Origin of the sequence: Pseudonocardia sediminis (assembly GCF_004217185.1) — a bacterium.
GTDB classification, from domain to species: domain Bacteria; phylum Actinomycetota; class Actinomycetes; order Mycobacteriales; family Pseudonocardiaceae; genus Pseudonocardia; species Pseudonocardia sediminis.
This window is the reverse complement of record NZ_SHKL01000001.1, coordinates 1,510,001-1,740,686: the sequence shown is the minus strand read 5'-3', so window position 1 is coordinate 1,740,686 and position 230,686 is coordinate 1,510,001. Positions and strand designations below refer to the sequence as shown.

Below are 230,686 nucleotides of genomic sequence, written 5' to 3'. Positions count from 1 at the left end.
GCGGCCGTCGTCATCGCGGCGCTGATCGCCCGGGAGCTCGGCGGCGACCGGCGCGCCCAGGTGCTGACGGCCGGGGCGCAGGCCACCGCTCTGTGGATCACCTTCACCGGGCACTGGCTGACCCCGTACACGCTCGAGCCGGTGCAGTGGCTGCTGGTGTTCTGGCTGCTCGTGCGGTGGATCCGGGTGCGCGACGACCGTCTGCTGCTCGTCCTGGGCGTGGTCGTCGGGATCGCCGCGCTGACGAAGTTCCAGGTGCTCGCGCTGTGCGCCGTGATGGCGCTGTGCGTGCTCGCCCTCGGCCCGCGGGAGCTGCTGCGACGGCCGATGCTCGCCGCCGGCGCCGGGATCGCCGCGCTGATCGCCGCGCCGACCCTGGTCTGGCAGGCCGTGCACGGCTGGCCGCAGCTGCGGATGGGCGCGATCGCCGCCGCGGAGGCCGACTACCTGTTCGGCGGGCGCTGGGGTGTCGCGGCGTTGCTGGTCGTCTGCGCCGGGGTCGCCGGGACCGTGCTCGGTCTCTACGGCACCGGTCGCCTGCTCATGGCCGCGGAGCTGCGGACGTACCGCTTCCTCGGGGTCGCCGCGGTGGTGATGTACGTGTTCTTCGTGGTCACGGCCGGGCGGGCGTACTACATGGACGGTTCGTACGGGCTGCTCGCCGCCGCCGGTGCGCTGGGCCTGCAGCGGCGTCGCGAGGCCGGGCACCGGCGTCTGCGGTGGGTCGCGTGGCCCGCGTACGTGGTCAGTGCGGCGGTCGCGGCCGGCCCGCTGGCGGTGTCGGTGCCCTACGCCTCCGCCGCGGTGCCGCAGAAGATCGTGCCCGAGGTCGCCGCCGCCTACGACGCGCTCCCGCCGGCGCAGCGGGAACGGACGGCGGTGTTCGGCCAGTCCTACATCTACGCCGGGTACATCGATGCCTACCGCGACGAGTACGGCCTCCCGCCCGCCTACAGCGGCAACCGCAGCTACGGCTACTTCGCGCCGCCGCCCGAGGACGTCGACACCGTCCTGTCGCTCGGCAAGACCGGCGACGACCTGCGCCCGTTCTTCCGCGACGTGCGCCGGGTCGGCGGCGAGGGCGACGCCGGCCTGTGGCTGGCCACCGGGCGGACCGGGCCGTGGTCGGAGATCTGGCCGCGGATGCGGACGCTGACGGTCGAGTAGGAGCTCAGCGCCCGACGGCGGTGACGAGCGAACGCAGGTCCTGCTGCAGCGTCCCCAGGGCGGGGCCGCAGGTCTGCGGCTCCCCCGCCGGGCCGGAGTTGGCGGCGTTGACGCACCCGCCACCGACGAACCGCTGCAGACCCGTCTGGACGGTGTCGGCCGCCTGCGTGGCCCGCGGCGCCTGCTCCCGGATCGCCGGCAGCACGGCCTGGACCTCCCCGACGAAGCGGGCGCACGTCGGATAGATCGTGGCCGGGTCGTCGCGGGCGCACTCGTCCTGCGCGATCGACGACAGCTTCGTGCGGGTGTCGTCCAGGGTCGCGCTGGGTACGACGCCGGGCGGGAACGTCGGCGTCGGCGGGCCGGACACCTCGACGGCGTTCGTGCCGCCGCAGCCGGTGACCACCAGGGCCACGGCGATGCTCGTCAGTCCGAACATGACCTTCTGCAGACCCTGGTGCACACGCCCGACCCTAGTGGGCCCCACCATCAGGGGCTCGCGGGTGCATCCCGGCGGGACCGGCCGGGGCGCAGTACCGTCGTCGGATGCCCGAGGGAGACACCGTGTATCTCGCCGGCAAGCGGATGCACACCGCGCTGGCCGGGCACCGCCTGCTGCGCGGGGAGCTGCGCCACCCCCGGCTCGTCGAGCACGACCTGGCCGGGCTGACCGTCACCGGCGTCGTGCCGGTCGGTAAGCACCTGTTCACCCGCTTCGACGACGGACGCAGCCTGCACAGCCACTTCCGGATGGACGGCGCCTGGCACCTCTACCGGCCCGGCACCCGCTGGCAGCGGGCCGCGCACGAGGCGCGGGCGGTCCTGGAGACCGACGAGCGGGTCGCCGTCGGGTTCGCCCTGCACGACATGGAGCTGCTGCCCACCGACGACGAGGACCGTCTCGTCGGGCACCTGGGCCCGGATCTGCTCGACCCGGAGTGGGACGACGCGCACGCCGCCGAGGCCCTGCGCCGTCTCACCGCCCGCGGCGACCACGAGATCGGCCTGGCCCTGCTGGAGCAGCGGGTGATGGCCGGGGTCGGCAACCTCTACCGCAACGAGATCTGCTTCCTGTCCGGGTTCACACCGTGGGTCCTCGTCCGCGACACCCCTGACCTGGCCGGCGTCATCGCACTGAGCCGCAAGCTGCTGCTCTCCAACGCCGACCGCCCCGAGCAGACGACGACGGGGTCGCTCGCCGCCGGCGAGGCGCACTGGGTGTTCGAACGCCCCGGACGACCGTGCCGCCGGTGCGGGACGCGGATCCGGACCGCCGACCAGGGCCTCGCCCCGTATGCCCGCGTCACCTACTGGTGCCCGCGCTGCCAGGCCGGCCCGGCCCCGCGCCCGCAACGCCGCCGCTCCTCCCCTGCCGGACGGCGCTGACCGGGACGTCGGGCGTCCCGAAGGGTCCCTTCGCGGCGCCCGGAGCCCCGAAGTGTCCCCTCGGAGGCAATGAACCCGGGAGACGGCGCCGCAGACGCGACGGAACCGCGCCCGGATCGGGCGCGGCTCCGTGGTGTGACGGTGGTGCGGAGGGTCAGTTCGTCCCGGTCTGCCCTTGCTGCGGGTTGGCCTGCGGCGACGCCGGCACCTGCTGGGTGGGCTGCTCCGCCTGACCCGCACCGACGGCCGGGGTGCTCTGACCCTGCCCGACCTGTCCGGCGACCGGACGACCCTCCATCGACGCGCGGATCTGGTCGAGGCGGCTCGCCCCGGCCATGTCCGTCGTCGCCTGCTGGACCTCCAGCATGCGGCCCTGGACCGAGTTCTGGGCCAGCTCCGCCGAGCCGAGCGCGTTGGCGTAGCGCTTCTCGATCTTGTCCCGGACCTCGTCCAGGGACGGCGCGTTGCCCGGAGCCGACAGCTCGCTCATGCTCTGCAGCGACTTGGCCGCCTGCTCCTGCATCTTGGCCTGCTCGAGCTGGCTGAGCAGCTTCGTGCGCTCGCCGATCTTCTGCTGGAGCATCATCGAGTTCCGCTCGACGGCCTTCTTGGCCTGCTCCGCGGCACCGATCGACTGGTCGTGCAGCGTCTTGAGGTCCTCGACGTTCTGCTCCGCGGTGACCAGCTGGGTCGCCGCGGCCTGCGCCGCCTGCTCGTACTGCTGCGCCTTGTTCTCGTCGCCCTGGGCCCGCGCCTGGTCGGAGAGGACGAGCGCCTGCCGGGCCTGGGACTGGAGCTTCTCGATCTCACCCAGCTGCCGGTTCAGCTTCATCTCCAGCTGGCGCTGGTTGCCGATGACGGCCGCGGCCTGCTGGGAGAGCTGCTGGTGCTGGCGCTGCGCGTCCTCGATCGCCTGCTGGATCTGCACCTTCGGGTCCGCGTGCTCGTCCACCTTCGACGAGAACAGGGCTGACAGATAGCTGAAGAACTTCGTGAATCCGTTGGCCATCTGCTCCGTCTACCTCCGCGTGCGACATCGCTGGACAGCGTCTCCGATGGTGGACCCGCTGCTCGGGCTGCACCGATCCGGCCGACCCCGCGATTCCCCCCGCGGTCGCCGCACACCACATCGGCAACACCCATCCTGTCACCGGGTCGTACACCCGTGCCAGTGAGCCCCGACAATAACGCCGCAGCGTGGGCCGTGTGGGGCGGGGTCAGGCCGCGCGGACGCTCGCGACCGGGGTGCCCTTCGAGCCCGTGCCCAGTGCCGGGGCGCCGCTCGGACGGCCGGCCAGGCGCAGCTCCGCGTGCCGCTGCCCGATCGGGACCAGCACCTCGTCGGAGCGCGTGGCGATGCCGACCGGGCCGGCCAGCTCCAGGGCCATCTCCTCGGCCGCCGACGAGAGCAGCTCCGGCACCGTGACGTCGAGGGCCTCGCAGATCGAGGCGAGCAGCTCGCTGGAGGGCTCCTTGCGGCCGCGCTCGACCTCGGAGAGGTACCCGAGGCTCACCCGCGCCGCCCGCGAGATGTCGCGCAGTGTCCGCCGGCGCGCCGTGCGCACCCGCCGCAGACCACTGCCGATCGCTTCCCGCAGCAGCATGTGCCCTCCTGGAGTTCGTGCCACCGGGACGGATCCGGGCCCATGCCCGACACCGCTCTCCCGGTGGGTCCACCGTACCGACTCGGCCACGATTCCGTCCCCGCCGACACCCCCGGAGTCGTCCGCCCAGGGCGAACACCCCGGTCCCCCGGACGCCCCCGGCTCAGGGCCGGGCGCTCCGCGCGCCCCGGGCCCGCAGCGCCTGCACCACGTAGTCGACACCGGTCACCACGGTCAGGACCAGCGCGATCACCAGCGCCACCCACTGGACGACCAGCATCAACGGCGCGACCGAGGGCAGCAGCATCGGCAGCGGCAGCAGGAACAGCCCGATCGCGAGCGTCTGGGCGGCCGTCTTCGCCTTGCCGCCGCGGCTGGCCGGGATCACCCCGTGCCGCAGCACGACCAGGCGCAGCGCGGTCACCCCGAGCTCGCGGCCCATGATCACGACGGTGATCCACCAGGGCACCAGGCCGAGCACCGAGAGACCGATCAGCGCGGCACCGGTCAGGGCCTTGTCCGCGATCGGGTCGGCCAGCGCGCCGAACCAGGTGACCAGCCCGCGGCTGCGGGCCAGCTGCCCGTCGAGACGGTCGGTGAACGCCGCGACGGCGAACACGCCGAATGCGGCCAGGCGCCAGTCCACGTCCCGGCCGCCGGCGGTGAACAGCACCACCACGAACACCGGGACCAGCAGGATCCGGATGACCGTCAGGACGTTGGCGATGTTGAGCAGGGGCGCCTGCCCCGACACCGGCACGGTCGAGCCGTCGGCCCGGCCGGCCGGAGGGCTCACCCCGACACCGCCGCGGCCACCGGCTCGCCGACCCCGCGGGGCAGCACCTCGATCGCCTCGACCAGCAGGTCCACGCCTTCGGAGTCCACGACCGTCGCCCGGACCAGGTCGCCCACCGCGAGGTCCTCGACGTCCGGACCGTCACCGTCGACGAACACGCACTCGCCGTCGGCGTCCGGGCCCTGGTGCGCGGCCCGGCCGGCGCAGTCGTCCTCGTCGCTCGCCGGCGTCTCCACCAGCACGATCACCTCGGTGCCGACCCGCTCCTCGGCCCGCTGGGTCATCAGCTCGTCGGCCAGCGCCGAGATCCGCGACACCCGCGCCGCGACGACCTCGGCGGGCAGCTTGTCCTCGAAGGTCTCCGCCTCGGTGCCGTCCTCGTCGGAGTAGCCGAACACGCCGATCGCATCCAGGCGGGCACCGTTGAGGAACGCCTCGAGCTCGGCGAGCTCCTCCTCGGTCTCGCCCGGGAACCCGACGATCACGTTGCTGCGGATGCCCGCCTCCGGGGCCAGGGCGCGGATGCGCTCGCAGAGGTCCAGGAAGTCGGTGAGCGAGCCGAAGCGCCGCATCCGGCGCAGCACCGTGGCGCTGGCGTGCTGGAACGACACGTCGAAGTAGGGGGCGATGCCGGGCGTGCCGGCGACCGCGGCGAGCAGGTCCGGGCGGATCTCGGCCGGCTGCAGGTAGCTGACCCGCACCCGTTCCACGCCCTCGGTCGCGCCCAGGAGCGGCAGCAGGTCGACCAGTGCCCGGGTGCCGCCGGGCAGGTCCTTGCCGTAGGACGTCGAGTTCTCGCTGACCAGCACCAGCTCGCGAGCACCCTGCGAGGCGAGCCACGCGGCCTCGCCGAGCACGTCGGCGGGCGCACGGGAGACGAAGCTGCCGCGGAAGGAGGGGATCGCGCAGAACGTGCAGCGCCGGTCGCAGCCCGAGGCGAGCTTGAGCGAGGCGACGGGGCCGTCGTCGAGGCGTCGGCGGCCGGTCCCCACCGCGCCCAGGTCGGGCACCCAGTCGTGGCCGGGGACCGAGACGTCGGCGCTGGCCGCGGGCCGTTGCACCGGGGAGATCGGCAGCAGCGTGCGCCGGTCCACCGGGACGTGCGGGGCCGGGGCGTGCCCGCCCAGGACGTCACCGAGACGCTCGGCGAGCTCCGGATAGTGGTCGAAGCCGAGCACGGCATCGGCCTCGGGGAGGTCCTTCGCCAGGTCGGCGCCGTAGCGCTCGGCCAGGCACCCCACCGCGACGACCTTCGCCCCGGCCGGGCGGGCCACGTCGGAGGCGGCGAGGACCGTGTCGATCGAGTCCTTCTTCGCCTGCTCGACGAAACCGCAGGTGTTGACCAGGATCACGTCCGGCGAGCCGGACTCCGCGTCGACCAGCTCCCAGCCGCTGCCGGTCAACCGTCCGGCCAGCTCCTCGGAGTCGACCTCGTTGCGCGCGCAGCCCAGGGTGAGCAGGGCCGCGCGCCGGGGCGCGCCTTCAGGAACAGGATGGGACACGGCCATAGGGTAGACGCCGCCCGCGCGCCGTGAGATGGCCCGTCTACCCTCGGCGGACGTGCCTGCTGCCGGACCCCCCGTGACCGTGCGTCGTGCCCGTACCCCGGACGTGCGCGCCATCCGCGACCTGGTCGACGCCTACGCGGGCCGGGTGCTGCTGGCGAAGGAGACCGTCACCCTCTACGAGGCGGTCCCGGAGTTCCTGGTCGCCGAGGTCGACGGACGCGTCGTCGGCTGCGGCGCGCTGCACGTCCTGTGGGAGGACCTGGGCGAGATCCGGACCGTGGCGGTGCACCCGTCGGTCGTGGGGCACGGGGTCGGGCACGCGATCTGCGACGCGCTGATCTCCGGCGCCCGCGACCTGGGCCTGTCCCGGCTGTTCGTGCTGACGTTCGAGAAGCAGTTCTTCGCCCGGCACGGCTTCGCCGAGATCGACGGCACCCCCGTCTCCGCCGACGTCTTCGCCGCCATGCTGCGCAGCTACGACGCCGGCGTCGCGGAGTTCCTCGACCTCGCCCACGTCAAGCCGAACACCCTGGGCAACGTACGGATGCTGCTGCTCCTCTGAGGGGCGGGCCGGGGTTGCCGACGGCGATATCGTGACCGGCATGGGTGCGGGGCGGGCGATCCCGGGCATCGACGAGGACGGCGCACACCGGTGGCGGCCGTCGGCGCGGCTGCGCGGGCACGTCACCGACATCTGGGCCTGGCGCCAGGGCGCGACCGCGCCCGGGACCCACCAGGGCGTCCCGGGCGGGCACCTGACCGTCGTGCTCTGCCTCGACGGCGACATGGAGCTCCTGCGCGCCCCCGATCCGGCGCGCTCCCCCGGGCGCTACGTCACCTCCGTCGCCGGACTGCACGGCTCACCCGCGGTGATCGCCACCGGCCCCGCGCAGACCGGGATGCAGCTGCGCCTGACCTGGCGCGGAGCCCGTGACCTGCTCGGGCTGCCCGCCGGGCAGCTCGGGGGCGACGTCGTCGACCTCGCCGTCCTGCTGCCGGAGATCACCTCGATCCTCGACCGGCTGCGCGAGGCGCCGACCTGGCCGGCCCGCTTCGCGCTGCTCGACCGCGAGCTGTGCCGGGTGATCGGGAACCGGGACTCCCCCGGCGAACCGGCGCGCGAGATCGTCCGCGCCTGGGACGTGCTGCTCGCGACCGGGGGCACCACCCGGGTCACCGAGCTGGCCGGCGAGGTCGGGTGGAGCCGCCGGCACCTGGGCGAGCGGTTCCGCGCCGAGACCGGTCTGGGCACCAAGACCGCGGCCCGGCTGATCCGGTTCGAGCGGGCGTGCGACCTGCTGCGCTCCCCCGCCCGGCCCGGGCTCGCCGACGTCGCCGCCGTCTGCGGCTACGCCGACCAGCCGCACCTGGCCCGCGACTTCCGCGACCTCGCCGGGCTCACCGCCACCGAGTGGCTCGCCGAACGACCGTCCTGAGACGGTGCTCCGTTTCGTCCAAGACCCGCCGCCGGGGCAGGCGCCAGGCTTGCCCCATGAGCGACGTTCCGAGCCTCTGGCCCGCCCTGACCTGCACCGATCCCCGAGCGATGATCACGTTCCTGACGAGCGCGTTCGGCCTGTACGAACGCGTCGTCTACGGCGACGGTGACGTCGTCCACCACGCCGAGCTGACCTGGACCGGCCCGACCGGCCAGGTCGGTGGGCTCATGCTCGGCCCGGCCGCGCCCGGCTGCGGGCGCTCGCCGGGCACGTCGTCGATCCACCTCGTCGTCGACGACCCGGACACGAGGTTCGCGACCGCCACCGCCGCCGGCGCGACCGTCGTGCGCCCGCTGGAGGACACCGACTACGGGAGCCGGCAGTTCGTCGTCACCGATCCCGAGGGCAACCTGTGGAGCTTCGGGACCTGGTACGAGTGATCGACCCGCGATGATTGACTCCGGGTGTGTTCCGCATCGTGCTGCACGCCCCGGAGATCCCGCCGAACACCGGCAACGTCATCCGCCTCGCCGCCAACACCGGCGTCGAGCTGCACCTGGTGCGCCCGCTCGGGTTCACCCTGGAGACGCCGCAGCTGCGCCGGGCCGGGCTCGACTACCACGACCTGGCCGACGTCCGGATCCACGACGACACCGCCGCGATGTGGGAGCACCTGGCCGGACTGGCGGTGACGCCGTCGGTGTATGCGTTCACCGCGTCGGCGACGCGGCTGCACACCGACGTCGCCTACGCCCCCGGTGACGTGCTGATGTTCGGCTCGGAGTCGGTCGGGCTACCGGCGTCGGTGCTGCACGCCGGCGCCGTCACCGACCGGATCCGGCTGCCGATGCTGCCCACCTCACGGTCGCTGAACCTGGCCAACTCCGCGGCCGTCGCCACGTTCGAGGCGTGGCGACAGCACGGGTTCGCGGCCGCGCGCTGACGTCGGGGACGACTAGCCCTGGCGTACGGCCTGCACGTCGAGGGTGATCTCGATCGTCGACCCGACGACGGGGAGGCCCTTGGCGATCGTCTGCTGCCAGTTGAGCGTGAAGTGCTCGCGGTGCAGCTGGGTCGTGGCGACGGCACCGACCCGCTCGCCGTTCCACTCCGCCTGCCCCAGGAAGGTGGTGTCCAGGGAGACGTCGCTGGTCAGGCCGTGCAGGGTGAGGTCGCCGTCGATGGTCCACCGGTTCCCGCCGTGGGCGACGAAACGCATGCTGGAGAAGCGCAGCTCGGGGAAGCGCTCGACGTCGAGGAAGTCCGGGGAGCGCAGGTGCGTGTCCCGGGCCTCGACGTTGGTGTCCACGCTCGCCGCCTCGATCACGACGTCGACCGAGGACTCCTCGAACGGCTGGGTGATCCGGATCTGGCCGGAGAACTTGTTGAACCGGCCGTAGACCTTGGACAGCCCGATGTGCCGGGCGACGAACCGCACCGACGAGTGGTCCGGGTCGATCGTGTAGAGCCCCGGATGCGGCGGGCGCAGCTCCGGGTCCTCGGCCAGGCTGACCGTGCCCATCTCGGCGTGCGATCCCCACTGGACCTCGACGCCGTCGGTGACGGGCTGGAACCCGCCGGACTCGACGCGCACCCGGTAGCGGCCGGGCATCAGGGCGGCGGCGAAGCGTCCGAACGGGTCCGCCTCGACGTGCACGACCCGGCGGTCACCCGTGTCCAGGACGGAGATCTCGCTGCCGGGCAGCGGACCGCCCTCGCTGTCGCGGACCTGCCCGCTGAGCACCCCGCCGGTGAGCGGGATCGGCACCAGGGCGTGCCGATCGGTCGTCCCGCGACGGGGACGAGCCGCCCGCCCCTTCTTCCAGAACACCGTGTGCCGACCTCCTCGGGCCCGCTCCGGCGCGCGGGCATGCGCGGGCCGCGGTCGTCATCGGCCCGGCACACTCTCCCACGACGGGTGCCCCCGGCTTCACCCTCGCGCGGGGAAAACCACTCACCGCTCGTGGTAGGGCCACTCCGTCGGGTGAGGTCGGTGGACCGACCGCACGCGGACCGTCACTCCTCGGGTTCGACGTCCCCGCCGTCGGCGGTACCGCCGCCGCGGATCAGGTAGAGAGCGTTCTCCAGCTCGTCCGGCTTCACCAGCACGTCGCGGGCCTTGGAGCCCTCGGACGGCCCCACGATGCGACGGGTCTCCAGCAGGTCCATCAGGCGTCCGGCCTTGGCGAAGCCGACGCGCAGCTTGCGCTGCAGCATCGACGTCGAGCCGAACTGCGAGGTCACGATCAGCTCCGCGGCCTGCAGCAGGACGTCGAGGTCGTCGCCGATGTCGGCGTCGATCTCCTTCGCCTCGCCGGCCTTCTGCGCGGTGACGCCCTCGGTGTAGCTGGGCTCGGCCTGGTCCTTGGTGAACGTGACGACCTTGGAGATCTCGTCGTCGTCGATGAACGCGCCCTGCATGCGGACCGGCTTGCCGGCGCCCATCGGGAGGTAGAGCGCGTCGCCCATGCCGATCAGCTTCTCGGCGCCGGGCTGGTCGAGGATGACGCGGCTGTCGGTCAGCGACGACGTCGCGAACGCCAGCCGGGACGGCACGTTGGTCTTGATCAGGCCGGTGACGACGTCCACCGACGGCCGCTGGGTCGCCAGGATCAGGTGGATCCCGGCGGCGCGGGCCTTCTGGGTGATCCGGACGATCGCGTCCTCGACGTCGCGCGGAGCGGTCATCATCAGGTCGGCGAGCTCGTCGACGATGCACATGATGTACGGGTAGGGCCGGTAGACGCGCTCGCTGCCGGGCGGTGCGGTGATCTCCCCGGAGCGGACCTTGCGGTTGAAGTCGTCGACGTGGCGGACCCGGTTGGCCTGCATGTCCTGGTAGCGCTGCTCCATCTCCTCCACCAGCCAGGCCAGCGCCGCGGCGGCCTTCTTCGGCTGGGTGATGATGGGCGTGATCAGGTGCGGGATGCCCTCGTAGGGGGTCAGCTCGACCATCTTCGGGTCGATCAGGATCATCCGGACCTCGTCCGGGGTGGCGCGGGTCAGCAGCGAGACCAGCATCGAGTTGACGAAGCTGGACTTACCGGAACCGGTGGAGCCCGCGACCAGCAGGTGCGGCATCTTCGCCAGGTTGGCCATCAGGTAGTGGCCCTCGATGTCCTTGCCCAGCCCGATGCCCATCGGGTGCTGCTCGGCGCGCGCCGAGTTCGAGCGCAGGACGTCGCCGAGCCGGACCATCTCGCGGTCGGTGTTCGGGACCTCGATGCCGACCGCGGACTTGCCCGGGATCGGCGCCAGGATCCGCACGTTGTCGTTCGCGACGGCGTAGGCGACGTTCTTGGTCAGCTGGGTGATCTTCTCGACCTTGACCGCCGGGCCGAGCTCGATCTCGTAGCGGGTGACGGTCGGCCCGCGGGTGAAGCCGGTGACCTGGGCGTCGACGTTGAACTGGTCGAGCACGCCGGTGATCGCCTCGATCATGGCGTCGTTCGCGCTGCTGCGGGTCTTCGGGGCCGGGCCGACCTCGAGCATGTCGGCGGGCGGGAGCTTGTACTCGGTCTCGCCGATCGGCTCCCGGATCGCCATCGACATCTGCTCGCCGTCGGTCTCCGGGATCGACTCCGCGGGCGGCGTCTCGGCGACCGGGACGCGGGGGCGCTTCGGGGCCGGGGCCCCCGGCGTCCCTCCGGCGGCCGGCGCCGCGTCCGGCGGGGCGGCGGCTGGCACGGCGGCCGCGCCGCCGGGCAGCGTCCGTCCGGCCGGGGCCTCGGTGGCCGGGACCTCCGGGTCGCTCGGCGCGGGCAGGTGCTCGCCGTCCTCGCGGAAGGCGTCGGCCTCGGCGGCCCCCTGACGGCGACGCGACGAACGCTTGCGCGCCGGCGGCGTCTCGCCCTGCGCCTCGGCGACGGCGTCGGCCACCGTGCGCGGCTTCTCGTCGTCCTCGGAGTCGGTCTCCTCCTCCTCCGGGAACTCGCCCATCAGGCGGCGGAACCGGGGCGGGACCTCGCGCACCGGCGTGCCGGTGATCAGCAGCAGGGCGTAGGCGCTGAGCAGCAGCAGCACCGGCACCGCCGTCCAGAGCGTGAGCCCGCTGGCCAGCGGGGTGCCCGCGACGTAGCCGATCGCGCCGCCGGCATCGACCCAGCCGGCGGGACGGGCCGGGGAGCCGGAGCCCAGGTGCACGAGCCCGAGCACGCCGAGCGCGAGCAGCATCGCCCCGGTGATGATCCGCGGCCGGGCCTCGGGGTGCGCGGGCGTCGTGACCAGCACGAGCCCGACGCCGAGCAGGATCACCGGCAACAGGGCGCCCCCGACGCCGAGCACGGCGCCGACGGCGAAGTTGAACCAGTAGCCGACCGAGCCGCCGGCGCTGAACCACACCCCGGCGGCGGTGATCACGGCCAGGACCAGGAACGTGAACCCGAGACCGTCGCGGCGGTGCGCCGAGTCGATGTCGCGGGTCCGGCCCATCGCGCGTCCGGTGGAGCGGCCGAGCTTGACCACCCCGCGTCCGACGGCGTCGATGGAGCGGTCGATCAGGTCGGGACCCTGCTTGCGGGGCGGGGGCTTGCGGGAGGTCGAACGGCTGCGTGAGCTCGCCGGACGCCGGGTCGAACCGCCCCGGGACGCACCGGACCGGGACCCGCTCGCGCCCCGCCCGGCGGCGGCCCGCGTCGTGGTCCTGCCCGTACCCGTCCGTCCTGCCATGTGTCCACGGTAGCCCCGGAGCGTGATCGAACCGGGCACCGACGCGGGCCGGCGCCCCTCCGAGCGCCGACCGGCGCCCTCCCGGGCCCCGCCCGTCCCGACGAGCGGCACCCCCGTCGGAAGGGTTCCGACGGGGGTGCCGTTCGATGGAGCGTCAGCCCGAGGGCTAGATGTTCTGCCCAGTGAGGTTGGGGACGCGGCTGGCGGGTGGGAGGCCCTGGAGGGCGGTGTGTCCGCGGAGGTGATTGTAGTGATGCAGCCAGCCGGCGAGGTCTGCTCGCCGGTCGGATTCGCGCTGGTAGGGGCGGGCGTAGGCCCATTCGTCGAGCAGGGTCCGGTTGAACCGCTCCACCTTCCCGTTCGTCTGAGGACGGTAGGGCCGGGTCCGTTTGTGGACGATGTCGTTGTCGCGCAATAGATCGCGCCACGGGTGGGACCGGTAGCAGGCGCCGTTGTCGGTCAGCACCCGGGACACGCTGATCCCTGAGGCGGTGAAGAACGCCTGGGCGCGGGCCCAGAACGCAACCGCGGTCTCGGCCCGTTCGTCGGGCAGGACCTCGGTGTAGGCCAGGCGGGAGTGGTCGTCAACGGCGTTGTGCAGGTAGCTGTAGCCGACCCCGCGGGTCCGGATCCGTTTGCCGCGGGCTCGGCCCAGAACCCGGTGCCCGCCGCCGTCGGGGATGTTGCCCAGCTTCTTGATGTCGACGTGCACCAGGTCCCCGGGCGCGTCGTGCTCGTAGCGGCGGGGCCGGCGGGTGCGGATCGGGCGCCCGGTGGCGCGATCGAGATCGGCCAGGCGCGGGACCCGGTAGCGGACCAGGACCCGATGCACCGTCGACGGGGCGATCCCGAGCCGGTAGCCGATCCGGGCCGGGCCCCACCGCCTGCTCACCCGCATCGACACGATCCGCCGTTCCCGCCGCGTCGCGGTCCGCGACGGGCTGTAATGCGGGCGGCTCGACCGGTCCGCCATCGCCGCCGCACCGCCGATGCGGTAACGCTGTGACCAGCGGGCGGCGGTGTTCACAGCGACCTGGAACCGCTCCGCGGCCCGGCGCAGCGGCCAGCCCTCATCGACCACACAACGGGCCAGACGTAGCCGGCCGGTCGGGGACAGCGGGGCGTTACCGTGGACCACGAGGGCCTCCTGGGTCGAGGTGTAGATGTCGCAATCCACACCGGACCCGGAGGCCCTCCCTCACGTCAACATCAAACCGCCAGTCCGGATGTACTCAACCTCCGTGGGCAGTACAGCTAGACCGTGATGACGGTCGGAACGATCATCGGGCGGCGACGGTAGTTGTCGGCGACCCAGCGCCCTACGACGCGGCGGACGCCCTGGGCGATCCGGTGCGGGTCGGAGACGTTCTCGTTCTCCAGCCGGGACAGCTCGTCCTCGACCAGCGGCTGCGCGGCGTCGAGCGCCTTCGGGTCGTCGGAGAACCCGCGACCGGCGATCGTGGGCCGGGAGACGGCGCGCCCGGTCTTGGCGTCCATCGCGATGGTGATCGCGATGAAGCCGCCCTCGCCGAGCACCAGCCGATCACCCAGCGTGGTCTCGCCGATGTCGCCGACGGCCAGTCCGTCGACGTAGACGCGGCCGACCTCGACCTTGCCGGTGATCGCGGCGCGGCCGTCGACGAGGTCGACCACCACCCCGTCCTCGGCGATCACGACGGACTCCTCGGGCACCCCGGTGCGCACGGCCAGCGCGGCGTTGGCACGCAGGTGGCGCCACTCGCCGTGCACCGGCATCACGTTCGACGGGCGCACCGCGTTGTAGAGGAACAGCAGCTCACCGGCCGGGGCGTGCCCGGAGACGTGCACCTTGGCGTTGCCCTGGTGCACCACGGTCGCGCCGAGGCGGGTCAGGCCGTTGATGACGCCGAACACCGAGGTCTCGTTGCCCGGGATCAGCGAGCTGGCCAGGATGATCGTGTCCTCGGGCCGGATCGTGATGCTGCGGTGCTCCCCGCGGGCCATCCGCGACAGCGCGGCCAGCGGCTCGCCCTGGGACCCCGTCGAGACGAGCACGAGCTTGTCGTCGGGCAGGCGCATGGCCTCGTCGATGTCGACGAGCAGGCCGTCCGGGATGTTGAGCAGCGAGTGGTCGTCGGCCAGGCCCATGTTGCGGACCATCGACCGCCCGGCCAGGCAGACCTTGCGGCCGTGCGCGGCGGCGGCGTCGAGCACCTGCTGCACGCGGTGCACGTGGCTGGCGAAGCAGGCCACGATGATCCGCCCGGAGGTGTCGCGAAACATGTTGGAGATGACCGGGCCGATGTCGCGCTCGGGGGTGACGAACCCGGGGACCTCGGCGTTGGTGGAGTCGACCAGGAACAGGTCGACGCCCTCCTCGCCGAGGCGGGAGAAGCCGGCCAGGTCGGTCAGGCGCCCGTCGAGGGGCAGCTGGTCGAGCTTGATGTCACCGGTGTGCAGCACCAGGCCGGCCGGGGTGCGGATCGCCACCGCCAGCGCGTCCGGGATCGAGTGGTTGACCGCGAAGTACTCGCAGTCCCACTCGCCGTGCCTGACGCGGTCGCCGGCCGCGACCTCGCGCAGGTGCGGGGTGAGCCGGTGCTCCTTGCACTTGGCGGCGACGAGCGCGAGCGTGAAGCGCGACCCGACGACGGGCAGCTCGGGACGCATCCGCAGCAGCCACGGGACGGCACCGATGTGGTCCTCGTGGCCGTGCGTCAGGACGATGGCGTCGATGTCGTCGAGGCGGTCCTCGATGGCCCGGAAGTCGGGCAGGATCAGGTCGACGCCGGGCGAGTCCTCGGCGGGGAACAGGACACCGCAGTCGACGACGAGCAGGCGCCCCTCGTACTCGAAGACGGTCATGTTGCGCCCGACCTCGCCGATGCCGCCGAGCGCGAACACCCTCAGACCCCCGCGGGCCAGCGCCGGCGGCGGGCCGGTGGGCAGCTCGGAGGGGTTGGACTCCTCCGGCGGGGTCGGGCGGTCACGCTGCGGGCGGGATCGGCGGTCGGATCGCTGGGAACTGCGGCTCAAGTGGTGGCCTCACGTATCTGTGGCAGGTACAAGATCAGAAGTCGTGGTGGGGCGTGAGCCCCTGGTGGCGCGGCGGCGGACCGGTGGTGGCCGCACGGCGCCGGGTCTAGCGGTAGGCGACCTCGGCCCCCAGGTCGGTGGCCGTCCGCGAGCCCAGCGCGCCGTGTCCGGGCGTGTAGCGGCTGGGGTGTGCCGAGGAGTCGAGCGCGACACCGGCGACCGCGAGGTCCCCGGCGATCGCCGCCACCTGCTCCTCGGTGGCCGGGGGCAGCGGAAGACGTGTCTCACCGACGTCGAGGCCACGCAGCCCCAGCGCCGTCTTGGCGAACACCGCGCCACCGACGCGCCCCATCGCACGGATGACCGGGAGCATCGCGTAGTGCAGGCTGCGCGCGCGGTCGTGCTCACCCGCAGTGTAGGCGTCCAGCATCGCCCGCAGCCTGTCGGCCACGACGTGTCCGATGACGCTGACGAACCCGACCGCCCCGACCGAGAGCCACGGCAGGTTCACCGGGTCGTCGCCGGAGTAGTAGGCCAGCGTCGTGGTGGCCAGCACCTCGGTGCCCACGCGCAGGTCGTTGCGAGCGTCCTTCACCGCGACGATGTTCGTGTGCTGGGCCAGGCGCTGGAACGTCTCGACGTCGATCCCGATCACGCTGCGCGGCGGGATGTCGTAGAGCATCACCGGCAGGTCGGTGGCGTCGGCGACGGCGCCGAAGTGCGCGATCAGGCCGGACTGCGGCGGTCGCGAGTAGTACGGCGTGACCACGAGCAGCCCGTGCGCGCCGGCCCGCTCGGCCTCGCGCGCCAGCCCGATCGAGTGCGCCGTGTCGTAGGTGCCGGCGCCCGCGACGACCGTGGCCCGGTCCCCCACCGCCGAGACGACGGCGCGGACCAGCTCGGCCTTCTCCTTGTCGCTGGTCGTCGGGCCCTCACCGGTGGTGCCGTTGACGACGAGGCCGTCGTTGCCCATGTCCACCAGGTGGGTGGCGAGCTCCTCGGCCTTGCCCAGGTCCAGCTCCCCCGCGGCGTCGAACGGGGTGACCATCGCGGTCAGGACCTCGCCGAACGGCCGGCGCGGCGGGTGGGTCTGCCCAGACGGGGCGGGACTGGGGTTCATGGCAGCTGACGGTACCGCCCCCGGGTGACAACGGCGGCCTCCTCGCGGCGTGTGCCGCGCTACCCCGTACGCCCGTGCGCCGTGCGGTCCACCGGCCCGGGTGGGCGCTACATCCCGGCCGGAGCGGCCCGGTAGGCCTCGACGTCGGCCGGAAGACCCTTCAGCTCGACCCGCGCGGCGTCCCGGCCGAACGCGTGCAGAACCAGCTCGGCGGGGTCGCCGACGACGGTGACCAGCCCGTTGCCCGTCGCCACGACCTGCTGGGCCCCCTCGGGGCGTTGCAGCACGACGCCGACCGGCACCTTGCGGAACAGCAGGCGCGCCGAGCGGCCCAGCAGCGTCCAGAGCTGGGTGTCGCGGTCGAGGTCGGACTCGCGGGGCTCCCAGCCGGGCTCGCCGCGCCGGACGTCCTCGTGGTGGACGAAGAACTCGGCGCCGTTGGCCAGCTCGTCGACCTTGCCGACGCGGAAGGGCGACCAGGCGGGCGGCCCGGTCCGCAGGTCGTCGATCATGTTCGGCCAGGCCTCGTTCGCGTAGCCGGCCATCGCCTTGTCGGTGATCGAGGACAGGGCCGGGACCATGATCCCGGGCGAGGCCCAGGGCTGGCGCTCCCGGACGAGGAGGTGGGCCAGCAGGTCGCGGCTCGTCCATCCCTCGCAGAGGGTGGGGCGGTCCGGTCCGGACCGCTCGAACTCGTCACAGATCGCGGCACGTTCGTCGACGGCAAGGCTCACCGGACACAACGTAGTCCCTCCGGCCCACCGCCGCCCGGGACCGCGGGTCACCCGGACGCTCTACACACGACGCACGGGAGACGGCCGTTCTGTAGTCGGTGATACAGATCGCACCCGATCGGGCGCAGATACTCCCTCCCGTTGCCGCGAGCCCGACGGCACGTCTCACCGTGGAGGAACCTGTGACCCAGACCGACGCCGGCCCGCCCGCTGCGGCTGTGCCACCGACGTCGATGCGCCGCATCGCGATGGCCAGCATGACCGGCACCGTGATCGAGTTCTACGACTTCTTCATCTACGGCACCGCGGCCGCGCTGGTGTTCAACAAGGTGTTCTTCCCCGAGCTCGGCGCCGCCGCCGGCACCGCGCTGGCTCTGGCCACGTTCGGTGTCGCGTTCGTCGCGCGGCCGTTCGGGTCGATCCTGTTCGGCCACTTCGGTGACCGGCTGGGCCGTAAGGGCACGCTCGTCACGACCCTGCTGATGATGGGCCTGTCGACGCTGGCCATCGGTCTGCTCCCGACCGCCGGGACGATCGGCGTGCTGGCGCCGATCCTGCTGGTGGTCCTGCGCATCGTGCAGGGCCTCGCCGTCGGCGGCGAGTGGGCCGGCGCGACGCTGCTCACCGCGGAGAACTCGCCCGGCAAGGCCCGTGGCAAGTACGCGCTGTTCCCGCAGCTCGGCCCGTCGGTCGCGTTCTCGCTGGCCAGCGCCACGTTCCTGCTGACCGCCCTCACCATGAGCCCGGAGGCCTTCCAGGCCTGGGGCTGGCGGCTCCCGTTCATCGGCAGCATCCTCCTGGTCGGGGTCGGGCTCTACGTCCGGCTCAAGCTGGAGGAGACCGCCGCGTTCAAGGAGAAGGCGGCCGGGCCGGTCAGCACCTCGTTGCCGATCGCCGAGGTCTTCCGCACCCGCTCCCGCTCGGTGCTGCTCGGCGCGGGCGCGACGACCGCGGTGTTCGCGTTCTTCTACATCGGCGTCACGTTCCTCACCAGCTACGGCACCACGCAGCTCGGCCTGGCCCGCACGACCGTGCTCACGATGGGCATCATCGGCGGTCTCGTGTTCGCCGCGACGACGATCCTGGGTGCCATCGCGTCCGACCGGATCGGTCGCCGGAACATGGTGGTGATCGGCAACGCGCTGTCGGTGGTCGGCGGGCTCGTCGCGTTCCCGATCCTCGACATCGGCACGCCGTGGTCGTTCGGCCTCGGCATCTCGGTGATCCTCGGTGTGGTCGGGTTCGCCTACGGTCCGATCGGCGCCCAGCTGCCGGAGCTGTTCCCGACCCGCTACCGCTACACCGGGGCCGGGATCTCCTACAACCTGGCCGGTGTGCTCGGCGGCGGCGTCGTGCCGCTGATCTCGGCCGCGCTGGTGCCGGTCTACGGCAGCTTCGCGATCGGCGTGCTGCTGGCCGGGGTGTCGGTCCTGAGCCTGGGCTGCGCGCTGGCGCTGCCCAGGACCGACGCCGACTCGCTGGCCGACCAGGACGCCCTGGTGGCCCCCGCCGCGGCCTGAGGCGACGTCACGTCCGGGAGCGACCCGCTCCCCCGCCCGGCCGGATCCGTGCCCGAATTGCGACCCGCGTCGCTTCCGGTACGGCTCCGGTCGGGCTAACGTCCGTTCATCCGGTCTGCGCCCAGCCGAGGTCGCGGACGGGGTCGAGGGCAGTCCCGCACCGCCCGCGGCCCGCGGACGGACGGGGGTGGGACATGCCGACGGCATCGATCGAGGACGAGCGGGCGGTATCGCCGTTCCTGCTCGGCGGCCCGAACGCCCTCACGTCGCGGATCGCCGAGCTCGGCTCGCCGCGCCACTACCGCGCCGGCGACCACGTCTACCGCCAGGGCGAGACGTCGGCGTGGTTCCACGTCGTGGTCTCCGGCCGTGTGCGCATCTACCTGCACCGCCCGGACGGGACCGAACGGGTGCTCGCCTACGCCGAGCCCGGGTCCAGCCTCGGCGAGGCCGCCTGTTTCGACGGCCGCCCGCGTCATCTCGGCTCGATCGCGACCCAGCCGTCGGAGGTCGTGACGGTGAGCCGTGACGCGCTGCTCGACGCCGCCCGCGCCGATCCCGAGCTGCTGCTGGAGATCACCCGGCGGATCGCCTACAAGCAGCGGGTGCTGCAGCTGCACGTCATGATCGACGGCCTGCCCGCCCGGGAGCGCGTGACGCTGCTGCTCGGGCACCTCGTCGAGGCCTACGGCGAGGTCTCCCTCGACACCTCGACGCGCCTGTCGATCCGGCCCGCGATCGACGAACTCGCCCTGATGGTCGGCCTGACCCGGGTCACGATGAGCCGCGAGCTGTCCAAGCTCGTCGCCGAGGGCGTGCTGCTCAAGGACGGCCGCGCGATCGTCGTGCGCGACCTGCCCGGCCTGCGCCGGCGCGTGCACGCCGTCGCCGTCTGACCCCGGCCCCGCCGTCGATGCGCACCGGTCCGTACCGGGCCGGGCCGGGCGGGAGGCTCAGCCCTCGGTGACGAAGGGGCTCGACGCGATCTCGGTGCCGTCGTCGAGGGTCTGGATCTCGAAGTCGGCGAAGACGTTGGCGACCTCGCGCTGCAGGTGACGCAGGCACTCGACGGCGAGGGCACGGATCTCGACGTCGGCGTGCTCGGAGGCACGCATCGCGATGAAGTGCCGCCAGGCGCGGTAGTTGCCGGTGACGACGATCCGGGTCTCGGTCGCGTTCGGCAGGATGGCGCGGGCGGCCTGGCGGGCCTGCTTGCGGCGCAGGGTCTTGTTCGGGACGTCGGCGAAACGCTGCTCGAGACCGGCGAGCAGCTCCTCGTAGGCCTTCACCGCCGCGGCGGTGGCGTCGGCGAACAGGGCGTGCAGCTCCGGGTCGTCGGAGATCACGTCGGGCTCGACCATCGCGGCGTCGCGCTCGGGGACGTAGCGCTGCGAGAGCTGGGAGTAGGAGAAGTGCCGGTGCCGGATCAGCTCGTGGGTCAGTGACCGGGAGATGCCGGTCAGGTAGAAGCTGACCGTCCCGTGCTCGAGCACGGACAGGTGTCCGACCTCGAGGATGTGCTTGAGGTAGCCGGCGTTCGTGGCGGTGGCGGGGTTCGGTTTGCCCCACGACTGGTAGCAGGCCCGTCCGGCGAACTCGGCCAGCGCCTGGCCACCGTCCGCGTCGGTCTCCCACGGGATGTCGGCCGGTGGGAGGAACTCGGTCTTCGCGACGAGCTGGACGCTCAGCGGCACGGTCTCCGGCATGCCAGCGAGGGTAACCGGCGGCTCCGGAAGGCCGGTCCGGCACCCGCGTCGCGACGTCGCCCGGCCCGGTGGCGACATCAGACTGACGACAAGTGACGCCATCTGCGCCTTGAATGTCGTCACAAGTGACGCCACCATGGCGTCATGGATGTCACCCCGTACGTCGCGCAACTGCGCGAGGACCTCGCCGCCGCGGCCGCGGCCGGGGACGAGCAGACCCGCCGGACCGCGGCGCTGCTCGGCTCGGCCATCGAGCCCGCCGCCCGGCTCGCGATCATGAACGCCCTCTCCGAGATGGCCGCCGAGGTCACCGCCTCGCTCGGCGACCGCACCGTGGAGCTGCGCCTCGACGGCCGGGACGTGCGCGTCTCGGTCGACGGCCACCGCTCCGAGACCACCGACCACACCGCGTCCCCGGAGTCCGGGCCGGCGCCCGGATCCCCCTTCGGCTCGGGCTTCGGGCCGGGCGGGGGCTTCGGGCCGGGCGGGGGCTTCGGGCCGGGCGGGCCGTTCGGCGGCGACGCCGGCGACATCAGCCGGGTCACGTTGCGGATCGTCGAGCAGATCAAGTCGCAGGCCGAGCAGGCCGCGCAGTCCCAGGGCGTCTCGCTGAACACCTGGGTGTCCCAAGCCGTGCAGGGCGCCCTGTCCGGCGCGGCGGCGCGGCACGGACGACCCGGCGGACCGCCGGACGACCAGGACGGCCGCCGGCTGCGGGGATGGGTGCAGGGATGAGCGACACGACCGACGTCCCCGGTGACTCCGGCCCGGACGGGAACGACGGCACGGACCCCGGAACGGGGCCCGCCGGACAGGACGACCGCACGCGAGCGGAGGACACCATGAACGGTGACCAGGACCGTACCGAGCACTGGACCTGCGCCGGGCCCGCGGAGCTGGAGGTCGCGATCGGCGCCGGACGGGTGCGGATCGAGCTCTCCGACACCGCGGGCGAGGTGCGCGTCGAGGTGCGGGCCGACCCGTCGGCCGAGGGCCCGCTCGCCGGCGGGCTGGGCGGGTTGCTGCGCTGGATCGGCAGCTCGGTGTCCGCGTCCGGGAACGTGACCGGAGGCGGGACCCCCGGCTCCGGGGGCTTCCCCGGCGGCTTCCCGGGTGCGGGCGGCTTCCCTAGCATGGGCGGCTGGCCCGGTCAGGGCGGAGGCGGCGACCCGACGGCCGGTGCGGCGCCGTGGGAGGCCGCGGGAGCCACCGCGGCCGAGGCCGTGCAGGCCACCGAGATCACCTGGTCGGAACCGGGGCGCAGGCTGGTCGTGCGCGGTCCGGAGGACCCGCGCCTGGCCACCGTGCCACTCGCCGTCACCGTGACGGCGCCGTCGCGCTCGCGGCTGGCGTCGCGGACCGGCGTCGCCGACGTCGACGTGCGGGGGCGCGCCAGCTGGGCCGCGGTCCGGACGGGGGCCGGGTCGGCCCGGCTGGAGGAGGTCGACGGCGACGCCGACGTGACCACCGGCAACGGCGGCATCGACCTCGGCCCGGTCACCGGGCAGGCGCGGCTGCGGACCGGGTCGGGCCGCGTCGACGTCGCCGCGCTCGGCGGGTCCTCGCAGGTCAAGACGGGAAGCGGCGACATCCGCGTCGGCGAGGTGGCCGGAGATCTGACGGTGAAGAGCGGCTCCGGTGACCTCGTGCTGGCCGACGTCGTGTCCGGCGACCTGACGCTGAGCACCGGGTCCGGCAACGTCCGGATCGGCGTGCACTCCGGCGTGACGGCCGAGCTCGACCTGAGCACCGGGTCGGGTCGGGCACGCAGCGAGCTCGACGTCGGCTCGTCCGCCCCGGCGGGGCCGGCCCCGGTGAGGCTCAGCGGGCGGACCGGGAGCGGCGACGTGCTCGTCACCCGCTCGGCGCCGGTCCCGGCCTGAGCCGGGGGTCTCGCGCGACGTTCGACGGCCGGCGCCCTGGAGGGGTGGGCACCGGCCGTCGGCGCGTCTTCCTCGCCTGTCGAGATGCTTGATGGACGAGGGAGCGTAGGATCCCGGATGTGGATCGAGCCGAGGCTGTGCAGATGAACGCGTCCATGGTCGAGCGCATCCTCGCCGCTCCCGCGACGCCGATCGAGGAGGGCGGGTACGCCCTGCGCGTGGTCCGCACCGTCGGGCGGCGCAGCGGCGAGCGCCGGGCCACCCCGCTGGGCGCCGTCCGCCGGGACGGGTACCTCTACCTGGTCTCCCCGCAGGCCGGTCGGGACTGGGTGCGCAACCTGCACGCCGACCCGTGGTGCGCGGTCGAGGCCGGCGGCGAGCGCGCCGAGTACCGCGCGCTGGTCCCCGAGCCGGGTGCCGCGTCGGCCGCGGTGGCGACCTACCTGCGCTCGGTCCAGGCGCCGTGGGCGCTGAAGGCGTTCCCGGTGCCGGCGGATGCGAGCGAGGCACGGATCGCCGAGCACCTCGAGACGATGGCGGTCCTGCGCCTCGACCCGAGCTGACGCACCCGCCCGGACACATGCGGACGTCAGACGCCCAGCGCGCGCCGCAACGGCCCGGCCAGGTCACCCCGCTCCCCCACGACGACGTCGTCGAGCTCCAGCCATCCGGCCATCTCCCGCAATGCCACGGCCAGCCCGGACGCGACGCGGGACCCGTCGTGGCCCGGCTCGGTGAACGCGCCGGGGACCCGTAGCGCACCGGAGGCCCGGTCCGCCTTGAGGTCCACCCGCCCGGCCAGCCGGCCGTCGAGCAGGAACGGGAACACGTAGTAGCCGTACTCGCGCTTGTGCTCCGGGGTGTAGATCTCGATCCGGTAGCGGAAACCGAAGATCCGCTCGGTGCGCTCGCGCTCCCACACCAGCGGGTCGAACGGACACAGCAGCGCCCCACCGACGACCTCCCGCGGCGTGCGGGCGCCCGGGTCCCGGTAGGCCGGCTTCGCCCAGCCACGGACCGCGACCTGCTCCAGCTCGCCGGCGTCGACCAGCTCCGCGATCGCCTCCCGGGTGCGTTCCGGGCCGAGGCGGTAGTAGTCGCGCAGGTCGGTCCCGGTTCCCACCCCCAGCGCCGACGCCGAGCGCCGCACCAGCTCGCGTGCCGCGTCGGCCGGGTCCGGTTCGGGGACGGCCAGCACGTCGGCCGGCAGCACCCGCTCGGGCAGGTCGTAGAGCCGCTCGAAGTGCCGCCGCCCGCCGACCATCAGCCCGCCGGTCGCGAACAGGTACTCGCAGACCCGCTTGACCTCCGAGCGTTCCCACCAGCTCGCCCCGGCCGGGCGCGGGCGCGCCGTCGGATGTTCCAGGGCCTTCTCGATCGCCCCCGCACCGATCGGGCCGCGCTCGGCCACGACGTCACGGATGTCGCCGGCCAGCGACGGATGCCGTTCCAGCAACGGCGCGTAGTGGCGCCACCAGCGCTGCGGCAGCACCCGGTGCCCGAGCAGCGGCCAGTCCTCGACCGGGACCAGGCTCGCCTCGTGCGCCCACGTCTCCACCAGCAGCCGCGGCCGCTTCGCCGTCGGTGACCACGCCGCGTCGTCGAGCAGGGCGGGCGGGTAGGCCCCGATCCGGCTGAAGATCGGCATGTAGTGCGCCCGGACGGCGACGTTCACCGAGTCCAGCTGCAGCAGCCGGACCCGGCCGAGCACCCGCTGCAGGTGCCGCCGGGTGACCGGTCCGGACGGTCGCGGGTCGGCCATCCCCTGGGCCGCCAGCGCCGTCCGCCGGGCCACGTCCGCCGAGATCGTTCGCACACCACGGATCGTGGCACGGACCCCCGACAGTTCCCCGGCGACCACGGTCCCGCCGGGGACGCCCGGCACCCGGTCGAGACGGGCGGAGCCGGTCGGGTAAGCATGCGGTCATGGCCATCGCGACCGTCCGCCCCGCCGTCGACGACGACGTCGACGACATCGTGCGCATCCAGGCCCAGACCTGGCGCGCCGCCTACGCCGGGATCATCCCGGACGCCGCACTGGACGGCCTGAGCAGCGACGACGCCCGCGCGGCCTGGACCGACGCGGTGCACGCCGGCGAGGGGTACCACGTGCTCGTCGCCGTCGAGGGCGAGCACACGGTCGGGTTCTGCGCCGCCGCGTTCTACGCCGGGACGCAGGGAGCCTCGATCGCCGAGGTCAGCACCCTGCTGGTCGAGCCGCGCTGGGGCCGCCGCGGGCACGGCGGACGGCTGCTGGCCACCGCCGCGGCCGCCCTGCGCGGGCACGACGCCGAGCAGGGCCGGGCCTGGGTGCCCGAGCGCGACGAGGCGTCGCGCCGCTTCTACGCCCGCGCCGGCTGGGAGGCCGACGGCGCCGTCCGCACCCTCGACACCGGCGACGGCGTCGTGCGCGAGGTCCGGTTCGTCGGCACCCTCGCCCTCGAGCTCGCCGACTGAGCGGGGTTCAGGCCAGGCCGAGCAACGGCTCCAGGCCGATCGTCAGGCCCGGGCGCTCCCGTACCGCGCGGACCGCGAGCAGCACCCCGGGCATGAACGACGAGCGGTTCATCGAGTCGTGCCGGATGGTGAGGATCTCGCCGTCCGCGCTGCCCAGGATCACCTCCTGGTGGGCGACCAGGCCGGGCATCCGCACCGAGTGCACGTGGACGCCGTCGACGCTCGCGCCCCGCGCGCCGTCGGGGTCGACGGTCGTCGCGTCCGGGACGTCGCCGAGCCCGGCGTCCTGGCGCGCCGCCGCGATCAGCGAGGCGGTGCGTGCCGCGGTACCCGAGGGCGCGTCGACCTTGCCGGCGTGGTGGAGCTCGACGACCTCGGCCGAGTCGAAGAAGCGCGCCGCCTGCGCCGCGAAGTGCATCGACAGCACCGCCCCGACGCCGAAGTTCGGCGCCACCAGCACCGAGCCCGAGCCCTTCTCCTGCAGCCACCCGCGCACGGTGCCGAAGCGCTCGGCGTCGAAGCCGCTGGTCCCGACGACGGCCGCGATGCCGTGGTCGACGCAGTACCGGACGTTGTCGAGCACCACGCCGGGGTGGGTGAAGTCGACGACGACGTCCGCGCCGTCCAGGCCCGACAGGGCGTCCCCGTCGTCGAGCTCCGCGACCAGCTCGGTGTCGGACGCCTCGCGCACCGCACGGCAGACCTCGCCGCCCATCCGGCCCTTCGCACCCAGCACCGCCACCCGGATCGACCCGCTCACCCGCACTCCTCACGTCGTTCTCGCTGTCCGGGCCGCAGCCTAGTTCGGGCCGGTCCGTCCTTCCCGGGCTCCCGCCCGTGAGCTAAGTTGCTCACAACAACTCACGATCCGAGGAGACCCGATGAGCGCCGGACCCGACATCCGCCAGCGGACCCACGAGTGGAGCGACCCCGCCGCGACGGCCGCGGCCGCACTGCACACCGACGGGCTGACGTTCGTCCGCGCGATGGCCTCGGGCGAGGTGCCGTCGCCCCCGATCGCGACGCTGCTCGGCATGTCGGTGTCCGAGGTCGAGCCGGGCCGGGTCGTGTTCACCCTCGATCCGGCCGAGTTCCACTTCAACCCGATCGGGTCGGTGCACGGCGGGGTCTACGCGACGCTGCTCGACTCCGCCCTCGGCTGCGCCGTGCACACAACGCTGCCGATGGGCGCCCGCTACACCAGCCTCGACCTGTCGGTGAAGTTCCTGCGCGCGCTGCGGGCCGACTCCGGCACGGTCCGCGCCGAGGGCACGGTGGTGCACGCCGGGTCGCGCACCGCGCTGGCCGAGGCGCGCCTGCTCGACGGCGACGACCGCCTCTGCGCCACCGCCACCAGCTCCTGCCTGATCATCCGCCCGGACGCCTGAGCGACCGGCCCCGCCGCGGTCGAGCCGCGGACCACGCGGCGGACTACGCGCCGGGCACCCGGGCGGGACGGGCGCGGCGGGCGGTGAGCAGACGCCGGGACGTCGCGGCCATCACGAGGATCGCCACGCCCACGATCCCGGCGACGGCGAGGAACTGGCTCCCGGTCACGTCCTCGAGGAGCGGGAACGCCAGGACCGCGACGACGGCGAGCACCGGCGCGACAAGCGTCCCGAGCAGCCGCTCCCCCGTCGACCAGCTCCTCCCCGTCCAGAGCATGACCACCCCGGCCAGCCAGCCCACGACGGGCGCCAGGAACCCGCCCAGGAGCAGCAGGAGCACGGTGACCACGTCGTAGTTCGACGCCGACGTCCGCCCGCCGACCCGGACCGCCGGTCCGGGCGACGCCGCGGCCGGTGTGATCGGGGAGGCGGCCGGTCCGTCCATGGGGGGCGCGGTCCGGTCGCCGCGAGGTGTGTCGGTCACGAAGGTCTCCGAGGGTCGTCGGGCACGGGCGTGGGGGCGGTCATCCCAGGACGAGGCCGCCGATCCACACCGCCGTGGCGACCAGCCCGGCGGCGAGCTCGATCAGGATGCTCCAGCCGACGGCGGTGAGGGCCTCGCGCGCCGAGCGCCAGGCCGTGGCCGCGTCGGGCAGGCGCACCAGCTCGGCGAGCCACACCCCGAGCACGAAGCCGAGGAACAGCCCCACGACCGGGATGACGAAGAACCCGACGACGCCCAGCACCAGCCCGGCCAGCAACGTGCGCGTCGGCACGCCGGACGCCTTGAGCCGACGGCCCGGGAGCAGGTACTTCGCCACCTGCCCGGCGACGGTCACGAGCACCGCGATCCCGAGCACCCACCAGCCGACCTCGTCGCCGCGCGGGACCGCCCACACGGCCACGCCGCCGACGATCAGGATCGGACCGGGCAGCACCGGGAGAACGATCCCGGCCAGCCCGACGGCGATCATCACACCGGACAAAAGGGTCAGCACCACACCGCAACCCTATCCATCCTCCGCCCGGCGCCCCCGCGGACGAGCGGAGACGATCCGCACGCCTGCCGTCCGTCCGCACCCCCTGCAGGAGGTGCGGGTCGTCGGCAGGGGTGCGGATCGGGTTCGGAGAGAACGCGGCCGGGAGTCAGGCCAGGTCGCGCAGGGCGGCGGGGAGGTCGTCGATCTCGTCGTAGGGGCCGACGACCGCGGCCGTCAGGGGCTGGGTGAGCAGCTCCGCGGCCAGGTCCGCGACCTCGGACGGTGTCACGGCCTCGATCCGCGCGAGGCTCTCGGACAGGCTCCGCTGACGGCCGTGGTCGAGCTCGGAGCGCCCGAGGCGGTTCATCCGCGACGCCGTGTCCTCCAGCCCGAGCACCAGCCCGCCACGCAGGGCCCCCTGAGCGCGGAGCACCTCGGCCTCGGTGAGCCCGTCGGAGGCGACGCCGGCGAGCACGTCGCGCACGACGGCGACGACCTCCCCGAGTCGCTCCGGCGCGCACCCCGCGTAGACCGCGAGGCTGCCGGCGTCGGCGTAGCGGACCTGCGACGAGTAGACCTGGTAGGCCAGCCCGCGCTGCTCGCGGACCTGCTGGAACAGCCGCGAGCTCAGCCCGCCGCCGAGTGCGGTGTTGAGGACGGCGAGGGCCGCGCGGCCGGGCGTGTGCCGGCTCGGGCCGGGGACACCGAGCATCAGGTGCGCCTGCTCGGACTCGTCGGGGTGCAGGGCCAGCGCGCTCGACCGGACCGGGCGCGGTCCCCCGCCGGTGCGCGGCGGCTCGGCGGTCAGCCCGCGGCTGCGCTCGGACGCCCCGACCAGGGCCTGCGACACCAGGTCGGCGACGCGGTCGTGGTCGAGGTTCCCGGCCGCGGCGACGACCATCCGCGGCGTCGTGTACTCGCCGCGCCAGAACTCGTGCAGGGTGTCGCGGCTCATCCCCCGGATCGAGTCCTCGGACCCGATCACCGGACGGCCCAGCGCGTGCTCGCCGAACAGCGTCTCGTCGAACAGCTCGCCGAGCAGGTCCTCCGGGTCGTCGTCGCGCATCGAGATCTCCTCGAGCACGACGCCGCGCTCGAGCTCGACGTCGGTGTGCGCGAGCTCGGCCTCGGTGACGACGTCGGCGAGGACGTCGATCGCCAGCGCCACGTCGTCGTCGAGGACGTGGGCGTAGTAGCAGGTGTGTTCCTTCGCGGTGAACGCGTTCAGCTCGCCGCCGACCGCGTCCATCTCCTCGGCGATCCCGGCCGCGGTGCGCCGCCCGGTGCCCTTGAACAGCAGGTGCTCCAGGTAGTGGGCGGCCCCGGCCTGGTCTCCGGTCTCGTCGACCGAGCCGATGCCGATCCAGATGCCGAGCGCCACCGAGCGCACCCACGGCACGGTCTCGGTGACCAGCCGGGCGCCGCCGGGCAGGTCGCTGCGGCGGACCGCGTCGGCGTCACCCGGACCGCCGGCACGTGCGCCGCCGACACCGGGCGAACCGGGCCCGGGCAGCACGACGCCCGCGCCGGCACCGTTGCCCCTCTCGGGGTTCCGGGCCGACGCGGGCGGATCGTTCTTCTCGTGCACTGCGTCCCTTCGGGGATCGGTCAGCTCGGGTTGGACGCCTCGACGGCCTCCGGCTCGACCGCACCGTTGGTCTCGCCGCCGTCGCCGTTGCTGCCGTTGTCCGCGGTCTCGCCGTCGACGACCGGGATCAGGCTGATCTTGCCCCGGTTGTCGATGTCGGTGACCTCGACGCGGAGCTTGTCGCCGACCTTGACGACATCCTCGACCTTGCCGATGCGCTTGCCGCTGCCCAGCTTCGAGATGTGGACGAGGCCGTCCTTGCCGGGGACCAGCGAGACGAAGGCACCGAACGCGGCGGCCTTGACCACCGTGCCCAGGAACCGCTCGCCGATCTTCGGCAGCTGCGGGTTGGCGATGGCGTTGATCATGCCGATCGCCGCCTCCGCGGACGGGCCGTCGGCGGCACCGACGTAGATCGTGCCGTCGTCCTCGATCGAGATGTCCGCGCCGGTCTGCTCGGTGATCGAGTTGATCATCTTGCCCTTCGGCCCGATCACCTCGCCGATCTTGTCGACGGGCACCTGCACCGCGGTGACCCGCGGGGCGAAGGGGCTCATCTCGTCGGGCGAGTCGATCGCCTCGCCGATGACCTCGAGGATCGTCATCCGGGCGTCCTTGGCCTGGCTCAGCGCCGCGGCCAGGACCTCGGACGGGATCCCGTCGAGCTTGGTGTCGAGCTGCAGCGCCGTGACGAACTCCGGCGTGCCGGCGACCTTGAAGTCCATGTCGCCGAAGGCGTCCTCGGCTCCGAGGATGTCGGTCAGGGCCACGTAGGTGACCTTGCCGTCGACCTCGTCGGAGACCAGGCCCATCGCGATGCCCGCGACCGGCGCCTTGAGCGGGACACCGGCGTTGAGCAGCGACATCGTCGAGGCACAGACCGAACCCATCGACGTCGAGCCGTTGGACCCGAGCGCCTCGGAGACCTGGCGGATCGCGTAGGGGAACTCCTCGCGCGTGGGCAGGACAGGCATGAGTGCCCGCTCCGCCAGCGCGCCGTGGCCGATCTCGCGGCGCTTGGGCGAGCCCACCCGGCCGGTCTCACCGGTCGAGTACGGCGGGAAGTTGTAGTGGTGCAGGTAGCGCTTGCGCGTCTCCGGCCCCAGCGAGTCGACCTGCTGCTCCATGCGGAGCATGTTCAGAGTGGTGACGCCCAGGATCTGGGTCTCGCCGCGCTCGAACAGGGCCGAGCCGTGCGCCCGCGGGATGACCTCGACCTCGGCCGAGAGCGGCCGGATGTCGGTGACGCCACGGCCGTCGATCCGGACCTGGTCGCGCAGGATCCGCTGGCGGACCAGCTTCTTGTTCAACGACTTGAACGCCGCACCCAGCTCGGACTCACGGCCCTCGAACTGCGCACCCAGCTTCTCCAGGACGCTCGCCTTGACCTCGTCGGTCCGGTTCTCGCGCTCCTGCTTGCCGGCGATGGTCAGCACCTGGGCCAGCTCGTCGGACACCGCCGCGGTGACGGCCTCCAGCGCGTCCGGCTGGTAGGCCGGGAACACCGGGTAGTTGCCGGTCGGCTTGGCGGCCGCGTCGGCCAGCTGCTGCTGGGCCACGCACAGGCTCTTGATGAACGGCTTGGCGGCCTCGAGGCCCTCCGCGACGACCTGCTCGGTCGGGGCGGTGGCGCCGTCCTCGACGAGCTGCAGCGTCTTCTCGGTGGACTCGGCCTCGACCATCATGATCGCGACGTCGTCACCGACGATGCGACCGGCCACGACCATGTCGAACGCGGCGCGCTCGAGCTGGGCGTAGGTCGGGAACGCGACCCACTGGCTGTTCGAGCCGTCCTCGTCGCTGATCAGAGCGATGCGGGCGGCACCGACCGGGCCGGAGAACGGCAGGCCGGCGAGCTGGGTGGAACCCGACGCGGCGTTGATCGCCAGCGCGTCGTAGGGGTCCTTCGGGTCCAGCGACATGACCGTCACGACGACCTGGATCTCGTTGCGCAGACCGTCGACGAACGACGGGCGCAGCGGGCGGTCGATCAGACGGCAGGTGAGGATCGCGTCCGTGCTCGGACGGCCCTCGCGACGGAAGAACGAGCCGGGGATGCGACCCGCGGCGTACATCCGCTCCTCGACGTCGACCGTCAGCGGGAAGAAGTCGAGGTTGTCCTTCGGCCGCTTCGACGCCGTGGTGGCGGACAGCAGCATGGTCTCGTCGTCCAGGTAGGCGACGACGGATCCGGCGGCCTGGCGCGCGAAGCGCCCGGTCTCGAACCGGACGGTGCGGGTCCCGTGGGACCCGTTGTCGATGACGGCCGTGCTCTCGTGCACGCCGTCGTTCTCGATCGGATCGGTCATAAGTGTGGAGTCACTCCTCGTTCGGTGGTGATGCGCACCACCCCGTGTCGGGGGACATCCTCGGCTGGGCCGGTCTTCGATCGAAGCCCTCGGGAGTCCCACTCCCGGGGGCCACTACCGAGGACCGGCGGATCGTCTCTCCGACTCGATGGTGCCGCTCGCGGCAGTCCTGCCGCGTTGAAGTTGTGCCGCGTTGACGTTGTGCCGCGGCCCGGCACCCCTGCTCAGGGGTGCCGGGCCGGGTGGGTCAGCGACGCAGGCCGAGCCGCTCGATCAGCGAGCGGTAGCGCGCGACGTCGACCGAACGCAGGTACTTGAGGAGCCGGCGACGGCGCCCCACCAGCAGCAGCAGTCCGCGCCGCGAGTGGTGGTCGTGCTTGTGCTCCTTGAGGTGCTCGGTCAGGCCGATGATCCGCTGCGTGAGCAGCGCGATCTGGGCCTCGGGGGAGCCGGTGTCCCCGGGGTGCACACCGTAGGTGTCCACCGTCGTCTTCTTCTGTTCGGTGGTCAGTGCCACGCGAGGTACTCCTTCGTCGTTGACGTCCGTGGGGCCGTGCCCGGACTCGATGCGCTCCAGCCCCGGATCGGTGATCCCGAAGGCTGAGCGGAGCGACACCCGGCTTCCTGCTGGACAGGGGCCGCGGGCTGGTAGACGGTCTCGGCCACCACGAACTGCAGCCGGACTCGGACCGAACGGTACCAGCGGGGTCCGACACTCCGGCCGTCGACCCGCGCCGACCGGCCACGATGCTCCTACGGACGCCCGTCCAGGATACGCCGCGCCGGACGTCAGGTGCCGCCCAGCGCCACCCGGTGCACCGGCTCGTAGACCAGCCCGGACCGGGTCCCGAGACTCGACACCAGCAGCACCTCCGACGGCGTCCACCACGGCCCGGCCGGCAGGTCCGCCCGCGGGGCCGGCGCGTCGTCGATCCGACGTCCGCGGCGCCGGGCCGCCCGGGCCAGCGTCAGGTGCGGGACGAAGCGTTCCGGTGTCCCGCCGGCGAGGGTGACGAGGGCGGCCAGCGCGTCGGCGTCGGCGGGGCCCGCGGGCTCGACACCGGCCCAGAACACGCCGGGGAACTCGCCGGTCCCGGCGACCCGCAGTGTCGGTGCGGGCGCCCCGGCGGCCCACTCCTCGAGCTCCCGTGCCCGGCGGCCGGGCTCGTCCTCGCCGTGGAAGGCCAGCGTCACGTGCCACCGGGCGGTGGGGCCGGGCCGCCATGCGGGGTCGTCGTCGAGGCCGAGCGCGGCGACGTCGGCACTCAGCGCCGCGACGACCTCCGGCGACGGCCAGAGCGCGGTGAACAGCCTCACGGGCGGCTCACCGCACGGGCCGGCTCGCGGCGCGGCGGAGCACCTCGGCGATCTCCGGGAACGACGGGGCCAGCGCCGCCGCGGCCGCGACCAGGCGGGCGGGGGCGGACACGCCGCGCAGCGCGTCGTCCGCGGTCGGGACAGGCCGGGGCGGGACGCGGCGCGGCGCCGGGACCACCGGTGCCGGTGCGGGAGGACGGGCGGCGTCGTCCGCGGCCGACCACTGCAGCCGCGCCGCGTGCGCCTGCTCCAGCAGCGACGGCACCTCCTCCGGCGGGACCGGGCCGCGGGCCACCCGCTCGTCGAGCGCCATCAGCCGGGTCAGCACGGCCGGGTCGCCGATCTTCACACGTCGGCCGCTGACCAGCTGCGACAGCATCGCCGGGCTCATCCCGAGCGTCGCGGCGAGCCGGGCCTGGGTCACCCCCAGCGCACCGGTCAGCCTGTGCACGCGGTCGGACATCGGTGCCCCGTAGAGCTCGCGCTGACGCTCGCGGTTGGCGGTGGTGTCGGGCTGGTCGCCGGTCATGCACAGAGCGTCGCGCCCGGCAGGTGGAATCCGGGCCGGATCGGGGCGGACAGAGTCTTTCCACTCAATCCCCCGCGATCTCCCGCGCACCGGAGCCCGATCAGCTCGACGCCAGCAACGCCCGGGTCTGCTCGACGTCGGCGGTCATCTGGGCGATCAGCGGCTCGAGGCCGTCGTAGGTCTCCTGGCCGCGCAGGCGCTCCACGAACTCCACGCTGACCTCGTGGCCGTAGAAGTCCTCGTCGACGTCGAGCACGTAGGCCTCGACCGTGCGGTTGCGTCCGGAGAACGTCGGGTTGGTGCCGACCGAGACCGCCGTCGGGAGCTTGCGGTCGCCGATCCCGAACCACCCCGCGTACACGCCGTCGGCGGGAACGGCGGTGTAGGGCGGGCACGCGACGTTCGCGGTCGGGAACCCGAGGTCGCGGCCGCGCTTGTGCCCGTGCACCACGACGCCGTCGACCCGGTGCCAGCGGCCCAGCGCGTCGGCGGCCGCGGCGACCGCGCCGGCGTCGATGCAGGAGCGGATGTAGGTCGAGGAGAACGTGACCTCGTCGTCGCTGATCAGGTCGAGTGCCTCGAGCGTGAACCCGAACCGATCCCCCAGCCGGGCCAGCGCCGTCACGTCACCGGCGGCGCGGTAGCCGAACGTGAAGTTGCTGCCCACGACGACGGCCGCGGCGTGCAGCCGGTCGACGAGGATCTCGTGCGCGAACTCGGCCGGTTCCATCCGTGCCAGCTGCGGCGTGAACGGGATGACGCAGAACACGTCGGCCCCGCACTCGGAGATCAGCTGGGCGCGCCGGTCCAGGGTGCTCAGCCGCGCCGGATGGGTGCCGGGGCGGACGAGCTCGGCCGGGTGCGGGTCGAAGGTCACGACGACGATCGGCAGGCCCTTCTCCCGTCCGCGCTGCACGGCGCGCTCGATGAGCTGCCGGTGGCCGCGGTGCACGCCGTCGAACACGCCGACGGTGACCACGCACCGCCCCCATCCGGAGGGCACGGCCTCGAGTCCACGCCAGCGCTGCACGTGCCCGAGCCTACGAAACCCCGCGTCCCCCCGCCCGGGCGCACCCCGGGCTCAGCCCGCCGGGGCCAGGACGACGACGGGGCGGGCGAGCTCGCCCGCGTCGGCCATCAGCGCCACGGCGCGGCCGTCCGGGGCGAAGACCCCGTAGGTGCCGGTCAGGCCCGCGGCGGGAAGCGACCTGCCGAAGCCGACGTCGGCCGCGGCCGAGGCGTCGACGTCGTGGCGCGGGAACGCCGTCGCCACCGCGGCGGCGAGGTCCAGGGAGAGCCCGGGGGCGTCCGCGAGCTGTTCGACGGTCCGCGCGTGGTCGAGGGTGAACGGCCCGACGCGGGTGCGGCGCAGGGCCGTGAGGTGCCCGCCGACCCCGAGCCCGGCGCCGAGGTCACGGGCCAGCGCCCGGACGTAGGTGCCCGAGGTGCAGTCGACGACGACGTCGAGGTCGGTGACGCCGTCGCCGCGCCTCAGGTCGACGAGCTCGAACGCCGAGACCGTGACCGGGCGGGCCGGGATCTCCACCTCCTCGCCCTCGCGGACGCGCTGGTAGGCGCGCTTGCCGTCGATCTTGATGGCACTGACCGAGCTGGGCACCTGTTCGATGTCGCCGGTCAGCGCGGCGATGCCGTCGCGGATCGCGGACTCGTCGACGGCGGAGGCGTCGACGTCGGCGACGGCCTCCCCCTGGGCGTCGTCGGTGCTGGTCACGCGCCCGAGCCGGATCGTCGCGGTGTAGGCCTTGGTGTCGAGCGAGAGGTGCCCGAGCAGCTTCGTCGCCCGCTCGACGCCGATCACCAGCACGCCGGTGGCCATCGGGTCCAGCGTCCCGGCGTGGCCGACCTTGCGGGTGCCCATGATCCGGCGCAGCTTCCCCACGACGTCGTGCGACGTCGGCCCCGACTCCTTGTCGACGATCACGAGTCCGGGCGGTGGCGGAGGGGTACGGGACGCGGGCACGGACGACGATCCTGCCAGCCTCGCCCGGGCCCGAGGCGGGGCCCGACCCCTCGTGCGCGCACGGGTGCGTCAGCGCGCCAGCCGGTAGCCCACGCCCCGGACGGTGGCGACGACGTCGCGGGCGCCGAGCTTGGACCGCAGCGACGCGACGTGCGCCTCCAGCGTGCGGGCGGCGGAGGCGTCCGCGGTGCCCCAGACCTGTTCGAGCAGCTCGGCGCGTTCGACGACCGCGCCCTCGCGGCGGGCCAGGGCGGCGAGCAGGTCGAACTCCTTGCGGGTCACCGCGACGGTCTCCCCCGCGGCGGTGACGACCCGGCGGTCCAGGTCCACCTCCACGTCCCCGACGGCGACGACGGCGGCCACCGCGGCCCCGGTGCTGCGCCGCAGGACGGCCTCGATCCGCGCCAGCAGTTCGTCGGTGGAGACCGGTTTGACCAGGTAGTCGTCGGCGCCGCTGCGCAGTCCCTGCACCCGGGCGGCGACGTCGCCGCGTCCAGTGATGGCCAGGATCGGCACCCGGGAGCGCTCCCGGATCTCGCGGCAGACGCCGAGCCCGTCCCGGTCGGGCAGGCCCATGTCCAGCAGGACGACGTCCGGGTCGTCGGCCAGCGCGGCGAGGGCCTCGGCGCCGCTGCCGACCCGGCGCGCGGAGTACCCGGCCGCGGTCAGGGTGCGCCGGAGGGCGTCCCCGAGCACGTCGTCGTCCTCGACCAGCAGTACCCGCACGCGACCACCGTAGTGACCCGTTGCACGCCGGCGTTCCTCAAGAGTCCCTCAATTCGGGTCGGCCCGCCGTTGACCGTGCCCACCCCCGGGCTTCCTACTGTGCGCACAGACACGTCGAGGAGGACGGACATGGCCGAGGCCGCCAGCACCGCCGCTGACACGGGGAGCATCGCCCCGCCGCGGACGAAGAAGAAGTTCTACACCCAGCTCTGGTTCTGGGTGCTGATCGGCATCGTCGCGGGCATCGGGGTGGGACTGGCCGCGCCGGACTTCGCCAAGGAACTCAAGTGGCTGGCCGACTCCTTCGTCCAGATGATCAAGGTCATCATCGGCCCGGTCATCTTCTGCACCGTGATCGTCGGTATCGCCTCGCTGGGCAACCTGGCCCGCGCCGGTGGACTGGCGCTGCGCGCGCTGGGCTACTTCCTGGTGATGACGGTGATCGCCCTGGCGATCGGTCTGCTCGCGGGCAACCTGTTCACCCCCGGCCTCGGCTTCGAGGGCACCCCCGACCCTGCGCAGATCGCGGACGCCCAGGAGAGCCTCGGCACCGCGAGCGGTGAGTCCGGCGTGGTCGCGTTCATCCAGGACAGCCTGCTGCCGTCGAGCTTCCTCGGCCCGTTCGTCGACAACTCGGTGCTGCAGGTGCTGGTGCTGGCGATCCTGAGCGCCTGCGCGATCAGCGGCCTGAACGCGAACCTGCGCACCCGCATCGTCAGCAGCATCGAGTCGATCGCCCAGGTCATCTTCGGCATCATCAAGCTGATCATGTGGGCCGCGCCGGTCGCCGCGTTCGGCGGGATGGCCTACACCGTCGGGGCGTTCGGTGTCGAGTCGCTGCAGAACCTCGGCCTGCTGATGGCCGTGTTCTGGGGCACCTGCCTGGTGTTCATCGTCGTCGTGCTCGGTGCGGTGTCCTGGCTGTCCGGGTTCAACATCCTCAAGGTGATCCGGCTGGTCAAGGACGAGCTGCTGATCATCGTCGGCACGTCCTCGTCGGAGTCGGTGCTGCCGCGGCTGCTCACCAAGCTGCAGGCCGCCGGTGCGTCCAAGCAGACCGTCGGCATGGTCATCCCGACCGGCTACTCGTTCAACCTCGACGGCACCTGCATCTACCTGACCCTGGGTGCGCTGTTCATCATCCAGGCCGGTGGCGAGAACCTGCCGATCGGTGCGCAGATCGGCCTGGCCGTGCTGATGGTGCTGACGTCGAAGGGTGCCGCCGGCGTCACCGGCGCCGGTCTGGTCACCCTGGCCGCGTCGCTGCAGGCCTTCGGCGGGGAGTTCTTCACCCCGGAGGCGATCGTCGTCGGGCTGGCGCTGATCGTCGGCATCGACCGCGTGATGAGCGAGGGCCGGGCGCTGACCAACTGCATCGGCAACGTCGTCGCCACGTTCGTCGTCGCCCGCTGGAACGGCGAGCTCGACCGCGAGCGTCTGCGGGCCGTGCTGAACGACCCGAAGCTGGTGGAGTCCGCGATGGACGCCGCGCACGGTGGCGGTACGCCGATCGAGGAGCCCGCGGAGAAGGAGTCCGAGCGCTCCACCGAGAAGGTCGGCAGCCCCGCCTGACCGCCCTCCTCCTCCGACACGACGGCCGGGTCGCCCACGGTGGGGCCCGGCCGTCGTCGTCTCCGGGGCCGCCACGAACCGGCCTCCGGGCCGCCTCCGTCCCGCCGGTACCGACACGGGAGCGCGATGACAGCGCCGCAGAACATCCGCTGGGCCCGCCTGCAGTGGGACAGTGTCGCGGTGGCGAGGATCGGACGGGTTCCGCAGCGACGGTCGCGGCTGGTGCGGCGGCTGCTGGTACTGCAGCTGGTCACGGTGCTGATCACCGTCGGCGGGCTGGCGGCGCTCGGGATGTGGGGCGCGCAGCGGATCGAGCTCGACTCCGCGGGCCGGCTCACCGGCGCCACCGCCGCGGCCCTGGCCGGGGACCCCGCCGTCGTCGACACGCTGGGCGGCGGCGGCGACGTCGCCACGCTCTCGGCCCGCATGCAGCCGCTGGCCGAACGGGTCCGGGTCGCCTCGGGCACCGGGTTCATCGTGGTCATGGACCCGTCCGGGCTGCGCTACAGCCACTCCGAGACCGACCGGATCGGCGGCATATACCAGGGCACCCTCGCCCCCGCGCTGGCCGGGCAACCGCTGACCGAGGTCTACACCGGGACGCTCGGCCCGTCGGTCCGCACCGTCGTTCCGGTGTTCTCCGGCGGACGCGTCGTCGGGGCGGTGTCGGTCGGGGTCCTGCAGACGCGGGTCAGCGACCTGGCCCTGATGTACCTGCCCGAGATCGTCGGTGCCGCCGCCCTGGCGCTCGCGCTCGGCGCCGGGCTCGCCTGGCTGCTGGCCCGCCGTCTGCGCCGCCAGACGCTCGGCCTGGAGCCGGACGAGATCACCGCCGCCTACACCCATCACGACGCCGTGCTGCACGCCGTCGGTGAGGGACTCCTGGTCGTCGACTCCGACCGCCGGCTGGTCGTGGTCAACGCCGAGGCCCGGCGCCTGCTGGGGCTCGACGGAACCAGCTCCTCCCCGGCGCACCCGGGCACGGAGTCCCCGGGCCCGACCGCCCCAGGTCCGACCCCCGCTGGTCCGACCTCCGCTGGTCCGAACCCCACAGACCCGACCGCCACAGGTCCGGCCGCCGCGGGTCCGGCCGCCGCGGGTCCGGCCGCCGCAGGTCCGGCCGGCGGGAGCGCAGGTGAGATGACGTCCATGACTCCTGGAGGTCGCCCGGAGGGCCATCAGCGTCATCCCACCCACGGTCGTGGAGCCGACCGGCCCGGGCGCCGGGTGCCCGCCGGGCAGGGGACGGGCGAGTCGGGGCTCGACCTGCTCCGGATCGACCCGGCGGTGCGCGCGGTCCTGGACCGCGGGCACGACGAGGACCTGCGCGACGAGCCGGCGCTCGCCGGGGAACGGGTGCTGCTGGTGAACAGCCGCGCGGCCGGTCCCGCGGCCGGACCGGGGACGCGGGTGTTCACCCTGCGCGACCGCACCGAGCTTGCCGGGGCGCTGCGCGAGCGCGACGACGCTCGCGACCGGGTCGCGGCACTGTCCGGGCAGGCGCACGAGTTCGCGAACCGGATGCAGACCGTGATCACGCTGATGGAGCTCGGCGACACCGCGGACGCCACCCGCGCCGGGGTGGCCGCCCTGGACCGGACCCGCGGGCCGGGCGCCGCCGTCGCCGCCGAGGTGCTCGACCCCGTCCTCGCCGCCCTGCTCGCGGACAAGGCCTGGACCGCCGACGAGCTCGACGTCGCGTTCACCGTCACCGACGAGATCGACCCCGGCGACGTGTGTGGCGCCGATCCCGGGTCCCCCGACGTTGCCCTCGGCGACCGCCTGCCCTGGTCCGCCGACGACCTCGTGTCGCTGGCCGGCAACCTCGTCGACAACGCGCTGGAGGCCGTCTCCGGGCAGCCGCGCACCGCGCCCGACGGTACCCGGCGGGCCGTCGCGGTCACGATCTCCCTGGACGGCCCCCGCCCCGTCGGTCCGGACAGCACGTTGGTCCTGCGCGTCTCCGACACCGGGCCGGGCATCCCCGCCGACACCGTGGCCGACCTGTTCACCTACGGCTTCAGCACCCGCGGCGTCGACGGCGGGCGCCCGCGCGGCATCGGTCTCGCCCTGGTGGACCGGATCACCCGCCGCCTCGGTGGGACCGTCGAGGTCACCGCACGCACCGGCGAGGGCGCCACCGGGACGGGCGAAGCCTCCGACCGGGGGCCCGCCGATCAGGGAGCCACCGATTCGGGAGACGCCGACCCGACATGGTGGCCGGGCGCGCCCGGCGCCGGCGGAACCAACGGTGCCGGCGGAACCAACGGTGCCGGTGGAGCTCACGGGGCCGGCAAAACCGACGGTGCCGGCGGAACGGGGACCGTGTTCACGGTGCGGCTGCCGTTCTCGCCGGTGCTCGCATCGACCACGCCGGTCGTGCACGATCCGGAGCCACGCCGTCACGGTGAGCCCTCCTCCGACCGGATCCACGCTTCATGATCGATCTTTGTGGGACGATCGGTGCCATCGATGGCACCGATCGACACACACCGATCGATCATGAACGTCCGCCACGACACCACCGCCCCGGAAGCCGACACTCAGGCGCCGACTCCCTGGACGAGGGCTCCGCTCGTCCGGCGACACTGGACGGGGGCCCCGTTCGTCCGGCGACACTGGACGGAGGCCCCGCTCGTCCGGCGACACTGGATGGGGGCCCCGTTCGTCCGGCGAACTTGGACGAGGGCCCCGTTCGTCCGGCTGGTTGGACGAGAACTCCGTTCGTCCGGCGAGGCTGATCGAGGGCTCCGTTCGTCCGGCGAGACTGGCTGGACGAGGGCCCCGTTCGTCCTGCGAGATCGGACGAGAGCTCCGCTCGCGCATCCGACCCGGTGACGGACCGGTAAGCCCTTCGACCGGATCCACGCCCCATGATCGATCTCTGTGGTCGGTTCCGGGCGATCGGTGGCCCGAACGTGACCACAGAGATCGGTCATGAGCGGTCGCGATGGCCTGGTCGGACGCAGCCCGACCGGGATCGCTCAGGCGCGCACCGCCCCCGTCACGGCCCACTTCCCCGACCATCCCCGCCGCCCGACGGCGACGAGCCGGATCACCATGAACGCGCTCAGGCCGGCCCAGATCCCGGCGAGGCCCCAGTCGAACACCAGCGACGCCCAGATCATCGGCAGGAACCCGCCCAGGGCCGCGATGAGCGTCGTCGTCCGCAGGAACGCGGCGTCCCCGGCGCCGAGCAGCACGCCGTCCAGGGCGAACACCACCCCGGCGATCGGCTGCAGCCCGGCGAAGAACCACCACGCCATCGGCACCACCGCGAGCACGGCGACGTCCGAGGTGAACACCCCGGGCAGGAACGGGTAGAGAGCGGCGAACAGGACCCCGAACCCGACGCCGAGCACCAGCCCGTAGCGCGTCACCCGCGCCGCGACCGCCCGCGCCCGGGCCGCGCCGTCACCACCGGACCCCGCCCCGGACCCCGCCCCGGACGACGACGACGCGGCGGGCGAGGACCCGGCGGAGGACGACGACGAAGCGGAGGACGGGGCGGCGGACGACGATCCCAGCGCCGACCCGACGAGTGCCTGCGCGGCGATCGCCACCGAGTCCAGCACCAGCGCCTGGAACACCCACAGCTGCAGCACGATCTGGTGCGCCGCGACCGACGGCGCACCGAACCGGGCGGCGACGGCCGTCGCGGACAGGAAACAGGCCTGGAACCCCAGCGTGCGCAGCAGCAGGTCGCGCCCGAGCACGGCCTGCGCGCGCAGCACCGACGGCATCGGCCGCAGACGGACCGGCTCGCCGGCCGCGGCGGTGGCGCGCTCGACGTACAGGGCCCGCAGGAAGAACCCGGCCGTCACCGTCTGCGCGACGACGTTGGACACCGCCGACCCCTCCAGCCCCCAGCCGTCCCAGCCGCCGATCCCGAACACCAGCAGCGGGCACAGCAGCGCGGACAGGCCGTTGCCGGCGATCACGTAGCGCAGCGGGCGGACGGTGTCCTGCACACCGCGCATCCAGCCGTTGCCGGCCAGCGTCACGAGGACCAGCGGCGCCCCGAACAGCGCGATCCGCAGCCACGACTCGGCCCCGGCCGCAACCGCGTCGCCGGACGGCGTCCCGGCACCGGCCAGGGCCCGGCTCACCGGTCCGGCCAGCAGCTGCCCGGCGACGAGCACCAGCAGCCCGACGCCCAGTGCCAGCCAGGTCGCCTGCACGCCCTCGGTGACGGCGTCGGAACGCCGTCCGGCACCGTGCAGCCGCGACGCGCGCGCGGTGGTGCCGTAGGACAGGAAGTTGAGCTGGGTGGTGACCTGGCTGAACAGCACCCCGGCCACGGCGAGACCGGCCAGCGGTACCGCACCGAGCCGGCCGACGACGGCCGTGTCCACGAGGACGTAGAGCGGCTCGGCGGCGAGCACCGGCAGCGCCGGCACGGCCAGGCGCAGGATGTCCCGCGCACCGCCCTCGGACCTGCGGAGCGACGACATGGATCTCATCCTCACCGGCGGGTCCGGATCACCGCACCCCTTACCCGGTCGCCGGAGGGCTCAGATCCCGGCGACCTTCGGACGCCGGCACAGGTAGCAGAACGCGGGCGGCAGGTTGCGCCACACCGTGCGGGTGACGACGACCTCGTCGAACGTCTCGTGCAGCGTCGCCCGGAACCGCCGGGCCGACGGCAGCGGCATGCCACCGGGGTAGGCGAACGTGGCGAACACGCCGGTCTCGCCGATCGCGGTCACCACCTGCCCGAGGATCGCGCGCTGGGTCTCCCGGTCGAACAGCGACCAGGGCAGGCCGCTGATCACGGCGTCGACGGATCGCACGTCCCGCTCGGCCAGGAGCGCGCCGAGCTTGGCGGCGTCGCCGTTGATCACCTCGACGCCGGGGTGCGCGGTCGCGAGGTAGCGGGCCATCGCCGGGTCCAGCTCCACGGCGAGGTGCCGCGCGGACTCCGGGAGACGGCGCGACACCAGCTCGCTGACGGCGCCGGTGCCGGGGCCGAGCTCGACGACGACCGGGCTGCCCTGCGTGGGTGCCACCATCGCGAGCCGGGCCGAGAGCCACGGCGAGCTGGGGGCCACCGCCCCCATGCGGGCGGGGTTGCGCACCCACGCCGCGAGGAACTCACGCCATGGATAGTCGGTACCCGCGGCCCGTGCGGATTCGGACGCCACCGCTTCACCTCCCGGATCGCGCATCACGCTACGGGCCGGACGCCGGTATCGCTCGGTCCGGTCCGTCCCGGACGGCGGGAGGTGGCCCGGCTCACCCCGGTACGGCTCACCCTGCGGCGCGAGCGTTCTCGATGTCGACCTGCGCGGCGAGCTCGGTGCGCAGGGCGTCCAGCACGTCGGAGACGGGCCCCGGGCGCTCCACCCCGGCCGCCCCCGGGTGCCCGCCCCCGCCGAGACGGGTGGCCACCGCCGACAGGTCCGGCACGCCGGTGCCGCGCAACGACGTCGACCACTCCCCCGGCGAGATCTCGCTGATCAGCGCGGCCACCCCGTCGCCGGCGGTGGCCATCAGGTGCCCGGACACCGAGGCCACCTCGGACCGGAACCGGTCCACCGTCGCGGCGTCCACACTGGCCCAGACCAGACCCGCGCCACCGACCGCGTCCGGCTCCCGCCGTGCCCCGGCCAGGATCGTGGCCAGCGCGGCCAGCCATGCGAACGACGACGCCCCGGACAGCTCGCGCATCAGCTCCCGCGGCTCCACCCCCGCGTCGACGAGCTCCGCCCCGAGGCGCAGCGCGTCCGCGCCCCCGAAGCGGAACCCCCCGGTGTCGGTGTAGAGCCCGGCGAACAGCGCGCGGGCGAGCGTCAGGTCCACCTCGACGCCGAGCGCGGCGACGATCCGGCGGACGAGCATCACCGTGGCCGGCGTCTGCGGCTCCACCAGGTGGTGCGTCCCGAACCCGGTGTACGACGCGTGGTGGTCGACGACCAGCGACACCCGCGCCGCGTCCAGCAGCGGGGTCAGCGAGCCGAGCCTCGGGGGTGACGACACGTCGCAGCAGACGAGCACGTCCGGGCGCTGCGGGACCTCGTCCGGCTCGACGACCAGTCCGTCCGGGTCAAGCGTCCGCAGCGTCTCCGGCACCGGGTCCGGGCCGCCGAACGACACCACGGCGGGCACCCCGGACCGGCGGACGGCGGTGGCCAGCGCGACGGCGCTGCCCATCGCGTCGGCGTCCGGGCGGATGTGCCCGAGCACGAGCACCCCGGACGCGCCACGGAGCAGCTCGGCCACGCCGTCGGCGTCGACCGGGCCGGGTGGGACGTCGCGGTGCCCGGGCGGTGTGGCCGGTACCGGGCCCGGGGCCATCACTCCTCGTCGTCGCGCGGGGCGCGGTACGGGTCCGGATCACCGGCCGGGGACGCGCCCGCGGCCAGGCGCGCGACCTCGGCGTCGGAGGCCCGGGTGCGGGCGAGGAGCTCCTCCATCCGGCGGGCCTCGTCGGGCACCTCGTCGAGGAAGAACGTCAGGCTCGGCGTGTGCCGGACGCCGGTCTGCTGACCGACCCGGCTGCGCAGCACCCCGGTGGCGCTGGCCAGCGCGGCCGCCACCCCCTGGGTGTCCGGCGGGGAGTCCACCGAGGCGCCCATCACCGTGTAGTAGACGGTCGCCTCCCGCAGGTCACCGGTGACCCGGGTGTCGGTGATCGTCACCATCGACAGGCGCGGGTCCTTCACCTCGTGCTCGAGGGCCTCGGCGACGATCTGCGAGATCCGCTTCGACAGCTTGCGTGCGCGTGCGTGGTCGACCATGTCGCGTGAACCTCTCCGAGAGAAACCTGCACGGTGAGAGTGGAGTCTCGACCGGTGACGACCGGTCGAGTCTACGAGGTGCCGACAAGCGGGTCGCGGCCCGCTACTCGTCCTCGGGGCCCAGCAGCCGGTGCCGCACCGAGAGCAGCTCCAGCTCCGGGCGGGCCGCCACCAGACGCTCGCAGCGCTCCAGCACCGCCCGTACGTGCGCGGCGTCGGCGGCCACGCAGCTCACACCGAGCAGTGCGCGGCGGTGCAGGTCCAGGTGCCCGGCCTCGGCCGCCGCGACCTCGAACCGGCGCAGCTCGGCCAGTACCGGCCGCACCAGCGACCGCTTCTGCTTCAACGACCGGACGTCGCCGAGCAGGACGTCGCACTCCAGTGCACCGACGTACACGGGTCCGTCCTCCCTGACACGACAGCGGGGGCGGCCGGTGGGGCCGCCCCCGCTGTGTGTCGATCTACCGCGTCCTGATCAGGCGCGCGGCTTCTCGCGCATCTCGAACGTCTCGATGACGTCGCCGACCTTGATGTCGGAGTAGCTGCCGAGCGTCAGACCGCACTCGTAGCCCTCGCGGACCTCGACCACGTCGTCCTTGAAGCGGCGCAGCGAGCTGATCGGCAGGTTGTCCTGGATGACCGTGGAGTCCCGCATCAGACGCCCGCGGGCGTTGCGGCGGATCTCCCCGCCCATCACGAGGCAACCGGCGATCGTGCCGAACTTCGAGGACTTGAAGACGTCGCGGACCTCGGCGCGGCCGAGCTCGACCTCCTCGTACTCCGGCTTGAGCATGCCCTTGAGGGCCTGCTCGATCTCGTCGATCGCCTGGTAGATCACCGAGTAGTAGCGGATCTCGACGCCCTCGCGGTTGGCCAGCTCGGTGGCCTTGCCCTCGGCACGGACGTTGAAGCCCATGACGATGACGTTGTCCGCGATGGCGAGGTTGATGTCGCCCTCGGTGATCCCGCCGACGCCGCGGTGGATGACCCGCAGCTCGACCTCGTCGCCCACGTCCAGCTTGATCAGGGCGTCCTCGAGAGCCTCGACGGTTCCCGAGTTGTCACCCTTGATGATCAGGTTGAGCGTGTTGGTCTCCTTGAGGGCCGCGTCGAGGTCCTCGAGGGAGACGCGCTTGCGGCGGCTCGCCAGCTCGGCGTTGCGTTCGCGGGCACGGCGGCGGTCGGCGATCTGACGCGCCACCCGGTCCTCGTCGACGACGAGGAACGTGTCGCCCGCGCCGGGCACCGAGGTGAACCCGATGACCTGCACCGGCCGCGACGGCGTCGCCGCGGTGATGTCGGCACCGTGCTCGTCGAGCATCCGCCGCACACGCCCGGAGGCGTCGCCGGCGACGATCGAGTCGCCGACGTGCAGCGTTCCGCGCTGCACCAGCACCGTGGCCACCGGGCCGCGACCGCGGTCCAGGTGGGCCTCGATCGCGACGCCCTGGGCCTCCATGTCGGGGTTGGCCCGCAGGTCCAGAGCCGCGTCCGCGGTGAGCAGGACGGCCTCGAGCAGGGACTCGATGTTCGTCCCCTGCTTCGCGGAGATGTCGACGAACATCGTGTCGCCGCCGTACTCCTCGGCGACCAGGTTGTACTCGGTCAGCTGCTGGCGCACCTTGGCCGGGTTCGCACCCTCGACGTCGATCTTGTTCACCGCGACCACGATCGGCACGTCGGCCGCCTGGGCGTGGTTGATCGCCTCCACCGTCTGCGGCATCACGCCGTCGTCCGCCGCGACCACGATGATCGCGATGTCGGTCGACTTGGCACCGCGGGCACGCATGGCGGTGAACGCCTCGTGACCCGGGGTGTCGATGAACGTGATCAGGCGCTCCTCACCCTCCAGCTCCGCCGGCACCTGGTAGGCGCCGATGTGCTGGGTGATGCCGCCGGACTCGGACTCGCGGACGTTCGCCTTCCGGACCGTGTCCAGCAGGCGCGTCTTACCGTGGTCGACGTGACCCATGACGGTCACCACCGGCGGGCGGGCCGCGAGGTCCTCCTCGCCACCGTGGTTCTCACCGAAGGAGATGTCGAAGGACCCGAGCAGCTCGCGGTCCTCCTCCTCCGGGCTGACGACCTGGATCTGGTAGTTCATCTCCTGGCCGAGCAGCTCGAGGATCTCGTCCGAGACCGACGCCGTGGCCGTGATCATCTCGCCCAGGTGGAAGAGCACCTGGACCAGCGAGGCCGGGTTGGCGTTGATCTTGTCGGCGAAGTCGGTCAGCGAGGCACCACGCGGGAGACGGATCGTCTCGCCGGAGCCCTTCGGAAGGCGGACGCCGCCGACCGACGGCGCCTGCATCGCGTCGTACTCCTGGCGCTTCTGACGCTTCGACTTGCGGCCCTTGCGAGCCGGTCCGCCGGGACGGCCGAACGCACCCGCGGCACCGCCGCGGCCACGCGCACCGCCACCACCGGGGCGACCGCGGAAGCCACCACCGGCCGGAGCGCCGGCACCGGGGCCACCGCCACCGGGACGGAAACCGCCGCCACCGCCACCGGGACGACCGCCACCGGGGCCACCACGGCCTCCGCCGGGGCCGCCACGGGCGCCACCGGGACCGCCACGGCCACCGGGGCCGGGACGCCCTGCGGCCGGACGCGCGGGCATCATGCCCGGGTTCGGACGCGGGGGCATGTTGCCCGGGGTCGGCGGACGCGGGCCACCGCGACCGGCCTCACCACCGGGACGGGCGGCCGGACGCGGACCGGCCGGAGCGGCGCCGCCGCCCTGACCGTCTCCACGGCCACCCTGGCCGGTCTGCGGACCGGCCTGCGCCGCCGCGGCTCCACCCTGCTGCGGGGCAGCGGGCGGACCGGGACGCGGCGCGGACGGGCGTGGCGGGGCGCCCTGGCCCACGCCGAACGGGTTGTTGCCGACCCGCGGTGCCCGCGGACCGGGCTTCGGGCCCCGGGCCGCCGGAGCGGACTCGGTGCCGCCGGACGGCCGCTGCTGGCGCGGACGCTCGTCGCGCGCCGGGGTCTGCGGAGCGGCCGGAGCCGCCGGTGCGGCCTCCGCGGCCGGCTGCTGGGCCGGGCCGGGACGGGGGCCCGGACGCGGACCGGGCGTGGCGCCCGGTGTCGGACGGTCCTGCGCCGGACGGTCCTGCGTCGGACGGTCCTGCGTCGGACGGTCCTGGGCCGGACGCGCCGGGGTCTCCTGCGCCGGAGCCGCGGGCGCCGCCGGAGCGGCGGGCGCCGAGGCGGCCGGTGCCTGCGGACGGGCCGCGGGCGGCGGCGTCGGCTTCACGGCCGGGCCGGGCTTGGGGATCCCGCCGGACGGGCCGGGGGTCGGGCCGGGCGTCGGCGCGGACGGACGGGACGGCGACGGGGCGCCGCTGCCACCGGTCGGTCCGGGACGGGCACCGGGGGTGGGGCCGGCACCGGCGCGCGGACGACCGCCACCGGGTGCGCTGCGGCGCTGGCCGCCGGCCGGGGACCCACCGTCGGCCATGGCGTCGCGCAGCTTGCGCGCGACCGGGGCCTCGACGGTGGAGGAGGGGGACTTCACGTACTCCCCGAGGTCCTGAAGCTTGTTCAGGACCTGCTTACTGCTGACGCCGAGCTCTTTCGCGAGCTCATGCACGCGGGCCTTGCCTGCCACTGCTCTCCTTGTTGTTCACCGGAGGCCGGGCGGCATGTCCGCACGACCTCGAACCTAGTGTCGAAGCACGTTCATGGTGCGATCTTCACAGCTGGCTCATGACGGGTCGACCGTGCTTTCTGCGATGTCGGGCCGGGATTCTCCCGCGCCCCTGGGGGTCTGGCTCAGGTTGGTGCTCACACCGATCCGTTCCGGGGTGGGTCGCCGCTCCCGTCGTCGACGGGGCCGGTCCCTCCCTGCAGCCGGGCCCGAACCTCGCCGGCGTCCAGAGGTCCCGGGACACGGAGTGCCCGGGGGAACGCGTGGCGTCGTTCGGCCCGATCGAGGCACCCCGGCAGAGGATGCAGCCAGGCACCTCGACCGGGGAGGCGGCGGCGCGGATCCGGGACGACACGTCCGTTGACCGCGACCACTCGCAGCAGATCGGTGGCCTGCTCTCGTGTCCGGCACCCCACACACGTCCGGATCGGGGTCGATCCGGGGCGTACGGGTTCCGGCCGCCGACGGCGGGCCACGTCCGAGTGTAGCGCAGGGCCGTTCAGTCGAGCGTCCCCGTCCCACCCGGACGGGCGCCACCGGCGATCGCGTCGGTGGCGACGCCGGCGATCTCGTCACCGTCGGTCTCCGAACCGGCGCCGTCGGCGTCGGACGGGCGGGCGAACGCGGCCGGGACGGTCTCGTCGTCGGCGGGCTCGGCGTCGTCGCGCAGCCCGCGGGGGTCGGCGTCGCTGCGGATGTCGATCTTCCAGCCGGTCAGGCGGGCGGCCAGGCGGGCGTTCTGGCCCTCCTTGCCGATGGCCAGCGACAGCTGGAAGTCCGGCACCACGACCCGGGCGACCCGCGCGCGCTCGTCGAGCACGGTCACCGACACGACCTTCGACGGCGAGAGCGCGTTGCCGACGAACGTGCCGGGGTCCTCGGACCAGTCGATGATGTCGATCTTCTCACCGAGCAGCTCGCTCATCACGCCGCGCACGCGCTGGCCCATCGGGCCGATGCAGGCGCCCTTGGCGTTGAGCCCGGTGCGCAGCGATCGGACCGCGATCTTGGAGCGGAACCCGGCCTCGCGGGCCACCGAGACGATCTCCACCGAGCCGTCGACGAGCTCGGGCACCTCGAGTGCGAACAGCTTGCGCACCAGGTTGGGGTGCGTGCGCGAGAGCGTGATCTGGGTGCCGCGCTGGCCGCGGTTGACCCCGATCACGTAGCAGCGCAGCCGCTCGCCGTGCCGGTAGGTCTCCCCCGGCACCTGCTCGGCGGCCGGCAGCACGCCCTCGGTGTCGCCGCCCAGCGACACGACGACGACGCCGCGGGCGTTGGCGCGCGCGTCGCGCTGCACCATCCCGGCGATGACCTCGCCCTCCTTGGTGGAGAACTCGCCGTAGGTGCGCTCGTGCTCGGCGTCGCGCAGCCGCTGCACGATCACCTGGCGCGCGGTCGTGGCGGCGATCCGCCCGAAGCCGTCGGGGGTGTCGTCCCACTCCGGGCCGGGGGTGCCGTTCTCGTCGGCCTCACGGACCATCACCCGGACCAGGCCGGTCTTGCGGTCGATGTCGACGCGGGCGTCGTCGTGGTGGCCGTCGGTGTGGCGGTAGGCGGTGATCAGCGCGGTCTCGATCGCCTCCAGCACCGTCTCGAAGGGGATGTCCTTGTCCCGCTCGATGGTCCGGAGCGCGGGGATGTCGACGTTCATGAGCCCTCCTCGGAGGTGTCGGTGGGATCGGGCCGTGTGGGATCCAGCAGGGCGACCTCGGCCTTGGGGGGCGGGCGGAACTCCACCTGGACCTGGGCGTGTTCGACCTCGGCGTAGGTCAGCTCGCGCAGGGCGGGCTTCTTGCCGGTGACGGCGACCTGGACGCCGTTCTCCCCGGCCGTCCCGATCCGCGCCTCGATCTCCTCGCCGCCGCGCAGCCGGATCGCGGCCAGCCGCAGCCGGGCACGGCGCCAGTGCCGCGGGCGGGTCAGCGGGCGGTCGACGCCCGGGGACGTCACCTCGAGGGTGTAGGAGCCCTCGATCAGGTGCTCGTGGGCGTCGAGCGTCTCGGCCGCGGCGCGGCTGAGGCCGGCGATCGCGTCCAGCCCGACGCCGTCGTCGTCACCGTCGCTCTCCGGACGGTCGACCACGACCTTCACCGCGTGCCGCCGGCCGGCGGTGCGGACGTCGATGTCGTCGATCTCGAAGCCGGCGCCGGACACCACCGGCTCCAGCAGGTCACGCAGCGCTCCCCCGAGCTGGTCGGGGCCGGGACTGCGCATCGGGTCACTCCTCGTAGATCTGGCCTCGCGCCGGGACCGGCGCACACGACGGCCCGCCGCGGGCGCACCGAGACGACGGTGGCGATCTCACGACGGGCCGTTCAGGGTATCGCGTCGCTCCACCGCCCGGAGCGGGCCCGCGCCCGTCCACGGGTACCGGGTGTGCGGGGAGCGGCACCGGCGCGACGCCGGACCGCGGAGCGGGCCCCGCGCTCCCTCACCCGGCGTCCCGGTCCCCCGACCGGCTGGCAGGATGACGGCTCGTGAGGGACCGGATGCGCGACGTGTGCGACGTGCCGGCGTCCGCCGGGATCACGCGGCGCCGGATGCTGACCTGGTGTGCCGCGGCCGCCGTGGCACCGCCCGTGCTGACCGCCTGCACCAGCGGCTCGGGCACCGACGCCGACGACTCGCGGACGCTGCTCGCCCTGGCCGACCAGGCCCGCGCGGACGCGGCGCTGGTCGTCGCCGCGGTCACCGCGGACCCGGCCCTGGCCGAGCGCCTCGAGCCGCTGCGCGCGGCCCGGATCGACCACGCCGCCGCGCTGGACACCGCGGGCGGGCGCACCGCCGCCTCCGCCGTGACGCCGCCCGCCCCGGACACCGCCGACGTCGCGCGGGTCCGCGACGCCGTCGTCTCCTCGGCCCGCGCGGCGTCCGACGCGGTGCCGCAGGCCCCGGCCACGCAGGTGGGCCTGCTGGCCGAGATCGCCGCCTGCTGCACGACCTACGGGGTGGTGCTCGCATGACCCGGCGCCCCACGCAGGAGGACGACGGCGAGTCGCCGTTCGACGACGTCGCGGTGGAGGCCCTGCAGCGCGCGCTGGCCAGCGAGCACGCCGCGCTGTGGGCCTACTCGCTGGCGCTGGCGTTCGTCCCGGTGGACTGGGCGACCCGCGCCCGCGCCGACATCGAGGCACACAAGACGCTGCGCGCCCAGGTCACCCAGACGCTGTCGACCCTGGGCAAGCGCCCGGTGTCGGCGCAGCCGGCCTACACCCCGCCGCAGCCGGTCGTCGACGCGAACTCGGCCGGTGCGCTGCTGGTGGCCGCCGAGACCGACACGACCGCGGCCTGGCGCTCGGTGCTGGAGCGCTCGACGGTTCCGCAGCTGCGCGCGGCGGGGCTGAAGGCGATGGTCGATTCCACCGGGCGGATCGCGTTCTGGCGGGCGGTCACCGACCGCGCCCCGGTGATCCCGGTCTTCCCCGGGCGCGGCTGAACCCTCTACACCCCGGTCCCCGGGCGCGGATCAGCGCGGGTCGGGGCCGGTCAGTGCCGTGACGGCCCGGTCGACGTCGTCCGGGGTGGTGGCCAGGTGGAACGACAGCCGCGCCGCACCGGCCCGCGACGCCACGGCCAGACCGGCCGCGGTCAGCCGCTCCGCCGCACCGTCCCAGGGCACGGAGACGATCGCCGAGCCGGCGGGCGGCAGGTCGAGGCGCGCGCACAGTGCGTCCGCGAGCCCGGTGCAGTGCGCCTGAACGGCCCCGGCGTCGAGCCCGGCGAGCCACGGCAGCGCGACCCCGGCCCCGGCCTGCGACAGCCAGTCCGGAGAGACGTCCAGGCCGTGCGCGCCCGGCGCCGGTACCGGGTCGGGGCGGTAGAGCCCGTCGGCCCACCGGTCGCGGGTGCCGTACCAGCTCGCCGAGTGCGGCACCGGGACCCACGACGGGTCGAGCGCCATCCAGGACGCCCCGCGCGGGCTGAGCAGCCACTTGTAGCAGGCACCGACGACGGCGTCCGCCCACCCGAGGTCCAGGGCCAGCCAGCCCGCCGCCTGGGTCACGTCGAGCACGACCCGGGTGCCCGAGGCCCGTGCCGCGCGCAGCGCCGCCAGGTCGGCGATCCGGCCGTCGGCGGACTGCACCACCGACACCGCCACGACGTCGTGGGCGCCCGCGTGCGCACCGAGCTCGTCGAGCGGCACCTCGGTGACGGTGACGCCGCGGCCCTGCACCGCGAACGGGCGCGTCACGCTGGAGAACTCCCCGGCCGCGACGAGCACCCGCGTCCCGTCCAGGACGCTCGCCGCGAGCAGGCCGACCATCGCCGAGACCGTCGACCCGAGGGCGACGTCCGCCGGGTCGGTCCCGGTCAGCGCGGCGAACCCGTGCCGGGCGGCGTCCACCGCCGGGTCGAAGTCCGGCGGCCGCGCCGCGCCGGAGGCCCAGTCCCGCACCGCGACCGCCACCGCGTCGGCGACGAACGCCGGCGGGAGCCCGACGCTGGCGGTGTTGAGGTAGCCGGATGTGTCGGCGAAGTCCTGACCGAAGGCGCGCACGTGCCCGACCGTAGCCGCGGCCCTACAGTCGTCGGTGTGCACAGCGAGCTGATCGAGATCCGGACCGGTGACCGCGAGACCGTCGTCGACCTGACGTCGGAGGTGGAGACGTTCCTGGCCGGGCTCGGCGGGGACGCCCCCGCAGAGGGTCTGCTGAACGTGTTCGTCCCGCACGCCACGGCCGGCGTCGCGGTGATCGAGACCGGCGCCGGCAGCGACACCGACCTGCTCGCCGCGCTGCGCGAGCTGCTGCCCGGCGACGACCGGTGGCGCCACCGCCACGGCAGCCCCGGCCACGGGCGCGACCACGTGCTGCCCGCGATCGTGCCGCCGTCGGTGTCGATCCCGGTGATCGACGGCCGCCCGGCCCTGGGGACGTGGCAGTCGATCTGTCTGGTGGACACGAACATCGACAATCCGGTGCGGTCGGTACGCCTGTCGTTACTCACCGACACCGTCTGAGCGAGTTCCCACCGCCGCGCTGACCTGGACGGATCCCGCGGTTACCCTCCCCGGGTGACTGTGGGCAACCAGCCGTCCCCGCTCGGCCGTCCGGCCGTCGCGCGGGGCACCCGGCAGGCCGCACCGCGCCCGCCGGCGCTGCGCAGTCCCGGGCGGGCGCCGCGCCCGTCGCGGGGGCGCTACCTCACGTTGGCGGTCATGGTGGCGGTCGTGCTGCTGGCCGGCGTCGGCTACGCCGGGTACCGCCAGGCCGTCGGCGACCCGGAGGCCGGTCGGCGGGTCTCCTCCGCCGCGTACACGCTCACCGTGCCGGACGGCTGGACCCCGGCACCGCCGGGCGCGGCCCCGGTGACGGTCTACGGGATCCCGTTCGTCCCCGTCGCGCAGGCCTCGGACTACCCGTGCCGGGACGGGTCGTTCACCCGCGGCACGGTGGCCGGCGCGCAGGTCGCGGTGCCCACCGGGGTGTCGGTGGAGCAGGCCGCGGGCGCGTTCGCCCGCGGCGCCGGGGAGGCGCTCTACGCCGGCGCCGCCCCGCAGGTCGCGGTCGGGCCGCCCACGCCGCGCGACGGCGGCGGGACCCAGGTGGAGGCGACCGTGCGGACCGACGGCTTCGGTGGCTGCCGGGCGACGGAGGCGACCGTGCTGGTCGTCGCCGAGCCGCGGGTCACCGCCGCCGACGGCTCCACCGGGGCGGCGCTGCTGGTGATCGGCGGCGACACCCGCGGCGGACCGGCCGGCCCGGAGCCGCTCACCCGCGACGTGCTGATCGGGATCGCCTCCACGGCCGAGGCCGCCGGTTCCTGAGGCCGAGCCGGACCCGTCCGGTCAGACCGGGACGGCCAGGGACGCGGTGTAGCCCGCCGCGGCGCTGCCGGTCACGGTGGCGACCTGCAGCTCGTGGCCGTCGCCGAACACGTTGTCCGAGTCCAGGGACACCTTCGCCAGGTTGGCGACGCTCCGCTCGTAACCCGGGGTGGCGTAGACGGCAGTGCAGGCGTCCTGCGGCAGCGCGAGCTGGGTCGTGCGCACCGCGTTGCCCGACGACGTCGCGTCGGCCTGCGAGGAGTAGACCTCGAAGTGGATGTGCGGCCAGCGCCCGTCGTAGCAGGCCGGGTAGATCGAGGTGAAGCTCAGCTTCCCGGCCGCGTCGGCGACCTGGACGCCGCGCAGGTAGTTCTCGTTCTCGATGCCCTCGGAGTAGAGCGAGTACTTCCCGTCGCGGTCGCAGTGCCACAGGTAGACCGCGGCGCCGGCCATCGGCGTCCCGCCGTCGGTGACGGTCAGCGCGATCGTCAGCGGGACGCCGGCGGCCGTCGTCGTCGAGGTGCCGAAGCTGGACCGGATGTCGCGGCGCACGACGCCGGCGTCGTCGAGGACGTTGGGGCCGTTCGAGCCGTCGCCCGGGTAGGGGCCGCCGGTCTCCTCCGGGATCTCCCCGGCCGCGGTCGCCTTCTGGGCGGGCGGGGCCCCGCCGGGGCCGCCGCCGGGCCCACCGCCGGGGCCACCGGCGGAGGCGCATCCGGCCAGCGCGATCGCGCCGGCGCCGGCGAACAGCCCGAGCAGCGCACGCCGTCCGATCAGCCGGGGCAGATCCCGGGAGATGCCGCCGAAGTCGTCGTGGTCGTCCGTGCTCACAGGTCGCTCCCGGTGTGGTGGTGGGGGCCGGTCTCCTCCGGCCTCGTCACCAGTGTCCGGTCCGTCCCTCTCCCCCGGCTGGGAGCGACCTGTGTGCCGGCTGTGTGCGCGCCCCCCTCGACGCCTCAGCCCCGGACGATGCCCGCGACGTGGGTGGCGGCGGTGTCGCGGGCGATCTCGACGCGTTCGCCGGAGGCCCGGTCCTTGAGCTCGACGACACCGTTCACCAGCCCGCGCCCGACGACGACGATCGTCGGCACGCCGATCAGCTCGGCGTCGGCGAACTTCACCCCGGGCGAGGCCTTGCGGTCGTCGAGCACGACCGAGAGACCCTGGGCCTCGAGCTCGGCGGCCATCGCCTCGCCACCGGCGAGGAGCTCCTCGGTCTTGCCGGCCACCACGACGTGCACGTCGAACGGCGCGACGCTGCGCGGCCACAGCAGGCCCGAGTCGTCGTGGCTCTGCTCGGCGATCGCCGCGACCAGGCGCGAGACGCCGATGCCGTAGGAGCCCATCGTGATCCGGACCGGCTTGGAGTCGGGCCCGAGCGCGTCGAGGGAGAACGCGTCGGCGTACTTGCGGCCGAGCTGGAAGATGTGCCCGATCTCGATGCCGCGCGCGGCCTCCAGCACGCCGGTGCCGTCCGGGGACGGGTCGCCGGCGCGGACCTCGGCGGCCTCGATCGTGCCGTCCGGGGTGAAGTCGCGGCCCGCGACGAGGTCGACGACGTGGTGGTCGGCCTTGTCCGCACCGGTCACCCACGCGGTGCCGGTGACGATCCGCGGGTCGACCAGGTACCGGACGCCGTTCGCGGCCAGCGCGCCCGGCCCGATGTAGCCCTTGGTCAGGAACGCGTTCCTCGCGAAGTCGGAGTCCTCCAGCAGCGCGACCTCGGCCGGCTCCAGCGACGCCTCGAGGCGCTTCATGTCGACCTCGCGGTCGCCGGGCACGCCGACCCCGAGCAGCTCCCATTCCTTCGCGCCGGGCTGCCGGGTCTTGAGCAGCACGTTCTTCAGCGTGTCGGCCGCGGTGAACTCGCGGTCGAGGCCCGCGCCGTTGAGGAACGCCACCAGCGAGTCGATGGTGGGGGTGTCGGGCGTGTGGTGCACCTGCGCGGCCGGGAGGCCGTCGAGCGACCGGGCGGGTGGCGCGGGCGTCGTCACGGCCTCGACGTTCGCCGCGTAGCCGCCGGGGCCGCGGACGAACGTGTCCTCGCCGGTCTCGGATTCGGCCAGGAACTCCTCCGACGCCGACCCGCCCATCGCCCCGGACGTCGCCGCGACGATCACGTACCGCAGCCCGAGCCGGGTGAAGATCCGCTGGTAGGTGTCGCGGTGCTTGCGGTAGGACTCGGCCAGGCCCTCGTCGGTGAGGTCGAACGAGTAGGAGTCCTTCATCAGGAACTCGCGCCCGCGCAGGATGCCCGCGCGGGGACGCTCCTCGTCGCGGTACTTGTTCTGGATCTGGTAGAGCACCGCCGGGTAGTCCTTGTACGAGGAGTACTCGCCCTTGACGGTGAGCGTGAACAGCTCCTCGTGGGTGGGCCCGAGCAGGTAGTCGGCGCCCTTGCGGTCCTTCAGGCGGAACAGGTTCGGCCCGTACTCGGTCCACCGGTTCGTCGCCTCGTAGGGCTCGCGCGGCAGCAGCGCCGGGAACTGGATCTCCTGGCCGCCCATGGCGTCCATCTCCTCGCGCACGATGTTCTCGATGCGGCGGAGCACCTTGAGACCGAGCGGCAGCCAGGAGTAGACGCCCGGGGCCACGCGTCGGACGTAGCCGGCGCGGACCAGCAGCCTGTGGCTGGGCACTTCCGCGTCGGCCGGGTCCTCGCGCAGGGTGCGAAGGAACAGCGACGACATCCGGGTCAACACCCGACGAAGGGTAGCGACGACGTCCCACCCGTTTCCGCCCGGTTCTCCCCCGGGCCCGGCGTCCGGCGTCGTCAGGCCCGGGGCGCCGGGCGCGCGGGACCGCCGTGACCGGACCGGACGGCCCATCGCCCGGGTAGGTCGTAGAGCCACCCGCACCGGGCCGCGAGCAGCAGCCGGTGCACCCCCAGCGTCGCCACGACGGTGACCGCGGCGACCAGCCCGACCACCGCGTACTGCGCCACCGCGGGAAGCGGCCACCCGGCCGTCAGAACGGCCGTCAGGGCGGTCAGACCGCCGATCACGAGCACGTTCGTGAGGTAGATCGGCAACGTCGCCCGTCCCAGCGCGACCACGACCCGGCCGGCCCGCCATCGGACGATCTCGGCCGCGAGCAGTACCCCCACGCCGACGGCGAGGAGGTTCAGCGCGAACGCGACGCCCGGTACGTCCCGGACCCCGAGCAGCACCGCCGCCGCGGCCGCCGCACCGGCGAGCAGACCGCCCGCGAGCACCCTCGGCGGCGACGTCGCGGAGGCCAGGCGTCCGACGAGACGGCGGCCGTGCCAGCCGAGCACGAAGAAGAAGGCGTAGCGGGCCATGAACTCCCAGCCGAACGAGCCGATCTCGACCGTCCCGGCGCCGACGAAGGCACTCGACACGGCCGTCACCACGAGCAGGACCGCGGCGGGAACCCGGCGCAGCAGCCGCGCGGCCAGGGAGAACACCGCGAGCGCGTAGAGGAACCACAGCGACGGAGCCGGAACCACCGGGCTGAGCAGCAGACCGGTCGCGCTCTGGGTGGCCGTCGCCGGGGCGGTACCCGTGGGCAGCACGGCGAACAGCGCGAACTGCGCCGTCGTCCAGAGCAGGTACAGCCAGGCGAACAGCGCGACCCGCCGGTGCGCCATCACCCGCCAGGGCCGGTCCAGCGCGGAGGCGAGGAACAGCCCGGAGGCCAGGAAGAACAGCGGCATCCGCAGCGAGGCCAGCGCCGTGTTCAGCAGGTCCAGCGGCGCCGGCACCAGGCCGTGCGGTTTCAGGAACATCACCACGTGGTGCAGCACCACCAGCGCGATGCACAGACCCTTCGCGGCATCCACCCACGCGGTGCGGGAGTCGTCGTCGGGGGCCCGGCGCGGTGACGGGACGGCGCCGGTCGTGGTGGCCGGATCGGCCTGCGTGCGGCGATCCGGTGCAGCTCGGTGGCGCGCCATGGGTGCTCCGACGTCGGGGTCCGGGTTTGCGTGACCGTAGTGCTCCGGCCCTGTGAGCACGCTGAGCACGCGATCCCCGACGTCCGCCCGGAATGCCGGCACGACGGCCCGGGTTGAGCCGGGTATGAGCGCCGACACACCCATCGACCTGCACGCGCTGATCGCCGAGTCCCGGCTCGGCGTCCTGGCCACGATCAAGGCCGACGGACGGCCGCAGCTCTCCCCGATCACCCCGTTCTACGACCGCGACGCCGGCGTCGTCCACGTGTCGATGACCGAGGGCCGGGCGAAGACGGCGAACCTGCGCCGCGACCCGCGCGCCACCCTGGAGGTCACCAGCTCCGACGGCTGGGCGTGGGCCACCGCGGAGGGCACCGCCGAGCTCGTCGGCCCGGGTACCGACCCGGACGGCCCCGAGGTCGACGCCCTCGTCGCCTACTACCGCGCCGCCGCCGGCGAGCACCCGGACTGGGACGAGTACCGCGCCACGATGGTCGCCGACCGCCGCGTCCTGATGACGATGCGCGTCAGCCACGTCTACGGAGCCCGCATCCGCTGAGCGACCCCCGGCGCGCGCCGTCGAGGCCGACGCGCACCCGGCACGTCGACGCGCGCTCCGCGAGGGGCGCGCCCACGGGCTCGCTGCGCGTCGCCGTCTCCGGTGCGCGCCGACGTGGGTCGCGGGTCAGGTCGCAGGCTCGGCCAGGAGGTTGGTCAGCATGCGGGCGACCTCCGGGGTCTCGATCAGGAAGCCGTCGTGGCCGTACGGCGAGTCGATGATCTTCAGGTCGGCCGCGCCCGGGATGCCCTCGGCCAGCTCGGCCTGCTCGGCGAGCGGGTAGAGCCGGTCGGAGGTGACGCCGGCGACGTAGGTCCGGGCGCTGACCCGGGCCAGACCGGCCTCCGTCCCGCCGCGGCCGCGTCCGACGTCGTGGGCGTTCATCAGCCGGGTGAGCGTGACGTAGGAGTTCGCGTCGAACCGGCGCACGAGCTTCGCCGCGTGGTGGTCCAGGTAGGACTCGACGGCGTAGCGGCCACCGTCGAAGGGGTCCTCGCCCTCCTGCGGGTCCCGGCCGAACCGGGTGGCCAGCTCGTAGCCGGAGCGGTAGCTCAGGTGTGCGATCCGACGCGCGACGCCGAGGCCCCGGTACGGGCCCTCACCCGGGCCGCGGTCGTAGTAGTCGCCGCCGTGGAAGTTCGGGTCGGACCGGATGGCCTCGATCTGCGGCGAGGCCCAGCCGATCTGGTCGGCCGACGACGCGGCCGGCCCGGCGAGCAGGAACAGCCGCTGCACACGGTCCGGCTCGGTCGCGGCCCACTCCAGGGAGCGCATCGCCCCCATCGACCCACCGACGACGCAGGCCCAGCGCTCGATCCCCAGTGCGTCGGCCAGGAACCGTTCGGCGGCGACCGTGTCGCGCGGCGTGACCAGCGGGAACCGGCTTCCCCACGGGCGCCCGTCCGGCGACGCCGACGACGGCCCGGTGCTGCCCTGACACCCGCCGATCGCGTTGGGCGACACCACGAACCAGCGTTCCGGGTCCAGCGGCTGCCCGGGCCCGATCAGGCCGGGCCACCATCCGGGCGTGGGATGGCCGGGCCCGGCGGGACCCTCCAGGTGCGGGTCGCCGGTGAGCGCGTGCAGCACCAGGACCGCGTTCGAGCGGTCCGGCGCGAGCGTGCCCCACGTCTCGTAGGACAGCCGCACCTCCGGCAGCTCCCCGCCCGCCTCCAACTTCAACGCGGAGGGGAGGTCGAGGAACTGCCGGCGGCCGGGGTCGTCACCCTCCCGCCAGGCACCGCTGGCGGGAGGGAGCGGAACGGAATTCACGGTCAGAAGGAGATCACGCCCGTGGACGCGCCGCGCAGGCGGCGGATCACGCGCCCTTGGCCGCGCGGAAACCGGTGTCCAGGTCCGCCTTGAGGTCCTCGATCCCCTCGAGGCCGACCGACAGGCGCACCAGGCCCGGCGTGACGCCACTGGCCACCTGCTCCTCGGCGGAGAGCTGGCTGTGCGTGGTGCTGGCCGGGTGGATCACCAGGCTGCGCACGTCGCCGATGTTGGCGAGGTGGCTGTGCAGCTCGAGCGCGTTGACGAACTTCTTGCCCGCCTCGATGCCGCCCTGCAGCTCGAACGCCACGATCGCGCCGCCGCCCTTGGGCAGGTACTTCTTCTGCGCCGCGTTCCACGGGCTCGACGGCAGGCCGGCGTAGTGGACCTTCTCCACCTCGTCGCGCCCCTCCAGCCACTCGGCCAGGGCCTGGGCGTTCTGGTTGTGCCGGTCCATCCGCAGCGACAGTGTCTCGATCCCCTGGATGATCAGGAACGCGTTCTGCGGGGAGATCGCCGGGCCGAGGTCGCGCAGCAGCTGCACCCGGGCCTTGATGATGTAGGCGATCGGGCCGACCGCGTCGGTGAAGACCGCACCGTGGTAGCTGGGGTCCGGCGAGGTCAGGCCCGGGAACTTGTCCTTGTGGGCGACCCAGTCGAACTTCCCGGAGTCGACGATGATGCCGCCGACCGACGTGCCGTGGCCACCGAGGAACTTGGTCAGCGACTCGACGACGATGTCGGCACCGTGCTCGATCGGGCGCACCAGGTACGGGGTCGGGACGGTGTTGTCGACGATCAGGGGCACGCCGGCCTCGTGGGCGACACCGGCGACACCGGCGATGTCGAGGACGTTGCCGCGCGGGTTGCCCAGCGTCTCGCCGTAGAGAGCCTTGGTGTTCGGGCGGATCGCCGCGCGCCACTCGTCGAGGTTGTCGGGGTCGTCGACGAACGTGACCTCGATCCCGAGCTTCGGGAACGTGTAGTGGAACTGGTTGTAGGTGCCGCCGTAGAGCGACGCGCTGGAGACGATGTGGTCGCCGACCTCGGCGATGTTCTGGATCGCGAGGTGCTGCGCGGCCTGCCCGGAGGCCACCGCGAGCGCCGCGGCGCCACCCTCGAGCGCGGCGACGCGCTGCTCGAGCACGTCCTGCGTCGGGTTCATGATCCGGCTGTAGATGTTGCCGAACTCGGCCAGACCGAACAGGTTCGCGGCGTGGTCGGTGTCGCGGAAGACGTAGGACGTCGTCTGGTAGATCGGGGTGGCCCGGGCGTTGGTGGTCGGGTCCGGGGCGGCACCGGCGTGGACCTGCTTGGTCTCGAACGACCAGTTGGCGGTGGGGTCGGGCTCGGTCATGACGGGAGAACTCCTCGATACGGTCGGGAGGCGGGTCCGCCGAAGCCACGGCGGACGGATCACAGAGTGCGGAGGAACGGGCGGCCACGACGGGTGCGCGGCGGGCCCGGAGACGTGCGCGGAGGGTCAGCCGGAAGGGCGACAGGTCGCGCTCGTGATCCGCATGAGGTCGACGTGTCGTCGCACCACGAGCCAGGTCACGCGTGGACCGTAGCGATCCGCCGACCCGGGCACAACGGCCCCACCTCCCCCGCCGGGTGATCCACATCGGATCCGTCCGCCGGGCTCGCCCGCGGTGATCCGCCCCCGCCCGCGGCGATTAGCCTGCTGCACGTGCTCGTGCTGCTGCCGCCCTCGGAGACCAAACGCGTCGGGGGCGACGGCCCGCCGCTGCACCTGCCGGACATCGCGCACCACGCCGAGCTCGGTGAGGTGCGCTCGGAGCTGGTCGGCGAGGTCGTGAAGCTCGCCGCCGACCTCCCCGCCAGCCGCGCCGCGCTCGACGTCTCCGAGCGGCAGGACGACGAGATCGCACGCAACGCGCAGCTGTACGACTCCCCGACGATGCCGGCCCTGGACCGCTACACCGGCGTGCTCTACGACGCCCTCGACGCCCGGTCGTTCAGCAGGGCCGTCTCCTCGCGCGCCCGCTCGCGCCTGGCCGTCGGCTCGGCGCTGTTCGGCCTGGTGCGCGCCGACGACCCGATCCCGGCCTACCGCCTCTCCGCGGGCTCGAAGCTCCCCGGCTCGGGGACCCTGGCCTCGCGCTGGCGCCCGGTGCTCGACCCGCTGCTGGCCCGGATCGCCGGGGGCGAGCTCGTCGTGGACCTGCGCTCCGGCGGGTACGCCGCGCTCGGGCGGGTGCCGGGTGCGGTGACGGTCAACGTGCTCGCCGAACGCCCGGACGGCAGCCGCTCGGTGGTCAGCCACCACAACAAGTCCCACAAGGGCGGGCTGGCGCGCCTGCTCGCGACCTCGCGCGCCGAGCCGTCCGACGCCGCCGCCGTGGCCCGCATCGCCCGCCGCGCGGGTCTGACCGTCGAGCGTCCGGAACCGGGTCACCTCGACCTGGTCCTACCCGCCTGACGGGTCTCCCGCCGGATCCGCACCCCCGCCGGCGGTGTGCACGTCCCGCAGCGGGTGCGGATCGACGGCAGGGGTGCGGTTCGTGCGGTGCGTCGCCGTGTGATCTCCGGCACCGGGTCGCCGATGCTCCCGGCGGGCCGGTCGGCGCCGGGCTCGCGCACGGCGTCCCCCGCCCGCCCACGACCTGCCGGCGCACCGCGGCCGAGCCGCGCCGATCGACCTTCCGCAGGTCGTGGACGTCATCGGCCGTCTGCAGGGGCCGGACCGCCCTCCTCGCGACGTCCGTCGTCACGGGGAGTGGTTCCGCGCGACGTGGCCGCCCGACGACGACGAGGCGCGGGAGGCGTCGCCCGACGATCTCCGTGAACGGGCGGGCCCCGCCCCGTAGGTGCCCGGAGAGACGGGGCCGGGCGGTAGAGTGATCGCGGGAGCCCGGCCCTGTCAGTCCGCCGGGCCGTACTGCTTCACCCATCACGGAGTGCTCGCGCCGACGACGGCGCCGGGGCACCCGGGCCCGTCCTCGAGAGTTCTGCGGCTGCTTCGCGGCCTGCTTCCCTCCGCGCGACGTGCCACGTCACGGAGGTCCTTTTGACATCCCCTTCCCCTCGCCGTGCCCGCTCGACCGGGGCACGCTCCGCAGGGACCCCCCGTCCCGCCCGTTCCGAGGGCGGACGCCCCCGTAACGGCGGTGGCGGAGGCGGCCGCCGGCGCGGCGGAGGCGGCAAGCCCGCGTCCGCCCCGGCGACCCGCACCCCCGCCCGTCCCGAGCCGCCCCTGTGGACGGTCCCGGAGTCCGGGATGCCCACGTTCGCCGAGCTCGGCCTGCCCGAGTCGGTCACCCGCGCGCTGGACGCCGAGGGCTTCGCCGCCCCGTTCCCGATCCAGGCCGCGACGCTGCCGGACACCCTGGCCGGGCGCGACCTGCTCGGCCGCGGCCAGACCGGTTCCGGCAAGACGCTGGCCTTCGGTCTCGCCATCCTGGCCCGCCTCGGCGGCGGCCGGTCCCGCCCGACCGCCCCGCGCGGCCTGGTTCTGGTGCCGACCCGCGAGCTGGCGACCCAGGTCGTCGACGCCCTCGAGCCCTACGCGAAGGCCCTGGGCCTGCGCACCGCGGTCGTCGTCGGCGGCCTGTCGATGAACAAGCAGGTCGCCGAGCTGCGCCGCGGGGTCGACCTGCTGGTCGCCACCCCGGGCCGGCTCACCGACCACACCAACCAGCGCACGTGTGACCTGTCCGAGGTCACGATCACCGCGCTGGACGAGGCCGACCGGATGGCCGACATGGGGTTCCTGCCCCAGGTCCGCGCGATCCTCGACCTCACCCCGCGCGACGGTCAGCGGCTGCTGTTCTCCGCGACCCTCGACGGAGACGTCGACGCACTGGTCCGCCAGTACCTGACCGACCCGGTGACCCGCTCGGTCGCCTCGGCCACCTCGCAGGTCGAGACGATGGACCACCACGTCCTCGTCGTCGACAACGCGAACCGCGGCCGGGTCGTCGCCGAGATCGCGGCCCGCGACGGCCGGACGATCCTGTTCGTCCGCACCAAGCACGGCGCCGACCGGCTCGTCCGGACGCTGCGCCGCGAGGGCGTCGTGGCCGGGCCGCTGCACGGCGGCAAGTCGCAGAACGCGCGCAACCGGGCCCTCGACGGCTTCCGCACCGGCGAGGTGCCGGTGCTGGTGGCCACCGACGTGGCCGCGCGCGGCATCCACATCGACGACGTCGGCCTGGTCGTGCACGTGGACCCGCCGGCCGACCCGAAGGCCTACCTGCACCGCGCCGGGCGCACCGCCCGCGCCGGTGAGGACGGCGTCGTGGTCACCGTGGTGACCCCGGACCAGCGTCGCGAGGTCGACGACCTCACCCGCCAGGCCGGGGTCAGCGCCACCGTCACCTCCGTCGGGCCCGGTTCGCCGGCGCTGGCCGAGGTGACCGGGGCGCGGATGCCCTCCGGTGTCCCGGTGGCCGAGCCGCCGAAGCCCCCGCAGCCTGCTCCGAAGGCCGGTCGCCGCTCCGGCGGTGGCGGGCGTGGACGCTCCGGCGGCGCTCGTGGCGGCGACACCGCCGGTGGCACCCGCTCCGGCGGGCGCCCCGCGGGCGGTGGCCGCTCGGGCGGCGGCGCATCGCGTTCCTCCGGTGGTGCGCGATCGGCGTCGGCCTCGGGCGGCGGGCGCGACTCGAGCGGCTCGATCGTGCGGTTCTCCTCGGCCGGCGGCGGTACCTCGCAGCCCGGACGCGGCCGGAACCGCTGACCGGTTCGGGCGCACCCACCCCTGACGCGGGTGGACGCCCCGAGCGGTCCCCTCACCACGCCACCGTGCGCGAGGGGACCCCTCGGGACCCGATCGGCCCGTTCCGGTCGGACCGGTTCAGCCTCCGCGCTTGGCGACGCGGCGCAGCTGCAGGATCCGGGCGGTGCCCGGGATGGCGACCAGCAGGATCCCCGCGATCGCGGCGAACAGCAGCGCCACCCCGGTGGGCAACGAGCCGTCGAGCCACAGGAACGTGATCCGCACCGGGTCGGTGTTCTGCAGGATGAACACCAGCAGGAAGATCCCGACGATCGCCGAGAGGATCAGCCCGGCCCAGAGCCCGCTGATCCGGGTGCGCGTGGTCGACGGCGGGACCGGACGTCCGACCGTCGGGGTGTCGTCCCCGACGGGCTGGTCCTCCTCGGCCGGTCCGGCGTGCCCGGTCGGGACCGCCACCGTGGCCTGCTCGGAGCCCGGGACGCGCATCGCCGGCATGGTGGCCGGGTCCGCCGTCGGGTCGGCCGGCCCCACGCGGCCGTAGGCCGGGAGATCGTCCGCTCCGGAGTCCCGTCGCTTGTCCTTCATCGCCCTCGCGCCCCTCGGTGTCGTCCGACGCGGGTGTCCGTCGGTGCGGGGGGAGTATCCCGCATGATCGCCACGGCGTCCGCCGACCCGCGCTAGCGTTGTCCCCCGGTCGGGTAGTGCGGAGCGTCGACGACGACGCCGAGGAGGAGTACCGGGATGGATCATCAGGAAGCCGTGGCGGCGTTCTTCACCGAGACCCCGGAGGGGGTGACGGTCCCCGAGCCGGTCGCCGCGGCCGGGGCCGCCCGCGCGTTGCGCGACGCCCTGGAGCCGGTCGCGATGCACGCCGTCTGGTCGACGCGGGTCGGCAACGCCCTGGCCGCGCACGGACACGACTTCTTCACCGCCTACGTCACCGGCCGCGGGGCCGCGCTCGGCGACGTCCCGGGAGCGCTCGTCGCGTCGACGTTCGCCGTCTTCGAGCCCGGCTTCCTCGCCGGGGCCTGGGACGCGGGGCGCAAGCTCCTCCCCCTCGACGAGCTCCAGGAGCTCCGCGACACCGAGACGGCCGCCGGCCTGCGCGAGGCGCTGCACGGCGACGAGACCGACGTCGCCGAGACGGCCGCGGTCCTGGAACGCGCCGTGGACGCCGTCGACGGGACCGGCCGCCCGCTGTTCGCCGCCCTGCGCTCCCGCCCGCGCCTGTCCGACCCGTTCGGCCGCCTCTGGCGCGCCGCCGACCTGGTGCGCGAGCACCGCGGCGACGGGCACATCGCGGCGTCGGTCGCGGCCGGGCTGGACCCGGTGCGGATGGGCATCCTGTCCGAGCTGTGGGTCGGCTACCCGCTCGGCGAGTACTCCGGCACCCGCGCCTGGCCCCAGGAGGCCTCCGACGCCGCCGTCCGCCGTCTCACCGACGACGGACTGATCACCGGCTCCGGCGCCGACACCGCCCTGACCGCGGCCGGCCGGCGCTTCCGCGACGACGTCGAGGCCCGGTCCGACGACACCCAGACCGGTTTGTTGGAGGCCCTCGGCGACGATCTGGGCCCCGTCACCGAACGCCTGGCGGCCTGGTCGGCGCGCTGCGTCGAGGCCGGGGCGTTCCCGCCGGACGTCCGCAAGCGCGCGGCGGGCTGACGGCCCCTACCGGCTGCGGACCATCGGTACGTGCGGGATGCCGTCCTCGAGGAAGGACGGCCCCGTCGCGGTGAAGCCGAAGCGCTCGTAGAACGGCACCTGGTGCTCCTGCGCGTCGAGCACGCAGGTCCCGGAGCCGACCTCGGCCAGCGCGGCGCTCATCAGCTGCGCCCCGAGGCCGCGGCCCCGGGCGTCGGCGCGGGTGCAGACCCGCCCGATCCGGTACCCGCCGTCGGGCTCCTTGAGCAGGCGCAACGTGCCCAGCACCGGCGCCGGGTCCTCCTCGGTGGGGGTGCCCGCCAGCCAGTAGTGGCGGGTGCGCGGCTCGAGGTCGCGCCCGTCGAGCTCGGGGTAGGGGCAGTTCTGCTCGACGACGAACACGTCGACCCGCAGTCGCAACAGCGCGTAGAACGCCGGCACGTCCAGGTCGAGTGCCCAGCTCCGGCGCAGGGTCGCGGTCCTCGTGTCCACAGTCACCCGGGGTTGGTACCAGACGATGTGCCCGTACGGAAACGAGCGGCTAGCCTCGCGCGGGTGCGCCACCACGATCTCGTCGTCATCGGTACCGGCTCCGGCAACACGTTCCTCGACGAACGCTTCGCCGACCTCGACGTCGCGCTCGTCGAGCACGGCATCTTCGGCGGGACGTGCCTGAACGTCGGCTGCATCCCCACCAAGATGTACGTCTACGCCTCCGACGTGGCACAGCTCGTCCGCGAGGCGGGCCGCTACGGCGTCGATGCGAGCATCGACAAGGTCCGCTGGACCGACATCCGCGACCGTGTGTTCGGCCGGATCGACCCGATCTCCTCCGGCGGCAAGGACTACCGGGTCAACCGCAGCCCGAACATCACCGTCTACCTCGGGCACGCCACGTTCACCGGCGAGCGCGAGCTGGAGATCGAGGCCACCGACGGCTCGGGCACCGAGACGATCACCGGTGACCGGGTCGTCGTCGCCGCGGGCAGCCGGCCGTTCGTGCCGCCGCAGGTCGAGGCGTCCGGCGTGCCGTTCGAGACCTCGGACACCGTGATGCGCCTGGAGTCGGTCCCCGAGCACCTGGTGATCCTCGGCGGCGGCTACATCGCCTCGGAGTTCGCGCACGTGTTCTCCTCGCTGGGCAGCAAGGTCACCGTGATCGCGCGCAGCCCGAAGCTGCTGCGCCACCTCGACTCCACGATCGCCGAGCGCTTCACCGAGATCGCCGCCGACCGCTGGGACTGCCGCCTGGGCGCGCAGATCACCGCCGTCACCGGCACCGGGGACGACTTCCGGATCACCCTCGACGACGGCTCCGAGGTCACCGGCGACACACTGCTCGTCGCGGCCGGGCGCCTGCCCAACGGCGACCGGATGAACCTGCCCGCCGCCGGGATCGAGACCCACCCGGACGGCCGGATCGTCGCCGACCCGCAGCAGCGCACGTCGGCCGAGGGCGTCTGGGCCCTGGGCGACGTCAGCTCACCGCACCAGCTCAAGCACGTCGCGAACGCCGAGGCGAAGATCGTCGGGCACAACCTGGCGAACCCGGACGCGCTGCGCGAGATCGACCACCGGTTCGTCCCGGCCGCGGTGTTCACCGACCCGCAGATCGCCTCCGTCGGGCTGACCGAGGAGGAGTGCATCGCCCAGGGCCTGGACTACACCGTGAAGGTCCAGAACTTCGGCGACGTCGCGTTCGGCTGGGCGATGGAGGACACCACCGGCCTGTGCAAGATCATCGCCGAGAAGGGCACCGGCCGTCTGCTGGGCGCGCACCTGATCGGCCCGCAGGCCTCCACGCTGATCCAGCCGCTCATCCAGGCCATGCAGTTCGGCCTCGACGCCCGGACCATGGCCACCGGCCAGTACTGGATCCACCCGGCCCTGCCCGAGGTCGTCGAGAACGCCCTCCTCGGCCTGGAGATCTGAGCGGGCGCTCAGCTCGCGGGGCGCTGCGCCCGGTCGTCGACGGTCTGACCGGGTGATGCGTCGACCGCGCGGTCGCGGACGGCGTCCGGGTCGAACGGGACGGCCGGAGCGGGCTCACCGCGCAGGTCGACGAGCAGCGCCGTCACCTCGTCCATGATCTTCTTGGTCGCGGCGTCGAGGTTCGTCCGGGTCAGGGGCTTGTCGCGGAACTCGGACAGGTCCACCGGCGGCCCGAGGACGACGCTGACGGTCTGCTTCGGCCAGAGTTTCGGCCGTCCCTCCGCGGGCAGGGCGTTCTGGCTGCCCCAGTTCGCCATCGGGATCACCGGGACGCCGGAACGCAGGGCGATCCGGGCGACGCCGTTCTTCGGGCGCATCGGCCAGCCGGTCGGGTCCGCGGTGTAGGTGCCCTCCGGGTAGACGGCGACGATCTCGCCGCGCTGCAGGGCGTCGATCGCCCCGGTGAACGACTCCGCCGCCCGCTTCGACGCCCGGTAGACCGGGATGTGCCCGCCGCGGCCGAGCACCCACTTGACGACCGGGATCGACCACAGCTCGGACTTGGCCATGAACCGCGGCATCCGCCCGTGCGAGATGCCGAACGCCACGTCGAAGATCGGGTCCGACGACGACACGTGGTTGGCCACCAGCATCGCCCCGCCGGTGCGCGGCAGGTACTCCCCGCCGCGCCAGCCCAGACGGGTCCCCCACATCACGAACGGCCAGATCACCTCGATCGCGAAGCCGAACCAGAAACCCGAGCCGCGACGGCGGCGGCCCAGCGTCAGCCGGATCCGCTGCCACACCGTCAACGCCGGTGGGACACCCATGCCACTCCCCCTCCTATCGGAGTCCCCGCCACCGAGGACGGGTGAATGGTCACATGTTCGCTCACGACCGCTGGTCGGATCGAGGTGCCCGGGAGAAGATCGGGTCCGATGTGTGAGCCGGTTGTGACCTGCGTCGCAGTCGTCGTCCACACGACGGCCGGTGGTCCGAACACCGCTGCGAGTCCTACCCGGTACTCCGGTGTGCCGGAGCGTGTCAGCGAGGTCCCCATGCCCGATCCCCAGTCCCCCGTCACCGGGCCCGTCGCCTCCCTGGAGGTCGTCGGGGACCGCCATCCCGATCCCGCCGCCGTCGTCCTGGTCGCCCACGGCGGCCGTTCGCAGGGCCGCGACACCGGAGCCCGCCGCCGCCTGACGTACTGGCGGATGGTCCCGTTCGCCCAGCAGCTCGAACGGGCCGGGCGGGCGTACCGCAACGACACGGGCAGCGGCGTGGCCGTCTACCTCCTGCGCTACCGCTACCGCGGCTGGAACGGCGCGGCGATGGACGCCTACCGCGACGCGTCCTGGGCCGTCGGGGAGATCACCCGCCGGCACCCCGGGCGTCCGATCGCTCTGCTCGGGCACTCGATGGGCGGACGGGCCGTGCTGCGCGCGGCCGGCGAGCCCGGCGTCGTGGCGGTCTGCGCGCTGGCGCCGTGGCTCGAGGGCGACCCGGTGGAGCAGCTGGCCGGGCGCAGCGTCCTGATCGCGCACGGGGACCGGGAGCGGATGACGAGCCCGGCCGCGTCGTTCGACTACGCGGTGCGGGCCCGCCGGGTCACCGACCGGGTCGCGCGCTTCGACGTGCTCGGCGACGGACACGCGATGCTGCGCCGGGCCGCCGACTGGTCGTCCCTGGTGCGCCGCTTCGTACTCGGCGAGCTCGGGGTCGAACCCCTCGACCGTGTCATTACGAAAGCCATGCAGGAGCCCGCCCCGGGCGGCCTCCGCACCGCACTGACAGGAGCAGCCCGATGAGCCAGGCCCGAACGACGAGCCTCCCGACCGTGGCGGTGGTGGGCAGCGGCGTCGCCGGACTCACTGCGGCACACCTGCTCAGCCGTACCCACGACGTCACCGTGTTCGAGGCCGACGACCGGATCGGCGGCCACGCCCACACCCACGAGCTGACCACCTCCGACGGCGGCGTCACCAACGTGGACACCGGGTTCATCGTCCACAACGACCGGACCTACCCGAACCTGCTGCGCCTGTTCGGCGACCTCGGTGTGCCGACGCAGGACTCGGACATGTCGATGAGCGTGCGTTGCGACGGCTGCGGGCTGGAGTACGCCGGGGCGCAGAAGCTCGGCGGGCTGTTCCCGCAGGCCTCCAACGTGACCCGGCCCGCCTACCTGAAGATGCTCGGCGAGGTCGTCCGCTTCCACCGCCACGCGCGGCGCCTGCTGGACGACGGTGACCAGGCCGGCGACGTCACCCTCGGGGCGTTCCTGGCGATCGGCGGCTACTCCCGCTACTTCGTCGAGCACTTCATGATCCCGGTCGTGTCGTGCGTCTGGTCGGCCGGCGCCGCGATCTCGCTGAGCTACCCGGCGCGCTACCTGTTCACGTTCCTCGACCACCACGGGATGCTCGGCATCGGCGGCTCGCCGCAGTGGCGGACGGTCACCGGCGGCTCGCAGGCCTACGTCGCGCGCCTGGTCAAGGGACTCGGCGCGGTCCGCACCGCCACCCCGGTCCGGTCGGTGCTGCGCACCCCGGCCGGCGTCGAGGTCCGCGACGACGCCGACGCCGTGCACGGGTTCGACCGGGTCGTCGTCGCGACCCACCCGGACCAGGCGCTGGCACTGCTCGCCGACGCCACCGACGCCGAGCGCGACGTCCTGGGGTCCTTCGAGTACTCGCCGAACGAGGTCTGGCTGCACCACGACACCTCGCTGCTGCCCCGCTCGAAGGGCGCGCGGGCGTCGTGGAACTACCTCAAGCCGTCCTGTCGCGACTCGAGCGAGACTCCGGTGCTGGTCAGCTACGACATGAACCGGCTGCAGCGCCTCACCGACCCCGACGACTGGGTGGTCACGCTCAACGGCTCGGGCCGCGTCGACCCGGACGCGGTCGTCGCGAAGATGCACTACGAGCACCCCATCTACACCCCGGAGTCGGTCGCCGCGCAGCGCCGGCTGCCGGAGCTCAACACCGGGATGACCGCGTTCGCCGGGGCCTACCACGGCTGGGGCTTCCACGAGGACGGCTGCGTCTCCGGGGTCCGGGCGGCGGAGTCGTTGGGGGCGGGATGGCCCCGATGACCGCCCCCGAGCGCGTCGAGCCGGAGCAGACCACGCTCGCCCCGGCGATCTACGACTCGGTCGTGCGGCACGTCCGTCGCAAGGATCAGGACTACCGGTTCAGTCACCCGATCTACCTGTGGCTGGTCGACCTCGACGACATGCCGCGGCTGCCCGCCTGGCTGCGGCCCTTCGCCGGGTTCCGCGCGAAGGACCACCTCGGCGACCCGGGTTCGACCATCCGGGAGAACGTCGACGCCTACCTCGCGGTGCACGGGATCGACCTGCGCGGCGGGCAGGTGCTGATGCTCGCCCACGCCCGCGTGCTCGGGTACGTGTTCAACCCGATCTCGGTGTACTGGTGCCACGATCGCGACGGCGATCTCGCCTGCGTGATCGCGGAGGTGCACAACACCTACGGGGAGCGGCACTGCTACCTGCTCCACCCCGACCCCGAGGGCCGCGCGAGCGTCGAGAAGGACTTCTACGTCTCGCCGTTCATGACCGTCGACGGGCAGTACTCGATGCTGCTGCGCGAGCCGACCGACCGTCTCGCCGTCTCGATCACCCTGCGCCAGAACGACTCCATCGCCCTCACCGCCACCCTGGCCGGGTGCCGCCGACCGGCGACCACGCGGGAGGTGCTGCGCACCGTGCTGCGCCGCCCGCTGGTCACCCAGCGCACCTCGGCCCTGATCCGCCGGCACGGCATCGCCCTGTGGCTGCGCCGGCTGCCCGTCGTCCCACGTCCCACGCACCGCCCGCAGAAGGGGGTCACGCGATGACCACTCCGCACGATCTCGACCAGGCCACCGCGACCCCGCGCCTCCGCAACGGAGCCGCCGCCCGTCCGTCCACCCGCGCCGTCCCGCGTCCGAACGAGGGCGTCTGGCCGGGTCTCGCGACCCCGCCGGTGGCCCCGGCCAAGGCCCGGATCGCCGAGACCCTGTTCCGCCGCGCCGTCCGCACCCTGCCGGTGCGCGTGGTATTCCCGGGCGGGGAGCGGATCGGCGCCGGCGGCCCGGACTCCCCCGTCATGCGGATCGAGCGCCCGGCGTCGTTCTTCGCCCGGATGGGGGTCGACTCCAAGATCGGCTTCGGCGAGAGCTACATGGTCGGCGACTGGACGACGACCGACCTGCCCGGCCTGCTCACACCATTCGCGGCGAAGCTCTCGACGCTGATCCCGCCGGTCCTGCAGCGGATGGCGCGGCGCTACGTCGAGGCCCGCCAGCCGAAGGAGGAGGTGAACACGGTCGAGGGGTCGCGGGAGAACATCCACCGCCACTACGACCTGTCCAACGACCTGTTCGCCCTGTTCCTCGACGAGACCATGTCCTACAGCGCCGCCTGGTTCGCCGAGGGCAGCGACGACCTCGCCGACGCCCAGCGCCGCAAGATCGACGGCATCCTGGACATGGCCGGCGTCCGCGACGGCATGCACGTCCTGGAGATCGGCACCGGCTGGGGTGGCCTGGCCACCCGTGCCGCCCAGCGCGGAGCCCGGGTCACCACGCTGACCATCTCCGCCGAGCAGAAGGCACTGGCCGAGGAGCGGCTGGAGCGCGAGGGCGTCGCCGACCGGGTGCAGGTCCTGCTGCGCGACTACCGCGAGGCCCAGGGCAGCTACGACGCCGTCGTCAGCGTCGAGATGATCGAGGCCGTCGGCGAGGCGTACTGGCCGACATATTTCGGCGCGCTGGACCGCCTGCTCAAGCCGGGCGGCAAGGTCGGCCTGCAGGCGATCACGATCCCGCACGACCGGCTCGTGGTGTCCAAGAACGACTACACCTGGATCCACAAGTACGTCTTCCCCGGCGGGCTCATCCCCTCGGTGGAGTCGATCGAGCACAACCTCGCCCAGGACACGTCGCTGCACATCGCCGAGCGCCGGAGCCTGGGCTACGACTACGCCCGGACCCTGGGGCACTGGCGCGAGACGTTCCTCTCGCGCTGGTCCGAGGTCGCCGACATGGGCTTCGACGAGACGTTCCGCCGGATGTGGGAGTTCTACCTCGGCTACTGCGAGGCCGGCTTCCGCGTCGGGTACCTCGACGTCTTCCAGCTCTCGCTGCAGCGCCGCCCGTCCTTCTGACCCGCCGATTCCCGTGTCCGCACCCGTCTCCAGGGAGAACACCGTGTCCAAGCCGACCGTCGCCGCGCAGCTGGCGAACCTGATCGAGGGTGTCCTCGGCTCGCCGCCGCCGGTGCGGCTGCGCGCCTGGGACGGCAGCGAGGCCGGGGCCGTCGACGATCCGACCGCCCCCGTCGTGATCATCCGCCGCCGGCGGGCGCTGCGACGTCTGCTGTGGAACACCGGGGAGCTGGGCCTGGCCCGGGCGTTCGTCTCCGGCGACCTCGACTTCGAGGGCGACATCGCCGACGGCCTGTCCCGTTTCTGGAGACTGGCCCGCTCCGGGAACGGCGCCCCGCGCATGGACCGTGCCCAGAAGCTCGACGCCCTGCGCACGGCACTGCGGCTGCGCGCGATCGGGCCGAACCCGAAGCCACCGGCGTCGGAGGCGGTGCTCTCGGGCGGGCTGCACACGCGCCGCCGCGACCGGGCCGCGATCAGCCACCACTACGACCTGTCGAACGAGTTCTACAGCTTCCTGCTCGACCCGCAGATGGCCTACTCCTGCGGCTACTGGACCCAGGACGCCGGGCCGGACTACGGCCTCATCGACGCCCAGCGCGACAAGCTGGACCTGATCTGCCGCAAGCTCGGCCTCAAGCCGGGGATGCGCCTGCTCGACGTCGGCTGCGGCTGGGCGTCGCTGCTGGTGCACGCCGCGCAGCACTACGGCGTGCACGCGGTCGGTGTGACGCTCTCGGCGCAGCAGCGCGACTACGGCATCGAGCGCGTGCGCAAGGCGGGCCTGTCCGACCGGGTCGAGATCCGGCTGCAGGACTACCGCGAGATCCCCGACCAGCCCTTCGACGCGATCTCCTCGATCGAGATGGGCGAGCACGTCGGGCAGGACAACTACCCGGTCTACGCCGCGCAGCTGCACAAGCTGCTGCGCCCGCACGGCCGGCTGCTGATCCAGCAGATGTCGCGCGGCGCGGTGGGCGAGAACAACGCTCCCGGCGGCGGCGCGTTCATGGAGTCCTACGTCGCACCGGACATGTACATGCGCCCGGTCGGCGAGACGATCGGGTTCCTGGAGCGGGCCGGCAACGAGGTCGTCGACGTGCACTCGTTGCGCGAGCACTACGTGTGGACGGTCCGGCCGTGGCTCGACACGCTGCAGGACAACCGTTCCGAGGCCGTCCGGATGATCGGCGAGGAGCAGTTCCGGATCTGGCTGCTCTATCTGGCCGGTGCGGCGCTGGCGTTCGAGGAGAACCGGATGGGCGTGCACCAGATCCTGATGGTGCGCCCCGGCGCCGACGGGCGCTCCGGGCTGCCGCGCAGCCGCGCCGCGACGCTCGGTGCCGACCCGGCGCTCGACCGTCTCGCCGCGGACGTCACCCCGGCCGAGGCCGGGACGGCGCACATCTCGGCTCGCGAGGCGGACACCGCTACGACACGATGATCTCCTCAGTGGAGCCCTGACGAATCGAGTGTCGACAGTGAACAGCCCCTTCCCGTGGTCGGCGCTGCTGACCAACCTCTGGGTCAGCGCGCTGGCCGTGCTCGTGCTGATGGCCGTGGCGCTGTTCGTCGCGGTGAAGGTGCGCGGCGGACGGCACGACGGGATCGACGTCGTGTGGGGCGCCGGGTTCGCGCTGATCGCCGTCGTCACCCTCGTCACCGCGAACGGCGAGGGTGACGCCTGGCGGCAGTGGCTGGTCACGGTGCTGACCGCGGTGTGGGGGCTGCGCCTGGCCTGGCACATCGAGAAGCGCAACCGCGGCAAGCCCGAGGACCAGCGCTACGTCGAGATGCTGGGCCGGGCGAAGGGCAACGTCACGCTCTACGCGTTCCGCAAGATCTACCTCACGCAGGGCGTGGTGATGTGGGTCGTGTCGCTGCCGGTGCAGTTCGCCGCCTACGGCTACGCCTCGGCGTTCTGGGGCATCCTGACGGCGGTGCTGGGCACGCTGGTCTGGGCCGTCGGGTTCTACTTCGAGTCCGTCGGCGACGCCCAGCTCGCCCGCTTCACCGCGGACCCGGCGAACAAGGGCCAGGTCATGGACCAGGGCCTGTGGCGCTACACCCGGCACCCGAACTACTTCGGCGACGCCGCGGTCTGGTGGGGCCTGGGGCTGATCGCGCTGCACCACCTCGCCGGGGTCCTCGGCCTGATCGGCGTCGCGCTGATCACGGTGAACCTGGTCAGGGGCACCGGCGCGAAGCTGCTCGAGCGCAGCATCGGCAAGCGCCGCCCCGGCTACGAGGAGTACGTGCGCCGCACCAGCGGCTTCTTCCCGCTGCCGCCGAAGAAGCCGGCCGACGCGAGCTGACCCGATCGGTGCGTCCCCGGACGCCGGACGTCGCGGCTGAACCGATCGGCCCGCCCGGCACGAACACCCCGGCGAGCACACGCGATCATGGCGGCCCACGAGAGGCACGCCCGCCCCACAGGAGGAACACCCATGGCCATCGGTGACGAGGTCGTCGACTTCGAGCTGCAGGACGAGACCGGCACCCCGCGCAAGCTCTCGGTCCTGCTGGAGAACGGGCCGGTCGTGCTGTTCTTCTACCCGATCGCCTCGTCCGGCGGCTGCACCCAGGAGGCCTGCCACTTCCGGGACCTGTCCGGCGAGTTCGCCGGGCTCGGCGCGCAGCCGGTCGGCATCTCCAGCGACAACGTGACCAAACAGTCGATGTTCGCGACGTCGAACCAGCTCGGCTTCCCGCTGCTGTCCGACACCGGGCACAAGGTCGCGAAGTCCCTCGGCGCATGGCGCGCCTGGCTGCCGGGCGGGCTGCACACCCGCCGCAAGACGTTCGTGATCGGCCAGGACCGTCGCATCATCGCCGACATCGGCAGCGAGTCGAAGTTCGACATGCACGCCGACGAGGCCCTGGAGGCCCTGCGCAAGCACAAGGCCGCCGCCTGACGCGTCGCCCTTCCCGCACGCCACGAGAGGCGCCCCACCGCGGTCGCGGTCCGGGGCGCCTCTCGCGTTCGCACCGGTGTCCTCGGGAGGTCCGGCTCAGCGGTCGATCGCGGCCATGTTCGCCTCGTCGTGCCGCTCCCCCGTCGCCGGGGTGAGGGCGTCGAGCCGCGCCAGCTGGTCCGCGGTGAGGACGACGGCGTCGGCCGCGGTGTTCTCCTCGACCCGGGCGACCCGGCGGGTGCCCGGGATCGGGGCGATGTCGTCGCCCTGGGCGAGCAACCAGGCCAGCGCGATCTGCGCCGTCGTGGCACCGGCCTCGGCCGCGACGGCCGCGACCTCGTCGACGATCCGCAGGTTCTGCACGAACGCCTCCCCGACGAAGCGCGGGTTGGTCTTGCGCCAGTCGTCGTCCGGGATGTCGTCCGGCGTCCGGAGCGCGCCGGTGAGGAACCCGTGGCCCAGCGGGGAGTACGGCACGAAACCGATGCCACGCTCGCGCAGCAGCGGGAGCAGCTCGGCCTCGGGGTCGCGGGTCCAGAGCGAGTACTCGGTCTGCAGGGCCGCGACCGGGTGCACGGCGTGGGCGCGGCGGATCGTGTCCGGCGACGCCTCGGACAGTCCGATGTGGAGGACCTTGCCCTCGGCGACGAGCTCGGCCAGCGCCCCGACGGTGTCCTCGATCGGGGTGCCGGGGTCGACCCGGTGCTGGTAGTAGAGGTCGATGCGGTCGGTGCCCAGGCGCTTCAGGGACCCCTCGACGGCGGCGCGGATGTTCACCGGGCTGCTGTCGGCGACGCCGGGACCGCCCCCGGCGTGCGAGACGAGCCCGAACTTGGTGGCGACGACGACGTCGTCGCGGCGCCCGGCGATCGCCCGTCCCACGATCTCCTCGCTGTGGAACGGGCCGTAGATCTCGGCGGTGTCGACGTGGGTGACGCCGAGGTCGAACGCCCGGTGCAGCGTGCGGACCGACTCGTCGTCGTCCAGGCCGCCGCCGGTGAGGTAGGTGCCGGCCATGGTCATGGCGCCCAGGCCGATCCGGGAGACCGTCAGGGTCCCGAGCGTGGCGTTCTTCATCGTGGCTGCTCCGTGGTGTCGGTTCTGTGGTGGCCCCATACGACGCCGGTTCGCGACACCCGGACAGGCACGGCCGAGAGGGGTACTCGCAGGGACCCTCTCCGGGTACCGGGCCCGCCTACGCTGGTGACATGGACGAGAAGGAGGCGGCGCGGGCGTCGGTCCGCGAGTTCCTGTGCACCCGCCGCGCACGGGTCTCCCCCACCGAGGCGGGACTGCCGGCGGGCGGGTCACGGCGCCGGGTGACGGGTCTGCGCCGCGAGGAGGTGGCGCTGCTGGCCGGGGTCAGCCCGGAGTACTACATCCGGCTCGAACGCGGCCAGGCGACCGGGCCGTCGGCCGCCGTCGTCGACGCCGTCGCGGCCGTCCTGCGTCTCGACGACGACGAACGCGCCCACCTCGACCGGCTCCTCGGCGCGCTGGCACCCGAGGCCCGCAGGCGGCGCCGTGTCGTCGCGACCGACCCGGTCACGTCCGGCGTCCGGGTGCTGCTGGACTCGATGGACCACCTGCCCGCGCTGGTGTTCAACGGGCGCCTCGACGTCCTGGCCGTCAACGCTCTCGGACGGGCGCTCTACGCGCCGGCGTTCGACGGGCCGGGCCTCGACCGGACGGGCACCCTCAACACCGCGCGCTTCCTGTTCCTCGACGAGGACCGCGCCCGGGCGCTGTTCCCGGAGTGGGAGCGGATCGCGTGCGACACCGTGGCGATCCTGCGCACCGAGGCCGGACGGCACTGCAGCGATCCGGCGTTGATCGAGCTGATCGGACAGCTCTCCACCCGCAGCGCGGAGTTCCGCACCCGCTGGGCCACCAACGACGTGCTCGTCCACCGCGGCGGGACGAAGACGTTCGCGCACCCGCTCGTCGGGACGATCACCCTGCCGTTCGAGAACCTGCAGGTCAGCACGGCCACCGATCAGGTGCTGACCGTCTTCACCCCGCAGCCCGGCAGCCCGGAGGCCGACTCGGTCCGCCTCCTCGGGAGCTGGAACGCCGGGCACCCGGTCAGCTGAACGACTCCGCCGCGCCGGCGTAGCGACGGGACAGGCGGGCGAAGGCGTCGGCGAGCTCGGGCGGCCCGACGACCTCGATGTCGGCGTCGAAGTGCCCCAGCGACGAGGCCAGCCCGTGCCAGGACCACGATCCCAGGACGAGACGGCAGCGCTCCCGGCCGTCCGTGGCGGGCAGGGGCTCGACGACCCCGTCGGAGACGAACGGGTACACCCGCGACGCGGGGAGGTCGAGGATCACCTCGCCGTGGCACGGCCAGCCGTCGCCGGAGCCCTGGAAACGGCCCGCGACGAACGCCGTCACGTCGTCGCCGCCGGGCAGCGCGCGCGGGGCGAACCGCGGCCCGTTGGGGGTGCGCGGGGTGATCCGGTCGGCGCGGAAGGTGCGCCAGTCGTCACGGTCGAGGTCCCACGCGATGAGGTACCAGCGCCCGCCCCAGGTGATCAGATGGTGCGGCTCCGCGCGGCGCGGAGGCCCGTCCCCCGGCTCGGCTCCGGGCGCCGCGTAGTCGAAGCGCAGCACCTCTCGGACGCGGACGGCGTCGCTGAGCACCACGAGCACCTCGGTGTCGGCCTGCGGCCGCTCCCGGACGCCGGGGCGTTCGACGGCGGTGACCTGCAGTGCGTCGATGCGCCGTCGCAGCCGGGCCGGCATGACCTGGCGGACGGTCGCCAGGGCGCGCGCCGCGGCCTCGGCGATCCCGGCACCGGTGGCGGTGGCCGTCTGCAGCGCGACGGCGAGCGCGACGGCCTGCTCGTCGTCGAAGAGCAGCGGAGGCAGCTCCGTGCCGGCGTCGAGGCGGTAGCCGCCGTCGGGTCCCTTCGTGGCCGTGATGGGGTAGCCGAGCTCACGCAGGCGGTCGACGTCGCGTCGCACGGTGCGCGGGCTGATCTCCAGGCGTTCGGCGAGCAGCTGCCCCGGCCAGTCGCGCCGCGCCTGGAGCAACGAGAGCAGCGAGAGCAGTCGTGCCGAGGTCTCCAGCATGGACTCGATACTGCCGGAAGTAGAGGACAGAAGCTGACCGCTACGCCTGGCAATCTTGTCCTCGTCAGCACGGAACGACGGACGGAGACACCGGTGGCCATCACCAACACCCTGCACATCAACTTCCGCGGCGACGCCCGGGAGGCGCTCGAGTTCTACCACTCGGTCTTCGGCGGCGACATCATCGCCGTCCCCTACGGCGACATGCCCTCCGGCCAGGGCCCCGGCCAGGCCGACCAGATCGTCTGGGGTCAGGTCAGCGCCCCGAACGGCTTCCAGGTCATGGCCTACGACGTGCAGGACTCGCTGTCGTGGAACCCGGGCGAGAACCCCTTCTACCACGCGCTGCGCGGGACCGACGCCGAGGAGATCACCGGCTACTTCAAGGCTCTCTCCGAGGGTGCGACGATCCTCGTGCCACTCGGACCGGCGGTCTTCTCCCCGCTCTACGGCAAGCTGACCGACCGATTCGGCGTCACCTGGATCATCGACGTCATCGCGCCGTACAACGGCTGAGCCCCCGCCCCCGACACCACTGGGACGATGTCGCGATGACCTTGCTCGACACCCGGGCGTTGAACCGCGCCGCGCTCGCACGGCAGTTCCTGCTCGAGCGCTCGGACGTCGGCGTCCTCGACGCGGTGTCGCACCTCGGCGGGTTGCAGGCGCAGGAGCCGCAGGAACCGTTCGTCGGGCTGTGGTCGCGGCTGCGCGGGTTCGACCCGGCCGAGCTGTCGGACCTGCTCGTCGAGAGGCGGGTGGTGCGCACGCACCTGATGCGGCGCACCGTGCACCTCGTCACCGCCGACAACGTCCTGGCCTGGCGGTCCCGGCACGACGCGATGCTGCTCCAGCGGATCCTCGGGGTCTACCGCACGGCGCTCGACAGCGTCGACCTCACCGAGCTCGCGGAGGCCGCCCGCGAGGTGATGTCCGACGGTGAGCCCCGCACGATGACCGGGCTCGGGAAGGTGCTCGCGCAGCGCTGGCCCGGTCCCGGTCCGCGGGTGCTCGGCGAGGCGTCGATCGCCGCGCTCGTCCCGACCGTGCAGCTTCCGCCGCGCGGCGTCTGGGGTGTCACGGCGGGTGCGCACAACATCCCGGTCGCCACGTGGCTGGGACGCGAGGTCGACCCGCCCGCGCCCGAGGGGTCCGATCCCGCCGGGGAGGCGCTGGTGCGGCGCTACCTCGCCGCGTTCGGCCCGGCCGCGTCGGCGGACCTGCGCGCCTGGTGCGGGCTCGCCGGGCTGCCCGCCGCGGTGGCCGCCGTCCGCGAGGAGCTGGTGTCCTTCCGCGACGAGCGGGGCCGCGAGCTGCTCGACCTCCCGGACGCGCCACGGCCCGACCCGGACACGCCCGCGCCGGTGCGCTTCCTGCCGGCGTTCGACAACGCGATCCTCGGCTACGACGACCGCAGCCGGATCATCGACGACGCCCACCGCGGGCTGTCGGTGAACGGGGAGCGCGCCGTGCTCGTCGACGGACGGGTGGCGGCGACGTGGACCGTCGAGGCCGGCACCGTGGTCGTCACCCCGCTACGGCGCTTCTCCCGGGCCGACCGCGCCGACGCCGCCGAGGAGGGACGTCAGGTCGCGGCGTTCCTGTCCGGGGGCGCGAGCACGCGCGTCCGGGTCACCGCATCGCCGCGCTGAGCCTCACGGCAGCGTGAGGATCTCCGCGCCGTCGTTCGTGACCAGGACGGTGTGCTCGAACTGCGCGGTCCAGGACCGGTCCTTGGTGACGACGGTCCAGTCGTCGTCCCAGGTGTCGTAGTCGATGCCGCCGAGGGTGATCATCGGCTCGATCGTGAACGTCATCCCGGGCTCGAGGACGATGTGCACGTCGGGCTGGTCGTAGTGCAGCACCACCAGGCCGGAGTGGAACTCACGACCGATGCCGTGCCCGGTGAAGTCGCGGACCACGCCGTAGCCGAAGCGCTTGGCGTAGGACTCGATGACGCGCCCGACGACGTTGAGCTCGCGGCCCGGACGCACCGCCTTGATCGCCCGCATGGTGGCCTCGCGGGTGCGCTCGACGAGCAGGCGGGCCTCCTCGGAGACGTCACCGGCCAGGAACGTCGCGTTCGTGTCGCCGTGCACGCCATCGACGAAGCCGGTGACGTCGACGTTCACGATGTCGCCGTCACCGATCACCGTGGTGTCCGGGATCCCGTGGCAGATGACCTCGTTGAGGCTCGTGCAGCAGGACTTCGGGAAGCCGCGGTAGCCCAGCGTGGAGGGGTAGACGTCGTGGTCGATGAAGAAGTCGTGCACGACGCGGTCGACGTCGTCGGTGCTCACGCCCGGCTTCACGGCCTCGCCGGCGGCGACCAGGGCCTGCGCGGCGATCCTCCCGGCGTGGCGCATGGCCTCGATCGTCTCCGCGTCCTGCACGTCGGAGGCACGGCTGCGGGCCGGTGCCTTCTTCCCGACGTACTCCGGGCGCGGGATGTGCGCCGGGACCTCACGCAGAGGTGTGGGCGTGCCGGGGACGAGCAACGTGCGGGCGGACATGGGACCCATTCTAGGTCCGGTGGCCGGGTCCCGGCCCGGTGCCGCCGCTCACCCGCGCGCTCACCGTGTGCGGGGCCGTCCGTTCACCCCCGCGGGGTGCGCCGCTCCCCCGCCACGCCCATCCGCGCGACGAGCATCGCCACACCGCGCCAGCCCAGCATCAGCACCGACAACGAGATGGCCGTGACCAGTGCGAACGTCCACGGCAAGCTGCCGGTGAACCCGAGGCGCAGCAGCAGCCCGATCACCACCGACCCGGCGACGACGAGCCCGCCGGCGCGCAGGCTCGCCGGTGCGGCGCGGACCCACGGCGACACCCAGGCCGCGCCGGCCCCGATCGCGAACGGGGCCGCCGTCCCGAGCAGCCCGAGCAGGCTGTCGGCCTCGGCGTGGCTGACCCGGCCGATCGCGGCGAACACCACGACCGCGACCAGGTCGGCCGCGAGGGCGAGGGCGGGTATCCGGGCGGGGGCCACCGGACCAGGGTAGGCCGGAGGGCAAGGGGTTCCCGGCGACGGCCGGGGCGATGCCGTGTCTATTGCGGCACACCACCCAGGAACCGCGAGGTCAGCTGCACGGCGGGTCCGGACGAACCGCCGTCGACGATCAGTGTGGCGAACGCGAGGTCGCCCCGGTAGCCGACGAACCAGCCGTGCGCGCGGTTCTCCCCGCCCGGCCCGGCGAACTCGGCGGTCCCGGTCTTGCCGAACACCTCGCCCTGTCCGGCGACGGCTGTCGCGGTCCCCTCGGTCACCACCGCGCGCATCATCGGCCGGAGCTGGTTCAGCACGGCCGCGTCCGGCGCCGTCGGCGCCTTCAGCGTCTCGGTGGGCCGGCCGTCGACCAGCTGCGGCGTCACCGGGGCGCCCTCGGCCACCGTCGCGGCCATCAGCGCCATCCCGAACGGGCTGGCCAGCACGTCGCCCTGGCCGAAGCCGTCGGAGGCGCGCTGCAGGTCGTCGGTGGCCGGGTCGATCGAACCGGTGACCGTGGTCAGGCCGGGGATCTTGTAGTCGGAGCCGAAGCCCAGCGCGAGCGCGGCGGCGGGCAGCGCGTCCGGCGCGAGTCCCAGCGCGAGCCGGGAGAACGTGGTGTTGCACGACTTCGCGAACGTCTGGATCAACGGCACCGTGCCGAGCACGAAGCTGTCCTCGTTCGGGATCGTCCGGCCGTTGATGACGGTGGTGCCCGGGCACTCCTGCGGGGTCTGCGGGGTGATCCGTCCGCCCTGCATCGCCGCGTACGCCGTCGCGATCTTGAACGTGGAGCCCGGCGGGTAGCGCCCGGACAGCGCGATCGGCCCGGCCGTGTTCGCCGGGTCGTTCTGCGCGACGGCCAGCACGGCGCCGGTCGAGGGCCGGATCGCGACGATCGCGGTCTGCTTCGTCTGCGACCGCACGGCCGCCTCGGCCGCGTCCTGGATCCCGCGGTCCAGCGTCACCCGCGCCGGGGTGCCCGGCCCGGCGGGCGCACCCGCCAGCGACGCCACCGTCGCGCCGTTCGCGCCGACGGCGTCGACCGTCCAGCCGGGCGTGCCGCCGGTCTGGGCCTCGGTCTCGGTGCGGATCCCGGTGAGCACCTGCGGCGCGTAGTCCGGGTCCGGGGCGAGCAGGCGGGTCGCGGAGACGAACCGGACGCCCGGCAGCTCGTAGATCTCGTCGCGGACGCCCTGGTAGTCGGCGTCGCGCAGGACCGCGACGGTGTAGGCCTGCCCGTCCGGGGTCTTCGTCGCGCCGTCGGTGATCGAGGCGCGGGTGATCGCCGGGTCGATGGACGACAGCGCGGACGCGAGGCTGCCCGCGGTCGAGCCGAGGTCCCCGGCCGCGCGCCGGTCCAGCGTCACGGTGACGACCGGGGTCGGGGCCAGCAGCGGCGCCCCGGAGGCGTCGAGCACCGGGGCCGGGGCCGCGTTCGTCGTCCGCAGGACGGGGCGCTTGTCGGCGCCCAGCCGCGGCGCGAGCACCGCCGGGGACCAGTCGACCTGCCATCCGGTGTCGTTGGTCGCGGTGTCCTCGGCCGGCGTCAGCGGCAGCGCGGTGCGATAGGCCCAGGTGCGGTTCTGTCCCAGGTCCCAGGTCACGTCGACGTCGGCGGTCGCGGTCTCGCCCTCGGTGCGGACGTCGGCGACGTCGGCGCGCAGGGACACGGGCTTCAGGTCGTCGCGGGCCTTCGTCAGGAACGCACCGGCGGCGGTGGGGTCGCCGGTCACGGCGGCGGCCCCGTTGTCGTCGCCCGCCGTCCAGGCGGCGACGAACCGCTGCACGGCGTCGTCCGGACCGCCCCACGGACGCACGACGGCGACGATCGCCCCGGCCACGAGCACCACCACGACCGCCACCGCCAGGACGACGGGACGGGGCGAGGTGAAGGGGGAGCGCACGATCTTCAGTATGCCGGTTTCGCCGGGCCCGCGACCGGCCGTCCACCGCTCGCCGGCGACCCGTGACCGCGCGGCGGGGCGTTCCGGCCCCGGGATCAGCCGGCCGGAGTGTTTCCGGCCGGGGCGCCGGCCGGCCCGGTCCCCGCACGTCCGGTGCGGGCCTCGGACGGTGCGGTCTCGGCCGCGTCGAGGGTCTCGCGCACGCGGCGCATCATCCGGGTCAACTCCCGCGCGTCGCCGGCGTCCAGCCCCATCGCCGCGGGCTCGTTGAACGCCCGGACCAGCGGGAACGCGCGGTGCAGCGCCGCGCGGCCGTCGTCGGTCAGCTCCAGGCCGGCGCGCCGTCCGCGCCCGGCCGGACCGTCCCGGCGCACGAGCCCGCGCTCGACGAGCGAGACGACGAGCTCCCCCACGCTCTGCGGGCGCAGCAGGGTCACCCGTGCCAGCTCGGCCTGGCTCGGCGCGGGGCCGCCGGTCGCCTCCCGGTCCTCCAGCTCGGCCAGTACGCCGAACTGCGTCGCCGACAGCCCGGCCTCGGCGAACACACGGTGGAACCCGCGCGCCACGACGTGCGAGGTCTGGATCAGCTCCCAGAGCGGGAGGTCGTCGTCCGGCATGGCGCGAAACTATCAGGGACCTTCTTTCGTACCGCCGGATCCGCGCGCGGGCCGGCCCGCGCGCTCACCTCACCGTCGCGCGCCCGGCGTCGTCCCGCGACCGCGCGCACCCCGCCCGTCCGCGCGCACCCGGCCCGTCCCCGCGCACTCGGCACGTCGACGCGATCTCCACGGAGTGCGCGTCGACAGGCTCGGTGCGCGGCGGACGGCTCGGTGCGCGCCCGTGGGCCGGCGGCCGGATCGGAGGCCGGCGGGCCGGGGGCCGGCGGCGGGGGTCAGAACAGGACGGTGGCGAACTGCGCGACCTGGGAGAAGCCGATCCGCTGGTAGGCCGCACGAGCGGGGGTGTTGAACGCGTTGACGTAGAGGCTCGACGCGCGGCCCATCCCGGACAGGGCGTCGGTGACGGCGGCGGTACCACTCGTGCCGAGACCGCGGCCGCGCCAGGCCGGGTGCACCCAGACCCCCTGGATCTGCCCGATCCGGCGTGACATCGCCCCGATCTCGGCCTTGAACACGACCTCGCCCTCGTGGAAACGGGCGAACGCACGGCCGGAGGTGATCAGCTCGGCGACCCGGGCGCGGTAGCCGGCCCCGCCGTCACCGGCGCGCGGGTCGACGCCGACCTCCTCGGTGAACATCGCGACCGCGGCCGGGAGGTAGCGCTCGAGCTCGGAGATCCGGACGGGACGCACGTGCGGGTCCGGCGCCACCGCGGGCGGGCCGGAGAGCACCATCAGCGGCTGGTCCGGACGGATCTCCCGGGCCGGCGCCCAGACTCCGGCGAGCTCCTCCCACAGCGGCAGGACGAGCTCCGACCGTCCGACCAGCGACGAGCAGACGCGGCCGGTGCGGCGGGCCCGCTCGGCGAACGCGCGGATCGCGGAGCGCTCGCCGCGCAGCGGGACGAGGTTCGCGCCGGAGAAGCAGAGGCCGTCCGTCCCGGAGCCCGCGGCCCACAGCTCACCCCCGAGACGCCACGGATCCAGCCCGACGGCCTCGACACGCGCCGCGACCATGCAGGACGCGACAGGGTCGGAGTCCAGGGCGGCATGGACACCGGACCGATGGCGGTCGTCGAGAAGCCGTGCACCGGCAACCCTCAGCACCGTCTCACCATGCCATGTCGTCGCCGTCCGGTCACCTGTGGCTCACCCTCGCGTACAGCGGGTGTCAGCGCTGATGGTCGTTCCGCACGCTTCTCTCAGCCCACCGACACCTCGGGCGACCCCTCGGCCTCCATCGTCTCGGCCAGTCGCATGGCCTCCTCGATCAGCGTCTCGACGATCGCGTGCTCGGGCACGGTCTTGATGACCTCGCCCTTGACGAAGATCTGGCCCTTGCCGTTGCCCGAGGCGACGCCGAGGTCGGCCTCGCGGGCCTCACCCGGACCGTTCACGACGCAGCCCATGACGGCGACCCGGAGCGGGACCTCCATGCCGGTCAGCCCGGCGGTGACCTCGTCGGCCAGCTTGTAGACGTCGACCTGCGCGCGCCCGCAGGACGGGCAGGACACGATCTCGAGCTTGCGGGGACGCAGGTTGAGCGACTGCAGGATCTGCGCGCCGACCTTGATCTCCTCGACCGGCGGGGCGGAGAGCGAGACGCGGATCGTGTCGCCGATGCCCTGGCGCAGCAGCGCGCCGAACGCGACGGCGGACTTGATGGTGCCCTGGAACGCCGGTCCGGCCTCGGTGACGCCGAGGTGCAGCGGGTAGTCGCACTGCTCGGCGAGGATCTCGTAGGCGCGGACCATGACGACCGGGTCGTTGTGCTTGACCGAGATCTTGATGTCGCCGAAGCCGTGCTCCTCGAACAGGCCCGCCTCCCACATCGCCGACTCGGCCAGCGCCTCCGGCGTGGCCTTGCCGTGCTTCTCCATCAGGCGCTTGTCCAGCGAGCCGGCGTTGACACCGATCCGGATCGGCGTCCCGTGGTCCTTCGCCGCCTGCGCGATCTCCTTGACCTGGTCGTCGAACTTGCGGATGTTGCCCGGGTTGACCCGCACGGCGGCGCACCCGGCCTCGATCGCGGCGAAGACGTACTTGGGCTGGAAGTGGATGTCGGCGATGACCGGGATCTGCGACTTCGCCGCGATCGCGGGCAGAGCCTCGGCGTCGTCGGCGGACGGGCACGCGACGCGGACGATGTCGCAACCGGCCGCGGTCAGCTCGGCGATCTGCTGCAGCGTCGCGTTGATGTCGGAGGTCAGGGTGGTGGTCATGGACTGCACGGAGATGGGGTGATCGGATCCGACACCCACCGGCCCGACCTGCAGCTGACGGGTCTTCCGGCGGGGCGCCAGGGTCGGCGCAGGTGCGGACGGCATACCCAGGGAGACACTCACACTTTCGACTATCCCACCAGTTCGGCGACGACGCCGTCCCCCGTGTCGCGACGCACTCCCCGCGCGCCCGCGATCGCGCTCACTCCGGACGCCGCGGCCCGGGTACCGCCCGATCCTCGGCACCGTCGCCGCGATCTGTGCGGCGCGGTCACCCTCGGCCGCGACGTCCGCCTTCTCCCCGAGCGGCTACCGCGCCGGCCCCGGTCCGTAGCCCCTCGAGAGCGGAAATCGTCGCCCCGGCGACGGTTCCCGCGCACGGGGTCCTAGGTACGGCCCTGGTTCTCCTGCGCGTCCTGCAGGGTCGAGGAGTGCGGCAGCCAGGTTGCGAGCTCGACCGGCCAGCCGTCGGCCTCCAGCATCCGGACCACCGCCGGGTCGTCGTCGATGATCGAGGCGATCTCCCGGGTGCGGGACAGATCGCGCAGGACCTCGCGCTTGACGTAGCGGGCGGGGCGGTGGTCGTCGTCGTCGCGCATGTAGAGCGGGCTGGTCGGCAGGTCGTGGCTCGCCAGCCAGCGCACGGTCAGGCGCCGGTTCCGCTCCGGGCGCCCGGTCAGGTACACGACGTCGTGGTCGGTCAGCGCCTCGCGCAGGCGGTCGGCGCCCTCGTCGAGGAGCGGGTCGACGTCCGCGGCGGCGAAGAAGCGCTCCCACCGGTGCACGTCGAGGAAGTGCAGGCGGTGCGTGACGTCGGCAAGCACACCGTCGATGTCGAAGACCGCGATCGGGCGGGCCGCCCCGTTCCCGTTCTGTGCCGCCGGGCTCATCCGCCGAACAGACGGACCGGGTTGACGACGTCGGCGATCAGCAACACACCACTCCAGACGATGAACACCAGCGCCACGACGTAGGCCACCGGCAACAGCTTCGCGACGTCCACCGGCCCGGGGTCGGGACGTCCCATCAGGCGGTAGCTGTGACGCTTGATCGACTCCCAGATCGCCGGGAAGATCTGGCCCCCGTCGAGCGGCGGGATGGGCAGCAGGTTGAACAGGAACAGCGAGATGTTCACCGCCGCGAGCAGGTTCAGGAAGAACGAGAGCTCGGCGCGGAGCGGCGCCGCCTGGGCGAGGATCTCGCCACCGATCCGGGACGCGCCGACGATGCCGACCGGCCCGTTCTGGTCGCGCTCCTCCCCCATGAACGCCGCGCCGAACAGGGCCGGCACCCGCTGTGGCAGCTGCACGATCGCCTGCCCGGTGCGGGAGATGATGAAGCCCATCTGGTCGACGACCGCGCCCGGGCTCTGCTGGGCGTACGGCATCATCGGGCTCAGGCCCAGGAAGCCCGCCTGCACGATCCGCTCGGGATCCTGCAGGTCACGGACCTGGTTGCTGATCAGCGTCGGGGTGAGCTGGATCTGCTGCCCGTTGCGCTCGACCGTGACGCTCACCTGGCCCGACGACGCCCGGATGGCCTCCTGGATCTTCGTCCAGTCCTCGGGGGCGAACTGCTGCCCCTGGAAGGCGACGATCCGGTCGCCGGGCAGGAACCCGGCCGCGGCGGCGGGCGAGAGCGGCGCGCCGGCCGGGCACTCCTCGGTCGCGGCGGACGCCGGGACGACGCACTGGGTGACCTGGCTGACCGTGGTGTTCGCCGTCGGCACGCCGATGCCCATCAGCACGATCGCGAACAGGAACACGGCCAGGATCAGGTTCATGAACGGGCCGCCGAACATGACGACGATCCGCTTCCACGGCGAGCGCATCCAGAACTGGCGGTCCGCGTCCTGGGGCAGGACGTCCATCGCCGACTGCTGCCGGGCGTCGTCCATCAGGCCCTGGAACGGACCGGTGCGGCGCGTGCGGCCGAGCGTCCCGCCCTTGGCCGGCGGGATCATGCCGATCATCCGGACGTAGCCGCCCATCGGGATGGCCTTGATCCCGTACTCGGTCTCGCCGACCTTCTTCGACCACACGGTCTTGCCGAACCCGACGAAGAACTCCGGGACCTTGATCCCGAACCAGCGGGCGGTCACGAAGTGCCCGAGCTCGTGCCAGGCGATGGAGATCAGGATCCCGGCGAAGAAGATCACGATCCCGAGAATCGTCATCAGCATGTGGTGGTCCCCGTTCCCGCCCGCTCGCGGGCGTGCACGCGGGCCCAGTCCTCGGCAGCCAGCACGTCCGCCACGGTAGCGGGATCGCGGGACCACTCGTCCGCGGCGTCCAGGGTGCGCCCGAGCAGGTCGGTGATATCGGTGTAGCCGATCGCCCCCGCCACGAACGCGGAGACGAGCTCCTCGTTCGCGGCGTTGAGGACGGCCGGCAGGCAGCCCCCGGCCTCGCCGGCCGCGCGGGCCAGCGCGACGCCGGGGAACGCGTCGTCGTCGAGCGGCTCGAACGTCCAGGTCTGCGCGGTGTCCCAGGTGCATGGCGCGGCGGCGCCGGCGACCCGGTCCGGCCAGGCCAGGCCGAGTGCGATGGGCAGCCGCATGTCCGGCGGGGAGGCCTGGGCGATCGTCGAGCCGTCGGTGAACGTGACCATCGAGTGCACGATCGACTGCGGGTGCACCGTGATGTCGATCCGGTCGTAGGGGACCCCGAACAGCAGGTGCGCCTCGATCAGCTCCAGGCCCTTGTTGACCAGCGTCGCCGAGTTGATGGTGACGACCGGGCCCATTGCCCAGGTCGGGTGCTTCAGCGCCTCGGCGACGGTGACGTCGGTCAGGTCGGCACGTCTGCGTCCGCGGAACGGGCCTCCGGAGGCGGTCAGGACCAGGCGTGCGACCTCGTCGGCGCTGCCCCCGCGCAGGCACTGGGCCAGCGCCGAGTGCTCCGAGTCCACCGGCACGATCTGCCCCGGCGCCGCCGCACCGAGCACCAGCGGCCCGCCCGCGACCAGGGACTCCTTGTTCGCCAGTGCCAGGGTCGACCCCGCCGCCAGCGCGGCCAGCGTCGGGCCGAGACCGCGGGAGCCGGTGACCCCGTTCAGCACGACGTCGGCGCGCGACGTCGCGACCAGCTCGGTGGCGGCGTCCGGGCCGTCGAGCACCTCGACGCCGGGGACGGCCTCGCGCAGCCGTGCGGCGGCCCCCGGGTCGGCGACCGCCACGCGGGGCACCCGGTGGGTGCGGACCTGCTCGGCGAGCAGCGCCACGTCGGAGCCGCCCGCGGCGAGGCCGGTCACGGTGAACCCGCCGGCGTGGGTGACCACGTCGAGGGCCTGGGTGCCGATCGACCCGGTCGACCCGAGGATCAGCAGAGAGCGCGGCTCGTCGCGGGAGACGGCGGCGGGGGCGGGTGTGGCGGAGTCGGTCATCACCGCACATCATCCTCGCGGCGGTGTTGTGCGACCATGTGACCTCGTAAGCAGGAGCTCCATCAGGAGGGTGCACGTGGCGAGCAACTCGAGGGAAATCGCCGTCCGGTCCGGCGTCGACCCCGACGACGAGCCCTCGGTCGACTGGGGCTGGCACGCCACGTTCCCGAACGGCACGCGGATCGCCGGTGTGGTCACCGCGATCGCCCTGCTGGTGATGCTGATCGGGCACCCGACCAGCTGGACCGAGATCCTGTTCATGGTGATCCCGGCGATCGCCATCCTGGCCGGGGTCGCGTGGAGCATCCGCCGCCGGCGCAACTCCTGGCGTCGCTGACCCTGTCCGGGTCCCGTCATGGCGGGCAGCGGCGCGGGTGAGCCGGTCGAGCTGACGATCGGCGGTCGCACCGTGCGCCTGTCCAGCCCGGACCGGGTCTACTTCCCGGCCCGCGGCGAGACGAAGCTCGACCTCGCCCGGTACTACGAGTCCGTCGGCGAGGGCATCGTCCGCGCGCTGCGCGACCGGCCGTGCATGATGCACCGCTTCCCCAAAGGCGTCAGCGGGGACAAGGTGCACCAGAAGCGGCTCCCGCGCGGCGCCCCGGACTGGGTGCGCACCGTGCGGGTGCACTTCCCCCGCTACAACCGCACCGCCGACGAGCTGTGCGTCGCCCACCCCGCGGACGTCGTCTGGGCGGTGCAGATGTCGACCGTGGAATTCCACCCCTGGAACTCCCGGGCCGCCGACGTCGAGGCACCCGACGAGTGGCGGATCGACCTGGACCCGATGCCCGACACCAGTTATGCCGACGTCCGCCGCGTCGCCCACGTCGCGCACGAGGTGCTCGACGAGCTGGGTGCCACCGGGTTCCCCAAGACCTCCGGCGGCAAGGGCCTGCACGTCTACGTCCGGATCCCGCCGGACCACGGGTTCGCCGACGTCCGGCGCGCGGCCCACGCCTTCGCCCGCGAGGTCGGGCGGCGCTGCGACCGGGTGGACCTGAACTGGTGGCGCAAGGACCGGGACCCGTCGAAGGTGTTCGTCGACTACAACCAGAACGCGCGCGACCACACGATCGCCTCGGCCTACTCGGTGCGCGGCGTCCCGGAGGCGCGCGTCTCCGCACCGCTGCGCTGGGACGAGATCGACGACGCCGAGCCGGGCGACTTCACGATCGCCACCATGCCGGCCCGCTTCGCCGAGCTCGGTGACCTGCACGCCGGCATCGACGACGCCGTGTTCGACATCGCCCCGCTCCTGGAGTGGGCCGACCGCGACGCCCGCGACGGTGCCGAGACCCCGCCGGAGCCCGAGGCCACCGACCTCGACGGCTGACCCGACCTCTTCGGCGGACCCGGCCTCAGGTGCGGCCGTGCAGGCGGGCGAACTCGGCCGTCATGGCCTCGCGGGACCAGTGCGCGTTGAGCCCGCTCGGGTTGGGCAGGACCCAGACGCCCGTGTCGCCGAGACGCTCGTCCTGCTCCCCCACCACGGCCCTGGGCCGGGCGAACGCCGTCCGGTAGGCCACGATCCCGACCACGGCCAGCCACGCCGGCGCCAGCTCCGCGACCAGGCCACGCAGACGTTCACCGCCGGCCACGACCTCGTCGTCGGAGAGCTCGTCGGCCCGGGCGGTGGCGCGCGGGGCCATGTTGGTGATGCCCAGGCCGAGACCCGCGAGCTCACCCTGCTCGTCGGAGCGCAGCAGCCGCGGGGTGAACCCGGAGTCGTGCAGGACCGGCCAGAACCGGTTTCCCGGACGGGCGAAGTGGTGCCCGGTCGCCGCGCTCACCAGCCCGGGGTTGATGCCGCAGAACAGCACCCGCGGCGACGGGTCGCCGGGCCCGGGCAGTACGTCCGGGATCGTCCGCGTCCGCGCCGCCTCCAGCGCCGCCGCGTCCGGTAGCTTGCGCGTCCCCATCCCGGGAGCAGATCACAGATGAGTTCGGCTCCCGACCGCGGTCCACCCCGTGTGCGCCGACGAACCTCGCCGGGACATGCGTCACCCGGCTGCGCGACCGCGTGCGGCACCGAGCCCGAACACAGAGGAGACTGCCCGCCGTGGACCTGCCCGTCATGCCCCCGATCTCGCCCATGCTGGCCAAACCGGCCCCGTCGATCCCGCAGGGCCAGCTCTACGAGCCGAAGTGGGACGGCTTCCGGGCGATCATCTTCCGGGACGGCGACGAGGTCGAGATCGGCAGCCGCAACGAGCGGCCGATGACCCGCTACTTCCCCGAGGTCGTCGAGGCGGTGAAGGCGAACTTCCCGCCGCGCGCCGTGGTCGACGGCGAGATCATCGTCGCGAACACCGAGCAGAACCTGCTCGACTTCGAGGCCCTGCAGCAGCGGATCCACCCCGCCGCGAGCCGGGTGAAGCTCCTCTCCGAGGAGACTCCGGCGTCGTTCGTCGCGTTCGACCTGCTGGCGCTGCGTGACGACGACCTGATGGACCGGCCGCTGTCCGAGCGCCGCGCCATGCTGGAGGACGCCCTGGGCCCGGCGTCGGCCCCGGTGTACGTGACGCCGCTGACCCGCGACCACGACGTCGCGCAGACGTGGTTCGAACAGTTCGAGGGGGCCGGGCTGGACGGGCTGATCGCGAAGAAGCCCGACCTGCTCTACCAGCCGGACAAGCGCACCATGACCAAGATCAAGCACGAGCGGACCGCGGACTGCGTGCTCGCCGGGTACCGGGTGCACAAGTCCGGCCCAAACGCGATCGGCTCACTGCTGCTGGGACTGCACGACTCCCGCGGGGTGCTCGTGTCGGTCGGGGTCGTCGGGGCGTTCCCGATGGCCCGGCGCCGCGAGCTGATGGAGGAGCTGCAGCCGCTCGTCACCACGTTCGATGAGCACCCCTGGGCCTGGGCGAAGCAGGAGGAGGGCGAGCGCACCCCGCGCAAGTCCGAAACCAGCCGCTGGAACGCGGGCAAGGACCTGTCGTTCGTCCCGCTGCGCCCCGAACGCGTCCTCGAGGTGCGCTACGACTACATGGAGGGCGTGCGCTTCCGCCACACCACCCAGTTCGTGCGCTGGCGCGACGACCGCGACCCGGCGTCGTGCACCTACGACCAGCTCGAGCACCCGGTCCGCTTCGACCTCGCCGAGGTCCTCACCGGCGGCTGATCGTCACGATGGGAGCGGAACCGACCGGTACGGTCGGTCCCGCTCCCATCGACGTGATCATGGATGTGCGATCGCGAAGCCCTGCCCTGCTCCCGCCACGGGGCGACCCGCATCGGGCCAGGATCCGCCCGTGCGCCTGGAGGACCTGCTGCTGCGGCAGAGCGGGGTGGTCGGCCGCGACCAGGCGGTCGCTTGTGGCGTCTCGGCCCGTGCGATGCGCGGACGGCTCGCCCGCGGCCTGGTCGCGGAGGTCCACCCGGGCGTCTACCGGTCGAGCACGCACCCGCCGGACGACATGCAACGCGTCTGGGCGGCCTCGCTCTGGGGCGGCGCCCGCGGTGTGGTCGACGGGCCGGCGGCGGCGTTCTGGTACGGCGTCCTGGATCGGATCCCCGCCGGATCGCCGGTCGGGGTGACCGTCCCGCACGCCGTCCGTCGCCGGGTCCCGGACGGGGTGCGTCTTCGCCGGCGCGATCTGGGTCCCCGGGACCTGGCGCGGGTACGGGGCGTCGCCGTGACCGGACTGGCGCTGACCGCGTTGGAGACCGCGGTGACCTCGCCGGACGGCGTCTCGTTCCTGGACCGCGTGCTGCAACGCCGTCTCCCGTTCGCCGAGCTCTACGCGGCGTACTGCCGGTCCCTCGGGTCACCGGGCATGTCCCGGGCACGGTTCCTGCTGGAGGAGGTGGCCGACCGGGCGGACTCCCGGGCCGAGCGACGGCTGATCGGTCTGCTCCGTCGGGCCGGGATCGACGGGTTCGAGCGGGCCGTGCCGTTCGGACGCTGGACGATCGACCTCGCCTTCCCCCGGCACCGGGTGGCGATCGAGTTCGACGGCTGGGCGTTCCACTCGGGACCGGACCGCTTCCAGAACGACCGCACGAAGGGCAACGCCCTGGTCGCGTCGGGGTGGACCGTCCTGCGCTTCACCTGGCGTGACCTCACCGGGCAGCCGGACGACGTGGTCGCCCAGATCCGGGGTGCCGTCGCCCGGGCCGACGCCGGACGGCGGTGATCAGAGGCGGTGATCACGGCGGTGGGAGCGCAAACGACCTGCACGGTCGGTTCCGCTCCCACGGCTGCGATCACCCGGGATCAAGCGGGGGTGCAGCCGCAGGACTCGCGGTGCACGAAGCGGGCGGGCAGGCGCACCGTCCGGGGCGGGGCGTCCGGCTCGATCATGCGGCGCAGGAGCATCCGCACCGCCTCACGCCCGATCTCGGCGAACGGCTGGGCGATCACCGTCAGGCGCGGCCGGAACGCGTCGGCCCACGGGAAGTCGTCGAACGCGACGAGCGCGACGTCGTCCGGGACGCGACGGCCGGAGGAGTGCAGGGCCTGCATGGCGCCGATCGTCATCGCGTTGTTCGCGGTGATCATCGCGGTCGGCGGGTCGGCCCGGTCGAACAGGGTGAGGACGGCCCGGCGCGCCGGTTCGGATTCCGAGTCGCCGTCCACGACCAGGGTCCCGTCGACGGCGAGACCGGCGCGCGACATCCCGAGCCGGAAGCCGGCGAGCCGCTCGACGGTGGTGGCCAGGCCCGCGTGCCCGGCCACGAAGCCGATCCGGGTGTGCCCGCCCTCGGCCAGGTGCGCCACGAGCGACGCCACCGGTTCGACGTTCTCGGTGCCGATCTGGTCGTGGTCCCCGCCGACGAGCCGGTCCACCAGCACGGTCGGAACCCTCTGCGCGGCCAGCTCGGCCAGGGTCCGGCCCGCGTCCGACGACGGGGCGATCAACACGCCGTCGACCCGGTGGCGCAGCCGGCGCACGGCCGTCCCCTCGTAGTCGGGGTCCTCGTGCGGGTCGACCAGCAGCAGCGTGTACCCCGCCGCGGACGCCTCGTCCTCCACCGCGTGCAACAGCTCGCCGAAGTAGGGGTTGGAGATCGCGGACAGGGCGAGCCCGATCGTCGTGGTGCGCGCGGTCGCCAGTGACCGGGCGAGGTGGTTGGGCGTGTAGTCGACCGCCGCCATCGCGTCGAGCACCTGGCGGCGCGTGGAGTCACGGACGCGGCGGGTGCCGTTGAGGACGTGCGAGACGGTCGCGGTGGAGACGCCGGCCAGCCGGGCGACCTCGGCCATCGTGGTGATCAGGCACCTCCTCGTGCTGGCACCCGCTCGTCGTCGAACGGGTGCGACGCAGATTACAGGCAAGCGCTTGCGTAAGCGCTTAATCGGACATACGGTTCCTTCGTTCGGACCTATGCCGTGGTACACGTCACAGCAACCGAGCCGCATGCCGGATCCGTCCTCAGCGCAGAGGAGACCTCACCGTGGCCCCACCCTCCGCCCGCGCCCGCCCCCGGCGGCCGGTGATCGCGGCCCTGCTCGGGGTCGTCGCCCTGGCCGTCTCCGGATGCGCCGGTGCCGGTGCGCTCGGTGCCGCCGAGGGCGCCCGGACGATCACCATCGCGATCGTGTCCAACCCGCAGATGGAGGACGCGATCGACCTGTCCCCGCAGTTCGAGGCGGAGAACCCGGGGATCCGGCTCAAGTTCGTCTCCCTGTCGGAGAACGAGGCCCGCGCCAAGATCACGTCCTCGGTCGCCACCGGCGGCGACGAGTTCGACGCGGTCATGATCTCGAACTACGAGACCCCGCAGTGGGCCCGCAACGGCTGGCTCACCGATCTCGACCCGCTGATGGCGCAGACCCCCGGCTACGACGAGGACGACTTCATCCCGGCGGTGCGCCAGGCCCTCTCCGGGCCGGACGGGCACATGTACTCGACGCCGTTCTACGGCGAGTCGTCGTTCCTGATGTACCGCAAGGACCTCCTGGCGCAGGCCGGTCTGACCATGCCGGCGAAGCCGACCTGGCCGCAGGTCGCCGAGATCGCCGCCGAGCTCGACGACGAGAACGCGGGCCGGGCGGGCATCTGCCTGCGCGGCAAGCCCGGCTGGGGCGAGCTGATGGCCCCGCTCGACACCGTGGTCAACGCCTTCGGCGGCCGCTGGTACGACGAGCAGTGGGACGCCCAGCTCGAGTCGCCCGAGTACCGCCAGGCCGTGCAGTTCTACGTCGACCTGGTCAGCCGCTACGGCCAGCCGGGCGCGGCCACCGCCGGGTTCTCCGAGTGCGGCACGCAGTTCAGCCAGGGCAACGCGGCCATGTGGTACGACGCGACCGTCGCGTCCGGGCTGGTGGAGAACCCGGAGGAGTCGAAGGTCGTGGGCAAGGTCGGCTACGCGCCCGCCCCGGCCGGCGTCGACGGCCGCGCCTCGGGCTGGCTGTACTCCTGGTCGCTCGCCATCCCGAAGACCACCGCCGAGAAGGGCCCCGGCGCCGTCGAGGACACCTGGAAGTTCCTGTCCTGGATGACGTCCAAGCCCTACCAGCGGATGGTCGGCGAGGAGAAGGGCTGGGAGTCGGTGCCCCCGGGCGCCCGCCAGTCGACGTACGAGATCCCGGAGTACCTGGAGGCGTCGAAGAGCTACGCACCGCAGACCCTGCAGGCGATCAGCAGCGCCGACCAGTCCCGGCCGGGCAGCAAGCCGGTGCCCTACACCGGCATCCAGTTCGTCGGGATCCCGGAGTTCCAGGACCTCGGCACCCGGGTCAGCCAGCAGATCTCCGCCGCCATCGCCGGCCAGCAGACCGTCGACGAGGCCCTGGAGCAGGCCCAGCAGTACGCGACGACGGTCGGCGAGACCTATCAGCAGGGAGGGGCGGGATGACGACCACGACCGAACGTCCGGACACCGCGGCCGCGACGGCCCGTCCGGCCCGGGGTCCCGGATCCGCCCGGGACGGCTGGATCCGCCGGGCGCCGCTGCTGCCCGCCCTGATCTTCGCGATCATCGTGACGCAGCTGCCGTTCCTGGTGACGATCTACTACTCGCTGCAGTCCTGGAACCTGGTCCGCCCCGGCAGCCAGAGCTTCGTCGGCCTGGACAACTACGCGACGGTGTTCACCGACTCGCAGTTCCGCGGGGTGGCGCTCAACTCGGTGGTGCTCACCGTGGGCGCCGTCATCTTCGCGATGATCCTGGGCCTGCTGTTCGCGCTGCTGCTCGACCGGCAGTTCTTCGGCCGCGGGTTCGTCCGGACGCTGCTGATCACGCCGTTCCTGATCACCCCGGTGGCCAGCGCGCTGCTGTGGAAGACGGTCCTGTTCGACCCGACCTACGGCCTGATCAACTTCGTGCTCTCGCCGTTCGGCGCGGGCAACACCGACTGGGTGTCGTCCTACCCCCTGACCTCGGTGATGATCGCCCTGGTCTGGCAGTGGACGCCGTTCATGATGCTGCTGACGCTGGCCGGGCTGCAGTCCCAGCCGGCCGACGTGCTGGAGGCGGCCCGGGTCGACGGGGCGGGCTCGTTCGCGATCTTCCGCGAGGTGACGATCCCCCACCTGCGCCGGTTCATCGAGCTCGGCGTCGTGCTCGGCGCGATCTACCTGGTCAACACGTTCGACACGATCTACATGATGACCCAGGGCGGGCCCGGTACGGCGAGCGCGAACCTTCCGTTCTACATCTACCAGCGGGCGTTCCTCGGCTTCGACATCGGCCAGTCCGCCGCGATGGGCGTGGTGGTCGTCGTGGCCACGATCATCGTCTCCACGTTCGCCCTGCGGCTGATCTTCCGCAGCTTCTCCGGTGCCGAGGAGGCGTCCTGATGGCCGAGCAGACCCTCTCCCCCACCACGACCGGGTCCGGTGCGGCCCCGGCCGCGGACCCGCCCCGGATCAAGCCCAAGAAGCAGCGCCGCACCGGCAACGCGCTGCTCGGCGTCCTGGCCTGGATCGTCGGGATCGGGTTCTTCTTCCCGATCCTGTGGATGGTGCTCACGGCGTTCAAGCAGGAGGCCGACGCCTACACCAGCCCGCCGAAGCTGTTCTTCACCCCGACGCTCGACCAGTTCTCCGAGGTCTTCTCCTCCGGCATCGGGCCGTACCTGCTCAACTCGGTGTTCGCGACGCTGATGTCGACGGTGCTGGTGGTCCTGCTGGCCACGCCGGCCGCCTACGCGGTGTCGCTGCGGCCGGTCAAGAAGACCCAGGACGTCCTGTTCTTCTTCATCTCGACGAAGATGCTGCCCGTCGTCGCGGCGATCGTGCCGATCTACGTGGTGGTCAACTACATCGGGATGCTGGACAATGTCTGGACCCTGGTCGTGCTCTACACGGCGATGAACCTGCCGATCGCGGTGTGGATGATGCGCTCGTTCTTCCAGGAGGTCCCCAAGGAGCTCCTGGAGGCGGCCAGCATGGACGGCGCGTCGCTGTTCCGGTCGCTGCGCGAGGTGGTGCTGCCGGTGGTGTCCCCCGGCATGGCCGCCACGGCGCTGATCTGCGTGATCTTCTCCTGGAACGAGTTCTTCTTCGCGGTGAACCTGACCGCGTCGCAGGCCGCGACCGTGCCGGTGTTCCTCGTCGGGTTCATCACCTCGGAGGGGCTGTACTTCGCCAAGCTCTGCGCCGCTGCCACGATGGCCGCGCTGCCCGTCGTCATCGCGGGCTGGGTGGCGCAGAACAAGCTCGTCCAGGGCCTCTCGTTCGGGGCCGTCAAGTGACCGCCTCATCCCTCCCGCAGACCTCCTCGCAGAACGGAGCCGACCGTGGCTGACGTCGTGTTCGACAAGGCGTCCCGGATCTACCAGGCGGGGCAGAAGCCGGCCGTCGACCGTCTCGACCTGACCATCGAGGACGGCGAGTTCGTCGTCCTGGTCGGGCCGTCGGGCTCCGGGAAGTCCACCGCCCTGCGGATGCTGGCCGGTCTCGAGGAGATCGACGACGGCGACATCCGGATCGACGGGAAGAACATGGTCGGCGTGCCCTCGCGGGACCGCGACATCGCCATGGTCTTCCAGAACTACGCGCTCTACCCGAACAAGACCGTCGGGGAGAACATGGCGTTCCCGCTCAAGATGCGCGGGATCGACAAGGACGAGCGCGCGAAGAAGGTGCGCGAGGCCGCCGATGTGCTCGGGCTGACCGACTACCTCGACCGCAAGCCGCGCGCCCTGTCCGGCGGTCAGCGCCAGCGCGTGGCGATGGGACGGGCGATCGTGCGCGAGCCGCAGGTCTTCCTGATGGACGAGCCGTTGTCGAACCTCGACGCGAAGATGCGCGTGACGACCCGCACCGAGATCGCCGCCATGCAGCGACGGCTCGGCGTCACCACCGTCTACGTCACCCACGACCAGGTCGAGGCCATGACGATGGGCGACCGGGTCGCCCTGCTGGCCAACGGGCAGCTGCAGCAGTTCGCCACCCCGGCCGAGCTCTACGACCGTCCGAAGAACGCGTTCGTGGCTGGCTTCATCGGCTCACCGGCGATGAACCTGTTCACGCTGCCGGTGACCGAGCGCGGCGTGCACCTGGCCGGGCGCGACCTGGCGCTGCCGCAGGAACGACGCTCCGCGATCGGCGCGGCCCGTCTGGAGACCGTCACCCTCGGCATCCGGCCCGAGCAGTGGACCGTCGGACCCGACGGGAGCGAGGGCGTCCCCGCACAGGTCGACGTCGTCGAGGAGCTGGGCAGCGACGCGTTCCTCTACGGGCACCTGACCGACGACTCCGGGACCACCGTCGTCGTCCGGACCGGGGGCCGCTCCGGCGCCCGGCGCGGGGACCGGATCTCGCTCACCCCGTCGGCCGACGATCTGCACCTGTTCCACCCGGAGTCCGGCGACCGCATCTAGCGGCCGGTCTCCGGGTCCCTGGGCCTGCCCCGGGGAACGGGCGGCGCCCCCGCCGACTCCGACTAGGCGGGGGTGCCGCTCGGGGCGCGTCTCACTGCTGGTGGGAGGCGGCCAGCTGGCCGCAGGCGGCGTCGATCTCCTGCCCGCGGGTGTCGCGGACGGTGCAGGCGACGCCGGAGGCCAGCACGCGGGCGACGAACTCGTCCTGCACCGGGCGCGGGGAGGCGTCCCACTCGCTGCCCGGGGTCGGGTTGAGCGGGATCAGGTTCACGTGCACGCGCGACGTGCCGATGTGCTGACGCAGGAGCTTGCCGAGCAGGTCGGCGCGCCACGGCTGGTCGTTCACGTCGCGGATCAGCGCGTACTCGATCGACACGCGGCGCCCGGTCGTCGTGGCGTAGCGGCGCGCGGCGTCGAGGACCTCGGCGACCTTCCAGCGGTTGTTCACCGGCACGAGGGTGTCGCGCAGCTCGTCGTCGGGGGTGTGCAGGGAGACCGCCAGCGTGACCGGCAGGCCCTCCGCGGTGAGCTTGTCGATCGCCGGGACGAGACCGACCGTCGACACCGTGACCCCGCGGGCGGAGATGCCCAGCCCGTCCGGGGCGGGCTCGGTGATCCGGCGGACGGCGGCGATCACGCGCTTGTAGTTCGCCAGCGGCTCGCCCATGCCCATGAACACGACGTTCGACAGGCGCGCCGGCTCGTCGAGCAGCCCGTCGCGGGCCGCGGCGGCGGCCTGGCGGACCTGATCGACGATCTCGCCGGTGGACAGGTTGCGCTGCAGCCCGCCCTGGCCCGTCGCGCAGAACGGGCAGGCCATCCCGCATCCGGCCTGGCTCGAGACGCACACCGTGGCGCGGCCGGGGTAGCGCATCAGGACCGACTCGGCGAGCGTGCCGTCGTGGCCGCGCCAGAGGGTCTTGCGGGTCGCGCCGTCGTCGCAGCTGCGTTCGGTGACCGGGGTGACCAACGCCGGGAGCAGCCCGGACAGGGTCTCGCGGGCACCGGCCGACAGGTCGGTCATGGCGTCGACGTCGGCGGTCAGACGGCCGAAGTAGTGCCGGGCGAGCTGGTCGAGGCGGAACTTCGGCACACCGAGCTCCCGTGCGACGTCGGCGCGGTCGGACGGGTCGAGGTCGGCGAGATGGCGCGGCGGGGTGGCACGGCGCGGGGCGTCGAACACCAGGGGAAGGGCAGTCATGACCCCTCCAGTGTGCCAGCCTCCGGCCGGGGACCCCGATCGGCGGAGTCCGACGGGCCTGCTCTCAGCGGCGGACGCGGCGGCGCAGCTCGTCGAGCAGGCCGAGGCGGCGCATCCCGGCCACCCACAGCACCAGCCCGCAGCCCAGCCCGATCACCGGCTGGGACTGCGACACCCCGGACGAGTTGAGCGCCAGGAACGCCCCGATCGCGGCCAGGACCAGCACCAGCGCACCGACCGCGACCAGCGAACGCTCCTCCAGGACCGTCGAGGCCATGATCAGCAGGACACCGATCAGCGCCGCCGACAGCGCCGTGCCGAGCTCGCCGTAACTGATCAGCGACAGCAGGATCGGGAAGGCGAAGATCCCGATCACACCGGCCGCGATGAGGCGCTGCATCCGGGCCTTGCGGGCGGGGTGCAGCTGCACGGCCATCGCGCGCCTGCGGTGCCGCACGCTCCACAACCAGCCGGCCAGGCCGAGGCCGAGCGCGACCAGGAGGGTCCCGAACCCGGCGTCCAGGCCGGCCGCACCGACCACCCAGGCCAGGGTGCCGAGCACGATCTCCAGACTCGGCACGGGGACGCCGACGACGGCCGCTCGCACGGTGAAGGACATGGCTCCACGGTAGCGAGCCCGGCGACGCCGTGACCGCTCCCCCGGTGATCCGGCGCCTCACCGCGGTGACCCGCCGTTGCCTCACGAAAGGCTTCACCAGCGTCGACGGCACGCGAGGCGGCTGTGGCACGCTGGTCGTACCCGAACCCGCCGCACGCCTTCCGGACCACCACGCCGGCGCGGCCCCCACCATCAGCGCCGCCCTCCTGTCGCGGCGCGTACGAGGAGCGCCATGTCCGACACCCGTCCCACCCCCGCCGTCGAGACCCCCGCCGAGCCCGAGGGACGCGGCCCGTCGATGGGACGCCGCGCCGCGATCGCCGGGGCCGGGGTGGCTGCGGTCGGCCTCGTCGCCGCGTGCAGCTCGGGCGGGTCCGGTGACGCCGCAGGCGGGCAGCCCGCGACCGATCAGCCGGCTGCGGACCTGCCGGAGGGCGCGCCGGGCACGGTGCTCGGGCCCGTGTCGTCGGTGCCGGTGGGTGGCGGGGTCGTGTTCGCCGACCAGCAGGTCGTGGTGACCCAGCCCGCCGCCGGACGGTTCCAGGGCCTGTCGACGGTCTGCCCGCACCAGGGCTGCCAGGTCAACGCCATCCGCGACGGCGCGGTGATCTGCCCGTGTCACGGCAGCCGGTTCGGACTCGACGGCGCGGTCCTCGAGGGCCCGGCGACGACGCCGCTCGCCCGCCGTGCGGTGGCCGTGAGCGGCCAGAACGTCACGCTGGCCTGAGCTCGCCACTCGTTCCGCGGGTGGCTCAGGGCAGCAACACCGAGGCCGGGCGGCGGCGGGTGTGCAGGCGGTAGCCGACGCTGATCGTCAGGCCCGGCACGTCGTCCACGGCACGCGCCGCGGTGGCCCGGGAGAACTCGATCCGCAGCACGTCCTCCAGCGTGGCGCGGTCGGCGAACCGCCACGTCGAGACCACCCGGCGCTGCGCGAAACCGTGGTTCGCGAAGAACCGCTCCACCGCCGGAGGGTCGTAGCGGGGCAGGTCGGCGCGCAGCCAGTCCCCGTAGGGGCGTGAGGTGAAGTCCAGGTCGATGACGGCCAGGACACCACCGGGGCGCAGCACCCGGTCCGCCTCGGCGAGTCCGGGCTCGCAGCCGGGACCGAAGAAATAGGCCGTGCGGGCGTGCAGCAGGTCCGCGCTGTCGTCGGGCAGCGGCAGGTTCTCGGCACCACCCCGCAGCAGCCGCACGCGATCGCCGTCGTGATGCCGCTGACCGCGCTCGACCAGCGGCGGGTGCGGCTCGACCCCGACGACGGTGGCGGCCTCGGCGGCGAAGCGCGGCAGGTGGAACCCGTCGCCGCACCCGACGTCGACGACGTCGGCGCCGGCCCAGCCCCCGGTGGTCTCCCACAGCGCCGACCAGAGTGCGCCGTCGGCGTCCTGGGCGGCGTTCTCGGCGGCGTAGACGTCGGGCCAGTTCCAGATGTTCGGGCTGGGGATGGCCGGGCCGGGACGGACCTGCCCGCCGAAACCCCGGTAGCGCACGGCGTCAGGCGGGGACGATCAGGCCGAGCACGGCCCACGCCACGAACGCCGCCGGGAGCAGCGAGTCCATCCGGTCCATCAGACCGCCGTGCCCGGGCAGCATCGTGCCCATGTCCTTGATCCCCAGGTCGCGCTTGACCAGCGACTCGACGAGGTCGCCGAGGGTCGCGGTGCACACCAGCAGCGCGCCGGTCAGGGCACCGAAGTACCAGGGCCCGCCGAGCAGCAGCGTCACGCAGAGCGCGCCGGCGATCATGCCCGCGATCTGCGACCCGGCGAAGCCCTCCCAGGACTTCTTGGGGCTGATCGTGGGGGCCATCGGGTGCCGTCCGGCGATCACCCCGGCCGCGTAGCCACCGACGTCCGAGGCGATCACGCAGATCAGGAACGTCAGCACCCGTCCGACGCCCTGCGGCGCGACGGTCATCAGCACCGCGAACGCGACCAGCAGCGGGACGTAGGCGGCGACGAACAGCGACGCGCTCATGTCGCGCAGGAAGTGCGCCGCACCGGCGCGCATCCGCCACAGCAGGCAGCCGAGGACGGTCGCGGCGAACGCGACGGCCACGCCGCGCAACCCGAACGGCCACGCCGACCAGACGATCGCCTGCCCGCCGACGAGCAGGACCGGCAGCGTCACCCGGATGTCGGCGCCGCGGCGCAACGCACCGGAGAGCTCCCAGGTCGCGATCGCAGCGCACACGGCGAGCACCCCGACGAAGACCTGGTGGACGATCAGCAGGCTGGCCAGGATGACCGCACCCATCGACAGCCCGACCGCGATCGCGGCGACGAGGTTGCGCCCCAGGCGTGCCCTCTTCGACGGACGCACCGGGCTCTCGGGCGGCGCCGGGACACCCGGCGGACCCGACCCGGGAAGGTCGGAGGTCACCGGGACGGCGGCGTCGTGGGAGGAGGTCATGGAGATCAGACCTCGAGGAGTTCGGATTCCTTGTTCTTGACCAGCTCGTCGATCTGCGCGACGTAGCGGTCGGTGACGGTCTGCAGCTCCTTCTCGGCGCGGCCGACCTCGTCCTCGCCGGCCTCGCCGTCCTTCTGGATGCGGTGCAGCTCGTCCATCGCCTTCCGGCGCAGACCCCGCAGCACGACCCGGGCGTCCTCGCCCTTGCCGCGCGCGACCTTCACCATCTCCTTGCGACGCTCCTCGGACAGCTGCGGGATGACCACGCGGATGATCTGTCCGTCGTTGGAGGGGTTGACGCCCAGGTCGGAGTCCCGGATCGCCTTCTCCATCTCCTTGAGCTGGCTGGAGTCGTAGGGCTTGATGACCGCCATCCGGGCCTCCGGCACGGAGACCGAGGCGAGCTGGTTGAGCGGGGTGTAGGCGCCGTAGTACTCGACCACGACGCGGGAGAACATCGACGGGGTCGCGCGACCGGTGCGCACGGACGACAGGTCGTCCTTCGCCACCGTGACGGCCTTCTCCATCTTCTCCTCGGCGTCGAAGAGGGTTTCGTCGATCACGGTGTCGTCCCCGTCCGTCTCTGTCGTCTCACCTGCGCACGCGAGCCGCGGCCCGGGACCGCGTGCACGCCGATCCTCTCACTCCGGCCGGCCCGGTGCGGCGCCCGCCCTGCGGCGGGTACCGCACCGGGTGACCGGCGGGGCCGGGCCGGTACCGGGCGGGATCGCCGCCCGGATGCGGCCCGGCCGTCTCAGGGACTCAGCCCTGGCCGACCTCGAAGCGCACGAAGTCCTTGACCGTGACGCCGGCCTCGTCCAGCAGCGCCTTCACGGTCTTCTTCTGGTCCTGCACGGACGACTGCTCGAGCAGCACGACGTCCTTGTAGAAGCCGTTGACGCGGCCGTCGACGATGCGGGGCAGCACCTGCTCGGGCTTGCCCTCCTCGCGCGCGGTCGCCTCGGCGATCTTCTTCTCGTTCTCGACGATGTCGGCCGGGACCTGCTCGCGGGTCGTGTACTGCGGGCGGGCGGCGGCGATGTGCATCGCGATGCCACGGGCGGTCTCGTCGTCGGTGCCCTCATAGGACACCAGCGCGCCGATCGCCGGCGGCAGGTCGGTGGCCCGCTTGTGCAGGTAGACCGCGACCGGGCCGTCGACGTGGATGTAGCGCTTGAGCTCGAGCTTCTCGCCGATCCGGGCGGACAGGCCCTGGACCGAGTCCTCGACGGTGCCGTCGCCCATCTTGGCGCTGCGCAGCGCGTCGACGTCGGCCGGCTTCTGGTCGACCGCGACCTGCAGGATCTGGTCGGCGAGGGAAATGAAGTCATCGCTCTTGGCGACGAAGTCGGTCTCGCAGTTCAGCTCGACCATGGTGCCGCCGGAGGCGACGACCAGGCCGTTGGAGGTGGTGCGCTCGGCGCGCTTGCCCACGTCCTTCGCGCCCTTGATGCGGAGCAGCTCGACGGCCTTGTCGGTGTCCCCGTCGGACTCCTCGAGGGCCTTCTTGCAGTCCATCATCCCGGAGCCGGTGAGGTCGCGGAGCTTCTTGACGTCCGCGGCGGTGTAGTTCGCCATCTCGGTGTCTCTTCGTCCTTAGTCCGTGTGGTTCGGCCAGGGGTACGGCCGAGATCGTGCCGGGTGGGTGAAACGCCGCACGGGTGGCCGGGATGTCCCCGGCCACCCGTGCGAGACGGATCAGCTCGCGGTCTGCTGCGTGCCGTTGCTCGTGCTGGCCGGGGCGGCGGCCGCCGCGGCGTTGGGCGCCTCGGTGGTCGCGCCGGCCGCGGTCAGGCTCGCGCCGTCGGAACCGACCTCGCCACCGGTGAGGACTTCCTGCTCCCACTCGGCGAGCGGCTGGTCGCTGCCCGGGGCGGCGTCGGCGGCCTGGGCCTCGCCGCCACCCTCGCCGCGACGCGCGGAGCGCGCGACCAGACCGTCGGCCGCCGCCTTGGCGATGACCTTGGTCAGCAGGGCGGCCGAGCGGATCGCGTCGTCGTTGCCCGGGATCGGGAAGTCGACCTCGTCCGGGTCGCAGTTCGTGTCCAGGATCGAGACGACCGGGATGTTGAGCTTCCGGGCCTCGCCGACCGCGATGTGCTCCTTCTTGGTGTCGACGATCCACACCGCGCTGGGCACCTTGGACATGTCGCGAATACCGCCGAGGGTCTTCTCGAGCTTGTCCTTCTCACGGGTGAGCATGAGGATCTCCTTCTTGGTGCGACCCTCGAAGCCCCCCGTCTGCTCCATCGACTCCAGCTCCTTGAGGCGCTGCAGACGCTTGTGCACGGTCTGGAAGTTCGTGAGCATGCCGCCCAGCCAGCGCTGGTTCACGTACGGCATGTTGACCCGGCCCGCCTCGTCGGCGATGACCTCCTGGGCCTGCTTCTTCGTCCCGACGAACATGATCGTCCCGCCGTGCGCGACGGTCTCGCGGACGAACTCGTAGGCGCGGTCGATGTACGACAGCGTCTGCTGGAGGTCGATGATGTAGATGCCGTTGCGCTCGGTGAGGATGTAGCGCTTCATCTTCGGGTTCCAGCGTCGGGTCTGGTGCCCGAAGTGCACGCCGCTGTCGAGCAGCTGCTTCATGGTGACGACGGCCATGGCCTGTGATCACCTCTCGGTCGGGCGCGGCTCTCGCCGCGCTGCGGTTGTCGCGAAGCCGCCGGTCGACGACCACGCCCTGGCACCCGCGGCGGGACCGGACCCGTGATCCTCGACCCCGGTACAACGGTGGGGTCGAACATTCGGGACCGCCCGGCCACCGCCCCCGTGTGTCCGGCCTGATCGGCCGCTCCCGGGATGGCGGGCGCGCGAAGTCACCACGACGAGTCGTGGTGCAGTCATAACTATACGCCGTGGTCACCACGGCGAGCCCGGCGGAGTCCCTCCGGAAGCGGGGTTGTCCACAACCTGCTCCGGGCGTCCACAGATCCGCGATCGGCGAGGGCGATCGGCCGGGGTTCTCGCAGGCTGGACGGGTGCCCGCTCCGATCCCCCGCTCCCGCCGCGTCCTGCGCGCCGTCCTGACGACGGCGGCGTGCGCGGTGACGGTGCTGGCGGTCCTCATGCCCGGGACGGCCCGGGCCGGGCCACCGGTACCGGCACCACCCACACCCGCGCCCTCCGCGTCGGCCACACCCACCCCCGTCCCACCGGCCACGCCCGCCCCGACCACACCGGCCACACCTGCTCCGGACACTCCGGCGTCACCGACCCCGTCGCCGTCCGGCCCGGCACCGGGTGGTCCGGCAGCGGGTGGTCCGGCAGTAGGTGGTCCGGCAGCAGGTGGTCCGCCACCGGGTGGTCCGGCGACAGCCCCTGCCCCGACCGCGTCCGGTCCGGCACCGGCGGCTCGGGCACCGGCACCACCCCGTCCTCCGGGGGCCGGGATCCGCGCTCCGGGTGCTGACTACGCATGGCCGCTGCAGCCGGTGCCGACCGTGGGCACGCTGTTCCGGCGGCCGACGTTCCGCTACGGGCCGGGCCACCGCGGTGCCGACCTCGTCGCCGCGCCGGGGACGGCGGTGCTGGCCGCGCGGGAGGGCGTCGTCGTGTTCGTCGGACCGGTCGCCGGGCGCGGGGTGGTCTCGGTCGACCACCCGGACGGCCTGCGCACCACCTACGAGCCCGTGACCCCGTCGGTCACCGCCGGCACGCGGGTGGCCGCCGGTGACCCGCTCGGTGTGCTCGAGGCGGGGCACACCGGGTGCCCGTCCGTGGCCTGCCTGCACTGGGGTGTCCGGCGCGGGAAGGTCGACTATCTGGACCCGCTCGTCCTGCTACGCCCCTCCCGGGTGCGGCTCCTGCCGTGGGACGGGGTCGATCCGTGACCGTCGACGGACCGGACCGGACCGGACCGGACCGAGGATCCGGCGGCGACCGGAGCCGCGCTGCGAGCCGCGTGGGACCAGCGGGCCCTGACCGCGCGACCCCGGCCATGGCGGTCTCGGTCCGGGATGCGGCGCACCGTTCGACAGGGGCCTGTCGGACGGGGCGAGGTCCTCAGCCCGCCAGGGACTGCTCGAGACGTCCGCGGAGGCGGGCCACCATCCGGGTGTGCAGCTGGCATACCCGCGACTCCGTGACGCCCAGCAGACCACCGATCTCGGCCAGCGTCCGGTTCTCCAGGTAGTACATGCGCAGCACCACCTGGTCCCGGTCCCCGAGCTGGGCGACCGCGGACCAGAGCTCGCGGACGGTCTCGCGGTGGACGGCGGACTGCACCGGGTCGGGCGCGCCGTGGTCGATCAGCAGCTCCGCGACCCCGCCACCTCCCGGCAGGTCGTCGTCGAGCCGGTCGGCGCTGATGACGTGCACCGGTCGCGTGGCCAGGCGCAGCTCGCGCAGACCGATCCGGAGCTCGGCCGCCAGCTCCTTGTCGGTCGCGGACCGTCCGAGGCGCAGCTGCACCGCCTCGCGGGCCCGTTCCACCTCGCGGCTGCGGGCGCGCACCGTCCGCGGCACCCAGTCCTGCGCACGCAGCTCGTCGAGCATCGCGCCGCGCACCCGTTGCGCGGCATAGCCCTCGAACCGCACCGCGCGCGCCGGGTCGAAGCGGTCGATCGCCTCCATCAGCCCGAACGTCCCGGACTGCACCAGGTCGGCCAGCTCGATCGACGACGGCAGCCGCACGGCCAGCTTCATCCCGACGCCACGCACCAACGGGGCGTAGTACTCGATCAGCCTCTGCCGTTCCGCACGTCCCCCGAGCTGCAGGAACGTCCGCCACAGCAGCACCGCCGCGGCGTCGACGACCTCGATCAGGTGATCCTCGACGGGCTCGGGCGTGTCGCCGGGCCGGGACGAGACCAGGACCATCCGCGCCGGACCGGTGGCGGGCACGCCGGTGCCGGTGGCGAACGCGGCGGAACCGGCGACCGGGGCCGCACCCGGATCCGTCTCCGGCGGGTCGGCGACCGGCGTCAGGTGCGGCGCCGGGTGGGCCGCCGCGACGAATCCCGCATGCCCCCCGCCGACGGTGTGCATGTCGGCCGGGGCGAGGTCCGGGACCTGCCCGTTCGCCCTCCTGAGCGCCGACGCGAGTGCTGCCGGGAACGTTGCGTCCAGGCAGGAGGCCGCTACCGGCACCTCACGCCCTGGGGTGGGCCTGATCATGAACCACCTTCAGCCGATCGACCGTGACATGCGTGTAGATCTGTGTCGTCGACAGCGTAGCGTGACCGAGTAACTCCTGTACGTAACGGAGGTCGGCCCCGCCCTCGAGCAGATGGGTGGCCGCAGCATGCCGCAGACCGTGCGGTCCGGTGTCCGCGAGCCCCGGCACTGCGCCGATCGCGCGATGCACGACGGTCCGGGCGACCCGGGGGTCCAGCCGCCCGCCGCGGACCCCGAGCAGCAGCGCCGGCGGTGACCCCGCGGTCACCAGGGCCGGGCGGCCGATCTCGCGCCAGCGGTGCAGGGTACGGGCCGCCGGCACGCCGAACACGACGGTCCGTTCGCGGTTCCCCTTGCCCAGCACGCGCAGCGTACGGGTGCTCTCGTCGACGTCGTCGACGTCGAGGCCGCACAGCTCGCCGACCCGGATACCGGTGGCGTAGAGCAGTTCCAGGACTAGGAGGTCGCGCAGTGCCTCCGGGGTGTCCTCGGCCGCGCCCGAGGTGGCCGCGTCCAGCACCGAGGCCGCCTCACCGGCGTCGAGCACCTCGGGCAGGACTGTCCCGGCCCGCGGGGAGCCGAGCCGGATCGCCGGGTCGGTGTCGAGACGCCCGGTGCGCACCGCCCAGGCACCGAACGTGCGGGCGGCCGCGGCCCGGCGGGCGAGCGTGGCCCGGCCCGCTCCGGCGGCACGGGTCTCGGCCAGCCGGTCCCGCAGGTGCGCCAGGTCCAGGTCCGAGAGGACCGGCAACCCACGCAGGAGGTCGGCCAGGTCCGAACGGTAGCCGCGCACGGTGTGCCGGGAGCGCCCGCGCTCGTGCGTGAGGTACTCGGCGAACGCCTCCACCGCCGCCGCGACGTCCGGTGCCAGGGTGGGTTCGCTCATACCGGCGACCCTGCGCGCCCGCCGGGGCGTTATCAAGCACCGCCACGCGTGCCGCTCCGGTCGAGGCGGTCGACCACCGCGCCCCGACGCTCCGGGGCCACTGCGACCCGGAGTCCGGCCGGCCCGTTTGCACACTCTGCCGGCCGAGGTGGGCGCCGGCTGCTCCGGTGACCCCGCGCGAGGCGGCTCGGCGGGGAGTGGCGTCAGCCCGACGGGTCGGCGAACGACGCGCCATGGATCCGCGATCCCCTTGCAGCAGCCATGGTGTGTCTGCCGACGTCTCGCCGCGGAGCGATGGGCGGCGAGCGCAACCTGATGGTCGTCCGACCGGCGGGAGGTGACACTCGACGGCGCTGCCGACTGCCGAGACGCCGCGCCGGGTGCCGCGCAGCGCGCAGCCCGGCACCCGAGCCCCGGTGGCAGCGCCCAGCGCCCACGCCTCCCGCCGGCAGCGCTCCCCGGTAGCAGCGCTTCCCGGTGCCCGGCGACCACGCGCCCGTGCGTCCACGCGCCCCCTCGAGACACCGCCCCGCGCGTCGGGCCCGTCGCACCGCGGGTCCGGCTGCCGCGGGCGCCGTCAGCGCCGGGGTGACGGGGCCGGGCGTTGCCAGAGACCGTGGACGTACTCGGCCAGGCCTCGCTCCTCGAGATCGACCAGGGAGGCGCGGACGATCTCGGCGGGGAGGCCGGACTCCTCGGTCAGGCGGTCGACCGGCCAGGCCGCGCGGGTCGGGAGGGCGTCGTGGACGACCGCGGCGTCGGGGTCCAGGCCGTCGGTCGGACGACGGGGACGGGCCGGGGCCGCGGCCAGGTCCACCCCGAGGCGGCCGACCGTCTCCAGTACGTGCTCCGGGCGCCCGACGAGCTCCGCCCCGGCGCGGACCAGCTCGTGGCACCCGACCGACATGGCCGAGGTGACCGGGCCGGGCACCGCCATCACCGGGCGGCCCAGGGTCCGGGCGTCGGAGGCGGTGCGCTGCGACCCGCTGCGCGCGCCGGCCTCGACGACCACGCAGCCGCCGCCCATCGCCGCGAGCAGGCGGTTGCGGACCAGGAACCGGTGCCGGGCCGGCACCGCGCCGGGCGGGTACTCGCTGACGATCGCCCCGGAGGCCGCGATCCGCTCGAGGAGCGACTCGTGCGCCGCCGGGTAGGCGCGGTCCGGGCCGCAGGCCAGCACGGCCACGGTCGGCCCGCCGACGGCGAGCGCACCCCGGTGCGCGGCGGCGTCGATCCCGAACGCGGCCCCGGAGATCACGCCGACGCCGGCCGCGGCGAGCACCGAGCCGAACTCGGCCGCGGCGTGCGTGCCGTAACCGGTGGCGGCACGCGACCCGACGATCGACACCGCCGGCTCGCACAGCTCCGACAGCGACCGGGCGCCACGCACCCAGACCGCGACCGGCGGGGCGAGCTCCGGCTTCGCCAGCGCCCCGCGGGTGCCGAAGGCGGTGAACGGCCACGCCGGCCACTCCGGGTCCTCGGGAACCAGCAGCCGCGCCCCGACGGCGTGGGCGGCCTCGAGGTCGGCCTCGGCGCGGTCGTGCGCGCGGCGTGCCTGGACCTTCTTGGACAGAGGATCGGACAGCACCCCGTGGCGGATCCGGTCCGCGGCTTCCACCGGCCCGTACTGCCGGACCAGGTCCACCACCTCGCGGCACGGCGGCTCGGCCACCCGCAGCAGGTAGGCCCGGGCCTTCAGGACCTCGTCCGGGACGCCGGTGTGGCCGGCGGCGAGGTCCGTCGTCACAGCGCTCATGTCTCACTCCGTTCGCGGTAGAAGAGCGCCTCGGTGACCATGGTCCGGTCCGGGCGTTCGGCTCCGGCCAGGTCGGCCAGGGTCCAGGCGACCCGCAGTGCCCGGTCGGCGCCGCGCGCCGACAGCTCACCGGCCTCCATCCGGCTCGTCAGCGGCTCGACCACCGGCGGCGGCAGCGCGAACCGCGTGCGCAGCACCGTGCCCGGGACGTCGGCGTTGCAGCGCCACCCGTGCCCCGACCACCGCTGCGCGGCGGTGTCGCGGGCGTCGAGGACCCGTTTGCGCACCACGGCGGTGCACTCCCCCGGCTCGTCGGTGCCGGCACCCAGGACCGTGACGGGGTGCATCTTCACCCGCAGGTCGACCCGGTCCAGCAACGGTCCGGAGAGCCGGCCGAAGTAGCGACGGCGCACCGACACCGGGCAGATGCAGTCCCGGTCGTTGGCCGGTGCGCAGGGGCACGGGTTCGCGGCGAGCACGAGCTGGAACCGGGCCGGGTACCGGACCGTGCCCTCGGCGCGGGCCAGGCGCACCTCCCCCTCCTCCAGCGGCGTGCGCAGGGCGTCGAGGAGGTGTGCCGACCAGTGCGGGGTCTCGTCGACGAAGAGGACTCCCTTGTGCGCCAGCGACACCGCACCGGGCCGGGCGATCCGGCTACCGCCGCCGAGCAGCGCCGCCGCCGACGCCGAGTGGTGCGGCGCCACGAACGGCGCGAGCGTGCTCAGCGGCGCGTCGGTGCCCAGGCGCCCGGCCACCGACCGGATCCCGGCCAGCTGCAGCGCCTCGGTGCGGTTCAGCTCCGGCAACAGGCCGACGATCCGCTGGGCGAGCATCGTCTTCCCGGTGCCGGGCGGGCCGACCATGAGCATGTGGTGCCCGCCCGCCGCCGCGATCTCCAGCGCCCGGCGCGCGTCCGGCTGCCCGACGACGTCGGCGAGCTCGGGCATCTCGGGACGGTCGGGGCCAGCGGGCGCCGGTTCCGGGCGGTCGAGCCCGAGGTCGCCGTCGAGCCAGGCCAGGACGTCGGACAGCGAGTCCGCGCCGTAGACCTCCAGGCCGTCGACCAGCGCCGCCTCGGGCAGGGCGGCCATCGGGACCACGACCCGGGCCAGCCCGGCCGCCCGCGCCGCGAGCAGGCAGGGCAGCACGCCGCGTACCGGGCGGATCCGCCCGTCCAGGGCGAGCTCGCCGAGCAGAGCCGTGCCGTCGAGCCGGTCGCGGCGCACCCCGCCGGCGGCCGCGAGGACCGCGCAGGCCAGGGCGGTGTCGAACCCGCTCCCGGTCTTGCGCAGGGTCGCCGGGGAGAGCGCGAGGATGATCCGCTCGTTGGGCCAGTTCCGCCCCGAGTGCACGACGGCGGACCGGACCCGGTCCTTCGACTCCTGCAGCGACGCGTCCGGCAGACCGAGCAGGTGCACTCCGGGCATTCCGCCGCCGATCGCGGCCTCGATCTCCACCGGGACGCCGTCGACGCCGTCCACCGCCACCGACCACACCCGCGCGAGGCCGCCCATCAGAACGCCGCCGGGTAGTAGGCGATGGTGGTCTCGCGGCCCGGCGGCATCAGCACCGCGACGACGTCGAACCGCAGTTCCACCCAGCCGACGTGGTGCGCGGCCATCCACGCCCGGGCCAGACGCCGGATCCGGCGCACCTTGCGCGGCGTGATCGACTCCGCCGGTTCGCCGAACCCGACCCCGGACCGCGTCTTGACCTCACACACGACGAGGCGGTGCTCGGGGTCGGTCAGGACGATGTCCAGCTCGCCCTCGCGGCACCGCCAGTTCCGGGACAGCACCACCATCCCGTGGGTGTCCCGCAGGTACTCGGCGGCGGTGTCCTCACCGCGCCGGCCCAGATCGTCCTTCGCTGCCATGGGGACAACGATCGCGTCCGCGGGGCCCGCCGCACCGGCGAATCGAAAATTGTGGATGGGCGTGCCGTGTTGGGGACAACCCTCGGGTGTCGACGACTCCCCGGGAGAAATCGTCGGTGGCCCGTGCTGAGATCAGCCCCCGAAGGTGTCGGTCTCCGGCAGGCGCAGGTCCGGGGTGTCCAGCTCCTCGATGTTGACGTCCTTGAACGTCACCACCCGCACGTTCTTCACGAACCGCGCCGGCCGGTACATGTCCCACACCCACGCGTCCGACATCCGGACCTCGAAGTAGACCTCGCCGTCGGCGTTGCGCGGGGCCACGTCCACGGAGTTCGCCAGGTAGAAGCGGCGCTCGGTCTCCACGACGTAGGAGAACTGGGCGACGATGTCGCGGTACTCCTTGTAGAGCGTGAGCTCCATCTCGGTCTCGTACTTCTCGAGATCCTCGGCGCTCACTGGCCTGCCCCTCCCGTGACGCTGTCCATCGGTTCGCGGAGACCGGCGAGCTCCGCCGGGTCCACCTCGTCCACGTCGTCGTCCGGGCCGGGCCCGTCCGTCTCCGCCGCCGACTCATTGTGGACCAGCCCGGGCACACCGCCGCGCCCGGCCACCGCCGCCACGTTCGCGAACGAGAACCGGTGGTCGTCGCAGGGGCCCAGCGCGGTCAGCGCGGCCTCGTGTTCGGGCGTGCTGTAGCCCTTGTGCACCGCGAACCCGTAGCCCGGACGGACGTCGTCGAGCTCGACCATCAGCCGGTCCCGGGTCACCTTCGCCAGCACCGACGCGGCGGCGACGCAGGCCGCGACCCGGTCGCCCTTGGGTACGGCCAGGGCCGGACGTCCGAACCCCCGCACGGCGAACCCGTCGGTCAACACGTAGCCCGGAGGCGCGGACAGCCCCGCCACGGCGCGCCGCATGCCCTCGATGTTCGCGACGTGCACCCCGCGCCGGTCGACCTCCGTCGACGGGATCACCACCACGGCGAGGTCGACGGCCCGGCGCGCGATCACCTCGAACCAGTGGTCGCGGGCCGCGGGGGTCAGCAGTTTGGAGTCGGTCAGCCCGTCGAGCGCCTTCGCGTCCGAGGGGCGCAGCACGCACGCCGCCACGACGAGCGGCCCGGCACTCGCGCCGCGACCGGCCTCGTCGACGCCCGCGACGGGGCCGAGCCCGTAGCGCTGCAGGGTCGCCTGCAGCGTCCAGCTCCCGGAGTCGCGCACGACCGCACGCGGCGGCCGCAGCGACCCGGGCAGGACCTGGGCGGGCTTGCGGGGGCGGCGCGCCGGCTTCCGGCGCGACCGCGGGACGGGAACCGGCACCGCTCTCCCGGTCAGGATGTCGCGCGCCACCGGCTCCGGCGGCGCGTCAGGGGCAGGAACCGCTCCTCCTCGGCGCGGCGGCGCAGTGCGCGCCGCCTCCCGAGGGCGAACGGGAAGGCCCCCATCATGCCGAGCGCCAGCGGCGCCCCGGCCGGGAGCCCCCCGGAGCTCTCCGGGCCCGCGGCCGTCTGCGTGGTCTGCGGATCGACCGCGTCGACCCAGCCGAACCGGTCGAACGGCAGCACGATCAGGCGCACCTTGCCGATGACGTTCTCCTCCGGCACCGGGCCGTGCCCGGACGCCCGCGAGTCGGCCGAGTTGTTCCGCGAGTCGCCCATCATCCACATCTCGCCCTGCGGCACCGTGATCGGCCCGAACGGGATCTGCCGGGCCGGACCGGCCTCGGGCAGGTAGTAGATGTAGGGCTCGTCGAGCGGCTGCCCGTCGACCATCACCTGGTTGAGCGCGTCGCAGCAGGCCACGGTCTGCCCGCCGACGGCGATCACGCGCTTGACGAAGTCCTTCTCGTCCGGCGGCGACAGCCCGATCAACGACCCGGCCATCTGCAGACCCCGCGTGAGCGCGCTCGAGGGCTGGTCGAGCTCGTACTCCGAGTTGGACCAGCTGTCCGGCCCGCGGAAGACCACGACGTCACCGGGCGAGATGTCGGTGAAGTTGTAGGTGACCTTGTCGACGAGCACGCGGTCGTTCGTGCAGCCGGTGCAGCCGTGCAGCGTCGTCTCCATCGACCCGGACGGGATGACGAAGACCTTCGCCACGAACGTCGAGATCAGGAACGTGAGCACCAGTGCCACGCCGACCAGCAGCGGCAGCTCCTTCCAGAACGACATCGGCTTCTTCTCGCCGTCGTCGCCCTTGGACCTGCCGCCCTTCGACGTCAGTGCCGCGATCTTCCCGGCGACCCCGGCCGGCCCGCTGCGCTTCCCCTCGCGCGGACCGTCGGTGTCGGCGGCGACCGTGGCGTCCGGATCGTCGTCGGGTGGGTCGGCGAGCGCCGCTGCGCCCGGCCGGTCCCCGTCGTCCGGATCACCGCGGACGGGGTCACGGGCCCGCGCGGTGCCGTCGACGTCGGTCGCGGCCGGGGGCACGGCGGAGCGGCCCCGTCCGCGGGTCCCGGCGGCGCGGCGGCGCCGGCCCGGGAGCGCGGTCGTGTCCTGGGCCGCGTCGTCCCCGATCTCCGCGTCGCGGGTTCCGGCGTCGTCGAGGTCGGCCGGGGCTGCCGCCGCGGCGATCGCCTCGGTCGGTACCGGTCGGTCGTCGCCCGGGGCCACCGGTCGGCGGGACGGGTCGGCGGCGTCGCCGCGCGGGCGCACCGGGCGTTCCCCCGCGGCTCCGGGATCCGGACGGCCGTAGCGGCCCGGCTCGGCATGCGGAACGGCTCCGCGGGGGTCGGCCCCGCGGGGGTCGGCCCCGCGGAGATCCTCGGGGTCACGACGGGTGCGGCGCGGGTCCGGGGCGTCGGCGGGCGGCATCGGCGGGCCGAGCGGATCACGGGGACGGCGGACCGGCTCGTCGCCGGCGTAGGCGCGGGGACCGGACGGTTCCGGTGCCCGGCGACGTGCGCCCGGCTCGTCCGCGTACGCGGGCGCGGGCGCGGAGGGATCGGCCGCGCGACGGCCCGGGGGCGGCCACTCGGAGGTACGCGGCGGAACGGGCTCGCCCGGTCCCGGGCGGGAGGAGGGGGCCCTCCGGCGGGACGTGGGCTCGTCGGCGTACGACCGCTCGCCGTAGGCGTCCTGATCGTGGCGCTGACGCCCGTCGGGGCGGCCGGGCTCGTGACCGACGGGTCCCCGGCCGTTGCGGCCGGCGCCGATGCCGTCGGGGCCGCCGCGACCGTTGCGGTCCGAGCCGTTGCGAGCGGGGCCGTCGGGGACCCCGTCCTGGTTCCAGCCGGTGATCTGGTCGGGGTACGGCGGGGCGACGGGCTCCTGCGCTCGGCGGCGGCCCGTCCGGGACGCACCGTTCTGCTCGACGTCCGGGCGCGCCCGGTCCGGGCGGATGCGGTCGTCCGGCGCGACGGGACCGCGGGCGCGGTGCGACCCGGTCGCGGCGGGCGGCGGGACGCCGCCGTCGAATCGGGGTGGGTCGTCGATGCGGGGCGGCTCGTCGAGGCGCGGCCGGCGCGCAGGCGGTGGCGCGACGTCGTCCGGGCCGGGGGCGTGGCGGGAACGCAGCGCGTCGTCGCGGCGGGGACGGTCGACGTCATCGCCGGGAGCGCGGCCGTTCCCGGTGGTGCGGGACCGCGGCGGCGGGCGCTCCTCGCGGGGAGGGCGGCGGCGCGGCCCGGTGTCGGGACCGGTGCCGTCGAAGGCGTAGGAGTCCCGGATCCGCTCCGAGGGGCGACGGCGGGACGTCTCGTCGGCGGCACGGCCGTCGTCACCGGCCCCGTGACCGTTGCCGTCGTACCCGTAGCCGTTGTGTCCGTTCGCGCCGGAGCCGTTCGGGGCGTGCCCGTGGGGGCCGTACCCGTTGCCACCGCGGTCGTGCGATCCGTTCGCGACCGCTCCGTGCCGGCCGGAGGCACCGGCGTCACGGTCCTCGGCGCGGCGGGAGCGGCTCACCCGGGGCCGCTCCGGGACGGGTTCACCGTCCGGGCCGGGCGGGCGTGCGCCGTAACGGGCGGGCACCCCGCGCTGCAGTGCGGCACCGAGCAGGAAGTCCTGCTCCTCCGCGACACCGGCCTCGTCGGCCGGCGGGCGGTGGGACGCCCCGTCACGACGGCCGGGGCGGTCCACCTCGTCGGCCCGGTCGCCACGGGGGCGACGGGGCCGGTCGTCCTGCTCCGCCGGGGCATCATCACTGCCGCGATACCGACGGGGGCGGGCCCGGCGATCATCGGGGAGCTCGGGGAATGCCACAGGACGAGGTTACGTCACCGAACCATCACGACGGGGTGACGGTCACGACGCGGAAGGAGTCTCTCGACGCTCCTTGATCTTTGCGGCCTTACCGCGCAGGTCACGGAGGTAGTAGAGCTTCGCGCGACGCACGTCGCCGCGGGTCGCGACCTCGATCTTGTCGATGTTGGGCGAGTGCACCGGGAAGGTGCGCTCGACGCCGACACCGAACGAGATCTTGCGGACGGTGAAGGTCTCCCGTGCGCCCTCGCCGTGACGACGGATCGCCACGCCCTGGAACACCTGGACACGTGAGCGGCTGCCCTCGATGACCTTCACGTGCACCTTGAGCGTGTCACCCGGCCGGAAGGCGGGGATGTCGGAGCGCAGCATCTGCGCGTCCAGTGCGTCCAGGGTGTTCATCGCGAAGGTCCGTCCTCGTGGTCGTACGTTGGTTCTCGTCGGTCGGTGCCGCGGCCGTGTGGGCCTCGCCCGCGAGAGGCGGGTGCGCCCACCGGCACGATCCCTGTCGAAGGGACGACGCACCGGGCGCTGGCAACCCGTCCATAGTGCCAGACACGCCCGGCCGCCCGGACACCCGGTGGGGTCGGGCGCGGTTCACCCCTCCGGTCACCCCCAGGTCACCCCTCGGGGCCGCCCGGGTCCACCGCGGCGCCCAGACCGTCGAGAAGGGCCCGGTCGGCGCGGTCCAGGGCGTCCGCGGGCAGCGCCTCGAGCAGGTCCGGGCGACGCCGGTGCGTGCGCTCCAGGGACCGGTCGCGGCGCCAGCGGTCGATCAGGGCGTGGTTGCCGCTGCGCAGGACGTCGGGCACCGCGAGACCGCGCCAGACCTCCGGACGGGTGTAGGCGGGCCCCTCCAGGAGCCCGTCGGAGAACGAGTCCTCGGCCGCCGAGCGCGGGTTGCCGAGCACCCCGGGCAGCAGCCGGACCACCGCCTCGACGATGGCCAGCACCGCCACCTCACCGCCGACGAGCACGTAGTCGCCGATGCTGACCTCGTCGACGGTGACGCGGCGTGCGGCGTCGTCGAGCACCCGCTGGTCGATCCCCTCGTACCGGCCGCAGGCGAACACCAGGCGCTCCTCGGCCGAGAACTCCCGGGCCAGCGCTTGGGTGAACGGCCGCCCGGCCGGCGTCGGCACGACCAGCCGCGCGGGCGGTCCGGCGAGCACGTCGTCGAGCGCGTCGCCCCACACCTGCGGGCGCATGACCATCCCGGGCCCGCCGCCGTAGGGCGAGTCGTCGACGGCCTGGTGCACGTCGTGGGTCCAGGCCCGCAGGTCGTGCACGGTCAGCTCGAGCAGACCGCGGGAGATCGCCCGGCCCAGCAGGGCCTCGCGCAGCGGCGCGAGATAGGAGGGGAAGATGCTCACCACGTCGATCCGCACGCGCCGGATCGTCGCAGAGCCCCCGCGGACCGCCCCCGCCGCGCCCGGGAGCCCGTCCGACAGCCCCGCCCGGCAGACCTGTCCGACGGCCCTGCCCGTGCATCGTTCCGAGAGGAGCCCCGGCCATGCCCCCGGAGTGGTACTCCGCGCTCTGGTCCACCCCCCGGCAGTGGGAGCTGGCGCTCCCCGTGGTGCTCGCCCTCGTCCTGACCACGGTCATCGGCCTGGAACGCGAGGCCGGCGCGAAGAGCGCGGGTCTGCGCACCCACACCCTGGTCGGCGTCGGGTCCGCGGTGTTCGTGCTGATCTCGAAGTACGGCTTCGCCGACCTGCTCGGGCAGGAGAACATCGCGCTGGACCCGTCCCGGGTCGCGGCCCAGATCGTCTCCGGCATCGGTTTCCTCGGCGCCGGGCTGATCTTCGTCCGGCAGGACGCCGTGCGCGGCCTGACGACGGCGGCGACGATCTGGCTCGCCGCGGCCGTCGGCAGCGCGTGCGGGGCGGGGCTCCCCCTCCTCGCCGTGGTGGCGACCGCCGGGCACTTCGTGGTCACCCGGGGCCTGCAGCCGCTGGCCCGGGCGACCCGCCGACGTCGCCGGGAACCGCCGATGCTGCGGCTGCGCTACACCGACGGTCTCGGCATCCTGCGCACCGTGCTGGAGCGCTGCACCGGGGCCGGTTTCGCCGTCGCGCAGGTGTCGGTGGAGCGCGAGACGTTCACCGACGACGGCGTCCGCGTCGCCGCGCTGACGCTGCTGCTCCAGGGCCGCGGCGACCTGGCGGGCCTGGCCGGCGAGCTCGCCGAGCTCGACGGCGTCCGCTCCGCCTCCACGGGCGACGACGGACCTCGCGACGACGAGGAGCTGTAGCCCCGATCCCCCGCCGGGTCAGCCGCTGGCGCTGCCCCGGCCCAGCTCGGTCACCGCGGTGCGCATGCCGTCCAGGGTGACGCCGTGGCAGGCGAGGATCTCCTGTGCCGTGGTGGCGGGCCAGAGCAGTCCGAGCAGGACGTGCTCGGTGCCGATGTGGCGGTGCCCCAGCCGGACCGCCTCCCGCAGCGCCAGCTCCAGCGCCTTCTTGGCCGGCTTCTCGAACGGGACGTGGCCGGGCCGCCGGCGCCCGCGCGCGGCCCGGGTGCGGTCCAGCGCGCCGGGCCCGAACGACTCGTCGACGCGGCGGCGCACCTCCTCGAGGTCGATCCCGAGCGAGGCCAGGGCCGCGGCCCCGTCCGGCTCGGCCCGCCGCGCCAGATCGGCCTCGACGACGGACCGGTCGACCCCGGCCGCACGCAGCAGCGCCTCCCCCGGCGACCCCGGCGTGCGGACGAGCCCCACCAGCATGTTCTCGGTGCGGATCTCGTTCTGACGGCGCTCGCGCGCGTCCTCCTGCGCGAGCACGACGACCCGTCGTGCCGGACCGGTGAACCTCTCGAACACGTGCGTCTCCCCTCTCAGAACCCGAACCGGCGGTACTTCTTGTGCACCGCCTGCCGGCTGACGTGCAGTGCCTCGGCGATCTGCTGCCAGGACCACCCCTGGTCCCGCGCGTTGCCGACCTGCAGCTCTTCCAGCGACTCCAGCAGCCCCCGCAGGGACGACACGGCCGCCAGGCCGACGGCCGGGTCCTTGCTCGACGCCGCCGCGGCCACCGCTGTCGCATCACTCATGACCGTCAACATAGGTTGACAGCGAGTCCTTGTCAACCGAGGTTGACGACGAGAACACGAAAAAGCCCGGCACACGCCGTGTGCCGGGCTCGGGGGCAGGGATCACTCCTCGGGGTCGAGCAACCCCTCGGGCGGGTCGAGCACGATGCGCCCGCCGCCCAGGTCGACGGTGGGCACGATGGCCGTCACGAACGGCACCATCGCCTCCGGGCCGTCCGGGCGCTGCAGGACCAGCAGCTCGCCGCCGGGGCCGTGCACGACCTCCCGGACCGTGCCGACGACCGTCCCGTCGGTGAGCTCGGCCCGCAGGCCCTCCAGCTGGTGGGCGTGGAACTCGTCCGGGTCCGCCGGGGCGTCGAGCGCGGAGGTGGGCAGCAGCAGCTGCGCACCCCGCAGCGCCTCGGCGCCGTCGCGGTCCTCGACGCCGTCGAAACGGACGAGCAGCCGGCCGGAGTGCGGGCGCGCGGTCGCGACCGTCAGCGGCGCCGAACGGGCCCCGCCGGAGCGGCGCACGGTCAGTACGGTGCCGGGGGCGAAACGCTCGTCCGGGGCATCGGTGTGCAGGTCGACCACGGCCTCGCCGCGCAGACCGTGCACACGCACGACGACGCCGACCAGGACCATGTCCCGGTCGGCGTCGGTACGTCGTGTCTCGATGACCGATCCGCCTAGCGGTCGGTGTCGACGACGTCGACCCGGACCCCGCGGCCGCCCACGCCACCGATGACGTTGCGCAGCGCGGTGGCCGTACGACCACCCCGGCCGATCACCTTGCCGAGGTCGTCGGGGTGCACCCGGACCTCGAGGATCCGGCCACGTCGTCCGGTCACCATGTCCACCTTGACCTCGTCAGGGTGGTCCACGATGCCCCGCACGAGGTGCTCGAGGGCGTCCGCGAGCAGGGTCACGACTCGGTGGCGGGTGCGTCGGCGTCCTTGGTCGCGTCGACGACGTCGTCGGCCTTGGTGGCCGCCTCGGCCGGGGCCTCGTCGGCGGTCGCGCCGACGCGCGCCTTCGGCTCGGACTTCTTCTTCGGCGTGGTGGCGGCCGTGCTCGGCTCGTCGTTGGCCTCGGCCAGCGCCTGCTGGAAGCGGGCCAGCTTGTCGACCTTCTCCGGCTGCGGCTTCAGGGTGCCCTCGGTGCCGGGCAGGCCCTTGAACTTCTGCCAGTCACCGGTGACCTCGAGCAGGTTCTGCACCGTCTCGGTCGGCAGGGCGCCGACGCCGAGCCAGTACTGCGCACGGTCCGAGTCGATCTCGATGAGGCTCGGCTCGTTCTTCGGGTGGTACTTGCCGATGGTCTCGATCGCCCGGCCGTTGCGCCGGGTGCGCGAGTCGGCGACGACGACGCGGTAGTAGGGCTGGCGGATCTTGCCCAGACGCATCAGCTTGATCTTGACGGCCACGCTGTGGGTGCTCCTCGCGAAAGTATGTGTCGTGCTGCGATGAGCCAGCCGGCGCTCGCGTGGGGTTACGGGCCTGCTGTCTCTTTCGGCTTGGTCACGGTTGGTAGAGGGCCGACCGCGGACCTGAACGGCCATTCTGCCAGATGCTCTCCCGCACGCCACGCCCTCCCCGGACGGCGGGAGGGGCGGCTAGACCTCGACGACCCCGACCAACATCAGCGCGAGCGCCAGGCCGGGCAGGAAGTTGTTCATCTGGTGCGCCAGCACGCTCGCGCCGAGCCGTCCGGTCAGCATCCGGGCCAGACCCAGCGGCAGCGCCACCACGAACAGCAGCGGCGTACGCGTGAGCTCGAAGTGCGCGAACGCGAACAGCAGCGTCGTGACCAGGTAGATGACGACCGGCCGGTTCGGGATGTGCTTGGCGACCGCGCCCCAGAGCAGGCCGCGGTACATGATCTCCTCGCAGAACGGCGCGACGACGACGACCACGAACATCACCAGCAGCGCCATCGGCCACGACGTGCGCACCCCGGCGAAGATGTCGCCGACCGCCGTCGTCGCCCCCTCCGGGCCGACGATCGCGGCGTAGACCAGTGCCGCGGGCACCGTCAGCAGCAGCCCCAGGAACCCGATGACCAGCCCGATCCCGACGTCGTCCCAGGACCAGCGCAGGCCCAGGTCCAGCGCCGGGCCGTTGCCCCGCCACCACGTGAGCACCACCGCGGTGATCGCGGCCAGCACCGTCGGCACGACCAGCGCGACCAGGATCCCGTTGATCGAGCCCGACGTGGGCACCAGGTAGCCGACCAGCAGCGACACCCCGAGGAAGACGGCCTCGACGACGACGAACGCCCCGATCCCCCACCGGTGCGGCGGGGGCGGGGGCGCCGGTCGCAGGGAGAACAGCCCCGGGCGGCGCGGCGGCGGCCCGGGCGGGCCCGGGTACGGGCCGTTCCACGGCTGCGCGGGTCCCGCCGGTGGCACCGGCCACCCGGCGACGGGGGCGGGCGCGGGCCCGGCGGATCCGTGCGGCTCGTCCGGCACCGGCCCGGCGCCGTGCGGCGCGGGCGGTCCGGTGGTCACGAGCTCCCCACCGGCACCCGGCGCCCGCGCACCAGCACCAGCGAGGGGTGACGCAGCGACTCCAGGTCCGTGCGCGGGTCGTCGCGGTAGACGACCAGGTCGGCGGGCGCGCCGGTCTCCAGGCCGGGACGTCCCAGCCAGGTCCGGGCCGACCAGCTCGCCGCGCCGAGGGGATCCGGGTGCCCGGCGTCGCGCAGGGCCACGATCTCGTCCACGATCCGGCCGTGCCGGATGCCGCCGCCGGCGTCGGTGCCCGCGTAGATCGGGATCCCGGCCTCGGCGGCGCGCCGGACGACGTCGGCGGCCCCTGCGTGCAGCGCGCGCATGTGCGCGGCGTAGTCCGGGTACTTCGACGCGCCGTCGGCGATCGACGGGAACGTCTCGACGTTGATCAGGGTCGGGACCAGCGCGGTGCCGCGGGCGGCCATCTCCGAGATCAGGTCGTCGGACAGCCCGGTGCCGTGCTCGATGCAGTCGATCCCGGCCCCGACCAGCCCGTGCAGCGCGTCGGTGCCGAACACGTGCGCGGTGACCCGCGCCCCCACCTCGTGCGCGGCGGAGATCGCCTCGGCGAGGACGTCGTCGGGCCAGAGCGGGGCGAGGTCGCCGACGCCGCGGTCGATCCAGTCCCCGACCAGCTTCACCCAGCCGTCACCGGCCGCGGCCTGGCGGCGCACCTCGTCGACGAGGAGCTTCGGGTCGTCGAGCTCGACGGCCAGGCCCGGGATGTAGCGCTTCGGACGGGCCACGTGCCGGGCCGCCCGGATGATCTCCGGCAGGTCCTCGCGGGCCTGCAGCGCCGAGGTGTCGACCGGGGATCCGCAGTCGCGGATGAGCAGCGTGCCGGCGTCGCGGTCGGTGCGGGCCTGGCGCTCGCACTCGTCGAGGTCGGTGACCGGGCCGTCCGGGCCGAGCCCGACGTGGCAGTGCGCGTCGACCAGGCCCGGCAGGACGAACCCGCCGCTGCCGAGGTCGTCGGCGCCGGGCAGCGGGCCGTCGCTGAACCGGCCGTCGCCGTCGATCCACAGCTCGGTGTCCTCGCCCGAGGGCAGGACCGTGGCCCGCAGCCGCCATCCGGTGACCGGCAGGTCGCCCATCAGGGCTTCTTCTTGCCGAAGTTCAGCTTCGACGGGTCGAAGCCGGACGGCAGCTGGTCGAGCGATCCGAGACCCGGCGGCAGCTCCTGCAGGGTCTTCGGCATGTTCGACAGGTCGGGCATGCCCGCGGCGCGCGACGGCGTCGGGCCGCCTTTGCGGCCCTTCTTCGCCTGACGGGCCTTGCGCGCGTTCTTCGGGATCTTCTTGGTGGCGCTGCGGCCACCCCCGCCGAAACCGAACTGCCCGGCCATCTGCTTCATCATCTTGCGGGCGTCGAAGAACCGGTTGACCAGGTCGTTGACGTCGGAGACGGTCACGCCGGAACCGTTCGCGATGCGCTGCCGCCGCGACGAGTTGATGATCTTCGGGTCGTCGCGCTCGGCCGGGGTCATGCCGCGGATGATCGCCTGCAGCTTGTCGATCTGCTTGTCGTCGACCTGGGACAGCGCGTCCTTCATCTGCCCCGAGTTGGCGCCGGGCAGCATCCCGAGGATGTTGCCGATCGGGCCCATCTTGCGGATCGCGAGCATCTGCTGGAGGAAGTCCTCCAGGGTCAGCTCGCCGGAGCCCATCTTGGCCGCGGTGGCGGCGGACTGCTCGGCGTCGAAGTGCTGCTCGGCCTGCTCGATCAGCGTGAGCAGGTCGCCCATGCCCAGGATCCGCGACGACATGCGGTCCGGGTGGAAGACGTCGAAGTCCTCGAGCTTCTCGCCGTTGGAGGCGAACAGGATCGGCTGCCCGGTGACCTCGCGGACGCTCAGCGCCGCACCACCGCGGGCGTCGCCGTCGAGCTTGGTGAGCACGACGCCGGTGAAGCCGACGCCGTCGCGGAACGCCTCGGCCGTGGCGACCGCGTCCTGACCGATCATCGCGTCGACGACGAAGAGCACCTCGTCGGGCTGCACGGCCTCGCGGATGTCGGACGCCTGGCGCATCAGCTCCTCGTCGACGCCCAGGCGGCCCGCGGTGTCGACGACGACGACGTCGTAGAGCTTGTCCTTCGCGTGCGCGATGCCCTCGCGGGCCACGCGCACCGGGTCGCCGGGACCCTCGGGCAGCTCACCGGAGCCGGTCGCGCCGGGGTGCGGGGCGAACGTCGGCACGTTCGCGCGCTCGCCGACGATCTGGAGCTGGTTCACCGCGTTCGGGCGCTGCAGGTCGCAGGCCACGAGCAGCGGGGTGTGGCCCTGGCTCTTGAGCCAGCGGCCGAGCTTGCCGGCCAGCGTCGTCTTACCGGAGCCCTGCAGACCGGCCAGCATGATGACCGTCGGCGGTTCCTTGGCGAAGACCAGGCGCCGGGTCTCGCCGCCGAGGATCCCGACGAGCTCCTCGTTGACGATCTTGACGACCTGCTGGGCCGGGTTCAGCGCGCCGGACACCTCCGCGCCCTTCGCCCGCTCCTTGATGCGGTTGATGAAGGCACGCACCACCGGCAGCGCGACGTCCGCCTCCAGCAGGGCGATGCGGATCTCGCGCGCGGTGGCATCGATGTCGGCGTCGGAGAGCCGGCCCTTGCCGCGCAGGTCGCGGAGTGTGGAACCGAGCCGCTCGGAGAGGGAGTCGAACACCCTGAACAGCCTACTTGGCCATCCGCAGACCGCGATGGGCGCAGGACCGATCCAGTACCCACGCGCTCGCCCAGCCCGGCGGGGGGCCGTCGGTGCGCAGGCGTATCGCCACGTCACCGGCCCGGGCGGCGTGCCCGGCGAAGGCGCGTCCGCGCACCACACGGCCCCGGACGTGCTGTCCGGCCAGCGCCTCGGACGGCTCGGCGTGCACCCACACCAGGTGTGCCGCGCGGCCGCCGAGACGGGCGAGGAGCCGGATCGCGGACCGGATCCCCGCGGTCGTCGACGGCAGGTGGACCACGACGGTCTCCGGCCCGGTCAGGGCGGCGAGCACCACGGCCAGGCGGTGCAGCAGGTGCACCGCCCAGCGGTAGAGCGGGTACGGCGTCCCGGCCGGGAGCCGGCGCACGATGCGGGCCCGGGTGTGCTCGGAGTCGAGCACCACCGTCGACGGGTCCGGGGGCAGCGTCGCCAGCAGCGTCGACTTGCCCGCGCCCGGCAGCCCGGCCACCAGGACCAGCGAACGGCCGGGGACGTGCAGCAGCACCGGGGGCGCGCAAGCCTGGGTCATGTGGTCGACAACGCCCTGGATGACCGAAAGGTTCCGATCATGTACTCACAGTGCGTCGGTGCCACGCTCCCCGGTGCGGACGCGGACGACGTTCTCCACCGGGACGACCCAGACCTTGCCGTCGCCGATCTTGCCGGTGTGCGCGGCGTCGACCACGGCCTGCACGACGCGGTCGACGACCTCGTCGTCCACGACGACCTCGACCCGCACCTTCGGCACGAAGTCGACCGAGTACTCCGCACCGCGGTAGACCTCGGTGTGGCCTTTCTGCCGGCCGTAGCCCTGGACCTCGGACACGGTCAGCCCGAGCACGCCGATGCGCTCGAGCGTGTCCTTGACGTCGCCCAGCACGAACGGCTTGACGATCGCGGTCACCAGCTTCATCGGGACTCCTCCTCGCGTGCGTGGGGGCGGGCCGGGCGCTGCTGCCCGGTGAGACCGGGGCTGCGCCCGGACGTCCGCATGGTCGTGAACTCGTACGCCGACTCCGCGTGCTCGGCCTCGTCGATGCCGGCGGACTCGTCGTCGGCGTGCGCCCGGAAGCCGATCGTCTTCCGGATCACCCAGGCCAGTACGGCGCTGAGCGCGAACGCCCAGACCATCGCGACGACGACGGCCAGCGCCTGCTTGCCGAGCTGGGAGACGCCGCCACCGTAGAGCAACCCGTCGGCTCCGTCGGCGTTCACCGAGGTGGTGGCGAAGAACCCGAGCGCCAGCATGCCGATCACACCGCCGATGCCGTGGATCGCGACGACGTCGAGCGAGTCGTCGTAGCCGAGCCGGTACTTCAGGCGGATCGCCAGCTGGCAGATCAGACCGGCCAGCACGCCGATCACCAGCGCGCCCCAGGTGTCGACGTAGCCGCAGGCCGGGGTGATGCCGACCAGCCCGGCGATCGCGGCGGACGCCCCGCCGAGGCTCGTCGGGCGGCCGTCGAGGCGGTGCTCGAGGACCAGCCAGGCCATCACCGACGCCGCGGCGGCGGTCATCGTGGTGACGAACGCGTTCGCCGCGGTCGCCCCGGCGGCCAGTGCGGAGCCGGCGTTGAAGCCGAACCAGCCGAACCACAGCAGCCCGGCACCGAGCAGCACGGCCGGGAGGTTGTGCGGACGGGTCGGCTCCGGCCAGCCGCGGCGGCGGCCCAGCACCAGGGCCAGCGCCAGGGCCGACGCGCCGGAGTTGATCTCGACGGCGGTGCCGCCCGCGAAGTCCAGGGCGCCCAGGGTGTTGGCCAGCCATCCGCCGTTCGGCGAGACGGCGTCGTCGAAGGCGAAGATCCAGTGCGCGAGCGGGATGTAGACGACGACGGTCCAGGCCGCCACGAACAGCGTCCACGGCCAGAACCGGGCCCGGTCGGCGATCGCGCCGGAGACCAGCGCCCCGGTGATCACCGCGAACATCAGCTGGAACATCGCGAACGCCTGCACCGGGACGCCGTTGACCATGGCCCCGGTCTGGGTGAGCCCGACGAACTCGAACCCGCCGATCAGCCCGGCGTGCGAGTCGCCGAACGCGAGCGAGAAGCCGAAGACGACCCAGATCAGCCCGATCACGCCGAGGCTGACCAGGCTCATCATCATCATGTTGAGCACGCTCTTGGCCTGGACCATGCCGCCGTAGAAGAACGCCAGCCCCGGCGTCATCAGCATGACCATCGCCGCGCAGCCCAGCACGTACGCGGTGTTCCCGGCGTCCATCCGACTCCCTCCACGCCCACCCGAGTCGCCGGTGTTGCACGCCGCACCGGCAGCGGGATGATCGTCCGCCGTTGTTACGCCGGTGCTACCGGATGTTTCGGGAACGTGAACGACGGCCGGTGAGGTGTGTCCGGGTGATGTCGGCCATGTGGCCCAGCGCCGCCGCGGGCGAGGTCAGGCCGCCGGGTCCTCGCCCCCGCGGACGGCGGTGACGGCGAGCAGGTCCGCCTCGATCCTGCGACGGTCGCCCGGATCGGGTGTACCGGCGACGCCGAACGCGTCCACCACCGAGGCACCCAGCGTCTCCACCCGGGCCCAGCGCAGGTCGACCCCGCAGCGCTCCAGCGCGGCCGTGACGTGGTGCAGCAGGCCGATCCGGTCGGTCGCGCGCAGCTCCAGCACGACGGCGCCGGTGGCCTCGTCGTCGAACCAGAGCACGCGCGGCGGCGCGGTCCGTTCCACGACCGGGCTCGACGGCGCGTAGTCGCGCTCCTTGCGGGCCAGTGCCTCGCCGAGGGTGAGCGACCCGGCCAGCACCCGCACCAGGTCGGCGCGCACCAGCGCCGGGTCGGGCAGGCCGCCGAACCGCGGGGCGACGGCGAACGTCTCCACCACCGCGCTACCGCCGTCCGAGATCGCGACGGTGGACGTCTCGGCCGTGTGCACCTGCAGCGAGTGCAGGGCCAGCACCCCCGCCGCGGCCGACAGCGCGCCCCGGTCGTCGGGCAGCACGAGCGTCACGGTGGCCACGTCGCCGTCGGCGACGAAGCGGACCTGCGGGCCTCCCCCGCCCTCCATCGCCGCGACGAGCTCCGCCGACGACGGGTCCGGCGGCCCCGGCTCGACGAACGGCGCGCCGGTCAGGGCGCTGCGGCAGCGACCCGCGAGGTTCTGGATCAGGGTGCGCCGCCACGGGCTCCACACCCCGGGCCCGGTGCCCAGCGAGTCCGCCTCGGCCAGTGCGTCGAGCAGGTCGACCAGCAGGGCCGACCCGTCGAGCGTCTCGATCACCCGTGACACCGTCGCCGGGTCGTCGAGGTCGCGGCGGGTCGCGGTGTGCGGGAGGAGCAGGTGGTGGCGCACCATCGCACCGAGGACGTCGATGTCGGACTCGCGCAGCCCCAGCCGGGTGCCGATCTGGCGGACCAGGGACTCGCCGACCTCGGAGTGGTCCCCGCCGCGGCCCTTGCCGATGTCGTGCAACAGCGCGCCGATCAGCAGCAGGTCCGGCCGGGCGACCCGGGTGGTCAGCCGCGCCGCCTGCGCACACACCTCCACCAGATGCCGGTCGACGGTCCAGACGTGGCTGCGGTCGCGCGGGGGCAGGTCGCGGACCGCGCCCCACTCCGGGAACAGCCGTCCCCACAGGCCGGTCCGGTCCAGGGACTCGATCACCTCGACCATCCCCTGCCCGGTGCCCAGCAGGCTCAGCAGCTCGCCGAGCGCGGCCCGCGGCCACGGCGTGCGCAGCTCGGGGGCGGTGTCGGCCAGGCGGTGCAGGGTGCCGGCGGCGATCGGCAGGCCGGTGCGCGCCGCCGTCGCCGCGACCCGGAGCACCAGCGCCGGGTCCTTGGCCGCGGACGCGTCGCGGGCCAGCGTCACCTCGCCCGCGTGCTCGACGACGCCGGAGTCCAGCGGCCGTCGCACCGGCGCCCGCCGCAGTGCCGCGAGCCCCCGGCGCGGCAGTGCGTTGCGGGCCTGGCGCAGCCCGACCTCGGTCGCGAAGGCGACGGCCCGCGCACCTCCCGACAGGGTGCGGGCCAGGTCGAAGCGGTCTCCGAGGTCCATCGTCCCGGCGATCTCGTCGGCGTCCTGGGCACGCAGCACGTCCCGGGCGCGTCCGGAGAGCCGGTGCAGCTCGGTGCGGACGTCGAGCAGCAGCGTCCGTGCCTGCGTCACCTCGGCCGACGGGCGGTCGACCAGCTGCGCGGTGGCCAGCGCCTCGATCAGCTGGACGTCGCGCAGCCCGCCGTGCCCGTTCTTCAGGTCCGGCTCGATCCGGTGCGCGACGTCGCCGTTGCGCTTCCAGCGCTCGGTCGTGATGCCGGAGACCTCGTCGAACCGGCTGCGGATGCCGGCCCGCCACGCCTGCCGGACGGCGGTGCGGACCTTGTCCGAGAGCACCGTGTCGCCGGCGATGTGGCGGATCTCGAGCAGCCCGAACGCCGCCTTGAGGTCGGTCGTGGCGATCTGCACGGCCTGCCCGGGCGTGCGGACCGAGTGGTCGAGGCCGATCCCGGAGTCCCAGAGCGGGTACCAGAGCTGGTCGGCGAGCTTCTCGACGCCGGAGCGCCCGTCGTGCAGCAGCACCAGGTCCAGGTCCGAGAACGGGCAGAGCTCCCGGCGGCCCAGCGCCCCGACCGCGACCAGCGCGACGCCGTCGCCGATGCCGATCGACGCGCACCGCGACGCGAGCCAGAAGTCGTGCAGGTCCACCAGCGCCGCGCGCAGCGCCTCCGGACCGTGGTGGTGGCGACCGCCGTTCGACTCCAGCAGCACCGACTTGGCCTTCACGAGATCCGCCGCCTCGCCCGACCCCAGCACCGTCATTCCCCGACCAGCTCTCTCCGTGACGTGACCCCGTGACCCGGCCCGGGGTCGGAAGGCGAGCCGGGCCCGTCGCATCCGGTGGGGGTGCGACGGGCCCGGCTTCGATCATGTACTTCAGATGGCGTCGGTGCCCCGTTCGCCGGTCCGCACGCGGACCACCGTCTCGACCGGGCTCACCCAGACCTTGCCGTCACCGATCTTGCCGGTACGCGCGGCCTCGACGACCGCGTCGACGACCTTGTCCAGCAGGGCGTCGTCCACGACGACCTCGACCCGCACCTTCGGCACGAAGTCGACCGAGTACTCCGCACCGCGGTAGACCTCGGTGTGGCCCTTCTGCCGGCCGTAGCCCTGGACCTCGCTGATCGTCAGGCCGAGCACGCCGATCTGCTCGAGCGCACCCTTCACGTCCTCCAGGACGAACGGCTTCACGATCGCCGTAACGAGCTTCATCTCGCTCAGCCCTCCTTGCTGGTGGTGGCGGTGACCTGCGGCTCACGGTCGGTGCCGCCGGGGGTGACGATCGGGCGGTGGCTGCCCAGACCGCCACCGACCCGCAGGGTGGAGAAGTCGTACGCGCTCTCCGCGTGCTCCGACTCGTCCATGCCGCCGACCTCGGCCTCGTCGGTGGCCCGCAGGCCGAAGGTCGCCTTGACGAGGTAGGCGATGACGATGCTGAGCACGAAGCTGTAGATCAGCACCGCGAAGCCGCCGACCGCCTGGCGCCAGAGCTGGTCGAAGCCTCCGCCGTAGAACAGGCCGTTCACGCCGCCCGGGGTGGAGTCGGTGGCGAACAGGCCGACCAGCAGGGTGCCGATCATGCCGCCGACGAGGTGGACGCCGACGACGTCGAGCGAGTCGTCGAAGCCGAGGCGGAACTTCAGGCCCACGGCCAGGGCGCAGACGACACCGGCGATGGCGCCGACCGCGATCGCGCCGACCGGCGAGACCGAGGAACAGGACGGGGTGATCGCGACCAGACCGGCCACCACACCGGACGCGGCGCCCAGGGAGGTCGGCTTGCCGTCACGGAAGCGCTCCGTGAGCAGCCAGCCGAGCATGCCCGCCGAGGTGGCGACCAGGGTGTTGACGAACGTGATGCCCGCGACGCCGTCCGCGGCGACGGCCGAACCGGCGTTGAAGCCGAACCAGCCGAACCACAGCAGGCCGGAGCCGAGCATGACCAGCGTCAGGTTGTGCGGACGCATGGGCTCGCGCGGCCAGCCGCGGCGCTTGCCGAGGACCAGGCAGAGCGCGAGTGCCGCCGCACCGGAGTTGATGTGCACCGCCGTGCCGCCCGCGAAGTCGATCGCGGCCAGGTTGTTGGCGATCCAGCCGCCGGTCTCGGCGGTGACCCCGTCGAAGGAGAACACCCAGTGCGCGACCGGGAAGTAGACGACGGTGGCCCAGATGCCGGCGAAGGCCAGCCACGGGCCGAAGCGCAGGCGGTCCGCCGCCGCACCCGAGATCAGGGCGACGGTGATGATGGCGAACATCGCCTGGAACGCGGCGAAGACCGTGGCCGGGATCGTGTTGACCAGCGGGATGCTCACCGCCTCTCCGGCGTCACCCTCGAGGTACTGGCCGCCGAACAGGCCGGACAGGCCGAGGTGCTCGAACGGGTTGCCCAGCAGGCCGAGGCCCACGTCGTTGCCGAAGGCCATCGAGTAGCCGAAGAGCACCCACAGCACGCCGATCAGCCCGAGGGCCGACATCGACATCATCATCATGTTCAGGACGCTCTTGCTGCGGGTCATACCCCCGTAGAAGAACGCCAGACCTGGGGTCATCAGCAGCACCAGCGCTGCGCTGGCGAGCATCCAAGCGGTATCGCCGGTGTCCGGGACTCCCACTGCAACTCCCTCCCTCTCGACGCCGCGGATGGTCGCGGCAGCTGAGAGAATCCTGGGAGCGGTGTATTTCGGACAGCGACCGTCCCCGTTGCGGGGACGTGAACGAGGCGCCGTCCGGCGTTACATCGGAGTTACCCGAACGGACAAGTGCGCTCGGTCACCGGACGGACACCGCCCGTTCGTGAGCACGGTCACGAACGGGCGGTGACGGCGGCTAGTCCAGCAGGGCGTCGACGAACGCCTTCGGCTCGAACGGCGCGAGGTCGTCCGGGCCCTCGCCGAGGCCGACGAGCTTCACCGGCACCCCGAGCTCGCGCTGCACCCGGAACACGATGCCGCCCTTGGCGGTGCCGTCGAGCTTCGTCAGCGCGATCCCGGTGACCTTGACGACGTCGCCGAACACCCGGGCCTGGGTCAGACCGTTCTGCCCGGTGGTGGCGTCCAGGACGAGCAGCACCTCGTCCACGGCGGCCTGCTTCTCCACGACGCGCTTGACCTTGCCGAGCTCGTCCATCAGGCCGGTCTTGGTGTGCAGACGGCCCGCGGTGTCGAGCAGCACGGCGTCGACGCCCTCCGCGGTGCCGCGCTTGACGGCGTCGAACGCGACCGCGGCCGGGTCGGAGCCCTCCGGCCCGCGGACGACCGACGCCCCGGAGCGCTCGCCCCAGGTGACGAGCTGCTCGGCCGCGGCGGCACGGAACGTGTCGGCCGCGCCGAGGGTGACCTTGTGGCCCCCGCCGACGAGCACGCGCGCGAGCTTGCCGGTGGTCGTCGTCTTTCCGGTGCCGTTCACGCCGACGACCAGCACCACGGCCGGGCGGCCGTCGTGCGGCAGCACCCGGACCGAGCGGTCCTGGTTGGTGTCGAGCGCCTCGGTGAGCACGTCGTGCAGGACCGCGCGGGCGGCCTCGGACGTACGCACGGCACGGGCGGCGAGCTGCTCGCGCAGCTTGTCGGTGATCTCCTGGGTCATCTCCGGGCCGAGGTCGGCCTGCAGGAGCGTCGCCTCGACGTCCTCCCACGACTCCTCGTCCATCTGCCCGGCACCGAGCAGGCCGAGCAGGCTCTGCCCGAGACCCGAGCGCGAACGCGACAGCCGTCCGCGCAGGCGGTTGAGCCGCCCGTCGGCCGAGGGGATGTCCTCCTCCGGGACCGCGGGGGCCGGCGGGGCGGTGTCCGCGGGGACCGGGGTGGCCGGCGCGGCCGGGGCCGGGACGACCTCGGTCGGAGTGTCCACCGGAGCCGTGTCCGCGGGCGTGGTGTCCGCCGGAGCGGTCTCCGCGGGGGCCGGGGTCTCGCGGGTGACGGGCTCGGCCGGTGCGCTCGGGGCGGTCGCGGTCCGGGTGTCGATCTGCCGGGTGACCGGGTCCTTGCTGGCCTCCTCGGTGTCGATCACCCGGCTGTCCGGGAGCGCCGGGGTGCCGCGCGGCGGGGTCGGAGCGTCGACGATCGAGATGCCCGACGGCGGGGTACGGGCCTCGGTGGCGCCGTCCGGGATCGACATGCCGCGCGGCGGGGTGCGCACGTCGTCGGCGGTGTCGGTGGTGGTGGGCTCGCCCGTGACCGGGTCGGCCGTGCCGGGCGCAGTGGTCACCGTGCCCGTCGTGCCGGCGCCTGCTGTGCCGGCGTCCGTGGTGCCGGCGTCTGTGGTGCCGGCGTCTGTGGCGGGGGCCGGGAGCTCGGTGGTGCGGCCCTCGGGGGCATCGGTGTCGGTGGTGCGGGGGGTGTCGGTGGTGCGCTCGCGCTCCGGCGCGGTGGCGGCACTTCCGGCAGCGACGGCGCCACCCGCGACCGCGGCACCGGCGGCTCCGGCCACGGCGGCGCCCTTGCCCGAGCCGCCGTCCTTCGGGGTCGTGTCCCTGGCGGGCGCGTCCTTCGCCGGCGTGTCCTTCGGCGTCACCGGTGTCGGCCGCTCGGGGGCGGTCGCCGTCCCGGAGGCGAAGTTGAACCCTCCCCCGGCCTGGTAGGTGCCGCCCTTGGGCGGGGCTTTCTCGCCGGTCTCGAGCGCCTGCTCGTCGCGCTCGCGCAGGCTGATCCGGCGACGCCGGCCGATCACCAGCCCGAGAAGGACGGCGATCAGCAACACCGCGACGACGACCGCGACGACGATCCAGAGGGTCTGGGTACTCACCCGGCCACCCTGCCACGACCCGGCGACACCGGTCTCGCCGCCACGCGCGCACCGGCCGTGACCGGCCGTCCCGCTCCCGTCGCGCCTGCGCCGCCGCGGCGGGACGGGTCAGGACGCGGGCCGCAACCGCTGGGAGATGACCGTGGTGATGCCGTCACCGCGCATGGACACGCCGTAGAGCGCGTCCGCGACCTCCATCGTCGGCTTCTGGTGGGTGATGACGATGAGCTGGCTGGCCTCGCGCAGCTCCTCCATCAGGCTGATCAGCCGCCGCAGGTTGACGTCGTCGAGGGCGGCCTCGATCTCGTCGAGCACGTAGAACGGCGACGGCCGGGCCCGGAAGATGGCCACCAGCAGCGCCATCGCGGTCAGTGAGCGCTCCCCGCCGGAGAGCAGCGACAGGCGCTTGACCTTCTTCCCCGGGGGCCGCGCCTCCACCTCGATGCCGGTGGTGAGCATGTCGTCGGGGTCGGTGAGCACGAGCCGTCCCTCGCCGCCGGGGAACAGCGTGGAGAACACGGTCTCGAACTCCCGCGCCACGTCCCAGTAGGCGGTGGTGAACACCTCGAGGATCTTGTCGTCGACCTCGCGGACGACGGTGAGCAGGTCACGACGGGTGTTCTTGAGGTCCTCGAGCTGGGTGGAGAGGAACTTGTAGCGCTCCTCCTGGGCGGCGAACTCCTCCAGCGCGAGCGGGTTCACCTTCCCCAGCAGCGACATGTCCTTCTCCGCGCGGCGCACCCGTCGTTCCTGGCCGGCGCGGTCGTAGGGCATCGGCGGCGGCGCGGTGACGTCCTCGCCGCGCTCGCGCGCCGCCTCGTACTCGGCGGTCTCGGCGTCCGACGGCGGCACCGGCACGTCGGGCCCGTACTCGGCGATGAGGTCGTCGACGCCGATGCCGTGGTCGGCCAGGACCTTCTCGGTGAGCTGCTCCAGGCGCATCCGGGACTGGGCGCGGGCGACCTCGTCGCGGTGCACGGAGTCGGTGAGCTTCTCCATCAGCGCGGTCAGGCGGGTGACGGTCTCGCGGGACTCGGTGTAGGCGCGCTCCCGCTCGGCGCGGGCGGCCTGCACGGCGTCGCGCTCGGACGCGGCGCGGGCCAGGGACTCCTCGATCCGCTCCGACGCCGTCGTCCCCGCCTCGACGACGAGCGTCGCGACCTCGGCGCCGCGTTCGCGCTCGGCGCGGGCGGCGGCGTGCCGGGCACGGGCCTGACGCTCGGCGCTCGCTTGGCGGCGCAGCGCGTCGGCCCGCCCGGTGATCGCCCGGGCACGCTCCTCCGCGGTGCGCAGCGCCAGCCGGCACTCGACCTCCTCGGACCGGACGCGGTCGACGTGCTCGGCGGCGACGTCGCGCAGCTCGGTGTCCGGCTCGTCGTCGGTGGGGACGTCCTCGGCCAGCGAGAGCTGGTGCTCGGCGGCCTCGAGGGCGAGCAGCGAGTCCGACCGCCGGGACTCGACGGCGTCGCGGCGCTGCTGCAGGCGCGCCGCCTCGGCACGGGCGGAGGCGACGACCTGTTCGAGCCGCCCCAGCTGCGCCCCGGCCGCGGCGCGGCGGCGGTCGGCCTCGGTCGCGGCGGCGCGGGCGGCCTCGAGGTCGACGGCGCGGGCCTTCTCCCCGTCGCGGGCGCCCTCCAGCGCGGGCCCGAGCCGGGCCAGCTCGTCGTCGACTCCGGAGCGCGCGGCGATCGCGTCGTCCACCGAGGCCTGCAGCTCCAGTGCCCCGGACGCCGAGCCGGACCCGCCGTGCGCCCGGTGCGCGCCGAGGACGTCGCCGTCGGTGGTGACGGCGGTCAGCTCGGGACGCTGCGTGACCACCCGGGCCGCGTCGTCGAGCGAGCCGACGACGACGACGTCGCGCAGCAACGCGGTGAGCGCCCCGGCCAGCGGCGCCGCCGCCGTGACCGTCGTCGACGCCCAGCGACCGGCCGGCGGTTCACCGGGCGGCAGCCCGACCGAACCGCCACCGGCTCGACCACCGGACGCGGACGCGTGGGTGCCCGGCTCGGCGCCCCCTCCGCCATCCGGGCCGGTCGTGCCGTCGCCGGCCCCGACCAGGAGCGCGGCCCGGCCGGCGTCGCGTTCGCGCAGAGACCGCAGTGCCTGTGCCGCACCTGCCGTCGACCCGACCGCGACCCCGTCGGCCACCGCGCCGAGCACGGCCGCGATCGCGGCGCGGGCGTCCGGCTCCACGGTGACCAGCTCGGCCACGGCCCCGAGGACGTGCTCGCCGGCGTCGTCGAGCAGGGCGCCGGAGCCGTCCTTGCGCACCAGCCCGGCCTGCAGTGCGTCGACCCGGGCCCGCCAGTGCGCGCGCCGCTGCTCGGCGTCGCGCTCCTGACCTGCCAGCTCGGCGACCCGTTCCCGTGCGGTGCGGTGCGCGTTCGCGGCCTGCTCCACGCGCTCGGCGAGGTCGTCCGAGCCGCCGTCACCGTCGGCCGGGCCCTCGACGCCCAGCTGCTCACGGGTGTTCTCCAGCTCGGCGACGGCCTCCTCGGTCCGGATCCCGGCCTCGGCGAGGGCCTCCGAGAGCCGCTCGATCTCCTCGGCGGTCGCCGCGGCGCCGCTGCGCAATGCGTCGGCCTTGCCGGCGAGGGTCGCGATCCCGGCCTTGCGGTCGGCGATCGCGCGCACCGCGGCCATGTGCTCGCGCTCGGCGGCGGCGAGCGTGCGCTCCCGCTCGGCCTTCTCCGCGACGGCCTCCTCCAGCCGCACCCGCGCCTGCGAGACCCCTTCGACGAGCTCGGCCTCCTGCTCGGCGACGGCGTCGGCCTCGGCGTCGGTCTCGTCCGGGTCGCGGCCCGGGGTGCGGTCGGCGCCGGCCTCGGACAGGTGCCGGGCCCGCTCCTGGGCCAGGCGGACGGTGCCGCGCAGCCGCTCGGCCAGCGCGGAGAGCTGGTACCAGGTGTCCTGCGCCGCGGCCAGGCGCGGGGCGTCCGCGGCCAGGGCGCGCTCCAGCTCGTCCTGGCGCTCCCGGGCGGCGGTCAGCTGCTCCTCCACCTCGGCGCGGCGGCGGCGGGCGCCCTGCTCGTCGGCCTCCTCCTGCGCGATCGCGTCCCGCAACGTGACGAGGTCGTCGGCGGCCAGGCGCAGCCGCCCGTCGCGCAGGTCGGACTGCACGACCTGGGCCTTGCGGGCGATCTCGGCCTGGCGGCCCAGTGGCTTGAGCGCGCGCCGCAGCTCGGCGGTGAGGTCGGTCAGGCGTGTGAGGTTGGCCTGCATCGCGTCCAGCTTCCGCAGCGCCTTCTCCTTGCGCTTGCGGTGCTTGAGGACGCCCGCGGCCTCCTCGATGTAGGCGCGGCGGTCCTCCGGCTTCGAGGCGAGCACCGAGTCCAGCTGCCCCTGCCCGACCACGACGTGCATCTCCCGGCCGATGCCGGAGTCGGACAACAGCTCCTGGACGTCGAGCAGGCGGGCCCGGGAGCCGTTGATCTCGTACTCGCCGGCGCCGTCGCGGAACATCCGGCGCGTGATCGAGACCTCGGAGTAGTCGATCGGCAGAGCGCCGTCGGAGTTGTCGATGGTCAGCACGACCTCGGCGCGGCCCAGCGGCGCGCGCCCGGAGGTGCCGGCGAAGATGACGTCCTCCATCTTGCCGCCGCGCAGCGCCTTGGCGCCCTGCTCGCCGAGGACCCAGCTGATCGCGTCGACGACGTTGGACTTGCCCGACCCGTTCGGCCCGACGACGCACGTGATGCCCGGCTCCAGGCGCAGCGTGGTGGCCGAGGCGAAGGACTTGAAGCCCTTCATCGTGAGGCTCTTCAGGTGCACGGGCGGGGCTCTCCGGCAGATCGGTCCGCGGGGTGGGGGGTCAGGGGATGGACCAGGGTATCCGGCGGGCCGCGGCCTCCCCGCCCTGCCGCGCCGCAGCGCGATACCCGGCCGGCCGCCTGCACCGCGGGAGCCCGGGGCGGCCGGACCGGCGACGGTCACAGAACCCGGGGCGCCAGGATCCCGCGGCCGGCCCCGCTCAAGCCTCGACGAACCCGTGGAACGCGCCGGTGGCCTCGCCCCACTGGACGGCGACGTCGTCGACCCGGCCCGGGGTGCCGCCGCCGTTCAGGAGCTCCACCAGCCGGTCACAGGCCTGACGATCACCCTCCGCGATCACGGCGACACGGCCGTCGGACAGGTTCCGGGCCTGCCCGACCAACCCCAGCTCCAACGCCCGCGATCGCGTCCACCAGCGGAAACCCACACCTTGTACCGTCCCCTGGACCCACGCGTTGAGCCGAACGGTCGCATCATCGTTGCTACTCACAGTGCTGTTACGTTACCCGACCGTGACTCGACGACGAACGCCCCAGGTTCGTCCGGGAGCACGCACCGTGCTCACCGGAGTAGTAGTCGGCTCGACCCTCGCGCTGGCCGCACTGTTGTCCGCCCCTGCACTTCTCCCCGCGGGAGACGATCCCGCGACGGCCACCGCCGCCCTGGTCCCGGCCGCCGATTCCACCGCCGCCTCCCCCGGCGCGGCCTCGTCCCCCGGCGCGGCCTCCTTCCCCGGCACCGGCGTCCCGGGGGCGGGGACGACCGGCACCGGGCCGACCGGCATCGGCCCATCCGGCGCCCCGGCCGGCGGGGCCACGGAGGCCACCGCACCGGCGATCCCGCGCCCCGGCTCGGTCGGCCCGTTCGCTCCCGGCGCCCCCGCCTCCGACGCGCTGGCCGCCCTCGCGCTGGCCGTCGTCGAGGAACCGGCGGTGGAGCCCGTCGCGGCGGAGACGTCCGACACCGGCTCCCCGAACACGGGCTCCCCGGTCGCGGCCGAGGAGACCGACGAGGCCGCGCCCGCACCGTCCGGCCCGGAGGCGGAGGTCGTCGCGCTGACCAACGACCGTCGCGCCGACGCCGGGTGCGGCGCCCTGCGGATCGACCCGCGGATCACCGCCGCGGCCCAACGCCACAGCGAGGACATGGCCTCGGCCGGCTACTTCTCCCACGACAGCCGGGACGGCCGCTCGTTCGTCGACCGCCTCTCCGCGGCCGGCTACCCGTCTCCCGGCGCGGAGAACATCGCCCAGGGCCAGCCCGACGCCGCGTCGGTCGTGCAGGCCTGGATGGACTCCCCCGGCCACCGCAAGAACATCGAGGACTGCAGCCTGACCACGATCGGCATCGGCCTGGCCGGCGACGCCGACTACTGGACCCAGGACTTCGGCCGCTGACCCGGCTCGGTCCGCGCCATGATCAGCGTCCCGGCAGCGGATCGCGCCGGATGTGGTGCGTTCCGCTGCCGGCACGCCGATCTTGTAGGGCGGCGACGATCTGCCCGACGACCCGGTCCGGGCGATCGGTGATCTCCGCCCAGGTGAACCGGAGCAGCAACCACCCGGCGGCGATCAGAGCGTTGCCCTTGGCCCGGTCGGCGGTGAACCGGGCCGGGTCGACATGCCAGGCCCAGCCGTCCACCTCCACGGCGAGCCGCACCTCGGGGAACGCCAGGTCGATCGGCCGGCCGTCGAACCGGTGGCCGAGGACGAACCCGGTCACCCCGGCCCGTCTCAGTGCGGTGACCAGCCTGCGTTCCAGTGCCGAGTCCGCCCGATCGGCCGCCCCCACCAGCAACGTTCCCGCCCGCGCCGTACCGGGGCAGCCCAGCATCCGGCAGTAGGCCTGGTACAGGTCCGAGAAGCGGACCCGTCGCTGCTGCAGTGCCCGGTCGAGGACGGCGGCACCGTCCGGGACGGCGGCCGCGGTCTCGAGCACCGTGGCCGCGACGGCGCCGACGACGACCCCGTCCAGCCGTGCCCGGTCGACCGGCGCCAGATCGCGGCGCCGCACCCGCACCCCGGATCGCGAGCGGCGGGTGACCGTGCGCGGCACCGTCACCTCGACCGTCTCCGGTGCCCGCCCGACCAGGCCGAGCCAGAAGCCCGCGGCCAGGCCGGTGACCACCGACCACGGCCCGCACCACAGCCAGGCCGCCCGTACCCGGGCCCGGTCACCGAGCACGTGCCCGCCGGCCAGGAAGACACCGGGCAGCAGCTCCGTCCAGGCCCCGCTCGCGAGGCGCCGCCGGACCGTCGAGGCCGACATCCCGCAGGCGAGCGCCTGGCGGCGGTTGATCACCCCGTCCTGGTCGCGCAACACGTCATCGATCGACATTTGCGCAGCGTGACGGCCGGGGCGGAGCGCCGAGCCCGATCGGCCCGAACCGTTCGCACCCGCACCGTCAGCCCCGCTCCGTCAGCACCCGCACGGTGAGTGCCGAACCGTGAGTGCCGATCGCGATCTGCGGCCACGGCCCCTCATGATCGCGGTCGTGGCAGTGAAGCGCACCGGAAGCGACGCGTTCCGCTGCCATCACCGCGATCTTGAAGTCCGGGAGGGGCTCAGCCGTCGAAGCGGTAGCCCATCCCGGCCTCGGTGATCAGGTACTTGGGCCGCGACGGCGACGGCTCCAGCTTGCGGCGCAGTTGCGCCAGATAGACGCGCAGGTAGTTGGTCTCCGAGCCGTACGACGGGCCCCACACCTCGCGCAGGAGCTGGCGCTGCCCGACGAGCTTGCCGCGGTGGCGGACCAGCAGCTCGAGGATGCCCCACTCGGTCGGGGTCAGGTGCACCTCGGAACCGTCGGCCAGGGCCACGGTCTTGGCGGCCAGGTCGACGGTGAAGTCGGGCGTCGAGATCACCGCCTCGCCGTCGACGGAGGACACCGCGGCCCGTCGGACGGCGGCGCGCAGGCGGGCCAGCAGCTCGGCCATCCCGAACGGCTTGGTGACGTAGTCGTCGGCACCGGCGTCGAGCGCGCGGACCTTGTCGGTGGCGTCGGTGCGGGCCGACAGGACCAGGATCGGGACGGGTGTCCAGCCGCGCAGGCCCTCGATCACGTCGGTGCCGTCGAGGTCGGGCAGGCCTAGGTCGAGCACCACGACCTCCGGGTGCCCGTCGGCCGCCGTCCGCAGCGCCGATGCGCCGTCCGCGGCGACGAGCACGGTGTAGCCGTGTGCGGTCAGGTTGATCCGCAGGGCGCGCAGGATCTGCGGGTCGTCGTCGACGACGAGTACCCGCGTCCCGGCCCCGGCCGGCGTCCCGCTCATGAGCGCACCCCCGGCCGCACGACATCGGACCGCGCTGCGTCGCCCGGCCCCGGGGTAGCAGGCGCAGCGACGGCAGACCCGGCAGCAGCAGGCCGGGCAGTGGCAGGCCGAGTAGTGACAAGCCCGGCGGCAGTGGGCCGGGTGGTGCTGGAGGGCCCGATCACCCGATCACCTCCGGCTCGGCGACCGGCGCTCCGGCCGAGGGCATGGACACCACGACGGTCAGTCCACCGCCGGGGGTGTCCTCCGCCGACAGCGTCCCGCCCATGACGGCGGTCAGCCCGCGGGCGACCGACAGGCCGAGCCCGACACCCGGGGTGGCGTCCCGGTCGCCGAGGCGCTGGAACGCGGCGAACAGGCCGTCGCGGGAGTGGCGCGGCACACCCGGACCACGGTCGACGACCCGCAGCTCGACCCGGTCGGCGTGGGCGCTGGCGCGCAGCGCGACCGGCGCACCGGCCCCGTGCCGCAGCGCGTTGTCCACCACGTTGGCCACCACCCGTTCCAGCAGCCCCACGTCGGCGACGACGTCGGGGAGCTCCTCGTCGATCTCCATCGTCACCCGGGCGGCGTCCTCGATCCCCACCAGCGCCCGCAACGCGACCTCGTCGTACCCGACCGGCGCGAGCAGCGGGTGCACCGCGCCGGCCGCGAGACGCGAGGAGTCCAGCAGGTTGTCCACCAGCCCGGTCAGCCGGTCCGCGGACTCCTCCATCCCGGCCAGCAGGTCGGCCCGGTCGGTGCCCGACAGCCGCAGCAGCGGGTCGCGCAAGGTCCCCACAGAGGCCTTGATCGAGGTCAGCGGGCTGCGCAGATCGTGCCCGACCGCCGAGAGCAGCGCGCCGCGGGTCTCGTTCACCTCGGCGCGGCGCCGCGCGGACTCGGCGTCGGCCGCGGCGCGCTGGCTGCGCAACGCGAGCAGCGCCTGCCCGCCGACCGTCTCCAGCAGCCGCCGGTCCGCGGCGGGCAGCGACCGCCCGGTGCCGACCAGGTGCAGGCCCGGTTCCATCTCGACGTCGACGTCGGCCTGGTCGGGCCGGGCGCACTCCGGAGGTCCGGAGACCGCGACCTGCCTCCAGCCGCGGTGCCCGTCGGAGGAGGCGCCCAGGCCGTCCGCGTCCCCGTCGGAGGCCCGTTCCAGCAGCGCCGCGCACCGCAGCCCGAACGCCTCGCGGACCTTCTCCAGGAGCCTCGGAAGCGGATCGGTGCGGGTCAGCACCGTGCGCGCGAACGACGCCAGCAGCGCCGCCTCGGCCCGTGCCCGGGCGGCCTGCTCGGCCCGTCGCGCGGCCCGGTCCACCACGAGCGCGACCAGCACCGCGACGCCCAGCATCACCACCACGGTGATCACGTTCTCGGTCGCCGCGATGGTCAGGGAGTACAGCGGTGGGGTGAGGAAGAAGTTCAGCGCGAACCCGCCGAGCAGCACCGTCAGCAGCGCCGGGCCCAGTCCCCCGACCGCCGCGACGACGACCGCGGCCAGGAAGAACAGCACCACGTCGGTGGACAGCCCGATCACGTCGCGCAGCGCCACCCCGAGCAGCGTGGCCACCGCCGGGGCGAGCACGGCCAGCACCCATCCGGCGGCCTGCCGCGACCCGGACAGACCCCCGCGCAGGGCGGGCAGACGCAACGCCCGCCCGGCCGCGTCGTGGGTGACCATGTGCACGTCGATCGGCCCGGACTCCTGCACCACCCGCGCGCCGATCCCGGGGTCGAACAGCCGCGCCAGGCGTGAGCGCCGCGAGGTGCCGAGGACCAGCTGGGTCGCGTTCACCGCGCGGGCGAAGTCGAGCAGTGCGGTGGTGACGGCGTCCGCGCCGCCGTCGCCGACCGCGGTGTGGAACGTGGCACCGACGTCGTCGGCGAGGCGGCGCAGCGCCATCGTCGCCCCGACCGGGGCCCCGGCGAGGCCGTCGCCGCGCAGCACGTGCACGGCCAGCAGGTCGGCCTGACCGGCCCGTTTCGCGATCCGCGCGGCCCGTCGCAGCACGGTCTCGGACTCCGGCCCGCCGGTCAGCGCGACGACGACGCGTTCCCGCGTCTCCCAGACGTCGGTGATCTTCTTGTCGGTGCGGTGCCGGCGCAGGGCGACGTCGACCTCGTCGGCCACCCACAGCAGCGCAAGCTCGCGCAGCGCGATCAGGTTCGGCACCTGGAAGTAGTTGGCCAGCGCCGCGTCGACCTTCTCCGCGGCGTAGACGTTGCCGTGCGCGAGACGGCGGCGCAGCGCCTCCGGGGTGATGTCGACGAGCTCGAGCTGCTCGGCCCGGCGCACCACCTCGTCCGGGACGGTCTCCCGCTGCCGCACGCCGGTGATCGTGTGCACCACGTCGCCGAGGGACTCCAGGTGCTGCACGTTCACCGTGGAGATGACGTCGATGCCGGCGTCGAGCAGCTCCTCCACGTCCTGCCAGCGCTTCGCGTTCCGTGAGCCGGGCGCGTTGGTGTGCGCCAGCTCGTCGACGAGCGCGACCTCCGGCCTGCGCACCAGCACCGCGTCCAGGTCCAGCTCCTCCAGCTCGGTCGCGCCGTGCGGCACCCGGCGCCGCGGGACCACCTCGAGCCCGTCGAGCAGCCCGGCCGTCTTCTCCCGGCCGTGCGTCTCCACGACCCCGACGACGACGTCGGTGCCGCGGTCCAGACGCCGCCGCGCCTCCCCGAGCATCGCGAACGTCTTGCCCACCCCGGGGGCGGCCCCCAGGTGGATCCGCAGCTCACCCCGCTTGGTCACCACCTCATTGTCCGTTCCCGAACGCGCTTGTCGACGGCGGCGTGCGGGAGCACGATGGGCCGTCGCCCGGACGGGTGGAGAGGAGGGGTGGGCCGGTGCAGGACGCACACGTGCTGCAGGTTCTGGTCGTGGTCCTGCTGGCGGTGATCGTCCTGAGCAGGGTGGCGAAGTGGCTGAACGTGCCCGCGCCGATCGTGCTGCTGCTCGGCGGGGTACCGCTGGCCTTCGTGCCGTGGACGTCGGAGGTGACGCTGCCGCCGGAGGTCGTGTTGCTGCTGTTCCTCCCCGCGCTGCTCTACTGGGAGTCGCTGACCACCTCGCTGCGCGAGATCCGCGCCAACCTGCGCGTCGTCGTGCTGTCGTCGGTGGTGCTCGTGCTGGTGACGGCCGGTGTGGTGGCCGTCGTCGGGCACGCGCTGGGCCTGTCCTGGCCGGTGGCCTGGGTGCTGGGCGCGGTCGTCGCGCCCACCGACGCGACGGCCGTCGCCGCCGTCGCCAAGGGGATGCCGCGGCGGACGCTGACCACACTGCGCGCGGAGTCGCTGATCAACGACGGCACGGCGCTGGTCGTGTTCGCGATCGCGGTGTCGGTGGCCACCGGCGAGCAGGCCTTCAGCTGGCCCTCGGCACTGGGGCAGTTCGGGCTCTCGTATATCGGCGGCGCGCTGGCCGGCCTGGGAGTGGCCTGGCTCGCCGGGCACGCACGACGGATCGCGAAGGACACGCTGCTGGAGAACGGGATCAGCATCCTGACTCCGTTCGCGGCGTTCCTGCTGGCCGAGGAGGTGCACGCCTCCGGGGTGCTGGCCGTGGTCGTGTGCGGGCTGGCGCTGAGCCAGGTCGGGCCGCGCACCGTCTCGGCCCGGACCCGGCTGCAGGCCCGCGCGTTCTGGCAGCTCACGACGTTCCTGCTCAACGGCACCTTGTTCGTCCTGGTCGGGATGCAGCTGCGCAGCGCACTCGGAGCGCTCGAGTCCTACTCGCTGGCCGAGGGACTGTTCGACGCCCTGCTCGTCGCGCTCGCGGTGATCGGCACCCGGCTGCTGTGGTCCAACACCACGCCGTACCTGATCCGGGCCCTCGACCGCCGGCCCGCGCAACGCCTGCGACGCGTCGGTGCCCGGCAGCGCCTGGCCAACTCCTGGGCGGGATTCCGAGGCGGGGTGTCGCTGGCCGCGGCCCTGGCCGTGCCGACCGTGCTCGTCGACGGCACCCCGTTCCCCGGACGGGACCTGATCATCGTCGTCACGTTCGGGGTCATCGCGGTGACGTTGCTCGTCCAGGGCCTGACCCTGCCCGCGGTACTGCGCTTCGCCCGGCTCCCGGTGGACACCGCCGAGGCCGCCGAGGAGGCGCTGGCGCACCGGGTCGCCACCGAGGCGGGCCTGGCCGCGCTGCCCCAGACCGCGGCCCGGCTCGACATCGTCGACGAGGCCGCGGCCCGGGTCCGCGCCGACTACGAGGACCACCTGCACGACCTGACCGATCCGTCCGGGCCCGGCGTCGACGACACCCCCACCCCGGAGCGGGTCGAGCGGGAGGACTACCAGCGGCTGCGCGCCGCGCTCCTGGCCGACAAGCGCGCCGCCGTGGTCGCCCTGCGCGACGCCGGGAAGATCGACGACATCGTGCTGCGCCGGGTCCAGGCGGGTCTCGACGCCGAGGAGGTCCGCCTGGCCGGCGCCGCCGACGTCGAGTGACGCGCGCGTGATCGCCGCGGCGGGAGCGGGACCGACCCGGGAGGTCGCGTCCGCTCCCGGCGCGGTGATCACCGCGGACCGGCCCGTGCGGTCAGCCACGCGCGTCCCGGACGGCCAGGTTCAGCTCGGTGACGTTCACCGTCGGATCACCGAGGAACCCGAGCATCCGGCCGTCGGTCGCACCGTCGACCAGGGCCCGCACACGCTCCACCGGCAGTCCGGTCACCCGCGCCACGCGCGCGGTCTGCAGCGCGGCGTAGGCCGGGCTGATGTCCGGGTCCAGCCCGGACGCCGACGCGGTGACGGCGTCGACCGGCACCGCGGACGGCTCGACGCCCTCCCGGCCGGCGATCAGCGTCCGGCGCTGGGCCACCTGCTCGCCCAGCTTCTCCGAGAACGCCCCGAGGTTCGACGCCCCCGACGTCGACGTGTCCGCCGGCCCCAGCACGTCCTCCGACGACGCCGAGGCGCGGGTGTGGAAGTAGGGGTCGGCGGCCGGGTCCGCCGCGACCGGGTCCACCCCGATCAGCGACGACCCCGCTCCCCCGGCGACGACCGACCCCTCGGCGTGCCCGGACAGCCCGGGGACCCGGGACACCGCCCAGATCGCGAGCGGGTAGGCGACGCCGCACAGCACGGTCATCACGATCAGGACGCGCAGACCGGTCGCGGTCTGCCGGCGCAGTGTGGTCAGCATCAGATCCCCGGGATGAGTCGGACGAGCAGGTCGATGAGGAAGATCCCGACGAACGGGGTCACCACGCCGCCGAGCCCGTAGATCAGCAGGTTGCGGCGCAGAAGATGCGCCGCGGACGACGGCCGGTAGCGCACGCCGCGCAGCGCCAGCGGGATCAGCGCGACGATCACCAGCGCGTTGAAGATGACCGCCGAGAGGATCGCCGACTGCGGCGTCGCGAGCGCCATGACGTTCAGCGCGCCGAGCGAGGGGTAGAGCGCCAGGAACATCGCGGGCAGGATCGCGAAGTACTTTGCCAGGTCGTTGGCCACCGAGAACGTGGTCAGCGCGCCCCGGGTGATCAGCAGCTGCTTGCCGATCTCGACGATCTCGATCAGCTTCGTCGGGTCCGAGTCGAGGTCGACCATGTTGCCGGCCTCCTTGGCCGCGGCCGTCCCGGTGTTCATCGCGACCCCGACGTCCGCCTGGGCCAGCGCGGGAGCGTCGTTGGTGCCGTCGCCGGTCATCGCGACCAGACGGCCGCCCTCCTGCTCCTTCTTGATCAACGCCATCTTGTCCTCGGGCGTGGCCTCGGCCAGGTGGTCGTCCACGCCGGCGTCGGCGGCGATCGCCCGGGCCGTGCGCGGGTTGTCACCGGTGATCATCACCGTGCGGATGCCCATCGCGCGCAGCTCCGCGAAGCGCTCCCGCATGCCGGGCTTGACGACGTCGGAGAGCCGGATGACGCCGAGCACCCGCGCGCCGTCGCCGTCGGCGGTGCGGGCGGAGGCGACGACCAGCGGCGTGCCGCCGTCGTCGGAGATCTCCTCGACGAGCCGGACCACCTCCGCCCGGTCGGACGCCTGCGCCCACGCCAGCACCGATTGCGCGGCGCCCTTACGGACCACCCGGCCGGAGAGGTCCATGCCCGACATCCGGGTCTGCGCCGTGAACGGCACGAACTCCGCCACTGCCTCGGAGGCGTCCGCCTCGGCGGGAAGCCCGTACGCCGACGCGCAGAGCGCGACGACGCTGCGGCCCTCCGGCGTCTGGTCGGCGAGGCTGGACAGCCGGGCCGCGGCCGCGAGGTCCTCGGGCGTCGTGTCGCCGACGGTGAGCAGCTCGGTGGCCTGCCGGTTGCCGAAGGTGATGGTGCCGGTCTTGTCCAACAGCAGCGTGTCGATGTCCCCGGCGGCCTCGACGGCGCGCCCGGACGTCGCGAGCACGTTGCGCTGCACCAGCCGGTCCATCCCGGCGATGCCGATCGCGGACAGCAGCGCGCCGATCGTGGTCGGGATCAGGCAGACCAGCAGCGCGGTCAGCACGGTCAGCGACACCTGTGAGCCGGCGTAGGCGCTCATCGGCGAGATCGCGACGACGGCCAGCAGGAAGATGATCGTCAGGACCGACAGCAGCACCGTCAGCGCGATCTCGTTCGGCGTCTTCTGCCGGGCGGCGCCCTCGACGAGGGCGATCATCCGGTCGACGAACGACTCCCCCGGCTTCGTCGTGATCCGCACGACGATCCGGTCGGAGAGCACCGTGGTGCCGCCGGTGACCGAGCTGCGGTCGCCGCCGGCCTCCCGGATCACGGGCGCGGACTCCCCGGTGATCGCCGACTCGTCGACGGTCGCGATGCCCTCGACGACGTCGCCGTCTCCGGGGATCGTCTCGTTCGCCTCGACGACGACGAGGTCGCCGATCGTCAGCGCCGTACCGGGGACCTCCTCCTCTCCTCCGTCCGACGCGAGGCGCCGGGCGGTGGTCTCCCGCTTCGTCCGGCGCAGCGACTCCGCCTGGGCCTTGCCGCGCCCCTCGGCGACGGCCTCGGCCAGGTTCGCGAAGACGACCGTGAACCACAGCCAGATCGCGATCAGCACCGCGAACACGCTCGGGTCCAGGACCGCCAGGACGGTGACCAGCACCGACCCGACCCAGACCACGAACATCACCGGGTTCGACAGCTGAGCCCGCGGGTCGAGCTTGCGCAGGGCGTCCGGCAGCGAGGCGACGAGCTGGCCCGGGCTGAACGCCCCGGCGGCGACGGCCGCGGGCGCGGCTTCGGCCGGCGCCGCCTCGCGTACCTCGGTGCTCACCACGTCTGTTCCCTTTCTGTTCCGGGTGGGGGCGCTCGTGCCAGAGGGGGTCATGACAGCGCCTCGGCGATCGGGCCCAGGGCCATCGCCGGGAAGAAAGTCAGCGCCGCGACCAGCAGGACCGTGCCGCCGACGAGCGTCGCGAACAGCGGACCGTCGGTCGGCAGCGTCCCGGCGCCCGGTTCGATCCGGCGCTGGCGTGCCAGCGACCCGGCCAGGCCCAGCACGGCGAGGATCGGCACGAACCGGCCGAACAGCATCGCGATGCCCAGGCTCGCCTGGAAGAAGTCGCTGGTGACGGTGATTCCGGCGAACGCGCTGCCGTTGTTGTTCGCGGCCGAGGCGTAGGCGTAGAGCACCTCGGAGAAGCCGTGCGCGCCGTCGTTGTTGAGCGCGTCGGCGGTGCCGGGCAGCGCGATCGCGAGCCCCGCGCCGAGCAGGACCAGCGCCGGCATCACCAGGATGGAGATCGCCGCGTACGTGACCTGCTCGCGCCCGAGCTTCTTGCCCAGGTACTCCGGGGTGCGCCCGACCATCAGCCCGGCCAGGAAGACGGCGATGATCGCCAGCACCAGGATCCCGTAGAGCCCGGCCCCGACCCCGCCGGGCGCGACCTCGCCGAGCAGCATGTTCAGCAGGGCGATCCCGCCGCCGGCGCCGGAGAGGCTGTCGTGCGCGGCGTTGACCGCGCCGGTCGAGGTGCCGGTCGTCGACACCGCGAACAGCGCCGAGCCGGGGAGCCCGAACCGGAGTTCCTTGCCCTCCATCGCCCCGCCCGCGGCGAGCGCCGCCGGGCCGTTCGGGAACGACTCGGCCAGCCAGGTCAGGACGACGAACACGGCCCAGATCCCGCCCATCACCGCGACCAGGACGTGGCCCTGGCGCCGGTTGCCGACCATCACGCCGAACGTGCGGGTCAGCGCGACCGGGATGACGAGCAGCAGGAAGATCTCGATGATGTTGGACAGCGCGTTCGGCGACTCGAACGGGTGCGCGGAGTTGGCGTTGAAGATGCCGCCGCCGTTCGTGCCGAGCAGCTTCACCGACTCCTGCGACGCGGCCGGGGCCAGCGGCAGGGTGTGCTGCGCGCCGTCGACCCCGGTCACGGTGACCCCGGAGCGCAGCGACATCACCACGCCGGCGCCGACGAGCACGACCGCCGCGACGGCGGCGATCGGCAGCAGGATCCGGGTGACGCCGCGGGTGAGGTCGACCCAGAAGTTCCCGAGACGGCCCTCGGTGTCTCCCGTGCCCGCATGGGCGAAGCCACGGACCAGCGCGATCGCGACCGCCATCCCGACCGCGGCCGAGACGATGTTCTGCACCGTCAGCCCGGCCATCTGCACGGTGTGGCCGAGGACGGTCTCCGGGACGTAGGACTGCCAGTTCGTGTTCGTCACGAACGACACGGCGGTGTTGAACGCCATCGCCGGGGACACCGACGTCGCGCCGTCGGTCCCGCGCCCGAACCCGAGCGGCAGCAGCGCCTGCAGGCGCTGCATCAGGTAGAGCGCCGCGATCGAGACGAAGGAGAAGCCCAGCACACCGGCGGCGTAGGTCGTCCAGCGCTGCGAGCTGTCCGGGTCCACCCGCACGACGCGGTAGAGCAGCCGCTCCACCCGCCAGTGCTGCTCCGAGGTGTAGACCCGGGCCATCCAGCCGCCGAGCGGCTTGTAGACCAGGGCCAGGGCCACGACGAGGACGCCGGCCTGGAGCAGGCCGGCCACGGTCGGGGTCATCAGAACCGCTCCGGGCGCAGCAGGGCGATCACCAGGTACACGAGCAGGGCCAGGGCGAGCAGCCCGCCGACGACGTTCGCGATCACAGCTCGTCCAGCCCGCGCAGCAGGGATGCAAACACCGCGAAGGCGGCGATCAGCAGCAACAGGTAAGCCAGATCGGCCACGGACGACTCCTCGAACCCTCCCGACCGGTACCTCCGGGGGAGCCGACGAAGCGTGCGCGCGCCGTGGCGGCGGCCCCTCGTCCCGCTACGGCGGCTTGACGATCTCGGGTCCCGTTCTTGACGCGTCGTTGACGCCCGGTGAGGGCGGTCACCGGACACGATCAGGTGCGTCCGGGGTCAGGGCCGCGTCAACAGCCCGGCCGGCCGCGCCAGGACGGCGTCAGAGACCCGTCCGCCCGGACGGCGTCCGGCCACCCTGTCGGCCGTGCTCACCCCCGCCGACGCGCTCGCGCCGGGCGTCGTCCTCGCCGCGGGGCCGGCGGGAGGGGCCGTCCGGGCGGCCCGGGCACGGCGGCGCGACTACGCTGCCGTGCGGGCCCGTCCACGCCATGACACCGTCGCCGTGACGATCGGCCGCCGGGTCGCGGGCAACCCCTGACCGGCCGCCGCGGACACCGCTGCGGCCGCGGGCGCAGCGGAAGGAGCACAACGATGTCGGTGATCGACAACGCCGTCTACATCGACGGCCACCGCAAGGCCGACCCCCCGGCCGTCGACCAGGCCCTGGAGTCGCTGCGCGAGTGCCAGCAGGACTGCGCGCACCGGGCCGACCAGGCCGCCTCGAACGGATCCGCCGACACCCGCCTCGAGCAGTGCTTCTGCTGGATCGGCATGCTGAGCCCGAGCGAGGAGGAGCTGCAGGCCGTCGCCCACGAGTTCGGGCTGCACTCGCTCGCCGTCGAGGACACCGTCAACGCCCACCAGCGACCCAAGCTCGAGCGTTACGGCGACACCGAGTTCGTCGTGCTGCGACCGGCCCGCTACGTCGACAGCGACGAGGTCGTGCAGATCGGCGAGGTGCACCTGTTCCTCGGCCCGGACTTCGTCATCACGGTGCGGCACGCGGTGGAGCCCGACCTGGGCGAGGTCCGCCAGCGTCTGGAGGACGACCCGGAGCTGCTCGCGCACGGCCCGTTCGCCGTGCTCTACGCGGTGCTGGACAAGGTCGTCGACGACTACGCACCCGTCCTCGACGGCCTGCAGGACGACATCGACGAGATCGAGGTCCAGGTCTTCGGCGGGGATCCCGGGGTCTCCCGGCGGATCTACCAGCTGACCCGCGAGGTGATCGCCTTCCAGCGCGCCGTGCAGCCGCTGCAGGAGATCTTCGGTGAGCTGCGCAACCGGTTCGGCAAGGGCGGGGACGCCACCGACCTGGAGCTCAAGCGCCTCATGCGCGACGTGATCGACCACGCGACCCGGGTCCTGGAGCGCACCGAGGGCTTCCGCCAGCTGCTGACCAACATCCTCACCGTCAACTCCACGCTGGTCGCCCAGCGCCAGAACGAGGAGATGACCCGTCTGACCGAGGCCGGCTTCCAGCAGAACGAGCAGATGAAGAAGGTCTCCTCGTGGGCCGCCATCCTGTTCGCCCCGACCCTGATCGCGGGCATCTACGGCATGAACTTCGAGGCCATGCCGGAGCTCAAGTGGCCGCTGGGCTACCCGTTCGCGATCGGGCTGATGCTGCTGCTCGCCCTGGGCCTGTTCCTGGCGTTCAAGCGCAAGGGCTGGCTGTAGCGCATCAGGGAGTCGTCAGGGCCGGCGGGCGCGGGTGTCAACGTCGCGTCGCATCCCTCGCCCCGACGATCTCGGGAGCGCATACCTGAGAGCGGACGGCGTCCATCCCGGGCGCCCGACACGCTCAAGGAGTTCCGGTGACGCTCGCCGACCTCGTCCCGTCGTTGCGCCCCACCCTCGCCGCCCGGCTCGAGCCGGGCCTCTGGCCGCTCACCGCCACCGCCACCTGCGACGGAGCCATGACCGTGGGGGGTGCCGACCTCACCGAGCTGGCCGGACGCTTCGCCACCCCGCTGATCGTGCTCGACACCGCCGACGTCCGGGCCCGCTGCCGCGCCTACCGCGAGGCGCTCCCCGACGCCGAGATCGCCTACGCGGCCAAGGCGTTCCTGTGCCGGGCGATGGCCCGCACGGTGGTCCAGGAGAGGGCCTCTCGATCGACGCCTGCTCCGGCGGCGAGGTGGCCACCGCGGCCGCAGCCGGCGTCCCCGGCGAGCGGATCCTGCTGCACGGCAACGTCAAGACCGACGACGACCTCAAGGCCGCCCTCGACGCCCGCGTGGGCCGGATCGTGATCGACTCCCCGGACGAGATCGACCGCCTCGCCGCGCTGGTCCCGCACCGCCAGCAGGTGCTGCTGCGCGTCACCCCCGACGTCGACGCCCGCACCCACCCCGGCCTCACCACCGGCACCCACACCAGCAAGTTCGGCCTGCCGATCGCGACCGGCGAGGCGTCGGCGGCGGTCCGGGCGATCCTCGCCCGCCCGGAGCTCGAGCTCGTCGGCCTGCACTGCCACATCGGCTCGCAGGTCACCTCGATCGCGCGCTTCGAGTCGGCGGCGGTCCGGGTGATCGGGCTCCTGGCCTCGGTCGCGCACGAGCAGGGCGTCGTCCTGGGCCAGCTCGACCTGGGCGGCGGGCACGCCGTCGGCTACACCGAGGGCGCGCCGTCGACGGACCCGGCCGCGTTCGGCCGCGCGATCCGCGGGGCGGTCGTGCGCAGCTGCCGCGCCTACGACGTCCCGGTGCCGCGGCTGACGATCGAGCCCGGCCGGGCGATCGTCGCCCGGGCCGGGGTCACGGTGTACCGGGTGGGCGCGGTCAAGCGCATCGAGGGACGGACGTTCGTGGCCGTCGACGGCGGGATGAGCGACAACCCGCGTCCCGCGCTCTACGGCGCCCGCTACCCCGTGCGCCTGCTCGGGCGGGCGACGAAGGCGGCACCGGAGCGGGTCAGCGTGGTCGGGCGGCACTGCGAGTCCACCGACGTGATCGCCACCGACGTGCTCCTGCCCTCCGACGTCGTCGCCGGGGACCTGCTGGCCCTGCCGGTCAGCGGCGCCTACCAGGCGTCGATGGCCTCGACCTACAACCAGGTCGGACGGGCCGCGGTGGTCGCCGTCGCCGCCGGTGCGGCGATGCCGATCCTGCGTCGCGAGACCCCCGAGGACCTTCTGCGCCGCGACGTCGGCTGACACCCCGTGCGCGGACATCGCTGCTGGGGCGACGGTGTCCGCGCACGACCGCGGCGGGGTGGGCACCGCCGCGAACGGGCCGGGCACGGCTCCCCGGTCGTGCCCGGCCCTCGGTCCGGCGGCCGGCCGAGGCCGGCGGGCCGGTGGTTCAGCCCGGTTGATCGGTCCGGTGAACTAGCCCGGTGGATCAGCCCGGTGGATCAGCCCGGTGGATCAGCGGGGCGCCGCCGACGGTGCTGCGGGGGCCGTCGGCGCGGACGGAGCCGCCGGCGTCGCCGCGGCGGGCGGCGTCGTGGGTGCCGTCGTCGCCCGGGGGGCCGGGGTGGCGCCGGGAATGCTCACGACCAGCGGGGCGGGCGGGGTCCAGACGCACGCACCGGTGTCCGGGTCGTACGACGTGGTGCCCCGCGGGTACGGGCCCGGCCTGTCGCCCGAGCCCTGCACCGGGTCGCAGCCGTAGTCGGTGACCGTCAGCGGGCGGCCGTCGGAGTCGAACAGGTACACCCCCGACAGCGGGCGGCCCGCCGAGTCGAACGGCCGGACGTCGGAGACCGGGACACCGTCCCGCACCAGGCCCGGGACCTGGTAGGTGGTCGAGGACGTGTCGCCGCCGTCCGGGCCCAGGGTGGCCACCACCCCGGCCAGCGCCCCGGCGGCGAACGCGTTCAGCGGCACGACCAGCCAGAGCAGCCGCCGGTCGGCCCGCGCGCGGACACCGAGCAGGACCGAGACCGGGATCGCGACCAGCGCGAGCAGGACCGCGGCCCACACCTCCCACCGGGTCGCGCCTCCGAACAGCACCACGAGCACCCCGGCGCCGACCACGCCGCGCAGCACCCACCAGCCCGGCTGCAGGCTCGCCAGGAACGCCGTCACCCCTCCGGACGGCGTGCCCTCCTGCCACAGAGCCGGCCGGCGGCGCAACGCCGTGACCGAGTCCAGGTCCGCGACCGAACGCAGCCCGGGCCCGTCGCGCAGGACCGCCAGCACCCCGACACCGGAGACGAGCAGCGCCAGGATCAGCACACCGGCGCCCTCCCCGCTCGCTCCCAGGAGCCCGGCCGGACCGGCCATCACCATCGCGAGGAGCAGCGCGAGCACCGCGAACCGCGCCGACCAGCGCGACAGGCTCTGCGACGGCGCGGGCCGGGCCGGGAACCCGGCCGCGGCACGCAGCTCCGCCGCGTACTCCGCCGGGGACCCGAGACGGGCGTGCACCGCCGCCCGGTCGTAGCCCTCCCCCAGCTCGGACGCGAGGTCGGCCAGGTGCCCGCGGGCGTCCTCGGTGATCTCGCCCAGCTCCTCGGCCGGCAGGTCGGACAACGCCGCCCGCAGGCCGTCGAGGTACTCCGACGTCGTCACGTCCGGGATCCGCGTCGTCGCGTCGCCCGTCCCGATGCTCTCGGTCTTCTCGGTGCTCATGCTCGTTCCGCTGCCGCTGCTCTCGGTGCCCATGCTCGTTCCGCTACCGCTGCTCTCGGTGCCGATCACGCGTTCACCAGGCCTTCCATGGTCGTGGCGAACTCGCGCCACCGGATCGTCGTCTCCTTCAGCCGGGCGCGGCCCGGCTCGTTGATCGCGTAGTACTTGCGGTGCGGGCCCTCCTCGCTCGGGACCACGTACGAGGTGAGCAGCCCGGCCCCGTAGAGGCGACGCAGCGTGCCGTACACCGACGCGTCGCCGACCTCCTCCAGTCCCGCGGACCGGAGCGCGCGGACGACCTCGTAGCCGTAGCCGTCCGCACGGTCCAGGACGGCGAGCACGGCGAGGTCGAGCACACCCTTGAGCAACTGACTGGTGTCCACGGCGTTCCCCCTTCTCCGCGACGAACAGTACTACGCGATGCGCAGTAGTGTCGACACGGCGGTACCGGGTCGGATCGAGCGGGGTCCGATCAGGAGCGCCGGGTACGCGGTTTCGGCTGGCAGCGCGGGCAGGTGAACGACGAGCGGTTCATGAACGCGTCCCGCCGGATCGGCGTGCCGCAGCGGCGGCAGGCACGGTCGGCCTGGCCGTAGACGTTCAGGGACCGGTCGAAGTAGCCCGACGCCCCGTTGACGTTGACGTAGAGCGCGTCGAACGACGTCCCGCCCTGGGCGAGCGCCTCGACCATCACCTCGGTGGCGGCGTCGAGCACGGTGCGGCCCTGCGCGCGTGTCAGCGCCGCGGTCGGACGGGTGCCGTGCAGGCGGGCGCGCCAGAGCGCCTCGTCGGCGTAGATGTTGCCGATCCCGGACACGACCGTCTGGTCCAGCAGCGCGCGCTTGACCTCGGTACGGCGACGGCGCAGCGCGGCCACGGCGTCGTCGGGCGAGAACGCGGGGTCCATCGGGTCGCGGGCGATGTGCGCGACCGGCTCCGGGACCAGTCCCCCACCGGCCGCCTCGGCCAGCGGATGCACCGACAGCCCGCCGAACGTGCGCTGGTCGACGAAGCGCAGCTCCGGACCGTCGTCGTCGAAGGTGATCCGGACCCGCAGGTGGGTCTCGTCCGGGCGGCCCGGGTCGGCGACGAGCATCTGCCCGCTCATCCCGAGGTGGGCGAGCACGGCGTCGTCACCCACCGCCGGTTCCGCACCGGGGTCGGCCAGCTCCAGCCACAGGTACTTGCCGCGACGGCGGGCGGCGTGGATCCGGCGACCGGTCAGCCGGGCCGCGAAGTCCTCCGGGCCGGGCAGGTGCCGTCGCACCGCACGTAGGTGCCCGACGTCGACGCGAGCGACGACGCGGTCCAGCACGTGGTCCGCGAGACCACGGCGGACGACCTCGACCTCGGGGAGTTCGGGCACAGCAGGGGGCCGGGCTCAGTGCCCGGACGGGGGCGTGGAGCCGTTGCCGGGGGCGAGGCTGCCGCCACCGGGAGCGAGGCTGGGTGCGGCCCCCTCGGGCGACAGCTCCCGCCAGGCCAGCTCCGCGGCCTTCTGCTCGGCTTCCTTCTTCGTCCGCCCGACCCCGGTCCCCAGCTCACGGCCGCCGACGACGGCGGTGGCGGTGAACATCTTGAGGTGGTCCGGGCCCTCCTCGTCGATCCGGTACTCCGGCACGCCGTGCCCGGCCGAGGCGGTGAGTTCCTGGAGGCTGGTCTTCCAGTCCAGGCCAGCTCCCAGCAGCGGGGCGGTGTGCAGCAGCCCGGCGAACAGCCGGTGGATCAGCTCACGGGAGACCTCGAGGCCGTGCTCGAGGTAGACGGCTCCGAGCAGCGCCTCGGTCGCGTCGGCCAGGATGCTGGCCTTGAGCCGGCCGCCGGTGAGCTCCTCGCCGCGCCCCAGGTACAGGTACGCGCCGAGCCCACCGGGCATCTCCTCGGCGACCCCGGCCAGCGCGTGCATGTTGACGACGCTCGCGCGGAGCTTCGCCAGCTGCCCCTCGGGCAGGTCCGGGTGGTCGAGATAGAGCCGCTCGGTGACGACGATGCTCAGCACCGCGTCGCCGAGGAACTCCAGGCGCTCGTTGGTGGGCAGGCCACCGTTCTCGTAGGCGTACGAGCGGTGGGTCAGCGCCAGCGTGAGGATCGGCTCGCCGATCTCCACGCCGAGCGCGGACAGCAGAGGGGTCCGGTCCTGTGCAGGACCGGTGATGCTCTTGTCACCCACCGCTGAGCAGTGCTCAGGCCGGACGGGTGACCTGACGGCCGTCGTACTGGCCGCAGGTGGGGCAGGCGATGTGCTGGAGCTTGGGCTCCCGGCACGCGCGGTTCGAGCAGGCGACGAGCGTCGGTGCAGTGGCCTTCCACTGCGACCGGCGCGAGCGCGTGTTCGATCGCGACATCCGGCGCTTGGGTACGGCCACGGCGAATCTCCTCGAGCTACTTCGGTTACGTGAGCTGGATGTCCAGCCGGACTGTGGTCAGTCCGTGGAGGGCAGGCGCTCCCGGAGCGCCGCCCAGCGAGGATCCAGTGTCTCATGCCCGTGGTCGGGCGCGAGATCCACCCACTTCTCCCCGCAACCGACGCAGAGACCGGGGCAGTCCGGCCGGCACAGCGGCGCCAGCGGCAGGTCCGTGACCAGCGCGTCCCGGACCGTCTGGCTCAGGTCGAACTGCTCGTCGACCAGGCGCGGGACCTCGTCCTCGTCAGTGGTCTCCTCGGTGACCGAGTCCGGGTACGCGAACAGCTCGCCGATCGGCTCGTCGAGCTCGAGCACGACCGGGTCGAGGCAGCGCGAGCACTCGCCGGTCAGCTCGGTGGAGACGGTGCCGGAGACGTAGACGCCCTCGGTCACCGACTCCAGGCTCAGGTCGAGGTCGACGTCGGAGCCGTCGGGCACGGTGAGCACGCCGACGATGCCGATCGCCTGCTCACCGGTCGGGGCGGGAACGGTGCGGGTGACGATGCGCTGGGTGCCGGGGCGACGGGCGAGCTCGCGGGTGCTGAACACCCACGGGTCGTTCTCGTCGAGCCGGGGGGTGCTCCTGTGATGCGTGTTCATGACCCGCACCAGGGTACGCGTCCCGCGCGAGCGGGTTCGCGTGCGCGCCCCGCGCGGGAACGCTCAGGCGCTGCGCCCGGCCCGGACGTCGAACGCGTCCGCGATCAGGGCCCCGAGCTCGAGGAACGCGTCCCCGGTGGCCGGCCGCAGCCGGGACAGGTCCACGCGACCGCCGGTCGCCAGATGCGGGTCGTGCGGCACCTCCACCACCGCGCGCACGCGGCTGCGGAAGTGCTCGCGGATCCGTCCACCGTCGACCTCGGCGCTGGAGCGGTCGCAGGACAGCACGACGATCGCGTCCCGGGCCAGCTCGCCGTGTCCGTGCGCGACGAGCCAGTCGAGGGTCTTGCTGGCCCGGCTGGCGCCGTCCACGGTGGGTGCGCCGACCACGACCAGGCTGTCGGCCTGGCCCAGCGTGCCCTCCATCGCCGAGTGCACCAGCCCGGTGCCGGAGTCGGTGATGATGATGTTGAAGAAGCGCCCGAGCAGTGCGCAGACCCGCTCGTACTCGTCCTTGCGGAACGCGTCGCCCGAGGCCGGGTCCTGCTCCGAGGCCAGGACCTGCAGCCGTCCGGCCAGGCTGGTGTAGCGGGAGACGTCGGTCCAGGACGCGATCTGGTCCAGGTCGTCGAGCAGCTCGCGCACGGTGACGCGGGAGTCCCCGGTGAGCCGGTCGGCCAGGGTGCCGGCGTCGGGGTTCGCGTCGAGCACGACGGCCCGGTCGCCGCGGTTCTCGGCCAGGGTCAGGCCCAGGCAGGTGGCCACGGTGGTCTTGCCGACCCCGCCCTTGATCGAGGTGACGGCCACCCGGTGCGCCCCGGCGAGCGGGCTGCGGATCCGGGCCAGCAGCTTGTCGCGGGTCTCCTCGGCCTCGCTCGGGCCGGGGTTGACCCGGCCGCCGGAGATCTCGTAGAGCATCCGGCGCCATCCCTCGCGCGGGCGCGAGGCCCGTGGCTTGAGGACGGAGTCCTCGTTGAGCTCGGTCGAACCGTCCGAGGGCCGTGCCGTCGTCATCTCGCCTCTCCCCGCCGCGTCGCCGGCCCCGGAGGGTCCCGGCGTGCGGCCGGGCTCCTCCGGCACCGCTCTCGGCGGGACCGGGGGTCCTTCGAGCCGGTGGCCGTAGCGCTCCCACCAGGTCTCCGGGTCCGGCTCCACCTGCCGTGCCATTGCCGCAGCGTATTACGCCGGATCCGTCCGAGTCACCGTGTCGCGCAGGACCATACGGCCCAATGATCGACTTCCTGCCCGGAAGGGCCCGATCGGGTGACGACGGGACGGCGCAGCTCAGCCTCCGATCGTCTCCCCCACCCAGAGCCGCGTCCCGGACGCGGGGTCCCCCTCGCCGCGCATCCAGTGCGCGGGCAGCCAGAGGTCCTCCGCGCGCACCATCCCCGCCTCCTCCGCGATCACCCGGATGGACTGGTCGACCAGCTGCAGGAACATCGTCAGCGCGTAGCGGGCGGTCGTCGGGCCGACCGTGCGGCCGTCGCTGTCGTGGGCGTCGGTGCGGACCGGCCACGCGACGTGGCGCGGCAGCCACCGGTGCGCGACACCGTGCCGGGTCCGCACCCACCAGTCGACGGCGGCGGTGAGGCTCTCCGACGACCCGCCGACCGTGGTGAACGTCAGCGACGTCTCCTTGTCGGGGGCGGGGAACCGGATCGAGAGGGCGTCCGGGAGCCGGCCGGCCCCGGCGGCGGCGAGCACGCGGCGCGCGGTCCCCTCGTCGCGTCCGTGCGGCCCCAGGCAGGCCAGGCGGCCGACGTCGTCGGTGTCCGCGGGCGCCGTCCCGGACAGCACCCCGACCTCCCGGACGAACCGCTCCCAGGCCACGACGGCCCGGAACGCGACGAGCCGGTCCAGCGTCGCGACCCGCGGGTCCGGACCGGCGGACCGGGCGCTCACCTCGTCGGCGACGAGCACGAGGTCGACGACCTCACCGAAGCCCGATCGGGCCTCCGCGCACGCTTTCGCGAACTCGGGTCGCTGCCCCGGCGTCAGCCGGGACGTTCCGGCCGGGGTCGCCGGCCGCAGTGTGGTCACCATGACCCCATGGTCCACGATCTGTGATCCGGACCACAACCGGTGCCCCGGGGTCGGTCAGTCGATCAGATCCATGCCGGTGCCGGAACGGCCGGTGAACTGCGCCTGCTGCGGGTGCTGCTGGGGGGCGCCGTTGCGCCAGATCTGGCTGCGGCCCCGGCTGATCGTGCCCAGCGCGGCGTTGAGCGCGGACTCCAGCTCGCCGAGGGTGGAGTCGACGTAGGCGTCGCACTCGCGGCGCTGACGGTCGGACTCGGCGTGCGCGGCGTCGACGATCCGGGCCGACTCGCCGTGCGCGGCGCGGACGACCTCGGACTGGGTGACCAGGCGCGCCTGCTCGTTCTGGCCGTCGGCGATCAGGCGGTCGTGCGCGGCGCGCCCGGCGTGGGTCATCCGCTCGGCCTCGTCACGGGAGCGGTCGGTGAGCTCGGCGTACTGGCGACGGCCCTCGGCGACCGTGCGCTCGGCCTCGTGCCGGGCCTCGGCGAGGGTGCGCGCGGCCTCCTCCTGCGCCTCGGACACCAGGCGCTCGGCCTCGGTGCGGGCGTTCTGCAGCGTCTCCTCGGCCTCCGAGGTCGCGGCGGAGCGGGTCTCCTCGGCCTCGCGCTCGGCGTCGGCGACGACGTCGTCACGCCGGTCGAGGACGTCCTGGGCGTCGTCCAGCTCGCCGGGGAACGCCTCCCGGACGTCGTCGAGCAGCTCCAGCACGTCGCCGCGCGGCACGACGCAGTTGCTCGTCATGGGGACGCTGCGCGCCTCCTCGACGATCGTCACCAGCGCGTCCAGCGACTCGAAGACCCGATACACGTCGGTGATCCTCCCACCGTCGTCGGCGGGGCCCCGGTATTCGCCGGGCCACCGCGTGTCAAGTTCTCCGACCGGGTGACCCGCGCCCGGGGTCAGGCCTGCTGTGCCAGCCGCTCGAGCAGCCGGGTGTGCACCGCGGCCGGAAGGAACTCGGTGATGTCGCCGCCGCCGCGGGCGACCTCCTTGACCAGCGAGCTGGACACGTAGACCTGACCGGGCGCCCCGGCCAGGAACAACGTCTCGACGCCGGTCAGGTGCCTGTTCATGTGCGCCATCGGCAGCTCGTAGTCGTAGTCGGTGGCGCCGCGCAGTCCCTTGACCAGCGCCGTCGCACCGCGCTCGCGGCAGTAGTCCACGACCAGGCCGGAGAACGCCTCGACCCGCACACCGGGCAGGTCCGAGGTGATCTCGGTGAGCATCTCGACCCGCTCGTCGGTCTCGAACAGCCCCTGCTTGCGCGGGTTGACCAGGATGGCCACGAAGACCTCGTCGAACAACGCCGCGGCCCGGCGGATCACGTCGAGGTGTCCGATGGTCGGCGGGTCGTAGGAGCCGGGGCACACCGCGCGCCGCACGTCGGACATGTCGCGCAACCTATCAGCCGGTGATCACCGGCCGGGGTGGTGCGCCACGTGCAGGACGGTGTCGCCGTAGCGGCGCTCGCGGACGCCCTCGATCGCGTCCGGCCAGGGGAAGGGGTCCTTCGAGCGGGCACGTTCGACGACGACGACGGCCCCGTCCGCCAGCCATCCCCCGGCCGCGGCGTCGGCGAGCCAGCCGGCGACCTCGGCGTCGGGTACGGCGTAGGGCGGGTCGACCAGGACGACGTCGAACGCCTGCTCCGACGGCCGGCCCAGCACCGTCCCGGCCTGCCCGGCCACCACCCGTCCCCCCAGACCGACCTCGGCGACGTTGCGCCGCAGTACCAGCGCGGCCCGGCGGTCGGACTCGACGAACACCGCGTCCGCCGCGCCGCGCGAGAGCGCCTCCAGCCCGAGCGCGCCGGAGCCCGCGCACACGTCGAGCACGACGGCCCCGTCCAGGCCGGGGTCGTGCTCCAGCGCGCTGAACAGGGCCTCACGCACCCGGTCCGACGTCGGCCGGGTCCCGGACGGCGGGACGGACAGCCTCCGCCCGCCCGCCCGCCCGGCGATGAGCCGCGTCACTCCAGCTCGACCAGCAGGTCCCCGCCCTCGACCTGCTGGACCCCGCCGATGGCCAGGCGGGACACGGTGCCCGAGCGGTGCGCGGTGATCGAGGCCTCCATCTTCATCGCCTCGATGGTCGCGACGGTCTGGCCGGCCTCGACCTTCGCGCCCTCGTCGACCTGCAGCGTGACGACGCCGGCGAACGGTGCCGCGACGTGGGAGTCGTTGCCCTTGTCCGCCTTCTCCGCGGCCTTGACGTCGGTCGCGACCGACTGGTCGCGCACCGACACCGGGCGCAGCTGCCCGTTCAGCGTGGTGAGCAGTGTGCGGTAGCCGCGCTCGTCGGGCTCGGAGACGGCCTCCAGCTCGATCAGCAGCGAGACGCCCTGCCCGAGGCGCACGGTGTGCTCGAGGTCCTCCTCCAGGCCGTAGAAGAAGTCCTTGGTCGAGAGCACCGAGGTGTCGCCGTAGAGCTCACGGTGGGTCTGGAAGTCGCTGGTCGGGCCGGGGAACAGCAGCCGGTTCAGGGTCCCGCGACGGTCGTCGCGCAGCCCGCGCCGGTCGTCGATGCTCAGCACCGCCGACTCCTTCTCCGGCGAGCGGCCCTCCAGCGCGCGGGTCCGGAACGGCTCCGGCCAGCCCGCCGGCGGGTCGCCGAGCTCGCCGCGCAGGAACCCGATCACCGAGTCCGGCACGTCGAAGCTCGCCGGGTCCTTCTCGAAGTCCGCGGCGTCCACGCCGGCGCCCACCAGGTGCAGCGCGAGGTCACCGACGACCTTCGACGACGGCGTCACCTTCACCAGACGGCCCAGCATCCGGTCCGCGGCGGCGTAGCAGTCCTCGATGAGCTCGAACCGGTCCCCGAGCCCCAGCGCGATCGCCTGCTGGCGCAGGTTCGACAGCTGCCCGCCGGGGATCTCGTGGTGGTAGACCCGCCCGGTCGGGCTCGCGAGCCCGGACTCGAAGGGCCGGTAGACCTTCCGCACGGCCTCCCAGTAGGGCTCCATGTCGCCGACGGCGGTCAGCGACAGCCCGGTGGCCCGCTCGGTGTGGTCGGTCGCGGCGACGAGCGCCGAGAGCGAGGGCTGGCTGGTGGTGCCGGCCATCGAGGCGACGGCGCCGTCGACGGCGTCCACCCCGGCGTCGATCGCGGCGATCAGCGTCGCGAGCTGGCCCCCGGCGGTGTCGTGGGTGTGCAGGTGCACCGGCAGGTCGAAGCGGTCACGCAGCGCGGTGACCAGCGTCCTCGCCGCCGGCGGGCGGAGCAGCCCGGCCATGTCCTTGATCGCCAGGACGTGCGCCCCGGCGTCGACGATCTGCTCGGCCAGGCGCAGGTAGTAGTCGAGGGTGTAGAGGTCCTCGGCCGGGTCGGACAGGTCGGCGGTGTAGCAGAGCGCGACCTCGGCCAGCGCCGTCCCGGTCTCGCGGACGGCGTCGATCGCGGGGCGCATCTGGGAGATGTCGTTGAGCGCGTCGAAGATCCGGAAGATGTCCATCCCGGTCTGCGCGGCCTCGGCGACGAACGCGTCGGTCACCTCGGTCGGGTACGGCGTGTAGCCGACGGTGTTGCGCCCACGCAGCAGCATCTGCGTGCAGATGTTCGGCGCGGCCTCGCGGATCGCGGCCAGGCGCTCCCACGGGTCCTCGGCCAGGAACCGCAGCGCGACGTCGTAGGTCGCGCCGCCCCAGCACTCCAGCGAGAGCAGCTGCGGCATCGACCGGGCCACGTGCGGGGCGACGGCCAGGATGTCGCGGGTCCGCACCCGGGTGGCCAGCAGCGACTGGTGCGCGTCACGGAACGTGGTGTCGGTGACGGCGACGGCGGTCTGCTCGCGCAGCCGCGCCGCGAACTTCTCCGGTCCCAGCTCGCGCAGCAGCTGCGCCGACCCGGACGGGGCCTCGGTGTCGAGGTCGATCCCGGGCAGCTTGTCGACCGGCTCGACGACCTCGGGGCGCTCGCCGTTGGGCTTGTTCACCGTGGTCTCGGCCAGGTAGTGCAGGATCCGCGACCCGCGGTCGGCCGACGGGCGGGCCTTGAGCAGCTCGGGGCGCTCCTCGATGAAGCTCGTCGTCACGCGTCCGGCCTGGAAGTCCGGGTCCTCCAGCACCGCGGCCAGGAACGGCAGGTTCGTCGCGACGCCGCGGATCCGGAACTCCGCGATCGCGCGCCGCGCCCGGCGGGCGGCGTTGGCGAAGTCGTGGCCGTTGCAGGTCAGCTTGACCAGCATCGAGTCGAAGTGCGCGCTCACCTCGGCGCCGACGTGCACGGTGCCACCGTCCAGGCGCACCCCGGGACCGCCCGGCGAGCGGTAGGCCGAGAGCGTGCCGACGTCGGGGCGGAACTCGTTCGACGGGTCCTCGGTGGTGATCCGGGTCTGCATCGCCGCACCGGTGCAGGTGATGTCCTCCTGCTCCAGGCGCAGCTCCGGCAGCGTCATGCCGGACGCGATCCGCAGCTGGGCGATCACCAGGTCGCGGTCGGTCACCTGCTCGGTGACGGTGTGCTCGACCTGGATCCGCGGGTTCATCTCGATGAAGTGGTGCTGCCCGCGCTCGTCGAGCAGGAACTCCACGGTCCCGGCGTTCACGTAGCCGATCTCCTTGGCGAAGTTCACCGCGTCGGTGCAGATCCGCTCGCGGATCTCCGGGTCCAGGTTCGGCGCCGGCGCGATCTCGATGACCTTCTGGTGGCGGCGCTGCACCGAGCAGTCCCGCTCGTAGAGGTGCGCGACGTTGCCCTGCGCGTCGGCGAGGATCTGGACCTCGATGTGCCGCGGGTTCACCACGGCCTGCTCCAGGAACACCGTCGGGTCGCCGAAGGCCGACTCGGCCTCCCGCATCGCGGCCTCCATCGCGTCCTTGAGCTCGTCGCGCTCGAAGACCCGCCGCATGCCGCGCCCGCCACCACCGGCGACGGCCTTGACGAACACTGGGAAGTCGATGTCCTGCGCGGCGCGTAGCAGCTCGTCGACGTCGTCGGAGGGGTCGCTCGACTCCAGCACCGGCACCCCGGCCGCCCGTGCGGCCGCGACCGCGCGGAACTTGTTGCCGGTCAGGTGCAGCACCTCGGTCGGCGGGCCGACGAACGTGATGCCCGCCTCCGCGCACGCCCGGGCCAGGTCCGGGTTCTCCGACATGAAGCCGTAGCCCGGGTAGACGGCGTCCGCGCCGGCTTTCTTGGCCGCGCGGATGACCTCGTCGACCGAGAGGTACGCGCGGACCGGGTGCCCGGGCTCGCCGATCTGGTACGACTCGTCGGCCTTCGCCCGGTGCAACGAGTTGCGGTCCTCGTACGGGAACACCGCGACCGTGGAGACCCCCAGCTCGAACGCGGCCCGGAACGCCCGGATCGCGATCTCCCCCCGGTTGGCCACCAGCACCTTGCGGAACATCGCACTCCTCGGATCATCGACACCTTGCGCCGCACGCGCCGGCCCGTGGTCCCGGGGCCGTCGGCGGACGCGTGATCGTTGCACGTGCGCCCATGCGCGGACCACATCTGAGCCCGAACACCCGTCCGGCCCGCACCGCCGGGCCGCGTTCTCCGGTAACAAGGAGAGATGACACGGACCCGCACCCGTCGTCCGGCCGACCGCCGCGCCCACGGGCATCTGCACGGCCACGGTCACGCCTCCGGCGCCGGCGGCATCGGTGTGCGGGAGACGTACCGCGCGGGGCGGTACGACCGGAGACGGGAGCGACGGATGCGACGACGTCACGGACGCCACGGCAGCGTGCTCCCGTTCGTCCTCGGAGCGTTCATCGCGGCCGCGTTCGTCGGAGGGGTCATCGTGTACGCAGTGATCAAACTGATCCCGTACCTGGTGCTCGCGGCCGTCCTGCTCGGGGTGTTCGTGCTGCTCAAGCGCTCGTTCCGCTCATGCAGCGTCGACGCCGGGCCCGCCGCCGCGTCCGTCCCCGCTCCCGAGTCCGGCCTGCAGGCGTGGCAGCGGGCGAAGGCGGAGTTCGACGCCCTGCGCGTCGAGTACACCGCGCACGAGTGCGACCCGATGCAGGTGCTGCGCCGTCCGGCCCTGTCCGACGTGTCCGTGCCCAGCACCGCGCGGTTCGTCGACGCGTTCGCCGAGGCGCAGTCGCTCGACACCGACGCCCACCCCGGTGCTCCCTACGACGCCGCGTTCACCGTCGCCGTCGCCAAGGCCCGGCGTGCCTGGCAGGCGGCCCTCGACGCCGCCGACCGGATCCGTCTGTCGAACGTGCCGACCCACGAGCGCGGATCGATCGAGCGTGTGCTCAAGCTGCTCACCACCGCCCGCGACTCCGACTCCGAGCACGAACGCCTCGCCGCCTACGCCCGCGCCCGCTCCGAGCTGGACCGCCTCGACCGCGCCGGCATCGTGCACCTGCCCCGCACCGCCCGCGCCGCCGTCGACGAGGCCTCCCGGGGCGCCCTCCCCGGCTGAGCGCCACCCACCCGAACACCTTGCCCGCGGGCGCCCGGATCGAAGTCTGACGACCGGCACATTCGTCGGAACCTTTGCGACGAGCGTGCCGTTCGCCGAACCGGGGACGGGGCGGGGCGGGGCTTGCGGCTTCCCGCCCGGGCAGCGAGCGGCACTGCTGTCGCAATCTTTGCGACGGGCGTGCCGGTCGCTGGAGCGGCGGGGCCGGGGGCAGGCCCGGGGGTCAGGCCTTGTCGAGGTACGCGGCGCGTTCCTCGTCGCCGACGGTCTCGCCGACCAGGGCGGCCAGGCCGGGGTGGTCGGCGAGGGTCGGGTCGCGGTCGACCAGGTCCTTCGCGTAGACCTGCGCCTTGGCGATCACGTCGCCGTGGCGCAGCAGGGAGAGCAGGCGCAGGCCCGAGCGCGCTCCGGACTGGACGGCGCCGAGCACGTCGCCCTCCCGGCGCAGCTCCAGGTCCAGACGGGCCAGCTCGAAGCCGTCCGTGGTGCCGGCGACGGCGTCGAGGCGTTCGCGGGCGGTGGTGGCCGCGGGCATCTCGGTGACCAGCAGGCACACCCCGGGCGCCGAGCCCCGCCCGACGCGTCCGCGCAGCTGGTGCAGCTGGGACAGGCCGAACCGGTCGGCGTCGAGCAGCACCATCGCGGTCGCGTTCGGGACGTCCACGCCGACCTCGATGACGGTCGTCGCGACCAGCACGTCGAGCTCGCCGCGCTCGAAGGACCGCATCACGGCGTCCTTCTCGTCGGGGTGCAGCTTGCCGTGCAGGATCCCGACCCGCAGGCCGGCCAGCTCGCCCTCGATCAGGCGGGGGGCCACGTCCATCACGGCCAGCGGCGGGCGCTTGGCGTCGGAGTCGGAGCCGGCGCCCTCGTCGGGGTCGTCGTGGTCGACCAGGTCGGCGTCCGGGTCGCCCTTGCCGCCCGGCTTCGCGTCCTCTCCCCCGACCCGCGGGCACACGATGTAGCACTGGTGCCCGGCCGCGACCTCCTCGCGCACCCGCTGCCAGATCCGGCCGAACCACGTCGGGTGCTCGGCGAGCGGCACCACCGACGTCGAGATCGGCGAACGTCCGCCCGGCAGGCCGCGCAACGAGGAGATCTCCAGGTCGCCGTAGACGGTCATCGCGACGGTCCGCGGGATCGGCGTCGCCGTCATCACGAGCATGTGCGGGGCCAGCTCGCCGCGCCCGCGCAGGGCGTCACGCTGCTCGACGCCGAAGCGGTGCTGCTCGTCGACCACGACCAGGCCCAGGTCGGCGAACCCGACGGTGTCCTGGATCAGCGCGTGCGTGCCGACCACGATCCCGGCCGCACCGGACTGCGCGTCGAGCAGCGCCTGGCGCTTGGCCTTCGCCCCGAGCGATCCGGTGACCAGCGTGACCGCCGTCGACTGCTCGGCCGCACCGAGCTCACCGGCCCGCCCGAGCGGGCCGAGCATCGCCTTCAGCGACCGGGCGTGCTGGGCGGCGAGGACCTCGGTCGGGGCGAGCATCGCGGCCTGCCGGCCGGAGTCGAGCACCTGCAGCATCGCCCGGAGCGCGACGATCGTCTTGCCCGCGCCGACGTCGCCCTGCACGAGCCGGTTCATCGGGTGCTCGAGCCCCAGGTCCTCGGCGACCTCGGCCCCGACCTCGTGCTGGCCGTCGGTCAGGGCGAACGGCAGGTTCGCGTCGAACGCGTCGAGCAACCCACCGGGATGGGGCGGGCAGGCCGGCGCCGGGCGCGAGACGGCGGCGTGGCGGCGCAGCGCCAGCGCCAGCTGCACGCCCATCGCCTCGTCCCAGACCAGGCGGTTGCGCGCGGCGAAGATGTCGGCCTCGACCTCGGGGACGTGGATCCGGCGCAGTGCCCGGCCCAGCTCGGGGAGCTTCTCCCGCTCCCGCAGCGACTCCGGCAACGGGTCGGTGGGGTCGTCGAGCAGCTCCAGAACCTGACGGGCGCAGCGCGCGATGTCCTGCGACTGGATCTTCCCGGTGGCCGGGTACATGGACAGGAAGGGGCGCACCTCGTCGGAGGGGTCGAGCTCCTCGAACTGCGGGTGCGTGAGCTGCAGGCGCCCGTTGAAGATGCCGACCTTGCCGGCGAACACCGCCCGCATGCCCTGGTGGACGGTGTGCTGGACCTTCTGCCCGTTGAAGAACGTGCAGTCGAGCTGGGCACCCCTCTCGTCCCGGATCACGACCTGCAGCATCTGCCCGCGACGCTGGCGCATCGAGCGCAGCGTCGTCTTCTCGACCTGCGCCACCAGGGTCGCGTGCTCGCCGAGGACGAGCCCCGCGATGTCGGTCAGCCGGCCGCGGTCGACGTAGCGGCGCGGGTAGTGCCGCACCAGGTCGCCCACCGTGTGGATGTCCAGCGACCCGGACAACGCGTCCGCCGCCCTCTTCCCGACCAACCCGAGCAGCCGCGTGTCCATGTCGATGGCCCCGGCCGTCGCACGGTCGCCGCTCACCACGTCCCCCTCACCACGTCCGTCCCCGTCATTCGACCCCCATCACCAGCGGGAGGTCCTGCTGCCCGCCGCGATGCACGACCACGTCCACCTCGGGATGGGTGCGACGCAGGTCCTCGGCCAGCGACGCCCCGAGCTCGTCCGGCACGGACGCGCCCAGCAACGCCGTCACCAGTTCACCACCCGGGGTCAGCATGCGGTGAGCCAACCACAGGGCACCGACAGAAAGGTCCGGCGCGATCAGCACCACCTCGCCGTCGGACACCCCCAGCACGTCGCCGGGCTGGCACGGTCCGGCCCAGGTCAGCGCCTCGGTCTCGGAGATCATCAGCGAGCCGGTGCGGGTCCCGGCCGCGGCCTCGGCCATCGCGACGACGTCGTCGCCGGCGCGCCGGTCGGGGTCGTGCACGGCCAGCGCGGACAGCCCCTGCAGCACCGACACGCTCGGCACGACGACCACCTCGACGCCCTCGACGAGCCCCACCGCCTCCTCCGCGGCGGCGCGGCGGTCCCCGTCGCAGGGCAGGACGGCGACGTGGGCGGCGCGGGTCGCGGCGATCGCGTCGGCGACGGAGCGGGCGTCGAGCCCCGGGGCGGGCCGGAGCACGTCGCCCCCGGCGGACCGGGCCAGCTCCGCGGCACCGTCGCTCTCGATCAGGAGGAGGACGGCACGGGCGCGGGGAGCGGACGTCGCGGCTCCCGTCGACGCGACGGCGGTCGTCCGTCCGGCGGCGGCACGGTCCGTGGCGGGAGCGCCGCCGGAGGGGAGCGCCCGCCCGACGGTGACGACGTGCTCGGTGCCCGGTGCCTGGTCCGCGAAGCGCAGCACCCGGATCCCGGACGGGCGCCCGGCCCGGATCCCGGCCTCGACCGCGGCCCCGATGTCGGTGCAGTGCACGTGCACGTTCCAGGTCCCGGACCCGTCCGGGAGACCGTCCCCGACCAGCGCGACCGAGTCCCCGAGACCGTCCAGCTCCTCGCGCAGCGCGGCGACCCGGGCGGAGTCGGAGCCCTCGAGCAGATACATCACCTCGTAGTCGTGCTCGTCGGAGCCGGACTCGCGCTCGGTCGTCCAGGACACCGGCTCGTCGTCCGCCCCCGGAACCGGCCCGGCCCCCGGCCCCGGCAGCACCCGGCGCGCGGCGCCGAGCACCTCGGCCAGCGAGTCCAGGATCAGCACCAGGCCCATCCCACCGGCGTCCACCACGCGGGCCTTCGCGAGCTCCGGCAGCTGGCCGGTCGTGGCCTCCAGCGCCTCCCCGGCCGCCCGTGACGCGACGGCCGCCGTCTCCGCGAGCGGGGTCCCCTCGGGCAGCGCGGTGGCCGCGGCGGCCGCCGCCTCCAGGACCGTGAGGATCGTGCCCTGACGGGGACGGTGCACCGCCGCGCGGGCCAGGGTGGCCGAGCGCCGCAGGGCCGAGGCGAACAACGCCCCGCCCGCGGCGGACGCGGCCCGGCGGTCCGGGGTCGTCCGCGCCGCCAGCTCGTCGCTGATCCCGCGCAGGAGCTGGGTGAGGATCAGCCCGGAGTTGCCGCGCGCCCCGCGCAGCGCGCCGCGGGCCAGGGCCGCCGCCGTCGCCGGGGTGTCGGAGCCGTCCGCGGCGCCGGCCGGTCCAAGATCCGGGGCCGCGGCACCGGAGGCCACCCCGTCGGCCGGGACGACGTCCGCCTGCGCGTCGCCGGAGGTCCCCCGGCCGTCGGTGGTGGGCGGGCGGGCCGGATCCAGTGCCCGCAGCGCGGCCTGCACCGTGAGCAGCATGTTCGATCCGGTGTCGCCGTCGGGGACCGGGAACACGTTGATCCGGTCGATCTCCGCCCGGTGCCGTGACAGGCTGCGGGTCGCCGCGTCGATCCAGCGGCGCAGCAGCTCGGAGTCGAACGACGGGGCCACGGGCGTCGAGCCTAGGTCACCGCCGCCCTCACCCGGGCCGGGGCGCCGCCGCCGACCCGCCTGCGGTCGCGGGACCGGGATCGTTAGACTGGGAGGCCGAGCCCCGGCATCGCCGGGCTTGGTCTCGAGCAACACCTGACCAGATCGTCAATCAGAGGAGTGTCCGACGTGGCTGCCGTCTGCGACGTCTGTGGCAAGGGTCCGGGCTTCGGCATGTCCGTCTCGCACTCGCACCGCCGCACGAACCGTCGCTGGAACCCGAACATCCAGACCGTTCGCGCCAGCCTGAACGGTGGGAACCGCAAGCGTCTCAACGCCTGCACCTCCTGCCTCAAGGCGGGCAAGGTCGTCCGCACCTGAGCGGGCCGCCCGGCAGTGCCGGGTGTACGACGAAGGGCGGTCCCGGCGGGACCGCCCTTTCTCGTGTCCGGACCCGGCGACGGGCCGGGCGTCGGACGGGCAGGGCGTCCGACGGGTTCAGGAGAACAGCGACATCCACACCGGGCGCGGCCCGCGGACGGTCAGCGAGCCCATCCCGACCTTGCCGGTGAACACGATGTGCGGCGACGACCCGGGGGCCGAGGCCGGGACCTTCGACTTCACGGTCCCCCACGAGCCACGCACGCCGTCGATGTCGGCGGTGGCGCCGTGCGGCAGCACCACGGTCGCCGAGCCCATGCCCAGCGAGACCTCCACGTCCACCCGGGCCGGCACCGACCGGGCGGTCGACAGGTCCAGGTGGATCGAGCCCATGTGCGTGGTCAGCATCATCGCGGCCGGCACCTGCCAGTCGCCCTCGCGCTTGACGGTGCCCATCTCGGTACGCAGGTGCAGCCGATCGGCCGGAGGGCGGCCGTGCGGGACGGCCGGGACGCCGGCGGGCGCCGGACCGGCCCCGGGCAGGTCGGCCAGCGGTGGCCGGAGCTGGGCGAACGTCTTGGCCGCGTAGACGACGTCGAGCCGTTCCTCCAGCTCGACGAGCGTGATGCGACCTTCACCGAGAGCCGTGTGCAGCCGCTGCGCGGCGACCTCCCGGTCGGCGTCGGATATGCGCAGCTCCCCCGGATCACCCACCGGGCCAGCCTACCGACGCGTCCTCGTCACGTCACCGATCCGTGACGCGGACAGGACTTCCCGGCGTCGAGGTCTCAGGGCAGCTTCCAGTCGACGGGGTCGCCGCCGATCTCCTCCAGCAGGTCGTTCGCCCGGGAGAACGGGCGGGACCCGAAGAAGCCGCGGTCGGCCGACATCGGGCTCGGGTGCGCCGACTCGACGATCGGCACGTCGACGAGCAGCGGAACCAGGTTGCGGGCGTCGCGGCCCCACAGGATCGCCACCATCGGGTCGGCGTCGCGCTCGACCAGTGCGCGGATGGCCTGCTCGGTGACCGCCTCCCAGCCCTTGTCGCGGTGCGAGCCGGGCGTGCCGGGCTCGACGGTCAGGCACCTGTTGAGCAGCAGCACGCCCTGCTCGGTCCACGGCGTCAGGTCACCGGTGGACGGCGCCGGGTGCCCGAGGTCCTCGGAGTACTCGCGGAAGATGTTGGACAGCGAGCGCGGGATCGGCTTCGCCTCCGGCGCCACCGAGAACGACAGCCCGACCGCGTGGCCCGGCGTCGGGTACGGGTCCTGGCCCATGATCAGGACGCGGACCTCGTCGAACGGCTGCTGGAACGCCCGCAGGACGTTCGCGCCCGCCGGCAGGTAGCGACGCCCCGCCGCGATCTCCTCGCGCAGGAACTCGCCCATCTGCGCCACGACCGGGGCGACCGGCTCCAGCGCCTGCGCCCACCCGGCCTCGACGATCTCGTTCAACGGCTTCGCCATCAGTTCTCCAGAATTCGTGCGCGTCGTGCGGGCTCCACGCTCAGGTCAGTCTCCGCAGTTCCGCACGGAACCGCTTGCCTCGTGCGACGTAGGACTCGACGGCGTACCGCCAGCGGTCCTCCGGTACCTCGTACCCCTCCCGCACCCGAGCCGGGACGCCGAGCGCCATCCGGTACGGCGGGACGACCGCGTTCGGCGAGACGACCGCACCCGCGGCGACGATCGCGCCCTCGCCGATCTCGGAGCCGTTGAGCACCACCGAGCCGGACGAGATCAGCACGCGGTTCCCGACGGTGGACGCCTCGATGTGGACGTTGTGCCCGACCGTCACCTCGTCGCCGATGATCGTCGCCTGGCGCAGCGTGGTGTGGATGATCGACCCGTCCTGGATGCTGGTGCGGGCGCCGATCTCGATCCGGCCGTCGTCGCCGCGCAGCACCGCCGTCGGCCAGACCGACGACTCCGCACCGAGGGTGACGTTGCCGATCACCACGGCGTCGGGATGCACGTAGGCATCCGGGTGTATGTCGGGTTCGACGTCACCGAGCGCGTACAGAGGCACACGCAGACCCTACGAAACCGGTTCCCCGGCCGCCCGGCGGGTGGCCCTCCCCGACCGCGGCACGCCGGTGTCAGGTCCGGTCGGGGTCGGTGGTGGTCGTGCGGTCGGCCGCGTCGCGCTCGTCCCTCTCGACCTGGGCGGTCAGGTCGTCGACGATCAGGCGGGACCGGTCGAGGGTGCCGCTGCGGTAGGCCGAGCGCCCGACGATCTGCGAGATCACCGGCGCGGTGACGACCTGGAACAGCACCACCAGCAGCAGTGTCACCGCGCTCTCGGGGCTCACCCGGAACGCGGTGCCGAGCAGGATCAGCAGCAGTCCGAGCGTCTGCGGTTTCGTCGCGGCCTGCAGCCGGGCGGGCAGGTCCGGCAGCCGTACCAGCCCGAGCGCCCCGAGCAGGCAGAACGCCGCACCGGCGAGCATCAGCACGGCGCACGCCACGTCGCGGATCTGTTCCCAGCTCACGAGGCCTCCCCCGTGGTCGTCACGAGCCTCATCGGTGCCGCTCCCAGCGTTCGAGCAGGCGGGCCGCGGTGGCGGTGCCGACCAGTACGATCAGCGACACCGCGACGAGCAGCGGGATGTTCGACCCGTCCTGGTAGAAGGCCACGTAGACCGCCGCCGACGCCACGATCAGCACGACGAACACGTCCAGCGCCGCCACCCGGTCCAGGGTGCTCGGGCCACGGAAGATCCGCATCAGGGTCAGGCCGGCGGCGACCGTCAGCATGATCAGGACGAGGGAGAACACGACGTTCACGACGGCTCCTCCGTCCTCTCCGACAGCGGGTGCGCCGGTACGTCGGCACGGCTGCCGGCCACCTCGTCGGGATGGCCGAACGCCGCGATCACCCGGCGCTGGAGCGTGAGCACCTGCTCCCGGACCCGCTCGACGTCGGCCTCCGAGGTCACGCCGAGCGCGTAGACGTACCAGACCCCGCGCCGCCGGTCGATCTGCAGCACGAAGCTGCCCGGCGCGAGCGACAGCGTGCCGGCGACCATCGTCGCGACCCGCCCGGACCGCGTCAGCATCGGCACGGCGATGATCCCGGCCCGGGCCCGGGGGCCGTGCCGGACCGTCTCCCAGCCGACCGAGAACCCGGACCGCACGAGGTCCACCAGCAGGAACCCGACCAGGCGCAGCAGCGGCCAGGGCCGGACCGGGAGCCGGTCGAGCAGCGGCATCGGGAACATCACCGTGACGGCGACCGCCACGATCAGCCCACCCAGAATGATCTTCGGCGAGAACACGCCCCAGAGCGCGACCCACACCAGGGTCAGGCCGAGGACCTGCGGCAGCCGCCGGACGAAGGGGCTGTTCATCGGCCCACCCCCGGCTCCCCGGCCCCCGGCGCTCCGACGCCGAGCACGGCGTCGACGTAGGGGGTGCGCCCGATCAGGTCGTCCCCCGCGCGGGTGGTGACCTCGGTCAGCGGTCCCGCCGCGACCGCGATCAGCACGCTGACCGCGATCAGCCCGGCGCTGGCGACGAACATCGGTGCCGACGTGCGCGCCGTCCCGACGACGAGCTCGTCGAACGGGTCAGGGTCCGGCAGCGGTTCCTTGGGCTTGCCCCAGAACACCCTGACCCAGACCCGCGCCATCGCGTAGAGCGTCAGCAGGCTGGCGACGATCACGACTCCGGCCACCACCGACCCCGCGACGCCCGCCCCGGCGCCGGCCTCGAGCAGCGCCAGCTTCGCCACGAACCCCGACGTCGGCGGGATCCCGGCCAGCGTCAGCGCCGGTATCGCGAACAGCACGGCCAGCCCGGGCGAGAGCTTGACCAGCCCACCCATCGCGTCGATCGACACGGTCCCGGTTCTTCGCGTGATCAGACCGCTGACCAGGAACAGCGTCGCCTGCACGGTGATGTGATGCACGACGTAGAGGGCCGTGCCCGCTACCCCGCGCACGTCGAACACGGCCAGCCCGAACAGCATGAAGCCGATGTGGCTGACCAGCAGGAACGACAACAACCGGTTCAGGTCGTTCTGCGCCAGCGCACCCAGCGCGCCGACGATCATCGTCAGGGCCGCGATCGACAGCAGCAGGATCGACGGCCGGTCGTGCGGGAAGATCAGCGTCTGGGTCCGCAGCAGCGCGTAGATGCCGACCTTGGTCAGCAGGCCCGCGAACAGCGCGGTGACCGGTGCGGGCGCGTTCGGATAGCTGTCGGGCAGCCAGAAGTGCAGCGGCACGATCGCCGCCTTGATCCCGAACACCACCACGGCCATCAGGCTCAGCACCGTGGCCAGCTCGGGCGGCAGCTGCCCGATCCGACCGGCCAGGTCGGCCATGTTGACCGTGCCGGTCGAGGCGTAGACCAGCGCGATCGTGGTCAGGAACAGCAGCGACGAGGCCAGGCTGACGATCACGTACGTCATCCCGGACCGCACCCGGGCGGCGTCGGTGCGCCGGGTGATCAGCACGTAGGACGCGGCCAGCATGATCTCGAACGCGACGAACAGGCTGAACAGGTCGCCGGTCAGGTACGCCATCGACACACCGGTCGAGAGCATCAGGAAGATGGGGTGGAACGTCGTCGACGGCGTCTCCCGGCCGTAGTCGGAGATCCGCTGGTCGATCGCGTAGACCAGGACCGCGAGGGTCACCAGCGTCGAGATCAGCAGCAACAGGGCCGAGAGCCGGTCGGCCACCAGGACGACACCGATCGGCGCCGGCCACCCCCCGAGCTCGGTGACGACCGGACCGTTCCGGTCCGCGGCGACCAGCAGCACCGCCGCGATCGCGGTGACCAGCGTGAGCACCGCGATGCCGATCACCCGCTGCAGGCGTGCGGAGCGGGAGGCGATCACCGACAGCGCCGCGCCCAGGATCGGCAGCAGGATCGCGATCGCGGGCAGGGCGATCAGGAACGAGGCGGCGGTCATCGGGTCGTCCCGCCCGGCCGGCCGTCGACGTCCCGCGAGTTGGCCGGGTCCGGACGCGGTCCCGGCACGGGGCCCGCACCGACCGAGGCCGGGGTGTCGGGCTCGGCGTCGTCGGGCTCGTCGGAGGCCGCGGCCGAACCGGGGTCGCCGTCGGCGTCGGAGTCGCCGCCCGCCGCGTCCTCGCCCATCGACCCGTCCGGACGGTCGCGCAGCGCGATGCGGCGGTCCTCGATGTCGTCCTGGACCTCGTCGTGCCCGGTGAGCACCCACGACCGGTAGCCCAGCGCGAGCAGGTAGGTGGTGAGCGCGAACGTGATCACGATCGCGGTCAGGGCGAGGGCCTGCGGCAACGGGTCGGTGAACTCCTCGGGCGCCGCGACGCCCAGCACCGGCGCCCGCCCGGGCGGTCCGCCGGCCAGCTGCAGCAGCAGGTTCGCACCGTGCCCGAGCACGACGATCCCGATCAGGATCCGCATCAGGGAGCGCTGGAGCAGCAGGAAGAACCCCACCGAGTACAGGACGGCCAGGACGAGCGCCATGGCCAGGTTGATGCTGCTCACGGCCGCATCACCGGATGCTCCACGTCCTCCGGGTCGTCGCCGGCGTCCCGTGCGTCGCGCTCGATACCGCTGCCCAGCGAGCGCAGCAGGTCCAGCACCACGCCGATGATCAGCAGGTAGACCCCGATGTCCAGGGCGAGGCTCGACACGAGGTCGACCTCACCGATCACCGGCAGCACGAACGTCGCCTTGGCGCTGGCCAGCACGGGCGCCCCGAACAGGACCGGGATCAGCGCGGCGAGCACCGCCAGCGTGAGCCCGAGGCCCACCAGCATCGGCGGCCGCACCTTGATCCGGGCGCCGATCTCGGCACCGTCGGCACCTCCACCGGCGATGTAGCGCAGCACGAACGCCAGGCCCGCGGTCAGGCCGCCGGCGAACCCGCCGCCGGGGCCGTAGTGCCCCACGATCAGCAGGTACACCGAGAACACCAGCACGATCGGGAACAGCACCCGCGCGGCCGTCTCCAGCAGCAGCGTGCGGCGGGCACCGACCGGGCACTCGCCCGGCAGCGACCACTGTTCGGCCGGGGTGTCCCACTCGGCGAACGGAACCGGTTCGCTCGTGGGGCGATCGTCGATCGTCATCCCGCCACCTCCCTCTCGTGCTCCGGTGATCCGGAACCGCTGTCGAGGTCGCCGCGGCGGTTCCGGCGGTCGAACCGGGTGGCCAGCACCAGGCTCGCCGTGCCCGCCGCGGCCACCAGCAGCACGCTGATCTCGCCGACGGTGTCCAGCGCGCGGAAGTCGACCAGGATCGCGGCGATCACGTTGTCCGACCCCGTGCCCTCACGGGACTGTGCGATGTACTCGGCGCTGGCGGTGGCCGGGGCGGTCCGGGCGCCGCCGAGGAGCACCGCGGTCAGCGCGACCATGATCCCCGCGGTGCCCGCGACGACCGCCTTGGTCACCGTGGCCCGCCGCGTCGGCCGCGCGGTGCGCACGGAGTCGAAGTGTGCGGGCAGCCGCCGGAGGACGAACACGAACGCGACCAGCGTCAGCGTCTCGACCAGGAACTGCGCCAGCGCCAGGTCCGGCCCGCCGTCGACGATGAACAGCCCGCCGATGCCGTAGCCGATGGCCCCGACCAGCAGGACCGCGGTGAACCGGCGGCGCGCGCGGAGCAGGCCCAGCGCGCAGAGGATCACCGCGGCGCCGAGGGGCAGCTGCAGGACGGTGTCGATCAGGCGCGGCATCGGCGGCAGCAGGCCGTCGATCAGCGCCCGCACCATCGCGACGCCGGGCAGGGCCAGCATCGTGATCAGCACCGACCCCAGATAGACCGGGAGCGAACCGGCCTGCAGGCGACCGGTGACGAACGTGGCCAGGCGCTCCAGCCCGCTCACCACGTGCTCGTAGCCGCGTTGCGCGGAGAACGGGGTCGCGAACCGCGTCGACGTCGTCGCGACCATGGGGTTCCACCGGTGCAGGGCCAGACCGCCGAGGATCGCCAGCGCGGAGAACAGCAGCGGCAGCCCGAGGCCGTGCCACAGGGCCAGGTGGTAGTCCTCGGCGACCGGGTCCCCGACCTCGGGGTACGCCGCCGCGTAGGCGGCGGCCGGTGCGTCGGGGAAGCCGTACAACACACCGAGCGCGACTCCGGCGATCGCGCAGATCCAGGCCGGCACGGTCAGCCCGGCCGCGGGCGCGGAGGACTCGGTCGGCTCGAGGCCGGGCTTGGTGGCGAACGCGCCCCAGAAGAAGCGGACGGTGTAGGCGACGGTGAGCATCGACCCGGCGAGCAGCCCGAGCGCGACGATCCAGCCACGCAGGTCGGCGTCGTGCAGGAACGCCTCGAACGCGGCCTCCTTGCCGACGAAGCCGAGCATCGGTGGCAGGCCCGCCATCGACGCCCCGGCGAGCCCGGCGATCCACGCCAGCGCCGGCCGGCGCTTCCCGAGCCCGGACAGCTCGTCGATGCGCCGGGTCCCGGTGATCTTGTCGATCGCGCCGACGACCATGAACAGCGGCGCCTTGAACAGGCCGTGCGCCAGCAGCATGCCCATGCCGGCGAACGCGGCGATCCGCCCGCCCGCACCGAAGAGCACCATCAGGAAGCCGAGCTGGCTGACCGTGCCGAAGGCGAGCAGCCGCTTGAGGTCGGGCTCGGTGAGCGCGCGCCAGCCGCCGAGCAGCATCGTGGCCAGTCCGAGGACGACGACCGGGACCCACCACTCCGGACGGACGGCGAACGCCGGCGACAGCCGCGCGACCAGCACGACGCCGGCCTTCACCATCGACGCCGCGTGCAGGTAGGCGCTGACCGGTGTCGGGGCGGCCATCGCCGCCGGGAGCCAGGGGTGGAACGGCAGCTGCGCGGACTTGGTGAGTGCGCCGAGCAGGATCAGCACGATCCCGGCCGTCGCGGCGGCCCCGCCCGGGGGCGCGGCGACGATCTCGGAGATCACGTACGTGCCGGCGGCGTGGCCCAGCAGCACGATCCCGAGCAGCATCGCCAGCCCGCCGAACACCGTCACCAGCAGGGCCTGGACGGCGGCGCGCCGGTTCGCCCGGTGCAGCCCACCCTGCCCGACCAGCAGGAACGATGCGATCGTCGTCAGCTCCCAGAACACGTACAGCGTGAGCAGGTCGTCGGCCAGGACCAGGCCGAGCATGAAGCCCGCGAAGGCGAGCAGCAGCGTCGCCGTGCGTGGTGCGTCGCGGCTGCCGGAGCCGAAGTAGCGGGCGCTGTAGGCCAGGATGAGCGCGCCGAGCCCGCTGACCAGCACGACCATCTCCAGGCCGAGCGCGTCCAGGCGCAGGCTCAGCGACAGGCCGAGCTGTGGAACCCACTCGATCCGTTCGGAGACACCCGGGCCGAGCGCGGCCTCGTAGTTCGCGAGCGCCCAGACCAGCGTGATCGCGGGCAGGACCGCGGCGACGCCGAACGCGAGGGCCCGGCTGCGGCGCGCCACCATCGGTAGCGCACCGGCCACCACGAGGTGGGCGAGCACGAGCACGAGCACGGTTGGAAGCTCCTAGCGGCGCGGCCCGGGGAGGCAAACACGCGTCGTCGACGGGGCGATCCGGCGGGGAAGGACCGGAGATCTGGCGGGTCTGTGTAGATCCTATCGACCGGCACCGACACAACGCCCGTCCGCGAGGTGGTACTCACCATCGAACGGCTGCGCGACTACGCCAGGTTCTTCGCGAAACAGCGCGAGCGGGGGTCGTCACGGTGGTACCCGAACGTCCCGATCGGAGTGTAGCCGGAGCTGGCGTAGAGCGCGACGGCGTCGGGCTGCTCGGTCCCGGTCTCGAGCACCATCCGGCGCCGCCCGGCCGCGAGCGCCGTGCGTTCGAGCTCGGCGAGCACCGCCCGGGCGTGCCCCTTGCCCCGGACGTCGGGCACGACATACATCCGCTTGATCTCGGCGTCGCCCTCGCGGACGACGTCGTCGGCCGGTTCGGGGTCAAGAGCCCGCCAGGCTCCGGACGCGACCGCGCGATCGCCGTCGTAGCCGACCAGGTAGACCCCGCGCGGCGCCTCGAACTGCTCGGACAGCAGCGACGTCAGGTCCCCGTCGCCGTAGATCCGCCGGTAGTAGCTCTGCACCTCGTCGTTCAGGGCCACGGCGTCGGGGTGGTCCAGGCCGGCGATGCGCAGCTCGATCACGCCGACCACCGTAGGCGGGACGGTCCGACCCGCGCCGCCGGATCCGCCGTGACGCCGGACTCGGTGCTCACCAGGTGACCGGCAGCTCCCGCAGCCCGCCGGTGAACAGGTCCGAGCGGAGGCCGAGCTCGGTCCGGGGGCGGGCGAGACGCAGTCCGGGGAACCGTGCGGGCAGCGCGCGGAACACCTCGGTCAGCTCGATCCGGGCCAGCCCCGCCCCGATGCAGAAGTGCGGCCCGTGCCCGAAGGCCAGGTGTCCCCCGGCGTCGTCGCGGTCGATGTCGAAGCGCTCGGGGTCGTCGAAGCGGTCCGGGTCGCGGTTCGCCGCGGCCGGGGCGAGCAGCACCGCGTCCCCCGCCACGATCCGGACGCCGCCGACCTCCACGTCCGCGCTATGCGACACCATCTCCTGATGGATGCTGTCAGGCTCGTGTCCGACGCCGCGCAGTCTTTGACGATCAGACCGCGCGACGGCAGGTGGGCTCATCTCAGCCTCTGTGTCCTCGACGCGGTGTTCTCGATGGGTGCGCGCTACACGACGACGGTGAACACCTGCCGCCGGTACGCGGACTCCGCGAAGATGGTGCCGCTGCAGGACTCGACCTCGCCGGTCGTCATCGGCACCGACGCCGAACAGTCCCTGCGCAGCTTCGTCGCCGAGATGGATGCGGTCGGTACCGACACGTTCGCGGAGACCGTCCTGAAGAACCGGCAGCGCACCAGCCCCCGTGGCGGAATCCGCAAGGCACAAGCGGCGCTGGAGTACGCCGGTGCGCTCGTGGACGCCGGCGTCGAGCGCTATGCGGATCTGCCCGCCCTGTTCGCCGACAACACCCGTCTGGCTGCGCTGGAGGGTCGGCTGCGCGATGTCCCGGGAAACGGGAGCGGTGACGTCCGGCTCGGCTATCTCTGGATGCTGCTCGGCGACGACCACACCATCAAGCCGGACCGGATGGTCCTCCGATGGCTGGAGCGGGTTCTCGGCCGCACGGTCGGTACCGGCGAGGCACGCACGCTCCTCACTGATGCAGCCGTCGAGATCGGTCGCACCCCGTGGGAACTCGACCATGCCGTGTGGAACGCCGAGCGTGGCCACAGGCGTCGGGTCACCTCCGATCCGGTCGTGCGACGTCGTCATCGTGCGCACCAGGGCCGGTGGCGGGAAGAGATCCTCGGTGCCCCGGAAGGTCCGGCGAGACAGGAGGAGCGAGACGGCCGAGGGGCCGAACTCGTCGACAGCATGCTGCCCATCTCCCACGACGGGGTCTCCGCCGTGGATGCGGGCTGGAACCTCATGTCCGCCGCGGCCGTCGAGTACACACGCGCACGGGTCGAGGTGGTTCGGGAGGCGAAAGGTGTCGTCCAGGAGGACCGCCTCTGGCGCAATTTGCTGTCCAGCCAGCCACTGGCGTTCAGCCTCGTCGGGGAGCTGCGGGAACGGCCGGAATCCACGCTGAAGGTTCTGTCGACCATGACCGGGCAGAAGATCGTGGCGTTCGACCGGATCAATGCCGACGACGCCCCCTTCGAGCTCGACGGCCTGCAGGCCGAGTGGGCGCCGCGCCCCGCGACGCACACCGGTGACAAGAGCGCGGCTGACATCGCTGCCGCCGTCCGCACCTCCGACGGACGCCGACTGTTGATCACCGTCGAGGTGAAGTACACCGATGACTTCTCCAGAGATCGGTTGGAGAAGGCAGGCCGCGCGGATCGGTATGGGCCGCTGCTGGAGCGGCTCGGTCTCGCGGATGAAGAGGTCGAGGCATTGCATCTCGCCGGCGGGACACAGTTCCTGCGTTCCGTTCTGCTCACCGAATCGGTGCGCGCGAACGGCGAGTGCGACGACGTGCTGGCGGTGGTGCTCGGTCGAGCCGACGACGACCGTGCACGGAACGTCGTGCACACGGTTGACGCAGCCGTCCCGTCGGTAACCGTCGGATACTGGTCCATTACCGGATTGCTCGACGTTGCGGCAAAGCATCCCGATCTCTCGGACTGGGCGGAGTCCATGGCAGGTCGATACGTGCCCGATCCCGCTTGAGTTCACACGCCGCAGAGCTTCATGCCGCCCCATCCGACGTGCGTCACCCGACGAACAGCTGCGGCCGGCGGATCGACCGTCACGTTGTGGCCGGCAGGATCGCCTTTTCGTGAATCTCGGTGGGCTTGTAGAGGCCCGCGCCGATCGGGGGTCACGTTCTGGTCGAGCCGACCGCCGTTTCGTGACGCTCGCCGCGATCGTCGGCACTCAGGCGCTGCCCCCGTCGCGACGACGGCCGATCCGAGGCGTCGATCAGCTGGTCGCCACCGCGGCAGGGGTCGCGCGGGTGCGGAGGTTCAGCTCCGGCGGGGTTGTGGAGACCGCGGCGCAGTCGGCTATCCGGGCGATCCGGCGTCGACGGGTGTCGGGACGCTTCGCGCGGGCGACCCATTCCAGGATCGAGCGCCGCGACGACGGGGACAGCGCGTCGACGAACGCCGAGGCGGCGGCGTCGAGGGCGGCCCGGAGATCGTCGGGGACGATGCCGTCCTGCGCCTGCGCGAGAGCCGACCACGTGCCGGTCCGCTTCGCGAGGTCGACGACGGCCCGTCCCGCCGGGGTCATCAGCCCGGCGGTGTCCAGCTGCTCGACGAGCTCGCGGTTGACCTTGCTCCACGTACTGCGCGGACCGCGCGGGGAGAACCGCTGGACCATCGAGCCCTCGTCGTACCCGCGGGCGTGGCTGTCGATCCACCCGAAGCACAGCGCCTCCTCGATCGCCTCGCGGTGGCTGATCCCCGGGTTCTCCGAGGTGCGGTGGCGCGCGTGCGGGATGACCAGCCAGATCTCCTCGGCGGTCCCGCTCTGCGAAGCCAGCCAGGCACGCCACTGCGCCCGGTCGGCCGACAGGATCCCGGTCACGACCCGCTCCGGGCGGCGAGCATCTCCAGGTAGTGCGGGTTGTGCATGACGCCGAGGACGTTGCCGAACGGGTCGACGACCGACGCCGTGGTGAAACCCGCCCCGCGTTCGGTGACCGGCTCGTACTCCGTGGCGCCCAGTTCCAGCAGGCGCGCGACCGTGCCGGGCAGGTCGTCGACGTGCCAGAACATGACAGCGCCGCCGGGCGGGTTGGCGGCCCCGGGCGGGGCGTAGCGGCGGTCGATGATGCCGAGCTCGTCCGCGTCGTCGCCGATCCGGAACTCGACGTACGCGGGCGCCGCCGGGGCGGGCGGGTAGGCGTAGTACGCCTCGACGCCCAGGAGCGTGGAGTACCAGTCGCGGGCCACGGCCAGGTCGTCGGCGTAGAAGCTGATGGTGGCGAACCCTCGGAACATCTCGGGACTCCTCGCGGTCGGGGCGATGGGGGCGAGAGCCATCCTGCGGAGGTGAAGTGCTCATCTTCTGAACACTTTTCCTGCGAACATTCCCGGTATGCGTGCGGACCGGCTCGTCGCGACCGTCCTCCTGATGCAGGCCCGTGGCCGGGTGACCGCCGCCGAGGTCGCCGACGAGCTCGAGGTCTCGGTGGCGACGGCCCGCCGGGACCTGGAGGCGTTGTCGAGCGCCGGCGTCCCGGTCTACGCCCAGGCCGGGCGCGGCGGCGGGTGGTCACTCGTCGGCGGGGCCCGCACCGATCTGACCGGCCTGACCTCGTCCGAGGCGACGGCGTTGTTCCTGCTCGCCGGGCCCGCCGCGGCGGTCGCGCCGCCGGTCCGCTCCGCGCTGCGCAAGCTCGTCGGCGCGCTGCCGGAGGTGTTCCGGGCCGACGCCGAGGCGGCGGCGGACGCCGTCGTCGTCGACCCCGCGCGGTGGGGCGAGCGGGACCGCGAACGCCCCGCGACGGTCGGCGCGCTGCAGGACGCCGTGGTGCGCAGACGGAAGGTCTCGCTGGTCTACGAGGGCCGCGACCGCCGCCGTTCGCAGCGGCTCGTCGACCCGTGGGGGCTCGTCGACAAGGACGACGTCTGGTACCTCGTCGCCGGTACCGAGGGCGGGCAGCGCACGTTCCGCGTCGACCGGATGGTGACGGTCACCGTGACCGGCGAACCCGCCCACCGCCCGGAGGGCTTCGACCTCTCCGTCGAGTGGGAGCGCGTCGTCGACGCGATGGAGCAGCGCCGGTCCCCGCTCTCGGCGACCGTGCTGATCGCGGCGCGGCTGGCGCCGATCCTGCGCGACCGCTTCGGCCGGCACAGCGAGGAGATCGGGATCGACGACGACGGCCGCGCACGGATCCGGGTCGCGGCACCGACGCCGTTGTCGATCGCGCAGGACCTGGCCGGATGGGGCGACGCCGTCGAGGTGGTGGAGCCCGAGTCGGTGAAGGCCGAGCTCGCCCGGCTCGGCGCGGAGCTGGTCGCGCGCTACGCGCGGGACCCGGCCGGCGCGCGCGAGGAGGTCGCTGTCACCGAGCGTCGACGGGCACCGGCGACGACCAGTGCCAGGCACACCACCTCCAGCACCGCCACGGCACCCAGCAGCACCGGGTAGGACGCCACCGGCGTCAGCGCGGAGAGCACGAGCGGGAGCAGGAAGCCGACGTAGGTCAGCGTGTAGAACACCGCGGTCAGACCGGCCAGGTGCTCCGGCGCGGCGATGCGTTGCACCTCCTGCAGGCCCGAGAGCAGCGTGAACCCGTAGCCGGCCCCGAACAGCACGGCACCGGCGAACGCGACCGGGATCGACTGCGTCGCCGCGGTCACCGCGGCCACCAGCGTCCCGGCGATCACGAGCGTCATGCCGATCCGCGTCCCGGCCAGGCGCGACCGCGCGTCCACCCGGCGGGCGAGGTACTGGGCGAGGAAGCCGGACGTCAGCGTCACGGCGGTGATCAGCGTGGCGACCAGGAGCCCGTACGAGCCGACCGCGCCACCGAGCGTCGTCGGCTGCACCGCGAACGACAGCGACGCCGCCCCGAACACCCACGGCGCCGCGGGCAGCACCAGCCACACGAACCGCGGGTGCGCCGCCGCCGGGACCTTCAGGTCGGCCAGCAGCGAGCGCGTCGACCGCATGCCGGACGGCCGGGTCTCCGGCGCGCGGACCAGCAGCCACACGGCCGGGACCATGAGCAGGATGTGCACGACGTAGGGCAGCTCCATCGGCAGCGGCGCGAATTGCGCGAGCAACCCGCCGACGAGCGGCCCGACACCGAAACCGCCGGTCAGGGCGATCGCGGCCCGGCGAGCGCCGGCACCGTCGTCGGCCGACGGGTCGTGCGGCGGGCCGGAGAGCTCCTTGACCCACGTCGTCGCCACCGCCATGGCGACGCCGATGCAGACCCCGAACAGCAGCCGTCCCGCGTAGAGCAGGGCCTCGGAGAACGCGCCGAGCGCGATGACCGCGCTCGCCGGGATCGACACGACCGCGGCCGGGAGCAGCACCGCGCGCCGCCCCCAGCGGTCCGACGCCGGACCGCCGATCAGCAGGCCGGGCGCCAGACCCGCGACGTAGACGGCGAAGAACGCGGCCACCACCGTCGCCGAGTAGTGGCCCTGCTCCCGGTACATGACCATCAGCGGGCTGAACTGGTTCGCCCCGTACGCGACGCCGAACAACGCCACCGCGGGCCGCATCCACGCCCGACCCTGCTCCACGCCGGTCACCGGCCTCTCCTCCTCGTTCGGACGACGCGAACGAGCGTGACGTTCGTGGCGTCTGGCGCCACGAGCGTCACGCTCGTCGGAACTGCGGGATCAGGCGTTGGACTTGGCCCGCTGACGCCACTGGGTCAGCGTGCGCTCGGTGTAGCCGTTGGGCTCGGTCCTGCCGGTGAACACCAGCTCGAGCGCGGCCTGGAACGACTCGCTGCCCTCGAGGTCCCTCGCCATCGGGCGGTAGCCGGGCTCGCCGGAGTTCTGCTCGTCCACGAGGGCGGCCATCCTCGCGAACGTGTCGCGGACCGTCTTCTCGTCGACGACGCCGTGGGCGAGCCAGTTCGCGATCAGCTGGCTCGAGATCCGCAGGGTGGCGCGGTCCTCCATCAGACCGACACCCTCCAGGTCGGGGACCGTGGAGCAGCCGATGCCCAGGCCGACCCAGCGCACGACGTAGCCGAGGATCGACTGCGCGTTGGTCTCCAGCTCGTGCGTGCGGTCGGCGTCGGACAGCGTCGACGGGTCCGAGAGCGGCAGCTCCAGCAGGTCGCGGCGGTCGGCCGTCTTCCGCTTCGCGATCTCGTCCTGCACCGCGTGCACGTCGACGCGCAGGTAGTGCAGCGCGTGCACGGTGGCGGCGGTCGGCGACGGCACCCAGGCGCAGTTGGCGCCGGCCTTCGGGTGCCCGATCTTCTGCTCCAGCATCTCCGCCATCGCGGCCGGCTTGGCCCACATGCCCTTGCCGACCTGCGCGGAGTGCTCGAACCCGGCGGCCAGCGCCACGTCGACGTTGCGGTCCTCGTAGGTCTGCAGCCACGTCGTCGACTTCATGTCGCCCTTGCGCAGGACGGGCCCGGCGGCGAAGCAGGTGTGGATCTCGTCGCCGGTGCGGTCGAGGAAGCCGGTGTTGACGAAGATGACGCGCTCGCGGGCGGCCTCGATGCAGGCGGCGAGGTTCAGCGTGGTGCGCTTCTCCTCGTCCATGATGCCGATCTTGAGCGTGTTCGCCTGCAGGCCCAGAGCCTCCTCGACGGCCGCGAACAGCTCGACCGTCAGGGCGACCTCGTCCGGGCCGTGCTGCTTGGGCTTGACGATGTAGACGCTGCCCGCGCGCGAGTTCGTGTGCGGGCCCTTCCCCTGCAGGTCGTAGAGCGCCGCGGTGGCCGCGACCAGCGCGTCCAGCACGCCTTCGTTGACCTCGGCGCCGTCGGCGGTGCGGACCGCGTTCGTGGTCATGTGGTGCCCGCACGTGCGGACCAGCATGAGCGAGCGGCCCGGCAGCGTGAGCGGCTTCCCGTCGGCGCCGGTGTACTCGCGGTCCGGGTTCGCCCGGCGGGTGATCGTCTTCTCCCCGCGCTGGAACTCCGAGGTCAGGTCCCCGGTCATCAGACCGAGCCAGTTGCGGTAGGCCAGCGACTTGTCCTCGCCGTCGACGGTCGCGACCGAGTCCTCGAGGTCGACGATCGTGGTGACGGCCGACTCGAGCACGACGTCGGAGACGCCGGCGTGGTGCTGGCGCCCGACCTGCGTGGTCGGGTCGATCGTCAGCTCGGCGTGCAGGCCGTGGCGGACCAGCAGCACCGCGCCCCTGCCGTCTCCGTCGGTCTCGCGAAAGCCCGCGTACGCGGACGGGTCGGCGAGGCCGACCGTGCCGTTGGCGGTGTCGGCGACCAGGCCCTCGACCGAGGCGCGGTAGGCGGTCACGTCGGCGTGCGAGCCCTTGGCCAGCGCGAACAGCTCGTCGAGCAGCTCGTCGGCGGCCGCGATGACCTGGGCGCCGCGCTTCTCGTCGTAGCCCTTCGCGAGCTCGTGGTCCTGCGGGAGCGCGTCGGTGCCGTAGTAGGCGTCGAACAGCGAGCCCCAGCGGGCGTTCGCGGCGTTGAGCGCGAAGCGCGCGTTGGTCGACGGCACGACCAGCTGCGCGCCGGGGACCTCGGCGATCTCCGGATCCACCCGGTCGACGTCGATCGTCGGCGCCGAGGACGGCTCGGGGAGCAGGTAGCCGATCTCGGTCAGGAACTTCTCGTAGTCGTCACGCGACCCGGCGCCGTGCTCGGCGTGCCAGGCGTCGATGCGCGCCTGGAGGTCGTCGCGGAGGGCGAGCGCGTCGGCGATCCGGGGCGCGAACCGCTCCTGCAGGCGCGCGAGCGTCGCCCAGAAGCTCTCGGCGCTCACGTCGACGTCGGCGAGCAGCTCGCCCTCGACGAAGGCGCGGAGCTTGTCGTCCACCTGAAGTCCGGCGGCGTCAGCCACTGTGACCATCCTCTCTGCGTGGTGCAGGGCTCGATCTGGTCCACTGTCTACCAGTGGAAGTAGTTTTTCGCATCATGGAAGTTCGCGGCGTCAGGTCGTGACCGCCAAGTCGGGCGAACTGTCGGTGGGTCGTCGTAGTCTCCATCCACCTCTCCGCTCGACCGGCCGGAACGCGGGTACCCGTTTCCGGCCTCCACCACCACTGCGCGACAGGGAGTGCATCGATGCCACTGGACCGCCGGATCGTCGACGAGTTCGTGGGCGTCCTGGGTGCCGCCGACGTGCTGTCCGACCCCATCAAGACCCGCACCTACGAGTGCGATGGGCTGACCGGCTACCGGGTCGTGCCCGAGCTGGTACTCCTCCCCCGCACCGCCGAGGCCGTCGCGGAGTGCGTGAAGGTCTGCGCGCGCCACGGCGTCCCGTTCGTCGCGCGCGGCGCCGGGACCGGGCTGTCCGGCGGAGCGCTCCCGGTCGCCGACGGCGTCGTGATCGGCCTCAACCGCCTCAACCGGGTGCTCGAGGTCGACCCGGAGAACCGTCGCGCCGTGCTGGAGCCGGGCGTGACGAACCTGGAGATCACCGCGGCCGCGTCGCCGTTCGGGCTCTACTACGCGCCGGACCCGTCGAGCCAGCAGGTCTGCACGATCGGCGGCAACGTCGCGGAGAACTCCGGCGGTGCGCACTGCCTCAAGTACGGCTTCACCACCAACCACGTGCTCTCGATCGAGGTCGTCCTGCCCGACGGGTCGTTGGTCACGCTCGGGTCGGACTCGGCCGAGCAGTCCGGGCCGGACCTGCGCGGGGTGTTCCTCGGCTCCGAGGGCACGCTCGGGATCACCACCAAGATCACCGTCCGGCTGCTGCGCACGCCGGAGACGATGCGCACCCTGCTCGCCGACTTCCCCTCGGTCGCCGCGGGCGGCCAGGTGGTCTCCGACATCGTCTCGGCCGGGATCGTGCCGGCCGCGGTGGAGATGATGGACGCGCTCGCGATCGAGGCCGCCGAGGGCGCCACCGGTGCGGGCTACTCCCTCGACACCCCGGCCGCGCTCGTCGTCGAGCTCGACGGCACCGCCGAGGAGTGCGACGACCAGTTCGAGCAGGTCAAGGCGATCTGCGACAGGCACGGCTGCACCCGCCTGCACATCGCCGGTTCCCCCGAGGAGCGCGCGGCGATCTGGCGCGGGCGCAAGGCCGCGTTCGCCGCGGTCGGCCGGATCAGCCCGGACTACATCGTCCAGGACGGCGTGGTCCCCCGGACCCGGCTGTCCGAGGTCCTCGACAAGATCGCCGAGATGGCCGACGACGCGGGCCTGCGGGTCGCGAACGTCTTCCACGCCGGCGACGGGAACCTGCACCCGCTGGTGCTCTACAGCGAGGCCGACGGCGAGGTCGAGCGCGCCGAGGAGCTCTCGTCCGGCATCGCCGAGCTGTGCGTGGCGATGGGCGGGTCGCTCTCCGGTGAGCACGGCATCGGCACCGACAAGGCCTGTTCGATGCCGACGATGTTCGGCGAGGACGACCTGGAGGCCTTCCACCGGGTCCGCACCGCGTTCGACCCCGGCGACATCTGCAACCCCGGCAAGCTGTTCCCGACCCCGCGACTGTGCGGCGAGCGGCCCGGCAAGTACCGCCCGCACCCGCTCGAGGAGCAGGGCGCGATCGAGCGCCTGTGAGCCCCTGCCCGGTCCACGCCCCGCACCCGTCCGAAGAAGGGCCACCGAGATGACCCGCGCCGCACCCACCACGCTGCGCCCCACCACGCCGAAGGAGGTCCGGGACGCCGTCCTGGACACACCCGGCCGGCTCGCGATCGCCGGTGCCGGCACGGCCGCCGACTGGGCCGGCCGCCTCGACGACGTCGACGCCACCCTGGACACGACCGGCCTGACCGGCGTCATCGCCCACAACCCGGGCGACATGACGGTCTCGGTGCACGCCGGCACCCCGCTGCGCGACCTCGCCGGCGAGATCGGCGAGCACCGCCAGCGCCTGGCCCTCGACGCCGCGCGCATCCCGCGCGGCGCGACCGTCGGCGGGCTGCTGGCCACCGCCGACGCCGGCCCGTCCGCGCTGGTCTACGGCTCGATGCGGGACCTGGTGATCGGCACGACGACGGTGCTCGCCGACGGCACGATGGTGCGCAGCGGCGGGCACGTGATCAAGAACGTGGCCGGCTACGACATGGCGAAGCTCCTGCACGGCTCCTACGGCACGCTCGGTGTGCTGGTCGAGGTGGTGCTGCGGCTGCACCCGGTCCCGAAGGCGACCGCGACCGTCGCCGTCGACGGGCCGCTGACGTCCGCCGCCGAGCACACCGCCCGGCTGGTACAGAGCCCGCTGGAGCCGATCGCCTGCGAGTGGATCTCCGGTGACCCGGGCCGTCTGCTGGTCCGCCTCGAGGGCGGGGAGTCGACGCTGCACCTGCGGGTCGACCGGCTCATGGAGCTGCTCGGCGACGGCGCGCACGAGGTCGACGACGCGGTCTGGGACGAGCACGCGGCCCTGGTCGCGGGCGTCCCCGGCCTCGGCGACAACGGCCTCGGCGACAACGGCTCGCGCGACAACGGCTCGCGCGACAACGGCTCGCGCGACAACGGCTCGCGCGACAACGGCTCGCGCGACAACGGCACGGGCGCCGGTGGCCCGGCCGCCGACGCCGCCCCGGAGGGTGCGGTGCTGCGGATCGGTGCCGCGCCGACCCGGTTGCCGTCGCTGATCGCCGAGCTCCCGGCGACGGCCGTCGCGGCCGGCCTGGGCACCGGCGTGGCGACGGTGACCGTCCCGGGTGCGGCCGTGGCCGAGGCGCACGACGCGGTCGCGGCCGCGAACGGCACGTCGTCGCTGCGCTCGCGCTCCGCCGACCTCGACGCCCCCGCGTGGGGCCCGCCGCCGTCGGGTCTCCCGGTCCTGAAGGCGATCAAGCACAAGCTCGACCCGGACGGCCGGCTCTCCCCCGGCCGCTTCCACCCCTGGATGTGAGGACGTACCCGTGAGCACCCCCGCCGGCTCCGCCGAATCGAAGATCCCGCAGCAGGGTCCCAGCGCGTTCGACACGATCCGCCCGCCCGAGCGCGAGCTGCTGAACGACTGCGTGCACTGCGGCTTCTGCCTGCCGACCTGCCCGACCTACCAGCTCTGGGGCGAGGAGATGGACTCCCCGCGCGGCCGGATCCTGCTGATGGACCTGGCCGAGAAGGGCGAGATCGGCCTCGAGGGCCCGTTCACCGAGCACATGGACAACTGCCTGGGCTGCATGGCGTGCGTCACCGCCTGCCCGTCCGGCGTCCAGTACGACAAGCTGCTCGAGTCGGTGCGCCCGCAGATCGAGCGCAACGTGAACCGGACGAAGGCCGACTCCCTGTTCCGCGAGGCGATCTTCGCTCTGTTCCCCTACAAGAAGCGGCTGCGCGCCGCGGCCCTGCCCGGCGCGCTCTATCAGAAGCTGGCCCAGGTCCCCGCGGTCCGCAAGCTGGCCGACAAGCTGCCGGGACGGCTCGCCGCGATGGAGTCGCTGCTACCGCCGGTGACGGTGCGCGAGGCGTTCGCGACGCTGCCGGTGCACACCGCCGCGATCGGGAAGCGGCGCGCGCGGGTGGCGCTGCTGTCGGGCTGTGTGCAGGACGTGTTCTTCCACCGGGTCAACGAGGCCACGGTCCGGGTGCTGTCGGCCGAGGGCTGCGACGTGCTGGTCCCGCGCGAGCAGGAGTGCTGCGGCGCGCTGGAGGTGCACGCCGGCCGGGAGGCGACGGCGCTGGGCCGGGCGCGCAAGACGATCGCCCGCTTCGAGACCCTCGACGTCGACGCGATCGTCACCAACGTCGCCGGCTGCGGCTCGTCGATGAAGGACTACGGGCACCTGCTCTCCGACGACCCCGAGTGGGCCGAGCGCGCGAAGGCGTTCAGCGCCCGCGTCCGTGACGTCCACGAGGTCCTCGCCGAGCTCTACGCGCGCTCCGACGACGGCGGCCCGCGCGCCCCGCGCACCCCGGTGAAGGGCCGCGTCGCCTACCACGACGCGTGCCACCTCGGGCACGCCCAGGGCGTGCGCGACCAGCCCCGCGCGGTGCTGCGCACGATCCCGGAGCTCGAGCTCGTCGACATCGCCGAGGCGGCGCTGTGCTGCGGCTCGGCCGGCATCTACAACATGATCATGCCGGACGCGGCCGGTGAACTGGGCGAGCGCAAGGCCGGGAAGATCCGGGAGGCGAAGCCGGACGTGGTCGTCACCGCGAACCCGGGCTGCCTGCTCCAGATCCGCAAGTACCTCGGTGAGGGCGCCGACGGCCCCGTCCCGCTGCTGCACCCGGTGCAGCTGCTCGACGCCAGCATCCGCGGCACACGGGTCCCGACGAGCTGAGCGCCCCACCCCTCACACGGTGATCCGGAGTTCGCGCGCGGGACCGGCGGACGCGCGCGTCCCGCCGCGCGCGAACTCCGGCTCCGCGCGCGGACGGTGGATCACCGACGGCGACCGGCCTGACCGGCGGGGTCGGGGGCGGCGGTTCGACGGCGATGATCCTGTCCCGCATCGTGCGCAACGCGCGACTTTCCCGGCCGGGTGACACACTCCCGTCCCATGGCGGAATGGTCGGCGTTGTCCTTCTCGTCCAGCTCGGTCCCGTCCACCTCCCTGGCGGCCTACCAGCAGGACCCGCAGGCGGTGGGCGGATCGTTGCTGCTCTCCGCCCTGCTCTCGGCGCTGCCGCTGGTGACGGTGTTCGTGCTGCTCGGGGCGTTCCGGCTCAAGGCACAGTGGGCGGCGCTGTCCGGGTTGGCGGTCGCGCTGGTGGTGGCCGTCGCCGGGTTCTCGATGCCGGTCGGGCAGGCGTTGCTGGCCGCGTCGCACGGTGTGGTGTTCGGGCTGTTCCCGATCCTCTGGATCGTGGTGAACGCGTTGTGGGTCTACAACATGACGGTCGCGACCGGGCACTTCGACGTGCTGCGGCGCAGCTTCGGCTCGCTGTCGTCGGACACCCGCACGCAGGCGATCCTGGTGGCGTTCTGCTTCGGCGGGCTGCTCGAGGCCCTGGCCGGCTTCGGCGCCCCGGTGGCGATCACGTCGGTGATGCTGATGGCCCTGGGGTTCAAGCCGCTCAAGGCCGCGGTGGTGGCGCTGGTCGCGAACACCGCACCGGTCGCGTTCGGCGCGATGGGTGTCCCGGTGATCACCCTGGCGCGGGTCAGCGGGCTACCGCTGGACCAGGTCGCCTCCGTGGTCGGGCGGCAGACGCCGCTGCTGGCGGTGTTCGTACCGCTGATCCTGGTGTTCATCGTCGACGGGAAGCGCGGCCTGCGGGAGGCGTGGGCACCGGCTCTGGTCAGCGGCGTGGCGTTCGCCGTCGGGCAGTTCGCCACCTCGAACTACGTCTCGGTCGAGCTGACCGACATCGTCGCCTCGTTCCTCGGTGCGATCGCGATCGTGGTGATGGCGCGGCTGCGCCCGGGCGCGGTGTGGGCGGCACGCTCGCCGGCCACCGCGAGCGTCGGGGCGACGACGGGCTCCACGAGCGGCGGCGTGGACACGGCGACGCCGGTGCCCGACACCCCCGCCGAGGTCCGCCGGGCGTACGCGCCCTACGTCGTCATCGTCGCCGTGTTCGCCCTGGCCCAGGTGCCCGGGATCAAGGGCGCCGTCGACTCGCTGAAGATCGCGTTCTCCTGGCCGGGCCTCGACGTCGTCGACGCGGCGGGCAAGCCGAGCAGCACCACGATGTTCTCCCTGACCTGGTTCTCCACCGCCGGGACGCTGATGGTCGTCGCCGGGGTCCTGGTCGCGCTGCTGCTGCGGGTGGGGGCCGGCCGCGCGGCGGCGACGTGGTGGCGCACGGTGGTCGAGCTGCGCTGGGCGATCGTCACCGTCACCGGGGTGCTCGCGCTGGCCTACGTCATGAACGCCTCGGCCCAGACCACCGCGATCGGGCTGCTGATCGCCGGGGCCGGTGGGGCGCTGGCGTTCCTGTCGCCGGTGCTGGGCTGGTTCGCCGTCGCCGTCACCGGGTCGGACACGTCGGCGAACGCGCTGTTCGGGTCGCTGCAGGTGACGGCGGCGAACGGCGCGGGGCTGCCGCCGGACCTGCTGGCCGCGGCGAACTCCTCCGGCGGGGTGCTGGGCAAGATGCTCTCCCCGCAGAACCTCACGATCGCCGCCGTCGCGGTGAAGATGGAGGGCGAGGAGGGGACGCTGCTGCGCAAGGTCATCGGCTGGAGCCTGGGGATGCTGGTGGTGCTCTCCGGGATCATCGCGCTGCAGGCCACGCCGGTGCTGGGCTGGATGCTGCCCTGACCGCCGTCCGCGGGAGGTCCGCGGTCAGCGGGTGACGCTGCGGCGGGTCCGGACGGCGCCGCCGCCCCGCGCGCGACGCCAGGCGGTCGGGCTGGTGGCGACCCGCGGCCGGGGTACCTCGGGCCGGGCCACCGAGGACCGGTCCGGGCCCTCGACGGCCACGGGACCACCCAGCCGGGCGGTGTCCAGCTCGGACCGGAGGCAGGCGACGTCGGTGTTCCGGGTGACGAGCTCGTCCCGCAGGCGGTGCAGGCGCCGGGACTGGACGGCGAGTCCTATCGCGACGGCCAGCGCCAGCACCAGAGCGGCGGCCGACACCGCCGTGAGGACCGTGGGGTTCATGATCGTGCTCCGTACCGTCGCGTCGCTGGGGTGTGACCGAAAGTAGCGCACTGACGAGCCTTCGGGGTGGGCCGTTCGGCGGTATCCACGGCCGCGCACCGCCCCGGCGGACCACATCCGGCGAGTACACCGGGTTCCGATGGTCGTACCCCCCGTGACATTCGGCCGTCCGCGGGCGAGTATTCGGACGTGGGGGGAACGCGGAGGGTCACCGGGCCGCTCCTGCGTGCCACCCCCCACCGTCGGCACCAGCAGACGTGGACCGCCCACCGCGAACCGGGGCTGCACGCACTCGTCCCGGCGCAGCGCACGGGCGCACACGACACCACCTCCCCGGGAACGCACGACACCGCCGCCGCGCTGATCGAGCGCAGCGGGCGCCATCAGCGCATCGTCATCCCGCCCCGCCGGGCGCGGCACCGCGAGAACGTGCCGCCCACGCTCGTGGTGGCCGCCTTGGGCGCCCTGGTCGGGGCCTGTGTGTTCGCCGCCGTCGGGCGGGCGCTGGTCGACGACGCCTACCTCGCCCTGTCCTACGCACGAACCCTCGGCCTGCACGGCGGCTGGGGCGTCCACCCGGGCATGACCGCGAACACCGCGGCCTCCCCGCTGACCGTGCTGCTCACCGGCGGGGTCACCGCGCTGACGCGGGATGCGTTCGCCGCGACCGGCGTCGTCCTGACCGTCACGTTCGCCGCCCTCGGTGCGGCGCTGACCCGGATCGGCGCACGGCTCGGGCTGCCCGCCCACCGGGCCCCGGCGTTCGGCCTCGCCCTGCTCGCCACGTCGCCGTTGCTGCTCTCCACGATCGGGCTGGAGTCGTACCTCGCCCTGGCCCTGACGACCGGCCTGGCCGAGCGGGCCCTGGCCGGGCGGCGGTGGACGGCCGGTGTGCTGGCCGGGCTGCTCGTGCTCACCCGTCCGGACCTGGTCGTGGTCGGGCTCGTCGCCGTCGCGGTGGCCGGGCGGGGCCGGTGGAGGGTCGCCCTGGCCGCGGCGGCGACGGCGCTGCCGTGGTTCGCCTGGTCGTGGTGGGTGCTGGGATCGGCGGTGCCGGACACACTGCTGGTCTTCACCGGTGCGGGCCGGGGCCCGTGGGACTACGCGTCCGGGCCGCTGCTGTGGTGGGAGAGGTTCCCGGTCGCGACGACGCTGGTGGCGCTCCCGGTCGTCGCCGGTCTGCTCGCGCTGCCGTACTGGCTGCGCCGGTCCGACCTGCGTCCGGTCGGTGCCGTCCTCGGACTGGGGGCGATCGCGCACGCCGGCGTGATGAGCCTGCTCGGGGTCGCGCCGTCCCACTGGCTCTACGCCCCCGCCGCCGGTGGGCTGGGCCTGCTCGCGGCGCTCACCTGCGCGCGGGCGCGGACGGTGCCCGTCCGGGTCGTGGCCGGCTCCGGTGCCGTCGCGCTGGCGGTGACCTGCGTGCTCACCGCCACGGGCTCGGTGCTGCCGCCGATGACGTCGAACTGGGCCAGCACCGCGCAGTACGTGCGGGTCGCCGACCGGCTCCCGACCGGGGCGACGATCGAGTCCCCCGGCGAGGTCGGCACGCTGGCCTACTACTGCGGCTGCCGGGTGGTCGACGGACTGGCCGACCGCGGCTCGCTGTCGCCGGCGATCGAGTCCCGCCTGGCGTCCGCGACCGGCCCGGAGGGGTCGCTACTGCGGCTGAACTATCAGCGGTTCCGCCCGGTCGCGCCCGCGCCACGGGAGTACCGGATCACGACCCGGGTCGTCCGGGAGCCGACCGCCCCGATGGGGACGCGATGGGGTCCGTGGCGGACGTGGGACCTCGAGGCGGTGCCGGCCCCGCGATAGCGGCGCTCAGAAGAGGGGCCGCCGCCGGGGACGCGACGACGCACCCCGCGCGCGGTCCCGGCGCCAGGCGCTGGGCGCGGCGGGGCTCCGGACCGCGCCGGCCTGCGACCGCGGGGCGGGCTCGACGCCCTCGTGCCCGTCGCCTTCGGGTCCGTCGCTCCGGGGCCCGTCATCCCGGGGCCCGCCACCCCGGGAGTCACCACCGTGGCGGTCACCGCCGCCGTCGTCGACCGCCCGGACCGGCTGCTCGTCGTCGGTCGGGGCCGCGCCCTGCACCTGCCGTCTCAGGGCACCCAGCTCAGCACGCAGAGTGACGATGTCCCACTTGCGTGCGGTCAGTGAACGGGCCAGCTCGTCGGTCCGTCGTTGCTGCAGCGCCACCCACACGGCCATGCCCGCCGCCCCCACCAGCGCGAGGCACGCGATCGTCGCGACGGTCGCGGACGACATGGGTGCTCCGATCTCGGGACGGACTCCGGCGGTTCCTCCACGTACGGTAACCGGGCCGGTGGCGTCCTCGATGCTCCGTGTGGCCGTATCCACGCCCGCCACGACGGCCGTGAGCCGGGTCACTACGGTGCGGGGGCATGGACTGGAGCTCGAAGCTGGCCGAGCAGCTGGACTGGCACTGGACCGGGTCGTTGCGGCCGAAGCTCGACGGCCTCACCGACGACGAGTACTTCTGGGAGCCCGTCCCGGACTGCTGGAACGTCCGCCCGCGCGGCTCCGACGGCGACGGCTCGCCCGGAACCGGCCCGTTCACCATCGACTTCGCGTTCCCCGAGCCGGAGCCGCCGCCGGTGACGACGATCGCGTGGCGGCTCGCGCACGTGATCGTCGGGGTGTTCGTGATGCGCAACGCCTCCCACTTCGGCGGGCCGGTCGCCGACTACAACGACTTCCCCTACGCCGGGTCCGCGGCCGAGGCACTGGCGCAGCTCGACGACAGCTACGAACGCTGGATCACCGCGGTGCGCGGCCTGAGCGCGGACGACCTGGAACGTCCGGTCGGCGAGGCCGAGGGCCCGTTCGCGGCGGAGCCGATGGCGACGCTGGTGCTGCACATCCACCGCGAGGCGATCCACCACGGCGCCGAGGTCCTGCTGCTGCGCGACCTCTACCGCGCGCGTCACGCGTGATCACCCGAGAGGGCGGGTACCTGGCTGTCTGCACCGATTCCGCGACTAGGATGGGGAAGCATGCAGGAGACCTCGCCGGTCGGTAACGGCCCCACCACGGACAGCGATAGCGCAACCGTGGAGCAGACCGTGACGACCCCGACGACGGCCCCCGAGCCGACGAAGGTTCCCAGCCAGAACACCCCCGGTCCGAGCAGCACCGGACCGAGTACGCCCGCCGCGGACACCCCCGCAGCGGAGGCCACCGCCCGGATCGCCCCTGCTCAGAGCGCCCCGGTTCAGAGCGCCCCCGCTCAGAACTCCCAGCAGTTCCCGCCGACGCTCGTCGGTCTGGACCCGCCGACCCTGCCCGCCGCCGACGGTATGAAGCCCCCGCACCGTGACGTCGACGCCCGTGGCCCCGCGGACCTGCCGCAGTTCCGGCCGTTTCCGCACCCGCAGCGCTCCGAGCCGGGCCACCCCGGACTGCGTCGCATGTGGAGGCGCCTGCTCACGTTCTGGCGCCGCACGAAGATCTGAGCCCCGCGTCGCGACGAGAGTGACTCCCGTCGCGACGGACGCAACGAGGTCCACGCTCGGGCGGCGAACCCGGGGCGGCGCCGGATCGAGGCCGGTCACGGTCCGTGGAAGTGCTCCCACCCGGCCGGTCCCTCGTGCGGGACACCGTCCACGAGGACCTGCGGCGCTCCGTCGGTGACGTGCCCGACCGCCGTCCAGCCCTCGGGCAGGACCGTGTCCGCGCCGAACGTCGCGACCAGGGCGTGGTCCTCTCCCCCGGTGAGGATCCACTCCAGAGGGTCCGCGCCGAGCGCGCCGGCGATCTCGGAGAGCTTGTCCGGCACCGTGAACGCCGCCGACCGCAGGTCCAGCACCACATCGGACGCCCGTGCGACGTGGGCCAGGTCGGCGAGCAGCCCGTCCGAGACGTCGATCATCGACGTCGCCCCGGCCGCGGCCGCCTGCGGTCCCGCCGCGTACGGCGGCTCCGGCGACCGGTGGGCGTTGACCAGGGCGGCCGGCGAGCGGAACCCCCGCCCGAGTACCGCCAGCCCGGCCGCCGAGAAGCCCAGACGCCCGGCGAACGCGATCACGTCGCCCGGCCGCGCCCCGGAACGGGTCACCGGCTCGCGCCCCTGCAGCGAGCCCAGCGCCGTCACCGAGACCACGATCGTCGACGCCGACGCGACGTCCCCGCCGACGACGCCCGCCCCCGCCGACGACGCCTCCGCCCACAGCCCGTCGGCCAGGGCCTCCAGCTGGTCCACCGGCGTCGACGGCGGGCAGGCCAGCCCGACCAGCAGCGCCGTCGGGACCGCTCCCATCGCGGCGACGTCGGCGAGGTTCGCGGCCGCCGCCTTGCGCCCGACCTGTTCCGGGGTGGACCAGTCGAGCCGGAAGTGCACGCCCTGCACGAGGACGTCGGTGCACGCGACGACGCGCCCGTCCGGTGCCGCGACGACCGCCGCGTCGTCACCGGGCCCCAGCAGCGTCGACGCCGGTTGACGACGGTCCGTGGTCACCCGTGCGATCAGCGCGAACTCTCCGACCTCGGAGAGTGAGACGCTCGCCTCTGATCCGCCCGGGGGCGTGATCGCAGATGGGGACACGGGGGCGACCTCCGGTACGTTCGGCATCTTCGAGTTGCCGGGACAACTGTCCGGCAGGAGTGCGCAGACCGGAAAGGGGCACGCCGTGGTGCAGGCATACATCCTCGTCCAGACGGAGGTCGGGAAGGCCGCCGCCGTCGCATCCGAGATCGCCGGGTTGGCCGGCGTGATCTCGGCCGAGGACGTGACCGGACCCTACGACGTGATCGTGCGTGCCGAGTCCGACGACGTCGACGCGCTGGGCACGCTGGTCGTGGCCCGGGTCCAGGGCGTCAACGGGATCACCCGGACGCTCACGTGCCCGGTGGTCAAGCTCGGTTAGGACGTGGATCCGAGCGATGGCGAGAAGGCCGGGCGCACCCGCGTCCGGCCGGTCGTCGCGCTCGCGGTGGCCCTGCCGCTGCTGCTGGCGCTCGTCGTCGCCGGGATCGGCATCACGCTGCGGGTCTCGGGGACCGGCACCGAGCCGGGCGCCGCGCCCGTGACCGGGCCGATCGACATCGGACCGGCGACCGACCCGTCGGCGTCGTCCGCGGCGTGCGCGGGGCTGCTGCGGATCCTCCCGGTCTCGCTGCCCTCGGACGGCGGCTCGCTGGAGCCGCGCCCGGTCGAACCCGCCGTCGCCGGGGCCCGGGCCTGGGCGTCCGCGCCCGAGCCGGTGATCCTGCGCTGCGGGGTCCCCCGGCCGTCCGAACTGGGCCCGTCCTCGCCGTTGATCCTCATCAACGGCGTGAACTGGCTGCCGCTGCCGGACGCGGCGGGCGTCACCACCCGCACGACCACCTACGCCGTCGTCGACCGAGGGGTGTACCTGACGCTGTCCGCCCCGGCCGAGGCCGGGAGCGGGCCGTTGCAGGCGGTGGCCGACGCGGTGACCGCCTCGCTCCCGCCGCAGCCAGTGCGGGTCCGCTGAGGACGGGTCAGCGCAGCCCGGTCCCCCGCGCCAGCGCCGTGTCGACGAGCGTGGAGAGCAGCTCGCGGTAGTCGAGGCCGGTGACCGCCCACATCTTCGGGAACGCCGAGCTGGGGGTGAACCCGGGCATCGTGTTCACCTCGTTGACGGTGATCGCGCCGTCCGGGCCGACGAAGAAGTCCACCCGGGCCAGTCCCTGGGCGTCGAGCGCCCGGAAGGCCGCGATCGCCTGGCTGCGCAGGTTCTCCACGACGTCGTCGTCGAGCTTGGCCGGGATGTCGAGCTCGGAGACATCGAGGTACTTGGACTCGAAGTCGTAGAACTCGCCGCCGTAGCGCAGCTCCGCGGGCAGGCTGGCGCGCACCGAGCCGTCCGGGAACTCCAGCACCGCGCACTCGACCTCGCGGCCGTCGACACCGGACTCGACGAGGACCTTCGGGTCGTGGACGCGGGCGTCGGCGATCGCGGCGTCGAGCGCGGCCGGGTCGGTGACCCGGGTGACGCCCATCGACGAGCCGGCTCGGGCGGGCTTGACGAACAGCGGCAGGCCGAGACGGTCGCGGTCGGCGAACCCGATGTCGGTGCCCGGGCGCAGCACGACGCCCTCGGCGACGGTCAGGCCGTCGGCGCGCAGCAGCTTCTTGGCGAACTCCTTGTCCATGCCGACGGCGCTGGCCAGCACCCCGGCACCGACGTAGGGGACGCCGGCCATCTCCAGCAGTCCTTGGATCGTGCCGTCCTCGCCGAACGCGCCGTGCAGGATGGGGAAGACGACATCGACGTCACCGAGCACCTCCCCCGCGCGCCCGGGGTCGAGGCGGATCAGGCCGCGCGACGGCTCACCCGGGAGCACCACGGCGTCGGCCGTGCCGTCGACCTGCGGCAGCTCACGCCCGGAGATCGCGAGCGCGGCCGGGTCGTCCGGGCCCAGCACCCAGGCCCCGTCGGGCGCGATCCCGACCGGGACGACCTCGAACCGCTCCGGGTCCAGGTGCGTGAGCACGCTGCCTGCGGAGACGCAGGAGATCGCGTGCTCGGAACTGCGCCCGCCGAAGACGACGGCCACCCTCACCTTGGGCTGGGTCATGGGAATCGAGGGTAGGCGTCGGTGGCACGGGTCCACGGAAGGGGGCTCAGCTGTAGCGGGCCTCGCGCTCGCGGATCGCCGACAGCCCGACCAGCTCGGTGAACTCGTCGAAGCCGGGCAGCGTCATCTGCTGCGGCGAGCCCAGCGCGGCGGCCGGGGTGCCGTCACGGCGCAGCGTCTCGAGCAGCGAACGGACTCCGGCGGTGGCCGCGAGCAGGGTGCCGATCGGGTAGAGGACCAGCGAGAACCCCAGCTCGCGCAGGCGCGGCAGGGTCAGCGGCGGGGTGCGGCCGCCCTCGGCCCAGTTGAACAGCAGCGGCGTCCCGCCGGCGAGCGCCCCGGCGATCTTCTCGATGTCCGCCTCGCCGGTCGGGGCCTCGACGAACAGGACGTCGGCACCGGCGTCGCGGTAGGCCCGCGCCCGGTCCAGTGCCTCGTCGACGCCGTCGGTGGCCACGGCGTCGGTGCGCGCGATGATCACCGTGTCCGGGTCGCGGCGGGCCTCGCAGGCGGCGCGGATCTTGCCGGCCATCTCCGCGGTGGAGATGACCTCCTTGCCTCCCATGTGCCCGCAGCGCTTGGGCGTGACCTGGTCCTCGAGCTGGATGCCGGCCACCCCGGCGCGTTCGTAGGTGTCGACGGTGCGGGCGACGTTGAGCGCGTTGCCGTAGCCGGTGTCGGCGTCGGCGATCAGCGGGACGTCACCGATCACCGCGGCGATGCGGCGCGCGTTGTCGGCCATCTCGGCCGCGCCGAGCAGGCCGATGTCGGGCTGGCCGATCAGCGACGCGGTGGTGCCGAAGCCGGTCATGTAGACGCAGGAGAACCCGGCGTCGGCGACGAGCCGCGCGGACAGCGCGTCGTATGCGCCGGGGGCGAGCACCGGCCCGTCCGCCGGGGCCGCCGCGAGCAGGGCCCGTAACCGCGCCGCGGGAGTCCGCGCACCGTCCGCCGCATCCGCCATGTCCGCTCCTTCGCTCGCCGATCACCTGTGCCCGCATGGTGCCACCGCGTCCCCGGCTCCCGCCGCGATCGCCTCGGCCCCTCCCACATGCTGGATCGTCGGCCGCGGTGTGGAGCGGTCGCGTGGACGGCCGCGGCGGCCCGCGTCAGGGTTCGGACCGGGTGAGGACGGTGGCCAGGTGGGTGAGGGCCGTCGTCAGGTCGGCGCGGGTGTGGGCGGCGTAGCCGACGACGACACCGTCACCGGTGGGCGGGCCGGCGTGGTGGTAGCGGGCCAGGCCGTGCACCTCGACCCCGAGCGACCGCGCCCCGGCGACCACGCCGTCCTCCGTGCCGCGGCCGGAGGAGCCGGGCGGGGTCAGGACGACGTGCGCGCCGGCCGCCTCCCCGGTGACCGTCCACCCGGTGACGGCCACGGCGTCGCGCACCAGGTCGCGGCGGGTCCCGAGCTCGCGGCGCAGGCGGCGCAGGTGCCGCGCCAGGTCGCCCTGCGCGGCGAACGCGGCGAACACCCGCTGCCCGGCCGGGGACGGGCGGGTCCCGGTCCGGGCCCGCAGGTCGCGCAGGGCGTCGCGGACGTCCGGCGGCGCGACCAGCCACCCGGCGCCCAGCGTCTGGCTGACGATCTTGCTCGCGGTCCCGAGGTGCACCACCACCTCCGGCGCGAGCGCGGCCAGCAGCGGCAGCGGGCCGACGTCGTAGCGCAGCTCGCCGTCGTAGTCGTCCTCGATCACCAGCATCCGCTCGGCGCGCGCCCGTTCCAGCAGCGCGACCCGCCGCGACGCCGTCAGCCGGGACCCGAGCGGGAACTGGTGCGCGGGCGTGCAGTAGACGGCCGCGCACCCGGTGGGCAGCGCGTCGACGACCATCCCCTCCTCGTCGACCGGCACCCCGACGACCTCGACCCCGGCCGCGCGCAACGCCGTCACCGCCCGCACGTACCCCGGTTCCTCGACCGCGACCCGCGACCCCGCGGGGAACAGCCGCGCGAGCTCGGCGATCGCGGCGGAGCTCCCGGCGGTGGCCAGCACGTCGTCCGGGTCGGCGGTCAGGCCGCGGTGGCGCAGCAGGTGCTCGGCGACGACCGCGCGGAACGCGGGCACCCCGTCCGGCCGAGGTGCGTCGTCCGGAGCCGGGTCGGCCGCGGCCCGCCACGCCCGGCGCCAGGCCGCGCGGTCGAGGACGTCGACGCACGGCGTCCCCGGTGCGAGCGACAGCAACCCCGGCCCGCCACCGACGGTCGAGTGACGCGCGACGGCGGTCCCGGCGCCGGCGCGGAGCCGTGGTGCGTCACCCACCGATGCCGTGGCGCCGGTCGGGGTCCCGGTGCCGGGTGGGGGTGGAGCGAGGTGCCGAGTCGTGGCGGACGCCGAGTGGCGCGTCATCGCGTCCACAGCGCCGTTCCGGGTCCATGACGCGTCACTCGCACTCCCGCCGACCGTCCCGGTCGCGGCCGGGCCCGGGTGGACGCGTGGAGGTGTGCAGAGCACAGGAGCCCCGTCGTGGTCCCCGGGCGGGGCTCCGGGGCGGCCGGTGACGAACGTCCCGGCCCCGACCCGGCCGTGCACCCACCCCTCGGCGAGGAGCTGTTCGTACGCCGCCGCGGTGACGGTCCGGCTCACCCCCAGCTCGACGGCCAGGGCGCGTGTCGACGGGAGCCGGTCGCCGGGGCGCAGCGCCCCGCGCACGGCGGCGTCACGCAGCCCGTCGGCCAGCTGCACCGCCAGCGCCACCGGCGACCCGCGGTCCAGCAGGACCGGCGGCACGTCCGCGACCACCATGGATCGGCCTCCTCGATCATGTTGGGATTGGCCGTTCCAGGATGCCACTGGTCGATCCACACTGGGACCCGTGAGTACGACGCCGCTCTCCCCCACCCCACGCAGCACGATCGGCCGCAACGCCGTCCGCGCCCGGACCGAGCGCTCCGACCTGTACGACGTCCTCGACGCCGGCCTGGTCTGCCACCTCGGCTTCGTCGTCGACGGGGCACCGGTCGTGCTGCCCACCGCCTACGGGCGCGACGGCGGGACCCTCTACCTGCACGGGTCCTCGGGCGCCCGGTACCTCAGCGGCGCCGAGTTCCCGGCGTGCGTCACGGTCACGCACCTCGACGGCGTCGTGCACGCCCGCGCGGTGATGCACTTCTCGATGAACTACCGCAGCGCCGTCGTGCACGGGACCGCGCGCCGGGTCACCGACGCCGACGAGCGGTGGGAGGCGCTGCGCGTCGTCGTCGAGCACCTGACGCCGGGGGCCTGGGAGCACGCGCGGCAGCCGAACAGGCGGGAGCTGGCGGCCACCGCGGTGTTCGCGCTCGACCTCACCGAGGCCAGCGTGAAGATCCGCACCGGACCACCGTCGGACGACACCGAGGACGTCGACGCGGACGCGGCCTGGGCCGGCGTGGTGCCGGTCCGCACCGTGTTCGGCGAGCCCGAGCCGTCCCCGGACCTGCCCACCTCCTGGTCGGTGCCCGCGCACCTGAGGGCGGACCACGATCGGGAACCCATCACGTAGTCTCGCGCCACGTGAGCGCGCCCCCCGAGCACCCCGCCGCCCGGCCGTACCCCGAGGCCGAGCGACTCGATCTGGTCGACGACCTGCACGGACACCGCATCCTGGACCCCTACCGGTGGCTCGAGGACCCGGACGACCCGCGCACCGTCACGTGGTCGGCCGCGCAGGACGACCTCGCCCGCGCACAGCTGGACGCGCTGCCCGGCCGGGCCGCGCTCGGCGCGCGGCTGGAGGAGCTGCTCGCCGCGGGGGCGGTGTCGGTCCCGCTGTGGCGGGCCGGGCGCCGATTCTTCTCCCGGCGCGACCCCGGCGGCGAGCACGCGGTCGTCCTCGTCCGCGACCCCGGTCCGGACGGGCCCGGCACCGGTCCCGAGCGGGTGCTGCTCGACCCGATGGCAATCGACCCGTCCGGGCTGACCACGCTCGACTCCTGGGTGCCCGACCTGGAGGGGCGGCGGCTGGCCTATCAGCTCTCGGTCGGCGGTGACGAGCAGTCGGTGCTGCACGTCCTCGACGTCGCCGACGGCTCGCCGGTCGAGGGCCCGATCGACCGCTGCCACTACTCCTCGATCGCCTGGCGCGACGGCGGCGCGGAGTTCTTCTACGTCCGCAAGGTCGCCCCGGAGGAGGTGCCCGAGGGCGAGCAGGACTTCCACCGCCGCGTCTGGCGCCACCGCGTCGGCACCGACCCCGACACCGACGAGCTGGTCACCGGCCCCGGACTCTACGACGACCACACCTACTACGGCGCGAGGCTGTCCCGCGACGGCCGCTGGCTGCTGGTGTCCGGGTCGATCGGCACCGCACGCAAGGACTCGATCTGGATCGCCGAGCTCGACGGCGACGCCGCGGTCCCGGAGCTGACGCCGATCCTCACCCAGGACGACGACGTGCAGGCCATGATGTGGGTCGAGCGCGACGGGCTGCTCTACGCCGTGACCACCGACGGCGCCCCGCGCTGGCGCCTGGTCGTCACCGACCCGCGCACGCCCGGTCGCGAGCACTGGCGCGAGCTGGTCGCCGAGGACCCGGAGTCGGTGCTGGAGGGCGCCCGCTGGCTGGAGCCGGCACCGGGTTCCGGCGACGAACCGCTGCTCGTGCTGGCCCGCGCCCGGCACGCGGTCGGCGAGGTCGCCCTGCACGGCGTCGACGGCAGCCCGCGCGGCACCGTCACGCTGCCGGGCCCTGGGTCGCTGACCGGCCTGTCCGTGCCCGACCGCGACACCCCCGAGCTGTGGGGACGGCTGTGGGTCGGCTGGACCGACCTGGTCACCCCGCCCGCGGTGCACCGCGGCGACCGCACCGGCTCGCTCGTCCTCGACACACCGAGCCCGGGCCGCGTCGCCGGGGGACGGACGGAGGCGGAGCCGACGGGGCGGGTGGACCCGGTGCCGGACGTGCGCTCCGAGCAGCGGGCGTTCACCTCCGCCGACGGGACGACGGTGCGGATGTTCGTCGTCACCCCGGCCACCGGCGACGGTCCCTGGCCGGTGCTGATGACCGGCTACGGCGGCTTCGGGATCAGCCGCGAGCCCGCCTACAACACCACCGCGCTGGCCTGGGCCGCCGCGGGCGGCGCCTACGTGCTCGTCTCACTGCGCGGCGGTGGTGAGGAGGGCGCGGCGTGGCACCGGGCCGGCAAGCGCGAGTCCAAGCAGAACGTGTTCGACGACCTGCACGCCGCCGCCGAGACGCTGATCGCCGACGGCACCACCACCCCGGAGCGGCTCGCCATCTCCGGCGGCTCCAACGGCGGCCTGCTCGTCGGTGCCGCGCTCGTCCAGCGTCCTGACCTCTACCGCGCGGTGGCCTGCTCGGCGCCGCTGCTGGACATGGTCCGCTACGAACGGTTCTCGCTGGGCCGCACCTGGAACGAGGAGTACGGCACCGCCGACGACGCGACCGAGCTCGGCTGGCTGCTCTCCTACTCGCCGTACCACCACGTCACGGCCGGGACGGAGTACCCGGCCGTGCTGTTCACCGTGTTCGACTCCGACACCCGGGTCGACCCCTGCCACGCCCGCAAGATGTGCGCGGCGCTGCAGGCCGCCACCACCGGCGACCCCGCCACGGACCCGATCCTGCTGCGCCGCGAGACCGACGTCGGGCACGGCGCCCGCTCGGTCTCGCGCAGCGTGGCGCTGTCGGTCGACACGATGGCGTTCCTGGCCGCCCGGACCGGACTGGAGCTGACGTGATCGTCCCCGCCCAGGTCGACGACCTGATCCCGCCGTCGCCGCTGGAGGACCGGCCCGCGTGCGCCGCCGACCTGGGGTCCTGGTGCTCGACGTTCTACCGCTACACCCACAACGACTTCCTGTCCCGCTCCGCGGACACGATCATGGACAAGGCGATCACGATCGCGTTCATCGTGGTCGTGGCGTTCCTGGTGCGGTGGCTGGCGCACCGGGCGATCAACCGCCTGGTCGAGGGCGCGACGAACGGGTCGATGACCAAGCTGCTCGGGCGTGCCCCGAAGCGGCTGCGCACGGTGGCGTCGCCACTGGTCACGCAGCGACGCGCACAGCGGGCGATGACGATCGGCTCGGTCCTGCGGTCGATCACCTCGGCGGTGGTACTGCTGGTCGGGTCGGTGATGGTGCTCGCCGAGTTCGGGGTCGCGCTGGCCCCGATCCTGGCCTCGGCCGGCGTGCTCGGCATCGCGATCGGTTTCGGCGCGCAGAACCTCGTCCGCGACTTCCTCTCCGGCATGTTCATGCTGCTCGAGGACCAGTACGGCGTCGGCGACATCGTCGACCTCGGCGAGGCCTCCGGCACCGTCGAGGCGGTCGGCCTGCGGATCACCACGGTCCGCGACATCCAGGGCACCGTCTGGTACGTCCGCAACGGCGAGATCCTGCGCGTGGGCAACAAGAGCCAGGGCTACGCCGTCGCCGTCATCGATCTGCCGTTGGCGCACAACGCCGACATGGAGGAGGCGACCGAGCTCGCCGGCACCACCGCGGTGGAGCGCGTCGCCGCCGACGACATCGCCTCCGACGTCCTGGAGGCCCCCGAGGTGCTCGGTGTGGAGAGGATCACCTCCGAGGGCGTGGTGTTGCGCATCACCGTCCGCGTGCACCCCGGGAAGCAGTGGGCGGTGCAGCGCGCGCTCAACGCCGCCATCACCGACGCCTTCGACGACCACGACGTCCCGCGCCCGCTCGTCTACCCCCGCGCGACGACCGAGGCCGCCGAACCCCGGCCCTGAACCGGCGCCGGGACGATGCTCCGCGGCCCGGGTCCTGCCCGGGCCGCGGGCATGCGCCACGATGGTCGGGTGAGTGCCCCGCAGAACTTCTATGCCGAGGTCGGCGGCGCGCCGGTCTTCCACGGGATCGTCCACCGCTTCTACGAACAGGTCGCCGAGGACGAGATCCTGCGCCCCCTCTATCCCGAGGAGGACCTCGGTCCGGCCGAGGACCGGCTGCGGATGTTCCTGGAGCAGTACTGGGGCGGGCCGCGGACGTACTCGGACCAGCGTGGTCACCCTCGGTTACGGATGCGGCACATGCCGTTCAAGGTCGGACCGATCGAGCGCGACGCCTGGCTGCGGTGCATGAAGGTCGCCGTGGACGAGGCTGACCTCGACGAACAGCACCGTGCGCAGCTGTGGCACTACATGCAGTACGCGGCGGCCAGTATGGTCAACTCCGACTTCTGATCTCGGTCCGCACACCTGGCATGATGACTGTCCGTGAGCTGGTGGCGGAACGCGGTCCTGTACGGGATCGACGTACGTGCGTTCTGTGACGCCGACGGCGACGGCACCGGTGACCTCGACGGCGTCCGGGACCGGCTGGGCTACCTGGACCTCCTCGGCGTCGACGCGCTGTGCCTCGGCCCGGTCCCGCAACCGTGGCCGGTGCCGACGTGGGACGCCCTGCTCGACGACGCCCGCGACGCCGGTCTGAGGGTCCTGGTCGACGTCGATCCCGGGCACACCGGCACCGGCCACGACTGGTTCCTCGACGCCGTCTCCGCCCCCGCGGGCAGCGCCGAGCGCGAGCGCTTCCACTTCCGGCCCGGCCGGGGCCCCGCCGGTGACGAGCCGCCGACCGACTGGCACGCCCTCGACGGCGGCCCGGCCTGGACCCACGTCCCGGCCCACGGCGGCACCGGGGACCCGGGCGCCGGCGAGTGGTACCTGCACCTGCCCGGACCCGGACGCCCGGACCTGAACTGGGCCAACCCCGAGGTCTGGGCCGAGACCGACCGCACGCTGCACGCCTGGATCGAACGCGGCGTCGACGGCGTCCGGATCGACCTCCCGCACGCGCTGCACGGGCCGGAGGACTGGGCCGACGACCCGCGCCCGTCGGCCCGCGGACCGCTCGCCGGGCCCGACGACCCGCGCCTGGACCACGACGTCGGGCACGAGATGCTCCGGACGGTCCGGGCGGAGCTCGACCACCACCCGGACCGGATCGCGGTCGCCCGCGTCGACGTCGCCGACCCCGCGCGCTTCGCCCGCTACGGCGCCGCCGGGGAGCTGCACCTCGCCGTCCGCACCGACCTCGCGCACTGCCGGTTCGACGCCACGACGATCCGCGCGCTCGTCGACCACTCGCTCGTCGCCGTCCGGGCCGCCGGCGCCGTCCCGGCCTGGACCTGCGCCGACCCGGCCGGGCCGCGCACGGCCGAGCGCCTGGGCGGCGCGGCACGGGCGCTGGCCCTGACGACGGCGCTGCTCGCCCTGCCCGGGGCCGTCCTGCTCGACGCCGGCGACGAGCTGGGTCTGACCGGCCCCGCACCGGCGCGCCCCGGCGACGCGCGGCCGCTGCTGTCCTGGGACACCGCGGCCGCGCAGCTGGAGGACCGCGAGTCGCCGCTGTCGCTGTACCGGCGCGCCCTGGAGCTGCGACGCGAGCACCCCGGCTTCGTCACGTGTGCCGGGCAGCACGACGTCGAGTGGTTCGGCGCCCCGCCGGGCTGCCTGGCGTTCCGCCGCGGCGGGTCGACGCTGGTGTGCGCGCTCAACACCTCGGCCGAACCGGTACCGCTGCCGCCGGGTGACGTGCTGTTCGCCAGCGGGCCGACGCCCGGCGGGCGGCTGCCCCCGGACACGACGGTATGGCTCGTCTGAGCAGATATCACCGTACGTGCCGGTAACCCGGTAACGACTCACTCGTTCACCTCATAGGTTGAACGACACCGGCCCTCATGGGAGTCAGGTTGCACGCAATGTCACCCCGTCCGGATAAGGCGGAGCAGATGGACGCACGGGACCACCTGTCCGGCAGCGACGCCGACGCGTCCTCCCGGCACTCGCTGAGCCGCCCGGTGGCGGTTCCGGACTTCGCGCCCGACCGCGACGCGGGGGCCGGTTTCGCGGTCGTGCTGCGCGGTTACGACCGCGCGCAGGTCGACGCCCGGCTCGCGGAGCTGGACCGGCGGATCGGCGACGAGATCCGGCGGGCCGACGCGGCCGAGTCCGCGCTCGGCGCCGCCCGGTCGCACGTGCGGCGGCTGCAGGACGCCGGGACCCCGGCGCCGGCCGCCGACGAGCGCTTCGGGGCCCGCCTCGAGCGGGTGTTGCAGGCCGCCGAGCGGGAGGCCTCCGACCTGCGGGAGAAGGCCGCCGCCGAGGCCGCGACCGTGCTCGACGGCGCGCGGACCGAGGCCGAGCAGCGCCGCCGCCAGACCGAGCAGGCCCTGCTCGGGCGGGCCGCCACCCTCGACCAGGAGTTCACCGCCCGCGCCGCCGCGCTGGACGCCCGCGAACGCGACGTCGACGAGCGCATCGCGAACGCCGAGCGCGACGCCGACCGGATCCGGTCCGACGCCGAGCGCGCGGCCGCCGACGAGCGCGCCGGTGCCGAGCGCCGGGCCGCGGACCTGATGCGCCACGCCGAGGAGACGCTGCGCGAGCAGCGCGCCGACGCCGCACGCGACGTGGACCGGCTCTCCGGTCTGCGTGACGAGGTCCGCGGGGAGCTCTCCCGCCTGCGCGGGCTGCTCGACGGCGAGCTGGACCGCGAGCCGGTCACCACCGCGCTCGACGAGGACCTGTTCGGCCGCACCGACCACGACGCCCCCGGCTCTCCCGGCTCGCCCGACGAGCCGGGCGGCTCCACCGGCGACCTGCTCACCGGCAAGCTCCGGATCGCCCCGGCCCCCGACCTGTCCGACGAGAGCCCGAACGAGCGGACGGCGATCGGTTCCATCCCGCCGTTCACGGTGTCCTCGATCGGCGTGCTCCCGTTCCGGGACAGGTCCATCGGTGCGGCGGGCAACGGCCGGTCGTTCACCACGTCGGGTGACGGCACCGCGCACGATCCGTCCGACGACGACGGGGTGACCCCCGCCGGCGGCGTCACCGGAACCGGCTCGGGGCCCCGGACCAGCGACGACGCCGGCTCGTCGAACGGCAGCGCGACCCGGTCCACGTCGTCGTCGCGGGGCCCTCGATAATCAGATCGTTATGAGCACCCGACCGTCGCAGCTCCCATGACGTCGCCGCCCGGCCGACCGGGTCCCGAGGACCGCCCGGAGCAGGACCCGGCCGACCTCGGTGAGGCCATCCGGACCGGCCGGATCCCGGTGGTCCCGGGATCGCTGGTCGACCTCGTGATGCAGTCCGGGATCACGAGCCCCGACACCGATCCCGAGGCCGCTCCGGCGACGGACGCGTCGGCACCGGTCACGCCGGGGTCGGACTCATCGGAAGCGGCGGGATCGGGCGCCCCCGAGGCTTCCGGTTCCGAGGCTCCCGACCCCGGCGACGGCGGTCTGTTCTCCCCCGGCGGCCGTCCCGCCGCCGAGGGACCCGGCACCGGGGAGGCGCTGCCCTCCGTCGACGCCTGGCCGTTCGACGGGAGCCGTTCCCCGGGCGACGACCCTGCCCCGGGCGGCACGACGTCGACCGACGACGCCGCAGCCGCCGACCACGGGTCCGGTGGTCACGGATCCGGGGACCCCGGGTTCGGTGACTTCGCATCCGGTGACTCCGACAGTGCGCTCGGCGCGGACGACCTCAGCCCTGCCGGTCACGGCGCCGGCGATCACAGCCCTGTTGATCACAGCCCTGTTGATCACGGGATCAACGACCACGGCTCCGACGACCACGGCCCGACCGGCGATACGACGCCTCCGACATCTGCCGGGTCCACCGGCGGGGTCGGCTTCGCGAACCTGGTGGGCACGCCGGACGAGCAGCCCGCCGGAGCGGACGGCACCGGCCGGGGCGACGAGCGTCCCGCGGCCTTCTTCCCCGCCACGGCCCGCCCGTCCCCCGGCCCCTCGACGGAGCCCGCGGACCCGACCACCGACACGGGCTCCCCCACCGACGGCCGTGCCCCCGCGGCGCAGGCGGTCCCCGCGGCGCAGGCGGAAGCCGAGCAGCGCGCGCGGGTCACCCCGCTGCCCCGTCGGCGGGACCCCCGCACGCCCGACGGGCTCTTCCCCGTCGCATCCCAGGACTCCCACGACGCGTCTGCCGAGGAGCACCCCCGGCCCGCCGAGCTCGACGGGGCCGCCCCCGACCACACCGGGCTCGACGGGGTCGCCCCCGACCACACCGGACTCGATGACGCCGACCTCGGTGACCTCGGCGACGACCCGCTCGGCATCGGTCCCCTGCCGTCCTCCGACGGTCCCGGCGACGGCGACGACGACGCACCCGCCACCGCGGCACCGGACACCCCGGCGACGACGTCCGGCTCCGTGTCGGAGCGTCCGTCGCCCGGCGAGCGCCCGTTCCCCGACGAGCGACTGTCCCCCGGCGAGCACCCGTTCTCCGACGGGTCCCCGTCCTCCGACGAGTCCCCGTGGACCGCACCCGCGCCGGCCGTGCTGCCGCCGATCTCCCCGGCCCCGACCGCGTACGAGCCGTTCCCGTCGGACTCCCGTCAGTCGATGCCCCCGGAGCCCTCCGCCGGGCCCGCACCCACGTCGCAGGCCGGACCCCACCGCTCCCAGCCGTGGCCCCCGCGGCCCGGATCACCCGAGCAGGAGCACTCGGAGGACACCGGTTCCGCCTGGCCCGCGACCGACCGCGGCGGCCCGGCCACCGACGTCATCCCCGCCGCCACGGAACCCGGCGGGCCGGACCGGCGCGACGCCCCCGCCGCCGACGGACGCGGTCCGGCATCCGGCTGGAGCCGTGGCTCCGACCCGGCGCTGACGTCCCTGCACGACGACCCGCTCGCACCGCGCACTCCCCGGGACCGGACGGCGAACGGGACCTCCACCGGCCTTCCCTCCGTGCGACCGGAGCCGGGCCCCGCGCCGGGCGACGCCGTGCAGCGCACCGGCGGCAACCGGCCGCTGATGCCCGGGCGCCCGCGACCCGGTGACCTCGCCCCGCACGCCGACCGCCTCCCCCGACCACCCCGGCCGACCATGCCCGGACGCCCGCCCCGCGGCGCCCCGGACGGCCGGTCGGACGACGACCAGCTCTACCCGGGCCGGACGTTCTCCGACCGCCCCGGCCAGGGGGGCACGGACGCCCCGGCCCGCCCGCCGATGCCCTCGATGCCCGGGCCCCACCGCGGCCCCCAGCCGGGCAGCTCCCAGCCGGTCGGCACACCCGACGGCCGGACGCCGCCCCGGCCCGGCGGTGCTCCCGGCGCCCCGTTCCCGGACGGTGCCCGGCACGGCGACGACGCCCGGAACGGCAGCGGTGTCCCGCGGAACGGCTTCCAGGACGGCGGTCTCCAGGACGGCGGCTTCCAGCAGGGCGGGTTCCAACAGGGCGACGGCGTCCAGCGCACGGCCGGGCACCGGCGCGTCACCGACACCGGCCCGTCCACCGCCGTCATCGCCTCCCCGGTCCTGCCCGACGCACCCGAGCAGGCGCCCGGCGCGGACGAGGCGCCGGCCCGGGAGCCCGGACGTCGTCGGCGGCCCTCTCCGGACGACGGTCCCGGCGGAGCGCCGACGCGCGACGGGGACCCGGCGATCGACCCGGCCCAGACCGCTCTCGTCCTGGGCGCCGGAGCCACGGGCGCGACGGCCCTGACCGCCACCCCCGCGGCCCGCACCCCGGACGCCCCCACCACGGACGCGGGCGACCGCACCGACGACCGGGACACGGGCGTCGCGGCCCCGGAGACCGCCCTCGACGATGCCGGACCCCGTGATGCGGCCGCACCCGAGAAGGCACCGGCACCGGTCACGACCGCGCCCAAGGACGCGATCATGTCCGCGAAGCCGCGCCGGGGCCGGGGCGTCTCGCCGGGCGGTCTCGCGATCGGGCTCGCCGCGATCCTGCTCGCGGCGCTGACGGTGTGGGCGATCGCCTACCCGTCGACGCCGGACTCGCCCGGGCCCAGATCGGCCCCGGCCGTCTCCCCCGAGGAGCAGGCCCTGCGCCCGGCCGAGGTCGCGGCCGCGGCCAGCCTGGCCGAGCCCCTGGTGCGCGCGACCCTCCCGATCGCCGAGACCCCGGCCTGGGCCGCGTCGGCCCCGAGCGGGCGCTTCACCTACCTGGCCGTGCAGTCGCCGCCGCGCCTGGTCGTCCTGGCCGCGCAGTCCGACGCCGTCGCCGCGGAGGTTCCGCTGCCCGGCCCGCCGAACTACGTCAGCGTGTCCCGCGACGGCAGCCGCGCCTTCGCGAGCATCGCCGGCGACGACGGCGCGGACAGCCGGATCGCCGTCGTGGACACCGTGACGAACCGCGTCCTGTCCACCGTCCCGGCGACCGGTGACCCGCTGCTGGCCGTCCCCTCGGTCGACGGGCGGTTCCTCTACGTGGCGGGCCGCCAGTCCGGCAAGCTCGACGAGGTCGACCCCGCCGTCGGTGTCGTCACCCGTTCCGTGCCGGTGGCCCAGGAGCCGGCCGCGGCCGCTCCGGCGCCCGACGGGGACCGCGTCTACGTGGCGAACCGCGGCACCGAGCTGCTGACCGTGCTGGACCCGGACAGCCTCACGGTGCTGGGCAGCTACAAGGTCGGCGGCGACGCCCAGGCCGTCACCGCCGCTCCGGGCGGGGGCCAGATCGCCGTCGCCGGCCCGGACGACGACACGGTCTCGATCATGGACCCGGACTCCGGACGCGAGCTCGCCACCGCCCGCGTCGAGGGCGGTCCGTCCGCGCTCGCCTGGGCGCCGGACGGCAAGCACCTCTACGTCGGCGCGCGGACCGGGGAGGCGCTGCGGGTGGTGGACACGACCACCTGGCAGGTCGTCGGTTCCGTGCCCACCGGCGGCGCACCGACCTCGGTCACGGTCAGCCCGGACGGGCGCACCGGCTGGGTCACCACACCCCGCGCCGGCACCGTCACGGTCCTGAACCTGTCCTGAGACCCGGGTCCGCCCGGGAGAGCCGGGCGGGTCAGACGGTGAGCAGCGGCAACGACGTCAGCCGGCGGCGGACGACGGCGCCGTAGCGGGCGTCGAGCCGCACCCAGGACCCGGTCGCCGACACCCGGACGACGGGCTCCTGCCCGGACGTGCCGGAGTCACCGAGGAACCCCATCCCGGACATCGCGAACAGCACCCGCATCTGCACCTTCACCGCCCGGACCGCCTTGCCGGCGTCACCCGAGGGCGGGCTCACCGTCAGCACCGTCTGGTCCAGCAGCGACGCGGGCGGGCCCATCGGGCCCGCGTGCTCGCGGGCCAGGGCGATGCCGCGCTCGGCCAGGCTGTCCAGCTCACCGGCCGGGATGTCGTCGACGACCGACCAGCCGCCGTCCGGCGGCAGCTCCTCGGCCCACGGCCCCGCCGCGGGACCGGGGTCGACCGACTCGGAGCGGTCCACCGCCAGCGACGTGAGCAGCGACGACGCCAGGACGGCGCGCTGCGCGGGCTCCATCGAGCCCGCCACCGAGCGGGTGACCAGCACGTCGAACGGGGTGTGCGCCCACGCCGTGACGAACCCGCCGGCGCTGCGCAGCTGCATGGACGCGGTCTGGTCCAGGCGCACCACGCGGGCGGTGAACGCGCCCAGGTCGTCGCGCTCGGTCGCGTCGTCGAGCCGGATCGTCACCGGGTGCTCCCGACGGTGGTGGTGTCGTCGGACCAGCGGCCCAGGAACTCGCGTTCGTCGGCGGTCAGGCGCCGCACCCGATCGGCGTTCAGGTCGTAGAGCGCCATCCGGGTCACCGCCGTCACCGCGACCGGGTCGGAGTCGTCCGGCCCGTCGTGCATCTCGTAGCCGATCGTGAACGACGCGGCCCGCACGTCCCGGACGTCCATCGTCACCCGTAGCGGCTCCGGCCGGTACGCGATCTGGCGTCTGTAGGTGACCTCGAGCCCGGCCACCAGCAGACCGGTGGAGAACCCGGCCAGCCCCTCGGAGCCGGCCGCGGTGAACGCCAGCTCGACCCGGGCCTCCTCCAGCAACGTGACGACCCGCGCGTGGTTGACGTGACGGTAGGCGTCCTGGTCGGTCCAGCGCAGCGGGACCTGGGTGACGAATCGGGACACGGGTGAACCCTCTCAGATCACCCCGGCCGGCTACCGGGCCAGGCCACGCAGCTGTCGTGAGATCACCGACAGCGTCGCCAGGTCCAGCGTCGCCGACGCCCCGATCTCCTGCAGCGCCGAGCGCGCCCGCACCAGCCGCGACGAGTTCGCCTGCTCCCACGCCGCGATCGCGTCGGCGACGCCGGTCCCGGGCGGGGACTCGCGCAGGGCGTCGAGGGTGATCGACCGCAGCGAGCCGTACAGGTCGTCGCGCAGGGCGAGCCGCGCCAGCCCATGCCAGCGGTCGCCGCGGGCCAGGCCGCTCACCGCCGTCAGCGCCATGTCGACGCCCAGGTGCTCGGACAGCGCGTAGTACAGCCGCGCCACCTCGGAGGGTTCGCGGGGCTCGCGCTCCCGGTCGGAGAGCTCGACCAGCTCGACGACGTCGAGGAGCCCGAACGAGTACAGCGACGACGCCGCCGGCTCGATGATCTCCTCGGGCACCCCGGACTCGCGCAGCCGCGCCGCCCGCTCGACGACCGCCCCCAGCTCCCGGCCCTGCAGCAGCTCGGGCAGCTGCAGGCGCAGCGCCCGCACCGCGGCGGCGAACCGGCTGATCTCGGCGCCGATCGCCAGCGGCTGTGGCCGGTTGGTCAGGAACCAGCGCGACGCCCGGTCCAGCAGCCGCCGCGAGTCGAGCACGATGCCGTCGGCCACCCCGACCGGGATCGGTGCGGACCGCACGGTCTCCCACAGTGCGGGCAGGTCGAACACCGCGGTCGTGACGGCGTAGGCGCGCACCGCGTCCGGGGCGGTCGCCGCGAGCTCCTCGCCGAGGCGGAACGCGTAGCTCCCGCCGCCGCCGTCGACCATCTCGTTGACGAGCATCGTGGCGGTGATCTCACGGCGCAGCGGGTGCGCGCGCACGGCATCCGGGAAGCGCTCCCGCAGCGGGGCCGGGAAGTACTCCGGCAGCCGGGCGGCGAACGCCGCCACGTCGGGCAGGTCGGAGGTGACGAGCCGGTGGGTCAGGTCCAGCTTCGTGTGCGCGAGCAGCGTCGCCAGCTCGGGGCCGGTGAGCCCCTGCCCGGCGGCCTCCAGCGCCTCGAACCCGGCGTGGTCCGGGAGCACCTCGAGCGCGCGGTCCAGGCCGGCGCGCGCGGCCAGGTCGTCGATCATGCGGCCGTGCACGTTCGCCATGTCGACGGCATGGCTGCGGCTGATCCCGAGCACCGCGTTCTGGTCGACGTTGTCGTCGAGCACCAGCGCGCCGACCTCGTCGGTCATCGAGGCGAGGAACTCGTCGCGGGCCGGGCGGTCCAGCTCGCCGGCGGTGACGAGCCGGTCCAGCAGGATCTTGATGTTGACCTCGTGGTCGGAGCAGTCCACGCCCGCGGAGTTGTCGACGGCGTCGGTGTTGATCCGCCCGCCCGCACCGCGGGGCCCGCCGCTGCGCGCGAACTCGATCCGGCCGCGCTGGGTCAGGCCCAGGTTCCCGCCCTCGCCGACGACCTTCACCCGCAGGTCACGACCGTCGACCCGGATGGCGTCGTTGGCCTTGTCGCCGGCGTCGGCGTTCACCTCGGCCGAGGACTTGACGTAGGTGCCGATGCCGCCGTTCCAGAGCAGGTCGGCCGGGGCGAGCAGGATCGCGTGGATCAGCTCCGGGGGCGACAGCCGGGTCACGGCGTCGTCGAGCCCGAGCGCGGCCCGGATCTCCGGTCCGATCGGCACCGACTTCGCCGTCCGCGGCCACACCCCGCCGCCGGGGCTGATCGCGGAACGGTCGTAGTCGTCCCAGGTGGAGCGGGGCAGCTCGAACAACCGCTGCCGCTCGGCGAACCCGCGCGCGGCATCCGGGTCGGGGTCGACGAACACGTGCCGGTGGTCGAACGCGGCGACGAGCCGGATGTGCGGCGAGAGCAGCATCCCGTTGCCGAACACGTCGCCGGACATGTCCCCGACGCCGACGACGGTGAAGTCCTGGTTCTGGGTGTCGACGCCGAGCTCGGAGAAGTGCCGCTTGACGCTCTCCCACGCGCCCTTCGCCGTGATGCCCATGGCCTTGTGGTCGTAGCCGACCGAGCCGCCGGAGGCGAACGCGTCACCGAGCCAGAAGCCGTACTCGGCGGCGATGGAGTTGGCCAGGTCGGAGAACGTCGCGGTGCCCTTGTCCGCGGCGACGACCAGGTAGGAGTCGTCGCCGTCGTGGCGGACGACGTCCGGCGGCGGCACCGTCTCCACACTTCCGTCGGGCAGCGTGTGCAGGTTGTCGGTGACGTCGAGCAGCCCGGAGATGAAGGTGCGGTAGCAGGCGCGGACCTCCTCGGCGTCGGGTCCCGGGCGGCGGACGACGAACCCGCCCTTGGCCCCGACCGGCACGATCACCGCGTTCTTCACGGCCTGGGCCTTGACCAGGCCGAGGACCTCGGTGCGGTAGTCCTGCTGGCGGTCGGAGAAGCGCAGCCCGCCGCGGGCGACCGGCCCGAACCGCAGGTGCACGCCCTCGACCCGCGGCGCGTAGACGAAGATCTCGAAGCGCGGCCGCGGCGCGGGCACGTCCGGGATCGACGACGGGTCGAGCTTGAACGAGAAGAACGAGCGGTCGCGGAACCAGTTCGTCCGCAGCGTGCCCTCGATCATCGCCAGCAGGCCGCGCAGGATCCGGTCGGCGTCGAGCCCGGTGACCTCGTCGATCAGGGCGGTGACGGTCTCGCGCGCCTCGGCGACGGCGGCGTCACGGGCACTCGCGGTCGGGTCGAAGCGGGCCCGGAACAGCGACACCAGCGCGCGTGCCACGTCCGGGTACGCGACGAGGGTGTTCGCCGTGTACTGCAGGCTGAACAACCCGCCGAGCTGGCGGGCGTAGCGGCTGTAGGCGCGCAGCACGGCCGCCTCGCGCCACGCCAGGCCGGCGCGCAGCACCAGCGCGGAGAACCGGTCGGACTCGGCGTCGCCGCGCCAGGCCGCGGAGAACGCGGCGCAGAAGCGCGCTCCGGCGTCCTCCGGCGGGACCTCGGGCTTGCCGCTGGCGCGCAGGCCGAAGTCGTAGAGCCAGCAGCGGCGGCCGTCCGGGCGCAGGAACTCCGCCGGGTGCTCGTCGATCACCTCGACGTCGAGCTGCTGCAGCAGCGGCAGCACCGCCGTCAGCGTGACCGGGGAGTCGGCGAGGTAGAGCGCGAACCGGATGTCGCCGCCGGTGCCGCGGTAGAGCCGGACGTCGAACCCGTCGGCCGGCAGCGCGAGCAGGCGGCGCAGGTCCTCCACCGCCCGGTCCGGCGCGACCCCGGCCTTGTAGGACTCCGGGATCCCGGCGAGCACGCCCGTCGCCTTCGCCCCGGCCGCGCCGAGCGCCGAGACGAGCCGGTCGTCCCAGGTCCGGGACGCCTCGGTGATCTCGTCCTGCAGCGCGTCGAGGTCGTAGGCGACCGGTTCGGCGGCCGGGTCGGTGGCGACGGTGAAGTGCACCAGCGCCAGGCTCGCCTCGCTGACCTGCGCGGTGTAGGCCACGTCGGTGCCGCCGAGCCGCTCGCGCAGCACGTCGGCCATCGCCAGGCGGCTGGTCGTGGTGTAGCGGTCGCGCGGCAGGTAGACCAGGCAGGACAGGAACCGCCGGTAGGGGTCCGGGTGCACGAACACGCGCACCGCCCGGCGACCGGCCGCGGCGAGCACGCCGACCGCGGTGTCGTGCAGCGTCTCCTCCGAGGAGGAGAACAGCTCCTCGCGCGGCAGCCCGGAGAACACCTCGAGCATCTGCTGCCCGGAGTAGGAGTCGGCCGGGAATCCGGCGTGCCGGATCGCGGACCGGATCTTGCGGGCGACGATCGGGATGTCCAGCACGCTCTCGAAGCGGGCCGGGACGGTCAGCATCCCCAGGAACCGGTGCTCGCCGGTGACGGCGCCGTCGGCGTCGCGGGTGCGCACGCTCAGGTAGTAGGGGTGCACCGGGCGCAGCACGCGGCTCGGGCCGCTGGCGCGGGTGATGACCAGGGTGGCGGCGTGCTCGTCCGGCGGGGTGGACCCGTTCTCCGGGAGGAAGATCCGCGACCCGGCGTCGTCCGGGCGCAGGACGCCCAGACCGGACCCGTTCTCCGGCTCCAGACGGCCGCCGACGCGCGTGTAGTGCCGGTAGCCGATGAACGTGAAGTGGTCGTCGATCAGCCAGTGCAGCAGCTCGGAGACCTCGCCCGGCAGCAACGACCCCGGACCCGTCGGGCCCGCGCCGCCGCCCGGGCGCGCGTCGGACTCGTCGGCGTCGTCGGCCACCGCCCGGGCCCGGGCGACCATCATCGCGCCGTCCCCGACGACCTGGCGGACGTCGAGCAGCGTGCGCTCCAGCTCCTCGCGCAGCCCGTCGAGGTCCGGGCCGGTGGTGCCGGACACGTCGACGTCGAGGTGCATCCACGACTCGACGAGGGCCCCGGCCGGGGCCGCCGCCGCGTCGGCCGCGGTGTCGATGCCGGTCAGCGTCCCGGCGCCGTCACGGCGCACGACCAGGATCGGGTGGACGACCCGGCGGACGACGCCGCCCACCCGGCCGATGCCGGCCAGCACGGACTCGACCAGGAACGGCATGTCGTCGGTGACGATCTCGACGACCGCCCCCGAGCCCTCCCCCGGCCGGACCGCGACGACGGCGCGCCCGGGCTCACGGCGCGCGGCCAGCTCGCGGTGCGACGCGATGATCGCGTCGAAGTCCTGCAGGGCCGGGTCGGCACCGGCCCGGCGGTCCAGGTCGGGGGTGTGCCGGGCGTAGAGACGGTGCAGGCTCCCGCCCCCGCCGTCGCGCCCCCCGCCGTCACGCGCTGGGTCTGTATCGGCCGCGGACTGGTGCATCCGGCTGCTCACTTCTCGGCTCGGGCCTACCCGGTTGGGGCACTGTCCCGGCCACCCTAACCACGGTGGTGATCAGCGCATGCCGGCCTTGGGAGAAGCTTGAGTCATCGCTGCGCCCGGCGGCGCGACGAGCGTCGGCGCGGGTCAGATGTCGCGGTAGGCGGCGAGTGCACCGGCCAGGAGCTCCGCCATCCCGAGGTCGTCGGGGATGTCGGTGGGGTCGACGGCACGGACGCGATCGGAGTTCCCGGCGCCGACGGCCGGGCTGGTCCCCCCGTCGACGGCCGGGCCGGACCCGTTCCCCTCCGACCCGTCGGCCGATCGGTCCGTCCCCTGCGCCGTACGGCTGCGCCGCTGTGCCGCGTGCCGTGCCACGCGCGCGGCCCTCTCCTCGTCGGGACCCACCCGGCGGGGCCGCGGCCCCGCAGCGGCCCTCCCCGCGACGCGACGACCCGCGGTCGCCTCGTCCGCGACGACGCCGGCGGGGCCGGTAGGGACGGTCCCGGACACGTCATCGGCTGCCACGGGGACGACGGTCGCCGTGGTCCCGCCGCTCGCTGCGGCGTCGCTGTCCGCCTTGGTGTCGTCAACCGGGGTGGCGTCGCCGAGCGCAGCGGTGTAGCTGATCGCCGTGGTCTCGTCGAACGCCGTGGTCTCGTCGAACGCCGTGTCGTCCGCCCCGGCGTCGGTCGTTGCAGCGTTCTCGGTGGGGTCGGCCGCCGAGTCGGGAGATGTCGGCTCGGGCCCCGTCGTGTCGAGCGAGGTCTCGCCGGACGCTGTCGCCACCGGCACGGACGTATCGAGCGAAGGCGCGACAGTCACCGAGGCGTCGGCGACCGGCTCCAGCAGGGCGCCGACCGCGACGTGACGCAGGCTTTCCTCATGGTCGGTGGAGATCGGCTCCACCGCCTCCGAGCCGCCGTATCCGATCGGTGCTGCGATCGGGATCGACCCGGTATCGGTCCCGGAGGCGCCGAGGACGTCCGACCCGTGCCGATCCACGGCCTCGCCGGACGCGGCGGCCGCGGCGAGCCGGTCCGGCCGTACCTCGGGACGCGCCGACGTCGACGATTCCCGCCGACGGCGTCCCCCCGATCCGGGCTGCACGGTCGCGGCTCCCGACCACGGCACCTGCCCGCCGTGACGTCCCGGGACGGCGTCCACCTCCGTCGAACCGGCCGCATCCGCCGACCCGACCGCGCCCGTCGAACCCGCCACGTCGATCGCGCTGGTCCCCGGCGTCGCCAGAGCGGCGTCGCTCGATCCGGCGACATCCGCCGGTCCCGCCACGTCGGTCGATCCGTCGATCGGGCCGAGCGGGACCTCACCGGGGGCTGCCGCACGGGTCGCCACGGCCGAAGCCTCGGGACCAGCCGCCCCGTTCACGGCCCGCCGTTCCTCGTCCCGCGCGCCTCCGTGACGACCCCGCACGGCAGGCGACCCGTTCGCTCCGGCCGATGCTCCTCCAGCCGACACTGCCCCGGCCGACGCCGCCCCGGCCGATGCCGCCGATCCGGCTGTTCCGAGTGGGTCGACGGGCTCCGCACCGTCCAACCGCCCTTCGGACACCGATGCGGAACCGGTGACCGGATCCCCGTTCCGCGACGTGCCCTCGGAGCGCACCGGAACCCCGACGACGCCCTCGGACCGCTCCGGTCCCGTCAGCTCACGCACCACGCCGAGTCCGACGGGACCGGTCGTGTCGTGCACCTGCGACCGCAGGGCCGTCTCCTCGGGCAGACCGCCACGACCGACCCGGGCCGCGACGTACCCGACCAACGACTGGGCCCACAGCATCGCCGTGACCCGGTCGGCGTCCGGCAGGACGACCTCGATCCGCCCCGGACCGGTCCCCTCCCCCATGCCGAGGGGGTCATCGGAGTCCGTGCTCCGCGACCGGATCTCACCGCGCGGAGGGACCAACCGCCGGGCCCGTTCGGCGACGTCGTGCAGCACCGCCGCAGCGGACGCGTCGCGCACCGGACGGTCCCCCTGCAGAAGGTCGAGCACCACGAGGTAGTTGCCGACGTCGACCACCGGCCTGTCGGACGTCCCGGCTCCGGCGCCCTCGGCCGCTCGACGTCTCCCGTTCCGGCCCGCGGACGGCCCGTGTTCCTGCGGTGCAGGCTCGGGCGCATCGGCGCCCACAGCTGGCTCGCGCACGTGTGCTGCGCGACGTCCCGTGGCCCCGGAAGAGCCGTTGGCCGGTACTCCCCGCCCTGCCGTCGGCCCGAACACGGTCGACGCCCACGACGCTGCCGGCACCTGCCACTCCAACGGCGGTCGGTCGGAGTCGTCCGGTACGGCCCGCGGTGGTCCCGGTGGGAGGACCGACCGCTCCCCAGACCGACCCGCGCCAACCGCCGCGCCGCCGTCCCCGACAGTGCCACGGAGGGCAGGGGGCTCCGGTGTCCGCTCTGCATAGCCGTTGACGAGCCGTCGCCGACCGTTCTCCGGGACGATCCGCGCCCCCGGCAGCAACGCCGCCCACGGTTCGCGCCGCACGATCTCCGCAGCCGCGACGCTGCCATCGTCACCGCTGCTGCGGTTGCCGCCGCTGCCGTCGCCGGCTTGGCTGCCGTTGGCGTCTTCGCCGCTGCCGTCGCTGCCGGTGACCTCGCTGCCGGTGACACCGCCGCTGACGTTGCCGTCGCGGCTGTCGTCGTTGCCGTCTCCGCCGCTGCTGCTGTCGCCGCTGCCCCTGCCGCTGTCGCCTCTGCCAGTGGCGTGGTCGCCGCTGCGGTCACCGGCAATGCCGTCGATTCCGTCCCGGTCGGGTCGGGAACCGTCGGGCCCGGCACCGTCGCCCCCTGATCCGGATGCGTCGGTGCCCGGGGCGTTCTCGTGCGCGGACCCTCCCGGGCCGGACCCGGATCGGTGCAGGGCTGAGCCGTGGGAGGGGACGGAGCGGCGCAGGGCCGCCGTCCGCAGTTCCTCGACCATCGCGTCTGCGAGTGGAGCGCCACTGTCGATCGCAGCGTCCGGCCGGGCGAGCCGGCCCGGGCCGTACCAGGACCGCTCCGCCCACTCGAGCAGATGCGCCCCGGCCCCGTTCGTGACGTCCGAGGAAGAATCCGCGGACGAGGGCCCGATGGTCGTCGCATCCACGAGCAGGGACTCGTCGCCGGTGGCCGACCGGGACGCCGCGACGGAGCCGGGAAGGTCGTGCACTCCGCCGCCGGTGGCCTCGGTCCCGTCGCTCCCCGTGCCCTCGGTCGCAGCGTCCCGGACGACCGCGGCACCGGAGTGCCGGCCGTCCCCGGACATCAGGGCATTCGGCGCCGACGTCTCCGCCCGACGACGGCGACCGGGCGCCGGCACCTCCGGCACCGGCCCGTCCCCGGGTCCGTCGACACGAGGACCGGAGACATCCGCATCCTCGGTGCGAGGCCCGTCGACACGGGGGCCGTTGGTACGAGGCCCGTCGACACGGGGGCCGTCGGTACGAGGCCCGTCGGTACGAGGGCCGCCGGTACGGGGACCGCGGACCGATCCACGCTCGACCCTGTCGGCCCGCCCGGTACCTACAGCAGATCCCGAACGGGAGGCCATCACGGCGGCCAACGCGTCCCGGAAGCGCTGACCGCACTCCCGGTCGACCCGCTCCGCGACCATCCCCGCCCGCAGCGCGGCGAGTGCCTCCCGGAAGTCGCCGACGCCCTCGTGCACCTCGGCCTGGGTCGCGCGACACGCCGCCTCGAGCGAGGGCGCACCGGCCCGGGCCGCGTGGTCGGCGACGTCGCGCAGCGCGGCCGCTGTCCGTTCCGCGGTGTCCGGCAGGGCGCGGGCCACGGTCAGCCGCAGGAGGACGCCCTGACGGCCGGAATCGGGGAGCTCCTGCAGGTCCCGCACCGCCCGGACGGCCGCCGCGACGTCGTCGGACGAGCCACCGTCGAGCAACGCAGTGATCCACTGGCTGAACAGTGCCGCCGCGAGATGCGGTGACGCGGGCAGGCTGTCGGGGGTGTCGGGCGTCCACCCGAGGTTCGCGAGACCGCTCAACGCCGACGCCGATGCGGCGCGCTGGTCGTCGCCCGCCCGGTGGATCGACCCCACGAGAAGTTCCGCGAGCGCGGCCGGCTCTCCGCGCAGACGTCGGCCGAGCCCCTCGACCGACCGGCGCAGGCCCTCCAGATCCCCACCGGGCCCGGCCAGAGCACATCGCACCAGCACCGCGGCCCGGTCCAGCTCGATCCCATCCGGTCCGCCCCTGGTCGCAGTGACCTCGGAACCACCGACGAGAGCCCGGGCCTCCTCGACGTCACCGTTGGCCTGGGCGATGGCCGCCAGCTCGACGCGCAGGCGGGCTCCGTCGGCGTCGTCGATCCCCGCACCTCCCGGGAACGAGTCCGCCGACGTCAGGATCTCGACGGCGGCCTCGCGCGCATCCTCGGTCGCGGCCCGCCCGTGCAGGTACCACCCGGCCGAGCGCAGCCAGAGCGCACCGTCACCGGCGGCAGCGGCATCCTGCACCACCTGGTGGGCGAGGTCCGCCGTGAGACGCGGCCTGCGCCACCGCAGGGCCGCCGCCGCCTCGAGCATCTCCGCCCCGGTCGTGCCGGTCCGTGTACCGCTACCGACACTTCCGGAGGGGCCGTTCCCATGACGCACGTCGGACGTCACATCGCCTCCCGTGACCCCACCGCCCCGGGCCGCCCCGATCCGCGGCGCCCGGCGCCGGGATGCGGGGAGCGCCCGGTTCGGCGGTGATCAGTCCCGGGTGAGCTTACGGTGCGTGACACGGTGCGGTCGCGCCGCGTCAGCCCCCAGACGCTCGACCTTGTTCTTCTCGTAGGACTCGAAGTTGCCCTCGAACCAGAACCACGACGCCGGGTTCGAGTCGGTCCCCTCCCAGGCCAAGATGTGGGTACACACCCGGTCCAGGAACCAACGGTCGTGGGAGATGACCACGGCGCAGCCCGGGAACTGCTCGAGCGCGTTCTCCAGCGATCCCAGCGTCTCGACGTCCAGGTCGTTCGTCGGCTCGTCCAGCAGGATGAGGTTCCCGCCCTGCTTGAGCGTCAGCGCCAGGTTCAGCCGGTTGCGCTCACCACCGGAGAGCACGCCCGCCGGCTTCTGCTGGTCCGGTCCCTTGAACCCGAACGCCGCGACGTAGGCCCGCGACGGCATCTCGACGTTGCCGACCTGGATGTAGTCCAGACCGTCGGAGACCACCTGGAAGACGGTCTTCTCCGGCTCGATCCCGCCGCGGTTCTGGTCGACGTACGACAGCTTCACCGTGTCGCCGATCCGCACGTCGCCCGAGTCGGACTTCTCCAGACCGACGATCGTCTTGAACAACGTCGTCTTACCGACACCGTTCGGGCCGATCACGCCGACGATGCCGTTACGCGGCAGCGTGAACGAGAGGTCCTTGATCAGCTGTCGGCCGTCGAACCCCTTGTCCAGATGCGAGACGTCGACGACGGTGTTGCCCAGACGCGGGCCCGGCGGGATCTGGATCTCCTCGAAGTCCAGCTTCCGGTGCCGATCGGCCTCGGCCGCCATCTCCTCGTAGCGGTCGAGCCGCGAACGGCTCTTCGCCTGGCGCGCCTTCGGGTTGGACCGGACCCAGGCCAGCTCCTCCTTGAGGCGCTTCTGCAGCTTCTGGTCCTTCTTGCCCTGGACGGCGAGGCGCTCGCCCTTCTTCTCCAGGTACGTCGAGTAGTTGCCCTCGTAGGGGTACGTGCGCCCCCGGTCGATCTCGAGGATCCAGCCGGCCACGTTGTCCAGGAAGTACCGGTCGTGGGTGACGGCCAGGACGGCGCCTGCGTAGCTGGACAGGAACTGCTCCAGCCACAGGACGCTCTCGGCGTCGAGGTGGTTCGTGGGCTCGTCGAGGAGCAGGAGGTCGGGCTTGGAGAGCAGCAGCTTGCACAGCGCCACCCGGCGGCGCTCACCACCGGAGAGGTGCGCGACCTCCGCGTCCCCCGGGGGGCAGCGCAGTGCATCCATCGCCTGCTCCAGCTGGGAGTCGAGCTCCCACGCGTCGGCGTGGTCCAGGTCCTCCTGGAGCGCGCCCATCTCCTCCATGAGCTCGTCGGTGTAGTCGGTCGCCATCTGCTCGGCGATCGCGTTGTACCGGTCGAGCTTGACCTTGATCTCCCCGACGCCCTCCTCGACGTTCCCGAGGACGGTCTTCTCCTCGTTCAACGGGGGCTCCTGCTGGAGGATGCCCACCGTCGCGCCGGGAGCCAGGATGGCGTCGCCGTTGTTCGCGTGCTCGAGCCCCGCCATGATCTTCAGCACCGTGGACTTACCGGCCCCGTTCGGCCCCACGACACCGATCTTGGCGCCCGGCAGGAAGCTGATCGACGCGTTCTCGAGGATGACCTTGTCACCGTGCGCCTTGCGCACGTTTCTCATCGTATAAATCAGGTCCGCCACGTTTGCAATGGTAGTTCGCCCACGGTCAGGCATCGGCGCCCGGTACTGCCACCAGGGGACGCGAGTCCAGCAGCGCCGCCTCGTCGATGTCGTAGGGCGACGCCGCGTCGCTCTCACCAGCACGGGGCTCGGGCACCATGTCCGTCTCAACGTCCCCGACGGACGGCGCCTCGGGCTGGTCGACCGCCGGCCGCGCGATGCGCCGGATGATGGCCCGTGATCGTCCCAGGTCGGGACCGACGGACTGGGCCTCGAGCTTGAGCTCCGAACGGACCGTCCCGTCGGAGCGTGTGTACTCCCGGGTGGAGAAGCGGGCGAGGACCAGGACCGGGTCCCCCTTGTGCAGGCTCTCCACCACGTTCTCGGCGAGCTTGCGCCAGCAGGTGACGGTGAAGAAGGTCGTCTCCCCGTCCTCCCAGAGGCCGGTGCCCCGGTCCTGGCGACGGCTGTTGCAGGCCAGGCCGAACTCGACGACCTGGACACCGTCCTTGGTGGTGCGGGAGACGGGCTGGTTGGTCACGTTGCCGGACACGGTGATCTGGGTTCGCATGGCGATCTCCATTCGATGCGGGGACGACGAACTGTCCTCATCAGCATCTGCTCCGGGCCGGCCGATGCACCCGCTCATCGAGATCTGTGGATGCCGCGACCACGTTGTGGATACGGCCGTCGCATCCGGTCGAAGGCGACCAAGCCTGTCGGGGTGCGAGTCCTCTCCGCCGACCACCCGGACGCCTCTCGAACCGCGGCACCCGGTTCGCGAATCTGTCCGGACATACAAAAGAGCCCGCCACCGGCGATACCGGAGACGGGCTCTGTTCTGTTCTGGGCCAGAAATGCGAACGGGACCCTGCCATGGAATCTCTTCCACGACAGGGCCCCACCCAGATGTTGAATGTCGGCGACGACCTACTCTCCCACACCCTGACGAGTGCAGTACCATCGGCGCAGGAAGGCTTAGCTACCGGGTTCGGAATGGGACCGGGCGTTTCCCTACCGCCATAACCACCGACAACACTATCAACTTATCTTCCAACCCATAACAGACCACACAACCCACACCCACCAGCCGGCAACCTCCGAAGAGGACACCAACCGAAAAGGTGTCATGGTTGTGTGCTCAGGGTCACACAGTGGATGCGAACAACATGTTGTGGCAAGCCCTCGGCCTATTAGTACCGGTCAACTCCACCCCTCACAGGGCTTCCATCTCCGGCCTATCAACCCAGTCATCTACTGGGAGCCTTACCCACTCAAGGTGGTGGGAGACCTCATCTTGGAACGAGCTTCCCGCTTAGATGCCTTCAGCGGTTATCCCTTCCGAACATAGCCAACCAGCCATGCCCCTGGCGGGACAACTGGCACACCAGAGGTTCGTCCGTCCCGGTCCTCTCGTACTAGGGACAGCCTTCCTCAAGTCTCCAACGCGCGCGGCGGATAGGGACCGAACTGTCTCACGACGTTCTAAACCCAGCTCGCGTACCGCTTTAATGGGCGAACAGCCCAACCCTTGGGACCTACTCCAGCCCCAGGATGCGACGAGCCGACATCGAGGTGCCAAACCATGCCGTCGATATGGACTCTTGGGCAAGATCAGCCTGTTATCCCCGGGGTACCTTTTATCCGTTGAGCGACACCCCTTCCACCAGGTGGTGCCGGATCACTAGTCCCGACTTTCGTCCCTGCTCGACCCGTCAGTCTCACAGTCAAGCTCCCTTGTGCACTTACACTCAACACCTGATTGCCAACCAGGCTGAGGGAACCTTTGGGCGCCTCCGTTACTCTTTGGGAGGCAACCGCCCCAGTTAAACTACCCACCAGGCACTGTCCCTGAACCAGATCATGGCCCGAGGTTGAGACACCCAATTCGACCAGAGTGGTATTTCAACAATGACTCCACAACCACTAGCGTGACCGCTTCACAGTCTCCCACCTATCCTACACAAGCCGAACCGAGCACCAATACCAAGCTATAGTAAAGGTCCCGGGGTCTTTCCGTCCTGCCGCGCGTAACGAGCATCTTTACTCGTAATGCAATTTCGCCGAGTCTGTGGTCGAGACAGCGCCCAAGTCGTTACGCCATTCGTGCAGGTCGGAACTTACCCGACAAGGAATTTCGCTACCTTAGGATGGTTATAGTTACCACCGCCGTTTACTGGCGCTTAAATTCTCCGCTTCACCCCACAAGGGAGTTAACAGGTCCTCTTAACGTTCCAGCACCGGGCAGGCGTCAGTCCGTATACATCGTCTTGCGACTTCGCACGGACCTGTGTTTTTAGTAAACAGTCGCTTGGGCCTGGTCTCTGCGACCACCCACCCCTAGCCCGCAAAGGGGCTTCAGGACAGATGGCCCCCCTTCTCCCGAAGTTACGGGGGGATTTTGCCGAATTCCTTAACCACAGTTCGCTCGATCGCCTCGGTATTCTCTACCTGACCACCTGTGTCGGTTTGGGGTACGGGCCGCAACAGCACTCACTAGAGGCTTTTCTCGACAGCATGGGATCACCCTACTTCGCCTCAATCGGCTACGCGTCACCTCTCACCCTTCATGACCCCCGGATTTACCTAGGAATCGGGCTACAGGCTTACACCACGACAACCAACGCGTGGCGAGGCTACCCTCCTGCGTCACCCCATCGCTTGCCTACTACCGGATCGGATCCCACGCTCCCTCGCCAGGAAACCCGAAGGTTTCAAGACAAGTTCGGATGGTTAGCATCACCGGCCTCAGCATGGACGCACTATCACGAGCACGGGAATATCAACCCGTTATCCATCGACTACGCCTGACGGCCTCGCCTTAGGTCCCGGCTCACCCTGGGCGGAACAACCTGGCCCAGGAACCCTTGGTCATCCGGCGGCAGAGATTCTCACTCTGCATTCGCTACTCATGCCTGCATTCTCACTCCCACACCCTCCACCCATAAGTCACCCCTGGGCTTCACCAGATGCAGGACGCTCCCCTACCCAACAACACACAAAGTGTCATTGCCACAGCTTCGGCGGTGCGCTTGAGCCCC

At 73.5% G+C, this 230,686-nt stretch carries 206 protein-coding genes, 2 rRNA genes and 3 pseudogenes (2 of these 211 cut by a window edge); 70 read left to right on the top strand and 141 right to left on the bottom strand.

Features of this window, described 5'->3' with window-relative positions; translation table 11 throughout:
- Positions 1 to 1,167, top strand: partial view of a glycosyltransferase family 39 protein gene (locus EV383_RS08305; RefSeq protein ID WP_130289372.1) — the 3' portion only. 294 nt of this gene lie to the left of the window's left edge; 1,167 of the gene's 1,461 nt are visible here — the last part of the coding sequence; its start codon lies beyond the left edge, outside the window; its stop codon occupies positions 1,165 to 1,167.
- A 4-nt stretch (positions 1,168 to 1,171) separates the two neighbouring features.
- On the opposite strand, the gene EV383_RS08300 is transcribed toward EV383_RS08305, so the two are convergent.
- Positions 1,172 to 1,630, bottom strand: coding sequence for a hypothetical protein (locus tag EV383_RS08300; RefSeq protein ID WP_130289371.1), 459 nt, complete (start codon positions 1,628 to 1,630; stop codon positions 1,172 to 1,174).
- A gap of 83 nt (positions 1,631 to 1,713) precedes the next feature.
- On the opposite strand from EV383_RS08300, the gene EV383_RS08295 reads away from it, so the two are divergent.
- Complete coding sequence (locus EV383_RS08295) at positions 1,714 to 2,553, top strand: DNA-formamidopyrimidine glycosylase family protein (protein WP_130289370.1); 840 nt, start codon at positions 1,714 to 1,716, stop codon at positions 2,551 to 2,553.
- 154 nt (positions 2,554 to 2,707) lie between these two features.
- Here the strand turns inward: EV383_RS08295 and EV383_RS08290 are convergent, their stop codons facing one another.
- The 4 genes from EV383_RS08290 to rimO form a co-directional block, all read right to left on the bottom strand.
- Positions 2,708 to 3,562, bottom strand: a complete 855-nt coding sequence (locus EV383_RS08290) for a PspA/IM30 family protein (RefSeq protein ID WP_130289369.1) — start codon at positions 3,560 to 3,562, stop codon at positions 2,708 to 2,710.
- Positions 3,563 to 3,770: 208 nt separating this feature from the next.
- On the bottom strand, positions 3,771 to 4,157 hold the full coding sequence (locus tag EV383_RS08285) for a helix-turn-helix domain-containing protein (RefSeq protein ID WP_130289368.1): 387 nt from the start codon (positions 4,155 to 4,157) through the stop codon (positions 3,771 to 3,773).
- A 163-nt stretch (positions 4,158 to 4,320) separates the two neighbouring features.
- Positions 4,321 to 4,953, bottom strand: coding sequence for a CDP-diacylglycerol--glycerol-3-phosphate 3-phosphatidyltransferase (gene pgsA / locus EV383_RS08280; protein ID WP_130289367.1), 633 nt, complete (start codon positions 4,951 to 4,953; stop codon positions 4,321 to 4,323).
- Positions 4,950 to 6,455: a 30S ribosomal protein S12 methylthiotransferase RimO gene (rimO, locus tag EV383_RS08275; RefSeq protein WP_242622966.1), complete on the bottom strand. Its 1,506-nt coding sequence runs from the start codon at positions 6,453 to 6,455 to the stop codon at positions 4,950 to 4,952. Before rimO ends, pgsA begins: the two co-directional genes overlap by 4 nt.
- Positions 6,456 to 6,489: 34 nt before the next feature.
- Here rimO and EV383_RS08270 point away from each other — a divergent pair, with 34 nt between their 5' ends.
- The 4 genes from EV383_RS08270 to EV383_RS08255 are packed head-to-tail and all read left to right on the top strand — an operon-like array spanning position 6,490 to position 8,843.
- Complete coding sequence (locus tag EV383_RS08270) at positions 6,490 to 7,023, top strand: amino-acid N-acetyltransferase (RefSeq protein WP_130289365.1); 534 nt, start codon at positions 6,490 to 6,492, stop codon at positions 7,021 to 7,023.
- 40 nt (positions 7,024 to 7,063) lie between these two features.
- Positions 7,064 to 7,897 carry a helix-turn-helix domain-containing protein gene (locus EV383_RS08265; protein WP_130289364.1) on the top strand — a complete coding sequence of 278 codons (834 nt, stop codon included), beginning with the start codon at positions 7,064 to 7,066 and terminating at the stop codon, positions 7,895 to 7,897.
- A gap of 56 nt (positions 7,898 to 7,953) precedes the next feature.
- Complete coding sequence (locus EV383_RS08260; protein WP_130289363.1) at positions 7,954 to 8,340, top strand: VOC family protein; 387 nt, start codon at positions 7,954 to 7,956, stop codon at positions 8,338 to 8,340.
- Between the two features lie 26 nt (positions 8,341 to 8,366).
- Entirely contained in the window at positions 8,367 to 8,843 is a 477-nt protein-coding gene (locus EV383_RS08255) for a tRNA (cytidine(34)-2'-O)-methyltransferase (RefSeq protein WP_130289362.1), read from the top strand.
- A 12-nt stretch (positions 8,844 to 8,855) separates the two neighbouring features.
- Here EV383_RS08255 and EV383_RS08250 read toward each other — a convergent pair whose 3' ends face one another.
- The 6 genes from EV383_RS08250 to EV383_RS08225 all read right to left on the bottom strand — a co-directional run bounded on the left by EV383_RS08250 (position 8,856) and on the right by EV383_RS08225 (position 17,437).
- Positions 8,856 to 9,731: a YceI family protein gene (locus tag EV383_RS08250; protein WP_130289361.1), complete on the bottom strand. Its 876-nt coding sequence runs from the start codon at positions 9,729 to 9,731 to the stop codon at positions 8,856 to 8,858.
- A 185-nt stretch (positions 9,732 to 9,916) separates the two neighbouring features.
- Positions 9,917 to 12,568, bottom strand: a complete 2,652-nt coding sequence (locus EV383_RS08245; protein ID WP_130289360.1) for a DNA translocase FtsK — start codon at positions 12,566 to 12,568, stop codon at positions 9,917 to 9,919.
- A gap of 166 nt (positions 12,569 to 12,734) precedes the next feature.
- A complete protein-coding gene (locus EV383_RS08240; RefSeq protein WP_130289359.1) occupies positions 12,735 to 13,706 on the bottom strand; it encodes an IS481 family transposase in 972 nt (323 codons plus the stop codon).
- Between the two features lie 116 nt (positions 13,707 to 13,822).
- A complete protein-coding gene (locus EV383_RS08235; protein ID WP_242623425.1) occupies positions 13,823 to 15,496 on the bottom strand; it encodes a ribonuclease J in 1,674 nt (557 codons plus the stop codon).
- A 193-nt stretch (positions 15,497 to 15,689) separates the two neighbouring features.
- Positions 15,690 to 16,703 (bottom strand): 4-hydroxy-tetrahydrodipicolinate synthase, encoded by a 1,014-nt coding sequence (gene dapA, locus EV383_RS08230; RefSeq protein WP_130289357.1) that lies wholly within the window; start codon positions 16,701 to 16,703, stop codon positions 15,690 to 15,692.
- A 107-nt stretch (positions 16,704 to 16,810) separates the two neighbouring features.
- Complete coding sequence (locus tag EV383_RS08225) at positions 16,811 to 17,437, bottom strand: TIGR03085 family metal-binding protein (RefSeq protein ID WP_130289356.1); 627 nt, start codon at positions 17,435 to 17,437, stop codon at positions 16,811 to 16,813.
- Between the two features lie 182 nt (positions 17,438 to 17,619).
- Here EV383_RS08225 and EV383_RS08220 point away from each other — a divergent pair, with 182 nt between their 5' ends.
- Positions 17,620 to 18,957, top strand: a complete 1,338-nt coding sequence (locus tag EV383_RS08220; protein WP_242622965.1) for an MFS transporter — start codon at positions 17,620 to 17,622, stop codon at positions 18,955 to 18,957.
- Positions 18,958 to 19,151: 194 nt separating this feature from the next.
- On the top strand, positions 19,152 to 19,853 hold the full coding sequence (locus EV383_RS08215) for a Crp/Fnr family transcriptional regulator (RefSeq protein WP_130289355.1): 702 nt from the start codon (positions 19,152 to 19,154) through the stop codon (positions 19,851 to 19,853).
- A gap of 57 nt (positions 19,854 to 19,910) precedes the next feature.
- On the opposite strand, the gene thyX is transcribed toward EV383_RS08215, so the two are convergent.
- Entirely contained in the window at positions 19,911 to 20,663 is a 753-nt protein-coding gene (gene thyX, locus EV383_RS08210; protein ID WP_130289354.1) for an FAD-dependent thymidylate synthase, read from the bottom strand.
- Between the two features lie 144 nt (positions 20,664 to 20,807).
- Here thyX and EV383_RS08205 point away from each other — a divergent pair, with 144 nt between their 5' ends.
- The 3 genes from EV383_RS08205 to EV383_RS08195 all read left to right on the top strand — a co-directional run bounded on the left by EV383_RS08205 (position 20,808) and on the right by EV383_RS08195 (position 23,109).
- Positions 20,808 to 21,398, top strand: a complete 591-nt coding sequence (locus EV383_RS08205; RefSeq protein ID WP_130289353.1) for a toxin-antitoxin system HicB family antitoxin — start codon at positions 20,808 to 20,810, stop codon at positions 21,396 to 21,398.
- Positions 21,395 to 22,546 carry a DUF4097 family beta strand repeat-containing protein gene (locus EV383_RS08200; RefSeq protein WP_130289352.1) on the top strand — a complete coding sequence of 384 codons (1,152 nt, stop codon included), beginning with the start codon at positions 21,395 to 21,397 and terminating at the stop codon, positions 22,544 to 22,546. Before EV383_RS08205 ends, EV383_RS08200 begins: the two co-directional genes overlap by 4 nt.
- Positions 22,547 to 22,689: 143 nt before the next feature.
- Positions 22,690 to 23,109: a nitroreductase family deazaflavin-dependent oxidoreductase gene (locus EV383_RS08195; RefSeq protein ID WP_130289351.1), complete on the top strand. Its 420-nt coding sequence runs from the start codon at positions 22,690 to 22,692 to the stop codon at positions 23,107 to 23,109.
- Positions 23,110 to 23,135: 26 nt separating this feature from the next.
- Here the strand turns inward: EV383_RS08195 and EV383_RS08190 are convergent, their stop codons facing one another.
- A complete protein-coding gene (locus EV383_RS08190) occupies positions 23,136 to 24,362 on the bottom strand; it encodes a winged helix-turn-helix domain-containing protein (protein ID WP_130289350.1) in 1,227 nt (408 codons plus the stop codon).
- Positions 24,363 to 24,472: 110 nt separating this feature from the next.
- On the opposite strand from EV383_RS08190, the gene EV383_RS08185 reads away from it, so the two are divergent.
- Positions 24,473 to 25,003 carry a GNAT family N-acetyltransferase gene (locus EV383_RS08185; protein WP_130289349.1) on the top strand — a complete coding sequence of 177 codons (531 nt, stop codon included), beginning with the start codon at positions 24,473 to 24,475 and terminating at the stop codon, positions 25,001 to 25,003.
- 7 nt (positions 25,004 to 25,010) lie between these two features.
- Here the strand turns inward: EV383_RS08185 and dapB are convergent, their stop codons facing one another.
- Positions 25,011 to 25,769, bottom strand: coding sequence for a 4-hydroxy-tetrahydrodipicolinate reductase (gene dapB / locus EV383_RS08180; protein ID WP_130289348.1), 759 nt, complete (start codon positions 25,767 to 25,769; stop codon positions 25,011 to 25,013).
- A 115-nt stretch (positions 25,770 to 25,884) separates the two neighbouring features.
- On the opposite strand from dapB, the gene EV383_RS08175 reads away from it, so the two are divergent.
- Positions 25,885 to 26,391 (top strand): PaaI family thioesterase, encoded by a 507-nt coding sequence (locus EV383_RS08175; protein WP_130289347.1) that lies wholly within the window; start codon positions 25,885 to 25,887, stop codon positions 26,389 to 26,391.
- 43 nt (positions 26,392 to 26,434) lie between these two features.
- On the opposite strand, the gene EV383_RS08170 is transcribed toward EV383_RS08175, so the two are convergent.
- The 10 genes from EV383_RS08170 to EV383_RS08130 all read right to left on the bottom strand — a co-directional run bounded on the left by EV383_RS08170 (position 26,435) and on the right by EV383_RS08130 (position 35,821).
- Positions 26,435 to 26,875: a hypothetical protein gene (locus EV383_RS08170; RefSeq protein WP_130289346.1), complete on the bottom strand. Its 441-nt coding sequence runs from the start codon at positions 26,873 to 26,875 to the stop codon at positions 26,435 to 26,437.
- A 40-nt stretch (positions 26,876 to 26,915) separates the two neighbouring features.
- Positions 26,916 to 27,392, bottom strand: coding sequence for a DUF456 domain-containing protein (locus tag EV383_RS08165; protein WP_242622964.1), 477 nt, complete (start codon positions 27,390 to 27,392; stop codon positions 26,916 to 26,918).
- 145 nt (positions 27,393 to 27,537) lie between these two features.
- The gene (locus EV383_RS08160; RefSeq protein WP_130294084.1) at positions 27,538 to 28,884 is read right to left on the bottom strand and encodes a M16 family metallopeptidase; all 1,347 of its coding nucleotides are present in this window, start codon (positions 28,882 to 28,884) and stop codon (positions 27,538 to 27,540) included.
- 95 nt (positions 28,885 to 28,979) lie between these two features.
- Complete coding sequence (locus EV383_RS08155; protein ID WP_130289345.1) at positions 28,980 to 31,268, bottom strand: polyribonucleotide nucleotidyltransferase; 2,289 nt, start codon at positions 31,266 to 31,268, stop codon at positions 28,980 to 28,982.
- A 247-nt stretch (positions 31,269 to 31,515) separates the two neighbouring features.
- A complete protein-coding gene (rpsO, locus tag EV383_RS08150) occupies positions 31,516 to 31,785 on the bottom strand; it encodes a 30S ribosomal protein S15 (protein WP_130289344.1) in 270 nt (89 codons plus the stop codon).
- Positions 31,786 to 32,057: 272 nt separating this feature from the next.
- Positions 32,058 to 32,585 (bottom strand): 2'-5' RNA ligase family protein, encoded by a 528-nt coding sequence (locus EV383_RS08145; protein WP_165438275.1) that lies wholly within the window; start codon positions 32,583 to 32,585, stop codon positions 32,058 to 32,060.
- Positions 32,586 to 32,592: 7 nt separating this feature from the next.
- Positions 32,593 to 33,114 carry a helix-turn-helix domain-containing protein gene (locus tag EV383_RS31075; protein ID WP_165438274.1) on the bottom strand — a complete coding sequence of 174 codons (522 nt, stop codon included), beginning with the start codon at positions 33,112 to 33,114 and terminating at the stop codon, positions 32,593 to 32,595.
- A 100-nt stretch (positions 33,115 to 33,214) separates the two neighbouring features.
- The gene (locus EV383_RS08140) at positions 33,215 to 34,144 is read right to left on the bottom strand and encodes a bifunctional riboflavin kinase/FAD synthetase (protein ID WP_130289342.1); all 930 of its coding nucleotides are present in this window, start codon (positions 34,142 to 34,144) and stop codon (positions 33,215 to 33,217) included.
- 51 nt (positions 34,145 to 34,195) lie between these two features.
- Entirely contained in the window at positions 34,196 to 35,113 is a 918-nt protein-coding gene (truB, locus tag EV383_RS08135; RefSeq protein WP_423213691.1) for a tRNA pseudouridine(55) synthase TruB, read from the bottom strand.
- 51 nt (positions 35,114 to 35,164) lie between these two features.
- Positions 35,165 to 35,821: a response regulator transcription factor gene (locus tag EV383_RS08130; protein WP_130289340.1), complete on the bottom strand. Its 657-nt coding sequence runs from the start codon at positions 35,819 to 35,821 to the stop codon at positions 35,165 to 35,167.
- 129 nt (positions 35,822 to 35,950) lie between these two features.
- On the opposite strand from EV383_RS08130, the gene EV383_RS08125 reads away from it, so the two are divergent.
- Positions 35,951 to 37,393 carry a cation:dicarboxylate symporter family transporter gene (locus EV383_RS08125; RefSeq protein WP_130289339.1) on the top strand — a complete coding sequence of 481 codons (1,443 nt, stop codon included), beginning with the start codon at positions 35,951 to 35,953 and terminating at the stop codon, positions 37,391 to 37,393.
- 126 nt (positions 37,394 to 37,519) lie between these two features.
- On the top strand, positions 37,520 to 39,835 hold the full coding sequence (locus tag EV383_RS08120) for a sensor histidine kinase (protein ID WP_130289338.1): 2,316 nt from the start codon (positions 37,520 to 37,522) through the stop codon (positions 39,833 to 39,835).
- 542 nt (positions 39,836 to 40,377) lie between these two features.
- Here the strand turns inward: EV383_RS08120 and EV383_RS08115 are convergent.
- The 9 genes from EV383_RS08115 to rimP form a co-directional block, all read right to left on the bottom strand.
- Entirely contained in the window at positions 40,378 to 41,847 is a 1,470-nt protein-coding gene (locus tag EV383_RS08115) for an MATE family efflux transporter (protein WP_130289337.1), read from the bottom strand.
- A gap of 60 nt (positions 41,848 to 41,907) precedes the next feature.
- Entirely contained in the window at positions 41,908 to 42,453 is a 546-nt protein-coding gene (locus EV383_RS08110; protein ID WP_242623422.1) for a class I SAM-dependent methyltransferase, read from the bottom strand.
- 190 nt (positions 42,454 to 42,643) lie between these two features.
- Positions 42,644 to 43,690 (bottom strand): DHH family phosphoesterase, encoded by a 1,047-nt coding sequence (locus tag EV383_RS08105; RefSeq protein WP_130289335.1) that lies wholly within the window; start codon positions 43,688 to 43,690, stop codon positions 42,644 to 42,646.
- A complete protein-coding gene (rbfA, locus tag EV383_RS08100) occupies positions 43,690 to 44,133 on the bottom strand; it encodes a 30S ribosome-binding factor RbfA (protein ID WP_130289334.1) in 444 nt (147 codons plus the stop codon). Before rbfA ends, EV383_RS08105 begins: the two co-directional genes overlap by 1 nt.
- A 103-nt stretch (positions 44,134 to 44,236) precedes the next feature.
- Positions 44,237 to 44,530 (bottom strand): DUF503 domain-containing protein, encoded by a 294-nt coding sequence (locus EV383_RS08095; protein ID WP_130289333.1) that lies wholly within the window; start codon positions 44,528 to 44,530, stop codon positions 44,237 to 44,239.
- Between the two features lie 78 nt (positions 44,531 to 44,608).
- Positions 44,609 to 47,746 (bottom strand): translation initiation factor IF-2, encoded by a 3,138-nt coding sequence (infB, locus tag EV383_RS08090; protein ID WP_130289332.1) that lies wholly within the window; start codon positions 47,744 to 47,746, stop codon positions 44,609 to 44,611.
- A gap of 176 nt (positions 47,747 to 47,922) precedes the next feature.
- Positions 47,923 to 48,159 carry a YlxR family protein gene (locus EV383_RS08085; RefSeq protein ID WP_242622963.1) on the bottom strand — a complete coding sequence of 79 codons (237 nt, stop codon included), beginning with the start codon at positions 48,157 to 48,159 and terminating at the stop codon, positions 47,923 to 47,925.
- Positions 48,160 to 48,284: 125 nt separating this feature from the next.
- The gene (nusA, locus tag EV383_RS08080) at positions 48,285 to 49,439 is read right to left on the bottom strand and encodes a transcription termination factor NusA (RefSeq protein ID WP_130289330.1); all 1,155 of its coding nucleotides are present in this window, start codon (positions 49,437 to 49,439) and stop codon (positions 48,285 to 48,287) included.
- The gene (gene rimP / locus EV383_RS08075) at positions 49,436 to 50,002 is read right to left on the bottom strand and encodes a ribosome maturation factor RimP (RefSeq protein ID WP_130289329.1); all 567 of its coding nucleotides are present in this window, start codon (positions 50,000 to 50,002) and stop codon (positions 49,436 to 49,438) included. The genes nusA and rimP overlap by 4 nt, the downstream gene beginning before the upstream one ends.
- A 263-nt stretch (positions 50,003 to 50,265) precedes the next feature.
- Between rimP and EV383_RS08070 the strand changes: the two genes are divergently transcribed.
- Both EV383_RS08070 and EV383_RS08065 read left to right on the top strand, forming a co-directional pair.
- Positions 50,266 to 50,751 carry a hypothetical protein gene (locus tag EV383_RS08070; RefSeq protein WP_130289328.1) on the top strand — a complete coding sequence of 162 codons (486 nt, stop codon included), beginning with the start codon at positions 50,266 to 50,268 and terminating at the stop codon, positions 50,749 to 50,751.
- Positions 50,748 to 51,224: a ferritin-like domain-containing protein gene (locus tag EV383_RS08065; protein ID WP_130289327.1), complete on the top strand. Its 477-nt coding sequence runs from the start codon at positions 50,748 to 50,750 to the stop codon at positions 51,222 to 51,224. The genes EV383_RS08070 and EV383_RS08065 overlap by 4 nt, the downstream gene beginning before the upstream one ends.
- A gap of 30 nt (positions 51,225 to 51,254) precedes the next feature.
- On the opposite strand, the gene EV383_RS08060 is transcribed toward EV383_RS08065, so the two are convergent.
- Positions 51,255 to 52,286, bottom strand: a complete 1,032-nt coding sequence (locus tag EV383_RS08060; protein ID WP_130289326.1) for an aminotransferase class V-fold PLP-dependent enzyme — start codon at positions 52,284 to 52,286, stop codon at positions 51,255 to 51,257.
- Between the two features lie 36 nt (positions 52,287 to 52,322).
- Here EV383_RS08060 and EV383_RS08055 point away from each other — a divergent pair, with 36 nt between their 5' ends.
- Complete coding sequence (locus EV383_RS08055; RefSeq protein ID WP_130289325.1) at positions 52,323 to 52,748, top strand: secondary thiamine-phosphate synthase enzyme YjbQ; 426 nt, start codon at positions 52,323 to 52,325, stop codon at positions 52,746 to 52,748.
- 54 nt (positions 52,749 to 52,802) lie between these two features.
- Positions 52,803 to 53,555, top strand: a complete 753-nt coding sequence (locus EV383_RS08050; protein WP_130289324.1) for a hypothetical protein — start codon at positions 52,803 to 52,805, stop codon at positions 53,553 to 53,555.
- 21 nt (positions 53,556 to 53,576) lie between these two features.
- Here EV383_RS08050 and EV383_RS08045 read toward each other — a convergent pair whose 3' ends face one another.
- The 3 genes from EV383_RS08045 to EV383_RS08035 form a co-directional block, all read right to left on the bottom strand.
- Positions 53,577 to 54,386 (bottom strand): intradiol ring-cleavage dioxygenase, encoded by an 810-nt coding sequence (locus EV383_RS08045; RefSeq protein WP_130289323.1) that lies wholly within the window; start codon positions 54,384 to 54,386, stop codon positions 53,577 to 53,579.
- Positions 54,387 to 54,511: 125 nt separating this feature from the next.
- The gene (locus EV383_RS08040; RefSeq protein ID WP_130289322.1) at positions 54,512 to 56,257 is read right to left on the bottom strand and encodes a proline--tRNA ligase; all 1,746 of its coding nucleotides are present in this window, start codon (positions 56,255 to 56,257) and stop codon (positions 54,512 to 54,514) included.
- 71 nt (positions 56,258 to 56,328) lie between these two features.
- Positions 56,329 to 57,471, bottom strand: a complete 1,143-nt coding sequence (locus EV383_RS08035; protein ID WP_165438273.1) for an acyltransferase family protein — start codon at positions 57,469 to 57,471, stop codon at positions 56,329 to 56,331.
- A 124-nt stretch (positions 57,472 to 57,595) separates the two neighbouring features.
- Between EV383_RS08035 and EV383_RS08030 the strand changes: the two genes are divergently transcribed.
- Positions 57,596 to 58,030, top strand: coding sequence for a PPOX class F420-dependent oxidoreductase (locus EV383_RS08030; RefSeq protein ID WP_130289320.1), 435 nt, complete (start codon positions 57,596 to 57,598; stop codon positions 58,028 to 58,030).
- 126 nt (positions 58,031 to 58,156) lie between these two features.
- Here EV383_RS08030 and metX read toward each other — a convergent pair whose 3' ends face one another.
- Together metX and EV383_RS08020 are read right to left on the bottom strand one after the other, a co-directional pair.
- Complete coding sequence (gene metX / locus EV383_RS08025) at positions 58,157 to 59,302, bottom strand: homoserine O-acetyltransferase MetX (protein WP_207223465.1); 1,146 nt, start codon at positions 59,300 to 59,302, stop codon at positions 58,157 to 58,159.
- Positions 59,303 to 59,348: 46 nt separating this feature from the next.
- The gene (locus EV383_RS08020) at positions 59,349 to 60,659 is read right to left on the bottom strand and encodes a bifunctional o-acetylhomoserine/o-acetylserine sulfhydrylase (protein ID WP_130289319.1); all 1,311 of its coding nucleotides are present in this window, start codon (positions 60,657 to 60,659) and stop codon (positions 59,349 to 59,351) included.
- 333 nt (positions 60,660 to 60,992) lie between these two features.
- On the opposite strand from EV383_RS08020, the gene yaaA reads away from it, so the two are divergent.
- Both yaaA and EV383_RS08010 read left to right on the top strand, forming a co-directional pair.
- Positions 60,993 to 61,745 carry a peroxide stress protein YaaA gene (gene yaaA, locus EV383_RS08015; protein WP_130289318.1) on the top strand — a complete coding sequence of 251 codons (753 nt, stop codon included), beginning with the start codon at positions 60,993 to 60,995 and terminating at the stop codon, positions 61,743 to 61,745.
- A 798-nt stretch (positions 61,746 to 62,543) separates the two neighbouring features.
- Positions 62,544 to 64,001, top strand: coding sequence for a DEAD/DEAH box helicase (locus EV383_RS08010; protein WP_130289317.1), 1,458 nt, complete (start codon positions 62,544 to 62,546; stop codon positions 63,999 to 64,001).
- Between the two features lie 117 nt (positions 64,002 to 64,118).
- Here the strand turns inward: EV383_RS08010 and EV383_RS08005 are convergent, their stop codons facing one another.
- Positions 64,119 to 64,586 (bottom strand): LapA family protein, encoded by a 468-nt coding sequence (locus tag EV383_RS08005; protein ID WP_130289316.1) that lies wholly within the window; start codon positions 64,584 to 64,586, stop codon positions 64,119 to 64,121.
- Between the two features lie 156 nt (positions 64,587 to 64,742).
- Between EV383_RS08005 and EV383_RS08000 the strand changes: the two genes are divergently transcribed.
- Positions 64,743 to 65,666, top strand: a complete 924-nt coding sequence (locus EV383_RS08000) for an SCO6745 family protein (protein WP_130289315.1) — start codon at positions 64,743 to 64,745, stop codon at positions 65,664 to 65,666.
- A 6-nt stretch (positions 65,667 to 65,672) separates the two neighbouring features.
- Here the strand turns inward: EV383_RS08000 and EV383_RS07995 are convergent, their stop codons facing one another.
- Positions 65,673 to 66,143, bottom strand: a complete 471-nt coding sequence (locus EV383_RS07995; RefSeq protein ID WP_130289314.1) for a GNAT family N-acetyltransferase — start codon at positions 66,141 to 66,143, stop codon at positions 65,673 to 65,675.
- A 57-nt stretch (positions 66,144 to 66,200) separates the two neighbouring features.
- On the opposite strand from EV383_RS07995, the gene EV383_RS07990 reads away from it, so the two are divergent.
- On the top strand, positions 66,201 to 67,577 hold the full coding sequence (locus EV383_RS07990) for a mycothione reductase (protein ID WP_130289313.1): 1,377 nt from the start codon (positions 66,201 to 66,203) through the stop codon (positions 67,575 to 67,577).
- 8 nt (positions 67,578 to 67,585) lie between these two features.
- Here the strand turns inward: EV383_RS07990 and EV383_RS07985 are convergent, their stop codons facing one another.
- Positions 67,586 to 68,407, bottom strand: a complete 822-nt coding sequence (locus EV383_RS07985) for a lysophospholipid acyltransferase family protein (RefSeq protein WP_130289312.1) — start codon at positions 68,405 to 68,407, stop codon at positions 67,586 to 67,588.
- Positions 68,408 to 68,635: 228 nt separating this feature from the next.
- On the opposite strand from EV383_RS07985, the gene EV383_RS07980 reads away from it, so the two are divergent.
- The 7 genes from EV383_RS07980 to EV383_RS07950 all read left to right on the top strand — a co-directional run bounded on the left by EV383_RS07980 (position 68,636) and on the right by EV383_RS07950 (position 75,663).
- Positions 68,636 to 69,385 (top strand): alpha/beta hydrolase, encoded by a 750-nt coding sequence (locus EV383_RS07980; RefSeq protein WP_130289311.1) that lies wholly within the window; start codon positions 68,636 to 68,638, stop codon positions 69,383 to 69,385.
- A complete protein-coding gene (locus EV383_RS07975) occupies positions 69,382 to 70,674 on the top strand; it encodes an NAD(P)/FAD-dependent oxidoreductase (RefSeq protein ID WP_130289310.1) in 1,293 nt (430 codons plus the stop codon). The genes EV383_RS07980 and EV383_RS07975 overlap by 4 nt, the downstream gene beginning before the upstream one ends.
- On the top strand, positions 70,671 to 71,438 hold the full coding sequence (locus EV383_RS07970) for a DUF1365 domain-containing protein (protein WP_130289309.1): 768 nt from the start codon (positions 70,671 to 70,673) through the stop codon (positions 71,436 to 71,438). Before EV383_RS07975 ends, EV383_RS07970 begins: the two co-directional genes overlap by 4 nt.
- On the top strand, positions 71,435 to 72,748 hold the full coding sequence (locus tag EV383_RS07965) for an SAM-dependent methyltransferase (RefSeq protein ID WP_130289308.1): 1,314 nt from the start codon (positions 71,435 to 71,437) through the stop codon (positions 72,746 to 72,748). The genes EV383_RS07970 and EV383_RS07965 overlap by 4 nt, the downstream gene beginning before the upstream one ends.
- 43 nt (positions 72,749 to 72,791) lie before the next feature.
- Complete coding sequence (locus tag EV383_RS07960) at positions 72,792 to 74,192, top strand: SAM-dependent methyltransferase (RefSeq protein WP_130289307.1); 1,401 nt, start codon at positions 72,792 to 72,794, stop codon at positions 74,190 to 74,192.
- 37 nt (positions 74,193 to 74,229) lie between these two features.
- Positions 74,230 to 75,063 (top strand): DUF1295 domain-containing protein, encoded by an 834-nt coding sequence (locus EV383_RS07955; RefSeq protein ID WP_242622962.1) that lies wholly within the window; start codon positions 74,230 to 74,232, stop codon positions 75,061 to 75,063.
- A gap of 132 nt (positions 75,064 to 75,195) precedes the next feature.
- Positions 75,196 to 75,663, top strand: a complete 468-nt coding sequence (locus EV383_RS07950; RefSeq protein WP_130289306.1) for a peroxiredoxin — start codon at positions 75,196 to 75,198, stop codon at positions 75,661 to 75,663.
- Positions 75,664 to 75,759: 96 nt separating this feature from the next.
- Here EV383_RS07950 and EV383_RS07945 read toward each other — a convergent pair whose 3' ends face one another.
- Positions 75,760 to 76,740 (bottom strand): aldo/keto reductase, encoded by a 981-nt coding sequence (locus EV383_RS07945; protein ID WP_130289305.1) that lies wholly within the window; start codon positions 76,738 to 76,740, stop codon positions 75,760 to 75,762.
- 131 nt (positions 76,741 to 76,871) lie between these two features.
- On the opposite strand from EV383_RS07945, the gene EV383_RS07940 reads away from it, so the two are divergent.
- Positions 76,872 to 77,756, top strand: a complete 885-nt coding sequence (locus EV383_RS07940; RefSeq protein ID WP_130289304.1) for a helix-turn-helix transcriptional regulator — start codon at positions 76,872 to 76,874, stop codon at positions 77,754 to 77,756.
- Here the strand turns inward: EV383_RS07940 and EV383_RS07935 are convergent.
- Entirely contained in the window at positions 77,749 to 78,738 is a 990-nt protein-coding gene (locus tag EV383_RS07935) for a helix-turn-helix transcriptional regulator (protein WP_130289303.1), read from the bottom strand. The two genes, EV383_RS07940 and EV383_RS07935, sit on opposite strands and share 8 nt — an antisense overlap.
- A gap of 93 nt (positions 78,739 to 78,831) precedes the next feature.
- Here EV383_RS07935 and EV383_RS07930 point away from each other — a divergent pair, with 93 nt between their 5' ends.
- Both EV383_RS07930 and EV383_RS07925 read left to right on the top strand, forming a co-directional pair.
- Positions 78,832 to 79,254, top strand: a complete 423-nt coding sequence (locus EV383_RS07930; RefSeq protein ID WP_130289302.1) for a VOC family protein — start codon at positions 78,832 to 78,834, stop codon at positions 79,252 to 79,254.
- Between the two features lie 35 nt (positions 79,255 to 79,289).
- Positions 79,290 to 80,390 (top strand): winged helix DNA-binding domain-containing protein, encoded by a 1,101-nt coding sequence (locus EV383_RS07925; protein WP_130289301.1) that lies wholly within the window; start codon positions 79,290 to 79,292, stop codon positions 80,388 to 80,390.
- Between the two features lie 3 nt (positions 80,391 to 80,393).
- On the opposite strand, the gene map is transcribed toward EV383_RS07925, so the two are convergent.
- The 9 genes from map to dxr all read right to left on the bottom strand — a co-directional run bounded on the left by map (position 80,394) and on the right by dxr (position 89,856).
- On the bottom strand, positions 80,394 to 81,251 hold the full coding sequence (map, locus tag EV383_RS07920) for a type I methionyl aminopeptidase (protein WP_130289300.1): 858 nt from the start codon (positions 81,249 to 81,251) through the stop codon (positions 80,394 to 80,396).
- Between the two features lie 83 nt (positions 81,252 to 81,334).
- Entirely contained in the window at positions 81,335 to 81,727 is a 393-nt protein-coding gene (locus EV383_RS07915; RefSeq protein WP_130289299.1) for a DUF3054 domain-containing protein, read from the bottom strand.
- Between the two features lie 59 nt (positions 81,728 to 81,786).
- The gene (locus EV383_RS07910) at positions 81,787 to 83,631 is read right to left on the bottom strand and encodes a penicillin-binding transpeptidase domain-containing protein (protein ID WP_130289298.1); all 1,845 of its coding nucleotides are present in this window, start codon (positions 83,629 to 83,631) and stop codon (positions 81,787 to 81,789) included.
- A 95-nt stretch (positions 83,632 to 83,726) separates the two neighbouring features.
- Positions 83,727 to 84,248, bottom strand: coding sequence for a MarR family winged helix-turn-helix transcriptional regulator (locus EV383_RS07905; protein ID WP_130289297.1), 522 nt, complete (start codon positions 84,246 to 84,248; stop codon positions 83,727 to 83,729).
- 275 nt (positions 84,249 to 84,523) lie between these two features.
- The gene (locus EV383_RS07900) at positions 84,524 to 85,357 is read right to left on the bottom strand and encodes a GNAT family N-acetyltransferase (protein WP_130289296.1); all 834 of its coding nucleotides are present in this window, start codon (positions 85,355 to 85,357) and stop codon (positions 84,524 to 84,526) included.
- Between the two features lie 95 nt (positions 85,358 to 85,452).
- On the bottom strand, positions 85,453 to 86,595 hold the full coding sequence (ispG, locus tag EV383_RS07895; RefSeq protein ID WP_207223464.1) for a flavodoxin-dependent (E)-4-hydroxy-3-methylbut-2-enyl-diphosphate synthase: 1,143 nt from the start codon (positions 86,593 to 86,595) through the stop codon (positions 85,453 to 85,455).
- A gap of 263 nt (positions 86,596 to 86,858) precedes the next feature.
- The gene (locus EV383_RS07890) at positions 86,859 to 87,362 is read right to left on the bottom strand and encodes a phosphatase domain-containing protein (RefSeq protein ID WP_130289295.1); all 504 of its coding nucleotides are present in this window, start codon (positions 87,360 to 87,362) and stop codon (positions 86,859 to 86,861) included.
- Positions 87,359 to 88,654: a M50 family metallopeptidase gene (locus EV383_RS07885; protein ID WP_130289294.1), complete on the bottom strand. Its 1,296-nt coding sequence runs from the start codon at positions 88,652 to 88,654 to the stop codon at positions 87,359 to 87,361. Before EV383_RS07885 ends, EV383_RS07890 begins: the two co-directional genes overlap by 4 nt.
- Complete coding sequence (gene dxr / locus EV383_RS07880) at positions 88,648 to 89,856, bottom strand: 1-deoxy-D-xylulose-5-phosphate reductoisomerase (RefSeq protein ID WP_130289293.1); 1,209 nt, start codon at positions 89,854 to 89,856, stop codon at positions 88,648 to 88,650. The genes EV383_RS07885 and dxr overlap by 7 nt, the downstream gene beginning before the upstream one ends.
- 76 nt (positions 89,857 to 89,932) lie before the next feature.
- Here dxr and EV383_RS31070 point away from each other — a divergent pair, with 76 nt between their 5' ends.
- Entirely contained in the window at positions 89,933 to 90,193 is a 261-nt protein-coding gene (locus tag EV383_RS31070; RefSeq protein WP_165438272.1) for a DUF2631 domain-containing protein, read from the top strand.
- A gap of 18 nt (positions 90,194 to 90,211) precedes the next feature.
- Positions 90,212 to 91,192 carry a non-homologous end-joining DNA ligase gene (gene ligD / locus EV383_RS07870; RefSeq protein ID WP_130289291.1) on the top strand — a complete coding sequence of 327 codons (981 nt, stop codon included), beginning with the start codon at positions 90,212 to 90,214 and terminating at the stop codon, positions 91,190 to 91,192.
- Between the two features lie 25 nt (positions 91,193 to 91,217).
- Here ligD and mug read toward each other — a convergent pair whose 3' ends face one another.
- Entirely contained in the window at positions 91,218 to 91,778 is a 561-nt protein-coding gene (gene mug / locus EV383_RS07865; protein ID WP_130289290.1) for a G/U mismatch-specific DNA glycosylase, read from the bottom strand.
- Positions 91,779 to 91,918: 140 nt separating this feature from the next.
- On the opposite strand from mug, the gene EV383_RS07860 reads away from it, so the two are divergent.
- Both EV383_RS07860 and EV383_RS07855 read left to right on the top strand, forming a co-directional pair.
- A complete protein-coding gene (locus EV383_RS07860) occupies positions 91,919 to 92,986 on the top strand; it encodes an ATP-dependent DNA ligase (RefSeq protein ID WP_130289289.1) in 1,068 nt (355 codons plus the stop codon).
- Between the two features lie 130 nt (positions 92,987 to 93,116).
- Complete coding sequence (locus EV383_RS07855) at positions 93,117 to 94,001, top strand: type IV toxin-antitoxin system AbiEi family antitoxin domain-containing protein (RefSeq protein ID WP_130289288.1); 885 nt, start codon at positions 93,117 to 93,119, stop codon at positions 93,999 to 94,001.
- A gap of 80 nt (positions 94,002 to 94,081) precedes the next feature.
- Here the strand turns inward: EV383_RS07855 and EV383_RS07850 are convergent, their stop codons facing one another.
- On the bottom strand, positions 94,082 to 95,071 hold the full coding sequence (locus EV383_RS07850) for a LacI family DNA-binding transcriptional regulator (protein WP_207223463.1): 990 nt from the start codon (positions 95,069 to 95,071) through the stop codon (positions 94,082 to 94,084).
- Between the two features lie 191 nt (positions 95,072 to 95,262).
- Here EV383_RS07850 and EV383_RS07845 point away from each other — a divergent pair, with 191 nt between their 5' ends.
- The 4 genes from EV383_RS07845 to EV383_RS07830 are packed head-to-tail and all read left to right on the top strand — an operon-like array spanning position 95,263 to position 99,637.
- Positions 95,263 to 96,666, top strand: coding sequence for an ABC transporter substrate-binding protein (locus EV383_RS07845; RefSeq protein WP_341273709.1), 1,404 nt, complete (start codon positions 95,263 to 95,265; stop codon positions 96,664 to 96,666).
- Positions 96,663 to 97,610: a carbohydrate ABC transporter permease gene (locus tag EV383_RS07840; RefSeq protein WP_130289287.1), complete on the top strand. Its 948-nt coding sequence runs from the start codon at positions 96,663 to 96,665 to the stop codon at positions 97,608 to 97,610. Before EV383_RS07845 ends, EV383_RS07840 begins: the two co-directional genes overlap by 4 nt.
- A complete protein-coding gene (locus EV383_RS07835; protein WP_130289286.1) occupies positions 97,610 to 98,506 on the top strand; it encodes a carbohydrate ABC transporter permease in 897 nt (298 codons plus the stop codon). Before EV383_RS07840 ends, EV383_RS07835 begins: the two co-directional genes overlap by 1 nt.
- Before the next feature lie 45 nt (positions 98,507 to 98,551).
- Positions 98,552 to 99,637: an ABC transporter ATP-binding protein gene (locus EV383_RS07830; RefSeq protein ID WP_130289285.1), complete on the top strand. Its 1,086-nt coding sequence runs from the start codon at positions 98,552 to 98,554 to the stop codon at positions 99,635 to 99,637.
- Positions 99,638 to 99,728: 91 nt separating this feature from the next.
- Here EV383_RS07830 and rlmN read toward each other — a convergent pair whose 3' ends face one another.
- Together rlmN and EV383_RS07820 are read right to left on the bottom strand one after the other, a co-directional pair.
- Positions 99,729 to 100,838 (bottom strand): dual-specificity RNA methyltransferase RlmN, encoded by a 1,110-nt coding sequence (gene rlmN / locus EV383_RS07825; protein WP_130289284.1) that lies wholly within the window; start codon positions 100,836 to 100,838, stop codon positions 99,729 to 99,731.
- Positions 100,839 to 100,902: 64 nt separating this feature from the next.
- Positions 100,903 to 101,457 carry a hypothetical protein gene (locus EV383_RS07820; protein ID WP_130289283.1) on the bottom strand — a complete coding sequence of 185 codons (555 nt, stop codon included), beginning with the start codon at positions 101,455 to 101,457 and terminating at the stop codon, positions 100,903 to 100,905.
- Between the two features lie 232 nt (positions 101,458 to 101,689).
- Here EV383_RS07820 and EV383_RS07815 point away from each other — a divergent pair, with 232 nt between their 5' ends.
- Positions 101,690 to 102,184 (top strand): Rieske (2Fe-2S) protein, encoded by a 495-nt coding sequence (locus EV383_RS07815; RefSeq protein WP_207223462.1) that lies wholly within the window; start codon positions 101,690 to 101,692, stop codon positions 102,182 to 102,184.
- A gap of 25 nt (positions 102,185 to 102,209) precedes the next feature.
- Here EV383_RS07815 and EV383_RS07810 read toward each other — a convergent pair whose 3' ends face one another.
- The 6 genes from EV383_RS07810 to EV383_RS31065 form a co-directional block, all read right to left on the bottom strand.
- Positions 102,210 to 102,950, bottom strand: coding sequence for a class I SAM-dependent methyltransferase (locus tag EV383_RS07810; RefSeq protein ID WP_130289282.1), 741 nt, complete (start codon positions 102,948 to 102,950; stop codon positions 102,210 to 102,212).
- 4 nt (positions 102,951 to 102,954) lie between these two features.
- Complete coding sequence (locus EV383_RS07805) at positions 102,955 to 103,872, bottom strand: phosphatidate cytidylyltransferase (protein WP_130289281.1); 918 nt, start codon at positions 103,870 to 103,872, stop codon at positions 102,955 to 102,957.
- Positions 103,873 to 103,877: 5 nt separating this feature from the next.
- A complete protein-coding gene (frr, locus tag EV383_RS07800; protein WP_130289280.1) occupies positions 103,878 to 104,435 on the bottom strand; it encodes a ribosome recycling factor in 558 nt (185 codons plus the stop codon).
- A 199-nt stretch (positions 104,436 to 104,634) separates the two neighbouring features.
- Positions 104,635 to 105,450, bottom strand: coding sequence for a translation elongation factor Ts (gene tsf / locus EV383_RS07795; RefSeq protein WP_130289279.1), 816 nt, complete (start codon positions 105,448 to 105,450; stop codon positions 104,635 to 104,637).
- Between the two features lie 120 nt (positions 105,451 to 105,570).
- Positions 105,571 to 106,479: a 30S ribosomal protein S2 gene (gene rpsB / locus EV383_RS07790; RefSeq protein WP_130289278.1), complete on the bottom strand. Its 909-nt coding sequence runs from the start codon at positions 106,477 to 106,479 to the stop codon at positions 105,571 to 105,573.
- 462 nt (positions 106,480 to 106,941) lie between these two features.
- The gene (locus tag EV383_RS31065) at positions 106,942 to 107,244 is read right to left on the bottom strand and encodes a hypothetical protein (protein WP_165438171.1); all 303 of its coding nucleotides are present in this window, start codon (positions 107,242 to 107,244) and stop codon (positions 106,942 to 106,944) included.
- 74 nt (positions 107,245 to 107,318) lie between these two features.
- On the opposite strand from EV383_RS31065, the gene EV383_RS07785 reads away from it, so the two are divergent.
- Positions 107,319 to 107,708, top strand: coding sequence for a M23 family metallopeptidase (locus tag EV383_RS07785; RefSeq protein ID WP_423213637.1), 390 nt, complete (start codon positions 107,319 to 107,321; stop codon positions 107,706 to 107,708).
- A gap of 172 nt (positions 107,709 to 107,880) precedes the next feature.
- Here EV383_RS07785 and EV383_RS07780 read toward each other — a convergent pair whose 3' ends face one another.
- The 10 genes from EV383_RS07780 to trmD form a co-directional block, all read right to left on the bottom strand.
- Positions 107,881 to 108,993, bottom strand: a complete 1,113-nt coding sequence (locus EV383_RS07780; RefSeq protein WP_242622961.1) for a FliA/WhiG family RNA polymerase sigma factor — start codon at positions 108,991 to 108,993, stop codon at positions 107,881 to 107,883.
- Positions 108,968 to 109,879 (bottom strand): tyrosine-type recombinase/integrase, encoded by a 912-nt coding sequence (locus EV383_RS07775; RefSeq protein ID WP_130289277.1) that lies wholly within the window; start codon positions 109,877 to 109,879, stop codon positions 108,968 to 108,970. Before EV383_RS07775 ends, EV383_RS07780 begins: the two co-directional genes overlap by 26 nt.
- A 577-nt stretch (positions 109,880 to 110,456) precedes the next feature.
- Entirely contained in the window at positions 110,457 to 111,638 is a 1,182-nt protein-coding gene (dprA, locus tag EV383_RS07770) for a DNA-processing protein DprA (protein ID WP_130289276.1), read from the bottom strand.
- Positions 111,635 to 113,152 carry a YifB family Mg chelatase-like AAA ATPase gene (locus EV383_RS07765; RefSeq protein WP_130289275.1) on the bottom strand — a complete coding sequence of 506 codons (1,518 nt, stop codon included), beginning with the start codon at positions 113,150 to 113,152 and terminating at the stop codon, positions 111,635 to 111,637. The genes dprA and EV383_RS07765 overlap by 4 nt, the downstream gene beginning before the upstream one ends.
- A complete protein-coding gene (locus EV383_RS07760) occupies positions 113,152 to 113,514 on the bottom strand; it encodes a YraN family protein (RefSeq protein ID WP_130289274.1) in 363 nt (120 codons plus the stop codon). Before EV383_RS07760 ends, EV383_RS07765 begins: the two co-directional genes overlap by 1 nt.
- Before the next feature lie 132 nt (positions 113,515 to 113,646).
- Positions 113,647 to 113,970: a DUF2469 domain-containing protein gene (locus tag EV383_RS07755; protein WP_130289273.1), complete on the bottom strand. Its 324-nt coding sequence runs from the start codon at positions 113,968 to 113,970 to the stop codon at positions 113,647 to 113,649.
- Positions 113,967 to 114,755 (bottom strand): ribonuclease HII, encoded by a 789-nt coding sequence (locus EV383_RS07750; protein ID WP_130294060.1) that lies wholly within the window; start codon positions 114,753 to 114,755, stop codon positions 113,967 to 113,969. Before EV383_RS07750 ends, EV383_RS07755 begins: the two co-directional genes overlap by 4 nt.
- Before the next feature lie 89 nt (positions 114,756 to 114,844).
- A complete protein-coding gene (lepB, locus tag EV383_RS32855; RefSeq protein ID WP_341273708.1) occupies positions 114,845 to 117,712 on the bottom strand; it encodes a signal peptidase I in 2,868 nt (955 codons plus the stop codon).
- 42 nt (positions 117,713 to 117,754) lie between these two features.
- Positions 117,755 to 118,114 carry a 50S ribosomal protein L19 gene (rplS, locus tag EV383_RS07740; protein ID WP_130289272.1) on the bottom strand — a complete coding sequence of 120 codons (360 nt, stop codon included), beginning with the start codon at positions 118,112 to 118,114 and terminating at the stop codon, positions 117,755 to 117,757.
- Between the two features lie 218 nt (positions 118,115 to 118,332).
- Positions 118,333 to 119,100: a tRNA (guanosine(37)-N1)-methyltransferase TrmD gene (gene trmD, locus EV383_RS07735; RefSeq protein WP_130289271.1), complete on the bottom strand. Its 768-nt coding sequence runs from the start codon at positions 119,098 to 119,100 to the stop codon at positions 118,333 to 118,335.
- 125 nt (positions 119,101 to 119,225) lie between these two features.
- On the opposite strand from trmD, the gene EV383_RS07730 reads away from it, so the two are divergent.
- Complete coding sequence (locus tag EV383_RS07730) at positions 119,226 to 119,969, top strand: MgtC/SapB family protein (protein ID WP_130289270.1); 744 nt, start codon at positions 119,226 to 119,228, stop codon at positions 119,967 to 119,969.
- Positions 119,970 to 119,987: 18 nt separating this feature from the next.
- Here the strand turns inward: EV383_RS07730 and EV383_RS07725 are convergent, their stop codons facing one another.
- The 17 genes from EV383_RS07725 to EV383_RS07645 all read right to left on the bottom strand — a co-directional run bounded on the left by EV383_RS07725 (position 119,988) and on the right by EV383_RS07645 (position 138,982).
- Positions 119,988 to 120,536, bottom strand: a complete 549-nt coding sequence (locus tag EV383_RS07725; protein WP_165438271.1) for a Clp protease N-terminal domain-containing protein — start codon at positions 120,534 to 120,536, stop codon at positions 119,988 to 119,990.
- Between the two features lie 14 nt (positions 120,537 to 120,550).
- Positions 120,551 to 120,766: an AsnC family protein gene (locus tag EV383_RS07720; protein WP_130289268.1), complete on the bottom strand. Its 216-nt coding sequence runs from the start codon at positions 120,764 to 120,766 to the stop codon at positions 120,551 to 120,553.
- Between the two features lie 102 nt (positions 120,767 to 120,868).
- A complete protein-coding gene (rimM, locus tag EV383_RS07715; protein ID WP_130289267.1) occupies positions 120,869 to 121,390 on the bottom strand; it encodes a ribosome maturation factor RimM in 522 nt (173 codons plus the stop codon).
- Positions 121,391 to 121,434: 44 nt separating this feature from the next.
- Positions 121,435 to 121,674, bottom strand: coding sequence for an RNA-binding protein (locus tag EV383_RS07710; protein ID WP_130289266.1), 240 nt, complete (start codon positions 121,672 to 121,674; stop codon positions 121,435 to 121,437).
- Complete coding sequence (gene rpsP / locus EV383_RS07705) at positions 121,671 to 122,171, bottom strand: 30S ribosomal protein S16 (protein WP_130289265.1); 501 nt, start codon at positions 122,169 to 122,171, stop codon at positions 121,671 to 121,673. Before rpsP ends, EV383_RS07710 begins: the two co-directional genes overlap by 4 nt.
- Before the next feature lie 189 nt (positions 122,172 to 122,360).
- Entirely contained in the window at positions 122,361 to 123,254 is an 894-nt protein-coding gene (locus tag EV383_RS07700; RefSeq protein WP_207223461.1) for a CPBP family intramembrane glutamic endopeptidase, read from the bottom strand.
- Positions 123,251 to 124,351 carry an amidohydrolase family protein gene (locus EV383_RS07695; protein WP_130289264.1) on the bottom strand — a complete coding sequence of 367 codons (1,101 nt, stop codon included), beginning with the start codon at positions 124,349 to 124,351 and terminating at the stop codon, positions 123,251 to 123,253. Before EV383_RS07695 ends, EV383_RS07700 begins: the two co-directional genes overlap by 4 nt.
- Positions 124,351 to 125,919 carry a signal recognition particle protein gene (gene ffh / locus EV383_RS07690; protein ID WP_130289263.1) on the bottom strand — a complete coding sequence of 523 codons (1,569 nt, stop codon included), beginning with the start codon at positions 125,917 to 125,919 and terminating at the stop codon, positions 124,351 to 124,353. Before ffh ends, EV383_RS07695 begins: the two co-directional genes overlap by 1 nt.
- A 10-nt stretch (positions 125,920 to 125,929) precedes the next feature.
- Positions 125,930 to 126,490, bottom strand: coding sequence for a P-loop nucleotide/nucleoside kinase family protein (locus EV383_RS07685; protein ID WP_130289262.1), 561 nt, complete (start codon positions 126,488 to 126,490; stop codon positions 125,930 to 125,932).
- 45 nt (positions 126,491 to 126,535) lie between these two features.
- Positions 126,536 to 126,874: a P-II family nitrogen regulator gene (locus EV383_RS07680; protein WP_130289261.1), complete on the bottom strand. Its 339-nt coding sequence runs from the start codon at positions 126,872 to 126,874 to the stop codon at positions 126,536 to 126,538.
- Positions 126,871 to 128,187 (bottom strand): ammonium transporter, encoded by a 1,317-nt coding sequence (locus EV383_RS07675; protein ID WP_130289260.1) that lies wholly within the window; start codon positions 128,185 to 128,187, stop codon positions 126,871 to 126,873. The genes EV383_RS07680 and EV383_RS07675 overlap by 4 nt, the downstream gene beginning before the upstream one ends.
- 174 nt (positions 128,188 to 128,361) lie before the next feature.
- Positions 128,362 to 130,737: a [protein-PII] uridylyltransferase gene (locus EV383_RS07670; RefSeq protein ID WP_130289259.1), complete on the bottom strand. Its 2,376-nt coding sequence runs from the start codon at positions 130,735 to 130,737 to the stop codon at positions 128,362 to 128,364.
- 114 nt (positions 130,738 to 130,851) lie between these two features.
- Positions 130,852 to 131,190 (bottom strand): P-II family nitrogen regulator, encoded by a 339-nt coding sequence (locus EV383_RS07665; protein ID WP_130289258.1) that lies wholly within the window; start codon positions 131,188 to 131,190, stop codon positions 130,852 to 130,854.
- A gap of 5 nt (positions 131,191 to 131,195) precedes the next feature.
- Complete coding sequence (locus tag EV383_RS07660; protein ID WP_130289257.1) at positions 131,196 to 132,557, bottom strand: ammonium transporter; 1,362 nt, start codon at positions 132,555 to 132,557, stop codon at positions 131,196 to 131,198.
- Positions 132,558 to 132,804: 247 nt separating this feature from the next.
- Complete coding sequence (gene ftsY / locus EV383_RS07655; RefSeq protein WP_130289256.1) at positions 132,805 to 134,721, bottom strand: signal recognition particle-docking protein FtsY; 1,917 nt, start codon at positions 134,719 to 134,721, stop codon at positions 132,805 to 132,807.
- A 108-nt stretch (positions 134,722 to 134,829) separates the two neighbouring features.
- Complete coding sequence (locus EV383_RS07650) at positions 134,830 to 138,492, bottom strand: AAA family ATPase (protein ID WP_130289255.1); 3,663 nt, start codon at positions 138,490 to 138,492, stop codon at positions 134,830 to 134,832.
- 199 nt (positions 138,493 to 138,691) lie between these two features.
- Positions 138,692 to 138,982: an acylphosphatase gene (locus EV383_RS07645; protein WP_130289254.1), complete on the bottom strand. Its 291-nt coding sequence runs from the start codon at positions 138,980 to 138,982 to the stop codon at positions 138,692 to 138,694.
- 67 nt (positions 138,983 to 139,049) lie between these two features.
- On the opposite strand from EV383_RS07645, the gene EV383_RS07640 reads away from it, so the two are divergent.
- Positions 139,050 to 139,889: a CAP domain-containing protein gene (locus tag EV383_RS07640; RefSeq protein WP_242622960.1), complete on the top strand. Its 840-nt coding sequence runs from the start codon at positions 139,050 to 139,052 to the stop codon at positions 139,887 to 139,889.
- A 22-nt stretch (positions 139,890 to 139,911) separates the two neighbouring features.
- Here the strand turns inward: EV383_RS07640 and EV383_RS07635 are convergent, their stop codons facing one another.
- The 3 genes from EV383_RS07635 to EV383_RS07625 all read right to left on the bottom strand — a co-directional run bounded on the left by EV383_RS07635 (position 139,912) and on the right by EV383_RS07625 (position 144,498).
- Positions 139,912 to 140,829, bottom strand: a complete 918-nt coding sequence (locus EV383_RS07635; RefSeq protein ID WP_130289253.1) for a type IV toxin-antitoxin system AbiEi family antitoxin domain-containing protein — start codon at positions 140,827 to 140,829, stop codon at positions 139,912 to 139,914.
- A 227-nt stretch (positions 140,830 to 141,056) separates the two neighbouring features.
- Entirely contained in the window at positions 141,057 to 141,764 is a 708-nt protein-coding gene (locus tag EV383_RS07630) for a response regulator (RefSeq protein ID WP_130289252.1), read from the bottom strand.
- Between the two features lie 160 nt (positions 141,765 to 141,924).
- On the bottom strand, positions 141,925 to 144,498 hold the full coding sequence (locus tag EV383_RS07625; protein ID WP_242622959.1) for a sensor histidine kinase: 2,574 nt from the start codon (positions 144,496 to 144,498) through the stop codon (positions 141,925 to 141,927).
- A 95-nt stretch (positions 144,499 to 144,593) separates the two neighbouring features.
- Between EV383_RS07625 and EV383_RS07620 the strand changes: the two genes are divergently transcribed.
- Positions 144,594 to 146,198: a Na+/H+ antiporter gene (locus EV383_RS07620; protein ID WP_130289251.1), complete on the top strand. Its 1,605-nt coding sequence runs from the start codon at positions 144,594 to 144,596 to the stop codon at positions 146,196 to 146,198.
- 91 nt (positions 146,199 to 146,289) lie between these two features.
- Here EV383_RS07620 and EV383_RS07615 read toward each other — a convergent pair whose 3' ends face one another.
- Genes EV383_RS07615 through kdpF form a run of 4 tightly spaced genes read right to left on the bottom strand, consistent with a single transcriptional unit; the run spans position 146,290 to position 150,795 of the window.
- On the bottom strand, positions 146,290 to 146,895 hold the full coding sequence (locus tag EV383_RS07615) for a potassium-transporting ATPase subunit C (protein WP_207223460.1): 606 nt from the start codon (positions 146,893 to 146,895) through the stop codon (positions 146,290 to 146,292).
- A complete protein-coding gene (gene kdpB / locus EV383_RS07610) occupies positions 146,895 to 149,024 on the bottom strand; it encodes a potassium-transporting ATPase subunit KdpB (RefSeq protein WP_130289250.1) in 2,130 nt (709 codons plus the stop codon). The genes EV383_RS07615 and kdpB overlap by 1 nt, the downstream gene beginning before the upstream one ends.
- The gene (gene kdpA / locus EV383_RS07605) at positions 149,021 to 150,709 is read right to left on the bottom strand and encodes a potassium-transporting ATPase subunit KdpA (RefSeq protein ID WP_130289249.1); all 1,689 of its coding nucleotides are present in this window, start codon (positions 150,707 to 150,709) and stop codon (positions 149,021 to 149,023) included. The genes kdpB and kdpA overlap by 4 nt, the downstream gene beginning before the upstream one ends.
- Positions 150,709 to 150,795, bottom strand: a complete 87-nt coding sequence (gene kdpF, locus EV383_RS07600; RefSeq protein WP_242623419.1) for a K(+)-transporting ATPase subunit F — start codon at positions 150,793 to 150,795, stop codon at positions 150,709 to 150,711. The genes kdpA and kdpF overlap by 1 nt, the downstream gene beginning before the upstream one ends.
- A 345-nt stretch (positions 150,796 to 151,140) precedes the next feature.
- On the opposite strand from kdpF, the gene EV383_RS31060 reads away from it, so the two are divergent.
- The 3 genes and pseudogenes from EV383_RS31060 (at position 151,141) to lysA (ending at position 153,933) form a co-directional block, all read left to right on the top strand.
- Complete coding sequence (locus tag EV383_RS31060; protein ID WP_165438269.1) at positions 151,141 to 151,314, top strand: hypothetical protein; 174 nt, start codon at positions 151,141 to 151,143, stop codon at positions 151,312 to 151,314.
- Positions 151,315 to 151,367: 53 nt separating this feature from the next.
- Positions 151,368 to 152,456 (top strand): magnesium and cobalt transport protein CorA, encoded by a 1,089-nt coding sequence (locus tag EV383_RS07595; protein ID WP_130289248.1) that lies wholly within the window; start codon positions 151,368 to 151,370, stop codon positions 152,454 to 152,456.
- A gap of 137 nt (positions 152,457 to 152,593) precedes the next feature.
- A pseudogene (gene lysA / locus EV383_RS07590) lies at positions 152,594 to 153,933 on the top strand (diaminopimelate decarboxylase).
- A 213-nt stretch (positions 153,934 to 154,146) separates the two neighbouring features.
- Here lysA and EV383_RS07585 read toward each other — a convergent pair.
- The 12 genes from EV383_RS07585 to EV383_RS07530 all read right to left on the bottom strand — a co-directional run bounded on the left by EV383_RS07585 (position 154,147) and on the right by EV383_RS07530 (position 165,750).
- Positions 154,147 to 155,424 carry a DUF1700 domain-containing protein gene (locus tag EV383_RS07585; protein ID WP_130289247.1) on the bottom strand — a complete coding sequence of 426 codons (1,278 nt, stop codon included), beginning with the start codon at positions 155,422 to 155,424 and terminating at the stop codon, positions 154,147 to 154,149.
- Complete coding sequence (locus EV383_RS07580) at positions 155,421 to 155,738, bottom strand: PadR family transcriptional regulator (protein ID WP_130289246.1); 318 nt, start codon at positions 155,736 to 155,738, stop codon at positions 155,421 to 155,423. Before EV383_RS07580 ends, EV383_RS07585 begins: the two co-directional genes overlap by 4 nt.
- An 89-nt stretch (positions 155,739 to 155,827) precedes the next feature.
- Entirely contained in the window at positions 155,828 to 156,721 is an 894-nt protein-coding gene (gene mutM, locus EV383_RS07575; RefSeq protein ID WP_130289245.1) for a bifunctional DNA-formamidopyrimidine glycosylase/DNA-(apurinic or apyrimidinic site) lyase, read from the bottom strand.
- Between the two features lie 15 nt (positions 156,722 to 156,736).
- Complete coding sequence (gene rnc / locus EV383_RS07570; protein WP_130289244.1) at positions 156,737 to 157,525, bottom strand: ribonuclease III; 789 nt, start codon at positions 157,523 to 157,525, stop codon at positions 156,737 to 156,739.
- Positions 157,526 to 157,538: 13 nt separating this feature from the next.
- Positions 157,539 to 157,721 carry a 50S ribosomal protein L32 gene (gene rpmF / locus EV383_RS07565; RefSeq protein ID WP_093336954.1) on the bottom strand — a complete coding sequence of 61 codons (183 nt, stop codon included), beginning with the start codon at positions 157,719 to 157,721 and terminating at the stop codon, positions 157,539 to 157,541.
- 57 nt (positions 157,722 to 157,778) lie between these two features.
- Positions 157,779 to 158,360, bottom strand: coding sequence for a YceD family protein (locus EV383_RS07560; RefSeq protein WP_130289243.1), 582 nt, complete (start codon positions 158,358 to 158,360; stop codon positions 157,779 to 157,781).
- A 63-nt stretch (positions 158,361 to 158,423) separates the two neighbouring features.
- Positions 158,424 to 159,527 carry a MinD/ParA family ATP-binding protein gene (locus EV383_RS07555; protein WP_242622958.1) on the bottom strand — a complete coding sequence of 368 codons (1,104 nt, stop codon included), beginning with the start codon at positions 159,525 to 159,527 and terminating at the stop codon, positions 158,424 to 158,426.
- Positions 159,528 to 159,644: 117 nt separating this feature from the next.
- Positions 159,645 to 160,406: a hypothetical protein gene (locus EV383_RS07550; RefSeq protein WP_130289242.1), complete on the bottom strand. Its 762-nt coding sequence runs from the start codon at positions 160,404 to 160,406 to the stop codon at positions 159,645 to 159,647.
- A 54-nt stretch (positions 160,407 to 160,460) separates the two neighbouring features.
- Entirely contained in the window at positions 160,461 to 161,210 is a 750-nt protein-coding gene (locus tag EV383_RS07545) for a DivIVA domain-containing protein (RefSeq protein ID WP_130289241.1), read from the bottom strand.
- 92 nt (positions 161,211 to 161,302) lie between these two features.
- The gene (coaD, locus tag EV383_RS07540; RefSeq protein ID WP_242622957.1) at positions 161,303 to 161,794 is read right to left on the bottom strand and encodes a pantetheine-phosphate adenylyltransferase; all 492 of its coding nucleotides are present in this window, start codon (positions 161,792 to 161,794) and stop codon (positions 161,303 to 161,305) included.
- Positions 161,795 to 161,818: 24 nt separating this feature from the next.
- Positions 161,819 to 162,376 carry a 16S rRNA (guanine(966)-N(2))-methyltransferase RsmD gene (gene rsmD / locus EV383_RS07535; RefSeq protein WP_130289240.1) on the bottom strand — a complete coding sequence of 186 codons (558 nt, stop codon included), beginning with the start codon at positions 162,374 to 162,376 and terminating at the stop codon, positions 161,819 to 161,821.
- Positions 162,373 to 165,750, bottom strand: a complete 3,378-nt coding sequence (locus EV383_RS07530; RefSeq protein WP_130289239.1) for a pyruvate carboxylase — start codon at positions 165,748 to 165,750, stop codon at positions 162,373 to 162,375. The genes rsmD and EV383_RS07530 overlap by 4 nt, the downstream gene beginning before the upstream one ends.
- Before the next feature lie 312 nt (positions 165,751 to 166,062).
- On the opposite strand from EV383_RS07530, the gene EV383_RS07525 reads away from it, so the two are divergent.
- A complete protein-coding gene (locus EV383_RS07525) occupies positions 166,063 to 166,782 on the top strand; it encodes a hypothetical protein (protein ID WP_130289238.1) in 720 nt (239 codons plus the stop codon).
- Positions 166,783 to 167,005: 223 nt separating this feature from the next.
- Here EV383_RS07525 and EV383_RS07520 read toward each other — a convergent pair whose 3' ends face one another.
- Positions 167,006 to 169,198 carry an ATP-dependent DNA helicase RecG gene (locus tag EV383_RS07520; protein WP_130294043.1) on the bottom strand — a complete coding sequence of 731 codons (2,193 nt, stop codon included), beginning with the start codon at positions 169,196 to 169,198 and terminating at the stop codon, positions 167,006 to 167,008.
- A 64-nt stretch (positions 169,199 to 169,262) separates the two neighbouring features.
- Positions 169,263 to 171,125 (bottom strand): DAK2 domain-containing protein, encoded by a 1,863-nt coding sequence (locus EV383_RS07515; RefSeq protein ID WP_130289237.1) that lies wholly within the window; start codon positions 171,123 to 171,125, stop codon positions 169,263 to 169,265.
- Positions 171,126 to 171,293: 168 nt separating this feature from the next.
- Here EV383_RS07515 and rpmB point away from each other — a divergent pair, with 168 nt between their 5' ends.
- Positions 171,294 to 171,485, top strand: coding sequence for a 50S ribosomal protein L28 (gene rpmB / locus EV383_RS07510; protein ID WP_130289236.1), 192 nt, complete (start codon positions 171,294 to 171,296; stop codon positions 171,483 to 171,485).
- A gap of 117 nt (positions 171,486 to 171,602) precedes the next feature.
- Here rpmB and EV383_RS07505 read toward each other — a convergent pair whose 3' ends face one another.
- From EV383_RS07505 to EV383_RS32025, 12 genes and pseudogenes are all read right to left on the bottom strand, one after another.
- Positions 171,603 to 172,199 carry a DUF1707 SHOCT-like domain-containing protein gene (locus EV383_RS07505; protein WP_130289235.1) on the bottom strand — a complete coding sequence of 199 codons (597 nt, stop codon included), beginning with the start codon at positions 172,197 to 172,199 and terminating at the stop codon, positions 171,603 to 171,605.
- Positions 172,200 to 172,273: 74 nt separating this feature from the next.
- Positions 172,274 to 172,954, bottom strand: a complete 681-nt coding sequence (locus EV383_RS07500; protein WP_130289234.1) for a uracil-DNA glycosylase — start codon at positions 172,952 to 172,954, stop codon at positions 172,274 to 172,276.
- Positions 172,955 to 172,991: 37 nt separating this feature from the next.
- Positions 172,992 to 173,513, bottom strand: a complete 522-nt coding sequence (locus EV383_RS07495) for a gamma carbonic anhydrase family protein (protein WP_130289233.1) — start codon at positions 173,511 to 173,513, stop codon at positions 172,992 to 172,994.
- A 70-nt stretch (positions 173,514 to 173,583) separates the two neighbouring features.
- Positions 173,584 to 173,976 (bottom strand): monovalent cation/H(+) antiporter subunit G, encoded by a 393-nt coding sequence (mnhG, locus tag EV383_RS07490; RefSeq protein WP_130289232.1) that lies wholly within the window; start codon positions 173,974 to 173,976, stop codon positions 173,584 to 173,586.
- A gap of 28 nt (positions 173,977 to 174,004) precedes the next feature.
- Positions 174,005 to 174,271: an MrpF/PhaF family protein gene (locus EV383_RS07485; RefSeq protein WP_130289231.1), complete on the bottom strand. Its 267-nt coding sequence runs from the start codon at positions 174,269 to 174,271 to the stop codon at positions 174,005 to 174,007.
- Positions 174,268 to 174,834 carry a Na+/H+ antiporter subunit E gene (locus EV383_RS07480; RefSeq protein ID WP_130289230.1) on the bottom strand — a complete coding sequence of 189 codons (567 nt, stop codon included), beginning with the start codon at positions 174,832 to 174,834 and terminating at the stop codon, positions 174,268 to 174,270. The genes EV383_RS07485 and EV383_RS07480 overlap by 4 nt, the downstream gene beginning before the upstream one ends.
- A complete protein-coding gene (locus tag EV383_RS07475; RefSeq protein WP_242622956.1) occupies positions 174,831 to 176,405 on the bottom strand; it encodes a Na+/H+ antiporter subunit D in 1,575 nt (524 codons plus the stop codon). The genes EV383_RS07480 and EV383_RS07475 overlap by 4 nt, the downstream gene beginning before the upstream one ends.
- Positions 176,406 to 176,509: 104 nt before the next feature.
- Positions 176,510 to 176,965, bottom strand: a pseudogene (locus EV383_RS07470) (Na(+)/H(+) antiporter subunit C); the annotation flags it as partial.
- Positions 176,962 to 177,552, bottom strand: a complete 591-nt coding sequence (locus EV383_RS07465; protein WP_130289229.1) for an MnhB domain-containing protein — start codon at positions 177,550 to 177,552, stop codon at positions 176,962 to 176,964. The pseudogene EV383_RS07470 and the gene EV383_RS07465, both read right to left, overlap by 4 nt.
- Positions 177,549 to 179,930 (bottom strand): hydrogen gas-evolving membrane-bound hydrogenase subunit E, encoded by a 2,382-nt coding sequence (mbhE, locus tag EV383_RS07460; RefSeq protein ID WP_130289228.1) that lies wholly within the window; start codon positions 179,928 to 179,930, stop codon positions 177,549 to 177,551. Before mbhE ends, EV383_RS07465 begins: the two co-directional genes overlap by 4 nt.
- A gap of 167 nt (positions 179,931 to 180,097) precedes the next feature.
- A complete protein-coding gene (locus EV383_RS07455; protein WP_165438567.1) occupies positions 180,098 to 180,577 on the bottom strand; it encodes a GNAT family N-acetyltransferase in 480 nt (159 codons plus the stop codon).
- 70 nt (positions 180,578 to 180,647) lie between these two features.
- Positions 180,648 to 180,986: a cytochrome P450 gene (locus EV383_RS32025; RefSeq protein ID WP_242622955.1), complete on the bottom strand. Its 339-nt coding sequence runs from the start codon at positions 180,984 to 180,986 to the stop codon at positions 180,648 to 180,650.
- 24 nt (positions 180,987 to 181,010) lie between these two features.
- On the opposite strand from EV383_RS32025, the gene EV383_RS32020 reads away from it, so the two are divergent.
- Positions 181,011 to 182,621 carry a PGN_0703 family putative restriction endonuclease gene (locus EV383_RS32020; RefSeq protein ID WP_242622954.1) on the top strand — a complete coding sequence of 537 codons (1,611 nt, stop codon included), beginning with the start codon at positions 181,011 to 181,013 and terminating at the stop codon, positions 182,619 to 182,621.
- 252 nt (positions 182,622 to 182,873) lie between these two features.
- Here the strand turns inward: EV383_RS32020 and EV383_RS31630 are convergent, their stop codons facing one another.
- Together EV383_RS31630 and EV383_RS31625 are read right to left on the bottom strand one after the other, a co-directional pair.
- Positions 182,874 to 183,482 (bottom strand): YdeI/OmpD-associated family protein, encoded by a 609-nt coding sequence (locus tag EV383_RS31630; protein ID WP_207223459.1) that lies wholly within the window; start codon positions 183,480 to 183,482, stop codon positions 182,874 to 182,876.
- Positions 183,479 to 183,898, bottom strand: coding sequence for a VOC family protein (locus tag EV383_RS31625; RefSeq protein WP_207223458.1), 420 nt, complete (start codon positions 183,896 to 183,898; stop codon positions 183,479 to 183,481). Before EV383_RS31625 ends, EV383_RS31630 begins: the two co-directional genes overlap by 4 nt.
- A gap of 97 nt (positions 183,899 to 183,995) precedes the next feature.
- Between EV383_RS31625 and EV383_RS07435 the strand changes: the two genes are divergently transcribed.
- Entirely contained in the window at positions 183,996 to 185,054 is a 1,059-nt protein-coding gene (locus EV383_RS07435; RefSeq protein ID WP_130289224.1) for a helix-turn-helix transcriptional regulator, read from the top strand.
- A 50-nt stretch (positions 185,055 to 185,104) separates the two neighbouring features.
- On the opposite strand, the pseudogene EV383_RS32015 reads toward EV383_RS07435, so the two are convergent.
- Together EV383_RS32015 and EV383_RS07425 are read right to left on the bottom strand one after the other, a co-directional pair.
- Positions 185,105 to 186,139, bottom strand: a pseudogene (locus EV383_RS32015) (MFS transporter); the annotation flags it as partial.
- Positions 186,140 to 186,259: 120 nt separating this feature from the next.
- Positions 186,260 to 188,422 (bottom strand): malate synthase G, encoded by a 2,163-nt coding sequence (locus tag EV383_RS07425; protein ID WP_130289222.1) that lies wholly within the window; start codon positions 188,420 to 188,422, stop codon positions 186,260 to 186,262.
- A gap of 215 nt (positions 188,423 to 188,637) precedes the next feature.
- Between EV383_RS07425 and EV383_RS07420 the strand changes: the two genes are divergently transcribed.
- The 4 genes from EV383_RS07420 to EV383_RS07405 all read left to right on the top strand — a co-directional run bounded on the left by EV383_RS07420 (position 188,638) and on the right by EV383_RS07405 (position 194,702).
- Positions 188,638 to 190,092, top strand: a complete 1,455-nt coding sequence (locus tag EV383_RS07420; RefSeq protein WP_130289221.1) for an FAD-linked oxidase C-terminal domain-containing protein — start codon at positions 188,638 to 188,640, stop codon at positions 190,090 to 190,092.
- Positions 190,093 to 190,141: 49 nt separating this feature from the next.
- A complete protein-coding gene (locus EV383_RS07415; protein WP_130289220.1) occupies positions 190,142 to 191,398 on the top strand; it encodes an FAD-binding oxidoreductase in 1,257 nt (418 codons plus the stop codon).
- A gap of 10 nt (positions 191,399 to 191,408) precedes the next feature.
- Positions 191,409 to 192,776, top strand: coding sequence for a (Fe-S)-binding protein (locus EV383_RS07410; RefSeq protein ID WP_130289219.1), 1,368 nt, complete (start codon positions 191,409 to 191,411; stop codon positions 192,774 to 192,776).
- Between the two features lie 219 nt (positions 192,777 to 192,995).
- Entirely contained in the window at positions 192,996 to 194,702 is a 1,707-nt protein-coding gene (locus tag EV383_RS07405) for an L-lactate permease (protein WP_130289218.1), read from the top strand.
- Between the two features lie 24 nt (positions 194,703 to 194,726).
- Here EV383_RS07405 and EV383_RS07400 read toward each other — a convergent pair whose 3' ends face one another.
- Positions 194,727 to 195,044, bottom strand: coding sequence for a hypothetical protein (locus EV383_RS07400; protein ID WP_130289217.1), 318 nt, complete (start codon positions 195,042 to 195,044; stop codon positions 194,727 to 194,729).
- Positions 195,045 to 195,233: 189 nt separating this feature from the next.
- On the opposite strand from EV383_RS07400, the gene EV383_RS07395 reads away from it, so the two are divergent.
- Positions 195,234 to 196,862 carry a hypothetical protein gene (locus tag EV383_RS07395; RefSeq protein ID WP_130289216.1) on the top strand — a complete coding sequence of 543 codons (1,629 nt, stop codon included), beginning with the start codon at positions 195,234 to 195,236 and terminating at the stop codon, positions 196,860 to 196,862.
- A gap of 6 nt (positions 196,863 to 196,868) precedes the next feature.
- Here the strand turns inward: EV383_RS07395 and EV383_RS07390 are convergent, their stop codons facing one another.
- Positions 196,869 to 197,312 (bottom strand): hypothetical protein, encoded by a 444-nt coding sequence (locus tag EV383_RS07390; protein WP_130289215.1) that lies wholly within the window; start codon positions 197,310 to 197,312, stop codon positions 196,869 to 196,871.
- 137 nt (positions 197,313 to 197,449) lie between these two features.
- On the opposite strand from EV383_RS07390, the gene EV383_RS07385 reads away from it, so the two are divergent.
- A complete protein-coding gene (locus tag EV383_RS07385) occupies positions 197,450 to 198,001 on the top strand; it encodes a DinB family protein (protein ID WP_130289214.1) in 552 nt (183 codons plus the stop codon).
- A 129-nt stretch (positions 198,002 to 198,130) separates the two neighbouring features.
- Entirely contained in the window at positions 198,131 to 198,520 is a 390-nt protein-coding gene (locus tag EV383_RS07380; RefSeq protein ID WP_130289213.1) for a hypothetical protein, read from the top strand.
- A gap of 95 nt (positions 198,521 to 198,615) precedes the next feature.
- On the opposite strand, the gene EV383_RS07375 is transcribed toward EV383_RS07380, so the two are convergent.
- Positions 198,616 to 199,635, bottom strand: coding sequence for a thiamine-phosphate kinase (locus tag EV383_RS07375; RefSeq protein ID WP_130289212.1), 1,020 nt, complete (start codon positions 199,633 to 199,635; stop codon positions 198,616 to 198,618).
- A 58-nt stretch (positions 199,636 to 199,693) separates the two neighbouring features.
- Here EV383_RS07375 and EV383_RS07370 point away from each other — a divergent pair, with 58 nt between their 5' ends.
- A complete protein-coding gene (locus EV383_RS07370; RefSeq protein WP_130289211.1) occupies positions 199,694 to 199,930 on the top strand; it encodes an Lrp/AsnC ligand binding domain-containing protein in 237 nt (78 codons plus the stop codon).
- A 3-nt stretch (positions 199,931 to 199,933) separates the two neighbouring features.
- Positions 199,934 to 200,521 carry a DUF3515 domain-containing protein gene (locus EV383_RS07365; RefSeq protein WP_130289210.1) on the top strand — a complete coding sequence of 196 codons (588 nt, stop codon included), beginning with the start codon at positions 199,934 to 199,936 and terminating at the stop codon, positions 200,519 to 200,521.
- 7 nt (positions 200,522 to 200,528) lie between these two features.
- Here EV383_RS07365 and EV383_RS07360 read toward each other — a convergent pair whose 3' ends face one another.
- From EV383_RS07360 to EV383_RS07350, 3 genes are all read right to left on the bottom strand, one after another.
- Positions 200,529 to 201,608: a D-alanine--D-alanine ligase family protein gene (locus EV383_RS07360; protein ID WP_130289209.1), complete on the bottom strand. Its 1,080-nt coding sequence runs from the start codon at positions 201,606 to 201,608 to the stop codon at positions 200,529 to 200,531.
- A 46-nt stretch (positions 201,609 to 201,654) separates the two neighbouring features.
- Entirely contained in the window at positions 201,655 to 202,572 is a 918-nt protein-coding gene (locus EV383_RS07355) for an isocitrate lyase/PEP mutase family protein (RefSeq protein WP_130289208.1), read from the bottom strand.
- 145 nt (positions 202,573 to 202,717) lie between these two features.
- Complete coding sequence (locus tag EV383_RS07350) at positions 202,718 to 204,352, bottom strand: aminotransferase-like domain-containing protein (RefSeq protein ID WP_130289207.1); 1,635 nt, start codon at positions 204,350 to 204,352, stop codon at positions 202,718 to 202,720.
- Between the two features lie 70 nt (positions 204,353 to 204,422).
- Here EV383_RS07350 and EV383_RS07345 point away from each other — a divergent pair, with 70 nt between their 5' ends.
- The 7 genes from EV383_RS07345 to EV383_RS07310 all read left to right on the top strand — a co-directional run bounded on the left by EV383_RS07345 (position 204,423) and on the right by EV383_RS07310 (position 215,336).
- A complete protein-coding gene (locus EV383_RS07345) occupies positions 204,423 to 205,091 on the top strand; it encodes a pyridoxamine 5'-phosphate oxidase family protein (protein WP_242622952.1) in 669 nt (222 codons plus the stop codon).
- An 11-nt stretch (positions 205,092 to 205,102) separates the two neighbouring features.
- Entirely contained in the window at positions 205,103 to 207,289 is a 2,187-nt protein-coding gene (locus tag EV383_RS07340) for a prolyl oligopeptidase family serine peptidase (RefSeq protein ID WP_130289205.1), read from the top strand.
- Positions 207,286 to 208,302, top strand: a complete 1,017-nt coding sequence (locus EV383_RS07335) for a mechanosensitive ion channel family protein (protein WP_242622951.1) — start codon at positions 207,286 to 207,288, stop codon at positions 208,300 to 208,302. Before EV383_RS07340 ends, EV383_RS07335 begins: the two co-directional genes overlap by 4 nt.
- A 69-nt stretch (positions 208,303 to 208,371) precedes the next feature.
- The gene (locus EV383_RS07330) at positions 208,372 to 208,755 is read left to right on the top strand and encodes a globin (RefSeq protein WP_242622950.1); all 384 of its coding nucleotides are present in this window, start codon (positions 208,372 to 208,374) and stop codon (positions 208,753 to 208,755) included.
- Positions 208,756 to 208,788: 33 nt separating this feature from the next.
- Positions 208,789 to 210,177, top strand: coding sequence for an alpha-amylase family glycosyl hydrolase (locus EV383_RS07325; RefSeq protein ID WP_130289203.1), 1,389 nt, complete (start codon positions 208,789 to 208,791; stop codon positions 210,175 to 210,177).
- A gap of 128 nt (positions 210,178 to 210,305) precedes the next feature.
- Entirely contained in the window at positions 210,306 to 211,505 is a 1,200-nt protein-coding gene (locus EV383_RS07320; protein ID WP_130289202.1) for a hypothetical protein, read from the top strand.
- Positions 211,506 to 211,541: 36 nt separating this feature from the next.
- On the top strand, positions 211,542 to 215,336 hold the full coding sequence (locus tag EV383_RS07310) for a YncE family protein (RefSeq protein WP_165438267.1): 3,795 nt from the start codon (positions 211,542 to 211,544) through the stop codon (positions 215,334 to 215,336).
- 31 nt (positions 215,337 to 215,367) lie between these two features.
- Here the strand turns inward: EV383_RS07310 and EV383_RS07305 are convergent, their stop codons facing one another.
- The 8 genes from EV383_RS07305 to EV383_RS07270 all read right to left on the bottom strand — a co-directional run.
- On the bottom strand, positions 215,368 to 216,024 hold the full coding sequence (locus EV383_RS07305) for a DUF8185 domain-containing protein (RefSeq protein WP_130289200.1): 657 nt from the start codon (positions 216,022 to 216,024) through the stop codon (positions 215,368 to 215,370).
- Positions 216,021 to 216,464 (bottom strand): acyl-CoA thioesterase, encoded by a 444-nt coding sequence (locus EV383_RS07300; RefSeq protein ID WP_130289199.1) that lies wholly within the window; start codon positions 216,462 to 216,464, stop codon positions 216,021 to 216,023. Before EV383_RS07300 ends, EV383_RS07305 begins: the two co-directional genes overlap by 4 nt.
- 30 nt (positions 216,465 to 216,494) lie before the next feature.
- Complete coding sequence (locus EV383_RS07295; RefSeq protein WP_130289198.1) at positions 216,495 to 221,279, bottom strand: NAD-glutamate dehydrogenase; 4,785 nt, start codon at positions 221,277 to 221,279, stop codon at positions 216,495 to 216,497.
- 144 nt (positions 221,280 to 221,423) lie between these two features.
- Positions 221,424 to 225,821 (bottom strand): hypothetical protein, encoded by a 4,398-nt coding sequence (locus EV383_RS07290; RefSeq protein ID WP_130289197.1) that lies wholly within the window; start codon positions 225,819 to 225,821, stop codon positions 221,424 to 221,426.
- A 168-nt stretch (positions 225,822 to 225,989) separates the two neighbouring features.
- Positions 225,990 to 227,666, bottom strand: coding sequence for an energy-dependent translational throttle protein EttA (ettA, locus tag EV383_RS07285; RefSeq protein ID WP_130289196.1), 1,677 nt, complete (start codon positions 227,664 to 227,666; stop codon positions 225,990 to 225,992).
- Between the two features lie 25 nt (positions 227,667 to 227,691).
- The gene (locus EV383_RS07280; protein WP_165438266.1) at positions 227,692 to 228,216 is read right to left on the bottom strand and encodes a single-stranded DNA-binding protein; all 525 of its coding nucleotides are present in this window, start codon (positions 228,214 to 228,216) and stop codon (positions 227,692 to 227,694) included.
- Between the two features lie 346 nt (positions 228,217 to 228,562).
- A 5S ribosomal RNA gene (gene rrf / locus EV383_RS07275) occupies positions 228,563 to 228,679 on the bottom strand.
- 139 nt (positions 228,680 to 228,818) lie between these two features.
- Positions 228,819 to 230,686, bottom strand: a 23S ribosomal RNA gene (locus EV383_RS07270) (it continues 1,218 nt past the right edge of the window).

Excerpts from the sequence above, each read along its gene's own strand:
- EV383_RS08295 (WP_130289370.1), top strand. The coding sequence starts at position 1,714 with ATGCCCGAGGGAGACACCGTGTATCTCGCCGGCAAGCGGATGCACACC.
- EV383_RS08290 (WP_130289369.1), bottom strand. The coding sequence starts at position 3,562 with ATGGCCAACGGATTCACGAAGTTCTTCAGCTATCTGTCAGCCCTGTTC.
- EV383_RS08285 (WP_130289368.1), bottom strand. The coding sequence starts at position 4,157 with ATGCTGCTGCGGGAAGCGATCGGCAGTGGTCTGCGGCGGGTGCGCACG.
- EV383_RS08270 (WP_130289365.1), top strand. The coding sequence starts at position 6,490 with ATGGCCCGTCTACCCTCGGCGGACGTGCCTGCTGCCGGACCCCCCGTG.
- EV383_RS08265 (WP_130289364.1), top strand. The coding sequence starts at position 7,064 with ATGGGTGCGGGGCGGGCGATCCCGGGCATCGACGAGGACGGCGCACAC.
- EV383_RS08260 (WP_130289363.1), top strand. The coding sequence starts at position 7,954 with ATGAGCGACGTTCCGAGCCTCTGGCCCGCCCTGACCTGCACCGATCCC.
- EV383_RS08245 (WP_130289360.1), bottom strand. The coding sequence starts at position 12,568 with ATGGCAGGACGGACGGGTACGGGCAGGACCACGACGCGGGCCGCCGCC.
- dapA (WP_130289357.1), bottom strand. The coding sequence starts at position 16,703 with ATGAACCCCAGTCCCGCCCCGTCTGGGCAGACCCACCCGCCGCGCCGG.
- EV383_RS08215 (WP_130289355.1), top strand. The coding sequence starts at position 19,152 with ATGCCGACGGCATCGATCGAGGACGAGCGGGCGGTATCGCCGTTCCTG.
- thyX (WP_130289354.1), bottom strand. The coding sequence starts at position 20,663 with ATGCCGGAGACCGTGCCGCTGAGCGTCCAGCTCGTCGCGAAGACCGAG.
- EV383_RS08205 (WP_130289353.1), top strand. The coding sequence starts at position 20,808 with ATGGATGTCACCCCGTACGTCGCGCAACTGCGCGAGGACCTCGCCGCC.
- EV383_RS08200 (WP_130289352.1), top strand. The coding sequence starts at position 21,395 with ATGAGCGACACGACCGACGTCCCCGGTGACTCCGGCCCGGACGGGAAC.
- EV383_RS08195 (WP_130289351.1), top strand. The coding sequence starts at position 22,690 with ATGAACGCGTCCATGGTCGAGCGCATCCTCGCCGCTCCCGCGACGCCG.
- EV383_RS08185 (WP_130289349.1), top strand. The coding sequence starts at position 24,473 with ATGGCCATCGCGACCGTCCGCCCCGCCGTCGACGACGACGTCGACGAC.
- EV383_RS08175 (WP_130289347.1), top strand. The coding sequence starts at position 25,885 with ATGAGCGCCGGACCCGACATCCGCCAGCGGACCCACGAGTGGAGCGAC.
- EV383_RS08155 (WP_130289345.1), bottom strand. The coding sequence starts at position 31,268 with ATGACCGATCCGATCGAGAACGACGGCGTGCACGAGAGCACGGCCGTC.
- EV383_RS31075 (WP_165438274.1), bottom strand. The coding sequence starts at position 33,114 with ATGACCGGCGACCAGCCCGACACCACCGCCAACCGCGAGCGTCAGCGC.
- EV383_RS08125 (WP_130289339.1), top strand. The coding sequence starts at position 35,951 with ATGGCCGAGGCCGCCAGCACCGCCGCTGACACGGGGAGCATCGCCCCG.
- EV383_RS08120 (WP_130289338.1), top strand. The coding sequence starts at position 37,520 with ATGACAGCGCCGCAGAACATCCGCTGGGCCCGCCTGCAGTGGGACAGT.
- EV383_RS08115 (WP_130289337.1), bottom strand. The coding sequence starts at position 41,847 with ATGTCGTCGCTCCGCAGGTCCGAGGGCGGTGCGCGGGACATCCTGCGC.
- EV383_RS08110 (WP_242623422.1), bottom strand. The coding sequence starts at position 42,453 with ATGGGGGCGGTGGCCCCCAGCTCGCCGTGGCTCTCGGCCCGGCTCGCG.
- EV383_RS08105 (WP_130289335.1), bottom strand. The coding sequence starts at position 43,690 with ATGGCCCCGGGCCCGGTACCGGCCACACCGCCCGGGCACCGCGACGTC.
- rbfA (WP_130289334.1), bottom strand. The coding sequence starts at position 44,133 with ATGGTCGACCACGCACGCGCACGCAAGCTGTCGAAGCGGATCTCGCAG.
- nusA (WP_130289330.1), bottom strand. The coding sequence starts at position 49,439 with ATGAACGTCGACATCCCCGCGCTCCGGACCATCGAGCGGGACAAGGAC.
- rimP (WP_130289329.1), bottom strand. The coding sequence starts at position 50,002 with ATGCGCAGTCCCGGCCCCGACCAGCTCGGGGGAGCGCTGCGTGACCTG.
- EV383_RS08065 (WP_130289327.1), top strand. The coding sequence starts at position 50,748 with ATGACCCGGCGCCCCACGCAGGAGGACGACGGCGAGTCGCCGTTCGAC.
- EV383_RS08035 (WP_165438273.1), bottom strand. The coding sequence starts at position 57,471 with ATGGCGCGCCACCGAGCTGCACCGGATCGCCGCACGCAGGCCGATCCG.
- EV383_RS08030 (WP_130289320.1), top strand. The coding sequence starts at position 57,596 with ATGAGCGCCGACACACCCATCGACCTGCACGCGCTGATCGCCGAGTCC.
- EV383_RS08020 (WP_130289319.1), bottom strand. The coding sequence starts at position 60,659 with ATGACCGAGCCCGACCCCACCGCCAACTGGTCGTTCGAGACCAAGCAG.
- EV383_RS08010 (WP_130289317.1), top strand. The coding sequence starts at position 62,544 with ATGCCCACGTTCGCCGAGCTCGGCCTGCCCGAGTCGGTCACCCGCGCG.
- EV383_RS08005 (WP_130289316.1), bottom strand. The coding sequence starts at position 64,586 with ATGAAGGACAAGCGACGGGACTCCGGAGCGGACGATCTCCCGGCCTAC.
- EV383_RS08000 (WP_130289315.1), top strand. The coding sequence starts at position 64,743 with ATGGATCATCAGGAAGCCGTGGCGGCGTTCTTCACCGAGACCCCGGAG.
- EV383_RS07985 (WP_130289312.1), bottom strand. The coding sequence starts at position 68,407 with ATGGGTGTCCCACCGGCGTTGACGGTGTGGCAGCGGATCCGGCTGACG.
- EV383_RS07980 (WP_130289311.1), top strand. The coding sequence starts at position 68,636 with ATGCCCGATCCCCAGTCCCCCGTCACCGGGCCCGTCGCCTCCCTGGAG.
- EV383_RS07975 (WP_130289310.1), top strand. The coding sequence starts at position 69,382 with ATGAGCCAGGCCCGAACGACGAGCCTCCCGACCGTGGCGGTGGTGGGC.
- EV383_RS07970 (WP_130289309.1), top strand. The coding sequence starts at position 70,671 with ATGACCGCCCCCGAGCGCGTCGAGCCGGAGCAGACCACGCTCGCCCCG.
- EV383_RS07965 (WP_130289308.1), top strand. The coding sequence starts at position 71,435 with ATGACCACTCCGCACGATCTCGACCAGGCCACCGCGACCCCGCGCCTC.
- EV383_RS07950 (WP_130289306.1), top strand. The coding sequence starts at position 75,196 with ATGGCCATCGGTGACGAGGTCGTCGACTTCGAGCTGCAGGACGAGACC.
- EV383_RS07945 (WP_130289305.1), bottom strand. The coding sequence starts at position 76,740 with ATGAAGAACGCCACGCTCGGGACCCTGACGGTCTCCCGGATCGGCCTG.
- EV383_RS07940 (WP_130289304.1), top strand. The coding sequence starts at position 76,872 with ATGGACGAGAAGGAGGCGGCGCGGGCGTCGGTCCGCGAGTTCCTGTGC.
- EV383_RS07935 (WP_130289303.1), bottom strand. The coding sequence starts at position 78,738 with ATGCTGGAGACCTCGGCACGACTGCTCTCGCTGCTCTCGTTGCTCCAG.
- EV383_RS07925 (WP_130289301.1), top strand. The coding sequence starts at position 79,290 with ATGACCTTGCTCGACACCCGGGCGTTGAACCGCGCCGCGCTCGCACGG.
- map (WP_130289300.1), bottom strand. The coding sequence starts at position 81,251 with ATGTCCGCCCGCACGTTGCTCGTCCCCGGCACGCCCACACCTCTGCGT.
- EV383_RS07905 (WP_130289297.1), bottom strand. The coding sequence starts at position 84,248 with ATGCCGGACGACGACCTCCCGCTCTGGGAGCTGATCCAGACCTCGCAC.
- EV383_RS07890 (WP_130289295.1), bottom strand. The coding sequence starts at position 87,362 with ATGAGCCCGGCGGCACAGAACGGGAACGGGGCGGCCCGCCCGATCGCG.
- EV383_RS07885 (WP_130289294.1), bottom strand. The coding sequence starts at position 88,654 with ATGCTGATGACGATTCTCGGGATCGTGATCTTCTTCGCCGGGATCCTG.
- dxr (WP_130289293.1), bottom strand. The coding sequence starts at position 89,856 with ATGACCGACTCCGCCACACCCGCCCCCGCCGCCGTCTCCCGCGACGAG.
- ligD (WP_130289291.1), top strand. The coding sequence starts at position 90,212 with ATGGCGGGCAGCGGCGCGGGTGAGCCGGTCGAGCTGACGATCGGCGGT.
- mug (WP_130289290.1), bottom strand. The coding sequence starts at position 91,778 with ATGGGGACGCGCAAGCTACCGGACGCGGCGGCGCTGGAGGCGGCGCGG.
- EV383_RS07850 (WP_207223463.1), bottom strand. The coding sequence starts at position 95,071 with ATGGCCGAGGTCGCCCGGCTGGCCGGCGTCTCCACCGCGACCGTCTCG.
- EV383_RS07840 (WP_130289287.1), top strand. The coding sequence starts at position 96,663 with ATGACGACCACGACCGAACGTCCGGACACCGCGGCCGCGACGGCCCGT.
- EV383_RS07835 (WP_130289286.1), top strand. The coding sequence starts at position 97,610 with ATGGCCGAGCAGACCCTCTCCCCCACCACGACCGGGTCCGGTGCGGCC.
- rlmN (WP_130289284.1), bottom strand. The coding sequence starts at position 100,838 with ATGACTGCCCTTCCCCTGGTGTTCGACGCCCCGCGCCGTGCCACCCCG.
- EV383_RS07820 (WP_130289283.1), bottom strand. The coding sequence starts at position 101,457 with ATGTCCTTCACCGTGCGAGCGGCCGTCGTCGGCGTCCCCGTGCCGAGT.
- EV383_RS07815 (WP_207223462.1), top strand. The coding sequence starts at position 101,690 with ATGTCCGACACCCGTCCCACCCCCGCCGTCGAGACCCCCGCCGAGCCC.
- EV383_RS07805 (WP_130289281.1), bottom strand. The coding sequence starts at position 103,872 with ATGACCTCCTCCCACGACGCCGCCGTCCCGGTGACCTCCGACCTTCCC.
- tsf (WP_130289279.1), bottom strand. The coding sequence starts at position 105,450 with ATGGCGAACTACACCGCCGCGGACGTCAAGAAGCTCCGCGACCTCACC.
- rpsB (WP_130289278.1), bottom strand. The coding sequence starts at position 106,479 with ATGGCCGTCGTCACCATGAAGCAGCTGCTCGACAGCGGCGTGCACTTC.
- EV383_RS07780 (WP_242622961.1), bottom strand. The coding sequence starts at position 108,993 with ATGATCAGGCCCACCCCAGGGCGTGAGGTGCCGGTAGCGGCCTCCTGC.
- EV383_RS07775 (WP_130289277.1), bottom strand. The coding sequence starts at position 109,879 with ATGAGCGAACCCACCCTGGCACCGGACGTCGCGGCGGCGGTGGAGGCG.
- dprA (WP_130289276.1), bottom strand. The coding sequence starts at position 111,638 with ATGAGCGCTGTGACGACGGACCTCGCCGCCGGCCACACCGGCGTCCCG.
- EV383_RS07765 (WP_130289275.1), bottom strand. The coding sequence starts at position 113,152 with ATGGGCGGCCTCGCGCGGGTGTGGTCGGTGGCGGTGGACGGCGTCGAC.
- EV383_RS07760 (WP_130289274.1), bottom strand. The coding sequence starts at position 113,514 with ATGGCAGCGAAGGACGATCTGGGCCGGCGCGGTGAGGACACCGCCGCC.
- rplS (WP_130289272.1), bottom strand. The coding sequence starts at position 118,114 with ATGAACACCCTGGACGCACTGGACGCGCAGATGCTGCGCTCCGACATC.
- EV383_RS07730 (WP_130289270.1), top strand. The coding sequence starts at position 119,226 with ATGCCCCCGGAGTGGTACTCCGCGCTCTGGTCCACCCCCCGGCAGTGG.
- EV383_RS07720 (WP_130289268.1), bottom strand. The coding sequence starts at position 120,766 with ATGAGTGATGCGACAGCGGTGGCCGCGGCGGCGTCGAGCAAGGACCCG.
- rimM (WP_130289267.1), bottom strand. The coding sequence starts at position 121,390 with ATGGTCCTGGTCGGCGTCGTCGTGCGTGTGCACGGTCTGCGCGGCGAG.
- EV383_RS07695 (WP_130289264.1), bottom strand. The coding sequence starts at position 124,351 with ATGGGCGACCTGCCGGTCACCGGATGGCGGCTGCGGGCCACGGTCCTG.
- EV383_RS07685 (WP_130289262.1), bottom strand. The coding sequence starts at position 126,490 with ATGACCCAGGCTTGCGCGCCCCCGGTGCTGCTGCACGTCCCCGGCCGT.
- EV383_RS07680 (WP_130289261.1), bottom strand. The coding sequence starts at position 126,874 with ATGAAGCTGGTGACCGCGATCGTCAAGCCGTTCGTGCTGGGCGACGTC.
- EV383_RS07675 (WP_130289260.1), bottom strand. The coding sequence starts at position 128,187 with ATGGACGCCGGGAACACCGCGTACGTGCTGGGCTGCGCGGCGATGGTC.
- EV383_RS07670 (WP_130289259.1), bottom strand. The coding sequence starts at position 130,737 with ATGACGGTGCTGGGGTCGGGCGAGGCGGCGGATCTCGTGAAGGCCAAG.
- EV383_RS07665 (WP_130289258.1), bottom strand. The coding sequence starts at position 131,190 with ATGAAGCTCGTTACGGCGATCGTGAAGCCGTTCGTCCTGGAGGACGTG.
- EV383_RS07660 (WP_130289257.1), bottom strand. The coding sequence starts at position 132,557 with ATGCTCGCCAGCGCAGCGCTGGTGCTGCTGATGACCCCAGGTCTGGCG.
- EV383_RS07635 (WP_130289253.1), bottom strand. The coding sequence starts at position 140,829 with ATGTCGATCGATGACGTGTTGCGCGACCAGGACGGGGTGATCAACCGC.
- EV383_RS07630 (WP_130289252.1), bottom strand. The coding sequence starts at position 141,764 with ATGAGCGGGACGCCGGCCGGGGCCGGGACGCGGGTACTCGTCGTCGAC.
- EV383_RS07615 (WP_207223460.1), bottom strand. The coding sequence starts at position 146,895 with ATGCTGACCACACTGCGCCGGCAGACCGCGACCGGTCTGCGCGTCCTG.
- kdpB (WP_130289250.1), bottom strand. The coding sequence starts at position 149,024 with ATGACCCCCTCTGGCACGAGCGCCCCCACCCGGAACAGAAAGGGAACA.
- kdpA (WP_130289249.1), bottom strand. The coding sequence starts at position 150,709 with ATGACCCCGACCGTGGCCGGCCTGCTCCAGGCCGGCGTCCTCGTCGTG.
- EV383_RS07595 (WP_130289248.1), top strand. The coding sequence starts at position 151,368 with ATGTCGGTGATCGACAACGCCGTCTACATCGACGGCCACCGCAAGGCC.
- EV383_RS07560 (WP_130289243.1), bottom strand. The coding sequence starts at position 158,360 with ATGAACACGCATCACAGGAGCACCCCCCGGCTCGACGAGAACGACCCG.
- EV383_RS07555 (WP_242622958.1), bottom strand. The coding sequence starts at position 159,527 with ATGGCACGGCAGGTGGAGCCGGACCCGGAGACCTGGTGGGAGCGCTAC.
- EV383_RS07550 (WP_130289242.1), bottom strand. The coding sequence starts at position 160,406 with ATGGTGACCACACTGCGGCCGGCGACCCCGGCCGGAACGTCCCGGCTG.
- coaD (WP_242622957.1), bottom strand. The coding sequence starts at position 161,794 with ATGTCCGACGTGCGGCGCGCGGTGTGCCCCGGCTCCTACGACCCGCCG.
- EV383_RS07530 (WP_130289239.1), bottom strand. The coding sequence starts at position 165,750 with ATGTTCCGCAAGGTGCTGGTGGCCAACCGGGGGGAGATCGCGATCCGG.
- EV383_RS07525 (WP_130289238.1), top strand. The coding sequence starts at position 166,063 with ATGCGACGACGTCACGGACGCCACGGCAGCGTGCTCCCGTTCGTCCTC.
- EV383_RS07520 (WP_130294043.1), bottom strand. The coding sequence starts at position 169,198 with ATGGACACGCGGCTGCTCGGGTTGGTCGGGAAGAGGGCGGCGGACGCG.
- EV383_RS07480 (WP_130289230.1), bottom strand. The coding sequence starts at position 174,834 with ATGAACAGCCCCTTCGTCCGGCGGCTGCCGCAGGTCCTCGGCCTGACC.
- EV383_RS07475 (WP_242622956.1), bottom strand. The coding sequence starts at position 176,405 with ATGACCGCCGCCTCGTTCCTGATCGCCCTGCCCGCGATCGCGATCCTG.
- EV383_RS07465 (WP_130289229.1), bottom strand. The coding sequence starts at position 177,552 with ATGACGATCGACGATCGCCCCACGAGCGAACCGGTTCCGTTCGCCGAG.
- EV383_RS32025 (WP_242622955.1), bottom strand. The coding sequence starts at position 180,986 with ATGGTGTCGCATAGCGCGGACGTGGAGGTCGGCGGCGTCCGGATCGTG.
- EV383_RS31625 (WP_207223458.1), bottom strand. The coding sequence starts at position 183,898 with ATGTTCCGAGGGTTCGCCACCATCAGCTTCTACGCCGACGACCTGGCC.
- EV383_RS07435 (WP_130289224.1), top strand. The coding sequence starts at position 183,996 with ATGCGTGCGGACCGGCTCGTCGCGACCGTCCTCCTGATGCAGGCCCGT.
- EV383_RS07425 (WP_130289222.1), bottom strand. The coding sequence starts at position 188,422 with ATGGTCACAGTGGCTGACGCCGCCGGACTTCAGGTGGACGACAAGCTC.
- EV383_RS07420 (WP_130289221.1), top strand. The coding sequence starts at position 188,638 with ATGCCACTGGACCGCCGGATCGTCGACGAGTTCGTGGGCGTCCTGGGT.
- EV383_RS07415 (WP_130289220.1), top strand. The coding sequence starts at position 190,142 with ATGACCCGCGCCGCACCCACCACGCTGCGCCCCACCACGCCGAAGGAG.
- EV383_RS07405 (WP_130289218.1), top strand. The coding sequence starts at position 192,996 with ATGGCGGAATGGTCGGCGTTGTCCTTCTCGTCCAGCTCGGTCCCGTCC.
- EV383_RS07400 (WP_130289217.1), bottom strand. The coding sequence starts at position 195,044 with ATGAACCCCACGGTCCTCACGGCGGTGTCGGCCGCCGCTCTGGTGCTG.
- EV383_RS07390 (WP_130289215.1), bottom strand. The coding sequence starts at position 197,312 with ATGTCGTCCGCGACCGTCGCGACGATCGCGTGCCTCGCGCTGGTGGGG.
- EV383_RS07385 (WP_130289214.1), top strand. The coding sequence starts at position 197,450 with ATGGACTGGAGCTCGAAGCTGGCCGAGCAGCTGGACTGGCACTGGACC.
- EV383_RS07375 (WP_130289212.1), bottom strand. The coding sequence starts at position 199,635 with ATGCCGAACGTACCGGAGGTCGCCCCCGTGTCCCCATCTGCGATCACG.
- EV383_RS07360 (WP_130289209.1), bottom strand. The coding sequence starts at position 201,608 with ATGACCCAGCCCAAGGTGAGGGTGGCCGTCGTCTTCGGCGGGCGCAGT.
- EV383_RS07355 (WP_130289208.1), bottom strand. The coding sequence starts at position 202,572 with ATGGCGGATGCGGCGGACGGTGCGCGGACTCCCGCGGCGCGGTTACGG.
- EV383_RS07350 (WP_130289207.1), bottom strand. The coding sequence starts at position 204,352 with ATGGTGGTCGCGGACGTGCCGCCGGTCCTGCTGGACCGCGGGTCGCCG.
- EV383_RS07320 (WP_130289202.1), top strand. The coding sequence starts at position 210,306 with ATGGACGCACGGGACCACCTGTCCGGCAGCGACGCCGACGCGTCCTCC.
- EV383_RS07310 (WP_165438267.1), top strand. The coding sequence starts at position 211,542 with ATGACGTCGCCGCCCGGCCGACCGGGTCCCGAGGACCGCCCGGAGCAG.
- EV383_RS07295 (WP_130289198.1), bottom strand. The coding sequence starts at position 221,279 with ATGCACCAGTCCGCGGCCGATACAGACCCAGCGCGTGACGGCGGGGGG.
- EV383_RS07290 (WP_130289197.1), bottom strand. The coding sequence starts at position 225,821 with ATGCTCGAGGCGGCGGCGGCCCTGCGGTGGCGCAGGCCGCGTCTCACG.
- EV383_RS07280 (WP_165438266.1), bottom strand. The coding sequence starts at position 228,216 with ATGCGAACCCAGATCACCGTGTCCGGCAACGTGACCAACCAGCCCGTC.